Annotated in this window: 210 protein-coding genes, 10 tRNA genes and 1 pseudogene (2 of these 221 running past the window's edge); 148 read left to right on the plus strand and 73 right to left on the minus strand. The window is 61.8% G+C overall.

Translation table 11 applies throughout. The features are described 5' to 3' along the window. Positions 1-1,776, plus strand: the 3' portion of a protein-coding gene (locus ACQK2M_RS13040; protein WP_425418175.1) for a methyl-accepting chemotaxis protein. Its footprint begins 105 nt before the window's first position; the window shows 1,776 of its 1,881 coding nt (coding positions 106-1,881); its start codon lies beyond the left edge, outside the window; the stop codon is at positions 1,774-1,776. Between the two features lie 46 nt (positions 1,777-1,822). Continuing rightward, positions 1,823-2,407: a hypothetical protein gene (locus tag ACQK2M_RS13045; protein ID WP_425418176.1), complete on the plus strand. Its 585-nt coding sequence runs from the start codon at positions 1,823-1,825 to the stop codon at positions 2,405-2,407. 60 nt (positions 2,408-2,467) lie between these two features. On the opposite strand, the gene ACQK2M_RS13050 is transcribed toward ACQK2M_RS13045, so the two are convergent. From ACQK2M_RS13050 to ACQK2M_RS13060, 3 genes are all read right to left on the minus strand, one after another. Continuing rightward, positions 2,468-4,633, minus strand: coding sequence for an autotransporter outer membrane beta-barrel domain-containing protein (locus tag ACQK2M_RS13050; RefSeq protein WP_425418177.1), 2,166 nt, complete (start codon positions 4,631-4,633; stop codon positions 2,468-2,470). 137 nt (positions 4,634-4,770) lie between these two features. Then, on the minus strand, positions 4,771-5,268 hold the full coding sequence (gpt, locus tag ACQK2M_RS13055) for a xanthine phosphoribosyltransferase (protein ID WP_223475036.1): 498 nt from the start codon (positions 5,266-5,268) through the stop codon (positions 4,771-4,773). Between the two features lie 155 nt (positions 5,269-5,423). Beyond that, complete coding sequence (locus tag ACQK2M_RS13060; protein WP_425418178.1) at positions 5,424-6,185, minus strand: competence/damage-inducible protein A; 762 nt, start codon at positions 6,183-6,185, stop codon at positions 5,424-5,426. Between the two features lie 135 nt (positions 6,186-6,320). On the opposite strand from ACQK2M_RS13060, the gene ACQK2M_RS13065 reads away from it, so the two are divergent. Beyond that, positions 6,321-6,406: transfer RNA gene (locus ACQK2M_RS13065), tRNA-Leu, on the plus strand. Positions 6,407-6,592: 186 nt separating this feature from the next. Beyond that, complete coding sequence (locus ACQK2M_RS13070; RefSeq protein WP_425418179.1) at positions 6,593-7,783, plus strand: tyrosine-type recombinase/integrase; 1,191 nt, start codon at positions 6,593-6,595, stop codon at positions 7,781-7,783. 454 nt (positions 7,784-8,237) lie between these two features. Here ACQK2M_RS13070 and ACQK2M_RS13075 read toward each other — a convergent pair whose 3' ends face one another. Continuing rightward, positions 8,238-8,810: a hypothetical protein gene (locus ACQK2M_RS13075; RefSeq protein WP_425418180.1), complete on the minus strand. Its 573-nt coding sequence runs from the start codon at positions 8,808-8,810 to the stop codon at positions 8,238-8,240. Positions 8,811-9,973: 1,163 nt separating this feature from the next. Between ACQK2M_RS13075 and ade the strand changes: the two genes are divergently transcribed. The 3 genes from ade (at position 9,974) to ACQK2M_RS13090 (ending at position 13,800) form a co-directional block, all read left to right on the plus strand. Continuing rightward, positions 9,974-11,788: an adenine deaminase gene (gene ade, locus ACQK2M_RS13080; protein WP_425418181.1), complete on the plus strand. Its 1,815-nt coding sequence runs from the start codon at positions 9,974-9,976 to the stop codon at positions 11,786-11,788. Positions 11,789-11,900: 112 nt separating this feature from the next. Continuing rightward, positions 11,901-12,410 (plus strand): hypothetical protein, encoded by a 510-nt coding sequence (locus tag ACQK2M_RS13085; protein ID WP_425418182.1) that lies wholly within the window; start codon positions 11,901-11,903, stop codon positions 12,408-12,410. Between the two features lie 241 nt (positions 12,411-12,651). Then, positions 12,652-13,800, plus strand: a complete 1,149-nt coding sequence (locus ACQK2M_RS13090; protein WP_425418183.1) for a cytochrome-c peroxidase — start codon at positions 12,652-12,654, stop codon at positions 13,798-13,800. A gap of 13 nt (positions 13,801-13,813) precedes the next feature. Here the strand turns inward: ACQK2M_RS13090 and ACQK2M_RS13095 are convergent, their stop codons facing one another. Then, positions 13,814-14,401, minus strand: coding sequence for a YdeI/OmpD-associated family protein (locus ACQK2M_RS13095; RefSeq protein ID WP_425418184.1), 588 nt, complete (start codon positions 14,399-14,401; stop codon positions 13,814-13,816). Between the two features lie 15 nt (positions 14,402-14,416). After that, positions 14,417-15,244, minus strand: a complete 828-nt coding sequence (locus ACQK2M_RS13100) for a class I SAM-dependent methyltransferase (protein WP_425418185.1) — start codon at positions 15,242-15,244, stop codon at positions 14,417-14,419. A 794-nt stretch (positions 15,245-16,038) separates the two neighbouring features. Between ACQK2M_RS13100 and ACQK2M_RS13105 the strand changes: the two genes are divergently transcribed. Then, positions 16,039-19,464 carry an autotransporter domain-containing protein gene (locus ACQK2M_RS13105; RefSeq protein ID WP_425418186.1) on the plus strand — a complete coding sequence of 1,142 codons (3,426 nt, stop codon included), beginning with the start codon at positions 16,039-16,041 and terminating at the stop codon, positions 19,462-19,464. An 88-nt stretch (positions 19,465-19,552) separates the two neighbouring features. Here ACQK2M_RS13105 and ACQK2M_RS13110 read toward each other — a convergent pair whose 3' ends face one another. After that, complete coding sequence (locus ACQK2M_RS13110; RefSeq protein ID WP_223478062.1) at positions 19,553-19,933, minus strand: winged helix-turn-helix transcriptional regulator; 381 nt, start codon at positions 19,931-19,933, stop codon at positions 19,553-19,555. A gap of 275 nt (positions 19,934-20,208) precedes the next feature. Between ACQK2M_RS13110 and ACQK2M_RS13115 the strand changes: the two genes are divergently transcribed. Together ACQK2M_RS13115 and ACQK2M_RS13120 are read left to right on the plus strand one after the other, a co-directional pair. Beyond that, complete coding sequence (locus tag ACQK2M_RS13115; RefSeq protein WP_425418187.1) at positions 20,209-20,796, plus strand: NADPH-dependent FMN reductase; 588 nt, start codon at positions 20,209-20,211, stop codon at positions 20,794-20,796. Between the two features lie 328 nt (positions 20,797-21,124). After that, positions 21,125-21,871, plus strand: coding sequence for a hypothetical protein (locus ACQK2M_RS13120; protein WP_425418188.1), 747 nt, complete (start codon positions 21,125-21,127; stop codon positions 21,869-21,871). A 7-nt stretch (positions 21,872-21,878) separates the two neighbouring features. Here ACQK2M_RS13120 and ACQK2M_RS13125 read toward each other — a convergent pair whose 3' ends face one another. After that, the gene (locus ACQK2M_RS13125) at positions 21,879-22,136 is read right to left on the minus strand and encodes a hypothetical protein (RefSeq protein WP_425418189.1); all 258 of its coding nucleotides are present in this window, start codon (positions 22,134-22,136) and stop codon (positions 21,879-21,881) included. Between the two features lie 183 nt (positions 22,137-22,319). On the opposite strand from ACQK2M_RS13125, the gene ACQK2M_RS13130 reads away from it, so the two are divergent. After that, positions 22,320-22,661: a hypothetical protein gene (locus tag ACQK2M_RS13130; protein WP_223478057.1), complete on the plus strand. Its 342-nt coding sequence runs from the start codon at positions 22,320-22,322 to the stop codon at positions 22,659-22,661. Positions 22,662-22,803: 142 nt separating this feature from the next. Here ACQK2M_RS13130 and ACQK2M_RS13135 read toward each other — a convergent pair whose 3' ends face one another. Further along, positions 22,804-24,258: a TrkH family potassium uptake protein gene (locus ACQK2M_RS13135; protein ID WP_425418190.1), complete on the minus strand. Its 1,455-nt coding sequence runs from the start codon at positions 24,256-24,258 to the stop codon at positions 22,804-22,806. A 121-nt stretch (positions 24,259-24,379) separates the two neighbouring features. Here ACQK2M_RS13135 and ilvA point away from each other — a divergent pair, with 121 nt between their 5' ends. Then, a complete protein-coding gene (gene ilvA, locus ACQK2M_RS13140; protein WP_425418191.1) occupies positions 24,380-25,633 on the plus strand; it encodes a threonine ammonia-lyase IlvA in 1,254 nt (417 codons plus the stop codon). 3 nt (positions 25,634-25,636) lie between these two features. On the opposite strand, the gene ACQK2M_RS13145 is transcribed toward ilvA, so the two are convergent. The 3 genes from ACQK2M_RS13145 to ACQK2M_RS13155 form a co-directional block, all read right to left on the minus strand. Next, a complete protein-coding gene (locus ACQK2M_RS13145; protein ID WP_223478054.1) occupies positions 25,637-26,806 on the minus strand; it encodes an AI-2E family transporter in 1,170 nt (389 codons plus the stop codon). A gap of 95 nt (positions 26,807-26,901) precedes the next feature. Continuing rightward, the gene (locus tag ACQK2M_RS13150) at positions 26,902-27,858 is read right to left on the minus strand and encodes an alpha/beta hydrolase (protein WP_425418192.1); all 957 of its coding nucleotides are present in this window, start codon (positions 27,856-27,858) and stop codon (positions 26,902-26,904) included. Between the two features lie 202 nt (positions 27,859-28,060). Then, positions 28,061-30,052 (minus strand): bifunctional 2',3'-cyclic-nucleotide 2'-phosphodiesterase/3'-nucleotidase, encoded by a 1,992-nt coding sequence (locus ACQK2M_RS13155; RefSeq protein ID WP_425418193.1) that lies wholly within the window; start codon positions 30,050-30,052, stop codon positions 28,061-28,063. A 149-nt stretch (positions 30,053-30,201) separates the two neighbouring features. On the opposite strand from ACQK2M_RS13155, the gene ACQK2M_RS13160 reads away from it, so the two are divergent. Beyond that, positions 30,202-30,507, plus strand: coding sequence for an HlyU family transcriptional regulator (locus tag ACQK2M_RS13160; protein WP_425418194.1), 306 nt, complete (start codon positions 30,202-30,204; stop codon positions 30,505-30,507). Positions 30,508-30,595: 88 nt separating this feature from the next. Then, positions 30,596-31,870 (plus strand): annotated as a pseudogene (locus tag ACQK2M_RS13165) (3-phosphoshikimate 1-carboxyvinyltransferase); the annotation flags it as partial. Here ACQK2M_RS13165 and ACQK2M_RS13170 read toward each other — a convergent pair. Further along, positions 31,871-32,344: an Lrp/AsnC family transcriptional regulator gene (locus tag ACQK2M_RS13170; protein ID WP_223478050.1), complete on the minus strand. Its 474-nt coding sequence runs from the start codon at positions 32,342-32,344 to the stop codon at positions 31,871-31,873. Between the two features lie 146 nt (positions 32,345-32,490). On the opposite strand from ACQK2M_RS13170, the gene ald reads away from it, so the two are divergent. Then, on the plus strand, positions 32,491-33,609 hold the full coding sequence (gene ald, locus ACQK2M_RS13175; protein ID WP_425418195.1) for an alanine dehydrogenase: 1,119 nt from the start codon (positions 32,491-32,493) through the stop codon (positions 33,607-33,609). Between the two features lie 92 nt (positions 33,610-33,701). On the opposite strand, the gene ACQK2M_RS13180 is transcribed toward ald, so the two are convergent. From ACQK2M_RS13180 to sseA, 4 genes are all read right to left on the minus strand, one after another. Beyond that, a complete protein-coding gene (locus ACQK2M_RS13180) occupies positions 33,702-34,175 on the minus strand; it encodes a DUF1203 domain-containing protein (protein ID WP_425418196.1) in 474 nt (157 codons plus the stop codon). Between the two features lie 90 nt (positions 34,176-34,265). After that, positions 34,266-34,838 carry an OmpA family protein gene (locus ACQK2M_RS13185; protein ID WP_425418197.1) on the minus strand — a complete coding sequence of 191 codons (573 nt, stop codon included), beginning with the start codon at positions 34,836-34,838 and terminating at the stop codon, positions 34,266-34,268. Between the two features lie 74 nt (positions 34,839-34,912). After that, on the minus strand, positions 34,913-35,485 hold the full coding sequence (locus tag ACQK2M_RS13190; RefSeq protein ID WP_425418198.1) for a GNAT family N-acetyltransferase: 573 nt from the start codon (positions 35,483-35,485) through the stop codon (positions 34,913-34,915). A gap of 8 nt (positions 35,486-35,493) precedes the next feature. Continuing rightward, on the minus strand, positions 35,494-36,351 hold the full coding sequence (sseA, locus tag ACQK2M_RS13195) for a 3-mercaptopyruvate sulfurtransferase (RefSeq protein ID WP_425418199.1): 858 nt from the start codon (positions 36,349-36,351) through the stop codon (positions 35,494-35,496). A 238-nt stretch (positions 36,352-36,589) separates the two neighbouring features. Here sseA and ACQK2M_RS13200 point away from each other — a divergent pair, with 238 nt between their 5' ends. After that, on the plus strand, positions 36,590-37,084 hold the full coding sequence (locus ACQK2M_RS13200) for a phosphoglycerate mutase family protein (RefSeq protein WP_425418200.1): 495 nt from the start codon (positions 36,590-36,592) through the stop codon (positions 37,082-37,084). 19 nt (positions 37,085-37,103) lie between these two features. Here ACQK2M_RS13200 and ACQK2M_RS13205 read toward each other — a convergent pair whose 3' ends face one another. After that, positions 37,104-37,847, minus strand: a complete 744-nt coding sequence (locus tag ACQK2M_RS13205; protein ID WP_425418201.1) for an alanyl-tRNA editing protein — start codon at positions 37,845-37,847, stop codon at positions 37,104-37,106. Next, on the minus strand, positions 37,847-38,881 hold the full coding sequence (locus tag ACQK2M_RS13210) for a cysteine synthase A (protein WP_425418202.1): 1,035 nt from the start codon (positions 38,879-38,881) through the stop codon (positions 37,847-37,849). Before ACQK2M_RS13210 ends, ACQK2M_RS13205 begins: the two co-directional genes overlap by 1 nt. Positions 38,882-39,088: 207 nt before the next feature. Here ACQK2M_RS13210 and ACQK2M_RS13215 point away from each other — a divergent pair, with 207 nt between their 5' ends. After that, the gene (locus ACQK2M_RS13215; protein ID WP_425418203.1) at positions 39,089-39,742 is read left to right on the plus strand and encodes a ChrR family anti-sigma-E factor; all 654 of its coding nucleotides are present in this window, start codon (positions 39,089-39,091) and stop codon (positions 39,740-39,742) included. A 75-nt stretch (positions 39,743-39,817) separates the two neighbouring features. Then, positions 39,818-40,651 carry an SDR family NAD(P)-dependent oxidoreductase gene (locus ACQK2M_RS13220; RefSeq protein WP_425418204.1) on the plus strand — a complete coding sequence of 278 codons (834 nt, stop codon included), beginning with the start codon at positions 39,818-39,820 and terminating at the stop codon, positions 40,649-40,651. Positions 40,652-40,654: 3 nt separating this feature from the next. Here ACQK2M_RS13220 and ACQK2M_RS13225 read toward each other — a convergent pair whose 3' ends face one another. Further along, positions 40,655-41,926: a class I SAM-dependent methyltransferase gene (locus tag ACQK2M_RS13225; protein ID WP_425418205.1), complete on the minus strand. Its 1,272-nt coding sequence runs from the start codon at positions 41,924-41,926 to the stop codon at positions 40,655-40,657. Between the two features lie 36 nt (positions 41,927-41,962). Next, the gene (locus ACQK2M_RS13230) at positions 41,963-42,811 is read right to left on the minus strand and encodes a DUF1365 domain-containing protein (protein WP_425418206.1); all 849 of its coding nucleotides are present in this window, start codon (positions 42,809-42,811) and stop codon (positions 41,963-41,965) included. 327 nt (positions 42,812-43,138) lie between these two features. Here ACQK2M_RS13230 and ACQK2M_RS13235 point away from each other — a divergent pair, with 327 nt between their 5' ends. After that, a complete protein-coding gene (locus tag ACQK2M_RS13235) occupies positions 43,139-43,726 on the plus strand; it encodes a hypothetical protein (RefSeq protein WP_425418207.1) in 588 nt (195 codons plus the stop codon). Positions 43,727-43,768: 42 nt separating this feature from the next. On the opposite strand, the gene ACQK2M_RS13240 is transcribed toward ACQK2M_RS13235, so the two are convergent. Together ACQK2M_RS13240 and ACQK2M_RS13245 are read right to left on the minus strand one after the other, a co-directional pair. After that, positions 43,769-45,136, minus strand: a complete 1,368-nt coding sequence (locus tag ACQK2M_RS13240; RefSeq protein ID WP_425420036.1) for an NAD(P)/FAD-dependent oxidoreductase — start codon at positions 45,134-45,136, stop codon at positions 43,769-43,771. Between the two features lie 2 nt (positions 45,137-45,138). Continuing rightward, positions 45,139-46,602 carry a cryptochrome/photolyase family protein gene (locus ACQK2M_RS13245; RefSeq protein WP_425418208.1) on the minus strand — a complete coding sequence of 488 codons (1,464 nt, stop codon included), beginning with the start codon at positions 46,600-46,602 and terminating at the stop codon, positions 45,139-45,141. Between the two features lie 144 nt (positions 46,603-46,746). Between ACQK2M_RS13245 and ACQK2M_RS13250 the strand changes: the two genes are divergently transcribed. After that, positions 46,747-46,965: a hypothetical protein gene (locus ACQK2M_RS13250; RefSeq protein ID WP_425418209.1), complete on the plus strand. Its 219-nt coding sequence runs from the start codon at positions 46,747-46,749 to the stop codon at positions 46,963-46,965. Positions 46,966-46,980: 15 nt separating this feature from the next. Here the strand turns inward: ACQK2M_RS13250 and ACQK2M_RS13255 are convergent, their stop codons facing one another. Continuing rightward, positions 46,981-47,196: a hypothetical protein gene (locus tag ACQK2M_RS13255; protein ID WP_425418210.1), complete on the minus strand. Its 216-nt coding sequence runs from the start codon at positions 47,194-47,196 to the stop codon at positions 46,981-46,983. Between the two features lie 248 nt (positions 47,197-47,444). Here ACQK2M_RS13255 and ACQK2M_RS13260 point away from each other — a divergent pair, with 248 nt between their 5' ends. After that, positions 47,445-47,732 (plus strand): hypothetical protein, encoded by a 288-nt coding sequence (locus ACQK2M_RS13260; protein WP_425418211.1) that lies wholly within the window; start codon positions 47,445-47,447, stop codon positions 47,730-47,732. A gap of 88 nt (positions 47,733-47,820) precedes the next feature. Here ACQK2M_RS13260 and ACQK2M_RS13265 read toward each other — a convergent pair. Beyond that, positions 47,821-47,895, minus strand: a tRNA-Asn gene (locus tag ACQK2M_RS13265). 165 nt (positions 47,896-48,060) lie between these two features. On the opposite strand from ACQK2M_RS13265, the gene ACQK2M_RS13270 reads away from it, so the two are divergent. The 8 genes from ACQK2M_RS13270 (at position 48,061) to ACQK2M_RS13305 (ending at position 57,575) form a co-directional block, all read left to right on the plus strand. Then, the gene (locus tag ACQK2M_RS13270) at positions 48,061-48,369 is read left to right on the plus strand and encodes a hypothetical protein (protein ID WP_425418212.1); all 309 of its coding nucleotides are present in this window, start codon (positions 48,061-48,063) and stop codon (positions 48,367-48,369) included. Positions 48,370-48,509: 140 nt separating this feature from the next. Continuing rightward, positions 48,510-48,583: transfer RNA gene (locus ACQK2M_RS13275), tRNA-Cys, on the plus strand. A gap of 55 nt (positions 48,584-48,638) precedes the next feature. Continuing rightward, positions 48,639-49,310, plus strand: a complete 672-nt coding sequence (locus tag ACQK2M_RS13280) for a protein-L-isoaspartate O-methyltransferase family protein (RefSeq protein WP_425418213.1) — start codon at positions 48,639-48,641, stop codon at positions 49,308-49,310. A gap of 133 nt (positions 49,311-49,443) precedes the next feature. Next, positions 49,444-50,811: a TolC family outer membrane protein gene (locus ACQK2M_RS13285; protein WP_425418214.1), complete on the plus strand. Its 1,368-nt coding sequence runs from the start codon at positions 49,444-49,446 to the stop codon at positions 50,809-50,811. Between the two features lie 437 nt (positions 50,812-51,248). Then, on the plus strand, positions 51,249-51,899 hold the full coding sequence (locus ACQK2M_RS13290; RefSeq protein ID WP_425420037.1) for a DUF2497 domain-containing protein: 651 nt from the start codon (positions 51,249-51,251) through the stop codon (positions 51,897-51,899). Positions 51,900-51,983: 84 nt separating this feature from the next. Next, positions 51,984-54,797 (plus strand): valine--tRNA ligase, encoded by a 2,814-nt coding sequence (locus tag ACQK2M_RS13295; RefSeq protein WP_425418215.1) that lies wholly within the window; start codon positions 51,984-51,986, stop codon positions 54,795-54,797. A 313-nt stretch (positions 54,798-55,110) separates the two neighbouring features. Beyond that, positions 55,111-56,403 (plus strand): outer membrane protein transport protein, encoded by a 1,293-nt coding sequence (locus ACQK2M_RS13300; protein WP_425418216.1) that lies wholly within the window; start codon positions 55,111-55,113, stop codon positions 56,401-56,403. Between the two features lie 422 nt (positions 56,404-56,825). Further along, positions 56,826-57,575, plus strand: a complete 750-nt coding sequence (locus ACQK2M_RS13305; protein ID WP_425420038.1) for a tetratricopeptide repeat protein — start codon at positions 56,826-56,828, stop codon at positions 57,573-57,575. A gap of 36 nt (positions 57,576-57,611) precedes the next feature. Here ACQK2M_RS13305 and ACQK2M_RS13310 read toward each other — a convergent pair whose 3' ends face one another. Both ACQK2M_RS13310 and xth read right to left on the minus strand, forming a co-directional pair. Further along, positions 57,612-57,881, minus strand: coding sequence for a hypothetical protein (locus ACQK2M_RS13310; RefSeq protein ID WP_223478026.1), 270 nt, complete (start codon positions 57,879-57,881; stop codon positions 57,612-57,614). Between the two features lie 60 nt (positions 57,882-57,941). Then, on the minus strand, positions 57,942-58,724 hold the full coding sequence (xth, locus tag ACQK2M_RS13315; RefSeq protein WP_425418217.1) for an exodeoxyribonuclease III: 783 nt from the start codon (positions 58,722-58,724) through the stop codon (positions 57,942-57,944). 173 nt (positions 58,725-58,897) lie between these two features. Here xth and ACQK2M_RS13320 point away from each other — a divergent pair, with 173 nt between their 5' ends. Then, positions 58,898-60,280 (plus strand): nucleobase:cation symporter-2 family protein, encoded by a 1,383-nt coding sequence (locus ACQK2M_RS13320; protein ID WP_425418218.1) that lies wholly within the window; start codon positions 58,898-58,900, stop codon positions 60,278-60,280. Positions 60,281-60,325: 45 nt separating this feature from the next. Here the strand turns inward: ACQK2M_RS13320 and erpA are convergent, their stop codons facing one another. Further along, the gene (gene erpA, locus ACQK2M_RS13325) at positions 60,326-60,658 is read right to left on the minus strand and encodes an iron-sulfur cluster insertion protein ErpA (protein ID WP_425420039.1); all 333 of its coding nucleotides are present in this window, start codon (positions 60,656-60,658) and stop codon (positions 60,326-60,328) included. A 140-nt stretch (positions 60,659-60,798) separates the two neighbouring features. Between erpA and ACQK2M_RS13330 the strand changes: the two genes are divergently transcribed. The 14 genes from ACQK2M_RS13330 (at position 60,799) to ACQK2M_RS13395 (ending at position 76,703) form a co-directional block, all read left to right on the plus strand. Next, complete coding sequence (locus ACQK2M_RS13330) at positions 60,799-62,028, plus strand: deoxyguanosinetriphosphate triphosphohydrolase (protein WP_425418219.1); 1,230 nt, start codon at positions 60,799-60,801, stop codon at positions 62,026-62,028. 54 nt (positions 62,029-62,082) lie between these two features. Continuing rightward, positions 62,083-63,831: an arginine--tRNA ligase gene (argS, locus tag ACQK2M_RS13335; RefSeq protein ID WP_425418220.1), complete on the plus strand. Its 1,749-nt coding sequence runs from the start codon at positions 62,083-62,085 to the stop codon at positions 63,829-63,831. 86 nt (positions 63,832-63,917) lie between these two features. Then, on the plus strand, positions 63,918-66,398 hold the full coding sequence (locus tag ACQK2M_RS13340) for an SPOR domain-containing protein (protein ID WP_425418221.1): 2,481 nt from the start codon (positions 63,918-63,920) through the stop codon (positions 66,396-66,398). 71 nt (positions 66,399-66,469) lie between these two features. Beyond that, positions 66,470-67,507 (plus strand): beta-N-acetylhexosaminidase, encoded by a 1,038-nt coding sequence (gene nagZ, locus ACQK2M_RS13345; protein WP_425418222.1) that lies wholly within the window; start codon positions 66,470-66,472, stop codon positions 67,505-67,507. Positions 67,508-67,618: 111 nt separating this feature from the next. Next, positions 67,619-68,407, plus strand: coding sequence for a segregation and condensation protein A (locus tag ACQK2M_RS13350; RefSeq protein WP_425420040.1), 789 nt, complete (start codon positions 67,619-67,621; stop codon positions 68,405-68,407). Beyond that, positions 68,404-69,177, plus strand: a complete 774-nt coding sequence (gene scpB / locus ACQK2M_RS13355) for an SMC-Scp complex subunit ScpB (protein WP_425418223.1) — start codon at positions 68,404-68,406, stop codon at positions 69,175-69,177. The genes ACQK2M_RS13350 and scpB overlap by 4 nt, the downstream gene beginning before the upstream one ends. A gap of 47 nt (positions 69,178-69,224) precedes the next feature. Further along, positions 69,225-70,337, plus strand: coding sequence for an ABC transporter ATP-binding protein (locus ACQK2M_RS13360; RefSeq protein WP_425420041.1), 1,113 nt, complete (start codon positions 69,225-69,227; stop codon positions 70,335-70,337). 38 nt (positions 70,338-70,375) lie between these two features. Beyond that, positions 70,376-70,603 (plus strand): twin-arginine translocase TatA/TatE family subunit, encoded by a 228-nt coding sequence (locus tag ACQK2M_RS13365; RefSeq protein ID WP_425418224.1) that lies wholly within the window; start codon positions 70,376-70,378, stop codon positions 70,601-70,603. 68 nt (positions 70,604-70,671) lie between these two features. Then, complete coding sequence (gene tatB / locus ACQK2M_RS13370; protein WP_425418225.1) at positions 70,672-71,400, plus strand: Sec-independent protein translocase protein TatB; 729 nt, start codon at positions 70,672-70,674, stop codon at positions 71,398-71,400. Positions 71,401-71,423: 23 nt separating this feature from the next. Continuing rightward, positions 71,424-72,245, plus strand: coding sequence for a twin-arginine translocase subunit TatC (gene tatC / locus ACQK2M_RS13375; RefSeq protein WP_425420042.1), 822 nt, complete (start codon positions 71,424-71,426; stop codon positions 72,243-72,245). 94 nt (positions 72,246-72,339) lie between these two features. Further along, positions 72,340-73,617: a serine--tRNA ligase gene (gene serS, locus ACQK2M_RS13380; RefSeq protein WP_425418226.1), complete on the plus strand. Its 1,278-nt coding sequence runs from the start codon at positions 72,340-72,342 to the stop codon at positions 73,615-73,617. A 12-nt stretch (positions 73,618-73,629) separates the two neighbouring features. Beyond that, on the plus strand, positions 73,630-74,388 hold the full coding sequence (gene surE / locus ACQK2M_RS13385; RefSeq protein ID WP_425418227.1) for a 5'/3'-nucleotidase SurE: 759 nt from the start codon (positions 73,630-73,632) through the stop codon (positions 74,386-74,388). Then, complete coding sequence (locus tag ACQK2M_RS13390) at positions 74,385-75,047, plus strand: protein-L-isoaspartate(D-aspartate) O-methyltransferase (RefSeq protein WP_425418228.1); 663 nt, start codon at positions 74,385-74,387, stop codon at positions 75,045-75,047. The genes surE and ACQK2M_RS13390 overlap by 4 nt, the downstream gene beginning before the upstream one ends. 111 nt (positions 75,048-75,158) lie before the next feature. Beyond that, positions 75,159-76,703: a peptidoglycan DD-metalloendopeptidase family protein gene (locus ACQK2M_RS13395; protein WP_425418229.1), complete on the plus strand. Its 1,545-nt coding sequence runs from the start codon at positions 75,159-75,161 to the stop codon at positions 76,701-76,703. A gap of 3 nt (positions 76,704-76,706) precedes the next feature. Here the strand turns inward: ACQK2M_RS13395 and ACQK2M_RS13400 are convergent, their stop codons facing one another. Then, positions 76,707-77,579: an ATP-binding protein gene (locus tag ACQK2M_RS13400; RefSeq protein WP_425418230.1), complete on the minus strand. Its 873-nt coding sequence runs from the start codon at positions 77,577-77,579 to the stop codon at positions 76,707-76,709. A gap of 131 nt (positions 77,580-77,710) precedes the next feature. On the opposite strand from ACQK2M_RS13400, the gene yajC reads away from it, so the two are divergent. The 6 genes from yajC (at position 77,711) to ACQK2M_RS13430 (ending at position 83,483) form a co-directional block, all read left to right on the plus strand. After that, positions 77,711-78,061 carry a preprotein translocase subunit YajC gene (yajC, locus tag ACQK2M_RS13405; protein ID WP_223478011.1) on the plus strand — a complete coding sequence of 117 codons (351 nt, stop codon included), beginning with the start codon at positions 77,711-77,713 and terminating at the stop codon, positions 78,059-78,061. 112 nt (positions 78,062-78,173) lie between these two features. Next, the gene (secDF, locus tag ACQK2M_RS13410; protein WP_425418231.1) at positions 78,174-80,741 is read left to right on the plus strand and encodes a protein translocase subunit SecDF; all 2,568 of its coding nucleotides are present in this window, start codon (positions 78,174-78,176) and stop codon (positions 80,739-80,741) included. Between the two features lie 6 nt (positions 80,742-80,747). Continuing rightward, the gene (locus tag ACQK2M_RS13415; RefSeq protein WP_425418232.1) at positions 80,748-81,143 is read left to right on the plus strand and encodes an Mth938-like domain-containing protein; all 396 of its coding nucleotides are present in this window, start codon (positions 80,748-80,750) and stop codon (positions 81,141-81,143) included. 10 nt (positions 81,144-81,153) lie between these two features. After that, positions 81,154-81,990 carry a phytoene/squalene synthase family protein gene (locus ACQK2M_RS13420; RefSeq protein ID WP_425418233.1) on the plus strand — a complete coding sequence of 279 codons (837 nt, stop codon included), beginning with the start codon at positions 81,154-81,156 and terminating at the stop codon, positions 81,988-81,990. Between the two features lie 60 nt (positions 81,991-82,050). Beyond that, entirely contained in the window at positions 82,051-82,491 is a 441-nt protein-coding gene (locus ACQK2M_RS13425; RefSeq protein ID WP_425418234.1) for a hypothetical protein, read from the plus strand. Beyond that, positions 82,488-83,483, plus strand: coding sequence for a sterol desaturase family protein (locus tag ACQK2M_RS13430; protein WP_425418235.1), 996 nt, complete (start codon positions 82,488-82,490; stop codon positions 83,481-83,483). Before ACQK2M_RS13425 ends, ACQK2M_RS13430 begins: the two co-directional genes overlap by 4 nt. Positions 83,484-83,486: 3 nt before the next feature. Here ACQK2M_RS13430 and ACQK2M_RS13435 read toward each other — a convergent pair whose 3' ends face one another. The 7 genes from ACQK2M_RS13435 to ACQK2M_RS13465 all read right to left on the minus strand — a co-directional run bounded on the left by ACQK2M_RS13435 (position 83,487) and on the right by ACQK2M_RS13465 (position 89,181). Then, complete coding sequence (locus ACQK2M_RS13435) at positions 83,487-84,191, minus strand: HAD family hydrolase (protein ID WP_425418236.1); 705 nt, start codon at positions 84,189-84,191, stop codon at positions 83,487-83,489. A gap of 19 nt (positions 84,192-84,210) precedes the next feature. After that, on the minus strand, positions 84,211-85,731 hold the full coding sequence (locus ACQK2M_RS13440) for an inorganic phosphate transporter (RefSeq protein WP_425418237.1): 1,521 nt from the start codon (positions 85,729-85,731) through the stop codon (positions 84,211-84,213). Between the two features lie 113 nt (positions 85,732-85,844). Then, positions 85,845-86,342, minus strand: a complete 498-nt coding sequence (locus tag ACQK2M_RS13445) for an NUDIX hydrolase (RefSeq protein WP_223478004.1) — start codon at positions 86,340-86,342, stop codon at positions 85,845-85,847. A 75-nt stretch (positions 86,343-86,417) separates the two neighbouring features. Beyond that, a complete protein-coding gene (locus ACQK2M_RS13450; RefSeq protein ID WP_425418238.1) occupies positions 86,418-86,840 on the minus strand; it encodes an NUDIX hydrolase in 423 nt (140 codons plus the stop codon). A 129-nt stretch (positions 86,841-86,969) separates the two neighbouring features. Beyond that, positions 86,970-88,385, minus strand: a complete 1,416-nt coding sequence (gene trmFO / locus ACQK2M_RS13455) for a methylenetetrahydrofolate--tRNA-(uracil(54)-C(5))-methyltransferase (FADH(2)-oxidizing) TrmFO (protein ID WP_425418239.1) — start codon at positions 88,383-88,385, stop codon at positions 86,970-86,972. Positions 88,386-88,569: 184 nt separating this feature from the next. Next, complete coding sequence (locus ACQK2M_RS13460) at positions 88,570-88,716, minus strand: DUF1127 domain-containing protein (protein WP_223478001.1); 147 nt, start codon at positions 88,714-88,716, stop codon at positions 88,570-88,572. Positions 88,717-89,034: 318 nt separating this feature from the next. Further along, a complete protein-coding gene (locus tag ACQK2M_RS13465) occupies positions 89,035-89,181 on the minus strand; it encodes a DUF1127 domain-containing protein (protein WP_223478000.1) in 147 nt (48 codons plus the stop codon). A gap of 196 nt (positions 89,182-89,377) precedes the next feature. Between ACQK2M_RS13465 and ACQK2M_RS13470 the strand changes: the two genes are divergently transcribed. The 5 genes from ACQK2M_RS13470 to ACQK2M_RS13490 all read left to right on the plus strand — a co-directional run bounded on the left by ACQK2M_RS13470 (position 89,378) and on the right by ACQK2M_RS13490 (position 94,545). Further along, positions 89,378-90,562, plus strand: a complete 1,185-nt coding sequence (locus tag ACQK2M_RS13470) for a DUF2157 domain-containing protein (protein ID WP_425418240.1) — start codon at positions 89,378-89,380, stop codon at positions 90,560-90,562. Next, the gene (locus tag ACQK2M_RS13475) at positions 90,555-91,133 is read left to right on the plus strand and encodes a GDYXXLXY domain-containing protein (protein ID WP_425418241.1); all 579 of its coding nucleotides are present in this window, start codon (positions 90,555-90,557) and stop codon (positions 91,131-91,133) included. Before ACQK2M_RS13470 ends, ACQK2M_RS13475 begins: the two co-directional genes overlap by 8 nt. 111 nt (positions 91,134-91,244) lie before the next feature. Further along, positions 91,245-91,329: transfer RNA gene (locus ACQK2M_RS13480), tRNA-Leu, on the plus strand. A 78-nt stretch (positions 91,330-91,407) separates the two neighbouring features. Further along, complete coding sequence (gene tig, locus ACQK2M_RS13485) at positions 91,408-92,889, plus strand: trigger factor (protein ID WP_425418242.1); 1,482 nt, start codon at positions 91,408-91,410, stop codon at positions 92,887-92,889. A 117-nt stretch (positions 92,890-93,006) separates the two neighbouring features. Then, positions 93,007-94,545, plus strand: a complete 1,539-nt coding sequence (locus ACQK2M_RS13490; RefSeq protein ID WP_425418243.1) for a cryptochrome/photolyase family protein — start codon at positions 93,007-93,009, stop codon at positions 94,543-94,545. Here the strand turns inward: ACQK2M_RS13490 and ACQK2M_RS13495 are convergent. Continuing rightward, entirely contained in the window at positions 94,526-95,653 is a 1,128-nt protein-coding gene (locus ACQK2M_RS13495) for an NAD(P)/FAD-dependent oxidoreductase (protein ID WP_425418244.1), read from the minus strand. The two genes, ACQK2M_RS13490 and ACQK2M_RS13495, sit on opposite strands and share 20 nt — an antisense overlap. On the opposite strand from ACQK2M_RS13495, the gene mnmD reads away from it, so the two are divergent. Beyond that, positions 95,652-96,350 carry a tRNA (5-methylaminomethyl-2-thiouridine)(34)-methyltransferase MnmD gene (gene mnmD, locus ACQK2M_RS13500; RefSeq protein WP_425418245.1) on the plus strand — a complete coding sequence of 233 codons (699 nt, stop codon included), beginning with the start codon at positions 95,652-95,654 and terminating at the stop codon, positions 96,348-96,350. The genes ACQK2M_RS13495 and mnmD overlap by 2 nt on opposite strands. Here the strand turns inward: mnmD and ACQK2M_RS13505 are convergent. Next, positions 96,335-97,195 (minus strand): methyltransferase domain-containing protein, encoded by an 861-nt coding sequence (locus tag ACQK2M_RS13505; protein WP_425418246.1) that lies wholly within the window; start codon positions 97,193-97,195, stop codon positions 96,335-96,337. The two genes, mnmD and ACQK2M_RS13505, sit on opposite strands and share 16 nt — an antisense overlap. 125 nt (positions 97,196-97,320) lie before the next feature. Between ACQK2M_RS13505 and ACQK2M_RS13510 the strand changes: the two genes are divergently transcribed. After that, positions 97,321-98,322 carry a hypothetical protein gene (locus tag ACQK2M_RS13510; RefSeq protein ID WP_425418247.1) on the plus strand — a complete coding sequence of 334 codons (1,002 nt, stop codon included), beginning with the start codon at positions 97,321-97,323 and terminating at the stop codon, positions 98,320-98,322. A 21-nt stretch (positions 98,323-98,343) separates the two neighbouring features. Here ACQK2M_RS13510 and ACQK2M_RS13515 read toward each other — a convergent pair whose 3' ends face one another. From ACQK2M_RS13515 to ACQK2M_RS13535, 5 genes are read right to left on the minus strand one after another with little or no spacing between them, the layout of a single operon-like run. Continuing rightward, the gene (locus ACQK2M_RS13515) at positions 98,344-98,730 is read right to left on the minus strand and encodes a helix-turn-helix domain-containing protein (RefSeq protein WP_223477991.1); all 387 of its coding nucleotides are present in this window, start codon (positions 98,728-98,730) and stop codon (positions 98,344-98,346) included. Positions 98,731-98,740: 10 nt separating this feature from the next. Continuing rightward, entirely contained in the window at positions 98,741-99,586 is an 846-nt protein-coding gene (gene fghA, locus ACQK2M_RS13520) for an S-formylglutathione hydrolase (protein WP_425418248.1), read from the minus strand. 23 nt (positions 99,587-99,609) lie between these two features. Beyond that, positions 99,610-100,074 carry a YaiI/YqxD family protein gene (locus tag ACQK2M_RS13525; protein ID WP_425418249.1) on the minus strand — a complete coding sequence of 155 codons (465 nt, stop codon included), beginning with the start codon at positions 100,072-100,074 and terminating at the stop codon, positions 99,610-99,612. A 24-nt stretch (positions 100,075-100,098) separates the two neighbouring features. After that, entirely contained in the window at positions 100,099-101,121 is a 1,023-nt protein-coding gene (locus tag ACQK2M_RS13530) for a methionine synthase (protein WP_425418250.1), read from the minus strand. Next, on the minus strand, positions 101,121-102,245 hold the full coding sequence (locus ACQK2M_RS13535; RefSeq protein ID WP_223477987.1) for an S-(hydroxymethyl)glutathione dehydrogenase/class III alcohol dehydrogenase: 1,125 nt from the start codon (positions 102,243-102,245) through the stop codon (positions 101,121-101,123). Before ACQK2M_RS13535 ends, ACQK2M_RS13530 begins: the two co-directional genes overlap by 1 nt. A 237-nt stretch (positions 102,246-102,482) precedes the next feature. On the opposite strand from ACQK2M_RS13535, the gene ACQK2M_RS13540 reads away from it, so the two are divergent. Next, the gene (locus ACQK2M_RS13540; protein ID WP_425418251.1) at positions 102,483-103,718 is read left to right on the plus strand and encodes a site-2 protease family protein; all 1,236 of its coding nucleotides are present in this window, start codon (positions 102,483-102,485) and stop codon (positions 103,716-103,718) included. Here the strand turns inward: ACQK2M_RS13540 and lipB are convergent. Both lipB and ACQK2M_RS13550 read right to left on the minus strand, forming a co-directional pair. After that, positions 103,712-104,461, minus strand: coding sequence for a lipoyl(octanoyl) transferase LipB (gene lipB / locus ACQK2M_RS13545; RefSeq protein WP_425418252.1), 750 nt, complete (start codon positions 104,459-104,461; stop codon positions 103,712-103,714). The two genes, ACQK2M_RS13540 and lipB, sit on opposite strands and share 7 nt — an antisense overlap. 103 nt (positions 104,462-104,564) lie before the next feature. After that, positions 104,565-104,649: transfer RNA gene (locus ACQK2M_RS13550), tRNA-Leu, on the minus strand. A gap of 142 nt (positions 104,650-104,791) precedes the next feature. On the opposite strand from ACQK2M_RS13550, the gene ACQK2M_RS13555 reads away from it, so the two are divergent. Next, positions 104,792-105,715 (plus strand): alpha/beta fold hydrolase, encoded by a 924-nt coding sequence (locus tag ACQK2M_RS13555; protein ID WP_425418253.1) that lies wholly within the window; start codon positions 104,792-104,794, stop codon positions 105,713-105,715. Positions 105,716-105,754: 39 nt separating this feature from the next. On the opposite strand, the gene ACQK2M_RS13560 is transcribed toward ACQK2M_RS13555, so the two are convergent. Then, complete coding sequence (locus ACQK2M_RS13560) at positions 105,755-106,597, minus strand: META domain-containing protein (RefSeq protein ID WP_425418254.1); 843 nt, start codon at positions 106,595-106,597, stop codon at positions 105,755-105,757. Positions 106,598-106,775: 178 nt separating this feature from the next. On the opposite strand from ACQK2M_RS13560, the gene ACQK2M_RS13565 reads away from it, so the two are divergent. From ACQK2M_RS13565 to ACQK2M_RS13575, 3 genes are all read left to right on the plus strand, one after another. Continuing rightward, positions 106,776-106,970 (plus strand): hypothetical protein, encoded by a 195-nt coding sequence (locus tag ACQK2M_RS13565; protein ID WP_425418255.1) that lies wholly within the window; start codon positions 106,776-106,778, stop codon positions 106,968-106,970. Between the two features lie 92 nt (positions 106,971-107,062). Beyond that, positions 107,063-109,051, plus strand: coding sequence for a threonine--tRNA ligase (gene thrS, locus ACQK2M_RS13570; protein ID WP_425418256.1), 1,989 nt, complete (start codon positions 107,063-107,065; stop codon positions 109,049-109,051). A 104-nt stretch (positions 109,052-109,155) separates the two neighbouring features. Next, on the plus strand, positions 109,156-110,025 hold the full coding sequence (locus tag ACQK2M_RS13575) for a lysophospholipid acyltransferase family protein (RefSeq protein ID WP_425418257.1): 870 nt from the start codon (positions 109,156-109,158) through the stop codon (positions 110,023-110,025). Here ACQK2M_RS13575 and ACQK2M_RS13580 read toward each other — a convergent pair. Then, the gene (locus tag ACQK2M_RS13580; protein ID WP_223477979.1) at positions 110,019-110,966 is read right to left on the minus strand and encodes a hypothetical protein; all 948 of its coding nucleotides are present in this window, start codon (positions 110,964-110,966) and stop codon (positions 110,019-110,021) included. The genes ACQK2M_RS13575 and ACQK2M_RS13580 overlap by 7 nt on opposite strands. Before the next feature lie 114 nt (positions 110,967-111,080). Here ACQK2M_RS13580 and ACQK2M_RS13585 point away from each other — a divergent pair, with 114 nt between their 5' ends. From ACQK2M_RS13585 to ACQK2M_RS13595, 3 genes are all read left to right on the plus strand, one after another. Then, on the plus strand, positions 111,081-111,665 hold the full coding sequence (locus ACQK2M_RS13585) for a nitroreductase family protein (RefSeq protein WP_425420043.1): 585 nt from the start codon (positions 111,081-111,083) through the stop codon (positions 111,663-111,665). A gap of 5 nt (positions 111,666-111,670) precedes the next feature. Continuing rightward, positions 111,671-112,270 (plus strand): flavin reductase family protein, encoded by a 600-nt coding sequence (locus ACQK2M_RS13590; RefSeq protein WP_425418258.1) that lies wholly within the window; start codon positions 111,671-111,673, stop codon positions 112,268-112,270. Positions 112,271-112,366: 96 nt separating this feature from the next. Further along, positions 112,367-113,506, plus strand: a complete 1,140-nt coding sequence (locus ACQK2M_RS13595) for a DUF2336 domain-containing protein (RefSeq protein ID WP_425418259.1) — start codon at positions 112,367-112,369, stop codon at positions 113,504-113,506. 9 nt (positions 113,507-113,515) lie between these two features. On the opposite strand, the gene parE is transcribed toward ACQK2M_RS13595, so the two are convergent. Continuing rightward, entirely contained in the window at positions 113,516-115,561 is a 2,046-nt protein-coding gene (gene parE, locus ACQK2M_RS13600) for a DNA topoisomerase IV subunit B (RefSeq protein WP_425418260.1), read from the minus strand. Positions 115,562-115,799: 238 nt separating this feature from the next. Between parE and cpaB the strand changes: the two genes are divergently transcribed. The 10 genes from cpaB (at position 115,800) to ACQK2M_RS13650 (ending at position 125,362) form a co-directional block, all read left to right on the plus strand. After that, the gene (gene cpaB, locus ACQK2M_RS13605; RefSeq protein ID WP_425418261.1) at positions 115,800-116,741 is read left to right on the plus strand and encodes a Flp pilus assembly protein CpaB; all 942 of its coding nucleotides are present in this window, start codon (positions 115,800-115,802) and stop codon (positions 116,739-116,741) included. Continuing rightward, complete coding sequence (locus ACQK2M_RS13610) at positions 116,741-118,111, plus strand: type II and III secretion system protein family protein (RefSeq protein ID WP_425418262.1); 1,371 nt, start codon at positions 116,741-116,743, stop codon at positions 118,109-118,111. The genes cpaB and ACQK2M_RS13610 overlap by 1 nt, the downstream gene beginning before the upstream one ends. Positions 118,112-118,113: 2 nt before the next feature. Continuing rightward, positions 118,114-118,362 (plus strand): hypothetical protein, encoded by a 249-nt coding sequence (locus tag ACQK2M_RS13615; protein ID WP_425418263.1) that lies wholly within the window; start codon positions 118,114-118,116, stop codon positions 118,360-118,362. 45 nt (positions 118,363-118,407) lie between these two features. Continuing rightward, on the plus strand, positions 118,408-119,622 hold the full coding sequence (locus ACQK2M_RS13620) for an AAA family ATPase (protein WP_425418264.1): 1,215 nt from the start codon (positions 118,408-118,410) through the stop codon (positions 119,620-119,622). 61 nt (positions 119,623-119,683) lie between these two features. Then, positions 119,684-121,105, plus strand: a complete 1,422-nt coding sequence (locus ACQK2M_RS13625) for a CpaF family protein (RefSeq protein ID WP_425418265.1) — start codon at positions 119,684-119,686, stop codon at positions 121,103-121,105. Beyond that, complete coding sequence (locus tag ACQK2M_RS13630; protein WP_425418266.1) at positions 121,105-122,073, plus strand: type II secretion system F family protein; 969 nt, start codon at positions 121,105-121,107, stop codon at positions 122,071-122,073. Before ACQK2M_RS13625 ends, ACQK2M_RS13630 begins: the two co-directional genes overlap by 1 nt. 11 nt (positions 122,074-122,084) lie before the next feature. Next, positions 122,085-123,023 carry a type II secretion system F family protein gene (locus ACQK2M_RS13635; protein WP_425418267.1) on the plus strand — a complete coding sequence of 313 codons (939 nt, stop codon included), beginning with the start codon at positions 122,085-122,087 and terminating at the stop codon, positions 123,021-123,023. A 134-nt stretch (positions 123,024-123,157) separates the two neighbouring features. Then, positions 123,158-123,631, plus strand: coding sequence for a tetratricopeptide repeat protein (locus tag ACQK2M_RS13640; protein WP_425418268.1), 474 nt, complete (start codon positions 123,158-123,160; stop codon positions 123,629-123,631). A gap of 80 nt (positions 123,632-123,711) precedes the next feature. Continuing rightward, positions 123,712-124,500: an ATP12 family chaperone protein gene (locus tag ACQK2M_RS13645; protein WP_425418269.1), complete on the plus strand. Its 789-nt coding sequence runs from the start codon at positions 123,712-123,714 to the stop codon at positions 124,498-124,500. 208 nt (positions 124,501-124,708) lie between these two features. Further along, positions 124,709-125,362 carry a pyridoxamine 5'-phosphate oxidase family protein gene (locus tag ACQK2M_RS13650; protein WP_425418270.1) on the plus strand — a complete coding sequence of 218 codons (654 nt, stop codon included), beginning with the start codon at positions 124,709-124,711 and terminating at the stop codon, positions 125,360-125,362. Positions 125,363-125,366: 4 nt separating this feature from the next. Here the strand turns inward: ACQK2M_RS13650 and radC are convergent, their stop codons facing one another. Genes radC through ACQK2M_RS13670 form a run of 4 tightly spaced genes read right to left on the minus strand, consistent with a single transcriptional unit; the run spans position 125,367 to position 129,555 of the window. Beyond that, positions 125,367-126,143 carry a RadC family protein gene (gene radC, locus ACQK2M_RS13655; RefSeq protein WP_425418271.1) on the minus strand — a complete coding sequence of 259 codons (777 nt, stop codon included), beginning with the start codon at positions 126,141-126,143 and terminating at the stop codon, positions 125,367-125,369. Positions 126,144-126,167: 24 nt separating this feature from the next. Beyond that, positions 126,168-126,995 (minus strand): type I methionyl aminopeptidase, encoded by an 828-nt coding sequence (map, locus tag ACQK2M_RS13660; RefSeq protein WP_425418272.1) that lies wholly within the window; start codon positions 126,993-126,995, stop codon positions 126,168-126,170. Between the two features lie 26 nt (positions 126,996-127,021). Next, complete coding sequence (gene sfsA, locus ACQK2M_RS13665) at positions 127,022-127,723, minus strand: DNA/RNA nuclease SfsA (protein WP_425418273.1); 702 nt, start codon at positions 127,721-127,723, stop codon at positions 127,022-127,024. After that, positions 127,720-129,555, minus strand: a complete 1,836-nt coding sequence (locus ACQK2M_RS13670) for a PHA/PHB synthase family protein (RefSeq protein WP_425418274.1) — start codon at positions 129,553-129,555, stop codon at positions 127,720-127,722. Before ACQK2M_RS13670 ends, sfsA begins: the two co-directional genes overlap by 4 nt. 94 nt (positions 129,556-129,649) lie before the next feature. On the opposite strand from ACQK2M_RS13670, the gene ACQK2M_RS13675 reads away from it, so the two are divergent. The 5 genes from ACQK2M_RS13675 to recJ all read left to right on the plus strand — a co-directional run bounded on the left by ACQK2M_RS13675 (position 129,650) and on the right by recJ (position 135,851). Beyond that, positions 129,650-130,249, plus strand: coding sequence for a hypothetical protein (locus tag ACQK2M_RS13675; protein WP_425418275.1), 600 nt, complete (start codon positions 129,650-129,652; stop codon positions 130,247-130,249). Between the two features lie 72 nt (positions 130,250-130,321). Next, positions 130,322-131,539: an LL-diaminopimelate aminotransferase gene (locus ACQK2M_RS13680; RefSeq protein ID WP_425418276.1), complete on the plus strand. Its 1,218-nt coding sequence runs from the start codon at positions 130,322-130,324 to the stop codon at positions 131,537-131,539. 45 nt (positions 131,540-131,584) lie between these two features. Next, positions 131,585-132,901 carry a homoserine dehydrogenase gene (locus ACQK2M_RS13685; RefSeq protein ID WP_425418277.1) on the plus strand — a complete coding sequence of 439 codons (1,317 nt, stop codon included), beginning with the start codon at positions 131,585-131,587 and terminating at the stop codon, positions 132,899-132,901. A gap of 135 nt (positions 132,902-133,036) precedes the next feature. Continuing rightward, positions 133,037-134,020 (plus strand): class II fructose-bisphosphatase, encoded by a 984-nt coding sequence (glpX, locus tag ACQK2M_RS13690; RefSeq protein ID WP_425420044.1) that lies wholly within the window; start codon positions 133,037-133,039, stop codon positions 134,018-134,020. Positions 134,021-134,072: 52 nt separating this feature from the next. Further along, positions 134,073-135,851 carry a single-stranded-DNA-specific exonuclease RecJ gene (gene recJ, locus ACQK2M_RS13695; protein ID WP_425418278.1) on the plus strand — a complete coding sequence of 593 codons (1,779 nt, stop codon included), beginning with the start codon at positions 134,073-134,075 and terminating at the stop codon, positions 135,849-135,851. Between the two features lie 9 nt (positions 135,852-135,860). On the opposite strand, the gene ACQK2M_RS13700 is transcribed toward recJ, so the two are convergent. From ACQK2M_RS13700 to ACQK2M_RS13710, 3 genes are all read right to left on the minus strand, one after another. Next, positions 135,861-137,135, minus strand: a complete 1,275-nt coding sequence (locus ACQK2M_RS13700; protein ID WP_425418279.1) for a M23 family metallopeptidase — start codon at positions 137,133-137,135, stop codon at positions 135,861-135,863. An 88-nt stretch (positions 137,136-137,223) separates the two neighbouring features. Further along, positions 137,224-138,039: a ferritin-like domain-containing protein gene (locus ACQK2M_RS13705; RefSeq protein WP_425418280.1), complete on the minus strand. Its 816-nt coding sequence runs from the start codon at positions 138,037-138,039 to the stop codon at positions 137,224-137,226. 15 nt (positions 138,040-138,054) lie between these two features. Then, complete coding sequence (locus ACQK2M_RS13710) at positions 138,055-138,525, minus strand: peroxiredoxin (protein ID WP_425418281.1); 471 nt, start codon at positions 138,523-138,525, stop codon at positions 138,055-138,057. Between the two features lie 151 nt (positions 138,526-138,676). Here ACQK2M_RS13710 and ACQK2M_RS13715 point away from each other — a divergent pair, with 151 nt between their 5' ends. Next, positions 138,677-142,039: a DUF3971 domain-containing protein gene (locus ACQK2M_RS13715; protein ID WP_425418282.1), complete on the plus strand. Its 3,363-nt coding sequence runs from the start codon at positions 138,677-138,679 to the stop codon at positions 142,037-142,039. A 4-nt stretch (positions 142,040-142,043) separates the two neighbouring features. Here the strand turns inward: ACQK2M_RS13715 and tyrS are convergent, their stop codons facing one another. Further along, the gene (tyrS, locus tag ACQK2M_RS13720) at positions 142,044-143,294 is read right to left on the minus strand and encodes a tyrosine--tRNA ligase (protein ID WP_425418283.1); all 1,251 of its coding nucleotides are present in this window, start codon (positions 143,292-143,294) and stop codon (positions 142,044-142,046) included. Between the two features lie 93 nt (positions 143,295-143,387). Here tyrS and ACQK2M_RS13725 point away from each other — a divergent pair, with 93 nt between their 5' ends. Then, entirely contained in the window at positions 143,388-144,515 is a 1,128-nt protein-coding gene (locus ACQK2M_RS13725; protein ID WP_425418284.1) for an anhydro-N-acetylmuramic acid kinase, read from the plus strand. Between the two features lie 6 nt (positions 144,516-144,521). On the opposite strand, the gene ACQK2M_RS13730 is transcribed toward ACQK2M_RS13725, so the two are convergent. Genes ACQK2M_RS13730 through ACQK2M_RS13740 form a run of 3 tightly spaced genes read right to left on the minus strand, consistent with a single transcriptional unit; the run spans position 144,522 to position 147,973 of the window. Next, a complete protein-coding gene (locus tag ACQK2M_RS13730; RefSeq protein WP_425418285.1) occupies positions 144,522-145,502 on the minus strand; it encodes a glycosyltransferase family 2 protein in 981 nt (326 codons plus the stop codon). A gap of 19 nt (positions 145,503-145,521) precedes the next feature. Beyond that, positions 145,522-147,255, minus strand: coding sequence for an ArnT family glycosyltransferase (locus ACQK2M_RS13735; protein WP_425418286.1), 1,734 nt, complete (start codon positions 147,253-147,255; stop codon positions 145,522-145,524). Between the two features lie 43 nt (positions 147,256-147,298). Beyond that, positions 147,299-147,973 carry an alpha/beta hydrolase gene (locus ACQK2M_RS13740; RefSeq protein WP_223477949.1) on the minus strand — a complete coding sequence of 225 codons (675 nt, stop codon included), beginning with the start codon at positions 147,971-147,973 and terminating at the stop codon, positions 147,299-147,301. A gap of 195 nt (positions 147,974-148,168) precedes the next feature. Between ACQK2M_RS13740 and ACQK2M_RS13745 the strand changes: the two genes are divergently transcribed. The 8 genes from ACQK2M_RS13745 to sufA all read left to right on the plus strand — a co-directional run bounded on the left by ACQK2M_RS13745 (position 148,169) and on the right by sufA (position 155,682). Continuing rightward, positions 148,169-149,344, plus strand: coding sequence for a cysteine desulfurase family protein (locus ACQK2M_RS13745; RefSeq protein WP_425418287.1), 1,176 nt, complete (start codon positions 148,169-148,171; stop codon positions 149,342-149,344). A 142-nt stretch (positions 149,345-149,486) separates the two neighbouring features. After that, a complete protein-coding gene (gene sufB, locus ACQK2M_RS13750; RefSeq protein ID WP_223477947.1) occupies positions 149,487-150,956 on the plus strand; it encodes a Fe-S cluster assembly protein SufB in 1,470 nt (489 codons plus the stop codon). Further along, positions 150,949-151,335, plus strand: coding sequence for a DoxX family protein (locus tag ACQK2M_RS13755; protein WP_425418288.1), 387 nt, complete (start codon positions 150,949-150,951; stop codon positions 151,333-151,335). The genes sufB and ACQK2M_RS13755 overlap by 8 nt, the downstream gene beginning before the upstream one ends. Before the next feature lie 179 nt (positions 151,336-151,514). Next, on the plus strand, positions 151,515-152,270 hold the full coding sequence (gene sufC / locus ACQK2M_RS13760; protein ID WP_425418289.1) for a Fe-S cluster assembly ATPase SufC: 756 nt from the start codon (positions 151,515-151,517) through the stop codon (positions 152,268-152,270). Positions 152,271-152,293: 23 nt separating this feature from the next. Further along, positions 152,294-153,565, plus strand: coding sequence for a Fe-S cluster assembly protein SufD (gene sufD / locus ACQK2M_RS13765; protein ID WP_425418290.1), 1,272 nt, complete (start codon positions 152,294-152,296; stop codon positions 153,563-153,565). Between the two features lie 2 nt (positions 153,566-153,567). Beyond that, positions 153,568-154,815 (plus strand): cysteine desulfurase, encoded by a 1,248-nt coding sequence (locus tag ACQK2M_RS13770; protein ID WP_425418291.1) that lies wholly within the window; start codon positions 153,568-153,570, stop codon positions 154,813-154,815. 10 nt (positions 154,816-154,825) lie between these two features. Further along, positions 154,826-155,227: an SUF system Fe-S cluster assembly protein gene (locus ACQK2M_RS13775; RefSeq protein ID WP_425418292.1), complete on the plus strand. Its 402-nt coding sequence runs from the start codon at positions 154,826-154,828 to the stop codon at positions 155,225-155,227. Between the two features lie 71 nt (positions 155,228-155,298). After that, positions 155,299-155,682, plus strand: coding sequence for a Fe-S cluster assembly scaffold SufA (gene sufA, locus ACQK2M_RS13780; protein WP_223477941.1), 384 nt, complete (start codon positions 155,299-155,301; stop codon positions 155,680-155,682). Positions 155,683-155,749: 67 nt separating this feature from the next. Here the strand turns inward: sufA and ACQK2M_RS13785 are convergent, their stop codons facing one another. After that, positions 155,750-157,183, minus strand: a complete 1,434-nt coding sequence (locus ACQK2M_RS13785) for a DEAD/DEAH box helicase (protein ID WP_425418293.1) — start codon at positions 157,181-157,183, stop codon at positions 155,750-155,752. Positions 157,184-157,349: 166 nt separating this feature from the next. After that, on the minus strand, positions 157,350-158,117 hold the full coding sequence (locus tag ACQK2M_RS13790; protein ID WP_425418294.1) for an NAD kinase: 768 nt from the start codon (positions 158,115-158,117) through the stop codon (positions 157,350-157,352). Between the two features lie 98 nt (positions 158,118-158,215). On the opposite strand from ACQK2M_RS13790, the gene ACQK2M_RS13795 reads away from it, so the two are divergent. Continuing rightward, a tRNA-Thr gene (locus ACQK2M_RS13795) sits at positions 158,216-158,291 on the plus strand. 139 nt (positions 158,292-158,430) lie between these two features. On the opposite strand, the gene ACQK2M_RS13800 is transcribed toward ACQK2M_RS13795, so the two are convergent. After that, entirely contained in the window at positions 158,431-159,159 is a 729-nt protein-coding gene (locus ACQK2M_RS13800; protein ID WP_425418295.1) for a GntR family transcriptional regulator, read from the minus strand. 118 nt (positions 159,160-159,277) lie between these two features. Between ACQK2M_RS13800 and ACQK2M_RS13805 the strand changes: the two genes are divergently transcribed. From ACQK2M_RS13805 to kynA, 25 genes are all read left to right on the plus strand, one after another. Continuing rightward, positions 159,278-159,565, plus strand: coding sequence for a UxaA family hydrolase (locus tag ACQK2M_RS13805; RefSeq protein WP_223477937.1), 288 nt, complete (start codon positions 159,278-159,280; stop codon positions 159,563-159,565). A 17-nt stretch (positions 159,566-159,582) separates the two neighbouring features. After that, positions 159,583-160,764: a UxaA family hydrolase gene (locus tag ACQK2M_RS13810; RefSeq protein ID WP_425418296.1), complete on the plus strand. Its 1,182-nt coding sequence runs from the start codon at positions 159,583-159,585 to the stop codon at positions 160,762-160,764. A 75-nt stretch (positions 160,765-160,839) separates the two neighbouring features. Continuing rightward, positions 160,840-161,775, plus strand: coding sequence for a hydroxyacid dehydrogenase (locus ACQK2M_RS13815; protein WP_425418297.1), 936 nt, complete (start codon positions 160,840-160,842; stop codon positions 161,773-161,775). Then, positions 161,772-162,767, plus strand: a complete 996-nt coding sequence (locus ACQK2M_RS13820; protein WP_425418298.1) for an Ldh family oxidoreductase — start codon at positions 161,772-161,774, stop codon at positions 162,765-162,767. Before ACQK2M_RS13815 ends, ACQK2M_RS13820 begins: the two co-directional genes overlap by 4 nt. Positions 162,768-162,909: 142 nt before the next feature. Beyond that, positions 162,910-163,992, plus strand: a complete 1,083-nt coding sequence (locus tag ACQK2M_RS13825) for a Bug family tripartite tricarboxylate transporter substrate binding protein (protein ID WP_425418299.1) — start codon at positions 162,910-162,912, stop codon at positions 163,990-163,992. A 166-nt stretch (positions 163,993-164,158) separates the two neighbouring features. Continuing rightward, positions 164,159-164,665, plus strand: a complete 507-nt coding sequence (locus tag ACQK2M_RS13830) for a tripartite tricarboxylate transporter TctB family protein (protein WP_425418300.1) — start codon at positions 164,159-164,161, stop codon at positions 164,663-164,665. A 10-nt stretch (positions 164,666-164,675) separates the two neighbouring features. Next, complete coding sequence (locus ACQK2M_RS13835) at positions 164,676-166,214, plus strand: tripartite tricarboxylate transporter permease (protein WP_425418301.1); 1,539 nt, start codon at positions 164,676-164,678, stop codon at positions 166,212-166,214. Positions 166,215-166,242: 28 nt separating this feature from the next. Further along, positions 166,243-167,409: an acetyl-CoA acetyltransferase gene (locus ACQK2M_RS13840; protein ID WP_425418302.1), complete on the plus strand. Its 1,167-nt coding sequence runs from the start codon at positions 166,243-166,245 to the stop codon at positions 167,407-167,409. Positions 167,410-167,411: 2 nt separating this feature from the next. Continuing rightward, on the plus strand, positions 167,412-167,834 hold the full coding sequence (locus ACQK2M_RS13845; RefSeq protein ID WP_425418303.1) for a Zn-ribbon domain-containing OB-fold protein: 423 nt from the start codon (positions 167,412-167,414) through the stop codon (positions 167,832-167,834). A gap of 2 nt (positions 167,835-167,836) precedes the next feature. Beyond that, the gene (gene fabG, locus ACQK2M_RS13850; protein ID WP_223478100.1) at positions 167,837-168,580 is read left to right on the plus strand and encodes a 3-oxoacyl-ACP reductase FabG; all 744 of its coding nucleotides are present in this window, start codon (positions 167,837-167,839) and stop codon (positions 168,578-168,580) included. 117 nt (positions 168,581-168,697) lie between these two features. Further along, a complete protein-coding gene (locus ACQK2M_RS13855; RefSeq protein WP_425418304.1) occupies positions 168,698-169,159 on the plus strand; it encodes a MaoC/PaaZ C-terminal domain-containing protein in 462 nt (153 codons plus the stop codon). A 44-nt stretch (positions 169,160-169,203) separates the two neighbouring features. Beyond that, positions 169,204-171,327 carry an acetate--CoA ligase family protein gene (locus tag ACQK2M_RS13860; protein WP_425420045.1) on the plus strand — a complete coding sequence of 708 codons (2,124 nt, stop codon included), beginning with the start codon at positions 169,204-169,206 and terminating at the stop codon, positions 171,325-171,327. Between the two features lie 23 nt (positions 171,328-171,350). Next, on the plus strand, positions 171,351-171,815 hold the full coding sequence (locus tag ACQK2M_RS13865) for a MaoC/PaaZ C-terminal domain-containing protein (RefSeq protein ID WP_223477927.1): 465 nt from the start codon (positions 171,351-171,353) through the stop codon (positions 171,813-171,815). Positions 171,816-171,867: 52 nt separating this feature from the next. Then, complete coding sequence (locus ACQK2M_RS13870) at positions 171,868-173,019, plus strand: acyl-CoA dehydrogenase family protein (RefSeq protein ID WP_223477926.1); 1,152 nt, start codon at positions 171,868-171,870, stop codon at positions 173,017-173,019. Between the two features lie 183 nt (positions 173,020-173,202). Further along, positions 173,203-173,862 (plus strand): TetR/AcrR family transcriptional regulator, encoded by a 660-nt coding sequence (locus tag ACQK2M_RS13875; protein WP_425418305.1) that lies wholly within the window; start codon positions 173,203-173,205, stop codon positions 173,860-173,862. A 154-nt stretch (positions 173,863-174,016) separates the two neighbouring features. Further along, complete coding sequence (locus ACQK2M_RS13880) at positions 174,017-174,838, plus strand: TolB family protein (RefSeq protein WP_425418306.1); 822 nt, start codon at positions 174,017-174,019, stop codon at positions 174,836-174,838. A 150-nt stretch (positions 174,839-174,988) separates the two neighbouring features. Continuing rightward, positions 174,989-177,286 (plus strand): bifunctional salicylyl-CoA 5-hydroxylase/oxidoreductase, encoded by a 2,298-nt coding sequence (locus ACQK2M_RS13885; protein WP_425418307.1) that lies wholly within the window; start codon positions 174,989-174,991, stop codon positions 177,284-177,286. Between the two features lie 2 nt (positions 177,287-177,288). Further along, positions 177,289-178,050, plus strand: coding sequence for an SDR family NAD(P)-dependent oxidoreductase (locus ACQK2M_RS13890; protein WP_425418308.1), 762 nt, complete (start codon positions 177,289-177,291; stop codon positions 178,048-178,050). Beyond that, a complete protein-coding gene (locus ACQK2M_RS13895; RefSeq protein WP_223477921.1) occupies positions 178,047-178,550 on the plus strand; it encodes a MarR family winged helix-turn-helix transcriptional regulator in 504 nt (167 codons plus the stop codon). The genes ACQK2M_RS13890 and ACQK2M_RS13895 overlap by 4 nt, the downstream gene beginning before the upstream one ends. 4 nt (positions 178,551-178,554) lie before the next feature. Next, entirely contained in the window at positions 178,555-179,358 is an 804-nt protein-coding gene (locus ACQK2M_RS13900) for an enoyl-CoA hydratase family protein (protein WP_425418309.1), read from the plus strand. Then, on the plus strand, positions 179,358-180,527 hold the full coding sequence (locus ACQK2M_RS13905; RefSeq protein ID WP_425418310.1) for an acyl-CoA dehydrogenase family protein: 1,170 nt from the start codon (positions 179,358-179,360) through the stop codon (positions 180,525-180,527). The genes ACQK2M_RS13900 and ACQK2M_RS13905 overlap by 1 nt, the downstream gene beginning before the upstream one ends. 1 nt (position 180,528) lies before the next feature. After that, complete coding sequence (locus ACQK2M_RS13910) at positions 180,529-182,148, plus strand: AMP-binding protein (protein WP_425418311.1); 1,620 nt, start codon at positions 180,529-180,531, stop codon at positions 182,146-182,148. 29 nt (positions 182,149-182,177) lie between these two features. Further along, positions 182,178-182,588, plus strand: coding sequence for a RidA family protein (locus tag ACQK2M_RS13915; protein WP_425418312.1), 411 nt, complete (start codon positions 182,178-182,180; stop codon positions 182,586-182,588). Further along, positions 182,585-183,778, plus strand: a complete 1,194-nt coding sequence (gene kynU / locus ACQK2M_RS13920; RefSeq protein ID WP_425418313.1) for a kynureninase — start codon at positions 182,585-182,587, stop codon at positions 183,776-183,778. Before ACQK2M_RS13915 ends, kynU begins: the two co-directional genes overlap by 4 nt. Continuing rightward, a complete protein-coding gene (gene kynA / locus ACQK2M_RS13925) occupies positions 183,775-184,617 on the plus strand; it encodes a tryptophan 2,3-dioxygenase (protein ID WP_425418314.1) in 843 nt (280 codons plus the stop codon). Before kynU ends, kynA begins: the two co-directional genes overlap by 4 nt. A 6-nt stretch (positions 184,618-184,623) precedes the next feature. Here the strand turns inward: kynA and ACQK2M_RS13930 are convergent, their stop codons facing one another. Then, entirely contained in the window at positions 184,624-185,505 is an 882-nt protein-coding gene (locus ACQK2M_RS13930; RefSeq protein ID WP_425418315.1) for a helix-turn-helix domain-containing protein, read from the minus strand. A gap of 84 nt (positions 185,506-185,589) precedes the next feature. On the opposite strand from ACQK2M_RS13930, the gene pobA reads away from it, so the two are divergent. After that, positions 185,590-186,762, plus strand: a complete 1,173-nt coding sequence (gene pobA / locus ACQK2M_RS13935; protein ID WP_425418316.1) for a 4-hydroxybenzoate 3-monooxygenase — start codon at positions 185,590-185,592, stop codon at positions 186,760-186,762. A 72-nt stretch (positions 186,763-186,834) separates the two neighbouring features. Here the strand turns inward: pobA and ACQK2M_RS13940 are convergent, their stop codons facing one another. From ACQK2M_RS13940 to ACQK2M_RS13965, 6 genes are all read right to left on the minus strand, one after another. Beyond that, on the minus strand, positions 186,835-188,139 hold the full coding sequence (locus tag ACQK2M_RS13940) for a TRAP transporter large permease (protein WP_425418317.1): 1,305 nt from the start codon (positions 188,137-188,139) through the stop codon (positions 186,835-186,837). Further along, a complete protein-coding gene (locus ACQK2M_RS13945; protein ID WP_223477911.1) occupies positions 188,136-188,630 on the minus strand; it encodes a TRAP transporter small permease in 495 nt (164 codons plus the stop codon). The genes ACQK2M_RS13940 and ACQK2M_RS13945 overlap by 4 nt, the downstream gene beginning before the upstream one ends. Before the next feature lie 74 nt (positions 188,631-188,704). Next, a complete protein-coding gene (locus tag ACQK2M_RS13950) occupies positions 188,705-189,829 on the minus strand; it encodes a C4-dicarboxylate TRAP transporter substrate-binding protein (RefSeq protein WP_425418318.1) in 1,125 nt (374 codons plus the stop codon). 26 nt (positions 189,830-189,855) lie between these two features. Further along, a complete protein-coding gene (locus tag ACQK2M_RS13955; RefSeq protein ID WP_425418319.1) occupies positions 189,856-190,731 on the minus strand; it encodes an amidohydrolase family protein in 876 nt (291 codons plus the stop codon). Beyond that, complete coding sequence (locus tag ACQK2M_RS13960) at positions 190,728-191,210, minus strand: MarR family winged helix-turn-helix transcriptional regulator (RefSeq protein WP_425418320.1); 483 nt, start codon at positions 191,208-191,210, stop codon at positions 190,728-190,730. Before ACQK2M_RS13960 ends, ACQK2M_RS13955 begins: the two co-directional genes overlap by 4 nt. A 1-nt stretch (position 191,211) precedes the next feature. Beyond that, positions 191,212-192,006, minus strand: a complete 795-nt coding sequence (locus ACQK2M_RS13965) for a crotonase/enoyl-CoA hydratase family protein (protein WP_223477907.1) — start codon at positions 192,004-192,006, stop codon at positions 191,212-191,214. Between the two features lie 152 nt (positions 192,007-192,158). On the opposite strand from ACQK2M_RS13965, the gene ACQK2M_RS13970 reads away from it, so the two are divergent. From ACQK2M_RS13970 to ACQK2M_RS14010, 9 genes are all read left to right on the plus strand, one after another. After that, positions 192,159-194,018: a feruloyl-CoA synthase gene (locus ACQK2M_RS13970; RefSeq protein ID WP_425418321.1), complete on the plus strand. Its 1,860-nt coding sequence runs from the start codon at positions 192,159-192,161 to the stop codon at positions 194,016-194,018. Continuing rightward, positions 194,015-194,776: an SDR family NAD(P)-dependent oxidoreductase gene (locus ACQK2M_RS13975; protein WP_425418322.1), complete on the plus strand. Its 762-nt coding sequence runs from the start codon at positions 194,015-194,017 to the stop codon at positions 194,774-194,776. The genes ACQK2M_RS13970 and ACQK2M_RS13975 overlap by 4 nt, the downstream gene beginning before the upstream one ends. 112 nt (positions 194,777-194,888) lie before the next feature. Continuing rightward, positions 194,889-198,107: a 2Fe-2S iron-sulfur cluster-binding protein gene (locus ACQK2M_RS13980; RefSeq protein ID WP_425418323.1), complete on the plus strand. Its 3,219-nt coding sequence runs from the start codon at positions 194,889-194,891 to the stop codon at positions 198,105-198,107. Positions 198,108-198,137: 30 nt separating this feature from the next. Then, complete coding sequence (locus tag ACQK2M_RS13985; RefSeq protein ID WP_425418324.1) at positions 198,138-199,019, plus strand: DUF1932 domain-containing protein; 882 nt, start codon at positions 198,138-198,140, stop codon at positions 199,017-199,019. Positions 199,020-199,205: 186 nt separating this feature from the next. Further along, positions 199,206-200,171, plus strand: a complete 966-nt coding sequence (locus ACQK2M_RS13990; protein ID WP_425418325.1) for a VOC family protein — start codon at positions 199,206-199,208, stop codon at positions 200,169-200,171. Positions 200,172-200,187: 16 nt separating this feature from the next. Continuing rightward, positions 200,188-200,919 (plus strand): PIG-L deacetylase family protein, encoded by a 732-nt coding sequence (locus ACQK2M_RS13995; RefSeq protein WP_223477901.1) that lies wholly within the window; start codon positions 200,188-200,190, stop codon positions 200,917-200,919. After that, the gene (locus ACQK2M_RS14000) at positions 200,919-201,611 is read left to right on the plus strand and encodes a 4-carboxy-4-hydroxy-2-oxoadipate aldolase/oxaloacetate decarboxylase (protein WP_425418326.1); all 693 of its coding nucleotides are present in this window, start codon (positions 200,919-200,921) and stop codon (positions 201,609-201,611) included. Before ACQK2M_RS13995 ends, ACQK2M_RS14000 begins: the two co-directional genes overlap by 1 nt. After that, positions 201,604-202,656, plus strand: coding sequence for a 4-oxalomesaconate tautomerase (locus tag ACQK2M_RS14005; protein WP_425418327.1), 1,053 nt, complete (start codon positions 201,604-201,606; stop codon positions 202,654-202,656). The genes ACQK2M_RS14000 and ACQK2M_RS14005 overlap by 8 nt, the downstream gene beginning before the upstream one ends. Before the next feature lie 92 nt (positions 202,657-202,748). Then, positions 202,749-203,036: a hypothetical protein gene (locus ACQK2M_RS14010; protein WP_425418328.1), complete on the plus strand. Its 288-nt coding sequence runs from the start codon at positions 202,749-202,751 to the stop codon at positions 203,034-203,036. A 50-nt stretch (positions 203,037-203,086) separates the two neighbouring features. On the opposite strand, the gene ACQK2M_RS14015 is transcribed toward ACQK2M_RS14010, so the two are convergent. Together ACQK2M_RS14015 and ACQK2M_RS14020 are read right to left on the minus strand one after the other, a co-directional pair. Further along, the gene (locus tag ACQK2M_RS14015) at positions 203,087-203,740 is read right to left on the minus strand and encodes an OmpA family protein (protein ID WP_425418329.1); all 654 of its coding nucleotides are present in this window, start codon (positions 203,738-203,740) and stop codon (positions 203,087-203,089) included. 98 nt (positions 203,741-203,838) lie between these two features. Next, complete coding sequence (locus ACQK2M_RS14020; RefSeq protein WP_425418330.1) at positions 203,839-204,645, minus strand: TrmH family RNA methyltransferase; 807 nt, start codon at positions 204,643-204,645, stop codon at positions 203,839-203,841. Between the two features lie 158 nt (positions 204,646-204,803). Between ACQK2M_RS14020 and ACQK2M_RS14025 the strand changes: the two genes are divergently transcribed. Next, positions 204,804-204,888 (plus strand) — tRNA-Tyr (locus ACQK2M_RS14025). A 25-nt stretch (positions 204,889-204,913) separates the two neighbouring features. After that, positions 204,914-204,987 (plus strand) — tRNA-Gly (locus ACQK2M_RS14030). A 22-nt stretch (positions 204,988-205,009) separates the two neighbouring features. Here the strand turns inward: ACQK2M_RS14030 and ACQK2M_RS14035 are convergent. After that, entirely contained in the window at positions 205,010-206,104 is a 1,095-nt protein-coding gene (locus tag ACQK2M_RS14035) for a YeeE/YedE family protein (RefSeq protein WP_425418331.1), read from the minus strand. Between the two features lie 171 nt (positions 206,105-206,275). On the opposite strand from ACQK2M_RS14035, the gene ACQK2M_RS14040 reads away from it, so the two are divergent. From ACQK2M_RS14040 to rpoC, 13 genes are all read left to right on the plus strand, one after another. Then, positions 206,276-206,349, plus strand: a tRNA-Gly gene (locus ACQK2M_RS14040). 134 nt (positions 206,350-206,483) lie between these two features. Then, entirely contained in the window at positions 206,484-207,659 is a 1,176-nt protein-coding gene (gene tuf, locus ACQK2M_RS14045) for an elongation factor Tu (protein ID WP_223477894.1), read from the plus strand. Between the two features lie 142 nt (positions 207,660-207,801). After that, a complete protein-coding gene (locus ACQK2M_RS14050; RefSeq protein ID WP_223477893.1) occupies positions 207,802-208,215 on the plus strand; it encodes a VOC family protein in 414 nt (137 codons plus the stop codon). Positions 208,216-208,344: 129 nt separating this feature from the next. Beyond that, positions 208,345-208,420: transfer RNA gene (locus tag ACQK2M_RS14055), tRNA-Trp, on the plus strand. Between the two features lie 145 nt (positions 208,421-208,565). Next, on the plus strand, positions 208,566-210,299 hold the full coding sequence (locus tag ACQK2M_RS14060; protein ID WP_425418332.1) for a cation:proton antiporter: 1,734 nt from the start codon (positions 208,566-208,568) through the stop codon (positions 210,297-210,299). A gap of 247 nt (positions 210,300-210,546) precedes the next feature. Then, positions 210,547-210,753: a preprotein translocase subunit SecE gene (secE, locus tag ACQK2M_RS14065; protein WP_425418333.1), complete on the plus strand. Its 207-nt coding sequence runs from the start codon at positions 210,547-210,549 to the stop codon at positions 210,751-210,753. A 24-nt stretch (positions 210,754-210,777) separates the two neighbouring features. Then, the gene (nusG, locus tag ACQK2M_RS14070; RefSeq protein ID WP_223477883.1) at positions 210,778-211,308 is read left to right on the plus strand and encodes a transcription termination/antitermination protein NusG; all 531 of its coding nucleotides are present in this window, start codon (positions 210,778-210,780) and stop codon (positions 211,306-211,308) included. Between the two features lie 119 nt (positions 211,309-211,427). After that, positions 211,428-211,856, plus strand: coding sequence for a 50S ribosomal protein L11 (gene rplK, locus ACQK2M_RS14075; protein WP_223477880.1), 429 nt, complete (start codon positions 211,428-211,430; stop codon positions 211,854-211,856). Between the two features lie 4 nt (positions 211,857-211,860). Next, entirely contained in the window at positions 211,861-212,562 is a 702-nt protein-coding gene (gene rplA / locus ACQK2M_RS14080; RefSeq protein ID WP_425418335.1) for a 50S ribosomal protein L1, read from the plus strand. Positions 212,563-212,903: 341 nt separating this feature from the next. After that, positions 212,904-213,422 carry a 50S ribosomal protein L10 gene (gene rplJ, locus ACQK2M_RS14085; RefSeq protein ID WP_223477875.1) on the plus strand — a complete coding sequence of 173 codons (519 nt, stop codon included), beginning with the start codon at positions 212,904-212,906 and terminating at the stop codon, positions 213,420-213,422. Between the two features lie 61 nt (positions 213,423-213,483). Then, positions 213,484-213,861 (plus strand): 50S ribosomal protein L7/L12, encoded by a 378-nt coding sequence (rplL, locus tag ACQK2M_RS14090; protein ID WP_223477873.1) that lies wholly within the window; start codon positions 213,484-213,486, stop codon positions 213,859-213,861. Between the two features lie 215 nt (positions 213,862-214,076). Next, a complete protein-coding gene (gene rpoB, locus ACQK2M_RS14095) occupies positions 214,077-218,222 on the plus strand; it encodes a DNA-directed RNA polymerase subunit beta (RefSeq protein ID WP_425418336.1) in 4,146 nt (1,381 codons plus the stop codon). A gap of 145 nt (positions 218,223-218,367) precedes the next feature. Then, on the plus strand, positions 218,368-222,573 hold the full coding sequence (gene rpoC, locus ACQK2M_RS14100; protein ID WP_425418337.1) for a DNA-directed RNA polymerase subunit beta': 4,206 nt from the start codon (positions 218,368-218,370) through the stop codon (positions 222,571-222,573). An 80-nt stretch (positions 222,574-222,653) separates the two neighbouring features. Here rpoC and ACQK2M_RS14105 read toward each other — a convergent pair whose 3' ends face one another. Next, entirely contained in the window at positions 222,654-223,034 is a 381-nt protein-coding gene (locus ACQK2M_RS14105) for a hypothetical protein (protein WP_425418338.1), read from the minus strand. A 451-nt stretch (positions 223,035-223,485) separates the two neighbouring features. Between ACQK2M_RS14105 and rpsL the strand changes: the two genes are divergently transcribed. The 7 genes from rpsL to rplD all read left to right on the plus strand — a co-directional run. After that, entirely contained in the window at positions 223,486-223,857 is a 372-nt protein-coding gene (gene rpsL / locus ACQK2M_RS14110) for a 30S ribosomal protein S12 (RefSeq protein ID WP_223477869.1), read from the plus strand. A 49-nt stretch (positions 223,858-223,906) separates the two neighbouring features. Continuing rightward, complete coding sequence (rpsG, locus tag ACQK2M_RS14115) at positions 223,907-224,377, plus strand: 30S ribosomal protein S7 (protein WP_223477868.1); 471 nt, start codon at positions 223,907-223,909, stop codon at positions 224,375-224,377. A 32-nt stretch (positions 224,378-224,409) separates the two neighbouring features. Then, entirely contained in the window at positions 224,410-226,500 is a 2,091-nt protein-coding gene (fusA, locus tag ACQK2M_RS14120; RefSeq protein ID WP_425418339.1) for an elongation factor G, read from the plus strand. Positions 226,501-226,584: 84 nt separating this feature from the next. Beyond that, the gene (gene tuf, locus ACQK2M_RS14125; RefSeq protein ID WP_223477894.1) at positions 226,585-227,760 is read left to right on the plus strand and encodes an elongation factor Tu; all 1,176 of its coding nucleotides are present in this window, start codon (positions 226,585-226,587) and stop codon (positions 227,758-227,760) included. Positions 227,761-227,832: 72 nt separating this feature from the next. Next, the gene (gene rpsJ / locus ACQK2M_RS14130; RefSeq protein WP_072606015.1) at positions 227,833-228,141 is read left to right on the plus strand and encodes a 30S ribosomal protein S10; all 309 of its coding nucleotides are present in this window, start codon (positions 227,833-227,835) and stop codon (positions 228,139-228,141) included. A 28-nt stretch (positions 228,142-228,169) separates the two neighbouring features. Then, on the plus strand, positions 228,170-228,886 hold the full coding sequence (gene rplC, locus ACQK2M_RS14135) for a 50S ribosomal protein L3 (RefSeq protein WP_223477865.1): 717 nt from the start codon (positions 228,170-228,172) through the stop codon (positions 228,884-228,886). Beyond that, positions 228,886-228,923: the 5' end (the start) of a 50S ribosomal protein L4 gene (rplD, locus tag ACQK2M_RS14140; protein WP_223478097.1), read on the plus strand. It continues 583 nt past the right edge of the window; 38 of the gene's 621 nt are visible here — the first part of the coding sequence; the start codon lies at positions 228,886-228,888; the stop codon falls past the right edge of the window. The genes rplC and rplD overlap by 1 nt, the downstream gene beginning before the upstream one ends.

Genomic DNA, 228,923 nt, shown 5'->3' on the forward strand with positions numbered 1-228,923 from the left:
ACGGAAATCCGCACATCCGTGGCGGCCGCTGTCGATAAATGGACCCGCGATACCGAACAGTTCGCGTCGCTCGCCGCCGGCGGCATCAAATGGGGCAAGGCGGAAGTCGTGCAGGACTCCTACGCGCTCTACCGCGACGACCCCTCGCTCAATCTCGTGCAATTCGCCGCCTTCAATCGCGACAACGAGATCGTCGATTCTTGGACCCGTGACGGCGCCGAAGCGCTGCTGAGCAGTGCCGAAATCGCCGTTCTTGCCGAACAGGCCGCTGCCGAAGGCGAGGGGACGAGCGACCATCTCGGAGATGGTGTCGCTGCCGTCACCGTGGTTCTGCCGAAGAACGCTGCCGGCCAACAAAGCGGCGAGGTCGTCACGGTCTGGACCACCGCGCCGATCTACGCGACCGCCGAATGGAACGCGGTCATGCTGTTCGCGATCCAGAGCGTTCTCGTGGTCGCCGCGTTCGGGCTTCTCTTGCTCATCATGCGCCGTCTGATCGCGACGCCGCTCAACGCGATGTCGCACAGCATCGGCCGCATGCAGGAGGGCGATTTCGAATCCGAAGTGCCTTACCAGCACAAGGGCGACGAGATCGGCTTCGTGGCAAGGTCGCTGGAAACGTTCCGCGGCGAATTTATCGCCAAGCAGGAAGAAAGCCGTCTTGCCGACGAGCAGCGCCAGGGCTTCGAGGCCGAGCGCGCGGAGAACTCGAAACGCACCGTCGCCGCAGCGGAAGCGCAGTCGCGCGCCGTGGGCGAAGTCGCCGCCGCGCTCGCAAAGCTGGCCGATGGCGATTTCACGTGCCATCTCGACGATCTCGGCCCGGATTTCGAGACGCTCGTCACCGATTTCAACCGTATGGTCGATTCCGTCTCGGCAACGCTTGCCGATGTGAAGAACGCATCGCGCGAAGTCGATTCAGGCTCGGTCGAACTGGCCAATTCCGCCGACACGCTCGCCAGCCGGACCGAACAGACCGCAGCTTCGCTGGAGGAGACGGCGGCAGCGCTTCACGAGATGACGTCGACGGTCAAGGAATCCTCCGACCGCGCGGCCGAGGCGGGATCGCTTGTCACCAAGACGAAGCAGGACGCCGCCAGCTCCGCGACCGTGGTCCGCGAGGCCATCACCGCCATGGACCGGATCCAGAAATCGTCCTCGCAGATCGGCCAGATCATTTCCGTCATCGACGAAATCGCCTTCCAGACAAACCTCCTGGCGCTGAATGCCGGCGTCGAGGCGGCGCGTGCGGGCGAGGCGGGGCAGGGCTTTGCCGTGGTCGCTCACGAAGTCCGCGAACTGGCCCAGCGGTCCGCCAACGCGGCCAAGGAGATATCGAAGCTCATCGGCGAATCCGGCAAGGAAGTCGAGAGCGGCGTAAAGCTCGTCAACCAGACCGCGGAGTCGCTGCTCGGCATCGAGGGGCAGGTCAACGAGATCACGACACGCATCGAAACGATCATCGGCGGCTACCGCGAACAGTCGACCGGTCTCGACGAGATCAATACCGCCGTCGTCAGCATGGACCAGGCGACCCAGCAGAACGCGGCGATGGTCGAGGAGACCAACGCGGCCTGCCAGGAACTGCGCGCGCAGGGCGCCCGGCTGAACAAGATCATTTCCCGCTTCGCGATCGCCGAAAACCTCGTGGCGCCAGCGCCTCGCGCCGAGCCGGCGCGCGGCCCGCAGGTTGCCAAACCGAGGCGGTCAGCGGCCCCGGCGATTGTCGGCAACACCGCGCTCGCCGCGGCGCCCGGCGACTGGGAAGACTTCTGATCACAGCACCTATCCAAATCATGCAATCGAAAAGTTAGGAGTAAGCATGAAGACCACGATCCTTAAGGCCGCGCTTGCCGCCACCGCCATGACCTTCGCCGTCAATGCCTCGATGGCATCCGGCGAACACATTCCGGCGGTTACAGACTACGCCAACGCCAACATCAAGCCCTGGCTGTCCGACGCGGCTGTCGTCGCTGCGATCAAAGCGCAGAACGAGGCCAACTCCGGCCTGGCACAGGCCGATATCGACTCGCTCGACCAGAAATGGCGCGCCGGCGTTGATGGCGGCGACATGACACTGATCGACACGGTGCTCGCCAATTCCCTGTCGGACTATCTGCGCGAGAAGCAGATGGGCTCGAACGGCGTCATCACCGAAATCTTCGTGATGGATGCGAAAGGCCTCAATGTGGGCCAGTCGGACGTCACCTCCGATTACTGGCAGGGCGACGAAGGAAAATTCCAGAAGACCTACGGGTCGGGCGACGCCGCGGCGATCTTCGTCGATGAAGCCGAGAAGGACGAGTCGACGCAGATGCTGCAGAGCCAAGTGTCGATGACGGTCGCCGACGAAACCGGTCAGCCGATCGGCGCGATCACGGTCGGGATCAACCTGAACACACTCTGACGTTCGAACTCCAGTCGAACGAAAAGGGCCCGCTTGCGGGCCCTTTTTTGTGTCCGGGTTTCAGAACTGTTGCCTTAGCTTCAGGTTCAGCGACACCGAATTCATCCCGCCATCGAAACCGGTTCCGAAGACAATCCGGCTGTCGATGCTCATGTCGTTGCGGAACGTCGCGCGCATTCCCGCGGTGAACGTCGCTCGCGTCGATGCATCCTCGACGACCGTGCTGCCCACTGCCAATGAACTCGCATTGTCGAAATCATGGTGCAGCTTTGCACCGCCAAACGGCGTCCAGCTCCTCAAAGGCCCCTGGAGGGAGAGGAAGGTTCGCTCGATTTCCAGGCCGGCGGAAGCTGTGGCCGTCTCGTTTCGGCTGCCAGGGACTACGCTACTGCTGCTGTCGGTGTATCCGGCTCTCTGGCTCCACGCGTAGCCGAGTTCGGCGGAGGGGCGGATTACGATCCCGCCGGACGCGTTGATTCTTCCAGAGAGGCGAGCCGAGAGTGCGGTCTTTCCCGCGTCATAGCGCCCCGTTGTGCCTGACGATCGCGTTTCAATCCATGCATGATCGTGCGAGATGGAAACGGACGCCTTCAGGCCAGTCCCCATGCGACGTGTCAGCGACACCGATATGCCGGCCGCGGTGTAGTCGTTCTCGCGGTCGATGCCGGTCGTGTCGAGGGAGCCGAACCGCAGCTTGAATACCGAGGAAATCGCGGTTTGAGGCGCGAGGCGATAGGCGAGACCCGTGCCAATGCTTCCTTCCGCGCCCTGGCGCCCGATTGCCGAGCCGTCGTCGAACAGCGTGATACCGCCCGCGATCCAGCTCGACAATCGACGGTTGGAGGATAGCGCGCGATAGGAGTCGATGCCGTTAAAACGCATGGCGAACCGGGCGGACTGATCGCTCCCGTCCATGAAAATGTCCATTGGTGACGTCGGCGCAGTCTCGGGGGCATAGCTCAGCGGTACCTGGCCGTTCACCAGTTCGTCCCTGATCGGATCGACCTGCGGAGCCTGACCGGCGGCGTTACGAAGCTTGTTGAGCAGGAAGTTTTCGTCGATCCGCAGGTTTCTGATGATGTCTTGCAGGGCCTCGTCCTGTTCCTGCAACTGCTTCAGATAGGCTTCGTCTCTCTCTCGTGCAGCATTCGGGTTCAGGTCTGTCTCGGGGACGTCATCGAAGGGCACGCGGGAGATATATGCGTTCCGGTCGATCCTGGATTTCAAGGCTTCGGCGCGTGCACGAATGTACTTGTGCTGGAATTCAAGCCATATCATTCGCTCCCACACGCTATCTTCGATGACGCGCTTCATCTCCTCGATGAGCGCGATGCGCCTGGTCCAAAGCTCGGCACGGATGGATAAAACCGTGTCGCCGGCAAGCAGATCGTCAATCCTGGTGATTTCCTGAAGCAGCGAGGCAGCGCGTATTCTGGCGTCCGGTATCAGTATGCCGAGGTCGATCTTTTCCGTCCGGCCATCGGGACGCGCCACGGTCCCTACGGATGGCGCGCGCTCATCGATGGGAACGGACAGACTGCCTGGCCCGCGATCTTGTCCACCATCCGGCAGAACTTCATCGACAGCATCGCGATCGAAGCTGGAATACAGGTCGGAGGTCGTCTTTTCCTTCGAGAGCAGGATGTCGGCGATCGCGTCAGCCTCGCGTGCCGCCCGTTCCTCGGAACTCGTCCCGCCACCATCTCCGCCGCCTGTTCCGCCTCCGGTTCCATCGCCGCTGCCGTCTCCGGATCCGTCGCCGCTTCCGTCACCACCCCCGCCCCCGGACGCCTCGGTGCAGGTGACGGTTACTGTGGAATCGGGAAACCCGCCGGATGAATCATAGGTCTGAAAAAACTGGTAGAAATCGTGATAGCCGTCCTGCGCGATCGTATATTCGGCGCTTGCGGGGACACTGCCGGGACTGGCGTTGAGGATCGAGCCGTTCGCGGCCGGGTTGCTGCCGCTGTCGAAGCTGTTGAAGGATATCTGCCAGGAATAAAGCGGATGGCCGGACTGGGTGAAGGTAACCGTTTCGCCCGTCTCGAACGTACCGGTGACGGAAAACACATAGCCGCCGATCGAGGTGCTGGCGGTTTCCGTGCGCGTGTCGGGTAATGCGGCGCAACCGGTAGACAGCGCAACCGCGTCGACTGTCGTTCCCGCCCACGAAAAGGCACAAGCGGCAAGCGCCATCAAAGGGATGGCAATCGGTCTGCGATGCATGCGGTCCCCCGACCCAAAACTGCACTGCGATGACTATACGTAAGCTTCGCAGCCCGCGGGGAGCCAAAATTGCCCCTTTTGGGCAGTTGGTCAGGGGATTTCGGGGAAAAATGTTGCCGTCTGGCAACAGTCCTTGGCTAGCCCTTGTGGCCTTCGGCGATCGGCTCCTGGTAGGTGAAGCCGAGATCCCAGGGGAAGTAGATCCAGGTGTCCTGGCTGACTTCGGTGACGAAGGTGTCGACCAGTGGACGGCCTTTCGGTTTGGCGTAGACCGTTGCGAAATGCGCCTTGGGGAGCATGGCGCGCACGAGGCCGGCCGTCTTGCCGGTGTCGGTCAGGTCGTCGACGATCAGGATGCCTTCGCCGTCATTGACGAGCAGGTTGGCGTCGACTTCCTTGAGGACCTCGATGTCACCCTGTGTCGTGTAGTCGTGATAGGAAGCGACGCAGACCGTTTCGATGATGCGGATGCCCAGTTCGCGGGCGATGATCGCCGCCGGGACGAGGCCGCCGCGTGTGATGCAGACGATCGCTTTCCAGCCATTGCCGGTGCCGGCGATGCGCCAGGCGAGCGCGCGCGCGTCGCGGTGAAACTGATCCCAGGAGACGGGGAAGGCTTTTTCGGGCAGGGACATGCCGGTGGTCCGATCGTGTCGTTTGGAATGTGGAAACCGGATTTAGCCGGATTGGGAATGCACGGCAAGTTCGCCGCCTGTCGCGGCGGGGCATGAAGTTGTGGAGAGCGTGATTTCCGGACGGGCGCAACGCGCCGCCATGCCCGATGACGCGGTCAGGCGCTCAATTCCGCAACCAGCGCTGCGACCGTAGCTTCGGCTTCCTCGAGGCGCGCTTCGTCGCCGCCGCGCAGCACGATCTCGGTCCAGAAGCGGCCTGAATCGTGTTTCGGATAGGAGCCGATCGCGATGTCGGGATAGTCGTCCTGGATCCGGGCGAGCGGTTCGCCGATCGTTCCCTCGCCGAACGGGCAGTGGACGGAGCGCGAGAGCAGAACGCGGCCGGTGCGCAGGGTCGGCACGACATTGTCCAGCATGGCCTGGAAGACGGCCGGGACGCCGGCCATGACATGCACGTTGCCGATAACGAAGCCAGGCGCGACAGAGACCGGATTGTCGATATGGCCCGCGCCCTCGGGCATGCGGGCCATGCGCTTGCGCGCGTCGGTGAACTCGATGTTTCGCCCGGCGTAGAACTCGCCAAGCAGTTGCATCGCGGCCGCATCGTGATCGCAGGGCAGGCCGAAGGCCTTGGAGATGGCGTCGGCGGTGATGTCGTCATGGGTCGGGCCGATGCCGCCGGAGGTGAAGACATAGGTAAAGCGTTCGCGTAGCGCATTGACCGCCGCGATGATCGCGGCTTCGTCGTCGCCTACGATCCGGATCTCCTTCAGGTCGATGCCGATGGCGGTCATGACAGCGGCAAGGTGCCCGGAATTCTTCTCGCGAATGCGGCCGGACAGAATCTCGTCGCCGATCACGACCATGCCGGCGGTGACGATGGAAAGGCCGGTTTTTTCTTTTGATTCGGTTGGCATGCGCGCGCTCCGGTGTTGCGGGTGTTTTAGGCGGCGGAGCGGGCGTTGTGAAGCGGGATTGAACGGCCAGTGCTCGCGGCCTCCACAGCCTTTGCGCTTGATCGTCCCGCCGCGCTCGGCTAGCGCTTGTCGCGGGCCCCCTTGGCGGAACTGGTAGACGCAAGGGACTTAAAATCCCTCGGCCTTTGGCCGTGCCGGTTCGAGTCCGGCAGGGGGCACCACTTTCCGTTTTGAGGTTATCCTACCAAGTCCGCGAGAGTGATCGAAATTTATGGGATTCCTGGATTTTCGTCTATTTGATAGTCCGGGATCGCCCAGCTACGTCCGTTGGCATCCAGCGATTTTGTTGGTATCTTCGTGGGCATGATAGCCAAATACCAACGGCCCGCTGGCTGCGATACCAACATATGCCGCTGACAGATACCAAGCTTCGCGGTCTCAAGCCGACCGAGAAGCCTACGAAACATAGCGATGGCGGCGGGCTGTTTCTGCTCGTAACACCGCAGGGCTCGAAACTTTGGCGCCTGGCCTATCGCTTCGGGGGTAAGCAGAAGACGCTTGCGTTCGGCAGCTATCCGATCGTTACGCTCGCAGAAGCGCGGGAGAAACGGGATAACGCCAAACGACTACTGGCAGAGAAAATCGATCCATCGCAGCAGGCCAAGCTGGAAAAGCTAAAGAGGCAGGTTTCCAGCGCCAACTCGTTCAATGCGGTTGCTGACGAACTAATCGCCAAGGCCGAACGAGAGGGGAAGGCGGAATCGACCCTGATCAAAAAGCGGTGGCTGTTGGGCTTCGCACGTCGGCATTTCGGCGAAAAGCCAATCACAGAGATCACTGCGCTGGAAATCCTCGTTCCGCTTCGCGAGGTCGAGAGCGATGGCAACTACGAAACGGCACGGAGACTTCGCGCGACCATCGGACAGGTATTCCGATACGCCATTTCGACGGCTCGTGCCGAAAACGATCCGACGTTCGGTCTGCGCGGCGCACTGATCACTCCGACCGTGACCCACCGTGCGGCAATCACGGACAGGGAGAAATTCGCCGGCCTTGTGCGAGCCATCTGGGGGTATGATGGCGCACCGGAGACCTGTGCAGCACTGAAACTGATGTGTCTGCTCTATCCACGCCCTGGCGAAATGCGCCAGGCGGTATGGGATGAGTTCGACTTCGACAACGCGATCTGGTCCATTCCGGCACATCGCGCCAAAATGCGCCGCGAACACCGCAAGCCGCTTTCAAGAATAGCCATCGAGATCCTGCTCGGCCTCAGACGCCTGACAGGTAATCGCGCGCTCGTTTTCCCGTCCATTCGCTCTCCGCAGAGACCAATCAGCGAGAATACGCTGAACGGTGCGCTTCGTCGGCTTGGTTACACTCAAGGCGAGGCAACTTCGCATGGATTTCGCGCTTCGGCATCCAGTCTGCTGAACGAAAGCGGCAAGTGGCATCCAGATGCAATCGAAGCTGAACTCGGTCACCTCGGAGTCGACCAGGTCCGCCGCGCCTATCATCGCGCAGCTTACTGGGAAGAAAGGGTCAAGATGACAGAATGGTGGTCAGCCGAGATCCGATCTATGCTTAAAACAGCCTAGTGCAACATCCGACTTCGACTCACATAGCGCGCTCAAGCAGCATGTCCGGATTCCATCCAGAAGCAGACATATCATCGCCCGATTCTGAGACGGCCGCTTTGTGCCATGCAACGCCAACGCGCGCGGACACTGCTATGAAACTGAAGCTCATCGAGACGGCTCGGTCTGTTCCCAATCTCGCTTGACCTGGGATTCAATCTCCGCCCGTCCGACCCTCATCTCGTCGGAACCTCTACCGATTAGCACCACGTCCTCCTCATCGACAAAGGCTGACATGAAGCCATACTGGTCCCGCTTGGCGTAATTGTTGGCCGATGTATTCAGTGCGCGTGTAACTGCAGATCGGCGTGGAATATCCTTCCCCATAAATCGAAATGCCGTGCGACTTGGCCCGGAACGAGGAGATGAAAAGGGGAGTGTGCCGCTGTTCTTGCTTGCGGCGGCATACGGAGTGTCAATCGATCAGCGCGGCAACCTGTTTGACATGATACGCCAGCTTCTCCCGGTCGCCCAGCGTTTCGACATTTAGGCGCAACAGAGGTTCGGTGTTCGAGGCCCGCAGGTTGAAGCGCCAGTCGGGGAATGTCAGCGACAGACCGTCCGTGAGGCCTTCCGCGTCGGCTTTGTGCTTCAGGGCGTTCGAGACGCGTTGGATGGCATTGGCCGGGTTCACGACACGGAAGTTGATTTCACCCGAAGACGGAAAGGCCGTCCGCGCTTCCGCGACCAGTTCAGCCAGCGGCTTTCCGGTGCTGCTCAAGAGCTCGGCGACCATCAGCCACGGGATCATGCCGCTGTCGCAGCACATGAAATCGCGGAAATAGTGATGGGCCGACATCTCGCCGCCATAGATCGCGCCGGTGTCACGCATGGCCTGTTTGAGGAAAGCGTGTCCGGTGCGGGCTGCATGTGCCCGGCCGCCGCCGCGCGCGATCTCGGACTGGGTGTTCCAGACGACCCGGGGGTCGTGCACGACGGTGGCACCGGGTTCCTTGGCGAGAAATGCCCGCGCCAGCAAGCCGACCACATATTCGCCGGGAATGAACTGGCCGGTATGGTCGAAAAGGAAACAGCGATCGAAATCGCCATCCCAGGCGACACCAAAATCGGCTCGACGTCGCCGAACGTGACCCGGCAGACGAAGTCATGAAATGCCGATTGCCCCTCGATCCGCTTCAGCAAGGCATCCCGATCCTCAGGACAAAGGAGGTCCTTGAACTTCAGTTCCAGCAGCCTGGATTTCGACATGCGTGTGACCGCGCTCATGCGCGGCGAACAACTGACGATTTTCAGGCTCTCGTCCAGTTCGTATAGCCAGTCTGATCCGTTTTCCTGGAATTCGCGAAGCAGCAGCTCGATGACTTCTCCGCGTTCCCGGGTCGCTTCCTCGGCGACGGTTCTTTCGATGAAGAATTGCGCCAGTCGGTGAACGGTGTAGAGGATGATTATCGAGTACAGTCCCAGCAAGAAGGCAACGGGCCACAAATGCGCGATATCCGTGCGGAATACTCCGATATACGCACCAGTTGCCATCGGGACGACATAGGTGAAAGCCGCCAGCGGGAGACTTGAAAGGGAAAACGCGCCGGCTCCGATCATTCCCGTTATGACCGTTGCGATCAGGAGTTCCTGCTCATGTCCCGCCGTTGGAAACCAGATCGCAGGCATGAGCCCCCAGACCGTTCCCAGAAACAGCGAATTGGCGATCGCGGAAACGATCGTGCCCTTCCGGCTCGAATCGGCCTGCCAGTGTCTGCGGATCTTCGGCACTTTCCAGAGAACGCGCAGGGCATATGCGGTCACCAGTCCGCCCCAGACGAGCAGAGCCGTATCATGTGTGTTCCGCCAAAGCGCTGCCACGACAATGATCACATTGATGATATTGACGAGCATGTTGCCGATCATGAAGCGCAGCGCCGATTGGATCTGGCTCGCGCGGATTCGGCCGTCTATTCGGGGGTGACCTGTCGGTTCGAGTTGGCTGTCGAACCAACTGCGCAGGTAAATCGTCCAGCTCGGCGCGTACATGGCTTTCATTCGGCTTGACCGAACTCGGATTCCTTCATCGATGGAGAGCTATCTCACGCAGGTGAAAATTCCCTGAATCGTGCCGGCGTTTCTATTCGTTGCGCGGGGCTGGCAATTGGGCCATTTCACGGGCAATGTCGTCATGCTCGCCCGGAGACAGCCATGCCCTCGACCAAACCGATCTTCGCCCCGCCCAAGCCGTGGACCGAATGCGCCCGCGACCTCGTCAATGTCGCGATGGGGCGCAAGATGGCCGACCTTGTCGTGCGCAACGGCAAATGGCTGAATGTCCATTCCGGCGAGGTGATCCCGGCCACCGATCTTGCCATTGTCGACGGACGGTTCGCCTATTGCGGGCCCGATGCCTCGCACTGCATCGGCGAGGGCACCAAGGTGGTCGATGCGCGGGGCCGCTATCTCGTTCCGGGTCTTTGCGACGCGCATATGCATATCGAAAGCGGCATGGTGACGGTGACGGAGTTCACGCGCGCTGTCGTGCCGCACGGTACGACCTCCATGTTCGTCGATCCGCACGAGATCGCGAATGTCCTGGGCCTGCCGGGTGTCAGGATGATGCATGACGAGGCCGAAGCGATGCCGGTCAATGTCTTCGTCCAGATGCCGTCCTGCGTGCCCTCCGCGCCGGGTCTGGAGCATGCCGGCGCGTCGCTTGGACCGCACGAGATCGGCGAGGCGATGGCGTGGCCGAATATCATCGGCCTTGGCGAGGTGATGAACTTCCCGGGCGTCGCCGCGAACGAGCAGACCATGGTCGGGGCCATCGAGGCGACGGTGACGGCGGGCAAGACCGTCGGCGGGCACTATGCGTCGCCCGACCTCGGCCTGCCATTCCACGGCTATGTCGCGGGCGGGCCGGAAGACGACCATGAAGGTACGCGCGCCGAAGATGCCATCGCCCGGGTGCGGCAGGGCATGAAGGCGATGCTGCGCCTCGGCTCCGCATGGTACGACGTCGCCGAGCAGATCAAGGCGGTTACCGAACAGGGGATCGACCCGCGCAACTTCATCCTGTGCACCGACGACAGCCATTCCGGCACGCTGGTGCGGGACGGGCATATGGACCGTGTCGTGCGCCATGCCATCGCGCAGGGGCTCGCGCCGGTCACGGCCATCCAGATGGCGACCGTCAACACCGCCCAGCATTTCAAGCTTGAGCGCGAACTTGGATCGATCGCGCCTGGCCGGCGCGCGGATTTCCTGATCGTCTCCAACCTCGCCGAGCTGTCGATCGACGAGGTCTACGGACGTGGCGCGCAACTCGCCAAGGACGGCAAGCTGACCGTCGAGATTCCGCCCTATGATTATCCGGCGGAGGCAAAGGGCACGGTGAAGCTCGGCAAGACGCTCGCGGCCGACGATTTCCTGATCCGCGCGCCGAAGCCGTCCGGTGATGTCGATGTGCGCGTCATCGGCGTGATCGAGAACCAGGCGCCGACACGGGCGCTGGAGGCAAGGCTTTCCGTCGAGGACGGTATCGTCCAGATGGACCGCCCGAACGATGTCTGCCAGATCGCGCTTGTCGAACGTCATCGAGCCACCGGCACGGTCGCCAATGCCTTCGTTTCGGGTTTCGGCTACACGCAGGATTGCGCCATGGCCTCGACCGTGGCGCATGACTCGCATCACATGATCGTCGTCGGCACCAATCGCGAGGACATGGCGATCGCCGCCAACCGCCTCGGCGAGGTCGGCGGCGGAGTGGTGATGATCTCGAAGGGCGAGGAACTGGCGCTTGTCGAAATGCCGATCGCGGGCCTGATGTCCGACGAGCGCGCCGAGATCGTCGCCGCCAAGACGGACATCCTCGGCGCCGCGATGCGCGAAATGGGCTGCACCCTCAACAATGCCTATATGCAGCACTCGCTGCTTGCGCTTGTGGTGATCCCGGAACTGCGCATTTCCGATGTCGGGCTGGTCGATGTGCGGACGTTCGAACAGGTGGACGTGTTCGTGTAGCGACGGATTGGTTTGTTGACGAAGCTGTTTGCGTACTAAAGCCCTCGCGTTTCATGCGCGCCATACGTTTTCCAGTCGAGCAGGGGCAGTGTCGGGCTCAGTTAATCTAGGCTTGGACATTATCGACAAACGCCTGAAGAATGCGGCTATGACCCCGAAACCTTCCGTTGGAGACGCCGAGGGTTGGACCAGGCGTTTTCTGAAGTACCAGGCTCTTCAAGTCGCGGCGCAGCGCCGAGGCGATATTCCTGCTGCCAATCGGCATGGTGAAAAAGTGACCGAAGCGCTGGATGTTCTGGCGAAGACCGGCTTGGAGGGAAGAATGGCCCTCGAAAGGCTGATGAATGATACCGATCCGTCCACGCGGGGCAGAGCTGCGCGTCGTGTGATGGAGTGGGATCCGGATCGAGCGATTCCGGTTCTCGCCCGTCTCCTTTACGAGCAGTCAGATCCACAGAGTGTTTCAGTCGAGGCTGTCCTCATTGTCAGAGAGGCCAGATTCGCGCTTCAGAAGTATTTCGGACTGGACTTATTCGATCCCACGGAATTGCCCGATCGCCTTGCCGCGATGGGGATCACGCTTCCGGAAAAGACATCCCGCGGATTGCGCCGCGAGAATTAGCCCAGAGTTGGTCCGGGATGCCCGTAACTTCGAGGAAGTGGACGTGTTCGTGTAGCGACGTATTCGATCATTTGACGAAGCTGTTATTTCGCCGGTGACGTTCGCGTTTGTTGATTAGTCGTGACTTCTTCGGCACCGGCTCATTTTTGCCGCCGATGCTCCGAAACTTGATCGAGATCAATTGCGTCTCCGAGCGTGCACTCTTAATATGACAAAAATAGTCAAGATAGGAGGCGCGGTCATGCGGCGTGCGGCAGCAGCGATCGGTTTTACAGCGGCGATGGCGGCGGTTTTCGCCGTTGCGGTATCGGGCCAGTCGCGGGCGACGCCTCCGGTCACGCTGGAGGCGTTGGGCGAGGCGCTGTTCTTCGACATCAATCTCTCGGCCAACCGCACCCAGGCCTGCGCGTCGTGCCACGATCCGAATTTCGGCTTCGCCGATCCACGCGGAATGGCCTCGCCCGGCGATGACGGCGTCTCGCTCGGCGACCGCAACGCGCCGACGGCCGCCTATGCGTCCTTCTCGCCGGAGTTTCACAGGAACGCCGATGGCGAATGGATCGGCGGGCAGTTCCTCGACGGGCGCGCCGCGACGCTGGAGGAGCAGGCCGGCGGGCCGCCGCTCAATCCGATGGAGATGGGCATGCCCGACGAGGCTTCGGTGGTCGAAAGGCTGCGCGAGAACCCCGACTATGACGCCGCATTTTCCGCGCTGTTCGGCGAGGGCACGCTGGCGGATACCGACAAGGCCTACGATGCCATGACCCGCGCCATCGCGGCCTTCGAACGGACCGACACTTTCGCGCCCTTCGATTCCAGATATGACCGCTTCCTGCGAGGCGAGGAAAAGCTGACCGACAAGGAAGAGCTGGGCCGGCTGCTGTTCTTCTCGCAGCAATTCACCAACTGCAACCAGTGCCACCAGCTGGCGAAAAGCGCCATCGATCCGCGCGAGACCTTTTCCGACTACAAGTTCCACAATATCGGCACGCCGGAGAACACCGCCTTGCGCGCGATGAACGGTTCGGAGCCGGGCACGATCGATGAAGGCCTGCTCGCCAATCCGGCGGTCGACGACCCCGCCATGCGCGGCCGGTTCCGCACACCGACATTGCGCAATGTCGCGGTCACCGGGCCCTATATGCACAATGGCGTATTCGAGGATCTGCGCTCGGTCGTCGTGTTCTACAACAAGTACAACACCAAGAACCCGGAGCGGCTGATCAACCCGGAAACGCGCGAACCCTTCGCCGCGCCGGAGGTGCCGGAAAACCTGTCGGAGAAGGAACTGACGCACGGCCCGGCGCTCGACGACCAGCGTATCGATGCGCTGGTGGCCTTCCTCAAGACGCTGACCGACAAGCGCTACGAGCACCTTCTGGAGGAATGATCCGCAGAGGCCGTCAGCGGTCGTGCATGCCCTTGCCGGCGAGGATCTTCGCCGCGGCCTTGTCGATGCGCGAGACGCGGGTCTTCGATTGCTTCGGCTGCGAGAAATGCAGCACCCAGCCGCGCTGGCGGCCGGGCGTCAGCGCTTCGAAAGCCGCGCGGAACTCCGGGTCGCCGTCGAGTCGGTCGACCAGTTCTTCGGGATAGTCGAGATCGTCCTTCGGCAGGTCGACCTTCAGCCCTGCCTTTTCGTTGGCGATCGCCTCGGCGACATAGGCGCGGATGACAGCATCCTGTTCGGCGATCTCATCGACGCCATGAAACTTCATAACGCGGGCTGAGCGCGAATTTTCGCCCTGCTGGACGAGGATGCCTTCGGGGTCCTTCATGAGCGCGCCCTTGAAGAAGCCGAGGCCGCAATAGTCCTTGAATCCCCAGACGATGGCGACATTGCCGCCATGGGCGGTGTAGACCGGCGAGTACCACTTGAATTCCTCGCTCAGCGGCATCTCGCGCAGGATCGCCCTTAGCGCCAGCAATTCCTCGCGCCACGCTCCGTCCTTCGCGTAGAAGGCCTCCACCTTCGCGCTGTCTTCGCTCACGGTCTCCTCCGTCCGTCAGTTCACCACGCGGGCGGAAACGATCGCGGCCGGGATGGCAACGCGCCAGGGCGCCGTCTCTCCACAGGCCTCGATGACCCGTTTGCCGACGAACTCCCGGATCGCCTTTCTGTTCGTCTCCGGCTGCGGCCGCAACAGGGCCGAGCCGCGAACCGTTCCCTCGATGAAATAGTCATAAGGCGCGCAGGGGTCGTCCACCATCCAGTGGCTATCGACCGTTTCCAGTTTCACATCGCCGAACCCCGCCTCGTGAAGCGCCGGGCCGGCGACGTCGGGATCGGCGTAGTCATGGGCGCCGGGTGCGGGTGGCAGAGACACAGACGGGTCGCCATGCGCGGCGACGGCGGCGAAGACGAAGCCGAAGGCCTGCGATGCGGGCGGTGCCTGCCACACAGAAAACGCGATGCGGCCGCCGGGGCGCAGCACGCGGCGCGCCTCGGCGAAACAATGCGGCGGATGCGGCAGGTGCGGCACGCCGAAACCGATGGTGATCACGTCGAAGGAGGCGTCATCGAAGGGCAGGGCGGTGGCATCCGCCTTCCGGAACGTGCCTTCGGGCACGGATTTGCGCGCCAGCTCCAGCATGGCGGGGGAGAAGTCGATGCCGGTGACGGTGGCGCCCGCATCGGCGAGGCCGCGCGCCACGATGCCGTGTCCGCAGCACAGATCGAGCGCTTGGTCGCCGGGGCTGGCGCGGACCGCGGCCACCATGGCGGGCACGCATTGAAGCGCAGCGTCGGCGAAGGCGCTCGCATAGGCCGAGGCGGTGGCGTCGTCAGACCAGCCCTGCTGCTCGAGTGCGCTGAATGCGCCGAAATCGTCCATGAGCCGCCTCCTACTATCTTCCCTTGCGGAATGATAGATCGGAAGCCGGTGCGCGACAATCGCGGTGCGGACGTTCGAGAAGGTGGACGTTTTCGTGTGAGGTGGCGGCTGTTGGTCCGCCGTAGCTCCAAGGCACCTATGGGGCCTGACTTGCCGAGGGAAACAGCTCGCGGGTCGCGGTGGGAAGTCTCAAGTCGCTGAAGTCGGATGTCCTAGCGGCCGTACCAGCCCGTGGCGTGGAATAGCCGGGGCGGCTCTGACTTTGCGCGGGACATTTTGCGGCGAAGACGTGCGGTGTCGGCAATCGGTCCTGCGGTTGCGCGGTCTTCTAGATAAGCAATCCGAAGTGACAATTCCGTGACATTTATATTTCCGTTTTGTGAAGACTTACTTTTCTGTTTCTTAACTGCAACAGATTGATTTGGCTTTGTCCAGCGACGCAAAAATCCGTTGCTAGACGCCGCGCCGCCTCCTACGAAATTCCCAGGTACTTGAGTGCGAAATATCGCTTTATATCAATTACCTAAAGGAACCTCCTCAACTATCTGAGTGAGGCATCATCAGTGAAAGGGGCAGTCGCTGAGAACCATGAGAGTCACTGACAAGCATTAGCGGTGCGGGTTTTTCCCGTCCCATCCAGCGCCCTGACGCACCGTTCGGGCGGACGGGAGCGGCTTGTCTGAAAGTAAAAATACGGCATCGGCATGAATTCATATGAATTTCTTGTCGTCGAATGCGCGAAACGGGTTCGTTTTGCGCAAACAGATCTGTTTTCTTTTGAGAAGGGCAAATACATGTCAATAAGACTGAAAAAGAACGGACTTTCACTTTCCGTTTCGAGTCTCGCACTGCTGACTGTCATGTCAGCGTCGGAGGCGATGGCCGATTGCGTCGGCACGCCGGCGGATAACGCGACGATCGCTTGCACGAGCGACGACGCTGACGGGCTGGACGCCACCGGCTTCACCAACCAGACGATCACCACGGCAGGCGGCACATCCGGCGACCGGCTGTCGATCAACGGCATGGTTGTCGATAATGGCAACACGCTGCTGATCGACCGCTACACGGAGCTCGACGCGGACGGAACCGGCGCTTCGGCGAATGGTCTCAACATTGGCGACGGTAACACCGTCGACGCCAATACCGACTCCAATAGCAGCAACTTTTACGTCACGATCAATTCGGACACGGCAACGGGCTTCGTTCTCGGAAACAACAACCAGGTCGACATCGATAACTATTCGTCGATCTCCGGCTCGGACTACGGGATCGATGCCGGCAACGGCAACACCTTCGACTTCGGGTCCTATGTCGATCTCGCCGGCGGCGACGCAGGCGCGCGCTTTGGCGACAGCAACGACATCACGTTTTCAAATGTCGCCATCGACGCCGATACGGGCGTGATCATCGGCGACGGCAACACCGCGTTCCTCGCCACGTATCAAGGCACCGCGATCGACTCGCTCTTCCTCGATGCGGGCGACAACAACGATATCGAGATACAGACGTACAGGTCGCTGGTGGTGAATGATGGCGACATCGTCCATGCCGGCAACGGCAACACCATCCGGCTCGGTCGCAGTTACCAGGCCCTGAACGGCAGCCTTGTCGTCGCCGGCGATGACACGACCATCGAAGCGAGCGGCCCGAGCGGGTCTTTCGGCGACGTCATTTTCAAGCTGGGCGATAGAGCCACGATAAATGGCGGTTTCATCATAAGCGACGAAGTCGTTGGCGGTGTTTTGGCGAAAGACGATCTCAAGTTCAACGCGACCGCCCGTTTCACCGCGTCTGGCAAGGGCATCGAGGCGGGCGACCGCGCCACGATCGCGATGACTTCCGATACGGACATCGAAGCGGACGATTCGGCTGTTTTCGTCGGGGACGATCTCGAACTGGTTCTCGCCGGCAGACTCCGGTCGAACAACGAACCGACCATCGAGGCCAACGACCGCGCGAAAATCTCCAACTACGGATCGATCTACGGCGGCGACGTTGCCGTCAGCGCGCATGACTATCTCGAATATCACAATTACGGCCTGACGGCCTCGACCATCCAAGCCAACAGCTTCGCCGACATCACGGTCCACGAAGGTTCTCTCGTCTACTCGACGCACGGCTATGCCGGAATCGAGGTCGAGGACGACTCCGTGATCACGGTGAATGGCGTCATCGACGATGGGTACGACCCGGACAATGTCGCCATCAACCCGGTCACCGGCGAAGAAATGACGCTCAACGGGTCGGACGCGAAAGGCGTCGAGGGTGACGACCGGAACACCGTGCGTGTCTCCGGGACGATCAGAACCGGCGACGCTGCGATCGATCTGGACGACGAAAACACGGTCGAGATCCTCGAGACCGGCATGATCTTCTCGAGCAGCACCGCGGTCGATACCGGCGACGACATGATGGTCACCAATTACGGCACGATCGAAGCCGACAACCACGGCATCAAGGCGAAGAAGAACAGCACGGTCTACAACTACGGCGACATTCGCACTGCGGTCGGCGATGGGTTGAAACTCGATAGCACCGGAACGACGGCCTACAACTACGGTACCATCAATTCCGGCGACGAAGGCATCGAGGGCAAGTCCGACTTCGTGCTGGAAAACTACGGCACCGTCATCGCGATCGATGACGCCGTGCAGGCCGACGACAACATGTATGTCCTCAACTACGGCACGCTGGAATCGACCGGCGTGAACACGGAGGAGGATCCGGACATCGCTGGCGACGGCATCGATATCGACTACGGCATTGTCGACAACTACGGCATCATCCGCGCGGCCGGTATCGACCAGGGCGGCATCGACTTCGACGAGCACAAGAATGCCGAGGAATCCACCACGATCTACAACCGCCAGGGCGCGCTCATCCAGGGTGGCTATGGCATCTTTCTCGACCCCGAGGATCGCCGCGACGACGTCAGCCCGAAGACGATCCACAACTGGGGCACGATTGTCGGCACCAGCGGTTCGGCGATCGAACTCGGCGCTGGCGATGACACGCTGATCGTCTATCAGGGCTCGCGCATCTCCGGCACGATCGATCTCGGCGAGACGGCTGTCTATGACTCCGACCTCGGCGCATGGACGGTGATCGAGAGCGAGACGGACAACGACACGTTCAGCTATCAGGCCAGCGGTCCCGCGATCTACGTGTTCGAGAACGCGCTTCCCGAGACGATCATCTCAGCATCGACGCCTTATGTCGTGTCCGGCTATTCCGTGATCTTCATGGACGCGGGGGAAACTGTTGTCGCGGACCAGGCCATGGTCAACGTGATCGGCGACATCGGCTCGACCCTGTCGAGCCGCATGGAAGAGCGTTTCGGCAATCGCGCGCAAGGCGACGCCGAGGCCAGCATCCCGCCCATGTGGCTGGCAGCGCTGGGCGGATACTCGCATGCCGACCGCTCCAGCGGGACGGCCGCTCACAACCATGCCTATGGCGGCGTCATCGGCGGTGTCGACGGCTTTGAAGTCGGCGGGTTCCAGGGGGGCGTCACCTTCGGCGCGACCCATGGCGCGCTCGATTTCGGGTCCTCGATGCGTGTCAATGCCACCACCGTATTCGGTGGATTGTACGGTGCGAACCAGCTCGGCGAAATCGGGCGGCTCGAACTGTCGATGCTCGGCGGTGTCGGTTTCAACAACAGCACACGCGACTTCGCGACCAACCTGGCGGAAAACGGCGCGACGCGGCTGACAGCCGACTACACGACCAGCTTTGTCAGCCCGGAGGTGGCGATCACCGTCGATCTGGCGGAGATGGACGATACGATCGTCACGGCGCGTCCGTCGGTGCGCTATATCGGACTGTTCTCGAGCGCCATCGAGGAAGCCGGGCAGGGCGCGGTCTGGTCGACGGGCGCACGGTCCACGCATATCGTTGAAGGGCGCCTGGCGCTGAGCGGCGAGAGGACTTTCGCCGCGGATGACGGAGCGATCATGAAAATCGGCGCATCGGGCGGCGTCGTCGCGCAGTCTGCGAGCGGCGACGACACCGACCTGTCCTTCTCGATGTTCAACCAGAGCGGATCGACGACGCTTGCCAATGCGGGCGAAACGCGCGTCGGTGGCTTCGGGGGCGTCAAGATGAGCCGCGAGCTTGCCGGCGGCGGCCGGATGTTCGGCGAAGTCGAGGGAACGATGTTTGACGGAAGCGACTACAGCGTCTCCGGCAAGGTCGGCCTGGAAATGGGCTTCTAACGGTCCCGACAAAAGAACGGGTCCCGGCGCCGAGCCGGGATCCACCTTTTCCTACCGGCTGTTGCAGCATTTGCCCTCGAATATCTTCTCAGACGGTCTCCGCCTTCATCTCGTAACGCGCCTGCGCCTCGGCCACCTTGTCCTCGTTTTCCACCGCCCAGACGCCCAGCGCGTGGATCGGTTCGAGCAGCGATTCGCCAAGTTCGGTCAGCTGGTAGTCGACGCGCGGCGGGATCGATGGGGTCACGGTGCGGTTGACGATGCCGTTGCGTTCAAGATCCCGCAACACACTGGTCAACACTTTCTGGCTTATCGTACCGATTTCGCGCTTCAGTTCGGAGAAGCGCTTGGGGCGTTCCGACAGGCGGATAAGTACCAAAACCACCCATTTTGAGCCAATTGAGGCCAATAACTCGCCCACCGGCCGGCAGACAGAGCCGATTTCATTAATGTGACTTGGTTTCTTCATGGTGACCCGGTTGCGAAAAGGTGCCGTCTTGTGCGGCGCGGTATGGGGTTTACATAAGGCCCCGGTATCAAAAAGCTACGGCGGTATCAAATCAATACCCGGTATCTTTTTCCTACCTTTACGTCATCTACGGATGCAGCACCGCGACGGAACCGGGCCCCTAAGTGTCCGTTGCCGAAATGGGAGCGCTTCGTCCGGCGGTGGCCGAACAGAGATTCACCGATGGCGCCACGTCAGGATGCGACGCCAGTAAAGCAATATTCAGGAGACAGAAAATGTCACTCAAGCTCAACGTGATCGTCACCTCCATCCGCCCCGGCCGCATCGGGCCCAAGATCGGCAAATGGATGGCTGATTTCGCCAAGGAAAATTCGGATTTCGAGGTCGAGCTGGTCGATCTCGCCAATTTCGAACTGCCGCTGTTCGACGAGCCGAAGCATCCGATGATGCAGGATTACGCCCATGAGCACACCAAGCGCTGGAGCGAAGTGAACGCCAAGGCCGACGCCTTCGTCTTCGTCTCGCCGGAATACGACTATTTCCCGGCCGCCTCGACCGTCAACGCGATCCAGACGCTGCACAAGGAATGGAACAAGAAGCCGGCCGGCCTCGTCGGTTACGGCGGCGTTTCGGGTGGCACGCGCGCCATGCAGTCCACCAAGATCCTGATGAACACCGTGCAGCTGATGCCGCTGCCGCAGGAAGTGCCGATCCCGTTCGTCTTCAACTTCATCGGCGAGGACGGCACCTTCGCCCCGGCGCCGGAAGTGGTGCAGGGCGCGACCGGCATGCTCGCCGAGCTGAAGGTCTGGGCGGAAACGCTGAAGCCGGCCCGGGAAGAAGCCCTGAAGAAGGCCGCCTGACGGGTCTAGACTCTAGGCTTTGAATGTGAGCGCTCCGCTCCTCGGGAACGAGGGGCGGGGCGTTTTTTGGTGGCGGATCAATAGTCTGAAACGGCCCATAAAAGTGCTGTCTTTGTTCCCTAAATGCGCCGAGTCATTTTTTTGAGCGGCTGCACAATCCTCTTCGCCAGCTAAGTTGTTCATTCATAGTACTTTTCTTTAAAACAAAAGGCGAACGCGATAGGGTGTACTTTAGTGACCACCAGCCTGAGAGGACAAAACTACGTTTAGCGAAACCCAAGTATCCGCAATTGCAGGCGTTCTTACCGATACGATCAAGATTGAGCATTTGACTAGTAGTCGATTTGATCGACAAACAGATGCGGTCAAAATCGCATTTGCTGTTGCACAAATGGAAGCGCAGCAAGATAGCGTCGTGGTGCTAGTCGATGGGTTAATCTCCACCAAGCTCCAGACTGAGGCGTATTCCTATCCAACGGGGCCAAAGGCATACTTTTCGCAACGTTGCCATGATCAGCAACTTAAGTGTCGTCGAATCATTTTCTTAGATGCGAAATCGACACGAGTGATGAGTTCGAAAGCTACCGGCGAGGGTGTTCTGCACTTCCACGGAATGTTTCTGCTTGGCCGAAATCAGTCCGAAAAGTGGCTTCGGCAGCGACTGACAGCGGTATTCGGCCACGCCATTCACGCACGAACATTCCAATTCAAGTTAACGACATCTGATAATAAGAAATCGCATGGGTATGCGGGTATGATTTGTACTGGGGCCACGGGTAAGTTGGCCTACATGCTCAGTCATGTCGGTACTACCTACGCCAGTTTAGGACTAAATGATGACGGAAAGCGCAGCAGGAGAGCGCCGAGCGCTCGCGGTCGAGTTAATCGGAAAGCCACTGGATTTGCGCCGGGCATCCCAAGCAATTTCGTTTCAAAGGCTGTGATTTGGGATACCGAGACAAGAAAAATCGCACGCCAAGCCTTTGATGCTTGGTACAGCGCGAATGCGATTGAAGGGCAAGAAAAGAAGGCCGAATCTGCGCCGCTTAGCCGAACAGTCATGCGTATCGCATGAGCCCCGCTCACCGCAACCGCATCGGCCTCCACACCACGATGTCCGGTCGCCGGTCCCGGTCATATTCGCTGGCCTTTACCGAACAGTCCTTCAGCCCGCATTCGCCGCAGCTGAAGGGCAGGGCCTCGATCTCCCGCACGGGATTGACGAACTGCACCACGTCGCTTGCCAAGAAACGCGCGACATGGCCGCAGCCCCGGCAAGTGACGGCCAGGATCATCCCGTGACGGGCGGCTTGTCGGATCGTGCGAATGGGGCCTGCCATGGCCTTGTTTATCGAACATAACGTGAACAATCGCAATGGGTCGTAGCGCCCGGAATTGGTCGCGCCCGAAACCGGCATCGAACCGAAACCTGGCGGCTCCCGATTTTGCTGGAACCCTCCGCCGCCTTGTGCATTTACGTTAGGTAAGTTTGTATTTACGCAAGGGAACTATGGGGGTGTTTAGTGGAACTGATTGAGATCGCAGCGCTGTCCGCCGCGAAAATGAAACCGTTCGGGTTGAGCCCGGACGCGTATCTGGAATTTCCGCCGAAGATCGTCACGGCAGAAGAATTGCCGCAAGCCTATATCGAGACGCCCGTGCGCCATGTCGAGGTTCTGGCGGAGTGCGCCGGATGCTCGCGACCCGTCATCTGCATCGCGATGGTGATCGACAACACGATCCGGCTGCATGACGAGGGCGAACACCTGCCGCCGTACAAGGTGGATTGCGTCAGGTCGGCGCCGCTCAAGATGTCCGTCTTTCGCAAGCTCGTTTTCCGTGGGGTGGAAACGCGCGCGAATTAGCGCAATTCAGGTTTGAGTTGAAACAGCTGCATCGCAAAGCGCGTTCGAGCCAAAGGCGAGAGGCAGCGCATTTCGATTGCGTTGCAGGTTGAAATGCATTGAAGGGGACAGCCCGGTTCCATGCGGCGGCGATGGCGCGCGGTTACTCGCGCCAGAACGCGGGTGCGGCGAGCACCAGCACGGTGAAGATTTCGAGGCGGCCGAGCAGCATGGCGAAGGACAGGATCCATTTCGCCGAGTCGGAGAGCGGAGCGAAATTGCCGGCGGGGCCGATCACCTCGCCGAGGCCCGGACCGACATTGGCGAGCGCCGTCAGGATGCCCGACAGCGCGGTCAGGAAATCCGTGCCCGTCAGCGTCAGCGCGACGGTCAACAGGCTCCACATCAGGATGAAGGCGGTGAAATAGAGCAGCACGACTTCCAGCGTGTCCTCGCCGACGACGTCCTTGCCGGAATGGACGCTCTGGACAGCATGCGGATAGATGAAGCGGTCGAGGGCGCGGCGCATGATTCCGTAGAGCGCGATCCAGCGATAGGTCTTCACGCCGCCCGCCGTCGACCCCGAACAGCCGCCCAGAAAGGTCGCCATGAAGACCAGCGCGATGGCAAAAGGCCCCCATTGCAGGTAGTCGGCATTGGCATAGCCGGTCGTCGTCACCAGCGAGACGATGTTGAAGATCGCATGCTCGATGCCGAGGCCCAGTTCCTCTGTGTGGGTGACGTCGAGATAGATGGCGAGTACGATGCCGAGGCCGAGCGTGTAGCACAGCATGACGATGACCTGATTGTCGCGGAACATGTCGATGCGCCCGCGCAGCATCAGCACCACCAGCGCGGTGAACGGCGTCGCGCCGATCAGCATGAAGACGATCGCCACCCATTGGGTGGACAGGTTCTCGAAATAACCGAACGAGGCGTCGTGGGTGGAATAGCCGCCGGTGGAGACGGTGGTCATGGCGTGGTTGATCGCGTCGAAGCCGGTCATGCCGGTCATCGCGTAGAGCGTCGCGCAGATGAATGTCGATGCCATGTAGATGCCGATGATCGAGACCGCGAAGGTCGTCATGCGCGAGAATGGCCGGTCGTAGCGGTCGGAGCTTTCCAGCTTGAAGACGGAGCTTCCGCCGATCTTCAGATAGGGCAGGATGAACAGGCCGAGGCCGATCACGCCAAGCCCGCCGACCCATTGCAGCATCGAGCGCCACAGCAAAAGACCGGGCGGCAAGCCGTCGAGCCCCGTAATGACGGTGGAGCCGGTCGTCGTGATGCCCGACATCGATTCGAAGAAGGCGTCGGCCAGCGAGAGTTGCAGCGACGATTCCACGAAGGGCACCGCGCCGGCTACCGCGAAGGTCAGCCACAGAAGGTTGACCAGCAGGAAGGCGAAGCGGGTCGAATAGGTCGGACGGATGCCGCGCGTCGCCGCCGCGACGATGGTCGCCAGCGCCGCGATCACCGCGCAGGAGATCGCGAAGACGATCCAGTCGGGATTGCCGTAATAGAGATCGACCAGCGCCGGAATCAGCATCAGCGCGGCGAGCCAGGTCGCGAATACGGCGCTGACATGCATTGCCGCGCGCAGATTTCTGCCTTTCATGGCGTCTCCCGCCGTCTTGCCCGTTACGGACGCACTGGCCAAACCGGCAGCGGGCCTATAGACCGGCTGTCGATCGAGCGCCACCTGAATATCGCAGGACGTGCAAGTTGGAATAGCCCCCATGAGCGAGTTTACTGCCGCCGTCGCCGAGGCCGCACGGGCCATGCGCGACCTCTTTCCCGAAACGCCGCTGCAGGAAAACGTCTTCCTGTCGCAGAAATATGGCTGCCGGGTCTTCCTCAAGCGCGAGGACCTGTCGCCGGTGCGGTCCTACAAGATCCGCGGCGCGTTCAACTTCATCCGCAAGCGTCTCGCCGAAGGGACGGAGGGGCCGTTCGTCTGTGCGTCGGCCGGCAATCACGCGCAGGGGCTGGCCTTCGTTTGCCGTCACTTCGGCAAGCAGGGCGTGATCTTCATGCCGGTCACCACGCCGCAGCAGAAGATCGCCAAGACGCGGGCCTTCGGCGGCGACAATATCGAGATCAGGCTCGTCGGAGACTATTTCGACGACTGCAACCGCGCGGCGCTGGACTATGCGCAGGCCGAGGGCGCGGTGATGGTGCCGCCTTTCGACGACGACGACATCATCGAGGGACAGGCCTCGGTCGCCCTCGAGGCGCTGGAGCAGGCGCCGCAAGGTGTCGTCTTCGACCGCGTGATGGCCGCAGTCGGCGGCGGCGGACTGTCGAGCGGGCTGACGCGCTATTTCGACGATATGGGCGAAAAGGCGGAGTTCACGCTGGTCGAGCCGGCCGGCGCACCGAGCCTGCGCAAGAGCCTGGAAAAGGGCGAGCGCGTGAAGCTGCAGGGCTTCGACAATTTCGTCGATGGCGCGGCGGTGGGGCAGGTCGGCGCGCGGCCCTTCGAGGTCCTCAAGCGTTATCGTGCGAACCAGGTGACGCTGGTTCCCGAAGACCGGCTCTGTACGACCATCATCGAGATGCTGAATGTCGAGGGCGTCGTGCTGGAACCGGCCGGCGCGCTGACCGTCGATGCGCTCAAGGATATTCCGGAACGCGAACGGGCCGGCAAGACGATCCTATGCATCGCGTCGGGCGGCAATTTCGATTTCGAGCGGCTGGCCGAGGTCAAGGAGCGGGCGCTGCGCGCCGAGGGGCTGAAGAAATACTTCGTCGTGCGCATGCCGCAGCGACCCGGCGCGTTGAAGGATTTTCTCGACCTGCTTGGCCCGGACGACGACATCACCCGGTTCGAGTATCTGAAGAAATCCGCGCGCAATTTCGGCTCGGTGCTGATCGGCATCGAGACGCGCAACCCCGCCAACTTCGCCGGGTTGATGGCGCGCATGACCGATTCCGGCATGACCTGGCAGGATATCGGCGAGAGCGACCTGATGGGCGGATTGCTGGTCTGACGGTCAGGCCGCGTCGTCGGCTGTTTCCGCCGCATCCGCGGCTTCGGCTTCATCGAGCGACGGAATGAGCTGCGCTCGTCGTCGCCCGCCGGAATTGACCGACATGTGGCGTTGAGGCGGTATCTTGCCGGAGCGCGACAGCAGGATGGCGACCGGGCGCGTGCCCTCGAATTCGGAGAAGATGATGACGAGGATGGCCGTGACCGGGACCGCGAGCAGTGCGCCGGAGATGCCCCAGACCGAACCCCAGGCGGTGACGGAAATCAGGATGACGAAGGGGCTGAGATTGAGCGAGCGGCCCATCAGAGTCGGCTCCAGGAAACTGCCGACAAAAATCTGGCAGACGGTCAGGCCGAGGAAACAGGTCGCGATCATCGACCAGTCGCCCTCGAACTGGACGATGGCGATCGCGGTCGGGGCCAGCACGCCGGCCATGGAGCCGATATAGGGGATATAGTTCAGGAGCGCGATCAGCACGCCCCAGAATGCCGCGAAGTCCAGCCCGATCAGGATCATCACGAGATAGGAGATCAGGCCGAGTACGAGGTTCACGAATGTCTTGGCGGCGAGATAGTCGCCGATGCGGTCGTTTATCGTGTCGACGATCTGGCCGATCAGGGCGCTGTCGTCGGGATCGGAGGCCAGGCGCGAGAGCTTGCGCGCGAAGATGCGGCGCTCGGCCAGTGCGAAGCCGGTATAGACCGTGATGACGAAGACCGATCCGAGAAGCACGGAGATGGAGGTCACCGTCGAGCCGATCAGCGATTGCAGGCGGATTTCGCCGAAGACGTCGCGACGGATCGTGGCCCATGTCGGCTCGGTCTCGAAACCGAACTGCACCGCAAGCCCCTGGATGATGCGCAGCAGTGATGCCTGGTATTGCGGCACCAGCGCGATAACCTGGTTGATGTTCTGGATGATCAGCAGGACGAAGCCGGTAATGATGAAGCCGATCGCCACGAGCGAGATGATGAACCGCACAGGGCCGGGCATCAATTTGCCGATTACCGGGAGAAATTCCATCCGGCGTGCGAGCGCGACGACGATGTAGGTCAGTATCACGCTGGCGATAACGGGAACGAAAACGTTCTGGCCAATATACAGGATCCAGCCGATCATGATCGCCAGCGCCATGCCGTAGACGAGGTTCCGGAAGCGATCGTGGGCCTGCATAGTGCTCCGCTTTTCGATTAGCCGATTGCCATTGTGGTGATTGCGGCGAACTTTTCAACCGCATTGCACGCGATCATGTTGCGGTGCACCGCGCTTCAAAGCGACCGCGCGAACTCCACGATCGCCGTGGCGACGGTCTCATTGTTGGATGGCGAGAGAATATCGCCGGCGACCACATGATTGTAGGGGTCGTCGGTCGTCTCCAGTTCCAGGACCGTCACAGGGCCGCCCCAGCGATCGGCGATTTCGGCAGTTACCGTCTCGTCGACCACGCCGTCATCCGGATGGTAGACGAAGAGCGCCGGCATCGTGAATTGCTCGAAGGGCAGGGCGCCGGCGCGGTTGACCATCGCTGCCATCGGCATCAGCGCGCTCGTTGGATAGCGCGTCGTCCAGTTTCGGCCATGCTCTTCGTTTTGGGCGTCGAAGCCGCGCTCCGCGCCGATAACGATGCCGGCGATCGCGTCGCCGAAGGGCCATGTGAGCAATCCAGAGCCGGCGGCGCGGATTTTGAAATTGGGCGAGACCAGAACGAACCCGGCGATGCGGTTTTCGAATTCCGGCAGGTTCGCCGCCAGGACGGCAAGCGACGCGCCTGTCGATGTGGCGACGATGACGACCTTTTCGCCGATCCTCTCGCCGATGGCGACGGCCTCGGCCAAATCCTGGATCCAGTCGTTGACGGAGGGCTCGGCCATGGCGTCGCCGTCGCGACCGTGGCCGGCGAGGCGGGCGTAATAGAGGTTCGCGCCGAGTTCCGCTGCGGCCATGTCCGGAACGGGCCGCAACTCGCCCTTTGCGGCGGAGAAGCCGTGCAGATAGACGATCGATACGGGCGTCTTGGCCCGCGATTCAGGATAGGCCCAGACGATCTCTTTTGTCGCATTTTCGCGCAGATTGGGAACTTTGCCTTCCTCTTCGGCAAGCCATGTATCGACATCGCTTCCGATCGTCGCCGGATCGAAACGAACGGAAAGGTCGACCGGCGTGCGTGGCCCGAAAACCCATGCCATCGCGAAGGCGACGAGGATGAGAAGGAGGATGGTAAGCACGGTTCTGATCCGCGAGCGGCCCTTCCGGGGTTTGTCTTCGGCCATGTGTTTCCGCCCATGATACGGGCGCGTTCGAACTTGCCCGTCGATTTTTGACGTATTCGTAAAGGTCAACCGAGGCGTTGGCAATTGGCGAAAAGAATGGGCCGCCGGTTGAAACCGGCGGCCCAAAGACCGTTCGAACCGTGATGGGGATCGGACCTCAGAGCGTGATGCGGAATTTCGCGAAGCCGCCTTCGCCATCGCCGGCGGGCTCGATTTTCACGCCCCTCACGTCTCCGGCATATTGCGCGCCTTTCGGCCCGGTTTCGAAAATCACCGTGGCGTCTTCGACCGGGGCAAAGGTCCAGTTGGCGTCCGCCGATGGATTGATGGTGCCCTGATCGACGATGTAGCGGACGATGACGTCGCGGTTGGTGTCCGGTGCGGACAGGATGACCACGTCGTTGTTGATGTCCGGGAAATTGCCGCCACCACCGGCGCGGTAGTTGTTGGTCGCAACGACGAACTTCTGCGCCGGATCGATCGGCTTGCCGTCGAACATCAGGTCGACGATACGGCTGGATTCGGCATTGGCGATCTCGCCCTTGGAGGTGTATTTCGCCGGTTTCGACAGGTCGATCTTGTAGGTGACGCCGTCGATCACGTCGAAATTGTAGGACGGGAAGTCCGGGTTCATCAGCGGCTGGTCGGCCTTGCCCGGCTCGACCTGATTGAAGATGCCGGCCGACATTTCCAGCCATTCCTTCACCGTGGCGCCGTCGATAGCGACTGCACGCACGGTGTTCGGATAGAGGTAGAGGTCGGCGACATTCTTGATGGCAACGGAACCGGCCGGCACGTCCGTGTAGTATTCCGGTCCGCCGCGTCCGCCGGCCTTGAAGGGCGCAGCTGCCGAGAGCACCGGCAGATCGCCATATTCGCCGTCCTTGAGCAGGTCAGAAACGTACCAGATCTGCGCCTGGCTGACGATCTGGACCGACGGGTCATCGGCAACGAGCGCGAAATAGGAATAGAGCGGCGCGGAGGTTTCGCCGACCGGTGTGCGCACATAGGCGAGCGTGCTTTCATGCTCGTCGATGACCGCTGCCTCGACCGCCGGCAGGTTTTCGACCAGCGCGGTGACGGACCGATCCTCGTTGCGTTTGGAGATCGGCCGCGTCTCGACGGTGGAGTCGATCACCTTCCAAGAGTTGCCGTCGCGCTCGATCATCAGGTCGATCAGGCCCATATGGGAGCCCCAGAAGCCGCCTTGCACGGCGGGCTTGCCCATCAGTGTGCCCTTGACGTTGTCAACGCCCTCTATTCCGTCGAAATCGCCCGGGAAGACGCGGTGCTGGTGACCGGTGAAGACGGCGTCGATGCCATCGACACCCGCGAGAAAGAGCGAGGCGTTTTCCATCATCTCGGTCTGAACGCCGTCGATGCCGGAGTGGGAGAGGGCGATCACGATATCGGCACCGTCCTCCTTCATCTGCGGAACCCATGCCTTCGCCGTCTCGACGATGTCGCGGGTCATGACATTGCCGACGAGATGGCGCGAATCCCACGTCATGATCTGCGGCGGGACGAAACCTATGAAGCCGACGCGCACAGTCTGCTCCTCGCCGGCGCCGTCGGTCACGGTCTTGTCGAGGATTACATAGGGTTTCATGTAGAGCTTGTCGTCGCGCGGATTGGCGGCGAGTTCGGTGCCGTTGACCAGATTGGCGCAGACGATCGGGTAGTTGGCGCCGGAATTGACCTTGTCCATAAAGGACAGGCCGTAATTGAATTCGTGGTTGCCGAGCGTGCCGCAATCATAGCCGAGAACGTTCATCGCCTCGATGACCGGATGGACCACGTCGCCATCCATGCCGCGTTCATAGGCGATCCAGTCGCCCATCGGGTTGCCCTGCAGATAGTCGCCATTGTCGATGAGCATCGTGTTGGTCGCTTCCTTGCGGAAACCGTCGATGATCGAGGCTGTGCGGGCGAGGCCCATCGTGTCGTTGGGGCGATCGGCATAGTAGTCGTAGGGCAGGACCGCGACGTGGATATCCGTCGTTTCCATGATGCGCAGATGCGCCTGGTTGGCCTGGGCACGCGCCGCAAACGGATGGAGGGCGATCAGCGCGCCGGTTGCCGCCGTTCCGGCGAGCAGGGACCTGCGCGTAATCGGATGCAGTGCAGACATGGGATTAATATGGGACATCATCGTTCTCCACCTGTAGGAACAAACCGCGGGCACCCAACCCGTACTTGATTGCAGTCTCATTGCAGATCGGTGTCAAGCGCGTGACATGGGCGACAATTGACAGGCCGGACGGGGCGACCCATGGTTAAGTCATCAGGAGGTACGAAATGGCGGGATTTCTGAAACGGTTGTTCGGCGCGCCGGCCAATGAGAACTCGCCGCCATCCGGCGATCCGGACGAGGTCTACAAGGACGTCGAGCTCTTCGCGCAGCCGGTCAAGGAAGGCGGCCAGTGGCGCGTTGCCGGCACTCTGCGCAAGCAGGTCGGCGACCAGAAGGTCGAACGGAAGTTCGTGCGGGCCGACCTGTTGCCCGACGAGGATTCAGCGAAGACCGCCGCACTCGGCAAGGCGAAGCTGATCGTCGATCAGAACGGCGACAGCCTTTGGAGCGGCGAAGACCGAATGGTCTAGGCCCACAGGGCACTCCGCCGACTTGACGGGGTGCGGGCGGAGCCGTAGTCAGATTTTCACATTGAAAACCATCCGGATACAGTAAGCCATGCCGGTAAACCGATATCTCGCGGCCCCGGCGCTGACGATCGTTCCTCCCGAGCGTGCGCTCGCAGGGGCGGTGACTCCGCCCGGTTCGAAATCGATCACGAACCGCGCCTTGCTCCTTGCCGCCCTCGCCAAGGGTCAGAGCCGGATCACCGGTGCGCTGAAAAGCGACGACACGATATTGATGGCGAAGGCATTGCGCGCCATGGGCGTTTCCGTCGAGGAGCCGGACGCGACGAGTTTCGTGATCGACAGCAAGGCCAGCCTGAGCGCGCCGGACGCGCCGCTGTTCCTCGGCAATGCCGGGACGGCCACGCGGTTCCTGACCGCCGCCGCCGCCGCCGTCGAGGGAACCGTTGTCGTCGATGGCGACAAGCATATGCGCAAGCGTCCGATCGGCCCGCTTGTCGTGGCGCTGCGGTCCATGGGCATCGACGCGGAATCCATCGGGGGATACCCGCCGGTAACGGTGCGTGGCCATGGCGGTTTTGCCGGTGGACGCGTTGAAATCGATGGCGGGCTTTCGAGCCAGTACGTGTCGGCGGTGCTGATGGTCGCCCCGTTGGCGGAAGGTCCGGTCGAGATCGCGCTGACCGGGCCGCAGATCGGCGCGCGGGGCTATGTCGACCTTACGCTCGCGACGATGAGGGCATTCGGCGCTTCGGTCACGCAGCGCGGCGCCGCAGAGTGGCAGGTCGAACCAGGCGCCTACCGGCCGATCGATTACCGCATCGAGCCGGACGCCTCCGCGGCCACCTATTTATGGGCGATCGAAGTTCTCACCGATGGCGAGATCGATCTCGGCGTCGCCGCCGGAGATTTCACCCAGCCGGACGCCCATGCGCGCGAGATTATCGCCCGGTTTCCGAAAATGCCTGCCGTGATCGAAGGGTCGCAGATGCAGGACGCCGTGCCGACACTGGCCGTGCTGGCCGCTTTCAACGATGGTCCCGTCCGGTTCACCGGCATCGCAAATCTCCGGGTCAAGGAATGCGACCGGATCGCGGCGCTTCGCCAGGGGCTCAACCGGATCCGCCCGGGGTTGGCGTCGGAAGAGGAAGACGATCTGATCGTCTACGGCAATCCGAAGCTCGCCGGGATGACCGTTGATGCGCGGATCGACAGCCATGCCGATCACCGGATCGCCATGAGCTTCGCACTGGCCGGCCTCAAGACCGCGGGTATCACCATTCTGGACCCGGGTTGCGTGTCGAAGACATTCCCGGACTATTGGGACGTGCTGGAAGGGCTCGGTGTGGAGATGAGGGAAGTTGATCTAAACAATGGCCGGGTCGATGCCGACATTCGGCCGGTCGATGATCTCCCTCAGGGCGAATGACGAATTGATCTTGACCACATGCGGCAGGGCGGACAGCCAGTCGCGGTGGATGCGCTCGTAGTCGGCGAGATCCTTTGCCGCGACGCGCAGGACATAGTCGTATTCGCCGCTCATCAGGTAGCACACGAGGACGTTCGGGCAGCGCTTGATCGCCTCCTCGAACTCGCGCAGCGTCTTCTGGAACTGACCGGACAGCGATATATGCACGATCACGGTCAGGCTGTAGCCGAGCGCGCGGTTGGAAACGCGGGCATGATAGCCGCGGATCGTTCCGGATTTTTCCAGATTGTCGAGCCGGCGCGAGCATGCGGAAGGCGACAGGCCGACCCTCTCGGCAAGCGCGGCGTTGGACATGCGCCCATCGGCCTGCAGGGCCGACAGGATCGCGAGATCAATCGAATCGTGTTCCATGTGTGCAATGTTTCATCGTTTTTTGGGTCGTGTGCGCAAGAATACACGAAAATCAGGCCTGGGACACCTGCAGATTGCAAGGACATTCGAGACCTTTTCGGTAATTCTTTTCCCTGAGGAATTCTCGAACCATCAGGGAGATTGCAATGCGCGTGGGATGCCCGAAAGAAATCAAAAACCATGAGTACCGCGTCGGCCTCACTCCGGGGTCGGCGCGCGAATACGTCGCCAACGGCCACGACGTTATCGTCGAAAGCGGTGCGGGCCTTGGTATCGACGCAGATGATGCGTCCTATGTTGCCGCCGGAGCCAAGGTCGTAAAGACCGCCAAGGAAGTCTTCGACCAGTCCGACATGATCGTGAAGGTCAAGGAACCGCAGCCCTCGGAATGGGCGATGCTCCGCGAAGACCAGATTCTCTATACATATCTCCATCTCGCACCCGATCCCGAGCAGACCAGGGGTCTCCTTGCGAGCGGCTGCACCGCGATCGCCTACGAGACCGTCACAGACGAGCGCGGCGGCCTGCCGCTGCTTGCGCCGATGTCGGAAGTGGCGGGCCGGTTGGCGATCCAGGCGTCGGCCACCGCGCTCCAGAAGGCGCATGGCGGTCACGGTATCCTGCTTGGCGGCGTGCCGGGCGTGCTGCCGGCCAAGGTCGTCGTGATCGGTGGTGGGGTCGTCGGGCTGAACTCGGCCAAGATGGCAGTCGGCCTCGGCGCGGATGTCACGATCATCGACCGTTCCATCCCGCGGCTGCGCGAACTCGACAACATCTTCAACGGCCGCGTCCACACCCGTTACTCGACGGTCGAAGCGATGGAGGAAGAAGTCTTCTCCGCCGACGCGGTGATCGGTGCCGTGCTGATCCCCGGTGCGGCGGCGCCGAAACTGGTCAGCCGCGAAATGCTCGGCGGCATGAAGCAGGGTGCTGTGCTCTGCGACGTCGCGATCGACCAGGGCGGCTGCTTCGAGACCTCCAGGGCGACCACGCATTCCGATCCGACCTACGAGATCGACGGGGTTATTCACTATTGCGTCGCCAACATGCCTGGCGCTGTGCCGGTGACCTCGGCGAAGGCGCTCAACAATGCGACGCTCCAATACGGTCTCATGTTGGCGAACAAGGGGCTGAAGGCGCTGATCGACGAACCGCATCTGCGCAATGGCCTGAACGTGCATCGCGGCCGTATCACAAACAAGGCGGTCGCCGACGCTCTGGGCTACGAGATGGCGCCCCCGCAGGAAGCGCTGAAGGTCGCCTGACAAACCGGAAGCGCTATACGGCCGGTCGTTAAAGGTAACGACCGGCCGTATTCTTTTCAGGCAACCCATTGCCTGACATCATTTCCGCAATCTCACCCACGCTCTATACGCGCCTGATAGCAATTGTTCGTCGCCGAGCGGACATGGACATAGGCTATCGCTGGATTCTGGAAGAGCTCGTGTGCATAGGCCTCGATTTCAGGCTGTGGCACGATCTGTCCCGAACCGTAGACGATCCGGTCGTCGCTGCCATAGCCGCGGAGCAGATAGCGCGGCGATTGGTGCAGGATCTCGGGGACTTGCTGTCCGGGTTCCATGGCCTCGCATTCGCGGGCATGGAGGAAGATCGGCCCCGTTTCAGCGAAAGGCTGATGGCTCGCGAAGGGGCGCCAGGCGAGAATGAGGTAGTTCTCGCCGGCTTCGATGTTTTTCATGCAATGCCGGCAGGGCATGCCGTCACCATCGGAAATGGCTCTGACCGGTAGCTGACCGTAGGCGTCCGGCCCGCCGCGCTGAATGGCGCGCGTGGCTTCCGTGTCGATTGCGAAAAAGGTGAGGCGGTCCATCCTGGGCTCCATCATTTGTGTCGATGGGCGGATGGAATATCGGGCGGCGGTTGTCCGCCACCCGATTTATGCGGGATCGTTGCGGCGCGATCAGCGGGTCACGAAGTCGGTGACGCGGCGCAGGGTGACGCGGCGATTGCGCCATTCCGCGTTGGGCGTGGGCACTAGCAGATAGTCCTCGCCGTAGCCCGCGGGTTCCAGCGCCCGGCGCGCGATGCCGAAACGGCGGTTGAGCAGTCGGGCGACTTCATAAGCGCGCGCCTGGGACAATGCATAGTTGCTGGAACGCGAGCCGACCGCATCCGTGTGGCCCTCGATCATGAAAACCTCATGCGGGTTGCGGCGGATGATGCGACGCATCGCGATGGCGATCTGTTCGACCTTCCAGCGTTCCGCAGGGGGGATATGCGACGAACCGAAGGCGAAGTTGATCGACTGGATGTCAATCGACGGCGCCATGTTGCGCAGACGCGGATTGCGCTTGATCTGGTCGATGGTAACGCGCGCCGAGCGTTTGATCTTGTGGCGCGGCCGGCGATCCAGCATGCGCTCGATCGTGGCGGCGGCGGGCGACGAGGCTTCCGCCGCAAAAGCGGGGACGGTTGGGACGAGAGCTGCCGCGCCGGCGGCGGCGAGCGATTTGATGAAGTTACGGCGGTTCATGGCACACTCCCTGGTGCAGGTTGATGTGCCTCCGGTGTAGCGATCGGTGCCTGAACCGCTTCTGAACGGTCCGTTCAGCCTTGCACGATGCCTTTTTCGGCCAGGCGGTGCAGGTCCGTCTTCGACAGCGGCCGCAGTGTGCTGTCCTCGCGCCTCACTGGCTGAAAGCCGAGCTTCTGGTAGAGGGGCAGGGCTGCCGGATGATCAAGCGTGCAGGTGTTGACGGTGATCCGCTCCGGCTCGCTGGCCCAGCACGCCTCGATGGCGCGAGACAGGAGCCAGCGTCCAAGGCCGCGACCCGCTGCATGCGGCATCATACCGAAATAGGCGAGATCGATCGAAGCCGGATCGGCGCGGTTGATCTCGTAGAAGCCGGCGGGCGCGCCATCGAGATAAAGGACATAGATTTCCGTCGTGTCGGCGTGGATGACCGACGCCAGCGTCTCGTCGTCCATGCGCAGCCTGTATTCCCATTTCCAGGGGTATCCGACCTGGAACTGAAGGAACCGGTAGAAAGCGAGTTGCGGCTTTTCGGCATGCAGAATCGCCGCATTGACGCCGAGCGGAAGCGGATAGCGCTTCACCTGCGGCACGGTCATTTCCAGAAAAGTGATCGTGGTATCAAGCGTTTGGGGTTCGGCGCTCATAATCCGATTCAACCCTTTGCCGGTCCGGTCTCGACCGGGGTGTCGTCTTGTGATCCCCATTCCGACCATGAGCCGTCATAAAGCTTGTGATCGTCGCTACCGAGCGATTCCAGCGCGAGCGAGATCACGGCTGCCGTGACGCCCGATCCGCAGGTGGTGACGACCGGCCGCGATGGATCGATGCCGCTATCGGTGAAGGTCTGGCGGAGGCCGTCAATATCCTTCAGGTAACCGTTTTCCGAGAGCGACAGCGCCGGGACGCTGCGCGCGCCTGGCATGTGGCCGGAGCGCATGCCCGCACGCGGCTCCGGCTCCTCCCCGGTGAAGCGGCCCGCGGGACGCGCATCCGCGATCTGCGACGACCGTTCCGAGACGATTTGCCGGAGGTCTTCGAGCGACGCGATTTTCGACGCGTCGAATTTCGGCAGGAATGCGTTCGACGCGATCTTGGTCGGGGTTGCGGTGACGATGTGGCCGTCCTTTTTCCAGTTGTCGAATCCGCCGTCGAGCAGGAAGACCTTCTCCGCGCCCATGATGCGGAACAGCCACCAGACGCGCGGCGCGGTGAACATGCCGAGCCCATCATAGACGACAATGGTGTCGTCGCGCGAAATGCCCATGGCGCTGGCGTGGCGTTCGAAAACGGACGGCGAGGGGATGGTGTGCGGCAGGTCGCTGTCCGGATCGACCACCGCGTCCTGGTCGAAGAAGACCGCGCCGGGAATGTGGGCCGCGTCATATTCGGCGCGCGCGTCGCGGTTTTGCGCGGGCAGATACCAGGAACCGTCGACAATCGACAGGCCAGGATCCTTGAGGTGCTTGACGAGCCACTGGGGCGAAACGACGAAGGGACTTTTCTCGCTCACGGTCGGTTCTCTCACTTTCGAGGGCGTTTTGCGGGCTCAGCTATACAGGACGACGGCGAGTCGTCGCTAGGGTCAATGACCGCACGACGTGTCGAGACAAGCGGGAACGGCGGCAGGACCATCATTGGCGATCATTGCATCGCCCGCCGTGCAGGAGCCTGCGCTTGCGAATAGGGAGCCGGATGGAAATTGCGTGGGGAGGCGGCTACCATAAGCGATGAGGATCGGAGGACCTGGAATGAACAGTCGAATGCTCGCTATCGGCATCCTGGCGGCATTGCTGTCCGCGATGCCTGCCAGTGCCCAGGAAAAGGTCTTTGTCATCCGGCATGCGGACAAGGAAACCGGGAAACCCGATCCGGCACTGACCGATGCGGGGCGGGAACGGGCGTCGAATTGGGCCGAATTTCTGATCAACGCGGGAATCGACGTCGTGATCAACACTGACGCCAGGCGTTCCCGGGAAACCGGAGAGATCATTGCGCAGTCGCTTGATGCCGAGCGCGACGAGGTTCCGGTTACGGATCTGGCTGCCCTGATGGATCTGATGACTTTCGACTATTCCGAACAGACAGTTCTCGTCGTGGCGCACACGGAGACTATCCCCGGCATTCTCGGGAACATGGGCGTATCCGAGACGATTGAATTAGCCGAGGACGACTACGCCAACCTGTTCCTTGTGGCGAAACCCGGCGGGAACGATGTCACCTTCGTGCATCTTCGCATGCCGTGAAGACCGGTCTTATGCCTGTTCACTGAGCCGGAGCAGGCCCGAAACGGATGCGGAAACGCCGATTTTCGCGGCCCTTCTTCTCGATCTTGCCGATGTGGATTTCACCGACTTCCCCGGTTTCGGTGACATGGGTGCCGCCGCAGGGCTGGCTATCGACGGAGGCGTCCTTGCCGATGCAGACGAGGCGGATCGAGCCTGATCCCGTTGGCGGACGGACATTCTTGGATTTCACCAGTCCGGGATTGGCCGCAAGATCCGCGTCGCTGATCGTTTCGGTATAGATCGGGTGGTTTCCCTCGACCAATTGCATGAGGCCCGCGCTGATCGACGCCTTGTCGCCATCGAGTTCCGGGATATCGAAATCGACGCGGCTTTCCTCCTCGCCGACGGACGCGCCGGTGATCGGGTAGGGGCAAACGACCGTGAGCAGGTGGCAGGCTGTGTGCATGCGCATCAGCTTGTAACGGCGATCCCAGTCAATATGCAGGGTCAATGCCTCGCCGATTTCGGGAACCGGCTGGTCCGGGGCGGGCACATGGATGATCTCGTCCTTCGTCTCGCCGCAGACGGTCGCGGCAATCGCTATGCGCGAGCCGTCGGCGCGTTCGAGAAACCCGGTGTCTCCCGGTTGGCCGCCGGAGGTGGCGTAGAAACAGGTCTGGTCGAGAATGATCCCGCCGCGGTCGTTGATGGCGATAACCTTGCCTTCGGCGACCGAAAGATAGGCGTCGTCGCGAAAGAGCGCCTTGACGGTATGGGGCATCAGTCCACGTCCTCGAACGGTATCTCGATCTCCGACTTCTGCTCCATCCATGCGGGCACAGGCAAGTCCTTGCCGCGCAGGAATTCAGGGTTGAAGAGCTTGGACTGATAGCGGCTGCCATAGTCGCACAGAATGGTCACGATGGTGTGGCCGGGGCCCATCTCCTTTGCCATGCGGATCGCGCCGGCGACATTGATGCCGGTGGAGCCGCCCATCACGAGGCCTTCTTCTTCGGCGAGCGCGAAAACGACGTTCAGCGCTTCCTCGTCGGGTATCCGGTAGCAAAGATCGGGTGTGAAGCCTTCGAGGTTGGCGGTGACACGGCCCTGGCCGATGCCTTCGGTGATCGAGGATCCCTCCGACTTGAACTCGCCGGTCGTGTAATAGGAATAAAGCGCGGCGCCCATCGGGTCGGCGAGGCCGATCTTGATCTCCGGGCGTTTTTCGCGAAGGCCCTCTGCAACCCCGGCGAGCGTGCCGCCGGACCCGACGGCACAGATGAAGCCGTCGACCATGCCGCCGGTATCGCGCCAGATCTCGGGCGCCGTGGTCGCCACGTGAGCCTGCCGGTTGACGACATTGTCGAACTGGTTTGCCCAGATTGCGCCGTTCGGTTCGCTTTGCGCCATCTGTTCGGCCAACCTGCCGGAGACGCGGACATAGTTATTAGGATTGCGATACGGCGCGGCCGGCACTTCCACGAGTTCGGCGCCGAAGAGGCGCAGCGCGTCCTTCTTTTCCTGCGACTGGGTTTCCGGGATGACGATGACCGACCGGTAGCCAAGCGCGCGGGCAACCATCGAAAGACCGATGCCGGTGTTGCCGGCGGTGCCTTCCACGATGACGCCGCCCGGCTTCAGGAGACCTTTTTCCTCGGCATCGCGAATGATGAACAGCGCCGCGCGATCCTTGACCGACTGGCCGGGGTTGAGAAACTCGGCCTTGCCAAGAATTGTGCATCCGGTTTCGTTCGATGCACGCTGAAGCTTGATGAGCGGCGTGTTGCCGATGGCGTCGAGCACCGAGTTGTACATGGCTGGTCCCTTTTTTCGTTTTCGGGACAGTATGTTCTCGAAATCGGAGCTTCAAGACACAAGTCGTGCCGAGCGGGACATGCTGCCGAAATGGGTTTCCAGAAAAAACCTTCCGCGTGGCAGAATCGGGGGTGATCCGGATTGCGGCATGTTGCGTAACAATGGCATTCAGACACACAGGTGACTTCCGAACCGCAGAAAACCGGGATGATCGAAAACAAGATTGAAAGCATGGATGTCTTGCTGGCGCGCTTTGTCGCCGGAACGCTGCCGAAACCGGTCGCGGTCCTGGTGGCTGCGCATCTTGAACTTTCCCCTGACAGCCGGATGCTGGTGCGTGCGCTCGAAGCGAGCGCAGGGGACCTTCTGGAAGCAGAAGAGCCGCTGCCGCTGACGGCGCACAAGGCGATGCTCGATGCCGTCCTGGCATCGTCCAGCGTCGGGGCGGGGCCGGATGAGGCTGAAAAACAGTCTTGCGCGGTGATGCCGCGCGTTCTCCGGGATTTCGTCGGATACACGGCCGACACGATACCCTGGAAGACGAAAATGCCCGGATATCGCGAATATGATATCGGCGACGTCGATGGATGCCATGTCTCGATGATGTGGATCAAGCCGGGCCGCAAGATGCCGGCGCACACCCATGACGGCATGGAACTGACGCTGGTACTCGACGGCGCATTCAGCGATACGAAGGGACGGTTCGGTCGCGGCGACATCTCCATCGCCGACGACAGTGTCGATCACAGGCCGATGGCCGAAAACGACCGCGCGTGCATCGCTTTCGCCGTCACCGACGCCCCCCTGCGGATGACCGGTCCGTTGCACCAGCGCATCGCGGATATTTTCGGCGCGACATAATAATTCCCAGTCGCCGAAACCGGATTGGGTTTCCAAACGTAGTACTCGCAGAAGCACTTCTCGAGAGAAGGGACCATGGCACTTTTTCGCACGACCGCCGGTGACGGCGTTGCCTGGATCACCGGGGCAAGCACCGGGATCGGACGCGAACTCGCGCTTCGGTTGGCGGCCCTCGGCCATGTCGTGGTGGCGACAGCGCGCAATTCCGACGATCTGGATGATCTGGCACGCGAGAGCGAGGGCATGCGAGGCACTATCCGTGCGTTTCCCGGCGACGTGACCGACCGGGCTGCGATGGCGTCGATGGTCAAGACGATCGGCGAATCAGCCGGGCCGATCCGGCTGGCGGTGTTCAATGCGGGTGTCTATATCCCGACGCCGGGCGAGGCGCTTTCGCTCGACGACTTCGACACGATGATCGGCGTCAATCTGCTTGGTGTCCTCAATGGCCTTGTGCCGGTTGTGGAGACGATGAAGGCGGCCGGGTGCGGTCAGGTGGTTCTGGTCGGTTCCGTGAGCGGTTATTCCGGCCTGCCGTCCGCATCGGCCTACGGTGCGACCAAGGCGGCGTTGAACAATATGGCGGAATCGCTCTCCTTCGACTTCGAGAAGATGAATATCCGCATTCAGGTGGCCAATCCGGGTTTCGTCGATACGCCCGCGACGCGCGAAAACGATTTCGAGATGCCGGCCCTGATGCCCGTGGACAAAGCGGCTCAGGCCTTGGTCGAAGGGATCGCAGAGGGCGGTTTCGAGATAACCTTTCCGCGTCGCTTCACCTATGTGCTCAAGCTGCTGCGGATGCTGCCGCACCCGCTCTATTTCGCTATCATGCGGCGAGCGACGGGCTGGGGGACGCGCGAACTGGATTTTCGCGACACGACGCCATCCACCTACTCCCAGGGGTGAAGGTCAGGCGCGCTCGTAGACGAGTTGACGCACGTCGATGAATTCTTCCTGGAATCCTGCCTCGCAGTAATGGAGGTAGAACTCCCACATGCGCTTGAAGCGGTCGTCAAAGCCCATCGGGCGAATGTCGTCCCATGCCTCGCGGAACCGTTCGCGCCAGATGGCCAGCGTTCGCGCGTAGTCCTTTGCAAACATACGGTCCCCGACCTTGGAAAGGTCGTGCCGTTCAGCGAGTTCATCGAGGATGGGCGGTGTCGGCAGCATGCCTCCGGGAAAAATGTAGCGCTGGATGAAGTCGGGATTGGCCCTGTATTCCGGATAGGCGCGTTCGTTGATCGTGATGATCTGCAGTCCGGCGCGGCCTCCGGGTCTGAGAACGTCGCGCAATTTTGAGAAATAGACGGGCCAGTATTGCTCACCGACCGCCTCGAACATCTCGATCGAGACCACCCGGTCGTAGACCGACTGTTCGTCGCGATAATCCTGGAACTTCAGCGTCACACGGTCGTCCAGCCCGGCACGGCTGATACGCTCGCGGGCAAATTCGAGCTGTTCGCGGCTGATCGTCAGGCCCGTGACACGACAGCCGATCTCGCGGGCGGCAAATTCCGCAAAACCGCCCCAGCCGCATCCGATCTCGAGCACGTGGTCGTCAGGGCCGATGCCGGCGGCGTTTGCGAGCGCGCGATATTTCGCGGCCTGAGCGGATTCGAGGTCGTTGGCGCCGTCGGCGAACAATGCCGAAGAATAGGTCATGCTCGGGTCGAGCCAGCGTTTGTAGAATGAATTCCCGAGATCGTAGTGAGCCGAGATGTTGCGTTTCGCGCGGAGCCGTGTGTTGCGGTTCAGCCAGTGGCGGAACGCGTTGAAGGCCCGGAACAGGTGGTTGGCCTTGACGATCTGGTATCCGAGCGTCTCGTTCACAACGAACAGTTCGAGGAAGGCTGTGACGTCGGGGCTGTCCCAGTCGCCGTCCATATAGCTTTCGCCGACGCCGATGGTTGCCTCGGAAATCGCGCGTCGCGGCAAGTTCCAGTTGTGCAACACCAGTACGGCGTCCGGGCCGGGATTGTTGCCGCCGACCTTGATCACACGCTTGTCAGGCAGGTGGATCGTCAGCGAGCCATACGGCAATTGTGTTGCCGCGCGAAGGGTGAGCTTCGCCTTCAGCGGGATGCCCTGGAGGGTGCGCCGGAGGTTTTGCGGCGTCAGGTGAATCGCTTCCCGATTCGAGATGTCCGACATCCCACCGGACGAGCCAGTGCCACCCGTCATATCGTAGTTCGCGTCCATACCGGCAAGTTAGCGGTATTATTCGGCGGGTTCCAGACCGTTTCGTGCATCGCGGTAACTCACTGGTTCGGGCGGGGTGGGGCGTTTGTGGAATTTCGCGCCCTTGAGCCAAAGCTTGAGGGCCTCCCAGTGAATTCCGGCAACGACTTTCGCCGTCATGAAAGGGTGCCGGAACGACAGCGACAGGATCGAGGCGGAGGTCAACGGCTTCGCGTCACCGGAGAAACTCGCGGACAGGAGCGGTTCGCCGGATTCGGTCTCCAGGATTCGCATGCGCACCGTGTCGGCCGGCGGGAGCATGCGAAAGTGATAGCGTGCGCCGAGATCGATAAAGGGCGAGACATAGAAAATCTTGGTGCGCTCCTGACGCAGTCCGGCCGCTGAGAGCTGGCCGTCTTCGACCGGACAGACATAGCTGTGTCGTTCGCCAAAGGTGTTGCGGACCTCATAGATCATGGCCGACAGGCCGCCATCGGCACCATGGCAGTAATAAACCGCCAGCGGATTGAAGACGAAGCCGAGGATGCGTGGATAGGCGAGGAGCTGGATGCGCGCCGGTCGTGGCAAGCCGGCGTTTTCAACGAGTTCGTCCGCCCGTGCCCGCAGATCGCCCTTGTTGGTCGACAGAGGGAGATGGTCCTTCTCGTGAAAGGAGACGAGATTCGCGCGGTTGACCGAGAAGAAGGGCGACAGGCGGCCGGCCTCGTCCAGCCGGTCGAGATCGACCAGCAGCGTGAAGACGCGATAGACGAAGCGATGCCCGAACGGCTTCAGCCGCGCATGCATCACCTTCCCATCGTATAGCCGTGCGGCCTCATCGACGGGGCCGAACGGCGCCTGGCCCGGCTGCTGTCTCGTTTTGGGCATCATGATCTGCCTTTCGAATCGGATACGCCGCTCGCGGCCGCATGGATCACGCAATCGCTGATTCCGACGCAAGGGAAGGTCGTAAGGCCTTGCTTCTCAAGAAATTTTTCTGCGCTAGGAAAATTACCAGTCGCACGCGAAAAAATACGCGAAAAACAATCATTTGAGATGCGCTTTTTCTCGAACAATTTTAATATATCCAATTTTATTAGAATCCAACGAAGGTCGATGACGAACGCTTAATAGGGGTGAGCGAGCCTTTTTACATTGCGGATACTTCGCAAAATGAGTGCCAGTTCCCTGTTCGTCCAACTTCGGAGTAAGAGAATGCATAATACTACCCTGCGCAAGTTCATTTCGCTTCCCGCCGCGGCCGTGCTGTGCCTCGCGGCCGTGCCGGCTTCCGCAATCGATCTCGGCGTGTCGCTCGGCGGCACGAGCGTCGGCGCTTCTGTCGGCGGAAACGACAGCGGGGGTGTGGGCGCGAGCGTTAGTGTCGGTGGCGGAAGCGGCGGCGGCGCGGGCGTCTCGGTCGGTACCAGTGGCAGCGATACAACCGCCAGCGTCTCTCTTGGCGGAACCAGCACCGACGCGAATGTCTCGCTTGGCGGTGGCAGCGGAACGACCGCAAGCGTATCGCTTGGCGGAAGCGGTGGCGGCGGCGCGGGTGTCGATCTGTCGCTCGGCGGCGGTGGCGGTGTCGATCTTGGCCTCGGTCTCGGCGGTGGTGGCAGCGCCGGTGGGGGTGGCGGCGGCGGTGCGGGTGTCGTTCAAACGGTCCGCGCTTTCAACTCCATGTCCGGTGGCGGCCAGGCCCGCGTCATCAGAACGTGTCGTCAGGCTCTTGGTGCCGGTGGGCGCGGCTATGATCGGGAACTCGTCTCCTTCTGCAAGTTCCTGAGCAAATACTGGTAGGATGTTCCTCCTCGGGGCGACCGGCGGTCGCCCTGAACAGTCTCATTCCGCCGCTTGCAGGATCGGCGGAAACTCTTCTCCGCCGATCGGCTCGGCGACGGGCGCTCGCCACGGAACATAGCCCCCCAAATCCGTGGCGACGTCCAGTCCCGATCGCAGGCCGTCCTCGTGAAAGCCGTATCCTGTCCAGGCTCCTGCATACCAGATACCGTGACGCCCCTGGATGCGGCCAAGACGAGACTGCGCGTCGAAGGCTGCTGCATCGTATTGGGGATGGTCGAACGTCCATTCGCCGAAAACCGATCCTTTTGCCGGTTCGCGCATGGGGTTGAGGGTGACGAACAAAGGATGATGCGGATCGAGGTTTTGCAGCCGGTTCATCCAATAGGTGACACAGATGCCCCCTTCCTCCGATCCGGCGGTTTCCCGCAGATAGTTCCAGGCCGCCCAAGCGGCCTTTCGTTTCGGCATGAAACTCTCGTCGCTGTGCAGGACGACCCGATTCGGCTTATAGGGAATGGCTTCCAGAACAGACCGTTCGTCGCCGTCCGCGTCGTCTCCGCGCATCGCAAGGCTCTGGTCCGTATGCGCCGCGAGTACGACGTCGTCATAGAGTTCCATACGGCCTTTCGCGTCGGTTACGGCCACACCGCCCGGCACTCTGGTCACGGCGCGAACCGGTGTGTCGGTCAGGAGGCGGCCTTCGAATTCTGCAAGGATCCGGTCGAGATAATTGCGCGATCCACCAGACACCGTCTGCCAGACCGGCGGCACCACCTCCAACAGGCGGTGATTTTCGAAGAAATTGACGAAAGAGCGGGCGGGGAAGTCGAGCATCCGCACGCGCGGCGTCGACCAGATCGCCGCGGCCATCGGGATCAGGTAGTCGTCGCGGAACCGCGCTGAAAACCCTTTCCGGATAAGGTAGTCGCCGATCGTGACCCGGTCCAGAAGGCCGGACTGGCGATCCGCGAGGCATTGGCGGTTGAACCGCAGGATTTCCTTGAGCATCCACCAGAAGGATGGCGACAGCAGATTGCGCTTCTGCGCAAACAGCGTGAGCAGGTTCTGTCCGCACCATTCGCGCCAGCCGCCGTCAAGCGAGAGCGCGAAGCTCATGTTCGACTGTTCGCTTTTCACGTCGAGATGCCGGAAGAGGGCGGTCAGGTTCGGATAGTTGCGTTCGTTGAACACGATGAAGCCGACATCGACCGACATCGGCTTGCCGTTGTGATCGATATCCACCGTGCAGGTGTGGCCGCCCGGGCGGTGCTCTGCCTCGTACAGCGTGACGTCATGGCGCTTCGACAGCGCCCACGCGGCAGATACGCCCGATACGCCGCTGCCGATAACGGCTATTCTTTTGGCGCCATGCGCCCTTGGATTTATGGCAGGCGGGACGACATTCACGGTCACGCGGCTTTTCCTTTCATTTCCTTGTAGGCGGCCATGGCGCGGTCGCGCGCACCCTGGTGTTCAACCATGGGACGGGGATAAGTGTCTCCGAGTTTCACCCCGGCTTGATCGAGGGCGGATTTCGACGCTTCCCACGGCTTGTGTATGTGGCTGTCGGGCATATCGGCGAGTTCCGGCACGAACTGACGCACATAGCTGCCGTCGGTATCGAACTTTTCGCCCTGAAGGATCGGGTTGAAGATGCGGAAATAGGGCGCCGCGTCTGCTCCCGAACCGGCGATCCATTGCCAGTTGGCCGTGTTGGAAGCGGGGTCGGCATCGACCAGCGTATCGCGGAACCATGCTTCTCCGTGCCGCCAGTGAATGAGCAGATGCTTGACGAGGAACGAACCGACGATCATGCGCACGCGATTGTGCATCCAGCCGGTCTGCCAAAGCTGGCGCATGCCCGCATCGACGATTGGGTAGCCGGTCATGCCTTGTTGCCACCGTGTCAGATCTTCGCCCGAATCGCGCCAGGGGAAGGCGTCGAAGTCGCCATTGAAATTCTTCGTCCCGAGATCGGGAAACGCGACCAGCAGGTGCCAGCAGAATTCCCGCCAGACGAGTTCTTTTCTGAAGGTGGTGAAATCGCGCGAAGGCACCTCGTCGCAATGAGGCTCCATCGCGTGCCAGATCTGGAAGGGTGAAATCTCACCGAAAGCGAGGTAGGGCGACAACCGCGATGTCAGGCTCCTGGCCGGAAAGTCGCGTCCCTCGCCATAGTCGGCGAGCGCCCCTGACAGGAATTGGTCGAGACTGTCATGCGCGCCGACTTCGCCCGGTGTCCATTCTTCGCCGAATGCTTTCGCCCAGTTCGGCTTGCCTGGCAGGAGGTCCCAGTCGGAGAGATTGTCGGAGGCGATCGACTGGTCGCAGGCCTTGATCTCTTTCGGCGCGGGAGCCGGTGCCCGCGGGTCGATCGACTGGGAGAGGGCCTTCCAGAACGGCGTATAGACGCGGTAGGCGCCCCCCGAACCCGTCTTTAGGCGCGTCGGTTCGTGCAGAAGCTGACCGTCGAAGCTCTCGACGGTCAGGTCGCGCGCGCGCAGTTCTTCCTTTATCGCGCTGTCGTGTTCGATCTGCGCGGGAGCGTAGCGGCGGTTCCACAGGACGGAGCCGGCGCCGGTTTCTTCGATGATGTCCAGCAGGATGTCCGATGCCGCGCCACGGCGCATGACGAGTGGCACGTCGAGCGTCTTCAGCTTGTCGGAAAGAGAAGCGAGAGAGTGGTGCAGCCACCAACGCTGCGCGCCGCCGAGCGGAAGCGTGTCGTCCGCTTCTTCCAGGATATAAACCGGAATGACCGGTTGTCCCGAGTTGGCGGCCGCCGTCAGGGCAAGGTTGTCGTGCAACCTGAGGTCATTGCGAAACCATACGATGACGGGCGCGGTCGGGAGGTCTGGACTGGACGTGTTCATAAACAAATAGAAATATCAATTGGTCAGTGTGTCGTTACGCACTGCGCGCGCAATCGGATCATCTACGAATGAGCGCATGCGGTTTTTATCAGGGCACACTCGATGCCAGGCGCATTTGCTGCCGATTTGGGAGGAGATTTCGCGATGACCGGAAAACAGCGATCGGCGATGGATCGCGACCTTGCCTGCGAAGCATTTCTCGAGGCCGGCTATGAAGGTCTTGTCGCCTCGGCGCGCGCGGAAGGCTGGTCGGATGACGAGATCGCCAATGCGATGCTGAGCCTCGCACAGCAGCGCGTGCAGACGGCGCGCGCCGATGCGTGGATCGGCGGAGAGCCGCGTGAGGGCGGCATGGGTAACTAGCAGGAAATCAGGCTATCAGTGCCGGGTTGTTCCAGCGGGCGGGATCAGCTCGATGAATGCGTCGGCCCGCGAGTCGGCGACGAGATTCTGGGTCAGGCTCAGCAGGGCGTTTGCGATTTCATCGGAGCTCCAGCCGTCTCTACGCGCATTGGCGAGAAGGTTGCGGAAGAAGGGCTCCAGGCTCGCTTCGCAGGCGAGATCGCGATCGAGTGAGGAAAGCCCGCTGTCCATTTCCATGTTCCTTGCAACCCTTGACTGGCGCCGTCTTGATCGTCCGCGTCGCCGCGGGCGTTCGGCTCGTTTCGAACCCGCTCAGGATGGTTCGGCATGGTTAAGAAAAGTTGAAGGAACCGGGCTGTCGCACGATCGGCCGAAAGCAGGTGTTTTCCTTTGCGCGAGTGACGACGAAGGCTTGCAATCTTGCGTTGTCTGGCCGTTAATGGAGAACCGTTTTCAAAGTGACATCGTATGGGGCGACGATGAGCACGCAAATACCGAAGATCGAACAGTCGAGGATGTCGGGCTATCTGAAGCGCGACGGCGTGCGCCTCGACGTGAAGATCTACCGGATCGCCGGTCCCGACCATCGCTGGAACATGGAGGTGGTCGCGGAAAATGGCCGCCCCGTCATATGGGATTGCCAGTTCGCGACGGATCGCGATGCCTATTACGAATTCCAGCGGGCGGTGAAGGAAGACGGCATTTCGGCCCTGCAGACGGACAAGGCGCTGTTCCGCCAAAAGGGACGCATCGGGCAGGGGTCTTAGCTGCCGCTGCGAATTTACGCCCTTACACCGGCTTTGAAAAAGAAAAGAGCCCGCAACCATCTCGATTACGGGCTCTTGACTGAATAGGTGGCTCCCCGGGCCGGATTCGAACCAGCGACCAACCGGTTAACAGCCGGTTGCTCTACCACTGAGCTACCGGGGAACAGCGCTCAAGCTGATCGGAGCGTATATCAAAGGTCGTTCCGATTTGCCAAGGCAGGAAACAAACTTTTTTGACCGCCGGTTCTCCCCGGCCGGCGGGGGCATGTCTCGCGGCTGGAAAAGGCCGGTGCACGGGTATATCTGCGGGTGACAGCACGGCGAGATCATGGCGCAGAAAGATGACAGCAGCGGCGGGAGCGGCCGTCCGACACGCAACACCATCAAGGTGCTGAACCGCCGGTTCCCGGTGCCGGCAACGCGAGCCGGGCGTATCACGCTCGGTTCGGCACTCGTGGTGGGGGGCGCGTTGGGTTTCCTTCCGGTCGTCGGATTCTGGATGTTGCCGCTCGGGCTGCTCATCCTTGCCCAGGATATTCCGCGCGTGCGCCGGTGGCGGCGCAAGCTGATTCTGCGCTGGTCGCGCCGAAAGGACCGTTCGCGACAGAAGCCCGTTCGAGGCGGCCGGTCGGATTAGCGGCAACGCAGACGGCCATTTCTTATCCTTCACGGGATGGGGGAGGAGCGGTCATTCTGATTGATGCCGCGAACTGTTCAGAATGACGCTTGACCCTCATTCCGAAAATCCCTATCGCATCAACGGCACAGCCATGGCATGGCCTCGTGGCGGAGTGGTTACGCAGAGGACTGCAAATCCTTGCACCCCGGTTCGATTCCGGGCGAGGCCTCCATTGACCGTTGGCAGTGCCGCCTTCGCGGCGCGGGAAAAAGGAAGCGGATCGAACCATGGGGCTCAACTTCGAAGAACTGCGCCAGGCAATGGTCGACAGCCAGGTTCGTCCGACGGACGTGACCGACCTGCGGCTGCTGGAAGCTCTCCTTTCCGTCCCGCGCGAAGCGTTCGTTCCGGACCAGCGCAGGGCTTTCGCCTATATCGATGACGATATCGAGGTTACCAACGGCGCATCCGAGACGCGCCGTTTCCTGATGGAGCCTTCGCCGTTCGCAAAGCTGGTGCAACTCGCCGATGTGCGCCCGGGCGACCTCGTTCTCGATATCGGCTGCGGCACGGGCTACTCGTCGGCCGTTTTCTCTCTTATCGGCAATGCGGTGATCGCGCTGGAAAGCGACAGCGATCTGAGCGACCGCGCAAGTGAAATCCTGCTCGAAAACGGCTTCGACAATGTCGCCGTGGTGACCGGGCCGCTTGAAGCGGGCTACGCTGGTGAAGGTCCGTATGACGTGATCTTCGTCGGAGGCGCCGTGGACACTGTTCCCGAATCGCTGTTCGACCAGTTGAAGGACGGCGGGCGTCTCGTTGCTGTTGAAGGACACGGACTGGGCGGTTTTGCCACACTCTATGTCAAGGACGGGCAGTTCGTTTCCGGACGCCAGGCGTTTAATCTCGCCGTCAAGGCTTTGCCGGGTTTCGAGCGTGTTCCCGAATTCTCCTTCTAGGCACTGGGGATGGTTGCCGCTTGGCAACACATGTTAATAAGTTCCCGGTTCGGTATTGCCGATATACAACGCGGTAAATAGAACTAAACCGGGCCAGCGACTGGTTTGGCCATAGTCAATCAGGATCGTTCGGATGCGTCATTCCCTACTTGCAGCGGCTATCACCGTTTCCGTCGCCATCGCACCGCAGGCAGTCAGCGCGGAAACGATTTTCGGGGCACTCGCCAAAGCCTATGAAAACAACTCGCAGTTGAACTCCGCGCGTGCCGGCGTGCGAGTGCAGAACGAGAATGTCGCGCTCGCCAAGTCGGGCTACAGGCCAAGAATTCAGGGCACGGGCGGCATCACCAATTCCTGGCGGGATGCACCCGGCGGCAGCCGGGGCGTGACCAACGCCAGCTTCGGCATCGAAATCAACCAGTCGCTGTTCGATGGTTTCCAGACCGCGAACAATGTGCGTGCGGCACGGGCCGGTGTGTTGGCTGAGCGCGAGAACTTGCGCAACACCGAGCAGAACGTTCTCTTCGACACGGCGCAAGCCTATATGGACGTGGTGCAGAACCGTCAGATCGCCGCGCTTCGTCAGCGCAACCTCGCGTTTCTCGACGAACAGGTCCGCGCAGCGTCGGCGCGCTTCGATGTCGGCGAGGGGACCCGGACCGACGTGGAACAGGCTCGTGCGAGCCGTGGCGCCGCGCAGGCACAGCTTGAGGCCGCGCGCGCGGCGGCTGCTTCCAGTGCCGCGATCTACCGGCAGTTGACGGGATCTGATCCCAGCAATCTTTCCGCGGCTTCCGCGCTGAGCAAGGGCATGCCGCGTTCGCTCGATTCCGCACGATCGATCGCGTTCAAAGAGCACCCGGCCATTCTGGTCAGGCATCATCTGGTCGATGCCGGCCTCTATAATGTGAAGTCCGCCGAAGGTAAGTTCCTTCCGCAGGTGGGGCTGTCGGCCTCGGTAGAGCGCAGCTACACCAGCTTTAATCAGTCGGCTGGTGGCGCCTATACCGGCAATTCGGCTTCGATCGGCGCACAGGTGACCGTGCCGATCTATCAGGGCGGCTCGGCAAGCGCCTCCGTTCGCCAGAGCAAGGAACAGCTCGGTCAGGCCCGTATCAACACCGATGTCGCGCGCGACCAGGTGCGTGCCGCGGTGACTTCGGCATGGACCCAGTTGCAGGCGTCGCGCGCCGCCGTCGCGGCCAATAGCGAAACGCTGCGGGCTTCGCGGCTTGCGCTCGATGGCGTTGTGCAGGAACGCGATGTCGGCCAGCGCACGACGCTCGACGTGCTCAACGCCCAGGCCGATGCGCTGACCGCGCAAATCTCGCTGGTCCAGGCGCAACGCGATGTTGTGGTCTCCAGCTACGCCCTCAAATCGGCCATCGGCCGGCTGACCGCCGAAAATCTCGGACTGCGCGTCGCGCTCCACAATCCGAAGGAGCATTTCGACGCGGTCAAGGACAAGTGGTACGGGCTGCGTACGCCGGACGGCCGTTAACCTAACACCCAATTCATTCCTGTGGGCTGGCCGAGCTGCCTCGGCTGGCCGAATTTTCTTCGGCCGGATCATCCGCTAACCTTGGGAAGTGATTCGCCGGATGGACCCGCGAATCCAGGGCGATGGTAAGACTGATGTCACAGAGCAGCGCGTTACGCGAACAACCCTCGATGGACGAGATCCTGGCGTCGATCAGGAAGATTATCGACGCTGGCGAGACACAGTCCAAACCGCCCGAGGAACTGAAGGTCGAGGCGGTTGCGCCGAAGCCGGCGGAACCGACTGTCACCGTGCCGCCCGCGCCGGCCAACGACGCGGAAGCCGTTCGTCCGCGCGCACCGCAGGCGATGTCGCCGCAGCAGCCCCGGACGCCACTTTCGCAGGTGAGGGAAGAGCCGAGGACGGATGCGCCGAAGCAGGATGCACCGAAGCTGGCGATGCCAAAGCCGGCGGCCGACGCCCCGGTTAAAAGCCCGGAACCAGTCAGAAGCCCGGAAGACGACATCGCCGCCGCGGTGACCGCCTATCTTGCGCAGGAAATCGAAGCGTCAAAGCCCGCGCCTTCTGACGAAGCGGTTACGCCCGAAGCTGTGGATGATGTGACGGCATTCCCGGAGACCGTTCAAGATGACGATGCTGTCAGGACGCCGGCGGAAAGCGCTGCGACGCCGGACATTTCCGAGGCCGAGGCGGAACTGACAGTTGAATTCTCCGAGATCGACCGCGATCTCCTGGCCGAGCGGCGGGCCAAGTACGATTCCCGGTTCACCGAGGCCGACGACGGCGCGTTCCGGGAAGTCGGTAATCTCCTGCGGGGCACGGTCGAAGCCGAAACGCCACATCCCTCGGCCGTTGGCCGCACGTCAGCGCTGGTGTCCGACGCGGTTTCTCAAACCGTATCGCAATCGCTTTCCAGCCTGTCCGGCCTTGCACCGCGGCGCGAAGTCCCGGATCTGGACGCCATGGCCGAGGACATGCTGCGGCCAATGCTGCAGGAATGGCTCGACAACAACCTTCCGTCGCTGGTCGAAAGGCTCGTGCGCGCCGAGATCGAACGCATCGCTCGCGGCGAGCCCCGCACCGCCTGACGCCTTCCCGCTTTGTTGACAGGCGCGCGGGCTTCGGATTTACACGGGCGCTGAACCACCGACTTCGCTCGCGGACATTTCCACATGCTCGACAAGACCTTTGACGCAGCCAGCGTCGAACCGAGAATTGCCAAAATCTGGGAGGATGCCGACGCCTTTGTCGCCGGCGCCGGTGCCAAGGAAGGCGCCGACCCCTTCTGCATCGTGATTCCGCCGCCGAACGTCACCGGTTCGCTGCATATGGGCCATGCGCTCAACAATACGCTGCAGGACATCATGATCCGCTACCAGCGGATGAACGGCCGTAACGTGCTTTGGCAGCCGGGCATGGACCATGCCGGCATCGCAACGCAGATGGTCGTGGAGCGGCAACTGGCCGAGAGCGGCGAGAAGATGAGCCGCAGGCAAATGGGCCGCGAAAAGTTCATCGAGCGCGTCTGGCAGTGGAAGAACGAATCCGGCGGCATGATTTTCAACCAGCTGAAACGTCTCGGCGCGTCCTGCGATTGGTCGCGCGAACGTTTCACCATGGATGACGGGCTTTCCGAGGCCGTTCTGGAGGTGTTTGTCAGGCTCTACAAGGAAGGGCTGATCTACAAGGACAAGCGGCTGGTCAACTGGGACCCGAAGCTGCACACGGCGATTTCCGATCTCGAGGTGGAGCAGAAGGAAATCGACGGCAATCTGTGGCACTTCCGCTATCCGCTGGCGGACGGCGCGACCTACGAGCACCCGTACAATCTTGACGAGGAAGGCAATCGCACGGCGTGGAAGCCGTCCGATGGGGAGCCCGCCGGCTACGAAACGCGCGACTATCTTGTTGTGGCGACCACGCGTCCGGAGACCATGCTGGGCGATACCGGCGTCGCCGTGCACCCGGACGACCCGCGCTACAAGGATCTCGTCGGCAAGCATGTCGTGCTGCCGCTCGTCGGCCGGCGCATCCCGATCGTCGCAGACGAATATCCGGACCCGGAGGCCGGTACGGGCGCGGTGAAGATGACGCCCGCGCATGACTTCAACGATTTCGAGGTCGGCAAACGGCAGGATCTTCCCGCAATCAACATTCTGACGATCGACGGCGCGGTGACGCTGACAGGCAATGCGGATTTCCTCGACGGTTTGACGCCGACCGACACGCAGCGTGGCGTCTGGGACCAGCTCGACGGCATGGACCGGTTTGCGGCGCGCGATCTGGTGGTCAGGCTCATGGAAGAAGGCGGGCTGCTCGCCGCCGTGGAGCCGCACAAGCACCAGGTGCCGCATGGCGACCGGGGCGGCGTGCCGATCGAGCCTTACCTGACCGACCAGTGGTATGTCGACGCGGCGACACTGGCGAAACCGGCGATCGCCTCGGTGCGTGAAGGCCGCACGCAGTTCGTGCCGAAGAGCTGGGAAAACACCTATTTCAACTGGATGGAGAACATCCAGCCGTGGTGCGTCTCGCGCCAGCTCTGGTGGGGGCACCAGATTCCGGCGTGGTACGGCCCGGATGGGACGGTATTCGTCGAAAAGAGCGAGGCCGAAGCCTCCGCCGCCGCGAAGGCGCATTATGGCGAGGATGTCGAACTCGTCCGCGACGAGGACGTGCTCGACACGTGGTTCTCCTCGGCCCTGTGGCCCTTTTCGACGCTTGGCTGGCCGGAACAGACAGAAGCGCTGAAGACCTGGTATCCGACCAATGTGCTGGTGACCGGCTTCGACATCATCTTCTTCTGGGTCGCCCGCATGATGATGATGGGCCTTCATTTCATGAAGGATGACGAGGGCACACCCGTCGAGCCGTTCGACACTGTCTATGTCCATGCGCTGGTCCGCGACAAGTTCGGCGCCAAGATGTCGAAGTCGAAGGGCAACGTCATCGATCCGCTGGAACTGATCGAGGAATACGGTGCGGACGCGCTGCGTTTCACGCTGGCGATCATGGCGGCGCAGGGCAGGGACGTGAAGCTCGATCCGGCGCGCATCGCCGGCTACCGCAATTTCGGCACCAAGCTGTGGAACGCGACGCGCTTTGCCGAGATGAACGGCGTCGTGCATGCCCCGGATTTCCGCCCGGAAGACGCGAAGCTGCAGATCAACCGCTGGATCCTGACAGAACTGTCCAGGGCATCGCGGGATGTGTCGGCGGGAATCGACCAGTACCGGTTCAACGAGGCGGCCGGCGCGGCCTACCGTTTCGTCTGGAACACGTTCTGCGACTGGTACCTGGAACTGCTCAAGCCGATCTTCAACGGCGACGACGAGGACGCCAAGAAGGAAGCGCAGGCCTGCGCGGGCTATGTGCTCGACGAGGTCTATAAGCTGCTCCACCCGTTCATGCCGTTCATGACGGAGGAATTGTGGGCGCTGACTGCCGAGGACCGGCAGGCGCTGATCTGCCACGCCGAATGGCCGCATTCCGAATTCGAGGACGATGATGCGGCCGGCGAGATCAACTGGCTGATCGACCTCGTCACCGGTATCCGGTCCGTTCGCTCCGAAATGAACGTGCCGGCTTCGGCGACCGCACCGCTGGTTATGGTCGATGCTGCAGAGGAGACCCGCGCAAGGCTGCTGCGCCACGAACCGGCGATCAAGCGCCTGGCGCGTGTCGAGGACATCGTTGTGGAAAGCGCGGTGCCGCGTGCCTCCGCGCAGATCGTCGTCGGCGAAGCGACGGCCTGCCTGCCGCTGGGCGGCCTGATCGATGTCGATGCGGAACGCGCGCGTCTCACCAAGGCGATCGGCAAGATCGAAGGCGATATCAAGAAGCTCGAAGGCAAGCTGGCGAACGAAAAATTCGTCGCCAACGCCAAGCCAGAGGTCGTCGCTGGAGAGCGCGAGAAACTGGCCGAGGCCGTGCCGGAGCGTGATTCGCTCAAGGCCGCGCTGGCGCGAATCGAGCAGATCGGCTGATCCGCGACGGCATTTTCCCGCCGCGATCGCAACCTCGGCGGGAAAAAACAATGCGATGTGACGGTTTTGCAACAATAGCCGATTTGCAGAGTCTTCTGACCTTTTTGGGCTCCATGATCGCAAAAACCGGGCATTTTCGTCGAATTTCGAGCCCGGCATCCCGTTGACGTAAACGTAAGGTCCGGACTTTGCGAATATCGCAGATTTTCGCATTCGAGGCGGAGCCCGAATGTGGCGTCACGTTGGCCAGAATGTGCTTGAAAAATGCGCAAGAGCTCCTGCAATTAAGTAACTACATGGTTTGGAGGAACATATGACCAGGGGCATAAGAACAATCACAATCGGTCTTGGTTTCGCGACTGCGCTGACAAGTGTCGCGATGGCGGGAGGATTCAGCCGCGGCACGGCCGACACCGACATCCTTTATGAAGAAGGTGGCGTGGTCACTCGGATGGGCGTTTCCTACGTAATGCCGCAACGCGGCTACGATTCGATTACGTCTCCCTTTCTGAATGGAGGTCTCGCTTTTTCGCCGACGGACGACGATTACTCGGATGCGTATGCCGTTCCTTCCTTCGCCGGGAAGTTTGATCTCACTGATGATTTCCGGTGCGCTGGCACGATGACCGATGCGTATGGTGCGGGCGCATCGTATGGACCTCAGGCGATCGCCGCAGGTATGGCAGACGGGACGGGTACCGAATCGCAGAAATTCACGTCAACCGAAATCGGTGCGACATGCGGCTTCAAGTTTGATCTTGCGAAAGGGCGCGCGTGGATAATCGGTGGCGTGTTTGGTGAGGATTTCAAATTTTCACAGACCGTCAGGCTTCTGAGTGACGCCAATTTGGACGGAGCGCCGGGAGGTCCGCATCCGTTCGGTGTGCTTGACTTGGGTGGTCCTGTTGACGGCGCAAATTCGGGTACGCTTTCATTCGATGGCCGGTACGAGCTGGGATATCGAATTGGTTTGGCCTACGAAATTCCGGAGATCGCACTTCGTGCGCAGTTGCTGTACCGTTCCGCGGTTAAACACAATCCGTCCGGCAGCTTCGATTTTGTCGATTTCAGCGGCGCAGATCTCGCTTCGTATTCAACGATGGGATACGGGACGCTTCCGCAATCGCTTGAGTTGAAGGTTCAATCCGGTATCGCACCGGGATGGCTGGCGTTCGGGTCGGTGAAGTGGACGGATTGGAGCGTGGTACAGACGCTTGACTACACAATCGACACTTCGGCTACCGTTTTGGGTACGGCTATTCCCACCGAGCTGGAGTATTTCTGGCAGGATGGTTGGACTGTGAGCGGAGGTGTCGGCCATGCGTTCAATGATATGGTATCCGGGTCGATGAGCCTGACATGGGATAAAGGCGTCTCCACAACCGAAGACGTTTTCACGGATACCTGGACGCTGGGCGGTGGCTTGGCGATTGCCGCAAACAGCAATACCAAGCTCAGCGTTGGCGGCGCGATCAGCTATCTGACAGCGGGTTCGGTCGCTGCGGAAGCTGTTCCGGGCGGTGGTGGACCGGGCGACACATTTGCCTATTCAGTCGGGAACGACTGGTCATATGCGGTCGGCGGAAACCTCCTGATCAATTTCTGATCATCCACCGAATTCAACACTTCGAACCCCGTCGCATTGCGGCGGGGTTTTCGTTTGTGGCTTGAGTGCCGTGTCCGGCGCGTGAATGCGCGGATGCGCAGATCTTGTGACGAATTGGCAACACTATTGCGCTAAGAAACCGATTAGAAAGCCTGCCGGGCATTGTGCCCATTTGCCGCCATAAACCGGGCGCATCGCAACGGTGTTTCGCGACGGGTCAAGCGATCTGGCGGGAACAAGGGACAGGAATATATGGACGCCGAAGTCGTTTCGAAGGCCGGTCTGTCACGTCGCCGCAAGGCCGACATCGCGCAGAAGAGCCACGCAGACACACCGGTCTCCGGGAAGTAACGAGTATCATGACCACGATGCGGTCTGAGAAAAGCAACACTCATCGCGCCTTCGGCGCTTCGTTCGTGGCAATGTGCGGCCTGGCCCTCGGTCTTGCCACCGCGCAGACCGTGCCGAGTTACGCGCAATCCTCCGACGGCGACCAGAAGGGGCCGTGGGCGATGTTCAAGTTCGGCTTCTCCGCCTACAAGAGCGGTCGCAAGGACGAGGCTCTCAAAGCCTATCGCGATGCCGCCGAGCACGGCCATGCCGGCGCGCGCTGGAAGCTGGCGACAATGTATGCCTCCGGCGACGGCGTGAAGGAAGACGACTACGAGGCGTTCCGGCTCTATGAAGGGCTCGTCAACGAAGGCGCGGCGCCAGGTACACGCGACGAGACATTCATCGCGCATTCGCTCATGTCGCTTGCGAGTTACCTGCGTCGCGGCATTCCCAACTCACCGATCAGTGCCGATCCCTTGCGCGCGCGCCAGCTTTACCTGCAGGCGGCGAGCCAGTTCGGCGATGCGGATGCTCAGTTCGAACTGGGCCGCATGTATTTGAGCGGTGAGGGCGGGACGACCGACTCGGTCCAGGCGGCGCGCTGGTTCAATCTGGCCGCCAACAAGGGCCATGTCGGCGCTGAGGCGATGCTTGGAAAGATCCTGTTCGACTCTGGCAAGACCGTGCGCGGCCTCTCTTTCATGACGAGGGCGCTCGGCAAGGCGCGCGATCCGGAAGTGCACTGGATCCGCGCGCTGCAGGAAGAAGCCTTCGCGATCTCCTCCGAAGCAGACCGCCGCACGGCGATCGCGCTGGCGGCGCAATCTTCGGGCAATTGATCCGTTTCGGGCAGGCTGCCCGCGTACCAAATACGATCAGCTGTTGATGGCGGCCGGCCACGCCGATTGGCGCGGCAGTCGGGCAACCGGGCATTCCTCGCCAAGCATTTTCCAGGACGTGTTGTTCAGCACGCGCTCACAGCGCGCGAGCTTGTTACCGGACGCGGTTTTCAGGCAGACAGTCTGACCTTCCGGAATATTCTGACCGTTCCCGCGGCATGTGCAGTCAGGCGCGGACAGCGCCGGCTGCGCGGCGATGGACGCCGCGGCGAGAGTAAGGGAAAGAAGCGCAGAACGAAGCATCATGGCCTGTTCCTCCTGAGCGGAGGGTATCACGCATCAAGTGATCGGCAAAGACGCAGCTATTCAGGCGGCGTAGTCGATCACCACGGGCACATGGTCTGACGGTTTTTCCCAGGCGCGCACATGCTTTTCGATGTCTGCCGCGCGCAGCCGGTTGGCGGCCTCCGGCGACAGGAGCAAATGGTCGATGCGAATGCCGTTGTTCTTCTGCCAGGCGCCGCCCTGGTAATCCCAGAAGGTGTAGACGCCCGGGTCGTCGGTGACGCTGCGCACGGCTTCCGTCAGTCCCAGCCCGACGAGCCGGCGGAAAGCCGAGCGGCTTTCCGGGCGGAACAGCGCGTCGCCCTCCCACACTTTCGGGTCGCGGCAGTCTTCCGGTTGCGGGATCACGTTGTAGTCGCCGGCCAGGATAAAGGGTTCCTCCAGGGCCAGGCGCGCCTCGGCCCATTGATGCAACCGCTCCATCCAGGAAAGCTTGTAGGGAAACTTCTCGCTGTCGACCGGATTGCCGTTGGGCAGATAGAGCGAGACGACGCGCACCACGCCGCTCTCTGTCGAGAAAACGCCTTCGATGAAGCGGGCCTGTTCGTCCGAATCGTCGCCGGGCAGGCCGCGATTGACCTCGTCGAAGGGTAGTTTGGACAGGATGGCGACGCCGTTGAAACTTTTCTGGCCATGCGTCTCGACATGGTAGCCGAGCGCCTCGAAAGCCTCGCGCGGGAAGTTCTCGTCGACCGACTTGATCTCCTGCAGGCAGGCAATGTCGGGTTGAGACTGTTCCAGCCAGCTTATGATCGTGTCGATCCGCGCCTTGACGCCGTTGATGTTCCAGGTCGCGATTTTCACGGTGACGCTCCGGTTTCCGCACAATTCCGTCCGTCCGTAGGTATCCCCGCATGGCGGACGCGTAAAGCCGTTTCCCGAGCCCGAACAACCGGATTGGCATGATTAATGCTCAGCTTTTCCTTGGGCGGAGTTTCGTGACGAAGGGGACGCGATAATGAGCATAGGTGGTCAAAATGGCGAATAATCAGGCAAAAACGGATGGATCTCTCGTCTATACACTGACGGATACGCCGCCGCCGGGTCCGGCTTTTCTCGCTGCCGCGCAACATATACTGGCCAGCATTGTCGGTATCGTGACGCCGACGCTGGTGATCGGCGGCGTTCTCGGCCTCGGCGAACATGTTCCATACCTGATCGCGATGTCTCTTTTCGTTTCCGGTGTCGCGACCTTCATACAGTGTCGCCGTGTCGGGCCGGTCGGCTCGGGGCTTCTCAGCCTTCAGGGGACGAGCTTTGCATTCCTCGGCGCGATCCTTGCCGCGGGTTTCGCGGTCAAAGGTCGGGGCGGAACGCCGGAAGACATCCTCGCCATGATTTTCGGCCTGTGTCTTGTCGGTTGCCTGGTTGAAGTCATCCTCAGCCAGTTCATCGACAAGATGGACCGCATCATCACGCCGACCGTGACCGGTATCGTGATCACGGTGATCGGTCTCAGTCTCGTCAAGGTCGGTTTCACCGACTTCGCGGGTGGCGTGGGAGCAGGCGAGAGCTTCGGCAGCCCGATCAACCTTATGCTCGGATTGCTGGTGGTGGTCGTTATCCTGGCGATGACGTTCCAGCAGAACCCGATGATCCGGATTTCGGCGATCATGATCGGCCTTGTGGCCGGCTTCATCGTCGCCGCGATTCTCGGTCAGGTGAACTTCTCCAGCTTCGGATCGCAACCGTTCTTCGCGATCCCGATACCGTTCAAGTTCGGTTTCTCGTTCGATTTCGCGCTCTTTATCCCGATCGCTTTCGTCTACCTGATCACGGCAATCGAGACGACGGGCGACCTGACGGCCAACTCGGTGATCTCCGGCGAACCGGTGGAGGGCGAGGTCTACATGAAACGGATCAAGGGCGGTGTCCTCGCTGACGGTGTGAACTCCGGGATCGCCGCGATCTTCAACACGTTTCCGAACACGACCTTCAGCCAGAACAACGGCGTCATCCAGATGACGGGCGTGGCCAGCCGGCATGTCGGATATTACATCGCGGGCATTCTGGTGGTGCTCGGGTTCTTCCCGATCATCGGCGGCATCTTCCTGCTCGTCCCGAAATCGGTTCTGGGCGGCGCGACACTGGTGCTTTTCGGGTCCATCGCTGTGGCGGGTATCCGAATTCTCGCGTCTCAGGAAATCGACAGGCGCAAGATCTACATCATGGCGGTGTCGTTCGGTCTCGGCCTCGGCGTGACCCTTGTGCCGGATGCGATCAAGCAATTGCCGGATATCGTGCAGCGTGTGTTTGCAACGCCGATCACGCTCAGCGGCCTGACCGCGATCATCTTGTCGCTGATCATTCCCGACAGTTCACGCGTGTCGGCCGTGGAGCAGCCTGAACCTGCGGAGTAGGTCTCTGCGTGGAATAAATGGTGGTTCGCCGTTTGGCGGACCGCCTCAGATCGAAAAGGACGTGCCGCAGCCGCAATTGGCGACCGCGTTCGGATTGCGGATCTGGAAAGACTGGCCGATCAGGTCATCGACGAAATCGATCTCGGAACCGGCCATGTAGACCATGGACAGCGAGTCGATGAGAACGGTCGCGCCGTTCTTCTCGATGACGATGTCATCTTCCTCGCGCGAGGGGACCAGATCGAACTTGTAGGAGAAGCCCGAGCAGCCGCCGCCTTCGACGGAGATCCTAAGCGCGTTGTTATCCGGTTCGCCAGCAAGGATCTTGCTGACGCGCGCGGCGCAGGCATCCGTCACGGTGACGTTCTTTTCTGCCATTTTCGGATGCGCGGTCATCGTGTCATATCCCCGGACGTTTCGGTTCGTATTGTGTTCAACACGCTTCACCATAGGTATGAAGAGGCACGGTCCGCGTCAATACGGGGCAGAAGCGGCGGGCAAGGGGAGCAATCACATTCATGCAACCGGTTTCGGATGAAACGCTGCAAGGTATCGGTTTCGGTCTTGGCGAGCGGGCGGTCTTCGCGACCGATCCGGCCAAGAGCCGCGGGCGCTTCACGGAGGAAGCGCGCAGTCGCACCCGCACCGAGTTCCAGCGCGATCGCGACCGCATCGTCCATTCGACGGCGTTTCGCCGCCTCAAGCACAAGACGCAGGTGTTCTTCAGCCATGAGGGCGACCATTACCGCACGCGGTTGACCCATACGATCGAGGTTGGGCAGATCGCCCGCGCGCTGGCCCGCGCCTTCCGGCTCGACGAAGACCTCGCCGAAGCGATCGCGCTTGTACACGATTTCGGTCATACGCCGTTTGGCCATACCGGCGAGGACGTTCTGAATGAGTGCATGGCCGATTTCGGCGGCTTCGATCACAACGCCCAGGCGCTGCGCGTGGTCACAAGGCTGGAACGGCGCTACGCCGAGTTCGACGGGCTCAACCTGACCTGGGAAACACTGGAAGGGCTGGTCAAGCACAACGGGCCATTGCGCGATCCCGTTACCGGCGCGGACACGCAGGGGCCGGTTCCGGCGACGATCCTCAATTACTGCGAATTGCACGATCTCGAAATTGGCCGGTACGCGGGGCTGGAAGCTCAGATGGCGGCGATTTCCGACGATATCGCCTACAACACGCACGATATCGATGACGGCTTGCGTGCCGGATTGCTGACCTTCGACATGCTGCGCGAGGTCGGCTTGCCGCGCGATATTCTCGACGAGGTCGACAGCCGCTATCCGGGTCTGGACGACAGTCGACGCGGGCATGAGACGACGCGACGGCTGATCACCCGCATGGTCGAGGACGTGATCGCGGAAACGAAGAAGGGGCTTCTGCGGCTCAAGCCGGGCTCCTCCGCCGATGTCCACGAAGCGGGAGAGACGATCGTTCGGTTCTCGCCGGAAATGGCCGCGCTGGAGAAGGAACTGAAAGAATTCATGTTCGCGAACATGTACCGGCATCCCGATGTCATGCGGGTGCGGGCACAGGCCGAGGACATCGTGCGCGACCTTTTTTTGGCGTTCATGGCGGAGCCGGAGAAGATGGGGGGCGTTTGGTCGGCGCATCTCTCGCAACTGGAAGAACCGGCGCTCGCCCGACGCGTCGCCGACTATCTTGCCGGCATGACGGATACTTTCGCGCAATCGGAACACCGGCGTTTGTTTGACCGCACACCGGATTTGCGTTAGCCACGCGCCGACGAACCGTCAGCCGGTTCGGAGAAATCACCCAGGACACTGACCATGAACATCTTCACCGAGTTTCGGCATCGGGTCGTCAAGGCCGTGGATGCGTTAGGCATCGAGGCGAAGGACGGCGGAACGCTCGATCTCGCCAAGCTCGGGATCGAGCCGCCGCGCGATCCGCTTCATGGCGATATCGCGACCAATGCCGCGCTTGTCCTGGCAAAGCAGGCAGGCGCCAACCCGCGCGAACTCGCAGAGAAGATTGCGGCCAAGCTGGGCGAGGATGGCGATGTCGAAACGGCCGGGATCGCCGGTCCCGGCTTCGTCAATCTGAAGTTGTCAGACAGCTTTTGGCGCAAGCAGCTCACGACGATCCTGTCGGAAGCGGAGGATTACGGCCGGTCCACCCTCGGTGGCGGTGCAAAGATCAACGTGGAATATGTCTCTGCCAATCCGACCGGGCCAATGCATGTCGGCCACTGCCGCGGTGCCGTGGTCGGCGATACGCTCGCGAACCTGCTGGGTTTCGCCGGTTTCGACGTGACCAAGGAATACTACATCAACGATGCTGGCGTTCAGATCGACGTGCTGGCGCGGTCGGTGCTGCTGCGCTACCGCGAGGCGCTGGGCGAAGACATCGGCGAAATCCCTGAAGGTTTGTACCCGGGCGACTATCTCGTTCCGGTCGGCGAAACGCTGGCGGAGGAATACGGACGCGACCTGTTGCAGATGCCGGAAGACGAGGCGCTGGCCATCGTCAAGGACCGGGCAATCGATGCGATGATGGCGATGATCCGCGAGGATCTCGCGGCGCTGAACATTCATCACGATGTCTTCTTCTCCGAACGGGACCTGCATGCCGACGGGGAAAAGCGCATTCGTACCGCGATCAACGATCTGACGATGAAGGGGCATGTCTACAAGGGCACGCTGCCGCCGCCGAAGGGCCAGGTGCCGGACGACTGGGAAGATCGTGAGCAGACGTTGTTCCGCTCTACCGCCGTCGGGGATGATATCGACAGGCCGCTGGTCAAGTCGGACGGGTCCTACACCTATTTCGCGGCCGACGTTGCGTACTTCATGGACAAGTACAAGCGTGGCTTCGAAGAGATGATCTACGTGCTGGGCGCGGACCATGGCGGCTATGTGAAGCGCCTCGAAGCGCTGGCGCGGGCTGTTTCGGGCGGCGAGGTCAAGCTGACGGTGTTGCTCTGCCAACTCGTCAAGCTGTTCCGCGACGGCGAGCCGGTACGCATGTCGAAGCGGGCAGGGCAGTTCGTCACGCTGCGCGACGTGGTCGACGAAGTCGGACGCGACCCCGTGCGCTTCATGATGATCTATCGGAAGAATCTCGAGCCGCTCGATTTCGATTTCGCCAAGGTGACGGAGCAGTCCAAGGACAATCCGGTCTTCTACGTGCAATATGCCAGCGCGCGCTGCCACTCGGTGTTCCGCCAGGCTGCCGAACAGTTCGGGGCGCCGGTGGAGGCCGATCCGTCGTCGCTCGATCTCCTCACGGACGAGGCCGAAATCGCGGTGATCCGCAAACTCGCCGAGTATCCTCGGGTGATCGAGGCCGCGGCGCAGGCGCATGAGCCGCACCGCATCGCGTTCTATCTCCACGACCTCGCCAGCACCTTCCACGGGCACTGGAACCGGGGCACGGATGATGACTCCTTACGCTTTGTTAAGGTTAACGATCCACTATTGACCGGTGCCAGATTGGGTCTGGTGCAGGGCGTTCTCAATGTGCTGCGGTCCGGGCTGGCGCTCGTCGGGGCTGATTCACCCGCTGAAATGCGGTAAAACCCTGTCACCTTTTGCCCATAATGCGCTGGCAAGGAGCGTGATCGGGGCTTTACGTCCCGGGGTAAGGTGTACGGGGTAATGGCATGACGGACGCAACCAATCGCAAGTTGGACGTCAAAAATTCCGGAGACGGCGACATCGCGCGGGATGACCCGCTTTACGAGCTGTCGCAGATCATCGGGTTTTCGCGCCCGGCGGAAACGTCGGAAGAGCAGGCTGTTTCGGACGAGCAGATCGATCTGGAGCAGGAGATGCTGCGCGAGTTCGAAAACTATCCGAAGTCCTACAGTCGCGAAAGCCAAGAGCCTGAATCGGAAGAGTATTTTTCCGAAGCGCCCGATCCCGTGATTGCGGACAGGCCTGCGGTCACGAACGAACCGGAGAATTTCGAAGCCGAGTTCGAGCGGGATTTCGGTGGCATGTTCGATCCGCCGGCACCGGCGGCGCCCGAACCCGATGCCGTTGCGCAGGACATTGAGCCAGACGCGATGGAAGCGGAACTGTTTCAGATCGATCCGGAGCCTCGCATGGAGGCTCCGCAGCCGACACCCGCGCCGGAACCATATTTTTCGGCTGCGCCCGAACCTGCGCCTCAGCAGGATCCCGATTCGCTGGAAGACGAATTGCTCGACCTTCTTGGCAGCCTCGGCGGCAAGGCGAACGCCGATTGGGAGCCCGAAAAAACGCCAGATCCGCAATTATTTGTGGACGAAACTTCACAGGACGAGCCGCAGGCATTCGAAGAATTCGTGGAACGCGCGGAATTCGACAGCCCGGCGGTCGAGCCGGAGCCCGACTTCGAAGACTGGGCGCCGGCGCCGACGGACGCAACCGCGGATGTTCCGGCGTCGGCACCGAAGCCGTTCTGGTTCGATGACAACGAATTTGAACCTGCAGCCGAGCCCGCGCCCGTGGAGAATGATGCGGACTCCGCGCTTCTCGACGCCTTCGAGAGTGAATTGAGCGAAGGCCTTTCGATCTCGCTCGACGAGATGTCGCAGGAACAGGTGGAGGATGGCGGCGACGTCGAAACCGGATTGTCGATCGAGGACGAACTCGATCTCGACCGTGCCTATGAAGCCTCCGCCACCGATGAGGAAGCGGCACTCGAAGATATCGAATCCGCTGCCGAGGAAATCGCCGCTGCGGCTCGTCCCGCGATGCCGCCGATGCTCGACACCGCCGAAATGCCCGCCGCGGACATCGAGGCCATGCAGCCGCTCGACCTGCCGGAAATTCCGGCCGAAGAGCCGCGGCGCATGCCGTCCGTCGATATCGAGACCGAATTGAACGCGGCGCTGTCGGGCTATGCCCAATATAGCGAAGCCGAGGCCGAAGCGCCTTATGGTGAACCGGAAGCCGAGCCGGAACCCGACTTCGATATCGGCGAGCTCGAGGACGATCTCGCGCGGGACATGGAATATGTGGCCCATGATCTCGACGCGCATGACGATGAAGGCCCGTATGAGGACTACGACGACGAACTCGATGTGCCAGCCGCGGCCCCGTTGCCGCCGGAAGGAGCGCGTTCCAGTCGCGGGATGATGATCGCCGCCGTTGTTGGCGGTGTCGCGGTTCTCGGCGCTGTGGGCGCTTTCATGCTGTCCGGTGGCGATGTCACGGACGATGGCGGCCCCGTGCTGGTCCGCGCCGACTCCGAGCCGACCAAGATCGTGCCGGAGGACCCGGGCGGCAAGCAGGTGCCGAACCAGGACCGCGCCGTCTACGGAGAAGTCGATGGCAATGGTGAAACAGCGCCGACCCAGGAGACGCTCGTATCGACATCCGAGGAGCCGATCGACCTGTCGGCCGGCAATGCGCCGCTGCCGAGCGGTGTGATCGAAACCGCGAAGGTCGAGGACCGGCTGATGCCGGACGCCGGCGAGCAGGCCGCAGCAGCGCAGGATAGCGGGCAGGCGCTTTTGTCGCCGCGCCGCGTGCGCACGGTGATTGTGAAGCCGGACGGCACATTCGTTCCGACCCCGCAGCCCGAACCGGCAGCGGCTGAAGCGCAGCCCGCGCCGCGAACCGTGGAAACGCAACCCGCGCCACAGGTCGCCGAGACGGCCAGCGATCCGCAGGCGGCAGCCGAGCAACCGGCTCAGGCGGTGAGCGCGGATGAAAGCGAAGCATTGCAGGAGATGGCCGCGGCTGGCGAGACCGCGCCGGCACCGGCACAGGACACGCAAACGTCGTCGCGCAGCCTGCCCACTCCGGCTTCCATTCCCGAACGCCCGGCCGAGCAGCCGACGCAGACCGCGTCTGCGCAGCCCGCACCGCAACCGGCTCCCCAGGTGCAGCCGGCGACCACCGCGACGTCGAGCGGTTACACCGTGCAGATCTCGTCACAGCCGTCCGCCGCGCTTGCGCAGCAGTCGGCGACGGAATTGTCGCGGCGTTTCGGCAATCTATTCGGTGGCCGCGCCATCACCATTCAGCAGGCCGATATCGAAGGCCGGGGCACATTCCATCGCGTTCGTGTCGCCGCGTCGGACCGCCAGGACGCGGTCGCGCTCTGCGAGGCGCTCAAGCGTGCCGGGGGCAGTTGCTTCGTGGCGCGCTGATCCCAGTAAAACGGACAGGGCGGCGTGAAGCCGCCCTTTTTCGTTTGCGGACAATGTGGCTATGATTCGCCATGACCGAATCAAAAGCCATGATCGTCGGCTGTGTCGGAACGGCGTTTTCCGACGACGAGATCGACTTCATCTCCCGCGAGCGGCCCTGGGGCCTGATCCTGTTTGCCCGCAATATCGGGACGGCTGAGGAAATCCGCGCGCTGACGGCGCAATTCCGTTCCGTCGTCGAACGGGAGGACGCGCCGGTCTTCATAGATCAGGAAGGCGGACGCGTGCAGCGCATCCGCGAGCCGATCACGCGCCATCGCTACCCGTCGGGCGCGGAGGTCGGGGCGCTTTATCGCGCGGACAGGGAAACAGGAATGCGCGCGGCGCGGACGATGTCGCGCCTGCATGCCGCGGACCTGCGGCCTCTCGGGATCACTGCCGATTGCCTGCCGGTGCTGGATGTACCGGTCGAAGGCGCGCATGATGTCATTGGCGACCGTGCTTACGGGCACGATCCGGACACTGTTGCGACGCTGGGCCGCGAGGCGGCAGAGGGCTTGCTGGAAGGCGGTGTCCTGCCGGTGATCAAGCATATCCCGGGTCATGGACGCGCATTTTCCGACAGTCACAAGGCGCTGCCTGTGGTCGAGACGCCGCTTGCGGCGTTGCGCGCGCATGATTTCCCGCCATTCGCCGCGCTGGCCGGCATGCCGATGGCGATGACCGCCCATGTCGTCTATGCGGCCATCGATCCGGAGCGCCCCGCGACCACCTCACCGACGGTTGTGCGCGACATCATTCGCGGCGAAATCGGTTTCGACGGGCTCCTGATGAGCGACGATGTATCCATGCACGCACTTTCTGGGGATTTCGGGCAACGCACCGAAAGCATCTTTGGCGCGGGCTGCGATGTTGTCCTACATTGCAATGGCGTCATGGACGAGATGAAGGCGGTCGCCGCGCAAACGCCGGTTTTGCAAGGCAAGGCGATGGAGCGGGCGCAAGCGGCGCTTTCACGCCTCGCGGACCATGACGGACGGCTCGACGATACGGCTCATGTCGCCGGCTTGCGGGACGAACTGGACGGATTTTTCACGGCGGTGGCCTGATCGGGGCGCGGCCGGCGGCGCGGAGTACGCGCCTGAACGGGAGCAATGCCCTTGAACGCGACGGAGCAACAGGCGGAAGGCGGAAAAGGCGCGGCAGCCAAGCCGACGCCGATGGACGCCGTCTGGCAGGACAACGGGCCCGACCGGTCGTCGTCCGAGCCGTCGCTGGTCGTTGATGTCGAAGGGTTTGAAGGACCGCTCGATCTTCTCCTGCATCTCGCGCGGCATCAGAAGGTCGATCTCACGCAGATCTCGGTTCTCGAACTGGCGCGCCAGTATCTCACGTTTATCGAAAAGGCGCGCGCGTTGCGGCTAGAATTGGCGGCCGACTATCTTGTGATGGCTGCGTGGCTCGCCTTCCTCAAGTCGAAGCTGCTGATCCCCGAACCCAAAGTGGAGGGGGAGCAGACCGGCGAGGAAATGGCGGCGATCCTGCAATTCAGGCTCAAACGGCTGGAGGCGATGCGCGATGCGGCGGCGCGGCTGATCAACCGCAACCGGCTTGGACGCGATGTCTTCGCCCGCGGCATGCCGGAAACGGTGATCGTCGAGAAGACGTCCGAATATCATGCATCGCTTTATGACCTGCTGACCGCTTATGCGCAGCAGCGCCAGCGCGTCGCCATCGATCATGTCGAGATCGCCAAGCGGGCGGTGTGGTCGCTGACGGAGGCGCGCGAAATCCTGCGCAAGCTCGTCGGCGAGATGAGCGACTGGACGGCACTGGACAGCTATATCGCCGCGTATGCGCCGACGCCGGAATTGCGGCGAACAGCCGTGGCGAGCGCGTTTGCGGCGAGCCTTGAACTTGTGCGCGAGAGGGTGGTGGAAATCCGCCAGGACGCGCCATTCGCGACACTCTACATGCGGGACATGGCCCGACCGGGGACGGAACAATGACCGACACGATCGACGAAACGGGCGGCGCGGAAGCGCTCGGCGGATATTTCGAAGAGCCGGCGGGAGCCGATGACAGTGCGCCCGTCGATATCACGGCCGATAATCCAGCCGCACGGCTGATGGAGGCCGAGGCCATGCGCATGGCCGAAGCGGTCGTCTTCGCCTCGAGCGAACCCGTCACGGAGAAAGCGCTTTCCCAGCGCCTGCCGGATGGTGTCGACGTTCGCGCGCTGATGGAGGAACTTCGGGAGTTTTACGACAAGCGCGGCGTCAATCTCGTACGTATCGACAATGCCTGGGCGTTTCGCACGGCCGGCGATCTCGGCTTCCTCATGCAGCGCGAGGAAGTGCAGCAGCGCAAGCTGTCGCGTGCGGCGCTCGAAGTGCTGTCGATCATCGCCTACCATCAGCCGATCACGCGGGCCGAGATGGAGGAAATCCGCGGGGTGGAGACCTCGAAGGGCACGCTGGACGTGCTGATGGAGACCAACTGGGTCAAGATGCGCGGCCGGCGCAAGACGCCTGGACGCCCGGTAACCTACGGGACGACGACCGACTTCCTCGATCATTTCGGCCTGGCGGAAATCCGCGACCTGCCCGGAATGGAGGAATTGAAGGGCGCGGGGCTGCTGTCCTCGCGCATGCCCGCCAACTTCTCCGTGCCGATGCCTTCGCTCGATCCCGACGAGCTTACTGAGGAAGAAGAGGAACTGACGGACATCGACCTCGAGGAACTCGGTCTGTTGACACCCGGTGGCGGCGATGATTGAGACGGGGCGGGCGCACGACGTCCACCCGTATCAACCCGGTCGCATCGATGGTCCACAGTCCGACTTCCACGTTTCAGCGCACCGGTGTCACCTTTGCGGCCGAGCTGGCCTTCAGAGACATCCATCTCCACTACGGTGACGTTCACACGCTGAAGGGCATCTCGCTGGTTGCCAGTCCCGGAGAGATCCTGTGCCTTCTGGGGCCTTCAGGCTCCGGCAAGACGTCGTTGTTGCGCCTTGCTGCGGGGCTGGAGGCGCAAAGCAGCGGCAGCGTCCTCATGAACGGCCGCGAGATTGCTGGCGACACGGTCTTCATGCCGCCGGAGAAGCGCTCCGTGGGGCTGATGTTCCAGGATTTCGCGCTGTTTCCGCATATGACGATCTTCGACAATGTGCGCTTCGGTTTGCGCGACTTGAGTTCCGCGGACACGAACCGCGAGGCGCTTGCGGCGATCCGTCGCGTCGGCCTGGAACATCACATTTCGTCCTATCCGCACGTGCTCTCCGGCGGCGAGCAGCAACGGGTCGCGCTGGCCCGCGCGCTGGCGCCCCGACCGTCCGTGATCCTGATGGACGAGCCGTTTTCGGGCCTCGACACGCGCCTCAAGGACAGCGTCCGCGCCGAGACGTTGGCGATCCTGCGAGAAACCCGCGCCACTGCGATTGTCGTGACCCACGACGCGGAGGAAGCAATGCGGATGGGTGACCGGATCGCGCTGCTCGACCAGGGAGAAATCGTGCAGGCGGGGGCGGCGCAGGAAATCTATCACAACCCGCGCAATCTCTTCGTGGCCGGGTTCTTTTCGGAGTTGAACGTCTTTTCGACCGTCAATCGCGGCGGGAAGGCGGCAACGCCGCTTGGCACGTTCGACTGCGCGCGCGGTGCGGAAGGCGATGCCGTGATGGTGGCGGTGCGAACTGTCGGGCTGGAAGTCAGCGCCGGTGGCGGCAACGGTGCGCCGGGCGGCGTTCCCGGCCGCATCGTCAGTCGGCGCTTTCTCGGTTCGACGGAATCGCTGGTGCTGGCTGTCCCCGGCTCCGATGAACAGGTGCGCGCGCGCATACGGGCGGACGAACTGCCGGCCGGCATCCGGGATGTGACCATTTATGTACGTCCCGGGGACATAATGCTGTTTGAATCTGAAAACGAAAACGCCTAAGTGTCACAAGACAACAGAGGTTCGAGGAGTTCATTCTCATGGGTGTGTTTGGATGGTGGCAGTGGCTCATCGTACTGGTAATTGTGTTGCTGCTGTTCGGGCGCGGCAAAATTCCAGATTTGATGGGTGACGTCGCCAAGGGCATTAAGAATTTCCGCAGCGGGCTCGCAGACGATCCCGACGAGAAGGCGGACAAGGCGAAGACTGTCGAGCACAAGTCCGAAGAGTCTGTCGACGCGACGACCGCCGAGAAGACCAAAAGCTGATCAGCCTTTAAGCGCCATGTGCCCGGCCGTTTCGAACGGCTGCGCCATGGCGCGGATGGATAGCCGCCATGTTGCCGGATTTCGGCTGGACTGAACTTCTTGTCATCGCCATCGTGCTGATCGTTATCGTCGGCCCGAAGGACCTTCCGAAAATGCTGCGCACTTTCGGACGGACGACGAGCAGTTTGCGCAAGATGGCCGGTGATTTCCGGCGCCAGTTCGATGACGCGCTCAAGGAAGCCGAACTCGACGATGTGCGCAACATCGCGAACGACCTGAAGAGTCTCGACCCGCGCGGGAAGATCAAGGACACGCTGAAACCTCTCGGCAAGGTCGGCGAGGACATCAGCAGCGAATTGAAGAAGGCGACCTCGGAAGCCGAACAGTCGGTCAAACCAAAGACCGCCGCGTCCTCGGACAACACCGCTGCGGCGAAGACCACAGAGCCCGCCAAGGTCGAACCGGCCAAGACCGCATCGGCGAAGAAGCCGGCCGCCACGGGCAAGGCCAAGGCGGCGACCTCGAAACCGGCGGCCGCCAAAACGGCTACGAAATCGCGGGCGTCGTCGTCGGCGAGTTCGACGAAGAAGGCCGGAGCGGCCAAGCCTGCATCGACCAAGACGGCATCGACCAGGACGGCATCGGCCAAACCCGCGACCGGCAAGACCACGACCGCCAGCAAGGCGGGCACGTCGAAAGCGAAATCCCCGGCAGCCAAGACCGCGACGTCATCGAGAACCACGAAACCGAAAACCGCATCGAAAGCGGGCAAGACAGCCGGCAAGGACCAGTCGTGAGCAAGGCCGACGAAGAAGCGCAAATGGAGGCATCGGCGGCGCCGCTGATGTCGCATCTCATTGAGTTGCGCGGCCGCCTCATGTGGAGCGTCGGCGCGTTTTTCATCGCGTTCATCCTCTGCTACGCGGTGTCGGCGCAGATCTTCAACTTGCTGGTCATTCCCTTCCAGTGGGCCGTGGACTGGCTGGAGCTCGGCCATGACGAAGTGCGGTTCATTTACACCGCACCCCAGGAGTTCTTCTTCACGCGGATCAAGATCGCCGCTTTCGGCGGCCTGGTCCTGGCGTTTCCGGTGATCTCCGGGCAGCTTTACGCGTTCATCGCGCCCGGCCTCTACAGGAACGAGCGACAGGCGTTTTTCCCGTATCTGATCGCGACGCCGATCCTGTTCCTGCTCGGCGCGGCGCTTGTCTACTTCATGGTCATTCCCATGGCGATGTGGTTCTTCCTGTCGATGGAGCAGACCGGCGGCGAGGGCATCGCGACGATCCAGCATCTGCCCAAGGTGTCGGAATATCTCAGCCTGATCATGACGCTGATTTTCGCGTTCGGGCTTGTGTTCCAGTTGCCGGTGGCGATCACGCTGCTGGCGCGCGCCGGCATCGTCTCGACCGAGGGGCTTGCCGACAAGCGCAAATACGCCATCGTTTTCGCCTTCGTGGCGGCGGCGATCCTGACACCTCCCGACCCGCTGACCCAGATCGGTCTCGCCCTGCCGACGATCCTTCTCTACGAAGTGTCGATCCTTTCGGCGCGCTATATCGAAAAACAGCGCAAGCAGAGGGAGCAGGCAGCCGACGGCGAAGGCGAATCGGAAGACGACGACGAATCCAAGTCGTCCTGAGGGCGGCGCGGCGCGCGCTGCCCTTGACCGTCGCCGCCTTTCGGGCGACATCCCACCCGATTTCCAGATTCTTTATTTTGACAGGACTTGAGCCATGCTCGACATCCGTTGGATCCGCGACAATGCAGAGGCGCTGGACGAAGCGCTGAAGAAGCGCGGCGCGGCGCCTGAAGCCGCAACCCTGATCGAACTCGACGAAAAGCGCCGTGCGCATGTCACCAAGCTGCAGGAGGCGCAGTCGCGCCGCAACGCCGCCTCCAAGGAGATCGGCGCGGCCATGGCGGCCAAGGACCCGGAAAAGGCGGAGGCGCTGAAAGCCGAGGTCGCCGAGATCAAGTCCTTCATTCAGGCCGGCGAGGAGACCGAACGCGCGCTCACAGCGGAGTTGAACAACGCGCTGTCGCGTATTCCGAACCTGCCGCTCGACGACGTGCCGGTCGGGGCGGACGAGAACGACAATGTCGAAATCCGCATGAGCGGCCAGAAGCCGGACTTCGACTTCGCGCCGAAAGAGCATTTCGAGCTGGGCGAAGGGCTCGGCCAGATGGATTTCGAGACCGCGGCCAAGCTCTCGGGCTCGCGCTTCACGGTCATTCAGGGCGGTCTGGCGCGGCTGGAACGCGCGCTCGGACAATACATGCTCGACATGCACACGCAGGAGCACGGCTATACGGAAGTGAACCCGCCGCTGCTCGTGCGCGATGACGCCATGTATGGCACCGGCCAGTTGCCGAAGTTTTCCGAGGATCTTTTTCAGACGCGGGAAGGTTTCTGGCTGATCCCGACGGCGGAAGTCTCGCTGACCAATCTCGTGCGCGACGAAATCGTCGATGCTTCCACGCTGCCCCGGCGCTACACCGCGCTGACGCCCTGTTTCCGCTCGGAGGCGGGGTCTGCCGGGCGCGACACGCGTGGCTATTTGCGCCAGCACCAGTTTTATAAAGTTGAGATGGTCTCGATCACCGACGCGGACAGTTCGATCGACGAGCATGAGCGTATGACCCAGTGCGCGGAGGCGATCCTTGCGGGGCTGGGGCTGCATTTCCGCACCGTGGTGTTGTGCACGGGCGATATGGGTTTCGGCGCGCGCAAGACCTACGACATCGAGGTCTGGCTTCCGGGGCAGGAGGCCTATCGCGAGATCTCGTCTTGCTCGGTCTGCGGCGATTTCCAGGCGCGTCGCATGAATGCGCGCTACCGTGCCGAGGGCGAGAAGGAGACACGGTTCGTCCACACGCTCAACGGTTCGGGTGTGGCGATGGGTCGTGCCCTCATCGCCGTCATGGAAAACTATCAGAATACCGACGGGACGATTCGCGTCCCGGACGCGCTGAAGCCCTATATGGGCGGCGTGGAGATCATCGGCGGCTAAAAGCGGGGCATCATGCGTATCCTGATCACCAATGACGACGGTATTCACGCCGAGGGGCTCGCTTCCCTCGAGCGCATCGCGGCAACGATTTCCGACGATGTGTGGGTGGTTGCGCCGGAGACGGACCAGAGCGGGCTGGCGCATTCGCTGACGATCAACGATCCGCTGCGGCTGCGCGAGATTTCCGAACGGCGCTTCGCGCTGCGCGGAACGCCGACGGATTGCGTCATCATGGCCGTGACCCATGTCATGCCGGGCAAGCCCGATCTCGTGCTTTCCGGCGTGAACTCCGGCGCGAACCTCGCCGACGACGTGACCTATTCCGGCACGGTGGCGGGCGCGATGGAGGGCACTTTGCTGGGCATCCGGTCGATCGCTCTCTCGCAGGCCTATAATTTCGACAATCGCCACCGCGTTGTGCCGTGGGAGTTGGTCGAGCATCATGCGCCGGATCTGCTCCGGAAACTCGTGGAAGTGGACATGGATCCCGGCACGTTCCTGAATGTGAATTTCCCCAATTGCGGTATCGACGAAATCGAGGGTGTCGATGTCACGCGGCAGGGCAAGCTGGTGCACGGTCTCTCCGTCGAGGAACGCGCCGATGGCCGCGGGTTGCCGTATTTCTGGATCCGTTTCGGACGAGATTACTCGAGCGCGCACGACCAGAGCGACGTGATGGCGCTCACGCGCAATCGCATTTCGGTGACGCCGCTGAAGCTCGATCTGACGGCGCATGAGGTTTCCGCCCGTCTCGCGGAGGCGCTTGCATGAATGCGAAGCGTCCCGTCAGCGAGGCCGAGCGGGAGGGTTTCGCCGCCTTCCTGCTGCGCATGCGCGCCTCAGGACTGGACGACAAGCCATTGATGGCGGCCATCGAATCGGTGCCGCGCCGGGATTTCGTCGATGCGGCCTACGCGTCTATCGCGATGGGGACGGGGACGATCCCGATCGCCTGCGGGGAAACGATCGAGGGTATCGATCTTCAGGCGCGCATCATCCACCAGATGGGGCTGGACGGGACGCAGCGGGTGCTGGAGATCGGCACGGGATCCGGCTACACCGCGTCGGTGCTGTCGCGGCTGGCAAAGCGCGTCTACACGGTGGAACGCTACAAGACGCTGCATGCCGACGCGGTCCATCGGATGCGTCACCTCGGGCTTACCAATGTGATTGCGACTCACGCCGACGGTTCGTCCGGGAGCGGCGAGGGGCCTTTCGAGAGGATCGTCTGCTGGGCTGCCTTCGATTCGATTCCGCGAAGCTTCGTCGAGCAACTTGTTTCGGGCGGATCGATGATTTGCGCGATCGGCAGCGCAGAGCAGGCGCAGTCCCTGGTGCGCATGACCAAGGTCGGCAGCCGGTTCGAGCGGGAGGATATCGGCACGGTGCGCTTCCAGCCATTGATGTCCGGATTGCCCGCAATACTGTGACGCAGAGCGTGAATCGCGAGACGGACTCGAAATCGCAAACATGCGCTTAACCGTGCAGTAACATTAACGCGCTTTAATCATGCTGTGATCCGAATGGATGTGAGTGGCGTGATGCGTAAGAAATTCACCAGTTCAGCGATGCCGGGCCTTTTGAAGGCGGCAACGATTCTCTCCATCGGCGGCCTTGTCGCCGGATGCAGTTCGAACGTGGTCCGTTTCAATGACGGCTTCTACACCGGCGCGATTCCGACCCAGTCGGAAGTCGCTTCCTCGCAAGGCAATTACGGTCAGCCGAGCTACAGCCCTGGTGTGGATCCGTCGTCCACCGGCAGCATTGCGCCGGGACAGGTCGGTCGCGCCGGACTTCCGAGACCGTCCGACGGGCGCACTTCGCCGCCGCAGCCCGTTGGTGCAGTGGGAGGGCAGGCACCGCTCTATTCTCAGCAGCAACAGCAGCCGGCCGCGCCGACCTATCAGGCGCCGAGCTACAATGCGCCGACCTACAACGCACCGAACAACGTTTCTGAGATGACGACAGCGTCGGTTGCGCCGCAGTCCAAGCCGCTTCCGGCACCGTCGTCGGGCGCCGGTGGCTGGTCGTCCAATGGCGCGACCCAGGTGACGCTGCGCGAGGGCGAAACGATCTACAATCTGTCGCGGCGCTATGGCGTGCCTGCCGATGAGATCATGAAGGCCAACGGCATCTCCGACGCCAAATCGGTGCATGTCGGCCAGCAGATTCGCATTCCGACCTATGTCTATTCGCGTGATGCCGGCGTTTCGGCTCCGGACAAGAACCCGAAGGTCGCCAAGGCACGGTCGACCGTCGGGACAGTGGGCGACGCCGCGCCGCGGCCGCAGAGCCGTCCGGGAACGCAGGTCGCTTCGCTCGGAAAGATCGACAATCCCGCTCCGGCGCCGGCACCGGCGCGCAGGGCGGTCATGGGTGATGGCGGGCTCTACACGGTCGTCGCGGGCGACACGCTTTCTGCAATCTCGCGCCGTACCGGGGCGAGCGTCGCGGCAATCAAGCAGGTTAACAGCATGTCCACCGATACGGTGCGTATCGGGCAGAAGCTGATCATTCCGGGCCTGTCCGCCGAGAAGAGCACCGTCGCTTCGGCCAAATCGCTCGATCCGGTCAAGACCAGCACGGTCAAGTCGGCTCCGGCCAAGAAGATCGCCGAATACACGCCTCCGACCAAGTCGGCGAAGCCCGATAAAGGCTCCATCCGCAAGATCGAGACCACCGAAACGGCGAAAGCTCCGGATTCAACGGGCGTCAAGACCATGCGCTGGCCGGTGCAGGGGCGCGTCGTAAGCGCCTTTGGCTCGAATAGCGGCGGCCGGGCCAATGACGGTATCGATATCTCCGTACCGAACGGCACGCCCGTCAAGGCGGCGGAGAATGGCGTCGTGATCTATGCGGCTGACGGGCTCAAGGAACTGGGCAAGACCATTCTCGTGCGTCACAGCGACGGCGTGGTGACGGTCTACGGTCATGTCTCGGACATCGACGTCAAGCACGGCCAGCAGGTCAAGCGTGGCCAGCAGATCGCCTCGTCCGGCATGTCCGGTGCGGCCAAGCAGCCGCAGCTTCACTTCGAAGTGCGCAAGAACTCCGCGCCGGTCAATCCGATGACCTATCTGCAGTAGGTCCTAAGAGCCCGCTTCCAGGCGCTGGCCGAGACGGCCGGCCAGATCGTTCACATACTGCCAGGCGACGCGTCCGGACCGGCTTCCGCGCGTCGTCGCCCATTCCAGGCTGTCGCGGCGCAACTCCTCCGGATCGATTTCCAGCCCGAAATGGCGCACATAGCCTTCGACCATCGCCAGATAGTCGTCCTGGCTGCATTTGTGGAACCCGAGCCACAGGCCGAAACGGTCGGACAGCGAAACCTTCTCTTCCACTGCCTCCGACGGGTTGATCGCCGTCGAGCGCTCGTTTTCGATCATGTCGCGCGGCAGCAGGTGACGGCGGTTCGAGGTGGCGTAGAAAATGACGTTGTCAGGCCGCCCTTCGACGCCACCGTCGAGCGCGGCCTTCAGTGATTTGTACGACGTATCGTCCTGGTCGAAGGAGAGGTCGTCGCAGAAGACGATGAAGCGCGCGTCCGCCGATTTCAGGATGTGCATCAGGCGCGGCAGTGCGTCGATATCCTCGCGGTGGATTTCGATAAGCTTGAGCGGCGTGCCCGTTTCCGTCGCCACGGTGGCGTGCGAGGCCTTGACCAGCGACGATTTGCCCATGCCGCGCGCACCCCAGAGCAGAACATTGTTTGCAGGCAGTCCTTCCGCGAACCGGCGGGTGTTGTCGAGAAGGATGTCGCGGACCCGGTCGACACCTCGGATGAGGGCGATTTCCACACGATTGACCACCGGCACAGGTGCCAGAGCGCCAAGGTTTGCATCCCAGACAAAGCACTCCGCGGCGGCGAAGTCGGGCGCCTGCGGTTCAGGTGGCGCCATGCGTTCCATCGCGGCGACGAGCCGGTCGAGTTTCGCATTCAGCGCGGCGATGGCGTCGGTCATGGCGGTTTCCTCCTGCGAACAGTGCCTTGCGGGTCACGGACAGTCCGCTTGTGGTTGCATTGGGGCATTTGCTGACTATATTCGCGACAAATTTTCAAGCCGTGCTTCGGCACGGGTCCACGGAGTATTTCATGTTCGTAACACCCGCCTATGCGCAGGCGGCCGGTGGTTCAGCCGGCGGCGCAGACATCATCATGAGCATCCTGCCTTTCCTGCTGATTTTCGTGGTGATGTATTTCCTCATCATCCGGCCGCAGCGCACGCAGATGAAGAAGCGCGAGGAAATGCTCAAGGCGGTTCGCCGCAACGACACTGTCGTGACCGGTGGCGGGATTATCGGCAAGGTGACCAAGGTCGTCGACGACACGGAAGTCGAAGTCGAGATCGCCCAGAACGTGAAGATCCGGGTTATTCGCTCGATGATCGCGGATGTCCGCGTAAAGGGCGAACCGGTCGCGGCGAACGACGCGGCGAAAAAATAACAAGGGCCGCGGCCCCTGCGCCTTAAACATGGCGCATTACGCACGGCAGGTGCGGCAGCGGACGCGACGGCGTCCGCTTCGACCGCGTCATTGAAGGCGAGACTGTAGCGACATGCTCTATTTTTCACCCTGGAAAACCGTGCTGATCTGGTTGGCGGTTGTCGTCGGGATCCTGTTCGCGATCCCGAACCTCTTCGCACCGACCACGCTGCAGTCCTTTCCGGGGTTCCTGCCGCAAAGCCGATTGGCGCTGGGTCTCGATCTTCAGGGCGGCGTCCATCTGCAATTGAAGCTTGATCGCCAGGAACTTGTTGAAAACCGCCTTGAAACGGTGCGCGACGACGTGCGGCGGCTGCTGCGCGCGGACAGCATCGGCTATACCGGCCTGAGCGGTCGGGGGCAGACGGTGACCGTGCGCATTCGCGACGAAGCGGACATCGAGAGAGCCAAGTCGGCCCTCGCTTCGCTCACCGAACCCGTTTCCGGCGGGCTTCTGTCCGGCGGCATCCTGCAGGAAGTGGCGCGGGACGAGCCCGAACTGGGCCTTTTCCAGTTCAATATCACCGACCAGGGCATCGATTACCGCATGGCGCAGGCGGTGACGCAGACCGTTGAAGTCATTCGAGGCCGTATCGACGAACTCGGCACGACCGAACCGGTCATCCAGCGCCAAGGCACGGATCGGATCATCGTGCAGGTGCCGGGTCTCGACGACCCGCAGCGCCTCAAGGACCTGATCGGAACGACCGCGCGCCTGACCTTCCAGATGGTCGATGTCACGACGCCGGTCGAAGACGCGATCAACACGCGGCCGCCGGCGGGTACGGAAGTGCTCTATTCGACCGACGATCCGCCCATTCCCTACCTCATCGAGACGCGCGAGATCGTCACTGGCGAGAATCTCGAGGATGCACAGGCCGGTTTCGACCAGCGCACCAACGAGCCGATCGTCACGTTCCGCTTCGACGGCACGGGCGCGCAGCGTTTCGGACGCGCGACACAGGAAAATGTCGGGCGGCCCTTCGCCATCGTCCTCGATAACCAGGTTGTGTCCGCGCCGGTGATCAACGAGCCGATCCTTGGCGGTTCGGGGCAGATTTCCGGCAATTTCTCGGTCGAAGGCGCCAACGACCTTGCCATTCTCCTGCGCGCCGGCGCGCTGCCATTGACGCCGACATTCGTCGAGGAACGGACGGTTGGTCCGAGCCTTGGCGCCGACTCTGTCGCGGCGGGCGAGATCGCCGGCATCATCGGCTCGATCCTGGTCGTGGCCTTCATGTTCCTGGCCTACGGGTTCTTCGGACTGGTCGCGAATGTCGCGCTCATCGTGAACGTCATACTGGTCGTTGCCGCGCTTTCCGGCCTCGGGGCGACTCTGACGTTACCCGGCATCGCCGGTATCGTCCTGACCGTCGGCATGGCGGTCGATTCGAACGTTCTGATTTTCGAGCGAATACGCGAGGAACGCGCGGCAGGCCGATCCGTCATCCAGGCGATCGATACCGGCTTCCAGAAAGCGCTCGCGACGATCGTCGACGCCAACCTGACCACGCTGATCGCCGCGGTGATCCTGTTCTATCTCGGGTCCGGCCCGATCAGGGGCTTCGCGGTGACGCTGGCCATCGGTATCGTGACGACGGTCTTCACCGCATTCGTTCTGACGCGCTGGATGATCGCCTTCTGGGTACGCCGACAGAAGCCGAAGGAACTGCCGCGCGGTCCCGTCACTTTCGTACCGGAAGGTACACGCATCGCCTTCATGTGGCTTCGCCGTATCACCTTTTCCGGATCGGCGGTCCTCGTGATCGCATCCATGGTGCTGTTCGCGACCGTCAACATGAACCTCGGCATCGACTTCAAGGGCGGCTCGCTGATCGAGGTCCAGTCGAAGTCGGAGCAGGCAGATATCGGCGACATTCGCGCGCGGCTGAACAACCTCAATCTCGGCGACGTGCAGGTTCAGGGCTTCGGGACGGAGCGAGACGTGCTTATCCGCATCGAAGCGCAGGGCGGCGGCGAGAATGCCGAGCAGACCGTCATCACCAATGTGCGCTCCGAACTGGAATCGGATTACGATTTCCGCCGCGTCGAAGTCGTCGGTCCGACCGTTTCCGGCGAACTGGCGCGCGCAGGCACGATAGCTGTCGTCTCGGCGCTTCTGGCTATCCTGGTCTATATCTGGCTGCGTTTCGAGTGGCAGTTCGCCGTCGGCGCGATCATCGCGACAACGCACGACGTGCTGTTGACCATCGGCATGTTCGTGGTGACGGGCCTGGAGTTCAACCTGTCGAGTATCGCGGCCATTCTGACGATTGTCGGTTATTCGCTGAACGACACGGTGGTGGTCTATGACCGCGTGCGCGAGAATCTGCGACGATACAAGAAGATGCAGCTCCCAGAACTGCTCGATTTGTCGATGAACCAGACACTGCCGCGCACGATCCAGACCTCGCTGACGACCTTGCTGGCGTTGATGGCGCTGTTCTTCTTCGGTGGCGAGGTGCTGCAGTCCTTCGTCGCGGCGATGATCTTCGGCGTCGTGGTGGGCACCTATTCGTCGATCTTCATCGCTGCACCGCTGCTGATCCTGTTCAAGTTGCGGCCGGGTGCGCTCGACCGCGACGACAAGGAAAAGGACGCGACGGCGACCACGCAGCCGGTCGACTTCGGGACATCCTGATCGCCGATGGCGAAAGGTATCGAGATACGCGATGCGCATTACCCCGGCAGGCCGCCCATCGATGCCTATGGCGCGGGCGGTTTCCGGTTCGCGGACATGTCGCATCGCGGCTCGATCCTGTGCCTGCCATCCGGCGTGCATGGATGGGACGTGACCGCACCGGACGGTATCTCTGAAGCCAACCTGTCGGCCGTGCTCGACGAGGCGGGCGAAATCGAAGTGCTTCTGGTGGGCATGGGCACCGAGTTCCGGCGCATGCCGAAGGAATTGCAGGCGTTGCTGCGCGAGCGCGGTGTCGTCACCGACGCGATGAGCACCGGGTCTGCGGTGCGGACATACAATGTCCTGCTGTCGGAGGATCGCGCGGTCGCGGCCGCGCTGATCGCCGTCGAAAATCCGTGACGGACGCGCCATGGCCGAACATTTCGATCATTGTCTCGGCCTTCTGCGCGAAGGCGACAGCGAGCGTTATCTGACGGTTCTGTTCGCGCCCGCCGAAAAGCGACCTGCATTGGCGGCCCTCTTTGCCTTCGATCTTGAAATATCGCGTATTCGCGACCTCGTCTCCGAGCCCATGCCCGGCGAAATCCGTCTGCAATGGTGGCGCGACGCCGTCTCGGGCGAACGGGATGGAGAAGCGCGCCAGCACCCGGTTGGCGCTGCGATGCTGGACGCTATCGAACACTACAAGCTTCCGCGCGGAGCGTTCGAGAACCTTCTCGAGGCGCGGACCTTCGATCTTTATCACGACCCGATGCCGGACCGGACGGCGCTGGAGGGCTATCTCGGCGAGACGGTCTCGGCCGTATTCCAGATGTCTGCGCAGATTCTCGCGGACGGAAACGATCCGAAGACCGCCGACGCGGCCGGGCACGCCGGGGTCGCCTATGGCATCTCGCGGCTGATACGGCGATTGCCTCATGATCGCCAGCAGGGAAGGGTGCTGATCCCGGCGGACATTCTCGCCGCTGCCGGCACGGATTCCGGCGCCTGGCTTTCGGGAAGCAACCGGGATGCCGCCGGACGCGCGGTTTCGATTCTTGCGGAGCTTGGGCGCGATCATCTTTCAAGGGCGGAAGAGCATGTCGCCGGGCATGCCAAAACGCTGCGCGTGGCCTTTTTGCCGCTGGCAGTGGTCTTACCGGTCCTCGAACGGGCGATAAAAGCCGGCGCGGACGCGGCCGAAACGCCGGTTTCGCTCACACCGCTGCGGACCCAGTGGCGTTTCATGCGCCGGGCGATTTCCTGACGTTGACGTTAAAGTCAAAACGGCTAGGATCGCGCGAGGGGAAGCATGGGAGGAGTGCGCTTGCCGCTACCGGTACTCGTGGCCGTCGTCACCTGTGGAATCGCGCTGATCGTGCTTGTTGTGCATCTGACGGGCGGATCACGCCCGGCCGAGCTCGGCAGCGAGCAGGATGCGCTTGAGCGTTTTGCGATCGACTATCCCGAGGTGGCGATATCGCGCTGCATCCTGTCTACCGATCGGCGCGACGCCGTGCTGGAGACCGATGACGGTCATGTCGGGCTCGTTCACGCGATCGGTAGCAAGTATCTGACGCGGTTCGTCAATCGCGGAGAGATCGCGGCGTCGCCGAGCGCGGTAAAGGCCGGCGCGGTCGATCTCGATACCGGCGACATCACATGGCCGCGCGCCGAGCTTCATTTCGACGACGACGAAACGGCGAAGATCGTCGCCGGCCTGTTTTCTTCGACACTCGACCGATCCGCAAACCAGCGAGCGGCATGATGGATCTGAGCCAGCTAATTCCGAATTATCCCGATGTGACCCAGATCGCGATTCCCTTCTTCATCATCGCGATCCTGGCCGAACTCGCCTATCTGAAACTCACCCATGCGGAGCGCAAGGCCGGGTTCGAGACGCGCGACACGCTGACCTCCCTTCTGATGGGAACGGGTAATGTCGTTTCCGGCCTGTTGCTCGGCTTCGTCGCCTTTAGCGTTTTGATGTGGGTCTGGCAGTTCCGGGTCTATGATTTCGGCTTTTCCTGGTGGGCGGTGGCGCTTTGCTTCCTGCTCGATGACCTTCGCTACTACTGGTACCACCGTATCGCGCATCGCTCGCGCTGGGTGTGGGCCGAGCATGTCAATCATCATTCCTCGCAGCACTACAACCTGTCGACGGCGCTGCGCCAAAGTTGGACGAGCACCTTTACCGGCATGTTCGTGCTGCGGATCCCGCTAGTGCTGATCGGGTTTCATCCGCTGATGATCGCCTTCGTCGGCGGTCTCAACCTCGTCTACCAGTTCTGGATCCACACCGAAGCGATAGGCAAGATGTGGAAGCCTATCGAACTGATTTTCAATACACCGTCGCATCACCGGGTCCATCACGCGACCAATCCGCGTTACCTCGATTCGAACTATGCCGGTACGCTGATCATCTGGGACCGCATGTTCGGCTCCTTCGTCGAGGAACTGGACGAGGACATGCCGCGCTATGGCATCGTCAAGAACATCGGCACGTTCAACCCGTTCAAAGTGGCGTTCCACGAATGGGTCAACATGTTGCGCGACGCGTTTCAGCCCGGCCTGACAATGCGCCAGCGGCTCGGCTATCTGTTCATGCCGCCGGGCTGGAGCCATGACGGCAGCCGGAAGGGCTCGGAAGACCTGAAGGCGGACTATGTGCGTCTGCATCCCGACCAGGCCGGTATGCCGGGTTTGCCGGGCGCAGAGGCGCTGGAACCAAGCAAGGACGCGCTTGTCCCGGGCGAATAGGCCTTACGCGTTGATAATTTCCGAAATCAGGGAAGGCAGGGCGGACAGGGCACTGGCCTTGCGATAGCGGGGATGACCGGCGGGTTCCTCGGCATGTTCCAGCGCCCAGGTCAGTTCGTGCGGCACATGCACCGCCCAGCTTCCGGCCTCCAGCGCCGGCAGGACATCAGATTTCAGCGAGTTGCCAACCATCATCGCGCGTTGCGGACCGTGGCCGTGCCGGTCGAAGACGCGACGATAGGTGTCCGGCGTCTTGTCGGAGACGATCTCGACATGGGCGAAATGGTCGGCAAGGCCGGATTGCACCAACTTGCGCTCCTGGTCGAACAGGTCGCCCTTGGTGACGACCAGCAGGGTGTAATCGTCTCCGAGACGCCGAAGCGCATCGACCACGCCGGGCAGCAATTCGACCGGGTGTTCCAGCATCGCCTTGCCGAGATCGAGGATCTCGCGGATGACCGACGGGGGCAGGTCGTCTCCGGCCAGCGTCGTCGCCGTTTCCAGCATCGAGAGCGTGAAACCCTTCACGCCGAAACCGTAGAAGCCGACATTGCGCCGTTCGGCCGAAATCAGTTCGGCTTCGACCATTGCTTCGTCGGCGAAGGCGCTCAGGAGCTCCGCGAACCGCCGCTGGCTATCCTGAAAGAAGCGCTCGTTATGCCAGAGCGTGTCGTCGGCGTCGAAGGCGATCGTGGTGAGGGTGCGCATGAATGGCGATATAGCCGCCCTAGAAGGCCGCATCCAGCAAAAGGAAGATCACGGCGGACAACAAGGCTGCGGCCGGCACGGTGATGACCCAGGCCGCCACGATGGTCGTGAAATGAGCCCGGCGTACCAGCATGCGCCGGCGTGCTTCCTCGGGCTGCGAGACGGAGGTGGGGCGCGGACGCGGCTCTCCGTTCGGCCGGACATTACCGAGCTTGCGGGACATGTAGGCGCGCCGGCGCTTCGACTTGGAGGTGTACCATTCGCGGAAGAAGCCGACGCCGAAGACCGCACCGACCGCGATGTGGGTAGAGGAGACCGGAAGACCGAGCCAGGACGCGATGATGACCGTGACGGCCGCGGACAGCGCGACGCAATAGGCGCGCATCGGGTTGAGCTTGGTGATCTGTTCGCCGACCATGCGGATCAGCTTCGGCCCGAACAGCACGAGGCCGATCGAAATGCCCATCGCGCCGATCAGCATGACCCACCACGGAATGGAGACTTTGGCCAACACTTCGCCGGCCTCGGCGGTGTGGACAACCGCGGCGAGGGGGCCGACGGCGTTGGCGACGTCATTGGCGCCATGGGCGAAGGACAGCAGTGCTGCTGAGCAGATCAACGGAATGGAGAACAGGTGGCGCACCGACTGGTTGCGATTTTCCATGCCTTCTGACTGGCGGCGGATCACCGGCTTGGTCAGCGCGTAGGTCGCGATGCCGAAGCCCACGCCGATCGCAATGATGACGAAACCGTCGAGGTGGATGATCTTCTTCAGGCCCTTCATGGCGAGATAGGCCGAGAAGGCGGCGGCCATGACGCCGAGGAGAACCGGAACCCAGCGCCGCGATGCAGCGATCTTGTCGTCCTGGTAGATGATCTTGATCTTGATAAAGGCGAGGAAGGCCGCGCCTATGACCCCACCAAGGACCGGCGAGATCACCCAGCTTGCGGCGATCGCGCCCATGGTCGGCCAGTTGACGGCGGAAAAACCTGCCGCCGCGATCCCCGCGCCCATGACGCCGCCGACGACGGAATGCGTCGTGGAGACGGGGGCGCCGAGAACGGTTGCCAGATTGACCCAGAGCGCCGAGGAGATCAGGGCGGCCATCATGGCCCAGATGAATGTTCCGGTGTCGGAGACCGTGGCCGGATCGACGATGCCCTTGGAAATCGTGCCAACGACATCACCGCCGGCGATCAGGGCGCCCGCGCTCTCGAAGACGGCCGCGATCGCAAGCGCGCCGACCATCGACAGGGCGCGCGATCCCACCGCGGGGCCGACATTGTTGGCGACATCGTTGGCACCAATGTTGAGCGCCATGTAGCCGCCGAGCATGGCGGCGATAATGATGATGACGCTGTTATGCTCGCCGGAGACATAGACGGCGGCAAACAGCGCCGCTGCCGCGATGAAAAGGAGGCTGAGACCGGGGCCGGCCAATCCGCGCGAGACATGACCGGCGGCTTCCTCGAATCGGACGATCTTGTCGAGATCCTTGTCGAGGGTTTCTTTCTTGCGCAGACGAGATCGGACAGACATGCAAAGGCCTTTCGGGAGCCTCGATGTAACAGTTCGATGACGGTTTCCACAATCGGCGAACGGGCAAAGCTCCGCCAGGATTGCTGATCACGGCCAGAAAATCGTGGATTACATCAGGAATAGGGGAGCGGAGGCAGAAAGGAGAGGATCAGGTCGCGCAGTTGCGGCTCCGCGACCGAATGCGCCGCCTCGTCGCGGGCGAACCATTTCAGGTCGCGTTGCTTCTTTTCCGGCCAGTCGTCGAGGTTTTCGCGAACCTCCAGCGCGTGAACATAGACGATACAATCGACCGCGCTGCCCTCGTCGCGGATCTTCTCGTAGTGATAGGAGCCGACCGGTTCGGCCGTGATCGGACCCTTGATGCCGGCCTCCTCCCAGGCTTCCTGCGCGGCCGACTGTGCCGATGACAGCGCGTCGTGCGGCCAGCCTTTCGGGATAACCCAGCGGCCGGTGCCGCGGCTCGTCAGGAGCAGGACCTCCAGCGTTCCATCACGCATGCGCCACGGCAGCGCGCCATACTGGACGCGCGGCGGTATCGCCATGAGCGCCGGAATGTTCAGCACTTCGGTGGCGCGCCTGAGAATGGATCGCTTTTTCGATTCTTCCTGCATACCGTCCGGGGATTCGTTTGGGAGTGAACACGACGTGTAGTCGCTTCGCGCGGTCTGCGGCAAGAGCGTTCGGGATTACGGCGTGAAGTTCAGGATGACGTCGCGCAGTTCAGGTTCGTCGACGAGATCGGCAGCCTCGGGGCGCAGAAACCAGCGCCGCGTGCGCTGGTTCTTTTCGGGCCAGCTGGAAAGCTCTTCCTCGACCTCAAGCGCGTGAACGTGGACGATGCAGTCGATCGCGTCGGAGTCGCCCATGAACTTCAGGTAGTGAAACCGTCCGATCGTCTTCTTTGTGATTGCGCCGGTTATGCCGGCTTCCTCGAAGGCTTCCTGTGCGGCGGACCGGGCAGACGACATGCCGTCATGCGGCCAGCCCTTGGGGATGACCCAGCGACCGGTATCCCGGCTCGTGACCAGCATGACTTCGATTGTGCCGTCGACGTATCGCCATGGCAGGGCGCCGTGCTGCACCTTCGGTGCCGAGCTCAGCGCTCTCATGATCTGGAAATGCTGGCGTTGCCGTCGACGGATGCGGGGTCCGTCGTTGTTGCTCATGGGGAAGTATAGGAACGGGGGCCGCCAAAACGGAACCCCGAAAACCCCGAAGAAACAGGAAAAGTGAGTTTTTTACTCTGCGGCTTCGCGCGGCCGGAAATCTTCCAGCCATTGCGCGGCATCGCGCTTTGCGCGCTCGGTGATGGCGCGTTTCTTCGCCAGTGCCTTGTCCTTGCCGCGCCAACGTCCCTCATGGCCTTCGGGCTTCTTCATCGCGCCCGCGTCCGGCGGCGGAAACAGCCCGAAATTCACGTTCATGGGCTGGAAGGAGCGCTTCTTCTCGTCGTCGGAAACGATGTGACCGCCGGTGATGTGGTTGAGGAGCGCGCCGAAAGCGGTGGTTGCGGGCGGCGGGAGAACGGGTTCGCCCAGCCTGTCCGCGGCTGCGAAACGCCCGGCAAGAAGGCCAATGGCGGCCGATTCCACATACCCCTCGCAACCGGTGATCTGGCCGGCAAAGCGCAAGCCCTTGCGGCTCTTCAGCTGCAGGTCTCCGGCCAACAGTACCGGGGAGTTGAGGTAGGTGTTTCGGTGCAGGCCGCCGAGACGGGCGAATTCGGCGTTTTCCAGCGCCGGAATCATCCGGAGTATCTCGGATTGCGCGCCGTAGCGGAGCTTGGTTTGAAACCCGACCATATTGTAGAGCGTGCCGAGCGCGTTGTCCTGGCGAAGCTGCACGACGGCATAAGGCTTTTCGTCTGGTTTGTGCGCGTTGGTCAGGCCCATCGGCTTCATCGGCCCATGGCGCAGCGTCTCGCGTCCGCGCTCGGCCATGATCTCGATCGGCAGGCAACCGTCGAAATAGGGCGTGCCTTCCCATTCGCGGAATTCGGTCTTGTCGCCGGCGATCAGCGCATCGATGAAGGCTTCGTATTGATCGCGATCCATCGGGCAGTTGATGTAGTCCTTACCTGTACCGCCCGGGCCGACCTTGTCGTAGCGCGACTGGAACCAGGCCGTGTCCATGTCGATGGAATCGAAATAGACGATCGGCGCGATCGCATCGAAGAAGGCGAGGGCATCCGAATCGGTTTCGGCTGCGATGGCATCGGCAAGGCCGGGCGCCGTCAGCGGTCCGGTGGCGATGATGGCGAGATCCCAGTCGGCAGGCGGGAGGCCGGTGATCTCCTCGCGCACGACCGTAATCAGCGGGTTTGCCGCGATGGCCGCGGTTACCGCATCCGAGAACCCGTCCCGATCGACAGCGAGCGCGCTGCCGGCCGGCACCTGATTGGCATCGGCGCAACGCATGATGAGGGAATTCGCCATGCGCATCTCGGCATGGATCAGGCCGACGGCATTGTATTCGGAATCGTCGGAGCGAAAGGAGTTGGAGCAGACCAGTTCGGCGAGGCCGTCTGTCTTGTGCGCCTCGGTGCCGCGCACGCCACGCATCTCGTGGAGGATGACCGGAATGCCGCGCGCGGCAATCTGCCAGGCGGCTTCGGAGCCGGCGAGACCGCCGCCGACGATATGAATGGGACGCATTGTCATGGCGAGGAGATAACGCGTCGCGGATGACGCTTCAAGAAATGAAAAACACCCGCCGCGGGAGGAGGTGCGGCGGGTGTCTTACTTTCGGAGCAACAATCCTGGGAGGAGGATAGGATTGCGCTCCTTTAACCGACAAGGTCTGGGAGGAGGATAGACCCTGACGGAAACTGTTTTCGTCTTAGGCGCGGGCTGCGCGGCGGGCGACGCTGGCGATATCGCCGCGGGCGAAACCGATGTCCTCCAGCTCGCGGCCGGAGAGGCGTTTCAATTCAAGGCTGGTCTCGCGGTAGCGGCGCCATTCGTTGAAAGAGCGTACGAGGTTCATTTTCTTATCCACTTCGTGGGCTTGGGGTCGTTCGTGTTTTTGTTTTTGTTGTTGTGACCCCAAGATAGTCATTCTAACCGATTTGATAAGCGTCGATGCTGCAACGCAGCTATGCATATTGTGCAATGCACAAAGCATGGCGAATGGACCATTCTGCGCGGCCCGCTTCGCACCGTCAAAAAAACACCCGCCGCCGGTAACCGGCAGCGGGTGGCTTTTATTCGGAGCGGCGACCCCTGGAGGGAGGAGATCGGGTCGCGCGTCCTGCGCCGTCATGGCCCGGGAGAAAGAAGGCCTGACGGAATTCGGTGGTATGCCTCAGGCGCGGGTGACTTTGCGCGCGACGAACGGGATATCGCCACGGTTGATGCCGAGGTCGTTCAGTTCGCGGGCCGTCAGCTTGTTGAGCTCGGTGCAGGTTGCACGGTAGCGGCGCCATTCGGAGAAAGAGCGTACGAAGTTCATGGTCTTGTCCTTGTCGTGATGATCTGTTCTTGTTCTTGCAATGGCGCGTAGATAGGCACTTCGTGCTGAAAAAATAAGCGATGAAATTGCATAGCACCCATGCGTTTTGTGCATTGCATGAAATAGCTGTGTTTCGGGGTGCTTGGTAAAACGTCACCATGGTGATAAACATCTGAAAAACAGGACTTTTCGTGCTGTGGCGACGCTGATCGAAAGACAGATCGAGGACTGGGAAAAGCGTGGCGTGGTCGATGCCGAGACCGCGACGCGACTTCGCGACGACATTGGCGCCGGAATGGCGCGTGTGCGGGGCTCGCACGCCACCAGATCGGCGCGGCGTTTCTCATTCTTCCAGGTCGTCGCGTTCTTTGCCGCGATCTCCATCGCGGCCGCGGTGCTGATTTTTGTTGCAGCGAACTGGGAATACGTTCCGAGGCTCGTCCGGGTGTCCGGCGTGATGGCGATCGTCGCGTTCGGATATCTCGGCGGAGCGTTCGTCCGGCAGCGTTTCGGTCTGCGCCGGATGCTCGTCGAGGAAGCGTTTTACCTGGTTGGCGGCGCGGCATTCATCGGCGGCGTGGCGCTTGTCGGGCAGATGTACCACATTTCGGGAGACACACGGGATGCCGCCCTGCTTTACGCGGCGGGGCTGGGCTTGTCGGGCTTCGCGGTCCGGTCGCGCGCGCTGGTCGCGGTTGCCGCGGGCTGGATCACCTATTGGCATCTCGAAGGTCCGCAAGCGGGCAACCTGTTGTCCCTGCAATTCCTGGTCTTCGCCGTATCCATCGGGGCGGGCATCGCCTTCGCGATGTTGACAAAGGCACGTTGGCTCAGACGCGTCCTCTATCTCGCGGGACTTGTCGGACTGGTGCCATTTGCCTGGGAAGTGCTGAAATTTGTCGCCGATCTCTACGATTCGATCCCGCCTGAAATCCGCATCGCGGTCTGGGTGGCGATCTACGTGTTGTCGCTGGTCGCGATCCTCGCCGGTCGGTTCCTGCCCGAGGTGGCGAACCGAATACCGCCTCTTTCCACGAAGCGCGCGGGCGGGCAATTCGCCGTCGGGCTGCTTTCCATCGCCTTCCTGCACGGAGAACTGGACACGGATGCCGGGCTGATCGTGGTTTCGTGCCTGGCCGTCATCTTCGTTCTCGCTGCGCTTTATGCGTATGGCCGGGACAGGCGGGTCATTCGCTACATTTCCTATGTGGTCTTCGTCGGCGAGGTGTTCATCGTCTATGGGGAGACCGTCTATTCGATGCTCGGGACGTCCGGCTTCTTCCTGGCGCTCGGTCTCGTTCTCGCGGTGATCGCCTTCGTGGTTTACCGGCTGGAGCGGTTGTGGAAGGCGCGAAAGTCGAAGGAGGCGACCAATGCATAGGAAGCCCTTTCTTCTCGCGTCCGCGCTGGCATCCGTTGTCGCGTTGTGCGGCGTTCTCGGCTGGATGATTGCCGATCGCGCGGCGATCCTGCGCGACGGGCACGAAATCGTTCTCAAGACGGAACCGATCGACCCTCGCGATCTGCTGCGCGGTCGCTATGTGCGCCTCAACTACTCGATTTCGAGCATCCCGCCGCTGCTCTACAAGGACCAGGCTATCGACTATTTCGATTCCGGCACGACCATCTTCGTTCGTGTGGAGGAGGACGATGACGGTTTCTGGACCGCGAAGGAGGCTGTCGTCGGAAGTCTGCCGGACGACCGTGCGGATGGCGACGTCTGGATTCGTGGTGAAACCCGTTTCCGCATGGCGTCGACCAATACGCCGGCATTCGTCCTGTACGGCATCGAGCGGTTCTACACGCCGGAACACGTTGCGCCCGAAATCGAGGAGAGAATGCGCGACCGCGCGGTGACCGAAATCGTCGTGGCGGTCGCCGATGACGGCAGGGCGCAGATCAAGGCGCTCCGGCAGGACGGAGAAACCATCTTCACGGAACGTCTTTTTTAGGCGTTGCGGACGCTGCGGTGGCGCGAATCCGGGCATTTTTTCATTGATCGGCGCGCGAGCGGTGCTATAGACGCCCGATCAAGCGGCATGCTCGTCATGTCCACGAACACTGCGGATATGGCGGAACTGGTAGACGCACTGGATTTAGGTTCCAGCGCCGCAAGGCGTGGGGGTTCGACTCCCTCTATCCGCACCACCATCCCGTCGGGGAAGGCAACCAGGCCATGCGATCCGCGCACGCGGATGCAGGCGGCAAGAAAATGAAGGTTGAACAATGCAGGTAAGCGAAACCCTCAATGAAGGGCTGAAACGCGAAATCAAGGTCGTCATCCCGAAGGAAGACCTTCAGTCCAAGCTGGGCGAGCGCCTGGAAGACGCCAAGGGCAAGGTGCAGCTCAAGGGATTCCGGCCCGGAAAGGTGCCGGTCGGCCATCTGCGCAAGATGTACGGCAAGTCCTTCATGGCGGAGATCGTCAACGAAATCCTGAACGAGACGCCTCGCTCCCTGCTTTCCGAACGTGGTGAGAAATCCGCCACGCAGCCGGAAATCGACATGACCGAGGATGAGAAGGAAGCCGAAAAGGTCCTGACCGGCGACGCCGATTTCGAATTCTCGATGAAGTACGAAATCATCCCGCCGATCGAGGTCAAGGATTTCTCCTCCATCAAGGTCACTCGTGAAGTGGTCGACATTCCGGACGAGGAAGTCGAGGAGCAGGTCAAGCGCATCGCCCAGTCGGCGGTCGAATACACCTCCAAGAAGGGCAAGGCCGAGAACGGCGACCGCGTGACGATGGACTATGTCGGCAAGGTCGACGGCGAGGCCTTCGAGGGCGGCACCGACACGGACGCCAATCTCGTGCTCGGCTCGGGCCAGTTCATTCCGGGCTTCGAAGAGCAGCTCGTCGGCAAGAAGGCCGGCGACGAGACGCAGGTCAAGGTGACGTTCCCCGAGGATTACGGTGCGGCGCACCTGGCCGGCAAGGAAGCCACCTTCGACGTGACCATCAAGGATGTGGCGAGCGCCGGCGAGATCGTCATCGACGACGAACTGGCCACAAAGCTTGGCATCGAGAGCGCGGAACGCCTTCGCGAGGTCGTTCGCGAGCAGATCGAGAGCCAGTACGGTTCGATGACCCGCCAGAAGGTCAAGCGCCAGCTTCTCGACGCGCTGGACGAAGAGTACAAGTTCGACTCGCCGTCCAAGCTGGTCGATGCGGAGTTCAACAACATCTGGGCGCAGATCTCCAACGATCTGCAGGAAGCCGGCAAGACCTTCGAGGATGAGGACACGACCGAGGACGAGGCGCGCGAGGAATATATGCGTCTCGCCGAACGCCGCGTGCGTCTCGGTCTCGTCCTGTCCGAGATCGGCGAGCAGGCCGGCGTGACCGTCAGCGAGCAGGAACTGCAGCAGGCTGTCATGAACCAGGTCCGCCAGTATCCGGGCCAGGAACAGCAGGTCTTCGAATTCTTCAAGAAGAACCCGGACGCGGTCGCCAATCTGCGCGCGCCGATCTTCGAGGAGAAAACCGTCGATCACCTGCTCGAGCAGGTTTCCGTCACCGACAAGACCGTCAGCAAAGAAGAGCTGATGGCCGATGACGAGGAAGAGACCGCCGAGGCCAAGCCGGCGAAGAAGAAGGCGGCGCCGAAGAAAGCCGCCGCCAAGAAGGACGACGCCGCGACCGACGCGGAAAAGCCCGCCAAGAAGGCCGCGCCGAAAAAGAAAAAGGCTGAAGAAGCCAGCGAATAAGCTGAGTTTCAGCCGATCGATAAACCGCCGGAAAGCAGACGCTTCCGGCGGTTTTTTCATGCGTTTCGTGAACCGGCGCATGCCCCTTGCCGTAGAGCCCGGTGAAAGGGGTTCTCGATGGGAAAGACGCTTCGGTTCGTTCTTGGCGACCAGTTGTCCCGCGATCTCTCATGCCTGAAGGGGCTTGAGAAAGACGATATCGTCCTGATGTGCGAGGTCGCCGAGGAGGCGACCTATGTGCGTCACCACAAAAAGAAAATCGCGTTCCTCTTTTCGGCCATGCGCCATTTCGCGGAGGGATTGCGCGGCGATGGTTACGAGGTCGAATACCGCCACTTCGGCGCGGATGACGATGTCCGGTCGCTGACCGACGCGCTGCGGCAGGCGATCCGGAAGCACGATATCTCGACCGTCATCGCCACCGAGGGCGCCGAATACCGTGTCCTCGAAATGCAGCGCGCATGGGCCGGCGAATCGGGCATCGAACTGGATCTCAGGCCGGACGAGCGCTTTATCGCGACGGCGTCAGAGTTCGCCGACTGGGCCAAGGGGCGCAAGGAATTGCGCATGGAGTATTTCTATCGGGAGATGCGTCGAAAGACCGGCTACCTGATGGACGCCAATGGCGGCCCCGAAGGCGGGCAGTGGAACTACGACAAGGACAATCGCGAGCCGCTGCCGGAGGATGCGACCATTCCCGAACGTCCGCATTACGCGGTCGACGATACCACGCGGGATGTCCTGGACCTGGTGGACGGATCGTTCGGCGATCACATCGGCAGGCTCGAGCCGTTCAACTATCCCGTGACCCGCCGGCAGGCGATGCATTACCTGAACTGGTTTGTCACGGAGGCGCTTCCTGAATTCGGGCGCTATCAGGACGCGATGAAGCAGGGCGAGCCGCTGCTCTACCATTCACATCTATCGGCCCTGATCAATTGCGGGCTTCTCGACCCGCGCGAATGTTGCGAGAAGGCGATCTCCGCCTGGAATGACGGTGATGCGCCACTGAATGCGGTCGAGGGCTTTGTCCGGCAGATTATCGGGTGGCGGGAGTACATTCGGGGCATCTACTGGCTGAAGATGCCGGAGTATGGGCAGGAGAATGCCCTCGACGCGAAACGCGACCTGCCGGAGTTCTTCTGGTCCGGCGAGACGCAGATGAACTGCATGCGCCAGGCAATCACCGAGACGCTGGACAACGCCTATGCGCATCATATCCAGCGGCTGATGGTGATCGGCAATTTCGCGCTTCTCGCCGGCCTCGACCCCAAACAGGTTCAGGAATGGTATCTGGCCATCTATCACGACGCCTATGAGTGGGTGGAGATGCCGAACGTCGTCGGCATGATCCTGCATGCCGATGGCGGGTTGGTTGCTTCCAAGCCCTATGCCGCGTCAGGAGCCTATATCGACCGGATGTCGGATTATTGCGGCAAATGCCGCTACTCGGTCAAACGCAAGAACGGCGAAAAGGCGTGCCCGTTCAACTACCTTTACTGGAATTTCCTGATCGGGAACCGCCCACGTTTCCGAAACAATCATCGCATGCGGATGATCTACACATCGCTCGACAAGATGGGCGAAGACAGGATTGACGCCATCGGTGAGGATAGCCGGCGTTTCTTTCGTGCGCTCAGCCGGTGCGAGGTTTGATACGGTTTTCCGGCAGGAACTGGTCCGGCAGAAAGTCGGGTGTCTTGCCGCAAGCCTGCATCAGGACGGCCCTGGCCATCAGATGTGCGATGGCGAAGCTGATCTTGAAACCGCCGGTCGCGACAAGGAGGTCGTCATGGCCGGGCAGGGGGCCGACCAGCGGCTCCCGCCCGTCGGCGCGTGGGCGGATGCCCGCCCAGCGTTCGATGATCTCGGCGTCTTCGAGAGCGGGACAGATCTCCATGGCATGCGCGATGACAGCCTCCAGCTTTTCATCGGTCGAGGCGGGATCGTCGAACTCGTTTTCCGAGGTCGAACCGATGGCAACAAGACCGTTTTCATGCGCGATGACATAGGTGCCGTTGTCGTAAAGGATCGGCGCCGACGGATCCACGGGCCGGGCTGGGCAAAGCAGCGCCGCCTGTCCCTTCACACCCCGACCGGACAAGGAATCGATCAGGTCGAAACTCTCCCAGCCGGCCGTCAAGATGGCGCGCCCTGCCGCGAGAACAGAGCCGTCTGTCAGGGTAACCGCGCGGTTCTCGACCGAACTGACTTCGGTATTCTCCAGCATCTCGATACCAGACTGGGTAACGGCCTCATGGAGCGCCGCGATGAGCGCGCGTGGATCGACTCGGGCCGACAGGCTGTCGATATTGGCGCCGTGTTGCATCTGATCTTGCGGCAGCCAGCCCGGATCGGGTGTTTCGTCCGTCACCTGCCATCGAAATGGCGCGGGCCAGCTTTCCTGCGATGCTCGCGCCCATTGCTCGCTTAGCCGGCGTTTTTCCGCGTGGCGGATCGGCATCAGACGGCCACAGCGCCTATACCCGGCCCGCAAACCGGTCAGGCTTTCGATATCCTCGATTTCCGCTTCGAGCGAAAGCAGACCCTCGAGCTGGAATTGCTTCTTGGCGTTCCAGCCGGTCGGTTGATGCGGCATCAGCGCGCCAAGCAGGCCACCGCTGGCGCCCGCGCCGATGGTTCGTTTCTCCAGCAGGGTGACCGAAAGCCCTTGCCGCGCGGCGAGGAATGCAGTCCAAAGGCCGACGATTCCGCCGCCTATGACGGCGATGTCGCGGGAACTGGCAATCGAGACGGACGGCATGGCTGATCTGAAACGGGACGATGTGACTTGGCTCGACGGCGATATGCCGTATTCGCAGCAGTTTGGCGACCATTTCTATTCGCGCGCCGACGGCCGCGCGGAGTGCCATCATGTTTTCATGGGCGGCAACGGGTTGCCGGAGCGGTGGAATGGCGCTGCCGATTTCACCATCGGAGAGCTGGGATTCGGCACCGGGCTCAACTTTCTCGAGACATGGCGAAGCTGGAAGGAGTGCCGTGTGCCGGGGCAGGCGCTTCACTACGTTTCCTTCGAGGCGTTCCCGATGACGTCCGGACAGATCGAGCGCGCGCTTTCCCCTTGGCCCGTGCTGACCCCGCTTGCCGGGGAAATGCTCGGTCGGTGGTCCGAACTGACGGAAGCGCCGGCGACCTGGCGTCTCGACGCGCAGACGAGCCTGACGGTGGTGGTCGGCGCGGCGCTGGACGGCGTGCAGGCATGGGGCGGGATCGCCGATGCCTGGTATCTCGACGGTTTCGCACCGTCGAAGAACCCGGAGATGTGGTCTGAAGACCTCATACAGGCGGTCGGCGATCACACGCGAGCGGGCGGAACCTTCGCCAGCTATACCGCGGCCGGATGGGTGCGGCGTAATCTGCAGGCTGCCGGTTTCATCGTCGAAAAGCGGCCAGGCCATGCGGGCAAGCGCGAGATGATCCGCGGTTACAAGCCGGACTGATCTTTCCAGGCGACGACGAGCCAGCCCGGTATCGGCGCACCCTGTTCGCTGCGCACGGTGATCGGCTCGAAGCTGGTGATCCGGGAAAATCCGGATTTATCGAGGAGCGATTTCAGATAGTCCGCGCTGTGCGCGAAACGCTGGTTGGGTGTCACGCGCCAGGGTTTTCCGGCCATCGCCGCGTCATCCATGGTTTCGGCGGAGAAGGCAAAGCAGGCACCGGGGCGCGTGTTCGATGCGACACCGGCAAAGAACGGTTCGAGCGCGCCGATATAGGGCAAGACGTCCGTGGCGACGATCAGGTCGAACGGCGCGTAGTCGTCCGTCTCTTCCGTCTTGCGCGCCTTTTCCCACTCTTCAAGGAAATGCACGGCCTCGTTGACGAACAGCGCGTCATAGACGGCGCGCTCGTCGGCCATGTCGATCATCTTTTCCGACAGGTCGACGCCGGTCGCGTGATCGCATATCTCGCCCAGCATCATGCCGGACAGGCCCGTTCCGCAGCCGAGATCGAGCATGCGGGAAAAATGCAGATCGGGATCGCCGCCGAGAATATCGGCCAGTTGCATCGGTACCGCGTAGCCGAGATCGCCGGTGAGGATGTCGTCGAAGACCTCGGCGTGCTGGTCGAACAGCGTCGATACATAGGCGTCCGGGGCCTTGTCCGGCGCATCGCCAAGGCCGAGAGACGCAAGCCGTACGGACGCGCCGCATGTATCAGCCGGGTCGATTTCCAGACACTTGCGGTAAAGCTCCGCCGCTTCGTCCGGCCTGCCGGATTTTTCCAGTTCGAGCGCCTTGTTGTAGGCGTCTGCAAGCCGGTCGAACGTGCTGCCGGATACCATTTGCCGGGTTCTTTCTTAACCAAGTGACGGAAGCGCTGCTTAACCATGGCGTTTAGCCAAATGTCAAAGCCGCAACGCTATTGTGTGTCCGATTGGGGTCTCACTCGAACCTGCGGGGACGGACTATGGACAATTTCGAACATGCACGGCCGATCGCCGAACTGATCGAACGCAAGGCCGTGACGGATGCCGACGTTCTGCGCCTGCGCCGTGAAGTCTACCGCAATGGTGTCGTCAATCGCGAGGAAGCGCGCGATATCTTTGCGCTCGATCATCTCGTGACCGACAAGCCGGAGAGCTGGCGCGAATTCTTTGTCGAGGCGATTGTCGATTACGTCGTCGAGCAGGAAGCGCCGCGTGGATACATTTCCAACGCCAACGCGGAATGGCTGGTCGATTCGATCTCGCATGACGGCGTGGTCGATTACCGGACCGAATTCGAACTGCTGATCAAGGTGATCGAACGGGCGCATCATGTGCCGGCCCATCTGGCGGCCTTTGCGCTCGACCAGGTGGCAATCGCGGTCATAGAGGGCAAGGGCTCGGTCGCACGCGGCCGTACGCTGACGCCCGGTGTGATCGGCGAACACGAAGTCGAAATCCTGCGGCGCATTCTCTATGCGTCCGGCGGGCACGGCAATGTGGCGATCACCCGCGAAGAGGCCGAGGTGCTGTTCCATATCAACGACAGCACCCGCGAAGCCGACAATCATCTCTCGTGGACGGAACTCTTCACCAAGGCCGTGGCCTGCTCGCTCATGGCCGCATCCGGTTACACACCGCCCAACCGCGACGAGGCTTTGCGCCGCGAAGAGTGGCTCGGCGACACGTCGGTCAATCTCGGTCGGTTCTTCTCGAAGATGTTCGCCGGCAGCCTGGATGCCCATATCGAGGCGGTGAAGCTGGAGACCGGTTCGGAAAGCTACTGGGGCGAACGCAACGCCCGTATGGACACAGCGAGCGGCTCAAGTGAGAAGATCGACGCGCCGGAAGCCGAATGGCTCGTCGAGCGTATCGGGCGCGACGGCGTTCTGCACGAAAACGAGAAGGAACTCCTCGGGTTCCTGAAGCGGGAGTCGCCGCATATCCACCCCGCGCTGCATCCGCTGCTCGAAAAGGTTGCCTAAGCGCAGCTCGACGATGCAGGCCTAGAGTTCGCGCCGCCGCTGCAGGCGCAGCAGTTCGTCTTCGATACGGCTGAGTGTCGCGCCGGTTTCCTCGTGAAGCCGGCGGACTTTTTCGAACTGTCCGCGCAGGATGTTGATCGCGTCGTTGCGCGGATCGTCCGTCGGCGCTTCACCGACACCGTGCAGCAGCCAGGGCATGCTGACATTGAGGAGGCCGGCGATCATCGACAGCCGGTTGGCGCGGGGTTCAGAGCGGTCGCTTTCCCAGGCCTGAACGGTCGCCGTCTTGACGCCAAGGCGGCGCGCAAACTGGGCGGCGGACATGCCGCTCGCATCCCTGGCGCGCGAAAGCCGCCCGCCGAGCGTGTCGGCATCGGGTGTGGAACTGAAGATCGTTGTTTCGGTCATTTTTTTCCCGTCATGTAATTTGCGCGCCGAGCCGCTTGGCATGCCAGCGCAGGTGATCCTCCATGAATGTGGAGATGAAATTATAGGAATGGTCGTAGCCGGGCTGCATGCGAAGCGTCAGTGCAATACCCGATTTGCGGCATGCATCCTCGAAGAGCCATGGCCGCAGGCCGTCGTCAAGGAACTGGTCGGCATCGCCCTGATCGATGAGAAACTCGTCGAAGCGCTTGCCGTCCTCGACCAGCGCACAGGCGTCATAGGCCCGCCAGGCGCTCTGGTCGCCGCCGAGATAGGTGGCAAATGCGTTGCTCGCCCAGTCGGCGGTGGAGGGCGAGACAATCGGCGCGAAGGCCGAACAGGATCGGAAGCGGTCCGGATTGTTCAGGGCGATGGTCAACGCGCCGTGTCCGCCCATCGAATGGCCGAAAATCGCCTGTCGGTCCATGTCGACCGGGAACTTGCCGGCCACGAGCTTGGGAAGCTCGTCCGTGATGTAGGAATACATGCGGTAGTTCGCCGCCCAGGGTTCCTCGATCGCGTCAACATAGAACCCCGCGCCGGTACCGATCTTCCAGTCATCCTTTTCGTCCGCAATGTCCTCGCCACGCGGGCTGGTGTCGGGGCAGACGATGACGAGGCCCAGTTCGGCGGCGGCGCGGCGGTATTCGCCCTTGTCCATCACGTTCTGATGCGTGCAGGTGAGGCCGGAGAGATACCAGAGGACCGGGCAGGGCGCAGAAGCGGCCTGAGGGGGCACGAAGACCGCGAAGGTCATGTCGCAGCGCGTTTCAGACGATTCGTGGCTGTAAACGCCCTGGATGCCGCCATGGACCTTCGATTCGGAGACTGTCTTCATTTCCACTTCCTGACTTCGTTCTGTTATCCGTGCATGGCACGACGACACATGCGGTCAAGCGCCTGAAGAAAGGCCGACCGGTCCTCGCGCGTAAACGCCCGGTTGTATCCGCCATCTTCGCCGGTTTCGCGAAGATGCTGCTTGAGATCGCGCATCGCCACCGCCATGCCGATCGTTTCCGGCGTATGCTCGCGGCCGCTGTTTCCCAGGACGAGAGCACCCTTTTCGACGCAACGCGCGGCGAGCGGAATGTCCTGGGTGACGACGATGTCCCCCGGTTTCGTTTCCGCCGCGATCCAGTCGTCTGCGGCGTCGGCGGATTTCGGAACCACGACGTGTCGTATCATGGGATCGCGCGAAGGTCTAAGCCCGCCATTCGAAACGAAGGTGACAACGAGGTCGTGACGTTCACCGACACGGATGATTTCCTCTTTCACGGGACAGGCGTCGGCATCCACATAGATGACCGGTTTATCGGTATCCGACATGCTGCATTTGCTCCGGTTTCGGCGTTATCCGTGGCGGGCGCGGGCAAGCGCGGCTCCCGCGCCGAGCGCATGGAGTTTCGCCGCCGCAACATCGCGCGACAGCGGCGCCATGCCACAATTGGTGCAGGGATAGATGCGTTCCGCGTCGGCGTGTTTCAGCGCCTCGTCGATGACGCCGGCCACTGTTTCGGGGGTCTCGATTTCGGTTGACGCTACGTCGATGCAGCCAATGAGAAGATCCTTGTCCGGCAGCAGGCTGATCAGCGAAATCGGCACGCGGGAGTTGGCGCATTCGAGCGAGACCTGACGGATCGCCGAGGCGTTGATCGCCGGGAAAATCGCCTCGTATTGCCTCCATTCTGAGCCCAGCGTTTCCTTCCACTTGATATTCGCGTCGATGCCGTAGCCGTAGCAGATGTGAACGGCCGTCGTGCATTTGAGGCCGCGTGCGGCGCGTTCGAGCGCCTCGATACCCCATTCATTGACGTCGTCCATGAAGACGTTGAAGGCGGGTTCGTCGAACTGGATCGTGTCGACGCCGGCGGCTTCGAGTTCCCGGGCTTCCTCGTTGAGGATGTCGGCGAACGCCATCGCCATGTCGGCGCGTTTGCCGTAGTGGCCGTCGGCGAGCGTATCGCAGATCGTCATCGGGCCGGGAAGAGTCCATTTCAGGCCCTTTTTCGTGTGCTCCCTGCAATAGGCGGCTTCGTCGCGGTGGACCGGCCGGCTTCGTTTCAGCGGGCCGGTGACGGTGGGGACATCCACGATGTAGCGGTTGTTGCGGATACCCATTTTGGTTTTCAGGTCCCAGTCGATGCCCTCGACCGTTTCCAGAAAGCCGTGCACGAAATGGGTTCGGAACTGTTCGCCATCCGAGACGATCTCGATGCCGGCATCCTCCTGGAGCTTGATCCAGATGAGGGCCGCGTCGCGTTTCGCCTGGTCGAGATCGGGCCCTTCCAGCTTCCATTTCGGCCAGAGTTTCTCCGTCTCCGCCAGCCAGCCGGGTTTCGGCAGGCTGCCGGCGATCGTGGGCCTGAAGAGCATCAGAACTCCACGACCGCGCGGATCGACTTGCCCTCATGCATCAGATCGAAGCCCTTGTTGATCTCGTCGAGCGTGAGCTTGTGCGTGATCATCGGGTCGATTTCGATCTTGCCGTCGACATACCAATCGACGATTTTCGGAACGTCGGTGCGCCCGCGCGCGCCGCCGAACGCCGTGCCTTTCCAGGACCGGCCGGTGACCAGCTGGAACGGGCGGGTAGAGATTTCCTGGCCGGCGCCCGCGACACCGATGACGATCGATTCGCCCCAGCCGCGGTGCGAGCACTCCAGCGCCTGGCGCATGACCGTCGTGTTGCCGGTGCAGTCGAAGGTGTAGTCCGCGCCGCCGATCTGGTCGGCTCCGCGCTTGGTCAGATTGACGATCTCCGCGACAACGTCATCGACTTCCTTCGGATTGACGAAGTGAGTCATTCCGAAGCGCTCACCCCATTCCTTCTTGGAATTGTTGATATCGACGCCGATGATCATGTCCGCGCCGGCGAGCTTCAGGCCCTGAATCACGTTGAGGCCGATACCGCCGAGGCCGAAGACCGCGGCTGTCGCGCCGATCTCCACCTTCGCCGTGTTGATGACCGCGCCGATGCCTGTCGTCACACCGCAGCCGATATAGCAGATCGTGTCGAAGGGGGCGTCGGGATTGACCTTGGCGACAGCGATTTCGGGCAGGACCGTGAAATTGGAGAAGGTCGAGCAGCCCATATAATGATGGATCGGTTTGCCATCGAGCGAGAAGCGGGACGTGCCGTCGGGCATCAGGCCCTGACCCTGCGTTGCGCGAATGGCCGTGCAGAGATTCGTCTTGCGCGACAGGCAGGAAGGGCATTCGCGGCATTCCGGCGTGTAGAGCGGAATGACGTGATCGCCTTTCTTGACGGTTGAGACACCGGGACCGACATCGACCACAACGCCGGCGCCTTCGTGCCCCAGAATCGCCGGGAAAAGCCCCTCCGGGTCAGCGCCCGACAGGGTGAATTCATCGGTGTGGCAGATGCCCGTCGCCTTGATCTCCACCAGGACTTCGCCCGCTTTCGGGCCTTCGAGATCGACTTCAACGATTTCAAGTGGTTTTCCCGCCTCGAATGCGACGGCTGCGCGCGTTTTCATGGATGACCCTCACGATTGACGGTTGGACATTTTCAGGATTTGGCGGCGGTTTCAACCCGCCGGCATCGCGTCCCGGGCGCTTTCCCGCGTGTAGGTGAGTATTGTTTTTCTGCGCGGATTTCGTCGCCGCGAAGGTGATTTACACATAGGCAACCCTGTTTGGTAATTTCCCGGACGCGGAAAGGCTTCGCCAAATCGTTGCGGCTAGAGTGATGTCCGATCGCATCGGAACCCTTCATGTCACCCGTCTTCGCGCTTCTCATCGGCACGTGTTTTCTGCTCTGGCTCGTCTTGTCCGCGCCGGTCGGCACGCGCACCGTAAGCCGGCGGGTGGTCGCCAGAACGTCCATCACCCGCCTTTGGGCCGCGTTGCATCCTTTCGGCGACGACTTCGGCTGGAACGGCGCGGTGACGCGGGTCATCCGCACGGGTGAGGGGACGGGATGCATGGTCACCTCGCATATGGGCCGCGACGGCAAGCCGATCGAAAGGTGTTTCGAACTTGTCGACGAGGTGCCCGGCGAGCGTTTCACGATGCGCTACACCGACGATACCTCCCTGGCGCAGAGCTTCTGGGAGGATCACGAGATGCGCGTTTCGATCTCGGAAGGCGCGCCGGGACGCGTCGTCGCCGAGATCGCCGAGACCGACCGATATCGCGGGATCGCATTCCTTGTGTTTCGCCACTTCGCGCTGCGCCGGCTGGCGATCAAGCTGAAGCGTTGGGCGGAGACCGGGGAATTCAAGCCGGGCGGCATCTTTGAGCATCCGCTGACGCAACTGGGTATGGGCGGACTGTCGGCCATGTTGCTTTGGCCGTTTTTCGGGCTGCATGCGAACGGGCTTTTTCTCGCCGTTACGTTGACGGTGGTCGTCGCGCTGCACGAACTGGGGCACATGGCGGCTTTTCGCATGATGGGCCATACATCGGCGCGCATGATTTTCCTGCCATTGCTCGGCGGCATCGCGCTGGGCGGACGGCCTTATGATAGGCATTTCGAAATAGGCTTCTCCGCCCTGATGGGAGCCGGATTTTCAGCCTTCGGGGTGGCGATTCTCATCTGGTGGCAGATGGCGATGGGACAAAACGCGCCCGACAATTTCGCCGAGATCATCGTCATCGCCGCGCTGTTCAACCTCGGCAATCTGATGCCGGTCTGGAAATTCGATGGCGGTCAGGTGCTGCGGCAGGTGTTTCGTGGCGGCGCAAGCCAGGCGGCCGCTGCCTTTCTGATGCTGGGCATCATGGTGGCGACCGGCGTTGCGGTCGGGTTTTCGGCCCGCATCATGATGGTCTGCGGCGCGATTCTGGCCATTCTCAGCCTGATTACCACGCAGACCGGCGTGAAGCCCAAAACGGCGCTGGTGCCGATGAATTCGCGCGAGAGATACGCACTCGTCGCGGCGCTTGTCTCCGTCACCGCGATCCATGCGCTTGCGGTTGTCTGGAGCGTGAGGCTGATTTTCTACTGAGTTTCGGGCGCAGCCGCACCGAACACCTCGCGGAACGCCTCGAGCAGGGCGAGATCGAGGTCATGCATGGTGACCGGCAGCCCGAGATCGACAAGGCTGGTGACGCCGTGGTCGGTGACGCCGCAAGGCACGATCCCGCCGAAATGGGAGAGATCCGGTTCTTGGTTGATGGCGATGCCGTGAAACGAGACCCACTTGCGCAGCCGGATGCCTATGGCGGCGATCTTGTCCTCCGCGGGCTGGCCGGGCACGGATGACGGTTTCTCGGGGCGAACGACCCAGACGCCGACTCGATCCTCGCGGCGCTCGCCCTTGACGTTGAAGCTGTCGAGCGTGCGGATAATCCATTCCTCTAGTGCGGCAACAAATGCGCGCACATCTTCACGGCGGCGTTTCAGGTCGAGCATGACATAGGCCACGCGCTGACCCGGGCCGTGATAGGTGTATTCTCCGCCGCGCCCGGTCTGGAAGACGGGAAAACGGTCAGGCGCGATCAGGTCTTTCGGGTCGGCACTGGTGCCGGCCGTGTAAAGGGGAGGATGCTCAACCAGCCAGACGAGCTCATGCGCCGTTCCCTCCCGGATGGCTGCCGCACGGGCTTCCATGGTCGCAACCGCATCTTCGTAGTCGATCAGCTCGTCGGCGATTCGCCATTCGACGGGAGCAGAGTCATTCGACGGAAAAAAGAGGTTCGACGCGGCAATCGCGTCGCGGTCGCTGACTTGGATACGGAGGTCGGACATGGGCGAGATTTGGGCTTTTCGGCGCGTCGTTGCAAGCTTTTCGAACGACGCGCGGCCAGACCTCGCCAACGAAGCCCGAATACATCTGCTTTTCGAGAAGAAATGGTGCGGTCGAGAAGACTCGAACTTCCACGGGTTGCCCCACAGCGACCTCAACGCTGCGCGTCTACCAATTCCGCCACGACCGCAAGCCAAAGACGAATACCGGTAAAACCGGCTCGGCGCACTTAGCAAATAGCCTATGGCCGCACAAGCCTGCGCGATCGCTTTTTTAGCGATATCGCGTTCGTTGCACCCGGTTCCTCTTTCCGGTATCGCCTGTGCCTGACCATGGAAATATCCGGAACCACGAAACGGAAGGATTTGCCTTCCGCTCCCGAACACCTGAACTGGATCGTCGACGGTCTGAATCTCACCGCCATGGCGTGGGGACCGACGGACGGGTTTCCCGTGATTGCCTTGCATGGCTGGCTGGACAACGCCGCGAGTTTCGCAGTCCTTGCGCCGCTCCTGAGCGGATGCCGTGTCGTCGCGATCGACCTGACCGGTCATGGACACAGTGATCATCGCTCGGACGACGCGGCCTATCTGATTTGGGACGACATTCCGCAGATCCTGAAAGTCATCGAACGGCAGGGCTGGAAGGATTGCACGATCCTCGGCCATTCGCGCGGCGCTATGATCGGCACGCTTCTCGCTGCCGCGATGCCGGAGCACGTGCGGGCGCTTGTCACGCTGGACGGGTTGATGCCCGAGCCGCACGACGACGGGGAGTTCGTTCACCAGTTACGGGACGGTCTCCGGTATGCGGCGCGAATCGCGACACGGGCGCAGCGGCATTTTTCGTCGGTCGAGGATTATGTCGAACGCCGTCAGCGCTATGGCGTCAGTCGCGAGATTGCGGCGTTGCTCGCCACGCGGGCGCTGGAGGAAACCGCGGACGGATATCGTCTGCGTAACGATCAACGCCTGCAGAGCCCGTCAGCCGTCAAACTGAATGCGCAACAGATCGAAGTCGTGTTGCGGTCGCTTTCTGTGCCGGTTCTCAATGTGTGGGCAACCGAAGGGCTCGTGAAGCGCGAGTGGGTCGCCGATCTGGTCGATGCGTCGGAAGCGCTGATCGGTGATTTGACCCGCGCAACGGTCGAAGGTCATCACCATTTCCACATGGAGCGCGAGCCGGCGGCCGAGATCGCCGGCCATGTGCTCGACTTCATTGCCGGCCTGGAAACAAACCGAAACGGCGCCGGATAGCCCGGCGCCGGAGTATCGTGTTCGTGGAGGCGATTGCGATTAGCGCACCATCACGAGGACGAGATCGCCGGCGCTGTTGCGCAAGGTCAGGCGATTGCCGCTCAGCGCGATGCGCACAGCATCTTGCGCGGCCTTTGTGAAGGAGCGCTCGACGGCCGCCGCTGCGCGGTCCCGGCAGAGTATCTTCGTGGACATGAAGCTCCCGCCGTTCCAGGACGCGCCATTCTGCGAGACCGTCGCGTTCATGCGATTGCAGCCGACCATCGCGTTCAGGTTGCCGCCCGACTGGATTTCGACGCGCGAGGCCGCGAAGAGATGCGGTGCGAGGTCGTTCAGGTATCCGGTCTGGTGTGCGGCGACCTGTTTCACTTTCCATACGCCGGTGATTGCGTGCGAAACGCCGGGTCGGCGGTTGCCGGATTGACCGGAAGCGGAGGCGGGAATGATTTCGAAGCGTTCCCAGGCTTGCGGCTTCCCGACGGAAACAGCCGCCAGCAGCGAACCACGGCCGACGCCGGCACGCACCAGCTTGCCGTTTAGGGCCGATCGTATCGCGTAGGTGCCGCCAGGCAGGCGCGACAGGTAGAACGTCTCGCTTGTGCGCACATTCTGGCTTGCGCTCTCGAGGAATGCGCCGTCTCCGGCCCGGACGTAACGGCCGCCATTGACCGAGCGGAATGCGATCCGCTGCGAATCCATGTCGAGGATGTCGAAGGCTGCGGCGCGATCGGCGGAGACATTGGCCGCCAGCCGGCCATTGCTCGTGCCGACAAAGAGCCCGGAATGGGCCGATTTGAGATAAACCGTCTCCGCCGAAGACTGAGAGGGGAACGAAACAGCGGCGGCGATCATCGCGGCTGCAAGGACAATCATGCGTTTCATGCGGTATTCCTTTCCAGATGGCGTCTGTCCCCTGGACCGGGATCCGACGATTATGGTGGAGAGGTAGGCCAGATCGATCCGCGCCGGTGTGCATCCGGTCACACGGCGCTACCGGGCGTGAAATCCGCCGCGGTCATCCCCATATCGGGCGCGAAGACCGGATTTCTTGGAAGGACCGATGCGCGGAAAGGAAACACCCTGGAAGCTCGACAGGCCGTATGACCCGGATGAGCGGGCTGCCGACCTCAGGCGGCGCTTTTCGCGGTATCGGACGCGCACCGGCGCGAGCGGTGCGCCCCGGCGCCTGCGTTTCCTGCCATTGTGGTTGCTGGTCGTCGCCGCTATCGGCGCGTTGATCGTATTCGCGATCTGACGGCGGCTTTACTTGCGGATGGGCTTTGCCTATGACGCGCGCATTGTTCACCACCCGCGTTCGTTGGCGGGACTGGAAAAGGAGACCAGACCATGGCTGCGGCCGTTTCCCTTACATTTCCCGATGGATCCGTGAAAGCGTTCGATGCCGGTACGACCGGCCGGGACGTCGCGGAATCAATCTCAAAATCGCTCGCCAAGAAAGCTGTCGCGATCGCGCTTGACGGCGATTTGCGCGACCTTTCCGATCCGGTCACCGACGGCGCCATCGAAATCGTGACGCGCGACGATCCGCGTGCGCTCGAACTGATCCGCCACGATGCCGCCCATGTGATGGCCGAGGCCGTGCAGGAACTGTGGCCCGGAACGCAGGTCACGATCGGCCCCGTCATCGAGAACGGCTTCTATTACGACTTCAAGCGCGTCCACCCGGATACCCGCGAGGACTGGCCGTTCACGCCGGACGATTTGCCGGTGATCGAGAAGAAGATGCGCGAGATCATCCAGCGCAATGCCCCCTTCACGAAAGAGCTCTGGGATCGCCAGCGCACGAAGGACGTCTTTGCCGACATGGGCGAGGCCTACAAGGTGGAGCTTGTCGACGCGATTCCGGAAGACCAGGAAATCCGCATCTACAAGCAGGGCGACTGGTTCGATCTCTGCCGCGGTCCGCATATGGATGCCACCGGCCGTATCGGCACCGCCTTCAAGCTCATGAAGGTCGCGGGCGCCTATTGGCGTGGCGACTCCACCAAGCCGATGCTGACGCGCATCTACGGCACCGCATGGGCCAACCAGAGCGAGCTCGACGCTTACCTGCACATGCTGGAGGAAGCGGAGAAACGCGACCATCGCCGGCTCGGACGGGAAATGGACCTGTTCCACTTCCAGGAAGAGGGACCTGGCGTCGTGTTCTGGCACGCCAAGGGCTGGCGCATGTTCCAGAATCTGCTCTCCTATATGCGCCGCCAGATCGCGGACGATTATGACGAGGTGAATGCGCCGCAGGTGCTCGACAACGCTTTGTGGCAAACGTCCGGGCACTGGGGCTGGTACCGCGAGAACATGTTCGCGGTGACCTGCGCCGACGAGGAGGCGGAGGACAGCCGCGTCTTCGCGCTCAAGCCGATGAACTGCCCCGGCCATGTGCAACTGTTCAAGCACGGGCTGAAATCCTACCGCGAACTGCCGATTAGGCTCGCCGAATTCGGCGCCGTGCACCGCTATGAACCGTCGGGCGCGCTGCATGGGTTGATGCGCGTTCGCGGCTTCACGCAGGATGACGCGCATGTCTTCTGCACCGCGGAGCAGCTCGAGGCGGAGATCCTGAAGATCAACGATCTCATGATGTCGGTCTACAAGGATTTCGGTTTCGACGAGGTTCTGGTCAAGCTTGCCACACGCCCGGAAAAGCGCGTCGGCAGCGATGAGTCCTGGGATCATGCGGAAGGCATCCTCAAGAACTCGCTGGAACGCATGGCGCGGGAAGACAACCGGATCAAGACCGGTATCAACGAGGGCGAGGGCACGTTCTACGGGCCGAAGTTCGAGTACACGCTCAAGGATGCGATCGGACGCGAGTGGCAATGCGGCACGACGCAGGTCGATTTCAACCTGCCGGAACGCTTCGGTGCGTTCTACATCGACAAGGATTCCGAGAAAAAACAGCCGGTGATGATTCACCGCGCCATCGTGGGGTCGCTGGAACGGTTCCTCGGTATCCTGATCGAAAGCCACGCGGGACATTTCCCGCTGTGGTTCGCGCCGGTTCAGGTTGTCATCGCGACGATCACCCAGGACGCCGATGGCTACGCTCTCGAAGTAGCCAAGCGGCTGAAGGATGCGGGCCTGCATGTCGAAACCGATCTGCGCAACGAGAAGATCAATTACAAGGTGCGCGAACATTCGGTCGCTAAGGTTCCGGTCATCCTGGTTTGCGGCCGCCGCGAGGCGGAGGAGGGGACGGTCAATGTTCGCCGTCTCGGTTCGCGGGACCAGGAATCGAAAACGGTCGACGAGATCCTGGTGTCGCTGACGGACGAGGCGACCCCGCCCGACATCCGGCGCAAGCGCGGTATGTGACAGATCGATGAATTCCGGCGGCCATGGCCGCCGGTTTTTCCTGTGTAACTCGACTTCAACCAGACGTGACGTTAAGATCGGTCGAGGGTGGAGAAGACTCGCGGATGATGATCAGAACCGTCCGTTTTTCGGAATTGTCTTACGCACGTCCGGATGATCCGCCTTTCAAGCGGTGGATGATACGTACGATCGAGAACCTGTCCGGTCGCGAACGTCTCGCAGACCTCTACGACTATTGGCGCCATGAGATTTTCGGGAAGAGCGACAGCGTCTTCACCGAGATGCTGAATCTGATCGAGGTCCGGCTGCAGGCGGACGGGCAATGGCCGCCGGCCGATCTGCCCGACACTCCGCTCGTGATGGTCGCCAATCATCCCTACGGGATCGGCGACGGTATCGCGTTCCTTTCCCTGGCCGAAAAACTGGGCCGGCCGTTTCGCGTCATCATCAACAATGACCTGCTGAAAGTGCCGGAAATCCGGCCCTATTCGCTGCCGATCTCCTTCGAGGAGACAAAGGAGGCAGTCGCGCTCAATCTCCAGACGCGCAAGGAAGCGGTACGGCTGCTCAAGGAGGGCGTGACAATCATCATCTTCCCCGCGGGCGGTGTCGCAACAGCGCGCAAGGGGCTTGGCCGGGCCGAGGATCTGCCCTGGAAGATGTTTACCGCACGGCTGATCCAGTCGGCGCACGCATCGGTGATCCCGGTCTATTTCGACGGTCAGAACGGCCGGCTCTTCCACCTCGTCAGCCAGTTCTCGCTGACGCTGCGCACTTCGCTTCTGATCCGGGAGTTCCAGCGGCTCTATGGCAAGCAGATCAGGGCGTGGATCGGCACGACCATGACATGGGACCAACTGTCCCGGATCGAGGATCGGAAACTATTGCTCGATCGCGTCCACGATACCGTGTTCTCGCTCGACCCGTCGCCTCGGCGACGCCGCGTGCCGACCACCGTGACGAACCGCTACTGATTGATCTGTTCTGCGGTCTCGGTATCGACCTTGATCACGATATCGCGGCCCGGCTGGATGGTAAGGTCGCGCTGGTAGACGCGGTTCTTGTTCTTCGCGATGACCGTGTAATCGCCGGCAGCGAGGATCATCGTCGGGAAGGCGCCGACGTTCTCCGCGATGATATCGCCGGAAGCGCCAAGGACGGACCAGGCGGTATCGGCGAGCGGGAAGCCGTTCTTGCCGCGTACGAGGTTGAGCGTGACCTGTGCCGCGCGGTGTTCGACCTGCGCGGTGGTCGTCTTGCCGGCCTCGACCTGGATGTCGGCACGGATGGTGGCGTTCACCGCCCCGTAGTTGGAAACGACGTGATAGGTGCCCGCATTCAGCCTGACGGTGCGCCCCGGCCTGACATTGGGCAGGATCAGGCGGCGTTCGCCTTCCTCTGCGTCGCCCGCCTCATAGATGTTGAAGCGCAGTTTCTGGTCGCGCATCGGAATGCCGTCTGGAAGGACGCCTTCGAGTTTCAGGCCTCCGGCGTTGAGCACCATCGTCTCATGCCGTGCCTCGTCGCCGAGCGCGATCCGCGTGGTGGCGCCGGCGCGACCGAACGCTGCGTGAACCAGATAGCTGCCGGGAGGGAGCTGCAGCCGAGTCGAACCGCCTTTCGCCGATGCCAGAAGCGGTAGCTGGCCGTCGATGTCCGGTTCGGAGCCGAAAATTCGCCATACGAGGCCGGTCTTGATCGCTTCGGACTCTTCGGTCAGCAGGGCATCGAGGAAGAGATCGACCGCAGGGCCTTCGCCTGAAATCCCGGTTTGCAGGGTTGCCGGCGCGTAGTTGATGACGCCCGGCAAATCGAGATCGCCGAGGAACGGCGTATCCTGCGCCTGTGCGCCCGTCGCGAAAACAGCCACGATGGCGAATGTCAGGCTTCTTGTTCGATCAATTACGGAGCGCATCTGTGAACTGTGTGTTTCTTTCCCGGCGATGAACCCCAAGACGCTGGCAATTACAAGTCTCGCACGTCATATCCGATTTCGACAACACTGTAGAATTCGAGCATTTTCATGACCATGAACAATCCCGTAGTCGAATACCTGAAAACGCGCAGGTCCGTGCCGCTGACGATGATGTCCGGGCCGGGACCGGACAGGGACGTCTTGCGCTCTCTCCTCGAGATCGCCGCCCGATCGCCCGATCACGGGCGGCTCGAGCCCTGGCGGTTCATCGTTTACGGCGAGGACGCCGGACGGGAAATCGGAGAGAAGCTCGCGGCGAGGGCCGTCGAACGGAACGGCCCGATGGCGGAAGAGCAGATGCAGCGCGAGCGCAACCGGCTGCTGCGCGCGCCGGTTGCCATCGGTGTCGTCTTCGTCCCGCGCGAACATGAAACCATCCCTGAATGGGAGCAGTTCCTGGCCGCCGGCGCTGTCGCCATGAATCTCGTCCATGCGGTTCATGCGCACGGCTTCCGCGCGAACTGGGTCACCGGATGGTACAGCGACGACGAAAGGGGCCGTGCCATCCTCGGTCTCGCGCCGCATGAGCGCATGGCCGGCGTTGTCCATATCGGTTCCTGCGACCGCGAAGTGCCGGATCGCCCGCGGCCGGATATCGATGCGATGATCTCTGACTATGCGGGCGAGCACGGGGGCTGAGCGGCGTGTTTTACGAACCGGCGAACGGGCACGGGCTGCCCCACAATCCGTTCAAGGCCATCGTCGCGCCGCGTCCGATCGGCTGGATTTCGACGCGGTCCGCCGAGGGTATCGCCAACCTCGCTCCCTATTCGTTTTTCAACGCCGTTTCCGACACGCCGCCGATCGTCATGTTCTCATCGAGCGGGCGAAAGGACAGCTTGCACAATGCCGAGGAAACGGGAGAGTTCGTCTGCAATCATGTGAGCGAGGCGCAATTCAAGGCGATGAGCCAGACCTCCTACGCTTACGAATCGGGCGTTTCCGAGTTCGCCGCCTCCGGGCTCGAAGAGGCGGATTGCCGGGTTGTTCGGGCGCCGCGCGTGGCCGGTGCGCCGGCGGCGCTGGAATGTGTCGTCACCGAGATCATTCGGCCGCGTGATCGCGAAGGGCGGCATTGCGACAATTGGGTTGTCTTCGGTGAGGTCGTGGGCGTGCATATCGACGACGCGATGCTGACGGATGAGGGCCGTTTCGACTTCGAGAAGGCAAAGCCGGTCACGCGGCTCGGCTATCTCGACTACGGCATGACGCCGCCGGTGGTCACGCTCGCGCGCCCGAAATAGGGCCGGGGCTGTTTGTCCTAACAAACATGGTGAACGGAACGTAAACCATTTCCCAATAGCGTGAGTCCCCGAAAGCCGAGTCGGGAGCAACGCGTTATGATCGTTCAGCATTTCCTGAAATGGAGCCAGTCCGCGGATGTCTCCAAGCGTGCAGCGGCGGCGTCCGCGCTCGCCCGGGCCTACCTGCTGTCCGACATGAGTTTCGAGGAACGCTGCGGCGCGGATGCGGCGATGACGCTGCTGCTCGACGATCCTTCGCCGAAAGTCCGCTACGCATTGGCCGAAGCCGTCGCGTGGAGTTGTCACGCTCCGCCGCAGATCGTCGCCGCGCTGGCGGGCGACCAGTACGAGATCGCCAGTCTCGTCATCGCGCGGTCGCCGTTGTTGCGCGAGAGCGACCTTGTCACACGGGTGGCCATCGCCGAACCGCGGCTGCAGACCCTGATCGCCAGTCGGCCGGAAGTTCCGAACGCGCTGGCGCATGCTGTCGTCGAACACGGGCATCCCGGCGCCATTTTGGCGCTGCTCGACAATCCGAATGCGGCGGTTGACGATGCCGTGCGCGAGCGAATCGTCGAAACGCATCTGGCCAACGCGGATGTGCGCGGTGCCTTGCTGAATGACCCGAAACTGTCGCCTGTCCATCGCTACAAGGTGCTTGAAGCGTCGCGTCAGGCGATTGCATCCTCCACTTTCGTGACGCGCATTCTGGGTGAGGCGAGCGCGAAGCGCGTCAGCGGCGACGCGGCTGCCAACGCGCTGGTTCTTCTGGCGTCGGGCCGGATCGATGATGGCGTGCATGACCTGATCGGAGAACTGCGCGAAACCGGCGCCCTGAACACGCGGCTTCTGATCCGCGAGGTCTGCGCCGGCAAGATCGATTTCGTTGCGCGCGTCCTGTCCGACCTTTCAGGGCAGACCTATGCGCGGGTTACGGCCATTCTGGTCGGAGAGCGGGAAACCCAGCTTCGCGCTCTCCTCGATGCGGCGGGCCTGGCGCGCAGCGTGCACGCGCTTTTCTCCACCGCAATCCGGATCTGGCGCGATGTCGCCAATGGACGCCTGTCTATCGGCGCCCAGGAAGTCACCCGTATCGTGATGGAGGATTTCGAGGCTGAAAACGACGCCCGGCCGCATCACGACAATGACGACATTCTCGCACTTTTGCGGACGATCTATCTCGACATGATCCGCCAGAACGCCCGGCGTCACGCGGCTGATCTCGCCGCTGCCTAGGCGAAAACACTAGATATCGAGATCTTTCGCGAAGGCCGCGTTCTCCTGGATGAAACGGAACCGGGTCTCCGCCTTCGTGCCCATCAGGTCCTCGATGGCGGTCTTCGTCGCCTCGACTCGGTCCTCCAGGGTCTCGACGCGCAGCAGCGTGCGCACGGAGGGATCCATGGTGGTTTCCTTGAGCTGGTTCGCCGACATTTCGCCGAGGCCCTTGAACCGGCTGATCTCGATCTTGCCGCGCCCGGTGAATTCCGAGGCGATAAGTTCGTCCTTGTGGGCGTCGTCGCGCGCATAAAGCGTCTTGCCGCCCTGGGTCAGCTTGTAAAGCGGCGGAACGGCCAGGAAGAGATGTTCGTTGCGGATCAGTTCCGGCATCTCCTGATAGAAGAAGGTGATCAGCAGCGATGCGATATGAGCGCCATCGACATCGGCGTCGGTCATGATGATGACGCGCTCGTAGCGCAGGTCGTTCTCGCGGTATTTCGACCGTGTGCCGCTGCCCAGCGCCTGGACGAGATCGGAAATCTGCTGGTTTGCGACCAGCTTGTCGCGACCGGCGCTGGCGACGTTGAGGATCTTGCCGCGCAGCGGAAGGATCGCCTGGGTCTTGCGGTCGCGCGCCTGTTTGGCTGATCCGCCGGCGGAGTCACCCTCCACGATGAACAGTTCCGCGCCTGCGGCTGAGTTCTGGCTGCAATCGGCGAGCTTGCCGGGCAGGCGCAGCTTGCGCACCGCCGTCTTGCGGTTGACTTCCCGTTCCTGGCGACGCTTCAGCCGTTCGTCCGCGCGATCGACCACCCATTCGAGGAGTGCGTTCGCTTCCTGCGGTGAGGCGGCGAGCCAGTGGTCGAATGCATCGCGCAAAGCCTGCTCGACGATACGCTGCGCTTCCGTGGTCGCGAGCTTGTCCTTGGTCTGGCCGACGAATTCCGGTTCGCGCACGAAGACCGACAGCATGGCCGCGGCCGAGATCATGACGTCGTCGGTGGTGATGACGGAGCCGCGCTTGTTGCCGACGAGTTCCGCATAGGCCTTCAGGCCGCGCGTCAGGACGATTCGCAGGCCGGCCTCGTGCGTGCCGCCCTCCGGTGTCGGGATCGTGTTGCAGTAGGAGTGCACGAATCCGTCGCCGCCATGCCAGGTGATGGCCCACTCGACCGACCCGTGGCCGCCGGGGCGTTCGCTCTTGCCGGAGAAAATGTTGGCGGTGACCTTCTGTTCGCTGCCGAGGCTCGCTTCCAGATAGTCCTTCAGCCCGCCGGGGAAGTGGAACACCGCCTTGGGCGGTGTCTGGTCCTTCTCACCCAGCAACTCGGGCGCGCATTGCCAGCGGATTTCGACGCCACCGAACAGATAGGCCTTGGAACGCGCCATCTTGTAGAGGCGCGCAGGCTCGAACTTCGCGGATTTGCCGAAAATCTCCGGGTCCGGGTGGAAGCGCGTCCTGGTGCCGCGCCGGTTCTGCACTTCGCCGAGATCCTCCAGCCCGGTGACAGGCTGGCCGCGTGAAAAGCGCTGGCGGTAGAGTTTGCGATTGCGGGCGACCTCAACCTCGAGATCGTCGGAAAGCGCGTTCACGACCGAAACGCCGACGCCGTGCAGGCCGCCGGACGTCTCGTAGACCTTGGAGTCGAACTTGCCGCCGGCATGCAGCGTGGTCATGATGACTTCGAGCGCCGACTTGTCCTTGTGCTTGGGATGCGGATCGACGGGAATGCCGCGGCCGTTGTCGGTGACGGTGATGTAGCCCTCGGTGTCGAGAGCGACCTCGATGAAGGTGGCGTGGCCGGCAACGGCCTCGTCCATCGAGTTGTCGATCACTTCCGCGAAGAGATGGTGAAGCGCCTTGTCGTCGGTACCGCCGATATACATGCCGGGCCTGCGGCGCACCGGTTCAAGGCCTTCGAGGATCTCGATGGCCGATGCGTCGTAATCGCCCGACGTGTCGGGGACCTGCTTGGCGCGCTTCGCGGCGCGTTCCGGCGGCGCCGATCGCGAGCGGTTCGCGTCGGGTGCGTCCTGAACAGTGGAGAAGAGATCGCTGTTGTCGTCCATGGCCATCCGTCAATCGTTTCGGTCGGAAAACCGAATCACTTCCAATAATGCATCCGCTTTCACCAAACGCGAACAGGCACGCCATGCCATGCCCTGTGTTTACGGCGATTTAACCACATCGGGGAAAGCCGAGAGTTTGAAAAGCCATGTTACGTGAATGTTCACGCTTGAGCGTCATCGTCAGCCAATAAAACCGGGGAAAACGGGCATCCGCATGGCGGATTGAGGCTGGGCAAAGGTGAACAAGAAATTCCTGATAATGGGCGGTATCGCCATTGTCTTCGGCGGACTGTCGATCGTCGCTGCGGACTTCTGGCTGAAGAACAACGTCCAGACGGTCGTCGAGACTGTCGAGGTGCCTGCCGGAGGCGCGCCTTTGGCGGAGTTTTCGACCATCGTCGTCGCGGCGGAGCCGATGCGTTACGGGGCGCTGATCGACGCCGGCATGCTCAAGGAACTGCCGTGGCCGAAAGATGATCTGCCCACGGGCGCCTTTCGGACAACCGAGGAATTGCTGGAGGGCGGCGAACGGGTTGCACTGGCGGCAATCGACGCGAACGAACCGGTGCTTGTTTCCAAGGTTACCGATCCCGACGAACAGGCGACGCTTTCGCGCCGGATCGAGGACGGCATGCGCGCGGTCACGATCCGCGTCGACGACATCACCGGTGTGGCGGGCTTCGTGGTTCCGGGCGACCGGGTCGATATCGCGCTGACACGGACTTTCACGATCGGAAAGAAGGGCGGCGAGGGCAAGGAAGACATCGCGCCCATCGAAACCTCGCCCGCCGGCGACAGGACGTTTACCGGCGAACCGGACAGCTTTGTCGCCACCACCGTTGTGCTGGCGAATGTGAAAGTGCTTTCGATCGACCAGATCGCCGACGAACGCCAGTCCGATCCCGTGATCGTGCGCGCGGTGACGCTTGAGGTCAATGCGCCGGGCGCGAAGGCGCTCGCCACCGCGCAATCGGCAGGCAGCCTGTCGCTGCAATTGCGCCGTGCCGGCGATGTCGCGACAGGCGAATTCAACATGCCGCCGCACGGCATCGACCAAGAAATGACATCGGCCTTTGAACCTAGCGAGGTTATCCCGGCAGCCTCCGCGCTGGCGAAGGTCACTGTGCGCCGCAGGACCGAGGTCGAGACCTACGATGTCCGCGACGAAGGAGCGAACTGATGACCAATCGCGGCCGCAATTTCATACTTGCCTGCGCCCTTGCCGTGCCGACCCTTGGTGGGCTCCCGTATCACGCTGCGCACGCGCAGCCGAACGTGCTCAACATCTCGACGTCGCGCACGCACCTGATCACGGTCGAGAAGGGCAAGCCGAAAACGCTTCGGACGCAGAGCTCCTTCTACGAAATCGTCGTCGGCGATCCGGAGATCGCCAATGTGCAGCCGCTGACCAATCGGTCCTTCTACGTTCTCGGCATAACGGCGGGAACGACAGGCATCGCACTGTTCGACGAGAACAAGCGGCTGATCGGCTCCGTCGATGTCGAGGTTTCGGTCGACACGACACGCCTGAAGACGGCGATCCGCGAGAATGTTCCAGATGCGGATATCAAGGTCACGACGACGAATGGTCAGGTCGTGCTTTCCGGATCGGCGCCGGATCAGGTTTCGGCCGACCGCGCCAAGAAGATCGCCTCGAAATTCGCGGGCGAGGATGAAGACATCATCAACTCGGTCGATGTGACCTCCTCGCAGCAGGTCCAGCTCAATGTTCGCTTCGTGGAGGTGAACAGGAATGCCGGGCAGGAACTGGGCGTCAAGATCAACGACCTGAGCTACAACAGCAACCGTAACAGTCCGGATTCCGGCTCGGCCGGCTATTCATCTGTCGGCAATTTCGTCGGTCGCCTCGTTTCGGGCGGCCTGAACGTCGATGTCGCAATCAAGGCGATGGAAGACCGTGGCGTGGCCAGGCGGCTTGCCGAGCCGAACCTGATTGCCCGGTCTGGTGAAACCGCGAGTTTTCTTGCCGGTGGAGAATTTCCCATTTCGGTCGTCGGCAAGGATGGCGACGTTTCAGTCCAGTACAAGAAATTCGGCGTTGGTCTCGAATTCACACCGAAGGTCCTGAAGGACGGTCTGATCTCGCTGGAGATTGAGCCGGAAGTATCCAGCTTGGACCGGACGCTTTCCAATGGCTTTCCGGTCCTGTCCGTCCGTCGAGCAAAGACATCGGTCGACCTCAAAAGCGGCCAGAGCTTCATGATGGCAGGGCTTTATCAGGCCAATAACGACAAATCGAATGCGACTGTTCCAGGCGCGCGCAAATTACCCGTCATTGGCGCTCTCTTCGCCAGCAGGGAATTCCAGCGGCGCGAAACGGACCTTGTGATGATCGTTACGCCGCATCTGGTTCGGCCGATTCAGCCGGGAACGCCGACTGCGACCCCCCTGGACGCCTCGCGGCCTGCGACCACACAGGAAGCCGTCGTCCTCGGCGTCGATGAAATGCGGACATCCGCGATGGGTTCAGGGGCAGGGATGCCCCGACGGACCTCCGGCCACATCCTGACGCTCGACATAGGGGGCTGAGAATGCGCGTTACCACAACCCTTCTGGCTCTTGGAGCGGGCCTGGCCTCGCTCACGGGATGCATGCTTTCCGACGATCCGTCGCTTGAGGGCATCGCGCTCGAAGGCGGAAATGCCGTTGCCCACAACTCCGCGCTGCAGATCATCGACCCATGGCCGCCCGGCGTGCAGGACAATGACCTCGTCGTGCCGGCGGATCGAGATGGCGACAAGGCGGAAGATGGCGTCGCCGTCGCCGCGCCAACGATCTAGGCCTCACTTCAACAAATCCGTTCAACCGACTGTATCGATGTAAAAATGTCCGACGAAAAGGAACAGAACAACAAGATCGTGCTGGTGTCGACCGACAAGGAATTCCTTGCCACGACACGCACGGCGTTTTCGGTGTCCGACGCGATCAAGCTGATCACCATCGAAAAGGCGGTGACGGAACTGCATGGCGATATCCAGGAAGCCGAGGCCGGCGCGGTGATCATCGATCTCGACGACGCGGACCTCGAACGGCTCGAAGCCTTGCAGCGTGTTACGCGGCGTCTGACCGAGCGTGTGCCCGTGATCGTCGTGACCAAGGGTTGTGATGCGGCGATGGTGCGCATCATCGTGCAGCTTCACGTCGCCGATTTTCTGGTCAAGCCGGTGACGACGGCGGATCTGGTGCGCTCGTGTATCCGCGCGCTGAAGGGCGTGGAGAAGAACGATACCGGCGAGGCCTATATCAGCGCCTTCATGCCGGCGGCCGGCGGCGTGGGCAACACGACGCTGGCGCTGCAATCGGCCTTTCTCTTGCATCGCTCCGCGACGCGTGCGGCCTCGACCTGCGTGGTCGATCTGAACTTCCAGAATGGATCCTGCGCCGAATATCTCGATCTCGAACCGCGCTTCGACATTACCGAGGTGGAACACCAGGTCGAGCGCCTGGACCGGCAATTGCTCGATGCGCTGCTGTCGAAGCACTCGTCGGGGCTGGCGGTACTGGCTGCGCCGAACATGCCGACGGAAATGCGATCCTTCGACACGGATGTCGTCGTTCGGGTTCTCGATCTCGTTTCCGCCTATTTCGACAACGTCGTCATCGATCTTCCGCGGACGTGGTTCCCATGGACCGAAACGGTTCTGCGTGGGTCGAACCATGTCTATCTGACGGCGGAACTGACGGTTCCGTGTCTGCGTCATGCGCAGCGACTGATCAACGCGATCGAAACCGATGTGGGCAAGGAGGTGAAACCGCGTGTGATCATCAACCGCTATTCGCCCAAGGGCCAGGATGGCGGGATCAAGTCCAGCGATGTCGAGAACCTGCTTGGCGAGCGCTTCGCCGGTGGCATCTCCAACAATTACAAGCTGGTGCGCGAAGCGGTCGACCGGGGCGTGCCGCTGCACGAGATCGATCCGAACGCCAATGTCATCCGCGATCTGAAGCGCATCATTCTGCCCGAGGAGATGCAGCTGGAAGTCGGGCGGAAACGCGGCCTTTTCGGCCTTGGGAAGGGCCTGATCCAGAAAGCAGGCTGAAAACGGCACGCGGAACGAGAACCGGCGAAGAACCGGACACGACAGGGAAATCGGTGCGACAATGACGAACAGCAGGTTCACGCAACTTTCGGCACGCGACGCGACCGCCAAGGCGGCGCCGATTCCCGCTCATGAAGAAAAGCCGATCGTCATTCCCAACAAGCGCTCGTCCAAGCCGATGCAGGCGAGGGCGGCGCCGAAGTCGCAGGAACGCACGCTCGACGCACGCGTGAAGCTGCATCGCAAGCTGATCGAGGAAATCAACCTCGTCGCGCTGGAGGCCCTTCCGCCGGACCGGATGCGTCAGGAGGTTCAGAGCTTCGTATCGGACTATGTCCGCACCGAACGCCTTGCGCTCAACGTGGCGGAGGTGGAAGCCCTGATCGACGATCTCGTTGACGAGATGGTCGGTCTCGGTCCGCTGGAGCCGCTTCTCAAGGATCCGACCGTCAGCGACATCCTGATCAACGGACACGAGAACTGCTTCGTGGAACGGGCGGGAAAGCTGGTCCAGGAGACGATCCCGTTCAAGGACGAGGCGCATCTGCTTCGCGTGATCAACAAGATCGTCGCGGCGGTCGGCCGGCGCATCGACGAATCCCAGCCGATGTGCGACGCGCGCATGCTCGACGGGTCGCGTTTCAACGCGGCGATCCGGCCGATCGGGGTGGACGGCCCGCTCGTCTCGATCCGAAAATTCTCCAAGAACAAGCTCGGCCTGCACAAGCTCGTCGAGTTCGGCGCATTGACGCAACCCATGGCGGAAGTGCTGGCGGCTGCGGTGTTCGCGCGGGTGACGACAATCATTTCGGGCGGCACGGGCACCGGCAAGACCACAATGCTGAACGCGCTGTCGGCGTTCATTTCCGAAGACGAGCGCCTGATTACCATCGAGGACGCGGCGGAACTGCAGTTGCAGCAGCCGCATGTCGCGCGCATGGAGACGCGGCCTGCCAACTCGGAAGGCGTCGGCGAGGTCCGACAGCGCGACCTCGTCAAGAACGCACTGCGCATGCGTCCCGACCGGGTGATCCTCGGCGAGTGTCGCGGCGAGGAAGCCTTCGACATGCTGCAGGCGATGAACACCGGCCACGAAGGGTCGATGGCGACCATCCACGCCAACACGCCGCGCGACGCGATTTCGCGCCTGGAACAGATGCTCGGCATGACCGGCATGCCGATGACGGTCGCCTCGATCCGCAGCCAGATCTCCAGCGCCATCGGGTTGATCGTCCAGTTGACGCGCCTCTCGGACGGCAAGCGCAAGGTGACCAGCGTCGCCGAGGTGACCGGCATGGAGGGCGACGTCATCCAGATGCAGGAGATCTTCACATTCCGGCGCACCGGAAAGACGGCCGAGGGCGATATTATCGGCCATTTCGAGGCGACTGGCATCCGTCCGCGCTTCCTTGAGGAACTGCACGCAATGGGCGTCGAGTTTCCGGGCGACTATTTCGATCCGTCGAACAAGCAGGCCGGCTGATGCAACTCGACGACGTCACGATCTACATCGTCTACGCCTTTGCGGGCGGCGCGGGCATCATGCTCGCGGAGGCGGCCTATATGCTGCTTTCCAGCGGCGCCGAGTCCCGCAAGGCGGTCAACCGGCGCATGCGGTTGCAGCAGCATAACGTCAACCAGAAGGAAGTGCTCGTCCAGTTGCGCAAGGAGCGCGGGCTCGACGGGGAGAATAGCCGCTTTTCGCCGATGGCGGCCCTGCGCGACTTGCGTATCCAGTCCGGCATGGTGATGCCGCTGGCGACGTTTCTGATGGTCACCACGGCGATCGCGGTTTCGATCGGCATCGGACTGGGATTTTATGTCAATCGGCTGCAATTCGGAATTCTGCTCGCCATTGCGCTGGCCCCGGCCTTGCCGTTCATGTCCTTGAAATGGCTGCGCAAGAAGCGCCACAAGCGCTTCGGCATGCAGCTTCCCGAGGCGCTCGACCTGATCACACGCGGCCTGAAGGCCGGTCATCCGGTGCCCGTGGCGGTCTCGATGGTCTCGCGCGAAATGTCCGACCCGATCGGCACGGAATTCGGCATCGTTTCCGACGAGATCACCTACGGGTCGGACATGGTGTCCGCGCTGCGCAATCTCTACGAACGCGTCGGCCACGAGGATTTGCCGCTCTTCGTGACGGCGGTGTCGATCCAGTCGACGACCGGCGGCAACTTGCGGGAAATCCTGGAGGGCTTGTCAGGCGTTATTCGCGAGCGCGGCAAATTGCGGCGCAAGGTCAAGGCGATTTCGGTGGAGGGTCGCATGTCGGCCTATATCCTGACGGCCGTGCCGGTGCTGCTGGTGGCGGCTGTCATGGTCCTGATGCCGACCTATTACGGCGATGTCGTTGCGGAAAGCCTGACTTGGTATCTCGTCGGCGGAGCCTTCTTTTGGCTGGTGCTCGGTAATGCCATCATGTTCAAGATGGCATCGTTCAGGTTCTGAGGGGAAACGTCATGGACCTGTCCTCTCTTTTGCTGCCCGCGGGCGTCTTCATCGTTTTGCTCGGTATCGGCGGGGTGATTTACTCGCTTTCGCAGGACAAGCGGCGTCAGACGCATTTGCGAAGCCGACTTCACTTGAGCTTCGAGGAACCGGGGGGCGGGGTTTCCGTCGTCGAGGATGACAAAAAGCGCCGGGATGCGGAATTGGCCGACAAGGCCGCGCGCCGTGCCGCGGAGTTCTATGCATCCGCCGATCCTGAAAACGTCGTGCGCCTTCGCCAGACCCTCATGCGCGCGGGCTATCTCGGGCCTGATGCCGTCGGAAAATTCTTCCTTGTGCGTTTCGTGGCGATGGGCGCGGGGCTACTTCTCGCGGTCGCCGTGATCCTGCTGATGCATATCGCGCCGCTGTCGCAACGCGGGATCATCTGTCTCGCCGGTTTCGCGGTCGGGGGCTATTTCGCGCCGGCTTTCGTCCTGAAGCAGAAGGTCAACCAGCGGGTTCTGGAATACCGCAACGGGTTTCCCGATTTCATGGACCTGATGATCGTCTGCGCCGATGCGGGCATGAGCCTGGAGGCATCGATCGAACGCGTTTCCAAGGAAATCCGCGTGACCTATCCGATGCTGAGCCAGAACCTCGTTCTGGTTTCGCTGGAACTGCGTGCCGGGCGCAGTATCAACGAAGCCCTGAAGGCGCTGGCCGACCGGCTGGGGGTCGATGAAGTGCGCGCTTTCGCGACGCTGCTCCAGCAGTCGAAGGAACTGGGCACGAGCCTTTCGGGCGCGCTCAGGGTCTTCAGTGACGAAATGCGCCACAAGCGCATGTCGGTGGCCGAGGAAAAGGCGCATGCATTGCCGGCCAAAATGTCCATTCCGGTGACGCTCTGCATTCTTCCCGTCGTGGTGATGATCGCCATTATCCCGATCATCGTACGGTTCAACATGTAGCGTTCGGCTTCGGGCTTTCTTAACCGAGGCCGTTTGCCGATCATTAGCCCCGTTTGCCGACCGCATCTTTACGGTTATCGGCTAGGCTGACCTCAACAGACCCGGAAAACCGGGCGTTACTTGGGGACAGCGTCATGAAAGACCGGATCTTTCGTTTCATCGCAATCGGCCTTGTCGCCGGCGGGCTCGCCGGTTGCCAGAGCGCGTCCACGATCGACACGGCCCTGACATCGGCTTTCCAGACGAACGGGCAGGGCAGTCTCGCGGAACGCAAGATCGTTGCCGGGCAAAAACAGTTCGCCGCCGGGAATTACGGTCTGGCGGAAAAGAACTTCCGTCTGGCGGTCGAGGCGACACCGGCGAACGGCACGGCGTGGCTGGGGCTTGCGGCGGCCTACGATCAGCTTGGACGCTTCGATCTTGCGGACCGCGCCTATACACAGCTCCTGAAACTGGAAGGGCCGAAGGCGTCCGTCCTGAACAATCAGGGTTTTTCCTACATTCTTCGCGGCGACATGAAGAAGGCGCGCAAGGTGCTGGCCGACGCGCGCGCATTGGCGCCCGACAACGCCATCATCGAAGGTAACTGGAAGCTCGCTGCCGGCTGAGCGCGAAGCCCCCCGCCTTGCATTGGCCCGAATGACATGGTCTATCCGGCGCGACTGAAACGAGCCGGACGAGCCATCCCGTGCGTGACATCCTTTCATTTTCCGACCCCGCCGAGGGCGAAAAGCGCGATCCCATGGAAAGCGCGCAGGCAAACATGCGCCGCCAGTTGCCGAAACGCTTCTACAAGAGCGTGGAAACGGGTGAGCGCGACGGTCTGCATCATATCCTGCTCGACGGCCGGGCCGTCAAGACGCCTGGACAGACGCCGCTTGCACTATCGACGGCCGCTGCCGCTTCGCTGATTGCCGACGAATTCGACGTACAGGGCGAAGAAATCAACCCGGCGACGATGCCGTGCTACCGGCTCGCCAATACCGCGCTGGACGGCGTGGCGGCCGACATGCAGGCCGTTCTCGAAGACATCTTGCGCTATTGCGGCACCGATCTTCTTTTCTATCGCGCCGACGGACCTCCGGGCCTGACCGACCGGCAGCGCGAAGCCTGGGACCCGGTGGTCGACTGGGCCGAACGGGTGGCCGGCGCGCGCTTTACGCTCGCCGAGGGCGTCATGCACGTCGCGCAGCCGCGCGAGGCGATTGCCGGCCTCGGTATTCACCTGAACACCGTCACCGATCCGGTGATCCTTGCGGCGCTGCATTCGATGACCTCGCTGACCGGTTCGGGACTGCTGGCGCTGGCCGTCTGGAAACGCGAGATCGACGCCGCGCAGGCCTGGGAGGCGGCGCATGTCGACGAGGACTGGAACATCGCGCAATGGGGCGAGGACGCCGAGGCCAAGGCACGGCGCACCGCGCGCCGCGCCGAGATGGACGCCGCCGACAGGCTGATCAAGGCGCTGGGAGACTAGTCGTTACATCTCCGGCTATGGCGTGTCGAACTCGCGCGCGGAGCGTGCGGCTGTGGCACGCCCTATGCACATCTGCAATCACGGCGTCCGGGTGTTTGCGATGGCCGGTCGTGTGGTCAAGGCGTGCGGTGACATCGGCGCCGATCTCCAATATTCATCGTGATGGCCCGGGAGAGATCCTCGGGCGTCGTGTAAGGAGGAGGACGGTGTGGCGCAGGATACGTTTCTAAGGCCGGAATTCCTGGTCGCGGACGAAGAAGAGTTGCGGTCGCTGTTTCCCGCGACGCATGCCGTAGCCGTCGAGAAGTGCCTGGACCGGCTCGACACGCATGCACGGGATTTCCTGAAACGGTCGCCGTTCCTGTGCATGGGTACGCAAGCGCCGGACGGGTCCGCGGATGTCAGCCCGCGTGGCGATCCGCGCGGGTTCGTGAAGGTCCTCGACGATAAGACACTGCTGATCCCCGACCGGCCGGGCAACAACCGGCTGGACACGCAATCGAACATCCTTGCCAATCCTGCGGTCGGTCTCTTGTTCATGATTCCGGGGTTCGACGAGACCTTGCGGATCAATGGAACGGCGAAGATCACCCGCGACCCGGACCTGCTGGCGATGCTGCAAGTCAGAGACCGCGCGCCGCGGGTCGCCATCGTCGTCTTCGTCGACGAAGTGTTCCTGCATTGCGCCAAGGCGTTCCGGCGCTCGAATCTGTGGGACCCGGCCGCGCTTCAGGACCGCAGCGAAATGCCGTCGCTTCTCAACATGATCATGGACCAGACGTCCGGCGCGCCGGACGATCCCGAGGAGATGAAAAAGATCGACGCGGATCTCGAGGACGAATACCGCAAATCGATGTATTAGAGCCTTAGAAAAGCCCCAGCCCCTTCAAACTCACATGGCCGGTCTTGCCGATGATGACGTGGTCGTGGACGGCGATGTTCAGGGTTTTGCCGGTCTCGGCGATCTTGTGGGTCATCTCGATGTCGGCGCGCGAGGGCGTGGGGTCGCCCGACGGGTGGTTGTGGACCAGGATGAGCGCGGTTGCCGACAGTTCGAGCGCGCGGCGCATCACCTCACGTGGATAGACCGGCGTGTGGTCGACGGTGCCGATTTGCTGCACCTCGTCGGCGATCAGGACGTTTTTCTTGTCGAGGAAGAGAATGCGGAATTGTTCGCGGCTCTCATGCGCCATGGCGGCGTTGCAGTAGTCGATGACGGCGTTCCAGGAGGACAGGACCTCGCGCGCTGCGATTTCGCCCTTGAGCATGCGCTGCGCGGCGGCGGCGACGGCCTTCAGGTCGGCCGCGACGGCATCCTTGACGCCGGGAACCTCCGCCAGGCGCTTCGGGTCTGCGCCGAGGACTGCGCCGAACGAACCGAAACGGGCGATCAGCGCCTTGGCGAGGGGCTTGGTGTCGCGGCGGGGGATGGAACGGAACAGCAGCAATTCGAGCAGTTCGTAATCCGCAAGCGCATCTGGGCCGGCGTCGGCAAGACGTGCGCGCAACCGGTCGCGGTGGCCGGCGTGGGGCGAGGGCGCTTTTTCGGTAACGGTGCGCTTTTTCGAGGGATTCGGAGTCAGGTTGGCAGGTTGCGGGAACTCCGCGAGAAATACCTGCCTTTCGTCCGGCTCGTCGGCCATGGTCGCCCCCATTCGGGTGCGAGATTAGCCGGCAAGGCCGGGCCGGTCGAGCCCCTTGGGCGAGAGGGTGAAGATCTCGCAGCCATCGTCGGTGACGCCGATCGTATGCTCATATTGTGCCGAAAGGCTGCGATCGCGTGTGACCGCCGTCCATCCGTCGGACAGCACCTTCACATGCGGTCGGCCGAGATTGATCATCGGCTCGATGGTGAAAATCATGCCCTTGCGCATCTCGGCGCCCTCGTCGGCGCGACCGTAATGCAGCACGTTCGGCGCGTCATGGAAGAGCCGGCCGACGCCGTGGCCGCAGAAATCGCGCACGACCGAGCAGCGCTCGGCTTCCGCGTGTTTCTGGATTGCCTCGCCGATCGCGCCCATCCGAGCGCCGGGCTTCACCGCGGCGATGCCGAGCATCAGGCATTCGTGGGTGACTTCCAGCAGGCGCTCGGCGGCGCGCTTGATTTCGCCGACCGGATACATGCGCGACGAGTCGCCATGCCATCCGTCGAGCACATAGGTGATGTCGATATTAACGACTTCGCCTTCGCGCAGCGGCTTGTCGTTCGGAATGCCGTGACAGACGACGTGGTTGATCGAGGTACAGGAGGATTTCGTGTAGCCGCGATAGTTGAGCGTCGCCGGTATGGCGCCGTGATCCATGCCGAATTCGAAGACGAACTTGTCGATCTCGTTGGTGGTGGTTCCCGGCTTGACGATATCGACCATTTCGTCGAGCGCCATGGCGGTCAGGCGTGACGCGCGGCGCATGCCCTCGAAGCCTTCCTCGCCATGCAGGCGGATCTGGCCGGTGTTCTTGAGCGGTGCCGTTTCGGCTACGAGATAGGTGACCATGGCTTGGCTCCGGTCCGCGATACCGGTCATTCCAAAATGCGGATTGTCCGGACGGGTGTGATTTCTTCCGGCGAGATTTGGCATTGAACGGCGAAAGCTTCAACCCCGCAGGCTGTCGCACGGTCGAAGGCGGCGCAATAGGCGGGGTCCATATCGTGGCAGAGCGAGAATGTTTCGCAGTCGCCGCGCTGGACGACATAGACCATGACGGCGCGATGTCCGGCGCGCACCATGTCGGCCATTTCGTCGAGATGGCGGGCCCCGCGGGCGGTCACGGTGTCGGGGAACTCGGCGAGTCCCGGCGTGCGCATGAAGTGCACGTTCTTCACCTCGACATAGGCCAACCCCCTTTCAGGGTCGCCGAGCAGGATGTCGATGCGAGACTTTTGGCCGTATTTCTGTTCGCGCTTCAGGTCCGCGTAATCGGCGAGATCGCCGATCATTCTGGCGCGGATCGCTTCCTCGGCGAGCTTGTTCGGAAGGCCGGTATTGACGCCGACGAGCCCGCCATCAGCCTCGACGATTTCCAGCGTGTGGCGGTATTTGCGTTTCGGGTTGTCGGAGGTGGACAGCCACACGCGCGAGTCCGGGTCGGTCAGGCCCATCATGGAGCCGGTGTTGGGCACAGCGCAGGTGATCGCCTCGCCACTGTCGAGGACGACGTCAGCGAGAAACCGTTTGTAGCGCCTGACGAGACGCCCGGAGATAAGGGCAGGCGAGAATTTCACACGCGTTCGCGAACGAAGGTACCGGGGGCGTCGTCAAGCGGCTTGAGCTTTCCACCGCCGAGTTTCTTGCGAGCGGGGACGCGGGAGCCGTCGAGCTTCTCGATCCAGGCCTGCCAGTGCGGCCACCACGATCCTTCGGTGACCTTTGCCTTTTCGACCCATTTGTTGAATTCGCCGGCCACTTTCGGACCGGACCAGAACTGATATTTCTTCTTGGCTGGCGGGTTGATGACCCCGGCGATATGCCCCGATCCGCCCATTACGTAGGTGACCTTGCCGCCGAAACATTTCGAGCCCTCGAAAACCGATATGGCGGGCGCGATATGGTCCTCCTTGGCGGCGAGGTTGTAGATCGGGATCTTGACGTCCGCGAGCGACACCGGCGCGCCCTTCAGCTCCATCTTGGCGTGGGCGAGCTTGTTTTCGTGGTAGCAATTGCGAAGGTAGAACAAGTGGTTGGCCGCCGGCATGCGAGTCGAATCCGCATTCCAGTACAGCAGGTCGAAGGGCATCGGTTCCTTGCCCTTCATGTAGTTGTTGACGACATAGGGCCAGATCAGGTCGCCTGACCGCAGCAGGTTGAAGGCCGTCGCCATCTTCGAGCCGTCGAGGTAGCCTTGCTGGCGGATCTGCTTCTCCAGCGTCTCCAGCTGATCGTCATCCACGAACACCTTCAGGTCTCCGGCATTGACGAAATCGACCTGGGTCGTGAACAGCGTCGCCGAGGCGATACGATCGTTTCCTTCGCGTGCGAACAGCGCCAGTGCAGCCGACAGAAGCGTGCCGCCAACGCAATATCCAATCGCATTGACCTGCTTTTCGCCGGTCGCCTTCTCGACGGCATCGAGTGCAAACGAGATGCCCTGGTCGATGTAGTCGTTCCAATCGAGCTTGGCGTGGCGCTCGTCCGGGTTGACCCAGGAGATCACGAAAACCGTGTGACCCTGCTCGACAGCCCAGCGCACGAAGGACTTATCCGGATTGAGATCGAGGATGTAGAACTTGTTGATCCATGGCGGGCAGATCAGCAACGGCCGTTTCAGGACATCTTCCGTCTCCGGCGCATACTGGATGATTTCGACCAGTTCGTTGCGCGCGATGACCTTGCCGGGTGTGACCGCGATGTTTTCGCCGAGCTTGAACTTGGAATAGTCGGCCTGGCGTACCTTCAGGTCGCCGTGTCCGGCCTCTATGTCTTCGGCAAGCATCTTCATGCCTGCGACAAGGTTCGCGCCGTTGGAGGCGATCGTCTCCTTGAAGATCTCGGGATTGGAGATCATGAAGTTCGTCGGTGAGACGGCATTGCTGAGTTGCTTGACGTAGAAGCTCGCCTTGTGGCGGGTGTGCTCGTCGAGCGTCTCGGCGTTTTCGACGAGATCGGCAGCCCATTTCGACGTGACGAGATAGGTCTGTTTCAGGAAGGAGAAAAATGCGTTCTCTTTCCAGTCGACGTCCGAGAATCGCCGGTCGCCGCGGTCGGGCTCGACGGCTTCCGCCAGATCCGTGTCGCCGAGGCGGCGGATCGAGTTGGACCAGATGTCCATATAGGCGGAAAACAGCCGGGTTTGCGCCTCGATCGCGCGCTGGGGCTCCGAGAGCCAGTATTCGGACACTTTGGAAAACGTCTTGACAACATCCGTCATCGGTTCGGCGACGCTGTCGGTGTGTTCACCGGACTCGCGCGGGCCGATCCATGCCGAAGCGGCGTGGCCCGCTGCCTCGATAACCTGGGCAAGATTGCGCGCGAATGCCTCGGGATCCTTGATGACATAGGCGTCGATCGAGGTCCGGTCCACCGCCTTGCCGGCGTTGGCTTCCTTCTTCTCAGCCATTGCTTTTCCGCTCTGCGGGTGTTCTTTGCGACGTCATTCTCGGCGTTCTTTGTGCTGCCATATTATTGAGCGTTGATGACACAGGACAAGGCGCATGTCATTGACCCATTGGTTGCGATCGGCGCACCGACTTCGTCAATCGATGGCGGCACCACCGCTGCCTCAAGGTAACATGAATAGACTTGGCATTGCGTTACTGATCTTCAATTTCGTGCTCCTTGCCGGATGCGCGGGTGGCAACGCGATCGATCAGGGCGTGCCGCAGGCAGCCTTCGATACGGCCGGTCCGCCGTTGCCGCCGGCGGAAAAGCCAGACGAATCAGCTAGTTCTGAGACTGTATCGCAGACGGCGGTGCAGGCTTCCGGACGAGTTTCGACCACTATTCGGATACCAGAACCTGCGCCTCGGCGCGTGAAATCCGCTGCCCAAACCGGGTCTCGCGACCCGATGACCGCGGGGTCCGGGCAGGCTTCGGTAACCGGAACCTATCCAAACATAAATGACGAGCCGGCCAGGTCCTTGCAGCAGATGAGCGACGCCCAGCGCGATGCCTTGCTGGCCCAAATGCAGGCCCTGGCGCAAGCTCATTCGCGCGGACAGGTCTCGACAGCGGAATACAATCGGCGGCTTGCGCTCCTGCGCCGTCTCGCGGCAACGCACTCCAATGAAGCGATCAGGAAGATCGAGGAATAGCGTTGGTTCGCAGTTTGTCTCGATTTCCAGTCACGAACGCGCTATAGCGCGCGCATATCCCGAGGAAATGCCATGGAAGAATTCCACAAAGTCCGCCGTCTACCCCCTTACGTTTTCGAACAGGTCAATCGCCTGAAGGCGAGCGCGCGAGCGGAAGGCCGGGACATCATCGACCTCGGCATGGGCAATCCGGACCTGCCGACCCCGAAGGCGATCGTCGACAAGCTGGTCGAGACCGTTCGCGATCCGCGCACGCACCGATATTCGTCGTCGAAGGGCATTCCCGGGCTGCGCAAGGCGCAAGCGGCTTATTACGCGCTCCGTTTCGGCGTGAAGCTCGATCCGGAACGCCAGGTGATCGCGACGCTTGGTTCGAAGGAAGGCTTCGCCAATATGGCGCAGGCGATCACCGCACCCGGCGACGTGGTGCTGTGCCCCGATCCGACCTATCCGATCCATGCCTTCGGCTTCATCATGTCGGGCGGCGTCATCCGGTCGATGCCGGTGGCGCCCGATGACGGCTTCATCCCGGCGCTTGAGCGGGCGGTGAAGCATTCCATCCCGAAGCCGCTGGCGCTGATCCTGAACTATCCTTCGAATCCGACGGCCTTCGTGGCGACGCTCGATTTCTACAAGGACGTGATTGCCTATGCCCGCAAGCACGACATCATCGTGCTGTCGGATCTCGCCTATTCCGAGATCTATTTCGGCGACACGCCGCCGCCGTCCGTCCTGGAAGTGCCGGGCGCAATGGATGTCTGCGTAGAGTTCACCTCGATGTCCAAGACCTTCTCCATGCCCGGCTGGCGCATGGGTTTCGCGGTCGGAAACGAACGCCTGATCGCCGCGCTGGCGCGGGTGAAGTCCTATCTCGATTATGGCGCCTTCACGCCGATCCAGGTGGCGGCGACCGCTGCGCTCAACGGCGACGGTTCCGACATCACCGAGGTTCGCGATGTCTATCGCAAGCGGCGCGATGTGCTGGTCGACAGCTTTCACCAGGCCGGGTTCGACGTGCCGGCGCCGGAGGCGACGATGTTCGCCTGGGCGGCAGTCCCCGAGCCGTTTCGCGATATGGGGTCGCTGGAATTCTCCAAGCTGCTGATCGAGAAGGCGGATGTCGCCGTCGCGCCGGGCGTCGGTTTCGGCGAACATGGCGACGATCACGTGAGGATCGCGCTCGTGGAGAACGAGCACCGCATTCGCCAGGCGGCGCGGAACATCAAACGCTTCCTTGCATCGACGCGTGGAAATCTGCACAACGTCGTCGCACTCAACGCCCGCCGCTGACGGCGGGCAATCAACCGATAACACCTCGTTTCGAAAGGTGGACTCATGAACGAGCCGCTGCGCATCGGCATCGCGGGTCTGGGCACGGTCGGCGCGTCCGTTGCCCGTATTCTCAAATCCAAATCGAATTCGCTCACCCACAGATGCGGGCGGCCCATCGAGGTGACCGGGGTCACGGCGCGTGACCGGACGAAGGATCGCGGCGTCGATCTTGCCGGCATCGAGTGGTTCGATACGCCCGAGGCGCTCGCGGCTTCTTCGGATATCGATGTTTTTGTCGAGCTGGTCGGCGGCGACAGCGGAGCCGCGCTCGACAGCATCCGCACGGCACTCCGTTCCGGCCATCATGTCGTGACCGCCAACAAGGCGCTGCTGGCCAAGCATGGCGTGGAACTGGCGCTGCTGGCCGAGGAAAAGGGCCTTATCCTCAACTACGAGGCGGCCGTGGCGGGCGGTATTCCCGTCATCAAGACGATGCGCGAGTCGCTTGCCGCCAACGATGTGAGCCGTGTCTACGGCATCCTAAACGGCACCGCGAACTACATTCTGACGCGGATGGAGCGCGACGAGATTTCGTTCGAGGACTGCCTCGCCGACGCCCAGCGCCTCGGTTATGCCGAGGCCGACCCGACCTTCGACGTGGAGGGTTTCGATACCGCGCACAAGCTCGCCATCCTCACCAGCATCGCGTTCGGCACCCGGGTCGCCGCCGAAGAAATCTATGTCGAGGGAATCAGCAACATCACGCTGGCGGATATCCATGCCGCGCGTGAGCTCGGCTACCGGATCAAGCTTCTGGGCGTTGCGCTTCGCACGGCTACCGGGATCGAGCAGCGTGTCCATCCGACGATGGTGCCGCTCGGCTCGATGATCGGGCAGGTCGACAGCGTGACGAATGCGGTGGGCATCGAGGCGGACACGGTCGGTTCGCTCCTCTTGTCGGGACCTGGCGCGGGCGGAGACGCGACGGCCTCGGCCGTGATCGGCGATGTCGCCGATATCGCCAAATCGCTGCCCGGTCATCAGGAAGCGCCCGTGTTCGGTCGTCCGGCAAAAGAGCTGGAACCGTATCAGCAGGCCGAGATTGCCGCTCATGCCGGCGGTTATTTCATTCGCCTGACGGTGCATGACCGTATCGGCGTTTTTGCCTCTCTCGCCGGGCACATGGCCCGCAACGATATTTCGCTCGCGTCGATCGTTCAGCATGGCGGCGTCAAGGGTGGCGAAGATACCCAAAAGACGGTGGTGCTCGTCACGCACGAGACGACCGAAGCGGATATTCGCACCGCCCTGGAGGCCGTGCTTGCCGATGGTCATCTCGTTTCAAAGCCGCAGGTTATCCGCATAGAACCGGCTGGCTGACGAAGCTTCTGTCATCAAAATCGATTAGATCGCATTTGGTCCCCCGAAACCTTGCCGTACCGGTGTTGCGCGGGTGGCGAGACTGCGTCTAAACCGATCCGCAAAGCACAAAGCGAGGACAACCGCATGAATTCGATGGCAAAATCCGGCGACGAGCAAGTCGGCCTGACAAGGGAATTGTCGCTGGAACTGGCGCGTGTAACCGAGAGAGCGGCGGTGGCCGCAGCCCGGCTGCGCGGGCGCGGCGACGAGAAAGCCGCCGACCAGGCCGCTGTCGATGCGATGCGTTCCGAACTGAACCGGCTCGCCATTCGCGGCACTGTCGTCATCGGCGAGGGTGAGCGCGATGAAGCGCCGATGCTCTATATCGGCGAGAAGGTCGGTAGCGGCAAAGGGCCGGAAGTGGATATCGCGCTCGATCCCCTCGAAGGCACGACGCTGTGCGCGAAGAACCTGCCCAACTCGCTGGCCGTCATTTCCATCGCCGAAAAGGGCGCGCTGCTGTTCGCGCCGGACGTCTACATGGAAAAGATCGCCGTCGGACCGGGCTATCCTGATGGGCTGATCGATATCGATGCGTCGCCGGAAGACAACATCCATGCGCTTGCCAAGGCCAAGGGCGTCCCGGTGACGGAGATCGCCGCCTGTATCCTCGACCGCCCGCGCCACGCTTCGCTGATCGAGGCGGTGCGCAAGACGGGGGCAGCAATCCGGCTGATCGGTGATGGCGACGTGGCCGGCGTGATCGACACGACGGCGCCAGAAGAGACGGGCATCGATATCTATATCGGTAGTGGCGGCGCGCCCGAGGGCGTGCTGGCGGCGTCCGCGCTGCGCTGTGTTGGCGGACAGATGCAGGGCCGCCTGATCCTCGATACCGAGGAAAAGATCGCCCGGGCGGCGAAGATGGGTGTTTCCGATCCGAAGAAGATCTATTCCCACATGGAAATGGCGCATGGCGAGGTGATCTTCGCCGCGACGGGTGTGACCGACGGCAACATGCTGGGCGGCGTTCGTTTCATGAAGAACTATCTTCAGACGGAAACGATCGTCATGCGCTCTTCGTCGAAGACCGTTCGCGAGATCAAGGCGCGCCATCAGGACATGGACAAGTTCTGACCCGTTTGGCCGGCCCGCTTGACGGGGCCGGCACGCGGGGCGACAAACCGGCATGGTCCAAACCTCGTCCTTTCTGGGAATCGATCGCTCCGTCAAAGGACGGAAGTGGATCGACAGGATGTCGCCCGCGCAAACGCAGGTGGCGCTTGATATCGCGCAGCGCCACGGCATTCCCGACATCCTCGCACGGGTGCTTGCCGGGCGTGGCGTGAGCGCGGACCAGGCGGCCGGTTTCCTCGATCCGACCCTCAAGGCACTGATGCCTGACCCGCGCTCGATCACCGATCTCGAGGCAGCGGCAAAGCGCATCGCGGATGCCGTTCGAAACCGCGAAAAGGTCGCGATTTTCGGCGACTATGACGTGGATGGCGCTTCGTCATCCGCGCTTCTGGCGCGTTACCTGCGCTTTTTCGGAATCGAGGCGCGGATCTATATCCCCGATCGTATTTTCGAAGGATACGGGCCCAATCCCGCGGCGATGCGGGAGCTCTCGGCGCAGGCGTCGCTGATCGTGACTGTCGATTGCGGAACGAACAGCGCCGAAGCGTTCGATGCGGTGCGGGAAAACGGCTCCGATATCGTGGTGCTCGATCATCACCAGGTCGGCGGAGCGCTCCCCGACGTGCGTGCCGTGGTCAATCCAAACCGCGATGACGACTTGTCCGGGCTTGGCTATCTTTGCGCGGTAGGCGTGGTGTTCATGACCCTCGTCGATGTGTCGCGGCAATTGCGCGCCCATGGGATCAACAGGTTGCCGGACCTTCTCTCGATGCTCGATCTGGTGGCGCTCGGAACGGTCTGCGATGTCGTGCCGCTTGTCGGGCTAAACCGTGCCTTTGTCACCAAGGGCCTTGTCGCCGCCCACCACCTTGGCAATCCGGGCCTTAGCGCACTTGCCCGGGTGTCCTCCATCGGTGAGCCGCTCAATCCGTTTCACCTTGGCTTTCTGATCGGACCGCGGATCAATGCGGGCGGGCGGATCGGCAATGCGGCGCTGGGTTCCATGGCGCTTGTCGAGGAAGACGCTAATCGCGCCGGTGAGATAGCCGCGGAGCTCGACCGGCTGAACAAGGAACGCCAGGCAATCGAGACCGAGATGGTCGCCCAGGCGCGCGCGGAGGCGGATCGGGATATGGCGACAGGCACGCCGCCAGCGGTTGTGCTGACATCAAGCACGGAATGGCATCCGGGCATTGTCGGCCTGATCGCGGCGCGCCTGAAGGAACATACCCGCAGGCCGGCCTTCGCGGTGGCGCTCGACGGGTCGGGGAAGGGCACCGGATCGGGCCGCTCCATACCCGGCTTCGATCTCGGCAAACTCGTCAGGGCGGCGGTGGAAGAAGGGCTCCTGGTCAAGGGTGGCGGTCACGCCATGGCGGCGGGAATCACCGTTGAACGCGCGAAACTTGGCGACCTGCGCGATTTCTTCGAGGAAAAGGCGGCTTCGGCCGTTTCGTCGATTATCGAAAACGAGACCCAAAAGATCGACGGCGCGCTATCGGCGCGCGGCGCGAACCTCATGTTGATTTCGGAAATCGAGAAGGCAGGGCCTTTCGGCACCGGCAATTCCGAACCGGTCTTCGTGTTGCCGAACCACCGTGTCGCATCGAGCGCGGTCGTCGGCAATGGGCATCTGAAGGTGAGGCTGCAGGCGGAAGACCGATCGCAAATCGACGCCATCGCGTTTCGCGCGGCAGACAGCGAACTCGGTCAATTCCTGTCGGGCAGGGCGGGGCGGCCGGTCCATGTGGCCGGGACGCTGTCGGTCAATCACTGGAACGGCCGGCAGACGCCGCAATTGCGCATTATCGATGCGGCCGAGCCCGTCTGAGCGACGTGCCTAGAGATATTTGCCGAGGCGCTTGCCGGCGGAGATGTAGCTCATCGGATTGACGGCCTTGCCGTTCTGGCGGACCTCGTAGTGCAGATGCGGCCCGGTGGAGCGGCCCGTGCTGCCCGACTTGCCGATCACGGCGCCGGGCGTGACCTTCTGGCCCTTGCTGACCAGAACCCGGCTGAGATGGGCGTAGCGGGTCGTCAAGCCGTTTGCGTGGCGTACCTCGACCATGCGGCCGTAGCCGCCGTTGCGACCCGCGTGAATGACCGTGCCGGCACCGGTGGCGCGGATTGGCGTGCCGGTCGTGACCGCGAAATCAATGCCCGAATGAAAGGCCGAGCGCTTGATGATCGGGTCGCGCCTGTTGCCGAAACGGCTGCTTATCCGGCGGCCCGGAGCCGGATTGGCGATCGGGAAGCTGCGGATCGTACCGCGCACCTTGTCCAGCGCCTCGAGCTCGCGATTGAGAGCGTCGATTTCGTTCTCGAAAGCATCGTCCGCCACTTCGGGATTCGCCGGAATGAAGGGGCCGCCCGTGCCGGTATCTTCAAGCTGGGGCGCTTTGAGCGGAAGTCCCGCATTGCGGGCGTCGGCGACCATTTGTTCGCGCATATCGCGCGCGGAATCGACAAGAGCGCTGACATGGCTGATCTGGTCGATTTCCAGATGGTTGAGCGAGTTGCCGAGGCGAGAGAGCGTGACGATCGGCATCGCATCCATATCGCCCTTCAGGTCTTCGGTCTTTGCGAAGGCTTCCTGCAGCCCTGCTCGAAGCGGTTGCTGGACCTCGAACAGAACGCGCGTCGTTTGCTTGCCGCCCGACCGGCTGGCCGGAACCGGTACCTCTTCGGCGTCCAGCCGTTTCGCTGCCGGCGTGATGCCGTTGAGTTCGGCTCTTTGGAGGAGTGGCGCGAGGCGGCCGCTGCGGCTGGCCAGGACGGTCTGACGATCCAGCAGTTCGGCGACCTTTGTCTCCATGATCTGCTGGTCGAGGAGGCGATAGGACGTGATCCTGTCGACCTGGGAGCGCAACGCGGCGATCCGGTCCTCATAGGCGTGCTGCATGCGCGCTTGCCGCGCGATCGCCGCGTTCAGAATATCGTCGCGCAGCATCAGGTAGCTGGTGGCGAGAAGATATCCGACGGCGACGGCGGCCAATACGGACGCACCGAGTGCGGCCATCCAGGGCCGGACCGTGAAATGGGAGATGCGATCGCCCTTCGCGATAATGATCGTGTGGGGCTCTTTGCGTTTTCCGAAGACCGCTGTGTTACTCAAGGCAATCCACCGTAACGATAAAACTTGGCGTGGTGGAATTACACTTCATTAGGGTTAATAAAGCCCTTAGCGCATCGTGCAGCTTTGATCAGCGGGACATCGATGCGGAAGACAGGGCGCGATAGAACAGCGGCGTGAGGCCGGCGGCGGACCGTGCGCGGTCATTGAATGGCGGTTTGACCTGGCCGTGGAAATGCTTGCGGACAAGCACCCGGAAACGGTCGGCGGCATGCACCCCTTCGCGGGCGCAGAAGAACCGGAACCACTTCGCGCCGACCGCCACATGGGTCTTCTCGTCATTGTAGATCACGTCGAGAATGGCGGCGGTCTGCGTGTCGCCGAGATCGCGGAGCGTTGTGGCGAGGCCGGGCGTTACGTCGAGGCCGCGCGCCTCGAGGACGAGCGGCACGATGGCGAGCCGCGCCGTCAAATCCCCGCTGGTATCGGTGGCAGCCTGCCAGAGGCCGTCATGGGCGGGCAGGTCGCCATAATCGGCGCCCATTTCGCGCAGACGGTCGCGCAGAAGCGTGAAATGCCGCGCCTCGTCGTCGGCCACTTGCATCCAGTTGTCGAAGAAACTGAGCGGGATGTTCTGCGCGGCGAATCGGGCGACGATGTCGAGCGCGAGATCGATGGCGTTCAGTTCGATATGGGCGAGCGCGTGGATGAGCGCGATTCGGCCGCTTTCGCTGTTCAGATTGCGCTTCTTGAGCAGGCGTGGCGCAACAAGGTCCGGTTTTTCCGGCCGGCCGGGCCGTGTCGGCGTTACCGGATCGGTCGGCGCCCGCAGCGACAGGGTTCGGGCTCGCCATGCGCCGGCAGCCGACCGGGTGACCAGAACCTTGCGGTCGAGATCGGCTGCCGAAAGGGCGTCGATGGCGGCGGCGCGCAGCGAATCGGGCATTGCTTCAACCGTCGCTCAGGCAAGTTCGCGGGCGGCTTCCAGCACGTCTTCGGCGTGGCCCTTGACCTTCACCTTGCGCCAGATGCGCGCGATCTTCCCCGTTGAATCAATCAGGAATGTGGAGCGTTCCACGCCCATGTATTTGCGGCCATACATGCTCTTTTCGACCCACACGCCATATGCTTCCAGCGCGTTCCTGTCCTCATCGGCAACCAGCGTTACCGCGAGGTCGTGCTTGGCCTTGAACTTGTCGTGCTTTGCGGCGCTGTCGGGCGACATGCCGATGACGGTAGCGTCGATCGCTTCGAACTCCGGGAGGAGGCGCGTGAAATCGATCGCTTCCGTCGTGCAGCCGCTCGTGTCGTCCTTCGGGTAGAAGTAGAGCACCACAATCTTGCCTTTCAATTGTGAAAGCTTGATCGAAACTCCGCCATCGGCAGGCAATTCGAAATCCGGTGCGATTGATCCTTCGGCGGGTTGGCTCATTGTTGGTTTCCTTCGTTTTTAGGGCGCTTGAAGCGACATCCTGCGGTATATGGTGCATTGTGAATCTGTCCAAGCCGCAGAGGCGCGATTATAAGCGAATCTGCGCGGCGGGAGGCTGACGACAAGTTTGAGAATACAACGCGGAGAAAAGGTGAAGTTCGGCTCTGGCGCGCAGCGACTGCTGCATGACATGCCGTCGAACGCCGAACGGCCGGTTCCGCCGGCATCGGATCCGGCTGCGCCGCGTCCGCGCAGGAAACTGCGCCGCCGCATTCTCATCGTTCTGCTCATGATCCTGTCGTTGCCGCTGCTGCTGGCCGCGTTCGTCAAATCGGGCCTGATTTCACCGCTCATCGAGGACGAAGCCGTGGCCGCGCTCAGCGGCGCGTTGCCGGAGAGTCTGTCCGTGGATATCGGTGACGCCGACGTCATCGTGGAAGGCCTGCAGGGCGTCGGCGTATCGCTCGGCCAGTTCGTCATGAAGGACAGGGCCACCGGCAAGGACGTGCTGGAGGTCGATCGAACGCGGATCGGCGTGACGACCCTGAGCGCTCTTCGAGGCAAGCCGCAACTGCAGAATATCGAAGTGTCAGGCATACGGCTGAACCTGGCCAATGCCCGAAGCGGATCGGGCGAACTCCCGGCAATCGCGGCGGTTGAGACCGGTCTGGACCGGCTGCTCGATTTCTCCGACATGCTGATCGAAGGCAGTTCGGTGAATGGCTCGGCGATAGACATCAAGATCGGTGACATGACGGTGACCGGCCACGGTTCCGATATTTTCGTCAGGAACGCGGTGGTGATCGCGAGTCCGGGGCAGAGAGCGATCGAGGCCGAAATCGAGATCGACGGACGAACGAGCCAGCTGTCCGGGATGGTGCGCAGGAGTATTGGCGGTGCGCTGATCGCCCGGTTTCGTCTCGACGACATAGCGCTGCCGTTCGCACGCGTGCGCACCCTGTTTTCCGATAATCCCGAAGATCATCTCCCGGGCGCGACACACGAACCCGTGCGAGCCAATGTCGTTTTTACAGCGCGCAGAACACGCGGCGACGCGCCGGACCAGTTAACCGTGAGCGTCGAACCGACCGATTTCGCCTTCAAGCTCGATGACGGCGATCTCGTTCCGGTGACGGGGCGTTTCAATCTCGCATGGACACCGGAGACCAAGGTTTTCTCCCTGCGCGAATCGCGGATCCGATATGGCCGATCGTCGGCTGTCCTGACCGGCGGCGTTCGCGATGCCCCCGGTGCGGACGGATCGGCGCGGGAGCGCGCCTATCAGTTCGAACTGATCGCCAATAACGGAGTGAGCAATCCGATCGATTCGCCTGAACGCGCAGTCCAGTTCGCGGCACGTGCGATCGGCACCTGGACGCCGCGCGACGGTGTCGCCGACATCTCGCATATCGAACTCGAATCCGAAGCGGGGTCGATGGAGGGGGCGGGAACGTTCGATTTTTCGTCCGCTACGCCGACGGCGATCTTCGCGATCTCCGTTGAGGATTTCGCATTGGCCGGCGTCAAGCAGTTCTGGCCTGCGCCGGTCGCGCGGGGCGCGCGCCGATGGGTGCTTTCCAATCTCGCGGGCGGCCGGGTTACCGAAGGCGAGTTTCTGATCGCGGAGCCGCTGCGCCGGCGCATTCCGGGCACCGACAAGACGTTGCAGGGCGACACTGAGCTGTCGTTGCAGGTCGAGGGTGTCCGCTTCGACGTTACCGGTGGCATTCCGCCGGTTCGCGATGCGATCGGCCGGATCGACGTCAAGGGTGGCGACACGGTGATCACGCTCGAAAGCGGCACGACCTACATGCCGAGCGGCCGCACGGCGGAGGCGTCATCGGGCGTGTTGATCATCCACCAGGTCGATGAAAACGGCGTCATCTATGCCGATCTCGATGTCGATGTTTCCGGGACCGCCGACGCGCTCGGCGAGCTCATTTCCTTCCGGCCGATCAACGCGCAACGGTTCAGACCCTACAAGCCGGAGGAACTGTCCGGCGAGGCCGACGCGCGGGTGATCATGCGTTTTGCGCTCAATCCGCAAGAGTCGGCTCCGCCTCCGAAATGGGAGGTGGAACTGGACATTCAGGACGCGGCCATCTCGACACCGTTCGACGGGCGTATGCTGGCGGACATGACCGGCCGGATAAACATCAATCAGCTGCGCGCCCAGATCGATGTCACGGGCGAGATCGACGGCGTGCCGGCGAATATCTCGATGACCCAGCCTTTCGGCGGCAAAGCCGCCCGCTCGTCACGGGACATTATTCTGAACCTCAACGATGCCGATCGCACGCGTATCGCGCCCGGTCTCGAAACGCTCGTCGATGGGATCACCTCGGTCAACGTGAAGACGGCCGACGAAGAGGAATCCATGGAGGTTGAGGCCGACCTCTCGCAAGCCAAGCTGTCCTTGCCCTGGATCGGTTGGGCCAAGGGGACCGGAATACCCGCCAAAACCGTCTTCGATCTCGTTCTTGCCGACAAGGAAACCCGGATCAGCAATTTTCAGCTGGATGGCGGCTCCTTCTTCGCGAATGGCGATATCACCGTGTCCGACGACGGGTTGCAGAGTGCGCGTTTCGGAAAGGTGAGACTGAACGAGACCGACGACATTTCCGTCGATGTGACGGCGAAAGGAAAAGGATTTGCCGTTTCCATTACCGGTAAATCCTTCGATGCGCGCTCGCTCATCCGGCATGTCCGCGAACAGTTGAAAGCCAAGACCTCGGAGGAAGGCGTCCCCGTCGACGTGACGGCCTCCATCGCCAAGGTGACCGGGTTCGGCGACGAGTATGTGCGCAATCTCAGGCTGGAGATGCGCTATGACGGGAAGGACGTGGTGTCGGTCGTCGCCAATTGCCTGACCGCCAGCGGATTTCCCATATCCGCAACGCTCAAGGGCGCCGCTGCGAAGCGGACGATCCAGTTCGAGTCACTCGATGCAGGCGAGGCGCTTCGCTTCCTCGATATCTACGGTCAGGTGCGCGGCGGGATCATGACGGGCGCACTCAAGGCGACCGGCGAGAAAGTGCTGAGCGGCTCCGCGGAAGTCACGGATTTCCGCATTTTCAACGAACCGCGGCTGAATGCACTGGTTTCGTCTAAATCAGGAGGGTCGGAGAGCCTCAAGGAGGCGATCAAGCAGGATATCGACACGAGAGAGATCAAGTTCGATCGCGCCGAGGCGACCGTCATCATCTCGCCCAACTCACTTCAGATCCGCCAGGGCGTCATCCGCGGCCCGCTGGTCGGATCGACCTTCCGGGGCACGTTGTACGACAAGAACGATCGGATGCGGATTACGGGAACCTTCATGCCGGCCTATGCGGTCAACAGCCTGCTGGCCGGCATCCCCATCGTCGGCCTGGTTCTCGGCAACGGGCGCGACCGCGGATTGATCGGCGTCACCTACATGCTGGAAGGTGACATGAAGAAGCCGAAGATCACCGTCAATCCGCTGTCGGTTATCGCCCCGGGCGTCTTCCGCCAGATTTTCGAGTTTCGCTGAGCGTTCAGACGGGCTTGACGAGAACGTGTTTCTTCTTGCCGAGCGAAAGCTTGATGACGCCGTCCCGCAGCGTTGTTTCGTCCAGTGTCATGCGCTCGTCCGAGACCTGCTCGTCGTTCACGCGCACGGCTCCGCCTTTGACGTGACGGCGCATTTCGCCGTTGGACGCGGCCAACCCCGCCTGCACGAATGCCGAGAGTACCCCGATACCGGCACCGAGATCCGACTCAGGGACCTCGATAGTCGGCAGGTTCTCCGAGAGGGCGCCTTCCTCGAATGTCTTGCGCGCTGTTTCGGCCGCCTGCTCGGCCGCCTGTCTGCCGTGCAGGATGGCGGTCACCTCGGTGGCGAGGACCTTCTTGACCTCGTTGATCTCGGACCCGCCCAGCGCCGACAGGCGTGCGATCTCGTCCATGGGCAGGATCGTGTAGAGCTTGAGGAAGCGTGCGACGTCGGCGTCCTCCGTATTGCGCCAGTACTGCCAGAAATCATAGGCCGGCAGCATTTCCGGATTGAGCCAGATCGCACCCGTCGCCGACTTGCCCATCTTGGCGCCGGATGAGGTCGTGAGGAGGGGCGAGGTGAGGGCATAGAGCTGCGGCGTGCCCAGCCTGTGGCCGAGATCGATCCCGTTGACGATATTGCCCCACTGGTCGGACCCGCCCATCTGAAGTCGGCAGTCATAGCGTTCGTTCAGCACGACGAAGTCGTAGGCCTGGAGGATCATGTAATTGAATTCCAGGAAGGACAGCGACTGCTCCCGGTCGAGGCGCATCTTCACGCTGTCGAAGGACAGCATGCGGTTGACCGAGAAGTGGCGGCCGACATCGCGCAGGAATTCGAGATAATTGATCGAACGCAGCCAGTCGGCATTGTTGATCATCAGCGCGGCGTTCTCGCCGGCATCGTAGTCGAGATAATTCGAGAAAACGCGCTTCAGCGACGCGATGTTGTCCTCGATCTTCTCCACCGTCATCAGCTGGCGCGCCTCGTCCTTGAAGGACGGATCGCCGACCATGCCGGTACCGCCGCCCATAAGGGAGATCGCGCGGTGTCCGGTTTGCTGGAACCAGTGCAGCATCATGATCTGGATGAGCGAGCCGGCGTGCAGGCTGGCTGCGGTCGGGTCGAAGCCGATATAGGCGGTGACCGTTTCCTTGCAGAGGAGTTCGTCGAGCCCCGATTCATCAGAAAGCTGATGAATGAAGCCGCGCTCGTTCAGAGTGCGAAGGAAATCGGACTTGTAACCGGACATAATGCTTGCCTGCGTGGATGGGAAACGGCACCCGTGGTGTTCGGGGCCGCGCGGCTTTAACACTATTCAGCCGGAATGGACAAGAAGAGGGCGGTGATGGAGGTCATGCGGGCGATCGGATTTATGAGCGGAACGTCGATGGACGGCATCGACATCGCGCTCGTCGAGACCGACGGCATTCGCGTCGTTTCGCGGGGGCCGTCCATGGCGATCGCCTATGATCCTGCATTCAGACGCGACCTTGCAGCGGGGCTGGAGGATGCGCGGACAATAGACGAGCGTTCGCAAAGGCCCGGTCGCCTGAAAGATCTCGAAACCGAGCTCACCATGCGTCACGCCAAGGCTGTAAAGGCTTTTCTCGCCGAGAACGGTATCGCGCGCGAGCATGTCGATGTGATCGGGTTTCACGGCCAGACCGTGCTGCATCGTCCCGAGCGCGCCCTGACGGTGCAGATCGGCGACGGCGGCCTTCTTGCACGGGAGACAGGTATAGCGACCGTCTTCGACATGCGCGCCCGTGACATGGAACATGGCGGGCAGGGCGCGCCACTTGTGCCTGCTTACCATGCGGCGCTGGCATCTCAGCTCCCTTCCGCATTGGAGCCGGGGTTCGGTGCGGTCGCATTCGTCAATATCGGCGGTATTTCCAACGTCACCTTCGTGGCGCCGGGCCAGCCGCCAACCGCCTTCGACAGCGGGCCGGGCAATGCGCTGATCGACCAGTGGGTCGAGCGACATGCCGGCATCCCCTATGACGATGGCGGACGCATCGCCGGCGAAGGGGCGGCGGACATGGCGGTTGTGGAGCGCTATCTGGCTAATCCGTTCTTCGCCCGAGGAGGCGCGAAATCGCTCGACCGGAACGACTTCACGCTGGACCATGTCGATGGCATGGAGCTTTCCGATGGCGCGGCCACGCTTGCCGCTCTTTCCGCGGCCGCCATTCACAAGGCTGCCGAAAGGCTCTCCGTGCCTCCGTCGCTTTGGATCGTCTCAGGCGGCGGTGCGCGCAACAACGCCATCATCGGGCGGCTGCAGGAATTGGCGGGCGGAGCGGCGCGGATCGCGACTGCTCAGGAGGCCGAATTCGACGCCGACATGATGGAGGCGGAGGCCTGGGCCTATCTCGCCGTGCGGTCCCGCAAGGGACTGGCGCTGACTTTCCCGACGACTACAGGATGCCGCGAGCCGGCGACGGGCGGCGTTCTCGCCTTGCCGTAAAGGCCACTAGGTCGCCTTGCTACGCGATTTGGTTTCCTTCGCGGTAATCGCGCCGGTTTCGTGTTTCTCGGCTATGATGTAGGGCGGCCGCCGTTTCGCCTCAGTATAGATGCGTCCGACATACTCGCCGATGATGCCGATCCCAAGGAGTTGGATTCCGCCCAGGAAAAGCATCCCGACGAGCAGCGACGCATAGCCCGGTACATCGATGCCGAAGACGAGCGTGCGGATGACGATATAGGCGGCGTAGGCGATCGAAGTGGCGGAAATGAATGCCCCGATATAGCTCCACATGACGAGCGGCGCGTTCGAAAACGAGGTGATCCCGTCGATCGCAAAGCTCCAGAGTTTCCATGCCGAGAAGCGGCTTTCGCCGACGGCGCGTTTGCGGCGCTTGTATTCGACGGTTTCCGTTGGAAAGCCGACCCAGGCAAACAAGCCCTTCATGAAGCGGCCGTTTTCCTTCAATTCGTTCAGGGCATCGATGACGGCGCGATCGATCAAGCGGAAATCGCCGACATCGGTCGGGATCTTCACGTTGGAAATCGAGTTGTGAAGGCCGTAGAACCAACGCGCTGTCAACCGTTTGGCGAGCGTGTCTTCTCTGCGATCGACGCGCTTTCCAACGACGACCTTCGCGCCGGCGACCCAGCGGTCGACCATTTCGGAGATCACCTCAGGCGGATCCTGCAGGTCGACATCGATGATAATGGCGCAATCCGCGTTGGCTTCGGCGAGCCCGGCCGTGATCGCTGCTTCCTTGCCGAAATTTCGCGACAGCGTGAGCACCTGCGTCGGTACGGTACGCCCGGCGGAATTAAGGATCGCATCGACAGTCCTGTCGCGGCTACCGTCATTGATGAAAAGGAATTCGAACCGCAGACCGGAATAGCGGTCCGTGACTGCCGCGATCGTCGGCGCAATGCCGCGGAAGAACGTGTCGATCGACCCTTCCTCGTTAAACACCGGGACCAGGATCTGGATCAACCGGTGCACTTCTTTGGTGTCAGCGCCCATCGGTCACGTGCACAATTTGTACCTGGCTTCGTCTGCCGCCGCCGTTGATATCGAAAAATTCCTGCTGAGACACGATTTTTGCGCGATTGCCGATTTGTTCGGGGTGGAGTTTCTTTGATGCGCGCTGGATGACGAGGACGACCGCTTCCTCCCCACGGGCGGCGAGTTCGACAATCCCGGCCTGCGGGTCGGCGATTTTCTTGGCGGCCTCGAAAGCCGGCGGATCTACGGCGAGGATCACCGAAGGCTCGATCCTGCCGGAAACATAGACCGGTAGCTCTCCGAGCTGACGTGCGGCGATCGCGGCCTCGACGGCCGGCATCGGCTTGACGAATGTCTCGATTTGCGGCGCGACACCCCAATAGATAATAGCGAGGAATGCCGCCATGCTGGCGGCCGCGACGTGATGCGCGCGCTCGAACTTGCCATTGGCGCGCAAGCGCAGGAAGAAATAGAGGCTACCCATGATCAGGACGGCCGCGGTTGCGCTTGCAAGTTTAGCCGCGATGGTCGGCAGGAAAAACGCGAGGGCAACAAGTGCTATTGCGGTGCCGGTCTGCATTGCAACCAAGGTTGCCGCTGTCGCCTTGCTCCAGAAGCCAGCGGAAAATTGGCTATGCGGCGGTGCCTTGGAGCGGCTGACATGCAGCGCGGCGAGCAGGATCGCAATCGGCGGGAACATTGGCAGGATGTAGTGCGGCAGCTTGGTAGCAACCAGCGTGAACAAGATGAATGTCGAGCCCGCCCATCCGAATAGTACAGCGCGAGCGAAGCGGCGGTCGCGTGCCGGCTTGTCTGTGGCTGTGCTTGTGCCCGATGCCAGCACGCCGGGCAAATCGATCGCCCAGGGTATGAAGCCGATGAACAGCACCGGCAGATAGACCGGTAAGGTGGCAAGATAACCGATAACGCCACTGCCGCCGTGGCCTTCCATGGGCGTGAATGCGCGTCCGAGAATATGAATGCCGACGCCCTTGTCCAGCATTTCGCCGCCGCTTGCGGCATTGGCCGGGATGGCCCAGACGAGAAACAGCGCGATGCCGGCTACCGCGGCCGCGACGAGACCCGTGAACTCGGTCAGCGACGGGCGCGCCGGTGCAGGACCGAAAATCCAGGCGCAGAGGATGGTTACGCTGAGTATCGCCGGCCCGACAGGTCCCTTGGCAAGCAACATCAGACCCACTGCAAGAGCAAGAAGCGCTGTCCAGACAAGAGCAGTTCCGCGGCCGGAGGCCTCCCGCAAGGCGAGCCAGCACCAGATCGACATGGCGATAGTGGCGAGCAGCAGCGAATCGATCTGCGCCGAGGCCGCGAGATAAGCCGGCATCAGTGCGGTCGCCAGAATGATCATCGACCAGTGCCCGACCCGCGCGGAGAAAAGGCGGCGCCCGATCAAAAATGTAAAGAGCAGCGTCAACGTCTGCCCCAGAACAGACGGCAGGCGATAGGCAAACTCGTTTTCGCCAAAAATTGATACGGATTCCGCGATAAACCAGAACATCAGCGGCGGCTTGTGGGCGAAGACCGTGCCGTTGAATCGCGGCAGCAGCCAGTCTCCGGTTCGCAGCATTTCCAGCGCAGTGCGCGCGTAATAAGTTTCGTCGCGGTCCCACAACTGCATGGCGGGCGTCAGCGCGGCAAAAAAGAGAAACGCCGCAGCGGCGATCAGGATAGCCGTGCCCAGGCCCGATTTCGAAACTGGCACGGTGCCGGTCGATGTCATGCTTGGCGTTGCCCCTGCCTGCGCGCGGATCGTCCGCGCGGCGTCACTTGATCCGCTTGACGGTCTCGGGAACCAATTCGCCGCGCAGGCGCGCATCAAGATAGTCGGAGCATTCCGCCATCAGCGTTTCCATGTGGTCCCCGAAGAAATGGTTCGCGCCTTCCAGGGTCTTCTGGGTGATCAGGATTCCCTTTTGCGTGTGCAGCTTGTCGACCAGTCCCTGAACATCTTTCGGCGGGGCGACCTTGTCTTCGGAGCCGTGGATGATCAGCCCGGAAGACGGGCAGGGCGCCAGGAACGAGAAGTCGTAGGTGTTCGGCTGCGGGGCAACCGAAATGAAACCCTCGATCTCCGGGCGACGCATCAGCAGTTGCATGCCGATCCATGCGCCAAAGGAGTAGCCGGCGATCCAGCACGACTTGGAATCCGGATGCAGCGACTGCACCCAGTCGAGCGCGGCGGCGGCATCGGACAACTCACCCGCGCCGTGATCGAACTCGCCCTGGCTGCGGCCGATGCTGCGGAAATTGAAGCGCAGGGTCGTGAACCCGCGCTTCTGGAACATGTAGAACAGATTGTAGATGATCTGGTTGTTCATCGTGCCGCCGAATTGCGGATGCGGATGAAGAACCATCGCGATGGGGGCGTTTTTTTCCTGCGAAGGCTGGTAACGGCCTTCGAGCCGGCCGGCAGGGCCTGTGAAAATAACTTCTGGCATCAGTACTCCATGACAGTGCGGACCGCGCGCCGCCGGCTGCGCATTCGCGCTTTTTCCGGTCTGTTGACGGTTGGAGGCGGCATCACTATGACAATATTAGAAACGTTCCAATCTATCGGCGTTGGTTCGCGCGAAGCCGCTGTCATACGGCTTTTGGAACACGAAATTCAAGGAAATTGATCGTTTCTTCGGGCCATGGCTATGGGAAAGCAGGCGATTTATCTCGACTACAATGCGTCGGCGCCGCTTCTGCCTCAGGCGCGCGACGCGATGCTTGCCGCGCTTGAGATCGACGCCAACCCGTCATCGGTCCATTCTGCCGGCCGCGCAGCGAAGGCGATTGTCCAGAAAGCGCGACGCAGCGTGGCCGCGTTGGTGAACGCCAAGCCGGACCATGTCGTCTTTACTTCCGGTGCGACCGAGGCGGCGTCGACCGTGCTGACGCCACGCTTTTCTTTCGGCCGCTCCCCGCTCAAATTCTCGAAGCTCTTTGTCTGCGCGGCGGATCACCCTTGCGTTCTCGCAGGCGGACAGTTTGCACCGGAGGACATTGTCCAACTTCCTGTCCAGCCCTCCGGTTTGATGGAACTGGATGCCTTGGAGCGCATGCTGGCCGGCCACGACAAGGCAACGGGGCTGCCGCTCGTGGCTGTTCACTGGGCGAATAACGAGACAGGTGTGATCCAGCCGGTGCGGGAAATCGCGGTCATGGTCAAGGCGAATGGCGGGGTTCTGGTCGTTGATGCCGTGCAGGCACTTGGCCGGCTTCCGATCGATATTGCCGATGCTTGCGGTGACTTCCTCATCCTGTCTTCGCACAAGATCGGCGGGCCCAAGGGCGCCGGCGCGCTTGTCGCGCAGTCCGACCTGATGATGCCGATGCCGCTGATTTCCGGTGGCGGGCAGGAGCGCGGTCATCGTGGCGGCACCGAGGCGGTCGCCAATATCGCGGGTTTCGGCGCAGCCGCCGATGTCGCGATGGCCGGCCAGGACCGGTTTGCGTCATGCATGGCCGTCCGCGATGCATTCGAGGCGGCAATCCTCGAAATCGCACCTGACGCCGTCATCCACGGCGGCACCGTGAAGAGGCTACCCAACACAGTGTTTTTCTCGGTTCCGGGACTAAAGGCCGAAACGGTCCAGATCGCGCTCGATCTTGCAAAGATCGCCGTCTCGGCGGGCTCGGCCTGCTCTTCCGGCAAGGTGGGACGCAGCCATGTGCTGACGGCCATGGGCGTCGAATCCGATGTCGGCGCTATCCGCATTTCCTTTGCGCCGGAAACGGGCGAGGACGCGGTCACGCGCATCGCCGGGGAACTCGGTAAAATCGTCGAACGCGCAAGGCCGGAAAAGCGACTCGCGAGGGCTTGAGATTCCGAGTCGGCTAAAACATATACGGAAGAGTCATATTTTCCACTTTAGAACTTTTCAAAAGTGGCTTATCACCTAGTTTGAGTGATAGACGACGCAGCCGGGTTCGGCCCGGAACTGGAATGAATGAACGGAGACGGCAATGCCCGCGGTACAGGAAACGATTGATCAGGTCCGAAAGATTGACGTCGACCAGTACAAATACGGCTTCGAGACTCTGATCGAAAGCGACAAGGCTCCGAAGGGTCTCAGCGAAGATATCATCCGGTTTATCTCGGCAAAGAAGCAGGAGCCGGACTGGATGCTGGAATGGCGTCTCGACGCCTATAGCCGCTGGCTGACCATGGAAGAGCCGACCTGGGCGCGCGTCGAGTATCCGAAGATTGATTTCAACGATCTCTATTACTATTCCGCGCCGAAGAGCATGTCCGGCCCGAAGACCCTCGACGAGGTCGACCCGGAACTTTTGAAGACCTATGAGAAGCTCGGCATCCCGCTGGCGGAGCAGGAAATTCTCGCCGGCGTTCAGGAGCGCAGGGTCGCGGTCGATGCGGTGTTCGATTCCGTCTCGGTCGTGACCACCTTCAAAAAGGAACTGTCCAAGGCCGGCGTGATCTTCATGTCGATCTCGGAAGCGATCCGCGAGTATCCCGACCTTGTGAAGAAATACCTCGCCTCGGTCGTGCCGGTCTCCGACAATTATTACGCCGCGCTCAATTCGGCGGTCTTTACCGACGGCTCCTTCGTCTATGTGCCGAAGGGCGTGCGCTGCCCGATGGAGCTTTCCACTTATTTCCGTATCAACGAGAAGAATACCGGCCAGTTCGAACGGACACTGATCATCGCTGAGGAAGGCGCATACGTCTCCTATCTGGAAGGCTGCACCGCGCCGCAGCGCGACGAAAACCAGTTGCATGCCGCCGTGGTCGAACTGGTCGCCATGGATGATGCAGAGATCAAATATTCGACCGTGCAGAACTGGTATCCGGGCGATGCCGAGGGCAAGGGCGGCATCTACAATTTCGTCACCAAGCGCGGTGACTGCCGGGGCAAGAACTCCAAGATCTCCTGGACGCAGGTCGAGACCGGTTCCGCGATCACCTGGAAGTACCCTTCCTGCATCCTGCGCGGCGACAATTCGCGCGGCGAGTTCTACTCGATTGCCGTATCTAACGGCGCGCAGCAGATCGACAGCGGGACCAAGATGATCCATCTCGGCAAGAACACGTCGAGCCGGATCATTTCCAAGGGCATTTCCGCCGGCAAGTCGAACAACACCTATCGCGGCCGCGTCTCTGCGCACCGCAAGGCCGAAAACGCGCGCAACTTCACGCAGTGCGACAGCTTGCTGATCGGAAATGAATGCGGCGCCCATACCGTGCCTTACATCGAAGCGAACAACGCGACGGCGCAGTTCGAGCACGAGGCGACGACGTCGAAGATTTCCGAGGACCAGCTGTTCTATTGCATGCAGCGCGGCATTCCCGAAGAGGAGGCCATCGCGCTGATCGTCAACGGCTTCGTCAAGGAAGTCATCCAGGAATTGCCGATGGAGTTCGCTGTCGAGGCGCAGAAGCTGATCGGAATCAGCCTCGAGGGTTCTGTTGGCTGACACTTTGCTCGCGATCGCCCGGATCGCGTTCGGAGTTTTTTTTGTCGGTTCGGCCATTCTGAAGATGGCGGAGACCGATTACATGGTCGGGATGCTGGCGGAAGCCGGTTTCAGCGCACCGCTGCCATTCGTCTACATCGCGATGGCGGCGCAGATAGCCGGGGGCGGGGCTCTCATCCTCGGCAAGCTGGTCGTTCCGGCTGCATTTGGATTAATCGCCTATGTGGCGGTCGTGAACTGGTATTTGCACCCGTTCTGGGTGCTGAGCGGTGAAGAGGCTGCGATTCAATTCCAGCTCTTTACCAAGAACTTGGGAATAATGGCCGGCTTGTTGTCGGTCGCGGGCGCTGACGCCTCGGGACGAAGGAGGGCGGTCTGATGTTGGCTGATCCGGTTGGTCTGGTTTTCTACGGGCTTGTCTGCGGCGCACTCGCCGCATTCGCGCCCCTGTTGGGTACACGCCCCCGCCGCGCGCTGATCGGCGCTGTCGTGGGGATTGTGGCCGCGATATTACTGCCGGTCCTGCGATCGGCGACGGGACTATGAGTGAGAGAAGACATGCTTGAGATCAAGAACCTGCACGCACGCATCGCCGAGGACGGCACCGAGATCATCCGCGGCCTGAACCTGTCCGTGAAGGCCGGTGAAGTTGCCGCGATCATGGGCCCGAACGGCTCCGGAAAGTCGACGCTTTCCTACATCCTTGCAGGGCGCGAGGATTACGAGGTGACCGAAGGCGAGATCCTCTACAACGGCGAGAGCATTCTCGAAATGGATCCGGCCGAACGCGCCGCCGCCGGCATCTTCCTTGCGTTCCAGTATCCGATGGAAATCCCGGGCGTGGCGACCATGCAGTTCCTGAAGGTCGCTATGAACGAGCAGCGCAAGGCCCGCGGCGAAGGCGAACTGACGACGCCGGACTTCATTCGTGTGGTCAAGGAAGCCGCCGGCAGCCTGGACATCTCGATGGAGATGCTGAAGCGCCCGCTCAATGTCGGCTTTTCGGGCGGCGAGAAGAAGCGCGCGGAAATCCTGCAGATGAAGCTGCTGGAGCCGAAGCTCTGCGTGCTCGACGAGACCGATTCCGGCCTCGACATCGATGCGCTGAAGATCGTCTCCGACGGCGTGAACTCGCTTCGCTCGCCGGATCGCGCCACCATCGTGATCACGCACTATCAGCGCCTGCTCGACTATATCGTTCCGGATACGGTGCATGTCCTGTTGAAGGGGCGCATCGTCAAGACCGGCGACAAGTCACTGGCGCACGAACTCGAGGCCAATGGCTACGCCGACATCATCAACGAAGCGGCCTGAGGCAGGCGGAAGGAGACGACGGAATGAATGTCCAGTCGAAACTGCCGCTTACCGCGGCCGAGACTGCGCTCGTGGAGCAGTTCGGCACACTTGTCGGGTCGCTTCCCGGCAATGCCGAAATGGTGCAGTTGCGTGACCGCGCGATCCAGTCGATCAAGGAAAGCGGATTGCCGACCCGACGGGTGGAAGCGTGGCACTATACCGACCTTCGCCGCCTGCTGACCCGTCTGCCGACCAATAACGCAGCCGGAGACGTCGCCGATCTCGAGAGTCTCGTCATGGGATCGTGGCGTCAGGTCATCAAGAACCGGAGCATCGACACGATCGCGGCTCCGGAAGGCGTGTCGATCAGCGCCATGGCCGACGCGCTGCGCGCGGATGTTTCCGGTGTGACGATTGCCGATCACGGCGTTCATGATGCGATCGGCCTTATCAACTCGGCCTTCGTCACCGACGGGTTCGTGGTCAAGGTCGATGACGGCGCGGAAATTGCCGAGCCGATTGAATTTCAAACGCTGCATGATGGCGGCCAGCTTCACGTGCGCAATTCCGTCACCGTCGGCGAGGGCGCGACCGCGACCTTCCATGACCGCCAAGCCGGTTCGGACGCCGAAGCCCTTGGCACCGTGGTAACGGATCTGAAGCTCGGAAAGGGCGCAAAAGCGACCTGGGTCACGGTTCAGGAAACCGGCGATGCGTCGGACCACCTTGCACAGCTCAACATCACGCTGGAGGAAGACGCCCGGCTGACACTCTTCATCGTCAATCTTTCCGGCAAACTCGTCCGTCAGGAAATCAATGCCGATGTGCTGGGCGAGGGCGCCGACCTTCAGTTCCGGGCCGTCAACCTGCTGGGCGATTCCCAGCATTGCGACATCACGCTGTCGCTCGGCCATCTGGTGCCGAACACGACATCGACCGAGACGGTGCGCAGCGTTGTCACCGGCAAGGCGCAGGGCGTTTTCCAGGGCCAGATCCGTGTCGATCAGATCGCCCAGAAGACCGATGCGCAGATGGCGTGCAACACGCTGCTGCTGTCCGATGAGGCCGGGTTCTCCACCAAGCCGGAACTGGAGATCTTCGCGGACGACGTGATTTGCGCGCATGGCGCGACCGTCGCCGAGATCGATCACAAGCACCTGTTCTACCTGATGGCGCGCGGCATCCCGGAGAAGATCGCGCAGGGTCTGCTGATCAAGGCCTTCGTCGCCGAGATCATCGAGGAACTGGGCGACGAGCGGTTGATCGGGGTGCTGGAGACGCGGCTCGACCACTGGTTGGAGATGAACGGTTGACGATGGACGCCACAACGGACACCGGGGCGCTGGCCTTTGACGTCGAGGCGATCCGCGCGGATTTTCCAATCCTCGCGCGGCAGGTGCACGGCAAGCCTCTTGTCTATCTGGACAATGGCGCTTCCGCTCAAAAGCCGAGGCAGGTGATCGACGCGGTCACGCACGCTTACGAGAACGAGTATTCCAACGTCCATCGCGGGCTGCATTTCCTGTCGAATGCGACGACGGACGCCTATGAGGGCGCGCGCACCAAGGTCAAGACCTTCCTGAACGCGTCATCGGCCGACGAGATCGTCTTCACCAAGTCGGCCACCGAGGCGATCAATACGGTTGCCTATGGCTGGGGTGTACCGAATATCGGAGAAGGCGACGAGATCGTCATCTCGATCATGGAGCATCACTCCAACATCGTTCCATGGCACTTCCTGCGCGAACGGCAGGGCGCCAAGCTGGTTTTCGCGCCGGTCGATGACGAGGGCGTATTCGATCTTGAACGGTTCGAGGCGTGTCTGACGGACCGCACCAAGCTGGTCGCAATCACGCATATGTCGAATGTTCTCGGCACTGTCGTTCCGGTCAAGGACGTATGCCGGATCGCCCATGCGCGTGGCATCCCGGTTCTTATCGATGGAAGTCAGGGCGCGGTGCACATGCCCGTCGACGTACAGGATATCGATTGCGACTGGTACGTCTTCACCGGCCACAAGGTCTACGGGCCGTCCGGTATCGGCGTTCTCTACGGCAAAAAGGATCGGCTCTCCGCCATGCAACCCTTCCAGGGCGGCGGCGAGATGATCGGCGAAGTCACCGTCGATACGATCACTTACAACGATCCGCCGCACCGTTTCGAGGCAGGCACGCCGCCGATCGTCCAGGCGATCGGGCTCGGCCATGCGCTCGACTACATGGAAACGATCGGCCGCGAGGCGATCGCGGCGCATGAGGCCGAATTGCGCGCCTATGCGCATGAGAGGCTCGGCCGTATCAATTCGCTGCGGATCATCGGCAACGCGCCCGGCAAGGGAGCCATCGTGTCTTTCGAGATGGAAGGCATCCATGCCCACGACGTTTCGATGCTGATCGACCGTTCGGGGGTCGCCGTTCGGGCCGGCACACATTGCGCGCAGCCGCTGTTGCAGCGCTTCGGTGCGACATCGACCTGCCGCGCATCGTTCGGCATGTATAATACAAAGGCTGAAATCGACATCCTGGCTGAGGCGCTTGAAAAGGCGCGCTCATTCTTCGGCTGACGAGGTAGTGATGAGCGAAGAGCACAAAACAGACGAAACATCGATCACCGATGCGGATGCACCGGAGGAGGCCGGAGAGAAGGCCTCCACGCTTCCGCGCGAGGAATTGGCGCGGATGACCGACGACATCGTCTCGGCGCTGAAAACCGTCTACGATCCGGAAATTCCGGCCGACATCTATGAACTCGGCCTGATCTACAAGGTCGATATCGAGGACGACCGGACGGTCAAGATCGACATGACCCTGACCGCGCCAGGTTGCCCGGTCGCCGGCGAGATGCCGGGCTGGGTCGAAAACGCCGTGCGCACGGTGGAAGGCGTGATGGATGTCGAGGTCGACATGGTGTTCGACCCGCCCTGGACGCCGGATCGCATGTCGGAAGAGGCGCAAATCGCGGTCGGATGGTACTGAACCGGTCCGTGCTTGCGAGGTACGGACTTCATGCCTAGATTCGTATGGAACGCAGACCCGGGAATGAAAACATGCCATTTGCCATCATGACAATGACCGATGCGGCGGCTGACCGCGTGAAGGAAATCGTCTCGGCGCGCGCCGGCGACGACGCGAAGGGCGTACGCGTGGGAATCAAGAAGGGCGGCTGCGCGGGTATGGAATACACCGTCGATCTCGTGACGGAGCCCGATTCCAGAGATGACCATATCGAACATGGCGGCGCGCATCTTTGGGTCGATCCGGCGGCGATGCTCTATTTGCTGGGCACCGAGATGGATTTCGAGGTGACCAAGCTGCGCACCGGTTTCGTCTTCAAGAATCCGAACGAATCGTCAGCGTGCGGGTGCGGTGAATCGGTCGAACTGAAGCCTGCCGATCTGAAGCAGCTGGCCGAAGCGCGCGGCGCGGTCTGACCCGAACGGCATCCTGAATCAAAAACGCCCGGTCGATGCCGGGCGTTTTTCGTTTCATGTCAAAAAACTATTGGCCGTTCATCATGAAGGCCGGGATTTCCTCGCCGAAGCCGACCGGCACCGGGCCGTCATTGTCACGGCGCTTGCGATCCTTGCGCTCGGGACGCGAGTCGGGCTTGTTTTCCGATCTGGACTTTCGCGTTTCCTGCTCTTTCGGAGCCTCTGGTTCCGCCTCAACCTGGGTTTCGACGGTTTCCGCTGCCGCTTCGACCGGCGTTTCGCGCTTTTCGCCACGATCGCGCTTGCCGCGCTTCGAACCGCGTTCCTTGCGGCCGCGACGCCCGTCCTTCTCGTCTTCCTCCGATCCGGCTTCCGGAATCGGCGAGAGCCATTCGATCTGGGTCGAAATCAGCTTCTCGATCGCGTCCAGATGCTTCATTTCGGGCTTGGAGACCAGCGTGTAGGCGGCGCCAGAACGGCCGGCACGGCCGGTCCGTCCGATGCGGTGGACATAGTCTTCGGCGTGGATTGGCACGTCGAAGTTGAAAACATGGCTGACGTCTGGGATGTCGAGACCGCGAGCGGCGACATCCGAAGCCACCAGCAGCTGGATCTTGTTGTCCTTGAAGCCCTTCAGCATGGCCATGCGCGAACGCTGGTCCATGTCGCCATGAAGGGCGCCGACGGAGAAGCCGTGCCGGTCAAGCGAACGGAACAGTTCCGAGACGTCGCGCTTGCGATTACAGAAGATGATGCCGTTCTTCAGATCCGCCTGGTTGCGAATCAGGTCGCGGAGAGAAGCGCGCTTCTCGTAGTCCTTTTTCGATACGCCCAGCAGTTTCTGCTTCACCGTGGTGGCCGTGGACGCCGCGCGGGATACCTCCACGCGAACCGGCGAATGCAGGAACTGGTCCGCGAGGCGGGTGATCTCCGGCGGCATGGTCGCCGAGAAGAACAGCGTCTGGCGGGTGAAGGGAATCAGCTTCACGATGCGCTCGATATCCGGGATGAAGCCCATGTCGAGCATGCGGTCGGCCTCGTCGATCACGAGGATCTCGACGCCGGTCAGAAGCAGCTTGCCGCGTTCGAAGTGGTCGAGCATCCGACCGGGGGTCGCGATCAGAACGTCGGCGCCGCGCTGCAGCTTCCGGTCCTGTTCATCGAAGGAGACGCCGCCGATGAGAAGCGACACGTTCAGCTTGTGGTTGACGCCGTATTTGTTGAAGTTCTCCTCGACCTGTGCCGCGAGTTCGCGGGTCGGTTCGAGGATCAGCGTGCGCGGCATGCGGGCGCGTGCACGTCCGCGCTCGAGGCGCGTGATCATCGGAAGAACAAAAGAGGCGGTCTTGCCGGTGCCCGTCTGCGCGATGCCCAGCACGTCCTTGCCTTCCATCGCATGCGGAATGGCTTGCGCCTGAATCGGCGTCGGTTCCGTGTAGCCAGCGGCTTCCACGGCATTGAGGACCTTTTGCGAAAGTCCAAGTTCAGAGAATGATGTCAAAGGATATCCACGCTTCGTCGTCGAAAACGGATTAGAGGGCGGCACATGCCGCGTTCCGGCTCGCAACTAGGCGTTTGTGGCCTCAGAGTCAACCGAAAGCCCGGAATTCCCGCGTTTTGCGAGCCCAAAAGGGCCTGATCGTGCTCTTCTCGCGCCGACCCTTGCGTCAGTAGCGGAACTGCTCGGCAAGGATTCGTTCGTCCCAGGAGTGGCTCTCGTCGAACAGAAGCGTCGCCGTCGCGTCGCGCGCTTCCTCTATGCGAACGCTGCGCACCGACTTGACCTCCGAATGGTCTGCCACGGCGTTGACCGGTCGCTTTTCCGCCTCCAGCACGGTGAAGGTGACCGAAACCTGGTTGGGGAGGAGCGCTCCGCGCCAGCGCCGCGGACGGAACGGGCTGACCGGCGTCAGCGCGAGAAGCGGTGCGTCGATGGGGATAATGGGGCCTTGCGCCGACAGGTTGTAGGCCGTCGACCCGGCCGGTGTCGCGAGCATCACGCCGTCGCAGATCAGTTCCGCGAGCCGTTCCTTGCCATCGACGTGGATGGCGATCTTGGCGGCCTGGTAGGATTGGCGAAACAGCGAAACCTCGTTGATGGCGAAGGCCTCGGTCTTTTCTCCATCCATGTTTTCGGTGCGCATCCGCAGTGGCCTGATCGATTCCGGAATGGCGGCGGCGATGCGTTCGCGAAGCCCGTCCTCGCGGAAATCGTTCATCAGGAAGCCGACCGACCCGCGGTTCATGCCGTAGATCCGCTTGCCGGTGTTGATGAACTGGTGAAGCGTCTGCAGCATGAAACCGTCGCCGCCGAGCGCGACGATCGTCTCGGCTTCCTCGATCGATTCCTGACCGTAGAGCGCGGATAGCAACTTGGCCGATTCGCGCGACTCCGGCGTATCCGACGACAGGAAGGCGATGGACTCATTGTTCATGAGGGCAGGGCTCGCAATCACATTAACCCGGTGCGCTTAGCACACAGCTTGGAAATAGTCTCTTTACAGCTTTCGTGTATATGCTATCGGCAACGCGTGCCCTTGTAGCTCAGTTGGTAGAGCATCTGATTTGTAATCAGAGGGTCGGGAGTTCGAGTCTCTCCGGGGGCACCAGCAATTTTTAGTGCCACATATTCGCGTTCCCGTGGCTCCGGCCCTCAGGGGCAGGCCAACACTGGACGCTTTCCGGGAGCCGGCGCCCCTGCTTAAGCGCTTTGCGGAAAGCGGCGGTTCTTTTGCTGGGCTCTAGGCGCTATCGCACGACCGAAACATAATGCGCATTGCGCGTATTGCATCGCGAGACGCGGATTTCGCTGGGTGTGTTTTCCAGGTCGTAGCCGATGCGCTCGATCTGGATGAGCGGGTCTCCCAGCGCACAACCGAGAAGCTCGGCGTCGTTCTTTTCCGCGGCGACCGCCTTCAGTTTTTCGGAGGCTGCCGAGATAGTGACGCCCCATCGTTCCGCGTAAAGGCCATAGATATTGTTTGGCAGGTCGTTGACCTCGTCGAAACCGGGAAACCGCGCCGCCGGCAAGATGATGGTTTCGACCAGAAGCGGTTCGTCGCCGAGAAACCGGACGCGCTCGACGGTCCAGAGCTGGCTGTCTGGTGGCACTTTCAGCATCTTGGCTTCCATTGCGGACGCTTTCGCCGAGCGACGGCGCACGACCTCCGATTCCGGAAGCACGCGGCTTCCGTCGTCGGGCAGGAGCCGGAAAAACTTGAACTGCTGCGGACCTTCCTCGGGTACGGCGACATAGGTGCCGCGCCCCTGCCTGCGCACGAGCAGGTTTTCCGAGGCCATAACGTCCAGCGCCTTTCTGACGGTTCCCTGGCTCACGCCGAGTTGGCGGGCGAGTTCCATCTCGCTGGGAATCAGCATGCCGGGCGTCCATTGGCCATCGACGAGGCGGCCGACAAGGCGGTCACGGATGCGGGCATAAAGCGGTTTGTAGTCCAGTGCTTCGTGTTCTGCGGACAACGGGCCGGCGCTCCTTCGCAATTTCGGTGCCTGATAATAGTGCATCGCGCTTGACAGTTCCACTATTATGTATCGTATATCTTATATAAGAGTTAGCTGAGTAGGGAAGGAGCACTGAATGACCGCACCACAATTGCTAGTCCATGAACATGCCGACAATGTCGGCGTGGTCGTGGTGGAGAATCTCGAGGCCGGAACCGACATGCTGTGCGTCGTCACGGCCGACAATTCCAGTTTCAATCTGGGGGTCGGAGACGACGTGCCGATCGGGCACAAGGTGGCTTTGCGCGACCTGAAGGCGGGCGAGACCGCAATCAAATATGGCGAGGACATCGGGAAATTCACCGCCGATGTGAAAAAAGGCGGCCACGTCCACGTCCACAATCTGAAAACCAAGCGCTGGTAGCCGGGGAGGGCTGTCGAATGGCATCGCAATATTCAAATCTTACCATCATGGCGTATCGCCGCGACAACGGTCGCGTCGGCGTGCGCAACCATGTGGTAATCCTTCCCGTCGACGACATTTCCAATGCGGCATGCGAGGCGGTGGCCAACAATATCAAGGGCACACTCGCGCTTCCGCACGCTTATGGGCGTCTTCAGTTCGGCGAGGATCTCGATCTGCATTTCCGCACCATGATCGGCACGGGCGCGAACCCGAATGTCGCCGCTGTGGTCGTGATCGGTATCGAGCCTGGCTGGACACAGAAGATCGCGGACGGGATTGCCGAAACCGGCAAGCCGGTGGCGGCCTTCTCCATCGAGCAGAACGGTGATCTCAAGACCATCATGGATGCTTCGCGCGCGGCCAAGGGCTTCGTGCATTATGCGTCCGAATTGCAGCGCGTCGAATGCCCGATCTCGGACCTGTGGGTCTCCACCAAATGCGGCGAGAGCGATACGACGACCGGACTGGGATCCTGCCCGACCGTCGGCAACATGTATGACAAGCTGCTGCCGGAAGGCATCTATGGCTGTTTCGGAGAAACCTCCGAGATCACCGGCGCCGAGCACATCTGCAAGGCGCGTGCGATCAACGAGGAAGTCGGCGAGCGCTGGTACAAGATGTGGAAGGCCTACCAGGATGACGTGATCTTCGCGCACCAGACGGACGATCTGTCGGAAAGCCAGCCCACGAAGGGCAATATCGAGGGTGGCCTGACCACAATCGAGGAGAAGGCGCTCGGTAATCTCGAGAAGATCGGCCGCGAATCGCGCTATATCGATATCCTCGAGCCGGCGGAGGCGCCGACTGCCGGAAAAGGTCTCTACTTCATGGACACGTCGTCGGCCGCGGCCGAATGCGTGACGCTCATGGCGGCCGCCGGATATGTGGTACACACATTCCCGACGGGACAGGGCAATGTCATCGGCAACCCGATCGTGCCCGTGATCAAGATATCGGCCAATCCCCGGACGATCCGGACAATGGGCGAGCATGTCGATGTCGATGTTTCGGGCATCCTGCGACGAGAGATGACGATCGACGAGGCGGGCGATTCCCTGATCGATATGATCGTCCGCACGTCGAATGGGCGAAGCACGGCAGCCGAGGCGCTCGGTCACCGCGAGTTCGTCATGACGAAACTCTACCGGAGCGCCTGATCAGGCCCTGCCAATTCCGGACCCGGCATCATCGCCGGGTCCGTTTCATTTCAAGCCATCGGACAGGCAAACGCCATGCATGACATTGTCATAAGCGAGTTCATGGAGGAGGCTGCCGTCGATACGCTGCGCCAGGATTTCTCGGTACTCTTCGATCCGACGCTGGTCGATCGTCCGGAGGAACTGTTGGCGTCGCTCGGCGCTGCGAAGGCGATCCTCGTGCGCAATCGCACGCAGGTGCGAGGCGATCTTCTGGCAGCCGCACCGGCGCTTCAATGCGTCGGGCGTCTCGGAGTCGGGCTCGACAACATCGACGTCGACGCTTGCAAGGCGAGGGGCGTCGCGGTTTACCCGGCGAACGGCGCAAACGATCTTTCGGTGGCGGAATATGTCATCACAACGGCGCTGATGCTGCTGCGCGGCGCCTACCTTTCGACCGTCTCAGTTGCCGCAGGCGAATGGCCGCGACAGGCGCTTATCGGCCGCGAAATATCGGGCAAGACGATGGGGCTCGTCGGCTTCGGCTCGATCGCGCGCGAGGTCGCGCGCCGGGCCGCCGCGCTCGGCATGTCGGTGGTCGCGAGCGATCCTTTCGTTGCGGTGGACGATCCGGCCTGGAAACATGTGGGGCGCGTATCACTCGACGAACTGCTATCCATTTCGGATGTCGTGAGCCTTCATATACCGCTTACGACTCAAACGCGGCACATCATCGAAACGGAAGCCTTCGCGAGAATGAAGAAGGGTGCGGTCCTGATCAACGCCGCGCGCGGCGGGACGGTCGACGAATTCGCGCTTCAGGCGGCGCTGACGTCCGGCAAGATCTCCGGCGCGGCGCTTGACGTGTTCGAAGAGGAGCCGCTGACCGAAGAGCGTGGCGCGATGTTCGCCGGCCTGTCGAATGTCATTCTGACGCCGCATATCGCGGGCGTCACGGACGAATCGAATGTGCGGGTGAGCCGTCTGACCGCGGACACTGTCGCAAAACATCTGAAGGAAAGCGCGTCGTGAAACTGCTTGGGGTCGCCGAAGCGACAACACTCATCGTCGAGACGCTCGCTCGGTGCGGTGCGTCCGAAGCGAATGCCGGGTCGGTCGCACGCGCCCTGATCGCCGCCGAACTGGCCGGTCAGTCCGGTCACGGGCTACGCCGGATGCCGTCCTACTGCGCGCAGGCGCTTTCCGGTAAGGTCGATGCGAAAGCCACTCCGACGATCGAAAGGAAGCGGCCGGGCGCGTTCGCGGTGGATGCGGCAAACGGCTTCGCCTATCCGGCGATCGACCTTGCCCTGGAGAACCTGCCCGAGGCGGCCACGCTGCAGGGAATCGCCATGGCGGGCATTCGCCGGTCGCATCATTGCGGTGTCGCCGGCACGATCGTCGAGCGATTGGCGGAGAAGAACCTTGTCGGAATTCTGTTCGCCAATGCGCCGAGCGCGATGGCGCCCTGGGGCGGCAAGACACCGCTTTACGGTACGGACCCGATCGCATTCGCGGCTCCCGCCGGCGAGGACGGACCCGTGGTGGTCGATATCTCGCTGTCCAAGGTGGCGCGCGGGAAAATCATGGCGGCCAAACAGCAAGGCAACGCGATACCGGAGGGGTGGGCGCTCGATCGCGAGGGCAACCCGACGACCGACGCGCAGGCTGCCCTCGACGGCACGATGGTGCCCATGGGCGATGCGAAGGGCACAGCGCTCGCGCTCATGGTCGAGATGCTGTGTGCGGGCCTGACTGGCGCCAATTACGGCTATGAAGCGACTTCCTTCTTCGACGGAGAGGGAGCGGCGCCGGGTACCGGACAATTGATCATCGCGATCGATCCCGAAGTTTTCGGAGGCAGTGCGGTGAGCCGATTCGCGGTGTTGGCCGGGCTCATCGACGCGATGCCCGGCGCGCGCGTTCCGGGCCGCAGGCGTCAGTCACTGAAGGCCGAGATCATGCAGAAAGGCATTTCGGTCGACGACGATCTGCTGGCGCAGATTTCCGCGCTCGGCCAGTGATTTCGTTCTTCATTCCGCGTTTCGCAAAGCCGGTTACAGGGGCGGTAGGCAGTTGACACACATTCAGAGGCAAATTAGTATGTCTTATATAAGATGCATTATCTGATGCATCGAATGCCGAACGGACTGCCGAAGAACTCATGTGGGCGTCGGAGAAGGCTTCGCTCATGTTACCGGTCTTCGGTTCGCTCTTTCGGTCTTTACCGGACAGGCGATGAGCGTCTGGCTCGGTGAGTTTTCAAAGGGAGGAAAACGCATGCTGAACTACTTACGGAAACTGAACCGTCCGATGCTGATGGCGGCGGTTGGCGCGATTGCCGGACTGTCGGTCGCCGCCACGCCCTCGCAGGCTGACGATTTCCCGACCAAGCCGATCCAGATCAATGTGCCATTCGGTGCGAACAGCTCCACGAATGTGGCGACGCAGGCGCTCATTCCGTTCTACCAGGAAGAACTCGGCGTTTCGCTCGTGCCGAACTATACGAGCGGCGGTGGCGGTACGATCGGTACGGCCTGGATGGTGTCGCAGCGTCCTGATGGCTATGTGCTCGGGATGGTGCCGGCAGGTCCCGTCCTTCCGAAGCCGATCCTTCAGGATCTGCCGTATGCTGTGGGCGATCTCGCGCCGGTTGGTCATGTGGGTACGTTCTTCACCGCACTTGTCGTGCCGGAGGATTCTCCGTGGCAGACCTTCGATGATTTTCTCGAGGCTGCAAAAGCTTCCGACGGATCGATCACCTATGCGACCAGCGGTGAGAACAGCGTCGCCCACCTGACGATGAAGGGAATTTCCGATCAGGCCGGGTTTGAAATCCGCCATGTGCCGATGGGCGGTTCGGGCAATGTGATTGCGGCCCTTCACGGCAACCAGGTTCAGCTTGCGGGTACGGAAGTACGCGGCGATCTCGGTGCTGACGGCAAAACCCGTCTTCTGGTCGTCGATAATGCCGAACGTCTCGAGAAGTTTCCGGACGTGCCGACCTTCAGCGAAGTCGGATTTTCGGGCCTGAGCCCCTGGTATGCGGTGTACGCTCCTGTCGGCGTGCCGGAAGAGCGCATGGAAACGCTTGAGAACGCGCTTGAGAAGGTCGTGAAAAACCCGGAATTCCAGGAACGCATGGGCGCAATTGGCGTCTCTGTGCAGTGGATGTCCCGCGAAGACACCCAAGCGCGCGTCGATCGCGAATTCGAGATGTATTCCAAGCTGCTCGGCGCTTCGGAATAAGCAAGACATCGCGTCCGCTCTTCCGGGCGGACGCGATCCAAAGACCCCGTGATGGCGGCATGGCCGCTCGGCGGGCGAGTTGAAGCCAATCAAAGTCTGCGAGGGAAGCGTGCCCTTTTTGGGGTATCGTCAGCTTGTCTCGTGTTCCGCGAAAAACAGGTTTTTCATGTTTTCCAAGAACCCCCTCAAAGGCTATCTCGATCTGATCATAGCGATCGTCGCGATCCCGTTGGCGCTCTGGCTCTTCATCATCGCCCCGCAGGAAGCGCCCGGCCTTTACGATGACGGAATTCAGCCGTGGCTGTTCCCCCGCGTCGTACTCCTGTTCTCGATGATCCTTTGCGTGCTCCTTGCGGCCTTCTGGCTCAAGCGGCGCATCAGCGGGGACGAGATCCACGAGTTTCCGGTCGCAGAAGACGATGAAGCTCCTACGCAAAGGGATGCGCTGCTCAATGCGATCGTCCCGATCGCGCTGATCGTGCTTTATGTGATCGGAACAATCTGGATCGGCTACATCTACGCAACCGCGATCGTGGCCGTCCTGTACATGCTTTATCTCGGCGCGTCCGTATGGATGACCTTTCTGGTCACGGCCGGGCTGACGGCGGTTCTCTATTTCGTGTTCGGCGACATGCTGAACATCCCTTTGCCGCTCGGTCGGCTGTTCCAGTAGGGCTCTCGAGATGTACGCGCAATTCCTTGAAGGTCTGGCTCTTTTCGCGCAGTGGCAGAACCTGCTCTACATTCTGGCGGGTGTCTTCGTCGGAACGCTTGTCGGCGCGATACCCGGATTGAGTGGTGCACTGACTGTCGCCATCCTCATTCCCTTTACATTCTATCTGTCGCCGGTTGCGGCCATCGTCTTCCTGGTCGGCATCTACAAGGGCGCCGTGTTCGGCGCGTCGATCTCGGCAATCCTGATCAACGTGCCGGGGACAGCATCCTCCACCGCGACGCTGCTTGACGGTTATCCGATGACGAAGCGCGGCGAGGCGAACCGGGCGCTGTCGCTTGCGCATACGGCCTCGGTGTTCGGCGATACGTTCAGCGATATCGTGATGATCCTCGTCATGGCTCCGCTCGCCGCTATCGCGGTGAAGTTCGGTCCGCCCGAAATGTTTGCCGTTACGCTCTTCGCGCTGACCGTGATCGCCACGGTTTCCACCGGCAACATGGTCAAGGGCCTGATGTCGGGCGCGATGGGCATGCTGCTCGCAGTGATCGGTCCGGATGTCATTCTTGGAACGCCGCGCTTCTGGTTCGACACATTCCAGCTTCAGGGCGGCATCTCCTTTATCCCGATGCTGATCGGCCTGTTCGGTATCTCGGAAGTGCTGGATCAGGGCGTGCGAAAGATCGGGCCGAAGATCGCGAAGACGGCTGCTGGATCGAATTACCACATCAGCTACCCGTCGATGGCGATGTTCAAGAAGCATTTTCGGACATTGCTGCGCTCCAGCATCATCGGAACGATCGTCGGGATCGTGCCCGGCGTCGGTCAGTCGCTGGCGGCGTTCCTCGCCTATTCGGAGGCGAAGCACAAATCCGACACACCCGAGATATTCGGTACGGGCTGCGAGGAAGGTATCGTTGCGCCCGAAGCCGCGAACAACGCCGTCAACGGCGCCAGCTTCGTGCCGCTCCTGACGCTCGGCATTCCCGGCGACGTGATCTCCAGCATCATCGCAGGCGCCTTCCTGTTGCACGGCATGGTGCCGGGACCGACCCTGTTCCAGCACAGCGGACCCACGGTCTACGCGATCCTGATCGGCATGCTCGTGGCAAACGGGATCATGTTCCTGCTCGGGCACTACCTGATCCGCCTGTTCGCCATGGTGGTCCTGGTGCCGACGCGGTTCCTGTTCCCGATCATCCTGACGCTGTGCGTGGTCGGCGCTTTCAGCATCAACAACAACATCTTCGATATTTACGTCATGGTCGGAGCAGGGCTGCTGGGCCTCTTCATGAAGCGTACCGGCTTCCCGCTCGCTCCGCTCATCATCGCCTTTCTCGTCGGACCCATGGTCGAGAACGCGATGCGCCAGTCGCTCCTGCTCTCGGGCGGAGACTGGACGATCTTCTTCACGCGCCCGATCGCGCTCGGTTTCTTCGCGCTGACACTACTAGTCACGGTCCGGCTGCATCGCCGGATCCTGAAGACGCGCAGGATCGACAGCGAGGGTGCGGCGGGGAAAACCGCGCAGGCAAGCGTGGACGAATGAATGCAACAACAGACCAGGGAATATTGACGTGGCAAGCCAGCATAGCAGTCAAGGGATAGCGATCGCCGGTGTGGCGGAGTCCGATCTGGGCTCGGTCCCGGGCAAGACGATCTTCCAGCTCCAGATGGAGGCCGCCAAGGCAGCCATCGAGGACGCGGGGCTGGAGAAGAGCGACATCGACGGCGTTCTGACCGCGGCGCCGTTCAACTCGATGCACATGCCGTCCATGGCGCTGAGCGAGTATCTGGGCATCCAGCCAAGCTACTCGGACTCGACCATCACCGGCGGATCATCCTTCGAGACCCATGTCGGTCACGCGATGGCCGCCATTCAAGCCGGTCTCTGCACAACGTGCCTGATCACCTATGGCAGCACGCAGAAATCAGACCGCAGCCGCAATCCGCAGGGAACATATGGCAACCCCGAGCCACCATGGCAGTTCGAGGCGCCCTATGGCCCGCCGCTGCCGCTAGCGGCTTACGCGATGGCCGCGCGCCGGCACATGTACGAGTTCGGAACGACATCGGAGCAGCTTGCCGAGATCGCGGTAGCGACGCGCAAGTGGGCCGCGCTCAATCCGAAGGCCTATACGCGTGATCCACTGAGCATCGACGACGTCATGAACTCGCCGATCGTGACCGATCCGCTGCATCGTTACGATTGCTGTCTTGTGACCGACGGCGGTGGCGCGGTGATCGTGACCAGCCTCGAACGGGCGCGCGACCTGAAAAAGCGTCCGGTCGCCGTGCTCGGTTTCGCGGATACCCATTCGCATATGGGCATTTCGCAGATGCCGGATCTCGTGCGGACAGCGGCTGGCATAACCGGGCCGAAAGCGTTCGGAATGGCCGGCGTGAAGCCGTCCGACATCGACGTGACGCAGATCTACGACTCGTTCACGATCACGGTCATGCTTTGCCTCGAAGACCTCGGCTTCTGCGCCAAGGGCGAGGCGGGAGCCTTCGTTTCCGGTCAGAGAACGGCGCCCGGTGGAGAGTTCGCGCTGAACACGAGTGGTGGCGGGCTCTCTTACTGTCATCCGGGCATGTTCGGCATTTTCCTGATCATCGAGGCGGTGCGGCAATTGCGCGGCGAATGCGGCGATCGGCAGATCCCGTCCGCCAATCTCACCTTGGCCCATGGCGTCGGCGGCGTGTTGTCGTCGCACGCAACACTGATCCTGGGAGGAGAGTAATTATGAGTGAATCGCCCAACGTCCTGCCGACCTATTCCGGCGAGGCCGAGCCGTACTGGCAGGGACTTCGCGAAGGCGAGGTTCGCCTGCAGTACTGCAAATCCTGCGAGACCTATCAGTTCTATCCCCGTCCGATCTGTGCGGGGTGCTGGTCCGACGACATCGAGTGGCGCGCCGTCGAGGCGTCCGGAACCGTATACTCCTTTTCGGTTCCCGGTTTCGCGCCGCATCCGAGCTTCAAGGCGCGGATGCCTTATGTCGTGGCACTCGTCGATCTCGATGTCGGGGTCCGCATCATGGGTAATATCGTCGATTGCGATCCGGACACGGTGTCGATCGGCATGCGGGTCGATTCGGTTATCTCGGAAATCGAGGAAGGCCATTCGCTACTGAACTTCAAGCCTCAGCAGGGAGCGCAAGCGTGAAGATGGAAAACAGAGTGGCGATCGTCACGGGCGCCGGACAGGGTATCGGCGCGTCGATCGCAAGCGGGCTGGCGAAGGACGGCGCTTTCGTCGTCATCGCCGACGTCAATGAGGACAATGCGCGCGGCATGGAGGAGCAGATCCGTTCCGAAGGTGGCCGGGCTGCCGCATTGAAGGCGGACGCGACCAGCAAGGAACAGGTGGACGCGATGGTCGAGTCGATCCTCGCCGAGCACGGCAAGATCGACATCCTCGTCAACAATGTCGGCATCATTCGCGACAACTTCCTGGTCAAGATGCCGGAAGAGGACTGGGACCTTGTGCTGGACATCAACCTGAAGTCCTACTTCCTGTGTTCGCAGGCGGTGGTGCGCGACGCGATGATCCCGGCCAAGTACGGGCGGATCGTCAACATCTCCTCGCGTGCCTATCAGGGCAATGTGGGGCAGGCGAACTACTCGGCCGCCAAGGGCGGCGTGGTCAGCCTGACGCGGACGATGGCGCGGGAACTCGGGCGCTACAACATCACCAGCAACTGCATCGCTCCCGGCGTCATAAACACGCCGATGTATCAGGGGCTGCGCGAGGACGTGCAGGAAAACCTGCGCAAGACTCAGCCGATCCGGGACATCGGGTCGCCGGATGACGTTGCCTACGCAACGCGGTTCTTCGCGTCGGACGATGCCTGGTACATTACAGGCCAGGTTCTCTACGTCTGTGGCGGAAAGAGCGTCGGCGGTTACTAGGCGCCGATTTCGACCGCAAGCATGAATGTCCGGCCGCTGCGAGGCCGGCCGGACACACAGGCCGCCGGCAACGCTCGGCGGCGCGCCTCGCGCTTGTTCAAACAGGAGGACCGGACGTTGGCGGGACTGTATTTCGAGGATTTCGAGGAGGGAACCTTCTACGACACGGTTCCCCGCACGATTACCGAGGCGGACGTGATGGCATTCGCGGGTACCTCGGGCGATTTCAACCGGCTGCATACCGACAGGACTTTCGCGGCCGAGACCGCGTTCAAGGAGCCGATCGCCCACGGTCTGCTGGTTCTGTCGGTCGTGACCGGGCTGAAGCAGCGTCTTGGCATTTTCGAGGGGACCGTGATCGCCTTTCTGGGGCTGACCTGGAACTTCAAGGCTCCGGTCTTCTTCGGCGATACGATCTGGGCGCGCATCCACATCGAGAAGATGAAGGAAACCAGCAAGCCGGACCGCGGCATCACCTACCAGAAGGTCGAGGTCTTCAACCAGGATGGAACGCTCGTCCAGGACGGTGAGCATGTCCTGATGATGAAGCGCAGGAACGCGGATCAGGCAGAGGGCTGAACGGCATCAGTGCCGCAGGAGAGGAGAACGGGAAGGTGAACAAGATGCATGACAACTACCGGCCGGACACGGAGGTTCTGAACGCGATCGACGCCGTTTTCGCGCCGAAATCGATCGTCGTCATCGGCGCTTCCGAAAACGAGTCGAAGTTCGGCGGCCGCGTCATGCGCAATCTCACGCGTTACGGTTATGACGGAACGATCTATCCGGTGAACCGGCGCGGCGATGCCATTCTCGGCATCCCGGGATATGCCTCTCTCGACGACGTGCCGGGGCCGGTGGACCTTGCCATCATCGTCGTGCCGAAGTCCTCTGCGCTGGAGGCCCTCGAAGGGTGCGGGCGGCTGGGCGTCAAGGCGGCTATCGTCATCACCTCGGGCTATGCGGAACAGGGCGGCGAAGGTGTCGGCGAACAGGAGGACCTGGTTGCCTCCGCCCGGCGTCTCGGCATTCGCATCCTCGGCCCGAATTCGCTCGGCGCCTATCACGCGGGCAACAAGCTGGCCGCTACCGGCAACCAGGCCTTCGATCGGCAGTTCGAGCCGGGCAATGTCGCGCTGATCTCGCAGAGCGGTGCGCTGGGAGGTTCGTTTCTCGATGCCGGCATGAACCAGGGCCTGCGGTTTTCCAGCTTCCTGTCGATCGGCAATTCGGCGGATCTCGAAATTCCCGACGTGCTCCTTCACCAGATCCACGACCCGAGCACCCGGGTGGTGCTTCTCTACATCGAGGGGCTGCGGGATCTCGACAAGCTGGACCATGCGCTTTCCGAAGCGCGCCGGCTCGGCAAGACGGTAATCGTCCTTCGCGCCGGCTGGTCGGAGCAGGGCGCCAGCGCGATCCAGTCGCATACGGGTTCGCTGGCCGGATCGTCGGCTGCCTACAAGGCCATTTTCAGGCGTCACGGCGTCATCGAGGTGGATGACGTGCAGGACGCGCTCGAAGCGGCGCTCGCCGCCTCGGCATATGATATCGACGGACGGCGCGTCGGCTTCATCAGCGTGTCGGGCGGCATGGGCAGCCTTGCCGCGGACCGGAGCGAAGCGGTCGGCCTGGAAATGGGCGCGTTTTCGGAGGAAACCCGGCGCAAGCTCCGCGACGTGCTTCCCGACTTTGCGCCCGAGAACAACCCGCTGGACGTGACCGGCGCCGTCACGTCGAGCCCCGGAATGATGCAGATGGCCCTCGAAATCGTCGCTGCGGATGAAGGGATCGACGTGATCGTCATGCTGATCACGGTCGTTTACGGGTCTGAACGGATCGCCGACGAGGTTGTCGCGGCGAGTGCCACCATCGGCAAGCCGATCATGGCCGTGGTTTGCGGCGGAGAATGCGTCGCGGAATCCGCCACGCGATTCCGCGCGGGCAATATCCCGGTCTTCGAACAGCTTCACGGCGCCTTGCAGGCGATTTCCCGTGTCGGCAGCGCCAGGGCGAGTGCGTCCGGCGAGACCGGACAGGCACCGGAACTCGATGCCGAGACACGCGAAGCGATCGACAGCGCGGTGCGCACCGGCAGCGCTTCGCTTCTCACCGAACACCAGTCCAAGGCCATTCTGCGCCTCGCCGGCGTGCCTGTTTGCGACGAGGCGATCGTACAGACGGCCGAAGAAGCCGGCGCCAACGCACGGGCTTTCGGGTTTCCCGTCGTTCTCAAGGGCGTAACCACGCAGATCGCCCACAAGATGAAGGCCGGCCTGGTCAAGCTGAATGTCTGCGACGAGGCCGGTGCGGCGCGCGCCTTCGACGAAATCCATGCGGCCGCGAAAAAGGCCGGCGGTGAACTGGAAGGTGTCTCCGTGCAGCCGATGGTGGCGCCTGGCGTCGAATTGCTGATCGGCGGAATGCGCGATCCGCAAGCCGGGCCTTTGATCGCGTTCGGCCTTGGCGGTGTCTACACGGAAGCTCTACGCCAGGTGACGTTCCGTCCCGCACCGGTCGGTCGCGCCGAAGCGATGGACATGATCGGCGAGATTCCGTCTGCGCGCGGGTTGCTGGGCGAGGACAATGAGCGTCTCGCGCCGCTGGCCGATGCGATTGTCGGTGCGTCCCTGCTGATGGCCGGCGCCGACAACGTCGCGGAGCTCGATATCAATCCATTCATCTACTACCCGGGCGAGGGGCGCGGCATCGCCGTCGACGGCCTCATTCGCCGGGACGACGAATAGGTAAGACCGGAGGGAGGGTCGCCATGGAAGATGCCATATTTTTCGAGGATATCGAGGAAGGCTCGGTATTCTACTCGCGCGGCCGTACGGTCACGGAAGCTGACAATGTGATTTTCACCGGCCTCTCCGGCAATTACCACAGCATCCATACAGACGAGGAATTCGCGAAGAAAACCCAGTTCGGCCAGCGCGTCGTCCACGGTGTACTCGGTCTTTCGATTGCGACCGGCATGCAGAACCAGACGGCGCAGGGAACGTGGAAGAACGCGATCTTCATGGAACTGGTCAACTGGAAGTTCCTGAAGCCGATCTTCATCGGCGACACGATCAAGCTTGAAACGCGCATCGCCAGCAAGCGCCAGACCAGCAAGCCGCAATGGGGAATCGTCCAGACCGAGAGAACGCTGATCAACCAGCGCGACGAGCGGGTTCAGACAGGCTTCTCCAACGTGATGGTCTGGACCCGCAATGGCGGCGATCCGTCCTGACCTCAACCCGATAATACCCTTCATAGACAAGCAACGCCCGGAGTAACGCATCATGGCCGTCGATAAGGAAACCCTCGATCAACTGCTCGCCGTCGTCAGGCGGTTCGTGGACGAGCGCCTGATCCCCGCCGAACGCAAGGTCGAGGAACTCAACGACATTCCAGAAGACATCCTTTCGGAGATGAAGGAACTCGGCCTGTTCGGGCTGACGATCCCGGAGACCTATGGCGGCATGGGGCTCGGCATGGAAGACGAGGCGCGGGTGATCTATGAGATCGGGCGCGCGCACGGCTCGTACCGCTCGGCCTTCGCGACGACGATCGGCATCGGTTCGCAGGGCATCGTCATCGACGGCACGGACGCACAGAAGGATCGTTACCTGCCGCTGATGGCGACCGGTGAGATGATCGGTTCGTTCGCGCTTACCGAGCCGGGCTCTGGTTCCGATGCGGCTGCCCTGCGCACCAACGCCGTCAAGGATGGCGATCACTACGTGCTCAACGGTTCCAAGCGCTTCATCACGAATGCGCCGCGCGCCGGCGTCTTTACCGTGATGGCGCGCACGGACCCGGACAACAAGGGCGCCGGCGGCATCACCGCTTTCGCCGTCGATGCGGATCTGGAAGGGCTGAGCGTCGGCAAGCCGGACAGCAAGCTCGGGCATCACGGAACGCTGACGGCGGATGTCAATTTCGACAATGTCAGGGTGCCGGCCGAAGCGATTATCGGTGGGGTGCCTGGCATGGGGTTCAAAACGGCCATGAAGGTCCTCGACCGCGGGCGCCTTCACATCGCGGCTGCCGCCTGCGGTGCCGCCGATCGCTTGATCGAGGAATGCCTTCGCTACGCGATGGAGCGCGAACAGTTCGGCAAGCCTATCGCAGAGTTCCAGCTCGTACAGGCGATGCTCGCCGATTCGCGCACCGAGGCCTATGCGGCCTGGTGCATGGTGCTCGATGCGGCGAAGCGGCGTGATGCCGGCGAACGCGTGACCGTGGAATCCTCATGCGCGAAATATTTCGCCACGGAAATGGTCGGGCGTGTGGCCGACCGCGCGGTGCAGATTTTCGGCGGTGCCGGCTATATCGTGGACTACCCGATCGAACGCTTCTATCGAGACGTCCGCCTTTACCGGATCTACGAGGGTACATCGCAGATCCAGCAGCTCATCATTGCCCGCGACATGATCAAGAACGCCAGCTGACGGCGCCAAACTGCCTGATTGGAAAATCAATGCCCTTCGGTTCGGCCGGAGGGCATCGTCTTTCCACGGACTAATTGTCGCGATTCCATCGTCATGAAGTCCTACAGCTTGCCATAATGCGCTCTCGCGGCGAATGTGCTACGCTAAAAATATGACAATATAGACTGCGTACCGTAAAACCGCATGCCAAAACCCATATCGGAAGTCCGTAAGCCGGAGATCGTCGAGGCGGCTTTCAACGCGATCCTGAAAAACGGCCTGCCGCATATTTCCTACGATTTGATCGCGCAGGAAGCGGACATGTCGCGTCAGTTGATCCGGCATTACTTCCCGGATCCGATCGAGCTCATGGTCGCGGTTTGCGATCGGCTTGCGGCGGCTTATCGCGATTGCCTGATGCGCGGCATCCTGAACGCCCAGACGCCGCAACGGCTGAAGACCTTCCTCGATTTCTATTTCGACTTCCTGTCGGACCGCGATCTGGAGAAGCCGCGCGACGACAGTGTCTACGATGCGATGTTCTCGCTTGCCGCGGCTCACCCGAAGATCAGGGAGAACCTGCATGCGCAGTACAATCTGCTGCAATACACGATCGCCCACGAGGTCCAGGTCAGCTATCCGCAGCTCAACCAGAAGGCCTGCCTGGAACTCGGCTATTTGTTCATCTCGCTGATGTACGGCCACTGGAAGATGGTCGCGACGCTCGGTTTCTCCACTTCGAACAACAAGGTCACTCGCGCGGCGGTCGATCGGCTCATCGAGTCCTACGTCGCCCGCTACGACGATCCCGATCTCGAGCCTGTCGATGAGAGCGAGATCGGCACTGACGACGCGGGGAAGTGATTTTCCTGCTGCCGTGATCGGACTGCACACACATACCCGGTTCCCGGCTTTGCGGGCATGGCGTTACGCATTGCAACTCAATAGAGACGACGGCGAAACGCGCTGATTGCCTTTCCTAGGCTCGCCTTTAGAGTTGGCGCGTGGAGGCGGGCCTATGAAAAGCATTCTGTCTGTTTTCGATATCGTGACCGGATCGGTGGAAACCGTTCTCGAATTCGATGGTCACATGGAGGCTCCGAACTGGAGCCGCGACGGAAATGCGTTGGTTGTGAATGGTTCCGGCCGGCTTTTCGAGGTCGATCTTGCCGCTCCGGCTCTTCGGGAAATCGATACGGGGTTTGCCGTTCGCCTCAACAACGATCACGGGCTGTCGCCCGACGGAAGCACGCTTGCGATCAGCGATTCGTCCGAATTCGGTGAAAGCTGCATCTACACGCTGCCGGCTGGCGGAGGCGTACCTGCGCGGGTGACCGAGCGCGTACCGTCCTACTGGCACGGCTGGTCTCCCGACGGGGAGAGGCTCGCCTATGTCGCCCGGCGCGGTGAGACGTTCCAAGTCTATACGTGCCCGGTCGGTGGCGGTGAGGAATTCCAGGTGACGCGGGGTTTCGATCATTGCGACGGACCGGACTATGCGCCGGATGGCGAGTGGATTTGGTTCAATGGCGAAATGGGCGGTTCCGTTCAACTCTGGCGGGTTCGGCCCGACGGCAGCGATCCGCAGATGATGACGGATGACGAGCGGGTCAACTGGTTCCCGCACCCGTCGCCCGATGGGAAAAGTATCGTCTATCTCGCCTATGAGGGCGGTACGCGGGGCCACCCCGCCGGTCGCGATGTCCAGTTGCGGCTAATGCCCTCCGAGGGTGGTACGCCCGAAATCCTGCTCGATCTCCATGGCGGGCAGGGAACTATCAATGTCCCGTCCTGGGCGCCGGATTCACAGCGATTCGCCTTCATGCGCTACGTGCCCTGAGCCCCCGGCGCGCCATTTTCGGAAAGGGCGATACCCTTGGCGCGCAATATTTTATATTTGAAACTTTTAGGATTGAAATTAAACTTCCCTTGGTTATTCTGATGGTGCGCAACCGGTTTGGACCGGACGCGAAAAAGGGAGGCGCCGGACGTGAGGATCGTTTGTCTTGGAGGCGGACCTGCGGGTCTGTATTTCGCGATCTCGATGAAGCTGCGCGATCCGTCGCACGAAGTGACGGTGGTGGAGCGCAACAAGGCCGACGACACCTTTGGCTGGGGCGTCGTGCTTTCCGATGACGCCCTGGATAACCTCGCCGAAAACGATCCGGACAGTGCCGCGAAAATTCGCGCCAACTTCGCCTATTGGGATGACATAGCGGTCATCCATCGTGGCACGCGTACGGTTTCCGGCGGTCATGGCTTTGCCGGAATCGGTCGGATGAAGCTGCTGTTGATCCTGCAGGCGCGGGCGCGCGAACTTGGCGTCGATCTGCAATTCCAGAGCGAATTCAAAACAGCGGAAGACTACCGCCGCGATTATGATCTCGTGGTCGCCGCGGACGGGATCAATTCACTCGTGCGCCGCGAATATGCGGAGGTTTTCAGGCCGGACATCGATGTTCGGCTGTGCAAGTTCATCTGGCTCGGCACGCACCAGAAATTCGACGACGCCTTCACCTTCATCTTCGAGGAAACCGAGCATGGCTGGATGTGGATCCATGCCTATCAGTTCGACGCCGACACGGCGACGGTGATCGTCGAGTGCACGCAGCAGACCTGGGACAAATGGGGCTTCGAGCACATGTCGAAGGAGGAGGCGGTCGCCACGTGCGAGCGGATCTTCGAAAAGCATCTGGGCGGACACCGCCTCATGTCCAACGCCAGCCATCTGCGCGGCTCGGCGGTATGGATGAATTTCCCGCGGGTGATCTGCGAGAAATGGCACCACGAAAATGTGGTGCTGATGGGCGACGCCGCGGCCACCGGGCATTTCTCGATCGGCTCGGGCTCGCGGCTCGCTTTCGATAGCGCCATCGCCCTGGCGGAATATCTTCATTCCGAGACGACGATGGAAAAGGCGTTCGAGCGGTACCAGGAGGAGCGACGTACGGAAGTGCTCCGGCTCCAGTCCGCGGCGCGCAACAGCCTTGAATGGTTCGAGGAAGTGGAGCGTTATCTCGACCTCGATCCGGTCCAGTTCAATTACTCCCTCCTGACACGTTCCCAGCGGATCAGCCACGAGAACCTGCGGCTGCGCGATGCCAACTGGCTCGAAAGCGCTGAGCGCTGGTTCCAGGTCCAGGCGGGCATGCCCGAGGACGCGCCGGTCCGGCGGCCGATGTTCGCGCCGTTCGCGCTTCGGTCCCTCAAGCTGAAGAACCGCGTCGTCGTCTCGCCGATGGCGCAGTACAAGGCCGTCAATGGTTGCCCGACGGATTGGCATCTCGTCCACTATGGCGAGCGTGCGAAGGGCGGAGCCGGGCTGGTGGTGACGGAAATGACCTGCGTGTCGCCGGAAGGGCGCATCACGCCGGGGTGCACGGGCCTGTACGCGCCGGAGCATGAAGACGCCTGGAAGCGGATCGTCGATTTCGTCCATCGCGAAACCGAGGCGAAGATCTGCGTGCAACTCGGCCACGCGGGGGCGAAGGGATCGACCCAGCTTGGCTGGCAGGATGCCGATGCGCCGCTCGAGACCGGGAACTGGCCGGTCATGGCCGCGTCGGACGTCTCGTGGTCACCGCATAATGCGGTGCCGCGGCCGATGAGCCGCGCTGACATGGACATGGTGCGCACGCAATTTGTCGCTTCCGCCGAGATGGCCGCGCGCGCCGGCTTCGACATGCTCGAACTGCATATGGCGCATGGCTATCTCCTGTCGTCCTTCATCACGCCGCTGACCAATCTGCGAACCGACGAATATGGAGGTTCACTGGAGAACCGAATGCGGTTCCCGCTGGAAATCTTCCATGCCGTGCGGGCGGCTTGGCCGTCGGAGAAACCGATTTCCGTCCGGATTTCGGCCAATGACTGGGTAGGCGACGAGGGTGTCACGCCCGCCGAAGCGGTGGCCATAGCGGCCATGCTCAAAGAGGCCGGCGTCGACATTTGCGACGTGTCGGCCGGGCAGACGTCCGTCCGCGCTAGGCCGGTTTATGGCCGCATGTTCCAGACACCGTTCTCGGACCAGATCCGCAACGAGGCGGATATGGCAACGATGGCGGTCGGGAACATCTACGAGCCGGACCATGTCAATTCGATCCTGATGGCGGGACGGGCGGACCTCGTCTGCCTCGCGCGGCCGCATCTCGCCGATCCATACTGGACACTGCATGCCGCCAGCGCGCTTGGCGATCGCGACGAACGCTGGCCCGATCCTTATCTGCCGGGCCGCGACCAGATGTGGCGACTGGCCGAGCGGGCCGAAACGATGACGGGAAAGGTGTGAGCATGGAAGATCTGTTCGGCCGGCATGCAATCGTCACCGGCGCCGGCAGCGGCGTGGGCGAGGCGATCGCGCTCGAACTGGCCGCAAAGGGTGCCCGCGTCACAGTCATGGGCCGGCGTCTCGAACCGCTGGAAGCCGTTGCCGCGAAGAACGATCGTATCGTCGCCGTATCGGCGGATGTGACGGATGGCGACGGCATGATGCGGTCCGTCGAAGCAGCATGCGCAAAGAATGGCGCGGTCGATATCGTGGTGGCCAATGCGGGAGTTGCCGAAAGCGCGCCGCTGAAGACCCTGACCGAGGACAAGTTCCGCGATATCGTCGATGTCAATTTGACTGGTGTTTTCAATACTTTCCGCGCGGGATTTGAGTATTTGAATCAGGGTCCGAACGGTCGCCTGATCGCTATCGCGTCCATCGCGGGATTGCGCGGTTACCCCTATATCTCGGCCTATTGCGCTTCGAAGCATGGCGTCATCGGGCTGGTCAAATCGCTGGCCGTCGAACTCGCGACGACAGGCGTGACAGTGAATGCGATCTGTCCCGGCTACACCGATACGCCGATGCTGACGCGCACCATCGACACGATCATGGACAAGACCGGACGGAGCCGCGATCAGGCGGAGGAGTCCCTTCTCAAAATGAACCCGCAGCGCCGTTTTATCCAGCCGTCGGAAATCGCGGCGACGACGCTCTGGATGTGCGGACCGGGCGGCGCGTCCGTCACCGGGCAGGCCATCGCATTGTCAGGAGGCGAGACATGAACACGGTAAAACCGCTTGTCGGGCAGTCCGGAATGGACAGCGAGGCCGATGCCTCGAAGGATCGCCTGAGACTCTGGCTACGCATTCTGAAGGTGTCGAAATTCATCGAGAGCGAGTTGCGCGAGAAGCTGCGGTCCGAGTTCGATACGACGCTGCCGCGGTTCGATGTGCTGGCGGCGTTGTACCGGAACGAGGAGGGGCTCAAGATGAGCGACCTATCGACCGAATTGCGCGTTTCGAACGGCAATGTAACGGGTATCGTCGACCGCCTCGTGGCCGATGGCGAGGTCGTGCGGGTACCTGTCGACAATGACCGCCGCGCCATCACGGTGCGGCTGACGCCGGTCGGGCGAACGCGTTTCGAAACCATGGCCGGCGATCACGAAGGCTGGATCGATGGAATGCTGTCCGGTCTCAGCGGTGCGGATTCGCGCATGCTGACCGCTGCCCTCGATGGCATCGCGCCTTCGGGCAGAGCCGTGCGCCGGCGTGGGGAGTGATCCGATGCAAGCTGCCACCCCCGAGCATTTCATGTTGACCATGGACAATGGCGTCGCGTCGGTTTCGTTGAACCGGCCGGAGCGCAAGAATCCACTGACATTCGAATCCTATGCCGAACTGCGTGACTGGTTTCTGGCGCTACGCAGCGACGACACGGTCAAGGCGGTCATCTTCGGGCCGAATGGCGGGAATTTCTGCTCGGGCGGCGATGTGTTCGAGATTATCGGGCCGCTACTCGATCGCGACATGAAAGGTCTTCTCGAGTTCACCCGCATGACCGGCGATCTGGTGCGCGCGATGGTCGAGTGCGGAAAGCCGATTATCTCTGCGGTGGACGGTATCTGTGTCGGCGCCGGGGCGATCATCGCCATGGCCAGCGATCTGCGCCTTGCCACGCCGGAAGCGAAGACGGCGTTCCTGTTCAACCGGGTCGGGCTTGCCGGGTGCGACATGGGTGCCTGCGCCGTGTTGCCGCGTATCGTCGGCCAGGGACGCGCCGCCGAGTTGCTGTACACTGGACGCACCATGAGCGCGGAGGAGGGCGAGCGCTGGGGCTTCTATTCGCGTCTCGTCGAGGCCGGGTCCCTCATGGATGAGGCGAAGGCGCTCGCGGCGCGTATCGCGGACGGACCGAATTTCGCGAACATGATGACCAAGACGATGCTCGCCCAGGAATGGAACATGAGCATCGCCCAGGCCATCGAGGCCGAGGCTCAGGCGCAGGCGATATGCATGCAGACCGCCGATTTCCGACGCGCCTATGAGGCTTTTGCTGCGAAGCGGAAACCGGTTTTCGAGGGCGATTGATGAGCGACCGGAGCTATCTCGATTGGCCGTTTTTTGAGCCGCACCACGGCGACTTGGCTGTGCGCGTGGACGAATGGGCGTCCGAGATGCTCGCGGTGGTGGATGACGAGGACACCGACTGTACCTGCCGCGCGCTCGTCGGCGTGCTCGGCGGAGCCGGCTGGCTCAATCTCACGGCTGTCGCGCCGGACAAGGATGATGCCGTTCTCGATGTGCGCAGCCTTTGCATCATGCGAGAGACATTGGCGCGTCATAGCGGACTGGCCGATTTCGCGTTCGCCATGCAGGGGCTCGGAACCGGTGCGATATCCCTGTTCGGCACGGAGGCCCAGAAGGACGAATGGCTTCCGCGCACGCGCGCTGGCAAGGCAATTGCCGCTTTTGCGCTGACCGAACCGAAATCCGGCTCCGATGTCGCCAATATTGAACTGGCCGCGCGCCGGGACGGCGATCTCTATGTCCTTGATGGTGAGAAGACCTGGATATCCAATGGCGGCATCGCCGATGTCTACACCGTCTTCGCGCGGACCGGCGAAGCTCCCGGCGCAAAAGGGCTGTCGGCTTTCATCGTTCCTGCCGAGACGCCGGGGCTGGAAATCGCCGAGAGACTTGAGACGGTCGCGCCGCATCCCCTGGCGCGGCTCGCCTTCGAGGAATGCAGGGTTCCCGCCTCCGCGATGATCGGCAAGCCGGGCGAAGGTTTCCGGATCGCCATGTCCGTGCTTGACGTGTTCCGCCCGACCGTCGCCGCTGCCGCGCTCGGCTTCGCCCGTCGCGCGTTGGACGAGACGGTTTCGCGCGTACAGGCGCGTCGATTGTTCGATGCGCCCTTGTTCGACCTCCAGATGGTTCAGGGCCATGTCGCCGACATGGCGCTCGATATCGATGCGGCCGCGCTCCTTGTCTATCGGGCGGCTTGGCTGAAGGACAGCGGCGCCGCGCGCATCAGCCGCGAGGCGGCAATGGCCAAGCTTTTTTCCACCGATCGCGCGCAGCAGGTCATCGACAAGGCCGTGCAATTGCATGGCGGCGACGGGGTTCGGCGGGGGCATGTCATGGAGAGCCTGTACAGGGAAATCCGTGCCTTGCGGATCTATGAAGGCGCGTCCGATGTCCAGAAGGTCATCATCGCGCGGCAGACGCTCGCAAACGCGGCGCAGGGAGGTTGAGATGCTTGGACCCAGCGGACATGCCGACAGCTTCACCCGAGACAACCTGCCACCGTCCGATCAGTGGCCGGAGTTCCTGCTGGACGGGTTCGATTATCCGGAATGGATGAATGCCGGCTACGAACTTACGGACGGCATGGTGGCGCGCGGTTTCGGGGATCATACCGCGTTGATCGGGAATGGCCGTCAACGCACCTACAAGGAGCTGACCGACTGGACCAACCGCATCGCCCATGTGCTGGTCGAGGATTATGGTATCCAGCCCGGCAATCGCATCCTGGTGCGTTCGGCCAACAATCCGGCCATGGTCGCCGCGTGGCTTGCCGCCACGAAGGCTGGTGCCGTGGTCGTCAACACGATGCCGATGCTGCGCGCGGGCGAGCTCTCGAAAATCGTCGACAAGGCGGAAATATCGCTGGCGCTGTGCGACACGCGGCTGATGGACGAACTGGTCGCCTGTGCGAAGACCAGCGACTACCTCGACAAGGTGGTCGGATTCGACGGCACGGCCAATCATGACGCGGAACTCGACCGCCTTGCGCTGCGGAAATCCGTTCTCTTCGAGAGCGTGAAGACAGGACGTGACGATGTCGCCCTGCTGGGCTTTACCTCGGGCACGACCGGTGAGCCCAAGGCGACGATGCACTTCCACCGTGATCTTCTGATCATCGCCGACGGATATGCCAGGGAGGTGCTTGGCGTCACGCCGGACGATGTATTCGTCGGTTCCCCGCCGCTTGCCTTCACATTCGGCCTCGGCGGGCTCGCGGTCTTTCCATTGCGTTTCGGGGCTGCTGCGACGCTCCTCGAAAGCGCCACGCCGCCCAACATGGTCGAAATCATCCAGACCTATGGCGCAACCGTGTGCTTCACCGCTCCCACCGCATACCGCGCCATGCTGACGGCGATGGAGGAGGGGGCGGATCTTTCCTCCCTGCGCGCCGCCGTTTCGGCGGGCGAGACGCTGCCGGGTCCGGTTTATGAGCAATGGATGGAGAAGACCGGCAAGCCGATGCTCGACGGCATCGGCGCGACGGAGATGCTGCATATCTTCATCTCGAACCGTTTCGGTGATTCCCGCCCTGCCTGTACGGGAAAGCCGGTCGGTGGATACGAGGCGAAGATCGTTGATGAAGCGATGAACGAAGCGCCGCGCGGCACAGTCGGAAAGCTCGCCGTGAAAGGCCCGACCGGGTGCCGGTATCTCGCCGATACGCGTCAATCCGACTATGTCCGCGACGGCTGGAACCTGACGGGCGACTCGTTCTGGCAGGACGAGGAAGGGTATTTCCACTTCGCCGCGCGCAATGACGACATGATCGTCTCGGCCGGATACAACATTGCCGGCCCCGAGGTCGAGGCCGCCTTGCTTGCCCATCCGGACGTCGTCGAATGCGCGGTTGTCGGTGTGCCGGACGAGGATCGCGGCCAGATTGTCGAAGCACATGTGGTGATCGTCGATGGCGTGGCGCGCGATGCGGCGACGGTGCTGCGGCTTCAGCAACACGTCAAGGATACGATCGCGCCTTATAAATATCCGCGATCGGTGGTGTTCACCGATGCCCTGCCGAAAACCCAGACTGGCAAGATCCAGCGTTTCCGCCTGCGCGCTGACGCCTGACCCTTATACTATCTGATTGGAAAGCGAACATGATCGAGACCGTCAATCCTACCGAGTGGGTTCAGCCGAAGGGCTATGCCAATGGCATGCTCGTGGACGGATCGCGCCTTTATGTCGGTGGGCAGATCGGCTGGAATGGCGACCAGGTCTTCGAAACGCATGATTTCGTCGGGCAGACCGAGCAGGCTCTGGCCAATATCGCGGCGGTCGTGCGCCGGGCGGGCGGTGAGGTCGCCGACATCGTCCGTTTGACCTGGTACGTGACTGACAAGAAGGAATATGTCGCGCGCCAACGCGAAGTCGGCGAGGCGTACCGGCGCGTGATGGGACGGCATTTTCCGGCCATGACGTTGATCGTTGTGGCCGCTCTTCTGGAGGATGAGGCTTTGGTGGAAATCGAGGCAACGGCCGAAATCGGCAAATCCGGAGCGGCGTCATGACCGACTTCGCTGCGACGCGTGATTTCTTCGATCTGCCGGACGGTGTCATCTACCTCGACGGCAATTCGCTCGGGCCCTTGCCCGGAAACGCGGTCTCGCGCGCAAATCGGACGATGACCGATGAATGGGGCGGGATGCTGATCGGCGGCTGGAACAAGGCGCGCTGGATGGAGATGCCCATCCGGCTCGGTGATCGGATCGGCCGGCTGGTTTGTGCGCAACCGGGCAGCGTCGTTATCGGCGATACGCTGTCCATAAAGGTCTACCAGGCGCTCGCCGCAGCGCTCGAACTGCGGCCTGAACGGAAGGTCGTCCTTTCCGACAGCGGGAATTTCCCGACCGATCTCTATATGGCGGATGGCCTCCTGCGCTCTCTCGGCAAGGGACATGAATTGCGGATCGTCGCGCCGGAAGAGGTTTCTGGCGCGATCGACGAGACGATCGCCGCGGTCATGCTGACCCATGTCGATTACGGGACCGGCCGCATGCACGACATGGCCGGCATCACGCGGCTGACGCATGAGGCGGGCGCGATTTCGATCTGGGATCTGGCCCATTCGGCGGGCGCCGTTCCGGTCGATCTTGCCGGTTGCGGCGTCGATATGGCGACCGGTTGCACCTACAAATATCTCAATGGTGGGCCGGGTGCACCGGCGTTTATCTACGTGAAGCCAGACCTGCAAGATGTTGTAATGCCTGCGCTTTCGGGCTGGCTTGGTCATGATGCGCCATTCGCCTTCGATCTCGATTATCGCCCGGCGCCGGGCATCGCGCGGATGCGGGTCGGGACACCGCCCGTGATCCAGATGGCGGTGCTCGATGCGGCGCTCGATGTCTGGGACGAGATTGACATGGAGGATATCCGCGCGCGGTCGATCGAACTCAGCGAGCTTTTCATAAGCCTGGTTGAATCCGGGACGACGCAGGTTTCACTTGCCAGTCCGCGCGATCCGGCGGAGCGCGGATCCCAGGTCTCTTTCCGATTTCGCGAAGGATACGCGGCGATGCAGGCTTTGATCGCGCGCGGCGTGATCGGAGATTTTCGGGCGCCGGACCGGATGCGTTTCGGCTTCTGTCCGCTCTACAACACCGAAGACGAGGTGCGACGCGCCGCGGCGACGTTGTGCGAGATCGTGGAGAGAGGCGAGTGGGACAGACCGGAATTCCTGAAGCGCGAGGCGGTCACATGACGATCGGCGACGATTACGATCCGTCCCGCGAAGGCGCGACGATGCAGTTCGACGGGCGCATGTCCTATGGCGACTACCTTCATCTCGACGCCATTCTCGGCGCGCAGGAGCCGCTGAGCGACGCGCATGACGAGATGCTCTTCATCGTTCAGCACCAAACCTCCGAACTCTGGATGCGGCTGGCGATCCATGAACTCATTGCCGCTAGAAAAGCGATATCCGAGGACCGCTTGCAGCCGGCGATGAAGATGCTGGCGCGCGTTTCCCGGATCTTCGAGCAGTTGAACTCCGCCTGGGACGTTCTGCGCACGATGACGCCTAGCGACTATACGCGCTTTCGCGATGCGCTGGATAAATCCTCGGGCTTCCAGTCGTGGCAGTACCGGTTGATCGAATATGTCCTCGGGAATCGCAATCACGCCATGCTGCGCCCGCATGCGCATCGCGCCGATATCGTGTCGCTTCTCGAGGAAGAACTGACGCGGCCGAGCCTCTATGACGAGGTCCTGCGGCTTGCCGCCCGCAAGGGCGTCGAGATACCGACCGGTGTATTGGACCGAGATGTCTCGCGGACTCACGCGGCCGACGATGGCGTCATGGATGCGTGGCGGGTCGTATACGAAGAGCCGGAGACGCATTGGGAGCTCTATGAGCTCGCCGAGAAGCTGGTGGATTTCGAGGACTATTTCCGACGCTGGCGTTTCAACCACGTGACCACGGTCGAACGGGTGATCGGCTTCAAGCGCGGAACCGGCGGAACCGGAGGGGTGAGCTATCTCAAGCGGATGCTGGAGGTCGAGCTGTTCCCCGAACTCTGGCATGTGCGCACTGTGCTCTGACGCCATTCACGCATGGAACGCGCCCTGCGCTTCGACGCGCATGCGGAATTCGCGCGGCGACATGCCGGTGGCCTGGCTGAAGACCCGGCTGAAATAGGCTGGATCGTTGTATCCGAGCGCATAGGCGATCTTCGAGACGGGCAGGTTGGTGTAGACCAGGTTGCGCCGCGCTTCGCGGATCATGCGCTCTTCGATCAATCTCGTGGCTGGCTGGCCAATCGCGGCGCGCGTCATGCGGCTCAGATGTGTCGGCGTGATCGAGAGCGCCTTTGCATAGTCGGCCACCGACCAGTGCTCTATCAGGTGCTCCTCCAGAAGCGCCTCGAAGCGCCGGAAGATCGTATTGTCCGTCGTTTTCGGTCTGGCGGGTTCGTCGGTGGAAAGTCTGCGGGCGACCTCGCCGAGAAGAACGCCTGACAATGAGCGCAGAATTTGCGCACGGGCAAAGCGTCGCCCGGCATGCTCGTCGAATATCTGCCGCATGATCATGGATGCCGTGGTTCCCGCCGACAGTACCGCTGGACGCGCGAGAACGGGGCGCAGTCCCTCCGATGGATCGAGAATTTCGTCGATGACTTCGGCCGCGAGCGTGACCACCCAGCCTTGTGTGTCCGGAACGAAGGTGAAGGCATGCACCGATCCCATCGGCACATTGATCAGCGTTTGCGGTGCGAGCGCCAATCCGTGACCTTCCATCGTCGCGCGCCCACCACCGCTCTCGATCAACAGGACCTGGTGCAATCTTGCGTGCCGGTGCGGTGTAAGCTCCCAGCCATGCAGCTTGGAGCGCACTTCAATCGTCTCGCAATGAACGACGTCGGGCAGGTCGCCGGCTTCGCCGAACAGGTTGCAGCTCAGGACGGGCAGGGCAGTCGGAACGTTATCCATGTTCGATTTGTACAAGTATTCTGGACTGTCGTCCATTCCGGTCAATGTGTTCGGTGATATTTTCGTCCATGTGGAGGATTTTTTATGAAAACACAGGTTTGTATTATCGGTGGTGGCCCGTCGGGGTTGATGCTCTCGCAGCTTCTTCATCTTCGGGGAATCGATACGGTCGTGCTGGAAAAGCACAGCCGTGAATATGTGCTGAGCCGTATCCGTGCCGGTGTTCTGGAACATGGCTTTGCCGAGTTGATGCGTGAAGCGCAATGTGGCGAGCGCATGGACAACGAAGGCGAAACGCATGAAGGCTTCTACATCTCGCATGATGGCAAGCTGGACCGCGTCGATCTGCACAAATATTCCGGCGGTTCGTCGGTTGTCGTCTACGGCCAGACGGAACTGACGCGCGATCTTTACGATGCGCGCGACAAGATGGACGGGGTCGTCATCCACAATGCGGAGGACGTGAAGCCGCACGACCTGAAGTCCGACACTCCCTATGTCACCTACCGCAAGGGAGACGAGATCGTTCGCATCGACTGCGATTTCGTCATTGGCGCGGATGGCTTCCACGGAGTCAGCCGCAAATCGATCCCGAGCGACGTTTTGACCGAGTATGAGAAGGTCTATCCGTTTGGCTGGCTCGGCGTGCTTTCGCGCACGACGCCGGTCTCCCCGGAACTGATCTATGCCCGGCACGAGCGCGGTTTTGCGCTGTGTTCCCTTCGGTCGCGGGTGCTGAGCCGCTACTATATCCAGGTGCCGCTGTCTGACAGCGTCGAGGATTGGTCGGACGACGATTTCTGGGCCGAGTTGAAGCGGCGGCTGCCCGAGGATGTCGCCGGCCGCATGGAGACCGGACCTTCGATCGAAAAGTCGATCGCGCCGCTGCGATCGTTCGTTGCCGAGCCGATGCGATATGGAAACCTGTTCCTCGCGGGCGATGCGGCGCATATCGTGCCGCCGACCGGCGCACGCGGTCTGAACAGCGCGGCTTCGGATATCTACTATCTCTATCACGCGATGGTGGATCACTATAAGAACGGCGACGATTCCGGGCTCGATGCCTATTCCGCGAAGGCCTTGGCTCGTGTCTGGAAAGCGCAGCGTTTTTCCTGGTGGATGACGACGCTTCTTCACACCTTCCCGGACAGTATTCCCTACGACCAGAAGCTGCAGCAGACGGATCTCGAGTATCTGTTCTCGTCCGAGGCGGCGCTTGGCTCGCTGGCCGAGAACTACGTCGGACTGCCTTTCTAAGTTACTCCGAGACAAACGGAAAAGCCCGGGCAACCAACGACGGTTGTCCGGGCTTTTTTTGTCGCCGGTGCCTCATTTCATCAGGGATGGCAGGTAGAGCACGATCTGCGGCAGCGCGATCACGATCGCGACGACCAGCAGATCGACCAGCAGGAACGGAATCACGCCTTTGAATATCTGCACGACCGTGGCGTATTGGCTCGCCACGTTTCGTATGACGAAGACGTTGAGCCCGACCGGCGGCGTGATCATGCCGATCTCAAGCAGTTTGACGCAGAGGACGCCGAACCAGACCAGGTCGATGCCCTGTGTCTTGAAGATCGGCAGCAGGACCGGAAGCGTCACGAGCATCGCGCCGAACGGCTCCATGAACATGCCGAGCACGAGATAAAGCATGACCACGATGAACATCAGCTCGACATAACCGAGGTCGGCGCCGTTCACCGTGGCCGAGATGAATCCGGTCAGTCCGGTCAGCCCGAGGAAGCGGGTGAACATGGATGCGCCCACGCCGATGATGAACAGCGACGACGAGGTCATCAGTGTTTCGATCATCGAGGTCTTGAAGACGTCCCAGGTCAGCCGGCGGGTTGCCACCGATATGAGGATCGAGCCGATGGCGCCGACCGCGCCTGCTTCGGTCGCCGTGAAGACGCCGGAGAACAGGCCGCCGAAGACGATGACCATGAGCAGCAGCACGGGCCAGATGTTCAGGATCGCGGTCCTGGTGTCGATTCCTTCGGCATCGAGCGGTTTCGGCGGGGCGATGTCCGGCCGCAACCAGCATGTCAGCAGAACGACGATCGAATAGGCGATCGCAGTCAGAATTCCGATCGTGATGCCGCCGAGGAAAACCTGTGTCACCGACGTCTCGGCAAAGACGCCGTAGACGATCATCAGGATCGAAGGCGGGATCAGCGCGCCGATCGTTCCGCCCGCCGCGATCGAGCCGGCAGCGAAGCTCGGCGCATAGCCCGACTTCACCATTTCGGGGATCGCGATCCGCCCCATCGCAGCAGCCGTCGCCAGCGACGAGCCGCAGACAGCCGCAAAGCCGGAACAGGCGAAAATCGACGATATGGCGAGGGCGCCGGGAATGCGGCGCAGAACGGCTTTCGCCGCGTCGAACAGGCCGCCGGTCAGGCCGGTGTGGAAGGCGATGAAGCCCATCAGCAGGAACATCGGCACAGCCGACAACGTCCAGTTGGCCACGAAGGAAAACGGCGTAGACGACAGGATGCCGATCGCCGGCGCCCAGCCAATCAACCAGGCGATGCCGGCGACGGGGACGGCGATGAGCGCCAGCGCGACCGGGACACGCAGCGCCAACAGAACGAAAAGCAGGAAAACACCCGCAAAGCCGGTGGCGACGCTCATTGCTCGACCTCACGTGTCGGTTGGAACATGCGGATCGCCGTTGTCAGGGCGGCGAGGAAGAAGCCGAGCGGCAGAAGGAAATAGGCTGGCCAGGTGGCGACCGGAATGTTCTGGGCCATCACGAAGACGCCCGTATCGAAATTCTTGAGTGCGGTGAGCCAGGTAAACCACGCCAGCGCGCCGTAGATCACTGTGGAAATCAGGGCCACGAGCCGGTCGGACCAGGAAAGCGCACGAGGTCCCAGAAAAGGTTCGATCACCTCGACCTGCACCATGCCGCCACCGCGTTCCACCCAGGCAAGCGGGATGAAGGCGAGGGAGATCATGTAGTAATGGGTTACGATTTCATATGTCGCCGGAATAGGCGTGTTGGTCAGGTTGCGCATCGCGACGTCCGTGACGACATGCAGCATCAGCGCGATGACGGCGAGCGCGCCGATCAGCGCAAGCAGCGCCAAGAGACCGTCCTGCACGCGGGAAAGCAGGCGCATGGGTTTCCTCGAAAGAACCGGTTTCAGTGCAACTGTGCCGCCGGGAGCCTGAGCTCCCGGCGATCTGTCGTGCTTTACTGGCCGTAAGTGGCGTAATCGACCTTGGACCAGACCTCGTCATAGACGCGCTTGGACATGGCGACCGGGTCGTCGTTTTCTTCTTCCGCGATTGCTGTCCACTTCTCGACGAGCGCGAGGAACTGCTGGATCTGATCCGGCGCATCTTCGATGCCGAACTGCTCCTGCGAATAGGTTCCGGCAGTCTCGATGTCATCCTGGATGAACTGCTCGATCTCTTCGACGAACTCGGGATCGGCCTCGATGAACTCGACGCCGGCTTCCCGCGATGCGGCTTCGGCCTCGCCAGGCATCGTGGATCCCCAGCGATTGGTGAAGTCCGCGTTTGCGCGGTTCGCCGCGCGCACCATGGCCGCGCGATCCTCTGTCGAAAGCTCGTCCCAGGTTGCCTTGGAGACGGTGAAGTTCGACGTCGAGAAGTAGAGACCGAGCGGAGCGTAAGTGACGTATTTGGCCACTTCGACGAGGCGGAAGGACAGCATGTCGGCGATGGAGGCCATCGTGCCGTCGATCGTGCCGGAGTTCATCGCCTCGAACTGGTCGAAGACCGACATCTGAACCGGCGTCGCACCGAAATGCTCCGCAAAACGCGCCCATGGCGCGCCGCCGGACCGAAGGCGAAGGCCTTTGAGATCCTCGGCGTTGTGGATGGGCTTGGTGGTCAGGAACTCGTAGACGTCCGAAGCGCCCGAGCCGAGAAAGACGAAGTTCAGGCTCTTCATCTCTTCCTGGCAGGGGGTGCAGTTGACCACGAATTCGGTCAGTGCCGCGCCCATCGCTTGCGAGTTGGTGCCGGTCAGCGATAACTGGCCGGTGACCGACATCATCGGCAGATCGGCCGGGAAGTAGAGCGGCAACAGGTTGCCGACTTCCGCGATCTGCGACTGCAGGGCGTCCTTCATCTGGCCAAGGTTGACCACTTCCGGTCCGAGCATGGTCGCGGTGAGGCGGCCGTCGGATTCCTCCGGAAGGTATTTCGCGAAATTGGTGTACATGACACCGTTCGCCGGATGCGGCGGCGGCGCGGCAGGCGCGATACGCAGTTCGCGTGCGTCCGCCATGCCGGTGCCGCCGAGCGCGATGGCCGAAGCGGCCAGGAATGCTGCGAGCAGTTTCTTCATCGATTCCTCCCTTGATGCGTGGAAACTCAGAGCGCGAGCAATTTCCTCGCGTTCTCTTTCAGAATCAGGGGACGCACCTCATCCCTGATCCCGATCTTTTCGAAATCGCTGAGCCAGCGATCTGGCGTGATAGCAGGCCAGTCCGAACCGAAGAGCATCTTCTTCTTAAGGATCGTATTGGCATAGTGAACGAAAATCGGCGGAAAGTATTTCGGCGACCAGCCGGACATGTCGAAATAGACATTCGGCTTGTGCTGGGCGACGGCGAGCCCTTCCTCTGTCCACGGAAAGGACGGGTGAGCCAGAATGATCGGAGTGTCCGGGAAATCCACCGCGACGTCGTCGATATACATCGGGTTGGAGAATTTCAGCCGCATTCCCATGCCGCCGCGCATGCCGGAACCAACACCTGTCTGGCCGGTGTGGAAAAGCATGATCGCGCCTTCCTCGGCAATGGCCTCGTAGAGCGGATAGGCCCAGCGCTCACTGGGATAGAAGCCCTGCATGGTCGGATGGAATTTGAAGCCGCGCACGCCAAAGTCGCGCACGAGTCGCCGCGCTTCCCGGGCGCCGGCTTTTCCCTTGGCCGGATCGATCGACGCGAAGGGGATCATGATATCCGAATTCTCGGCGGCAATCCCGGCGACTTCCTCGTTCGAATAGCGGCGGAACCCGGTCTCGCGCTCGGCGTCCACGGGAAAGATCACGCAGCCAATATTGCGTTCGCGATAATATGCGGCGGTGTCCTGCACGCTCGGCAGCATGCCATCGCGGCCGGCCGGGTTCTTGAAGTAGGAGGCCATGCCGGACTGGAACTCATCGTAGCCATCGTCACGCGGGCCGCAGCACGGCTCCTCGGCATGTGTGTGGATGTCGAATGCCTTGAGTGCGTCGAAATTCACGCCGTTTCCTCCCCGTCGAAATCGACATATTTGCGTAGAAGCCGTTTGAGCGAGCGTAGTTCGTCCGGCGTCAGGGCTTTGTTCAGTCTCGTCTCGTGCCGGGCGAAGGACAAACGGTGCTCATCGACGAACTGACGGCCCGTCTGCGTCAGGGTCAACTCGACCGACCTGCGGTCGTGATCGGGTATCGTCCGGTCCACGAGTCCGCGATCCTCGAGGGCGCGGATCAGCTTGGTCATGTGTGCCGGTTTGATTCGCAGCTTCTGGGCGACCATGCCCTGCCGGATGCCCGGATTGCGGCCGATCAGGAGGACAGTGGAATATTCCCCGGGCCGCAATCCGTGTGCGCCGAGGTCCTCGAAGAAGGTCTCGTATGTCTTCACCTGTGCAAGGCGGGTGAGGAAGCCGATCGAATCACCAAGATCCCGCATATCGACCTCGTCTTCGCTGATCTGCTGGTTCAAGGCCAAGGGCGCCATGTCACTGGCTTCCCGGAATGTTCAGCCGCTTGGCGCGTTTTTCGAGAAAGGCACGCAACCGCTCCTCGGCTTCCGGACTGGTCGCCGTAAAAGATGCCATCAGCGACTCGACGAACAAGCCGTCCTCCTTGGCCATGTCCTGGATACGGGGCAGGGCGTGAATGACGGCGAAATTGGACAGCTCCGCGTTCCCGGCGGCCGAATGCGCCAGTTCGAGCGCCTTGGCCTTGGCGTCACCGCGCCCGACGCGATACTGGACAAGGTTCCAGCGTTCGGCCTCCTCTGCGCTTGCAACCCGGCCGGTCAGCATCATGTCGGTCATGCGGGCGGCGCCCATCAGGCGCGCGGCGCGAACCGAACCGCCGCCACCGACAAAGATGCCGCGCTGGCCTTCGGGAAGGGCGAAGAATGCGCTTTCGTCAGCGACGCGGATATGGGTCGATGAGGCGAGCTCCAGGCCGCCGCCAACCACCGCGCCGTGCAGTGCCGCGACCCACGGAATGGCGCCGTGCTCGATCATGCCGAAGACCGCGTGCCAGCGGCGTGAGCCGCGCACACCTTCCACCGGAGATTTCTTGACGTGTTCGGCGAGGTCCAGGCCGGCACAGAAATGATCGCCATGGCCGTAAATGACGCCCGCCTTGGCTTCATCTTCGGCCCGCATGACGACATCGGCGATAGCTTCGACGAAGGAGTCGCTGATCGCATTGCGCTTATTGGGCCTGTTCAGGCCGATAAGTGCGACATCGCCGTCGAGCTCGTAGGTGACGAAACCGTCTTGAACCGCCTTTTCCATTAGTCCTCCCGCCACGGCCATTCGGCCTTATTGGTTATATGTGCACTTGAAATTGTTTACTAGGATAATGTTTTGAAATATACGAACATCGACCATTGCGTCAATGGCCGTCCGCGGTCAAGCTGAATTCATGGGCATTTTGGGAGGAACTAATGTCCGCTGCTCCATTGCGAGAAATCGCTGTCTGGTCCCCGGAAATCGTTACCGAGAAGCGCGACGATGGAACCTGGATCGTCAGCCGAAAGGATGAGCTCGGACAATATCCGGATCGGGTAACGGAACGCCTGGTCTATTGGGCGGAGACCGCGCCTGACCGTGTTTGGATGGCCGAGCGCGACGGGGCCGGGGACTGGCGCAAGGTCACCTATGGCGAGGCGCTTAAAAAGGTGCGGGCGATTTCCGCATTCCTTCTCGAAAACAAGCTTTCCGCGGAAAACCCGTTGCTGATCCTGTCTCACAACTCGATCGAGCACGCGCTGATGGCGCTTGGCGCGCAGCATGTGGGCATTCCCTCCGCTGCCGTCTCGACCGCCTACTCTCTCATCTCGGAAGACTGCGCCAAGCTGCGCGACATCGCCGGCCAGCTGACGCCGGGAATGGTCTTCGCGCAGGACGGGTCGGCGTATCATCGCGCCATCGACATGGTGTTCGGGCCGGAAGTCGAGGCGGTCGTCGTCACCGAGCCGATCGGCGGACGCGACTGCTTCCTGTTCGATGATGTTCTGGAGACAATGCCCGGACCGGAAGTGGATCAGGCTCACGCCACGGTCGGGCCGGATACGGTCGCGAAATTTCTCTTCACCTCAGGCACGACCGGTTCGCCCAAGGCGGTCATCACCACCCATCGTATGCTGTGCTCGAACATTGCGATGGTGACCGACTGCTACGCCTTTATGCAAGAAGAGCCGCCGGTGGTCGTCGATTGGGCGCCGTGGAGCCATGTCGCCAGCGGCAACAAGGTCTTCAACTTGATGATCTTCACTGGCGGGACTTTCTATATCGATCACGGCAAGCCCTCGCGCGAAGGCATGAAAATCACGATCCGCAACCTGCGGGAAGTCTCGCCGACATGGTATTTCAATGTACCGGCCGGATACGAATTGCTCGTCAATGCGATGGAAAAGGACGATGTCCTTCGCGAGAGCTTCTTCAAGAAGCTGCGCATGATGATGTATGCCGCTGCCGCGATGGGACAGCACACGTGGGATCGCCTGAACGATCTTGCGGCTCAGACGACCGGCCATCGCGTATTCCTGGGTACCGGACTTGGCGCGACGGAGACGGCGCCCTTTGCACTGATGTGTATGGAAGAGCAGGAAATCGCCGGTAATGTCGGCGTTCCGTCGCAGGGTGTCGTCCTGAAACTGCTTCCGCATGACGACAAGCTCGAAGTTCGCATCAAGGGACCGAATGTGACGCCCGGCTACTGGCGCAACCCGAAACTGACCGCCGAGGCGTTCGACGAAGAGGGCTTCTACCAGCTTGGAGATGCCCTGCGCTTCGCCGTCCCGGGCGATGCATCGAAGGGCTTCTACTTTGATGGTCGAATCACCGAGAATTTCAAACTGCGAACGGGCACGTGGGTTGCCGTTGGCGCCTTGCGCGCCAAGCTGGTGGACCAGTTCGGCGGGCTTGTTCGCGATGTCGTGCTTGTCGGTGAGAACCGTGACGAACTCGGCGCGATTCTGATTCCCTTCATGCCGAAACTTCGGGCCTTGGTGCCAGGTGGCGATGAAATGACCGACACCAGGGTCCTCGCGCACGAGAACGTTCATAAGCGCATGGAGGAACTGCTCGATGCCCATGCGGCAAAGTCCACCGGTTCGGCGACGCGTGTCGTGCGCGCGATATTCCTCGACGATGAATTGTCTTTCGACGCCGGCGAGGTGACCGACAAGGGATCGCTCAACCAGCGCGCGGTTCTGCGCAATCGCGATGACCTGGCCGAGGCGCTTTACAACAATCACGACAGGCGGGTCATGCTGATCCGTAAACTCAGGGAGGCGGTATGAAGCTGGAAGGTGCAGGCGCAATCGTAACGGGTGGGGCGTCCGGTCTGGGACGCGCCGTGGCAGGAATGCTCGCCGAGTCTGGCGCCAAGGTGGTGGTGTTCGACCGCAATGCCGACGCCGCTTCGAAAGCAGCCGCCGAAATTGGCGGTATTGCCGTCGCCGGTGACGTTACGAGCGAGCAAGACGCCGACAGGGCGGTCGATGCCGCCGTGGAGACCGCCGGCAATCTTCGGATTCTCGTCAACTGTGCCGGGATCGGAACCGCCGGGCGTGTCGTCGGGCGCGAAGGGCCGCAACCGCTCGGCGAGTTCGAGAGCGCCATCCGGGTCAACCTGATCGGCACGTTCAACATGCTTCGCGTCGCGGCTGCCCGCATGTCCGTGCAGGAGCCGCTGGACGACAATGAGCGTGGCATCATCGTCAACACCGCCTCTGTGGCAGCATTCGACGGCCAGATCGGGCAGGCGGCCTACTCGGCCTCGAAGGGTGGTATCGTTTCGATGGCGCTGCCGATCGCGCGCGAGCTTGCCCGCTTCGGGGTCCGCGTCAACACGATCGCGCCGGGTATCTTCCTGACACCGCTTCTGCAGGGCATGCCCGAAGAGATCCAGCAGAGCCTCGGCGCATCGATTCCCTATCCTTCGCGCCTCGGAAAGCCGGAGGAATTTGCCAGTCTCGTCCGGTTTGCAATCGAGAACCCTTATCTGAATGGCGAGGTTATCCGTCTCGACGGAGCGATCCGTATGGCCCCGAAATAAGGGCGCCAGAGGTAACAGCGAAATGGGACAGGTGCGGGTGGCGCGTCATCGCCGATTAGCTTAACACGTTCAGGAAAATGCGCCGGCCGGTGCAGGTTCATGGATGGGAGGCATGGGCATTCGTTTCTTCTCCGACCGGGATCGCCCGGTCCATATGGGTCCGTATCCGCTTGAGCGCCTCGCCCGGGCGGACCGGACGCCCGATGCGGCCTCCATCCCCGCGATGGCGCGGCTTTCCTTCGAGAGACCGGACAAGCCGGAAAGCCTCGTCAACGCCATGGGCGAATACCAGGCGATGATGGACGCCATTCGCGACGGTCTGGTCAACAAGGCGCGGGCGGAGATCCCGGCGGATCCCGTCGAGCGGGCCAATCATCTGAAAGGTTTCGGCTATTTCTCCGATGCGTCGATGATCGGCGCTTGCGCGCTGTCGCGCTCCGACCTGCTGGACAAACCGATCCGCAATCCGGCCATCGACCGGCTGAAGCACGACCTGAGAACGCGGCAGACCAAGACGCTCGCCTCCGGCATCGACATGATCATGGCCGATCTGAAGGAATCGATGGAGGCGCCGCCCACGACGATCAACGGGCACAGCCATGCCATCGTATTCCTCTATGAATATCCGCGCGATCCGAAGCCGGACGAGCCGGGCGCGGACTGGATCATGGATGCGCAGGCGGAGCGCGCCTGCCTGAGGGCGTCGGAAACGGCGGTCGTTATCGCCAACTATATCCGTCTGTTAGGTTTCGACGCAAAGGCGCATACGGGCACATCCTCGGATGTCGATCTCAACAGGCTGGCCGTGGCGGCTGGGCTCGCAAGTGTCGAAGACGGAGAACTGGCGAATCCGTACGTTGGCAGCCGCTTCGGCGTCGCTGCCATTACCACGGAAATGGAAATCGCCGCGGACCTGCCACTCGCGCCATTGGCCGAACAGCCCTGGTTTCGCACCAAGGGGCCGGCATGGTGGACGGGCAAGGGCTTCGCCAAGAACGCACTGAACCGCGAGCCATTCGCCGACCGGCGCTTCGTCGACGGTTTGCATCCCTTCGAGAAGCTGAAGCGGGTCGACGAACCGACGACCTATATCGACGAGGACCGCGTGGCGCGGGTGCCGAAACGCACCGACATGTTCGCGCGCGCCCAGTTCGGAGACATGGGCAAGGCCTGCCAGGACGGGGCGAAAGGCGGCCATTATGCGCGCAAGGCCGCGCCCTCGATGGGCCAGCGCCGGGTGCTGGGCGCATTCGTGCTGCTTCAGGATGGCGAGCCAGCGGCGGAGATCGCCGCGTCGACGCAAGATGCACAGCGCAATGCCGAGAATATCAAGGCGGCGACCTATTTCCTCGGCGTCGATGCGGTCGGCCTTTCGCGCTGTCCGGACTGGACCTGGTATTCCCATGACGCGACCGGAGCGGAACTGACGCCGCCGCATGACCAGGCGGTCTCGATGATCATCGATCAGGGTTACGAGACCATGGAGGGCGCGTCGGGCGACGACTGGATCTCTGTGGCGCAGTCCATGCGCGCCTATCTGCGCTTCTCGCTGCTCGGCGGGGTGATCGCCAAGCAGATCCGCAATCTCGGCTATTCGGCCAAGGCGCATACGGTGATGGACGGCGAGGTGCTGCAACCGCCGCTGCTCCTGCTGTCGGGGCTCGGTGAGGTTAGCCGGATCGGCGAGGTGATTCTCAATCCCTATCTTGGGCCGCGGCTGAAGTCAGGCGTCGTCACCACGACCATGCCGGTAGCGCATGACAAGCCGATCGATTTCGGCCTGCAGACTTTTTGCGAAAGCTGCAACAAATGCGCCCGCGAATGCCCGTCCGGCGCGATCACGGCGGGCCCGAAACTGATGTTCAACGGCTACGAGATCTGGAAGTCGGACAGCCAGAAATGCGCGACCTACCGTATCACGACCGAGGGCGGCGCGATGTGCGGGCGTTGCATGAAGACCTGCCCGTGGAACCTCGAAGGCCTGTTCGCCGAAGCGCCGTTCCGCTGGATGGCGTCGAATATTCCGTCAGCCGCGCCTTACTTGGCGAAGCTCGACGATGCGGTGGGCAATGGCGGGCTGAACGACGTCAAGAAATGGTGGTGGGACATCGAGCTGGAGGATGACGGTGCGTACCGGCCGACGAGACATCCCATAAATCGTAGAGACTTGCAGCGCGATCTTGACCTGAAATACGAGGATCAGACGCTCGCCGTCTATCCCGCCGACCTCGCGCCGCATCCCTGGCCCTATCCGTTCCCGATGGATCGGGAAAAGGGCATCGAGGCCTATCAGGCGATGATCACGGCGGAGGAATATCGCGCGCGGTTAGCCAGAGGCGACGAGAGCCATGTCCATCGCTACACCGCCGCCGGGGAGAGCCCGGTGCTGCGGGTTGTCGTGTCCAAGGCCGAAAAGATGAGCGGCGACGTGACGAAATACGAGTTCCGCTCGCTCGACGGCTCAGACTTGCCGGCATGGGAGGCGGGCGCGCATCTCGACATCGTCGTCGCGCCGGAATTCCTGCGGCAATATTCGATGTCGGGCGATCCGGCGGACCGGTCGAAATACCAGATCGGCGTGCTGCGCGAGGACGAGGGGCGCGGCGGCTCGAAACTAATGCACCGGATCTTCTCGGAGGGTCGCAAGATCTTCATCTCGCGACCGATCAACCATTTCCCGCTCGACGAGACGGCAAAGCGCACCTTCCTGATGGGGGGCGGTATCGGTATTACGCCGATGATCGCCATGGCGCATCGCCTGCATGCGATCGGCGCGGATTTTGCCATGCATTACTCGATCAAATCGCGCGAGCTAGCGGGCTATCTGGACGATCTGGCTCACGTGCCCTGGCACGACAAGGTCTATGTCCATGTGACCGCCGAGGGGACACGCGCCAATCTCGATCACCTGCTCGCCGGCTATGAGGATGGTTGGCATGTCTATACATGCGGGCCGGACCGCTACATGCAGGGCGTCGTCGAGGCGGCGGAGCGACAGGGCTTTCCCGATGAGGCGCGGCATCTCGAATATTTCTCGGTGCCGGAACTGCCGGAATGGGAGAACCATCCCTTCACTCTGAAACTGGCGCAGTCAGGCCGCGAGTTTCTCGTGCCGGAAGACAAGACCGCGACGGACGTGCTGGCCGAGAACGGCATCCATATCGACGTGAAATGCTCCGACGGCATTTGCGGCGTCTGCAAATGCGGGCTTGTTTCGGGCGAGGTGGAGCATCGCGACTTCGTCTTGTCGAAGAAACAGCGCGAGACCGCCATCATCCTTTGCCAGTCGCGCGCGGCGGAAGACGGCGGTACAATCGAGATCGATCTTTAAGTAGCAGTTTCAAACCAGAGACGAGACATCATGCATATTGCCTTCATCGGATTCGGCGAGGCGGCACGGGCCTTCACGGCCAGCTTGAAGGAGTGCGGCGTCGAGACCTTTTCCGCCTATGACATCAAGCAGGGCACGCCGGCCGGGGGCGATGTGGAAAAGGCAGCGGCTGACCTTGGCGTGACGCTTGCGGACTGGCCGGTCGCGGCGATTGCCGGCGCGGACTGGATCATCGCGGCGGTAACGGCGGCGTCGAGCCTCGAAGCGGTACAGTCGGTCGAGGGCGGGCTGACCGGAGAGCAGGTCTATCTCGACATTAACTCGGTCTCCGCGAAGCGCAAGCAGGATACGGCGGCGCTGGTGCGGGGCAAGGGGGCGCGCTACGTCGACATGGCGGTGATGGCGCCAGTGCATCCGCGCGGCCACAAAACGCCGGTTCTGATCGCCGGTGACCAGCAGGACGATATTACCAAGGTGCTGACGGATTTTACTTTCGCATGGCGCAGCGTCGGTGCGGAGGAGGGGGCGGCCACTTCCATCAAGATGATCCGCTCGCTTTTCGTGAAGGGGCTGGAGGCGATCACCGTGCAGGCGATCTCTGCAGCGAGAGAGGCGGGCTGTTACGACGAGGTCTACAAGTCGCTGTCGGGCTCCTACGACATGCTCGGCTGGCCGGACTTCGGCGAATACGAGTTCGAGCGGATCATGCGGCATGGGGTGCGGCGCGCGGCCGAGATGCGCGAGTCGGCCAATTCGATGCGCGAACTGGGTTTCGCCAATGGCGGCGCGCTGGCCGATGCGATCGCGGCGCTGCATGACGAGATCGGCGAGCTTGGCTGCGCGGTGCCGGAAGGCGGTGGGCTGGCGGATATCGCCGACACGGTTCTCAAGGCCCGGAAGAAGGGCGCCTGACGGGCGGCGCGCAATGACGCGGGATCGCGGTCTCTACGCAAAACTTATCGGGCGAGCCGTCCTCGAATTGGCCGGAATCGCGGGATCGCGCTAAGAGTTGCAGGCTGTTCGCAGAGCGAGCGGAGGAGCACGCGCGTCCCGACGCGGCGTGGCAGTGAAAACAGCGTCAGATATGATTGGCGGGACATGACCGAACCTTGTTACGACGTCGCCCATCTCGGGCATGTGGAAGTGTTCACGGACAAGTTCGAGGAGAGCCTCGATTTCTTCACCCGCGTCTATGGTTTGAAGGAAAGCGGTCGCGACGATACGTCTGCTTATCTGCGCGCCTGGGACGATTATGAATTCCATTCCATGAAGCTGACCAAGTCGGACACGACGGGTATCGGCCATGTCGCTTACCGCGTCTCGTCGCCGGAAGCGCTGGAACGCCGGGTCGCGGCGATCGACGCAAGCCCCTACAAGACGATCGGATGGGTCGATGGCGATCTCGGCCATGGCGGCAAGGCCTACCGGTTCGAAGATCCGTTCGGCCATGTGTTCGAACTCTATTGGGACACGAAGAAATATGTCGCGCCACCGGAGGATGCATCGGCGCTGAAGAACCTGTCGAGCCGCTTCCATGCGCAGGGCGTCAGCCCGCGCCGCATCGACCATGTGAACCTGCTTGGCGAGGATGCACGGGCTTTCGCAGAGTTCATGAAGACCTGCCTCGGCAACCGGATGACCGAATATATCCAGCTCGATAATGGTCGGCTCGGCGGTGTCTGGTTCTCCTGCAACAACAAGACCTACGACACGGTTTGCTCGGAAGAGCGCGGCGGCGGAACCGGGCGGCTCCATCACGTCACCTATGCGACCGACCAGCGCGAGGATATCCTGCGCGCTGCCGACATCTTCCTTGAGAACGGCGTGCATATCGAGACCGGGCCGCACAAACATGCGATCCAGGGGTCGTTCTTCCTCTATGTCTGGGAGCCGGCGGGCAACCGCATCGAACTGGCCAATGCCGGCGCGCGGCTTATCCTCGATCCCGAATGGGAACCGGTCTGCTGGACAGAGACCGACCGAAAGAAGGGTCAGGCCTGGGGCCTCAAGACCATCGAGACATTCCACACCCACGGAACGCCACCCGTTCCGGGTAAACACTAAGAAACGGGAGCCCAATATGGCAAACAAGACAGCATTGGTGATCAGCGCGCATTCCGCCGACTTCGTCTGGCGCTGCGGCGGCGCGATCGCACTCCACCAGAAACGCGGCTACGACGTCACCGTCGTCTGCCTGTCCTATGGCGAGCGCGGCGAAAGCGCCAAGCTCTGGAAAAAGGAAGGCATGACGCTCGAGACAGTCAAGACCGAGCGCCGCAAGGAAGCCGAGAACGCCGCCAAGGCGCTCGACGTTCACGACATCCAGTTCTTCGATGTCGGCGACTATCCGCTCGATCTCGGCCGCGAAACGCAGGACCGCATGGTCGATGTCATCCGCGCCGTGCAGCCGGCCTTCATGATGAGCCATTCCAAGTGGGATCCGTACAATACGGACCACATGTACACGACCGATTTCGCACTGACCTGCCGCATGATCGCGCAGGCCTGGGGCCACAATCCGGGCCAGAAGGTGCTTGGCGCGCCGCAGCTCTATCTGTTCGAGCCACACCAGACCGAGCAGATGGAATGGAAGCCCGACGTCTTTCTCGACATCACCGAGGTCTGGGACAAGAAATGGGCCGCGATCCAGTGCATGCAGGGTCAGGAACACCTGTGGCATTTCTACGAAAATGTCGCCGAGAACCGCGCCAACCATTTCAAGCGCAATTCCGGCGGTCAGGCCGGCGGACGCGACTGTAAATACGCCGAAGGCTTCCAGTCGATCTTCCCGCGCACCGTGGACGAACTCTGATGGCGGGCTCGACAGTTGGAGAGGGCGTCGTCGTCCAGAATATCGAGCGTGCCGACCAGGCTGTCATCGACGGTCTTGGCGAATGTGGCGTGGCGACGGTCCACGAGGCGCAAGGCCGCAAGGGCCTGCTCGCCGCCTATATGCGGCCGATCTATTCCGGCGCGCGCCTTGCGGCCTCGGCGGTGACGATCTCCGCGCCGCCTTGCGACAACTGGATGATCCATGTCGCCATCGAGCAGATCAAGGCGGGCGACATCCTCGTCCTCGCGCCGACATCGCCGTCGGACGCCGGCTATTTCGGCGATCTCCTGGCGACTTCGGCGAAGGTGCGCGGCTGCAAGGGCCTGATCATCGATGCCGGCGTGCGTGACACGCGCGACCTGACCGAGATGGAATTCCCGGTCTGGTCGAAGGCGGTTTTCGCGCAGGGCACGATCAAGGAGACGCTGGGCTCGGTCAACGTGCCGGTGGTCTGCGCGGGCGAACTGGTCAATCCGGGTGACGTGATCGTCGCTGACGATGACGGCGTCTGCGTGGTCCGCCGTGAGGAAGCCGCCGACGTCTTGAAGAAGGCGCAGGCGCGCGAGGCGAACGAAGCCGAGAAGCGCGCACTTTTCGAGGCGGGCGAACTCGGCCTCGACATCTACAAGATGCGCGAGCGCCTCAAGGAAAAAGGCCTGAAATATGTCTGACGGAACGCGCTGCATGTGGATGCGGGGAGGAACCTCGAAGGGAGGCTACTTCCTTGCCGAGGATCTGCCCGCCGACACGGCGGCGCGAGACGCCTTTCTGCTGCGGGTGATGGGTTCGCCCGATCCGCGGCAGATCGACGGCATGGGCGGGGCCGACCCGCTGACATCGAAAGTCGCGGTCGTGAACAAATCCGAGCGGGAAGAGGCCGATGTCGACTATCTGTTCCTGCAGGTCTTCGTCGATCAGGCGATCGTTTCGGATTCGCAGAATTGCGGCAACATCCTCGCCGGTGTCGGCCCCTTCGCCATAGAGCGCGGTCTGGTCGAGGCCGAGGACGGCACGACGGATGTTCGCATCTTCATGGTCAACACCGAGCAACTGGCCATCGCCACGGTTTCGACGCCGGGTGGCGCGGTGAGTTACGAAGGTGACGCCAGCATTGACGGCGTGCCCGGCACGTCCGCGCCGCAGCCGATCATCTTCGAGGACACGGCCGGCTCGACCTGCGGCGCGCTGCTGCCGACGGGCAATGAAAGTGACATGGTCGAGGGCGTCGAGGTGACGATGATCGACAATGGCATGCCCTGCGTCGTCATGTCGGCGGAAGACATGGGCATTACCGGCGACGAGACGCCCGAAGAGCTGGAAGGCAACGAGTCGTTGCGCGAGAAGCTGGAGGCGATCCGGCTTGCCTGCGGGCCGATGATGAATCTCGGCGACGTCAAGGAAAAGTCGGTTCCGAAGATGACGATGGTTAGCCCCGCGAAGAATGGCGGCTGCGTTTCGACACGCACCTTCATTCCGCATCGCTGCCACAAGGCAATCGGCGTTCTCGGCGCGGTCAGCGTCGGCACGGCCTGCATGCTGAAATCGGGGCCGGCCGCGAAGATCGCGACTATTCCCGACGGCAACCCGAAGACGCTCTCGGTGGAACACCCGACCGGCGAGTTCTCGGTTGTCGCGACGCTGGACGACAAGGGCGAACTGGTTTCGGCGGGCGTGTTGCGCACGGCACGCAAATTGATGGACGGGGTCGTCTTTTAGCCGAGGCGGCCGGCTTCATCCGACACATATTTGCCTCTTGTCCCGACCGTCGAACCGGATAGTCTCCGGTTCGACAGATACGAGGTCGTGTGATGTGGTTTTCCCGTTTTCTCGCCGAGCTGCTCGAAACGCTCAATCCGGCGCTGGCCGCAATTATCGTCCTGGCGTGCGGCTATGGCGGATATCGATGGGCCGATGGAGTTGGTGAGAACCTGACCTTCGGCGTCGGCCTCGGTATCGTTGTCGGCCTCGTTGTCGCGGCGCTGGTCTGCGGGCTGATCGCCAACCTTTCGCTGATCGAGCAGCATCTGGCGTTGATCGCCGACGATATCGAGGAGATGCGGGCGCGGGATGCCGGGGAACTGGACGAAGAGAAATGAAAAAAGGCGACCCAAGGGCCGCCTTTTTCGAACTTCGATGAAAGTCCCGATCAGGTGAGCGGAACGATCTGGATTTCGACGCGGCGGTTCTGCGCGCGGCCGGTTTCCGAAGAGTTGTCCGCCACCGGCCGGCTTTCGCCGTAACCCGTTGCGATCATGCGCTGCTGGCTGACACCGCGTGTGGCCAGGTAATTGGCGACCGAATTCGCACGACGCTGCGACAGCGCCTGGTTGTAGTCGTCAGATCCGGTGGAATCGGTGTGACCGAACACGTTGATCAGCGTCTGGTTGTATTTCTTGAGGACAAGCGCGACCGAATCGAGCGTCGCGTAGAAAGCCGGAACCACCTGATCCTGGTCAGTCGCGAACGTGATGTTCGACGGCATGTTGAGGATGATGTTGTTGCCGACGCGCGTCACGGAGACGCCCGTGGAGGCGAGCTGTGCGCGAAGTTCGGCTTCCTGGCGGTCCATGAAGTTGCCGACCGCACCGCCCGCGAGCGCGCCGATACCGGCGCCGATCAGCGCGTTGCGGCGGTCGTCGCCGCCTGCAGCCAGGCCCGCGAGTGCGCCGACGCCGGCACCGATCGCGGCTCCGCCGGCCGTGTTGGAAACTTTCTGCTGACCCGTGAACGGATCAATTGTCGTACAGGCCGTGGTGAAAGCGAGGATCCCCGCCAGTGCCGCCATCGCCGCCTTGTTCATGATGAATACCTTTCCATCGGAAAATCGTGTTTGTTTTGCCCCTCAGGCGTCCGGCGCGACCTTTGTGGCACAAATCAGGCCAAATTGGGTCGGCTTGCTCAGCTTTCGACCATAGCGTGCCGGGCGACGTAAAGCGACAGGACGGCCGCATTCGACACGTTGAGCGATTTGATCGCTCCCGGCATATCGAGGCGGGCGAGAGCGTCTACCGTTTCGCGCGTCTTCTGGCGCAGCCCCTTTCCCTCTGCGCCGAGCACGAGGGCAATCTTTGCGCCGGATACGGTCTGTTCGAGAATGTCCGGACCTTCCGAATCGAGGCCGACGGTCTGGAACCCGGATTGCGACAAGGTCTCCAGTGCCTCCGCGAGGTTGCGGACCTCGATATGGTCGATGTGCTCCAGAGCGCCTGACGCAGCCTTTGCGAGTACGCCTGATTCGACTGGACTGTGGCGCGCGGTCGTTACCAGCGCGCCCGCGCCGAAGGCTACCGCCGAGCGCAGGATTGCGCCGACATTGTGCGGATCGGTCACCTGGTCGAGCACGAGAACGAGGTCGGTGTCGCCCAGAGCGGTCAACGGTTTCGGTTTCAGGGGCAGGGTTTCGAGTGCGATGCCCTGGTGCACGGCTCCGTCACCGGTCAGGCGGTCGATTGCCTTCGGTTCCACGATTTCGACCGGACATCTTCGGAGCGTGTCGTCGGCGAGTTCGAGGCGGGCGAGGGCGTTTCGCGTCGCGAGCAGTTGCAACGGTTTTCGATCTGGATTGAGAATCGCCGCTCTGACGGTGTGGAGACCGTAGAGGACGACATTGTCGGAGGAGGGGAGCGGATTGGCTTCGCGGTGGGCGCGGCGCAACCGGGCATAGTGCCCGTCCTTGCCGCCGCCGCTGGTTTTTTTGTCATTCATGCGACCCGCCTTAGCGAATTTGCTGTCGCAAATCGATTGCCTATCTCAAACAGTGACATCTGGGCACTAAAAACCGGCGCGGCGTGTTGACAGTCAAAACCGGTCCCGCCATAAGGCGCCTCGCGGTCTCGCGACCGTTGTGCTCCGGCGCCAGTTCTGGAGGAGTGCGTGAGTGGTTAAAACGGACGGACTGTAAATCCGTTGCCTATGGCTACGTTGGTTCGAATCCAACCTCCTCCACCACTGGCCCGGCACAACCAACCCGCGGGCGGGTATAGCTCAATGGTAGAGCAGCAGCCTTCCAAGCTGAATATGCGGGTTCGATTCCCGCTACCCGCTCCAGGCAAGTCCCCGAAAATCCCTCCTACGCGATCCGTTCCATCGTCTTGACGCCGGCTATTCCGCCAATGACGATCGCGGCGAAGGTAATCGCCGAGCCGATCGCAAGCGTCGAGAATCCGGTCAGTGCCTGACCGACGGTGCAGCCGAGCGCAAGAACGCCGCCGATTCCCATCAGTGCGGCGCCGAACATGTTGCGCACCGAATCCGCAGGGTCGGCAAAACTCGTCAGGCCGAGGCGACCCGATACGGTCGCGCCGAGAAATCCGCCCATCAACGCGCCGGCGGTCGTCACGATACCGAATCCTGGCGGTCCGAGCGCGGTGTAGCGCATGAGATAGTCGATGCTGTCGCCGGCGGGCCGCACGTAGGATAGCGAGATCAGCTGCACCGGGATGTCGGCGAATTCGTCGGCTGCGAGACCGGTGAGAAACCAGCCGGCGACGATGCACAGGCCGATGCCGAATCCGGCGACGAGATCGCGGCCCGAAGACCTGAAATCCCTGTCCTTGAAGCAATAGATCAGGAATGCACCCGCGATGACGATGACACTCGCCAGTTTCGCGGTTTCCAACGGAATGCCCGACATGACCGAGACCGCTTCTCCGATGCGTTGGGTTTCCATGCCGGATTGCGCGAGATCGACAGTCGCGGGATCGAACAGCGCGACGCGCAGCGGACCGATAATGCCGCCGATCGTCATGAAGGCGAAGATGCCGGTAATCATCAGCACGACGATCGACCGCAGGTCGCCGCCGCCGGCCCGGACGAGGTTTCGGCTGATGCAGCCGCCGGCAAACACCATGCCGAATCCGAACAGGAGCCCGCCGACGACATTCGCCAGCCAGGCGAGGTTCGTCGTCTGATACATCGAATCGGCAGTATCGGCGACGCCCAGTGCCTCGATTCCCGCGACCCCGAGGATTGCGACGGCGCAGGCCAGCAGCCAGGCGCGGAACCGGTTGTAACTGCCGAAGGACAGGATGTCCGAGATGGAACCCATCGTGCAGAAATTGGTCACATAGACGAGGTAACCGAACACGATGCCGATGAGCAGCCCGCCCCATCCGACATAGAATGCCGCGGATTCCACCACGGCTTCCCGCCAGGTCTCGATCATTGCCTTCCTCCCGTATGCGGATCCGGACAGTTTCACCCGTCGGGTTGGCGCAAAGAGTGTTTTCCCTGCCAGGATTGAATCATTTCAATCCGTGCTGTCGAACGCGGGCGCCGCCTGATCGCAAATTGCAGTTGTCAAATCGGCGCGAAGCCGGATATCAGTATCGTCGCGGCGGGTGTAGCTCAATGGCAGAGCAGAAGCTTCCCAAGCTTACGACGAGGGTTCGATTCCCTTCACCCGCTCCAGTCCTTGCGGATGATTGCCATCGCCGCCACGCCATCCGGCGATTTGGCCTTGCGAATAACGGTTTTAAGCCTTATGTCCCCCGCCCAAACATGGGCTCCCATGTTAAGCCACCCAGTTATACAGGAAAAGGTACATGGCGAAGGGTAAGTTTGAGCGCACGAAGCCTCACGTGAACATCGGCACGATTGGTCACGTTGACCACGGCAAGACGTCTTTGACGGCAGCGATCACGAAGTATTTCGGTGACTTCAAGGCGTATGACCAGATCGACGCTGCGCCGGAAGAGAAGGCGCGCGGCATCACGATCTCGACGGCGCATGTCGAGTACGAGACGGATGCACGCCACTACGCCCATGTCGACTGCCCGGGCCACGCCGACTATGTGAAGAACATGATCACGGGCGCCGCGCAGATGGACGGCGCGATCCTGGTGTGCTCGGCCGCCGACGGCCCGATGCCGCAGACGCGCGAGCACATCCTGCTGGCCCGCCAGGTCGGTGTTCCGGCTGTCGTGGTGTTCCTCAACAAGGTCGACCAGGTCGATGACGAGGAGCTGCTCGAGCTGGTCGAGATGGAAGTGCGCGAACTGCTTTCCTCCTACGAGTTCCCGGGCGACGACATTCCGGTGATCAAGGGTTCGGCGCTTGCCGCTCTCGAAGACAGCGACAAGAAGATCGGCGAAGACGCGATCCGCGAGCTGATGGCCGCCGTCGACGAATACATCCCGACGCCCGAGCGTCCGGTCGACCAGCCGTTCCTGATGCCGATCGAGGACGTGTTCTCGATCTCGGGCCGCGGCACGGTTGTGACGGGTCGTGTCGAGCGCGGCGTGATCAATGTCGGTGAGGAAGTCGAGATCGTCGGCATCCGCGACACGAAGAAGACGACGGTGACCGGCGTCGAGATGTTCCGCAAGCTTCTGGACCAGGGCCAGGCGGGCGACAACATCGGCGCGCTGATCCGCGGTATCGACCGTGAGGGCGTTGAGCGCGGCCAGGTGCTGTGCAAGCCGGGTTCGGTGACGCCGCACACGAAGTTCGTCGCGGAAGCCTACATCCTGACGAAGGAAGAGGGTGGCCGTCATACGCCGTTCTTCAACAAGTACCGTCCGCAGTTCTACTTCCGCACGACGGACGTGACGGGTGAGGTGACGCTTCCGGAAGGCACCGAGATGGTGATGCCGGGCGACAATGCCGAGATGAATGTCGAGCTGATCGTGCCGATCGCGATGGAAGACCGCCTGCGCTTCGCTATCCGCGAAGGCGGCCGCACCGTCGGTGCCGGCATCGTCGCGAAGATCATCGAGTAATCGATCTCGTTGATCGCATGATTAGAAGGCGGGCTTCGGCCCGCCTTTTTCGTTTCGTCCGGGATTGCCTTGCTCGCGCTGGCGAGGCCTTGTGTTCGGTGGTAGGCAACTTCGGGAACCTGAGGTGAGGGAGGAAGCCGCCATGAAAGTCTGGCTGCATCACGTCAATTACGTGACGGACGACGTCGACCGGCTGCGCCGCTTCTATGCGGATGTCATGGGGTTGGGTGAGCAGGCGGACGATCTTCCGGTGCGTGAAATGCAGCGCGGTTACAGTGGCGACGTCGCGTTTCTCGGTGACGGCGACATGCAGATGCATCTGGCCCAGAAGGATCTCGGTCTCGGGTTCAGGACCGGTAACGTGGTCAACCCGGTGGAGCGCGGCCATCTGGCGTTTCGTACGGACGATATCGCGGCCTTCAAGAAGCACCTGGAAGCGCAGGGGATTCCCTATAGCGACTATGCCGGTGTCGCCACGGCGAGCTGGCACCAGATCTTCTTTCTCGATCCGGAAGGCAATGTGGTCGAGGTCCATCAGGTGATGGAGACGGAATAATCCGACTGCTCTTTCACGGGCAGGCAAGCTCCCGTGAAGAAATCAGTCGTCCTTTGTCTCGAATGGCTGGACAAGGCGGTTGGGCCGTAATATGAGACCCGCCGTCCTGTCCATCAGGACGTCGGCCTTAGGGGTATAGCTCAGTTGGTAGAGCGACGGTCTCCAAAACCGTAGGTCGCGGGTTCAAATCCTGCTGCCCCTGCCAGTCCCACTTCAAGCCTAAAAATTCGGCACGTTTTTCCGGATGCCTCCGCAGGGCTGCGGATTCGCGTGCGTTTTCAATATGGCGCGCGACTTGCTTGGCTATGTCTGTCCGTTTTTGATCGGGCGAGTCTGGTCGGAGCGAGGCGATGGATCACGGGGAAGGGGCGGTATTTCTGGAGGACGCGCTTGTCTTCCTGTTTGCTGCCGGCATCATCGTGCCCCTGTTCCGCAGGTTGCATCTGCCGATCATCGTCGGTTTCGTGCTGGCCGGTGCGGCGCTCGGACCGCACGGCTTCGGGGCGTTCGCCGAGGATTGGCCGCTGCTCGGACACTTCACGATCACGGAGCCGGAAGCGACGGAGCAGTTCGCCGAACTCGGCGTCCTGTTCCTGCTCTTCATGCTCGGGCTGGAGTTTTCCTTTGAGAAATTGTGGGGTCTGCGCCATCTCGTTTTCGGCGCGGGCAGTTTGCAGGTCGGGCTGAGCGCGGTTCCGCTTACGCTGCTGGCCTACTTTGCGGGGGCTGGCGGCGCTGGAGCGCTGACGGCCGGTCTCGCGCTCGCCCTGTCCTCGACGGCGATCGTATCGCAGCTTCTTATCGATCAGCATCGAATTGCCGCGCCGGTCGGCCGGGCGACGATCGGCGTTCTTCTCTTCCAGGATCTTCTCGTCGCGCCGATCCTGATCTTCGTCGGCTTTGCGGGCGGTGACTCCGGCGGCAGCGTCACCACTGTCATCCTGACCGCACTGATTCAGGGCACGGTCGCGATATTGTCGATTTATCTGATCGGTCGCTTCCTTTTGCGGCGGATTTTCCATGGCGCCGCGGCGGCCGGCGGACGCGATCTCCTGATGGCGCTGACCCTGCTCACCGTGATCGGCGCGGCCGCGATTACCGCTGGCGCCGGCCTGTCGCTGGCGCTCGGCGCCTTTCTTGCTGGTCTGATGGTCGGCGAGACGGAGTTCAAGCATCAGATCGAGGTCGATCTGGAGCCATTCAAGGGGCTTTTCCTAGGCCTCTTTTTCATGACGGTTGGCATGGGGCTCAACCCGTCCATCATTCTAGCAAATCTCCCTGTCGTTATCGGCGGAATTGTCATTCTTCTCGCGGTAAAGAGTGCGGCGGCGGCGCTCGCGATCCAGGTCGTCACGAAAAACCGTGCAAAGGCGTATGAGGTGGCCGGGCTGCTCGCGCCGGCCGGCGAGTTCGCATTCGTCGTGCTCGGTGTGGCAACCGCGACGCGCGTGGTCGATCCCGCGCATGGTGTCGTGATCGCGGCGATTGCGGGTCTATCGATGGTGCTGACGCCCCTGACCGGGCGTCTCGGCGAGGTGTTGGGTCAGAGGGCGGCAAAGCCGCTGCCAGACGCACCAACCGTATCGGACTATTCCGACCTCGAAGGCCACGTCATCGTGGCGGGTTTTGGCCGGGTCGGTCATGCGATTGCCAGCATTCTCGACAGCGAGGATGTCGATCTTGTTGCGCTCGACAGTCACGCGACGCTTGTCTCGGAGCGCAGGCGTGACGGGCGCAAGGTTTATTACGGTGATGCGGCGCGGGCGGAGATCCTGGAGCGCGCCGGTGCGCGTGGCGCGGCGATGCTTGTCGTTACCGTGGACGATCGCGCAAGTGCCAGCGCGATGGTGCGGGAATTTCGCAAGCTCACGCCGGGCACGCCGATCTTCGCGCGCGCCCGCGACCGGGTGCATGCGCAGGAGCTCATGCAGGCGGGCGCGGATTTCGTCATTCCGGAAGCAGTCGAGGCCGGCTTGCAGCTCGCGGGCAGGGCCCTTGAAGAGTTCGGTTATGATGGCGACAGCGTCCGCACGCGACTTGCGCTTGAGCGCGACAGTGAATACATGCGTGCAACGGATGACTGATATTTCGTGGATTGCGTCCCGTGATTTCTTGTCACTGGGGGGATTTTCTCAGGAGGACCCCTTGATTTTGACGGGAATCGGCTGTAGGTGGCGCAGTGCGCTGGTATTGTCCCGGGCGGACGGGTGCGCACTCATGGAAAGTTGACGATGGTGCGAGAGGCGTGTTTCGCTTCGAGCGCCCTTTTTTGCCTCTCGTCAGTCGCCGTGAAACAAACGAACGCCGCGCGGTCTCTTGCCGCGCACTGGAATGGACGCCATGGCAATGACCAACCCTTTCACCTTTCTGCAGCAAGTTCGCTCAGAAACGGCTAAAGTCACGTGGCCCTCGCGCCGCGAAACCATGATCTCGACGATCATGGTGCTGGCGATGGTCATGCTTGCCTCAATTTTCTTTTTCACCGTCGACCAGATTTATGGATGGGGTTTCGACTTCGTCTTCGGGTCGGTGGGCTAATCAGTTTTACGGACCAAACGTTACATGCCTGCTCGCTGGTATATTGTTCACGCATATTCGAACTTCGAAAAGAAGGTCGCTGAATCCATTGAGGAAGCGGCCAAGGCGAAGGGGCTTTGGGATCGTTTCGAGCAAATACTCGTGCCGACCGAGAAGGTTATCGAGGTTCGTCGCGGGCGCAAGGTGGATGCCGAGCGCAAGTTCTTCCCGGGCTACGTGATGGTACGGGCCAACCTGACCGACGATGTGTTCCACCTGATCAAGAACACGCCGAAAGTGACCGGCTTCCTCGGTTCCGACAACAAGCCGGTTCCGATCACGGACCGTGAAGCCGACCAGATTCTCGGCCAGATCCAGGAAGGCGTCGAGCGGCCGAAGCCCTCCGTCTCCTTCGAGGTCGGCGAGCAGGTTCGTGTTTCCGACGGTCCGTTCGCGTCGTTCAACGGCACTGTGCAGGAAGTCGACGAGGAGCGCTCGCGCCTCAAGGTCGAAGTTTCGATTTTCGGCCGGGCAACCCCGGTCGAGCTGGAATTCGGTCAGGTCGAAAAGGGCTGATCGAGGCGGCGCAAGCCGCATGAGCGGTGGGAGAAAGGGCATCTTAGCCGGATGCCGGATCGCACCACCAACTCTTTGAACCGCCGGTTCGCCGGCACGATGAAACAAGAGAGTAGACAATGGCTAAGAAGATTGCAGGCCAGCTGAAGCTCCAGGTCCCGGCAGGGTCGGCCACGCCGTCGCCGCCGATCGGTCCTGCGCTCGGTCAGCGCGGCATCAACATCATGGAATTCTGCAAGGCGTTCAATGCCGCCACGCAGGAAATGGAAAAGGGATCCCCGATCCCGACGACGATTACCTATTACCAGGACAAGTCGTTCACCTTCAAAACCAAGACGCCGCCGGCATCCTACCTTCTCAAGAAGGCAGCGAAGCTGAAATCCGGCTCCAAGGAGCCCGGCAAGTCGGTTTGCGGCAAGATCGGCCGCGACAAGGTTCGCGAGATCGCCGAAATGAAGATGAAGGACATGAATGCTGCCGATGTCGATGCGGCTGTGCGCATGATCGAAGGCTCCGCCCGCGCGATGGGCCTGGAAGTGGAGGGCTGAGTCGATGGCTAAGATTGGCAAGCGCACCCAGCAGGTTCGCGACGGTATCGATCGCAACAAGCTTTATGACCTGAGCGAGGCTGTCGGCCTCGTCAAGGATCGCGCCAAGGCGAAATTCGACGAGACCGTCGAAGTGGCCATGAATCTCGGCGTTGACCCCCGCCATGCGGACCAGATGGTTCGCGGTGTGGTCAACCTGCCGAATGGCACCGGCCGTTCGGTCCGCGTCGCGGTTTTCGCGCGTGGCGACAAGGCTGAAGAAGCCAAGGCTGCCGGCGCGGATATCGTTGGCGCAGAGGATCTCGTTGAGATCGTCCAGGGCGGCACGATCGATTTCGATCGCTGCATCGCCACGCCGGACATGATGCCGCTGGTCGGTCGTCTGGGCAAGGTACTCGGCCCGCGCGGCATGATGCCGAACCCGAAGGTCGGTACGGTGACCCCTGATGTCACGGCAGCGGTCCAGGCTTCCAAGGGCGGTGCTGTCGAGTTCCGCGTCGAGAAGGCGGGCATCGTGCATGCCGGCGTCGGCAAGGCTTCCTTCGACGCCAAGGCGCTCGAGGAAAACATCCGCGCCTTCACCGATGCGGTCAACAAGGCCAAGCCGTCGGGCGCCAAGGGCACCTATCTGAAGCGCGTCGCCGTTTCCTCGACGATGGGTCCCGGTGTGAAGGTCGATCCGTCGACGTTGTCCGTCGAAGCGTGATCTGAAGTTTCGGGACATCGCTTCACGCGATTGTCCCGCAAAGATTTCCCGCCCGGTTCGCCGGTCGGGAAAGCCGGGCCACAAGCCCGGTCCCTGTCCGAGATTGCAGGTGGCTCGCCTTAATTCCCACGAGCCTGCATGAGACGCGAAGGGCCCAAAGGATTTTTGGCCGAAAGGCCGCGGTTCGCGGGTTCGAACGTATTGCCTTGTGCCGTGATCGCAAGACCGGCGTAAGGGGGCAGGATCCTCGAACGTCGTCGGGTGGTCCCAAAAGGTCTCCTGGCGGCAAAGGCAACAGCGGGCAATATCTCCGGATATCGTCTGCAAATTGGAGAGACGCAGTGGATAGAGCGGAAAAACGCGAATTCGTCACGCAGCTGAATACCGTCTTCAATGAAGCCGGCTCGGTTGTCGTGGCCCACTACACGGGTCTTACCGTTGCGCAGATGGGCGAACTTCGCTCCAAGATGCGTGAAGCGGGCGGAACCGTGAAAGTCGCGAAGAACCGTCTTGCCAAAATCGCTCTCAAGGGCACGGAAGCCGAAGGAATGTCCGACCTGTTCACAGGTCAGACGGTGATCGCTTATGCGAGTGATCCGGTCACGGCTCCCAAAATCGCGAGTGAATTCGCCAAGTCGAACGACAAGCTCGTTCTGCTCGGCGGTACGCTCGGAGCGACTGTTCTGGATGCTAACGGTGTGAAGGCTCTTGCCGACCTGCCGTCGCTGGATGAACTGCGCGCCAAGATTGTCGGCATGATCTCCACGCCGGCGACGCGCATCGCTCAGGTTGTCAACGCACCGGCAGGTAATCTTGCCCGCGTTTTCAACGCATATGCCCAGAAGGACGAGGCGGCATAGGCTGTCTTCATCACTCAACCCAATCTTAGTTCGAACCTGATCAAACCAAGGAAAACGTAAAATGGCTGATCTCGCAAAAATCGTCGAAGACCTGTCGAGCCTGACCGTGCTCGAGGCTGCTGAGCTGTCGAAGATGCTCGAAGAAAAATGGGGCGTTTCCGCCGCTGCTCCGGTCGCGGTTGCTGCCGCTGCCGGTGGTGCCGGTGAAGCTGCCGCTGCTGAGGAAAAGACCGAATTCGACGTCATCCTCGAAGAAGCCGGCGCTCAGAAGATCAACGTGATCAAGGAAGTCCGCGGCATCACCGGTCTCGGCCTCAAGGAAGCCAAGGACCTGGTCGAAGGCGCTCCGAAGGCCGTGAAGGAAGCGATCTCCAAGGGCGAAGCCGAAGAGATCGTCAAGAAGCTGACGGAAGCCGGCGCGAAAGCGTCGATGAAGTAAGTATCGACTGCGGCGGGCGGACCAGCTCCGTCCGCCGCATCGTTGTTGCGTGAACCCTTTTCCCGAGGCCGCCGCGAGCGGTTTCCGGAAACGGGTTTTTACCGTTTCAAGAGCTGGAAGGCCGGGCGCATGGGTCTTCGCTCTTTCTACAAGGTCCTCCGCGACGGCGGAGCTTTATTCGGCAGGCCCGGCAGGGCAGACAATGAGGAGCGGCAATGGCTCAGTCCAGTACCTTCAACGGACGCAGACGAGTAAGAAAGTTTTTCGGACACATCCCGGATGTTGCCGAAATGCCGAACCTGATCGAGGTTCAGAAAGCATCCTATGACCAGTTTCTGATGGTCGACGAACCGGCCGGTGGCCGGGCCGACGAAGGCCTGCAGGCCGCCTTCAAGTCGGTTTTCCCGATTTCGGACTTTTCCGGCGCCTCCATGCTGGAATTCGTTCGCTATGAATTCGAAGCGCCGAAATTCGACGTGGAAGAATGCCGCCAGCGCGACCTGACCTATTCGGCGCCGCTCAAGGTGACGCTGCGCCTGATCGTGTTCGATATCGACGAAGACACCGATGCGAAGTCGATCAAGGACATCAAGGAGCAGGACGTCTACATGGGCGATATGCCGCTCATGACCGACAACGGCACCTTCATCGTCAACGGCACCGAGCGCGTGATCGTTTCGCAGATGCACCGGTCTCCGGGCGTCTTCTTCGATCATGACAAGGGCAAGACGCATGCCTCCGGCAAGCTTCTCTTCGCCGCCCGCGTGATCCCTTATCGCGGTTCCTGGCTCGACATCGAATTCGACGCCAAGGATCTCGTTTACGCGCGTATCGACCGCCGCCGCAAGATTCCGGTCACGTCGCTTTTGATGGCGCTTGGCCTGGATGCCGAGGAAATTCTCGACACCTATTACAACGCCGTCGAATACAAGCGCGACGGCGATGGCTGGCGTGTGCCGTTTTCCGCGGACCGCATGAAAGGCATGAAGGTCACCCGTGACCTGATCGACGCCGACAGCGGCGAAGTCGTGCTGGAGTCCGGCAAGAAGCTCACCGCCCGTCAGGCCCGTCAGATTGCAGAAAAGGGCGTGACTGCTCTTCGCGCAACCGACGAAGAGATGTACGGCATGTATCTTGCTGAGGATGTCGTCAATTTCGAAACCGGCGAGATCTATCTGGAAGCCGGCGACGAGATCGATGAAAAGACCATCCAGGTTCTGCTGGAGTCGGGTCACGAGTCGTTCAGTATCCTCGACATCGACCACGTGAATGTCGGCGCCTATATCCGCAACACGCTGGCCGCCGACAAGAATGAGAGCCAGCAGGATGCGCTGTTCGACATCTATCGCGTAATGCGTCCGGGCGAGCCGCCGACGATGGAAACGGCGGAAGCCATGTTCCAGTCGCTGTTCTTCGATTCCGAGCGCTACGACCTCTCCTCGGTCGGCCGCGTGAAGATGAACATGCGTCTTGGGCTCGACGTCGAGGACACCGTGCGCGTTCTGCGCAAGGAAGACATCATGGAGGTCCTGCGCACGCTGCTCGATCTGCGTGACGGCAAGGGCGAAATCGACGACATCGACAACCTCGGCAACCGCCGGGTGCGTTCGGTCGGCGAGCTGATGGAAAACCAGTACCGCGTCGGCCTGCTTCGTATGGAGCGGGCGATCAAGGAACGTATGTCCTCGATCGAGATCGACACGGTCATGCCGCAGGATCTGATCAACGCGAAGCCGGCGGCCGCCGCCGTTCGCGAGTTCTTCGGTTCCTCGCAGCTTTCGCAGTTCATGGACCAGACCAATCCGCTTTCCGAGATCACCCACAAGCGTCGCCTGTCGGCGCTTGGACCGGGCGGTCTGACGCGTGAGCGTGCGGGCTTCGAGGTTCGCGACGTCCACCCGACCCACTATGGCCGTATCTGCCCGATTGAAACGCCGGAAGGCCCGAACATCGGTCTGATCAACTCGCTGGCCACCTTTGCGCGCGTCAACAAGTACGGCTTCATCGAAAGCCCGTATCGCCGTATCGTCGATGGCAAGGTGACCGACGAGGTCGTCTATCTGTCGGCCATGGAAGAAGCGAAGCACCACGTCGCTCAGGCCAATGCCGAGATCGGCGATGATGGCGCTTTCGTTTCCGAGTTCGTCATCTGCCGTCATGCCGGCGACGTCATGCTCACACCGCGTGAGCAGGTCGATCTGATGGACGTGTCTCCGAAGCAGCTCGTTTCGGTCGCTGCGGCGCTCATTCCGTTCCTGGAAAACGATGACGCCAACCGCGCCCTCATGGGTTCGAACATGCAACGTCAGGCCGTGCCGCTGGTGCGCGCCGAGGCACCGTTTGTCGGCACCGGCATGGAGCCGATCGTGGCCCGCGACTCCGGCGCCGCCATCGGCGCGCGCCGCGCCGGCATCGTCGACCAGGTCGACGCGATGCGTATCGTCATCCGCGCCACGGAAGATCTCGATGCCTCCAAATCGGGTGTCGACATCTACCGTCTGCAGAAGTTCCAGCGCTCCAACCAGTCGACCTGCATCAACCAGCGTCCGCTGGTGCGTGTTGGCGACGTGATCAGCAAGGGCGATATCATCGCCGACGGTCCGTCGACCGATCTGGGCGATCTGGCGCTTGGCCGGAACGTGCTCGTCGCGTTCATGCCCTGGAACGGCTACAACTACGAGGACTCGATCCTTCTGTCCGAGAAGATCGTCCGTGACGACGTGTTCACCTCCATCCACCTCGAGGAATTCGAGGTGAGCGCGCGTGACACGAAGCTCGGACCGGAAGAGATCACGCGCGACATTCCGAACGTTTCGGAAGAAGCGCTGAAGAACCTCGATGAAGCCGGTATCGTCTACATCGGTGCCGAAGTCGGCCCGGGAGACATTCTGGTCGGCAAGATCACGCCGAAGGGCGAAAGCCCGATGACGCCGGAGGAAAAGCTCCTGCGCGCCATCTTCGGCGAAAAGGCATCGGATGTGCGTGACACCTCCATGCGTATGCCGCCCGGCGCTTTCGGCACGGTCGTCGAAGTGCGCGTCTTCAATCGTCACGGCGTCGAGAAAGACGAGCGTGCGATGGCGATCGAGCGCGAGGAAATCGAACGTCTGGCGAAGGACCGCGACGACGAACAGGCGATCCTCGATCGCAACACGTTCGGCCGTCTTGCGGAAATGCTGGAAGGCCAGGAGACCATCGCCGGTCCGAAGGGCTTCAAGAAAGGCGCTACGCTGAATGCCGAGGTTCTGGACAACTATCCGCGTTCGCAGTGGTGGCAGTTCGCCGTCACCGACGAGAAGCGCCAGGACAATCTCGAGCAGCTTCGCAACCAGTACGACGATTCCAAGAAGCGTCTTGAACAGCGCTTCATGGACAAGGTCGAGAAGGTGCAGCGCGGCGACGAGATGCCGCCCGGCGTGATGAAGATGGTCAAGGTCTTCGTCGCGGTGAAGCGCAAGATCCAGCCGGGCGACAAAATGGCCGGCCGTCACGGCAACAAGGGTGTCGTATCGCGGATCCTGCCGATCGAGGACATGCCGTTCCTGGAAGACGGGACGCATGCCGATATCGTGCTCAATCCGCTCGGCGTTCCGAGCCGCATGAATGTCGGTCAGATTCTTGAAACGCACCTCGGCTGGGCCTGTGCGGGCATGGGTCGCAAGATCGGCGAGATGATGGAAGCCTATCGCGAGAACGGCAATGTGACGCCGATCCGCGAGACACTGACGGACCTGATCCCGGCGAACGATCGCAACGAACCGGTGGCCAAGCTCGACGACAACGGCGTTCTCGAGATCGCCAAGCAGTTCGAGCGCGGCGTTTCCATCGCGACGCCTGTCTTCGACGGAGCGGTCGAGGCCGACATCAACAAGATGCTGGCCGATGCCGGGCTGAAGGAATCGGCACAGTCGACGCTCTATGACGGGCGTACCGGCGAACCGTTCGACCGTCAGGTCACCGTCGGCTACATCTACATGCTGAAGCTGCACCATCTTGTCGATGACAAGATCCACGCACGCTCGATCGGCCCGTACTCTCTGGTTACCCAGCAGCCGCTGGGCGGCAAGGCGCAGTTCGGCGGTCAGCGCTTCGGCGAGATGGAGGTCTGGGCACTGGAAGCATACGGCGCAGCCTACACGCTGCAGGAGATGCTGACAGTGAAGTCGGACGACGTGGCCGGCCGCACGAAAGTCTACGAGGCGATCGTACGCGGAGACGACACGTTCGAGGCCGGTATCCCGGAGAGCTTCAACGTGCTCGTCAAGGAGATGCGGTCTCTCGGTCTCAACGTGGAACTGGATTCCACGCGTGTCGCCAACCAGGACGACGAGATGCAGGCGCTTCCGGACGCCGCGGAGTAATTGCAGGGCCGCCGGGCATGAAATGTCCGGCGGTCACCATAGCGCGTGGGCCAGCGTCGATCATCGTTTGGCCGGTATTTGAGATTACACAGCGGACAAGCCAGTCCGCGCATAGGAACCGGGGTCGACCCCCAAGGAGAACGGCATGAACCAAGAGGTTGCAAATCTTTTCAATCCTCAGGCTCCCGTCCAGAATTTTGATGCCATCCGGATATCGATAGCGAGCCCGGAGAAGATCCTTTCCTGGTCGTTCGGCGAGATCAAGAAGCCCGAAACGATCAACTACCGTACGTTCAAGCCGGAACGCGACGGTCTTTTCTGCGCGCGCATCTTCGGTCCGATCAAGGACTACGAGTGCCTGTGCGGCAAATACAAGCGGATGAAGTACAAGGGCATCATCTGCGAAAAATGCGGTGTCGAGGTCACGCTTTCGCGCGTGCGCCGCGAGCGCATGGGCCATATCGAGCTGGCCGCTCCGGTCGCCCACATCTGGTTCCTGAAGTCGCTTCCGTCGCGCATCGGCACGCTGCTCGACATGACGCTGAAGGATATCGAGCGCGTCCTCTATTTCGAGAACTACATCGTCACCGAACCGGGCCTGACCACGCTGAAGGAGTTCCAGCTCCTCTCCGAGGAAGAATACATGATGGCCGTCGACGAGTTCGGCGAGGACCAGTTCACGGCGATGATCGGCGCCGAGGCGATCCAGGAAATCCTGGGCGCCATGGATCTGCCGAAGATCGCCAACGAACTGCGCGAGGAGCTGGAGACCACGACCTCCGACCTCAAGCAGAAGAAGCTCATGAAGCGTCTGAAGGTCGTCGAGAACTTTATCGACTCGCAGAACCGTCCCGAGTGGATGATCATGAAGGTCATCCCGGTGATCCCGCCGGACCTGCGTCCGCTGGTTCCGCTCGATGGCGGCCGGTTCGCGACGTCGGACCTGAACGACCTTTACCGCCGCGTTATCAACCGTAACAACCGCCTGAAGCGGCTTATGGAACTGCGCGCGCCGGGGATCATCATCCGCAACGAGAAGCGCATGCTGCAGGAGGCCGTCGACGCATTGTTCGACAATGGCCGCCGTGGCCGCGTCATCACGGGCGCCAACAAGCGTCCGCTGAAGTCGCTGTCCGACATGCTCAAGGGCAAGCAGGGCCGCTTCCGCCAGAACCTGCTCGGCAAGCGTGTCGACTATTCCGGCCGTTCGGTCATCGTGACCGGTCCGGAACTGAAACTGCACCAGTGCGGCCTTCCGAAGAAGATGGCGCTCGAACTGTTCAAGCCGTTCATCTACGCGCGCCTCGACGCCAAGGGCTATTCGTCCACGGTCAAGCAGGCGAAGAAGCTGGTCGAGAAGGAAAAGCCGGAGGTCTGGGATATCCTGGACGAGGTCATCCGCGAGCATCCGGTGCTTCTGAACCGCGCTCCGACGCTGCACCGTCTCGGCATCCAGGCTTTCGAGCCTGTGCTGATCGAGGGCAAGGCGATCCAGCTTCACCCGCTGGTCTGCACCGCGTTCAACGCCGACTTCGACGGCGACCAGATGGCCGTGCACGTTCCGCTGTCGCTGGAAGCGCAGCTGGAAGCGCGCGTCCTGATGATGTCGACCAACAACATCCTGCATCCCGCGAACGGCCAGCCGATCATCGTGCCGTCGCAGGACATGGTTCTTGGCCTCTATTACTTGTCGATCGTGGCGGAGAACGAGCCGGGGCAGGGGATGGTCTTCTCCGACATGGGCGAACTGCACCATGCGCTGGAGACGAAGGTCGTCACGCTGCACACCAAGATCAAGGGCCGCTTCAAGACGGTCGATGAGGACGGCAATCCGGTCTCGAAGATCTACGAAACGACTCCGGGCCGCATGATCATCGGCGAATTGCTGCCGCGTCAGGCCAAGGTGCCGTTCGAAACCTGCAACACGGAAATGACGAAGAAGAACATCTCCAAGATGCTCGACGTCGTTTACCGTCACTGCGGCCAGAAAGAGACCGTGATCTTCGCGGACCGCATCATGGCGCTCGGCTTCGGCCATGCCTGCCGTGCGGGCATCTCGTTCGGCAAGGACGACATGGTCATCCCGGAATCCAAGACCGGTATCGTCGCGGAAACCGACAAGATCGCGAAGGAATACGAGCAGCAGTACAATGACGGCCTGATCACCTTCGGCGAGAAATACAACAAGGTGGTCGATGCCTGGGCGCGTTGCGACGACAAGCTGACCGAAGAAATGATGGCCGGAATTCAGGCTGTTCAGTTCGAGGAAGACGGTCGCCAGAAGCAGATGAACTCCATCTACATGATGGCTCGGTCCGGTGCGCGTGGTTCAACCCGGCAGATGAAGCAGCTTGCCGGCATGCGCGGCCTTATGGCCAAGCCGGACGGCTCCATCATCGAGACGCCGATCATCTCGAACTTCAAGGAAGGCCTGTCGGTGAACGAGTACTTCAACTCCACCCACGGCGCCCGCAAGGGCCTCGCGGATACGGCGTTGAAGACGGCAAACTCCGGTTACCTGACCCGTCGCCTCGTCGACGTGGCGCAGGACTGCATCATCACGCAGCAGGATTGCGGCACCGACAAGGGGCTCACCATGTCCCCGATCGTCGATGCGGGTCAGATCGTTGCCTCGATCGGTCAGCGTATCCTTGGCCGTACCGTCCTGGAGGACATCGTCCACCCGGGTACGGAAGAGGTGATCGTTCCGGCTGGTCGCATGGTCGAGGAGAAGGATGTCGATCTCATCGAGGAAGCCGGCATCCAGACCGTGAAGATCCGCTCGGCGCTGACTTGCGAATTGCAGTCCGGTGTCTGCGGCGTCTGCTACGGACGCGACCTGGCGCGCGGTACGCCCGTCAATATGGGCGAAGCGGTCGGTGTTATCGCGGCCCAGTCGATCGGCGAGCCGGGCACGCAGCTCACCATGCGTACCTTCCACATGGGCGGCACGGCGCAGGTCGTCGACCAGTCCTTCCTGGAAGCGTCCTATGAGGGCACGATCGAGATCCGCAACCGCAACGTTGTGCGCAACTCGGACGGCGCTAACATCGCGATGGGCCGTAACATGGCTATCATCATTCGCGACGAGAAGGGCGAGGAACGTTCGACGCAGCGCGTGACCTACGGCTCGAAGATCATGGTCGACGACGGCGATAAGGTGAAGCGCGGTCAGCGTATGGCCGAGTGGGATCCCTATACCCGCCCGATCATGACGGAAGTCGAAGGTACGGTGCAGTTCGAGGACATGGTCGACGGTCTGTCGGTTCAGGAGTCCGCGGACGAATCCACCGGCATCACCAAGCGTATGGTCATCGACTGGCGTTCGACGCCGCGTGGCGCCGATCTCAAGCCGGCGATCACCGTGCTCGACAAGAACGGCAAGGTGGCGAAGCTCATGAGGGGCGGCGATGCGCGCTTCATGCTCTCGGTCGATGCGATTCTTTCCGTCGAACCGGGTTCGCAGGTGAAGCCGGGCGACGTGATCGCGCGTGTTCCGATGGAAAGCGCCAAGACCAAGGACATCACCGGTGGTCTGCCGCGTGTGGCCGAGCTGTTCGAGGCGCGTCGTCCGAAGGATCACGCAGTCATCGCGGAAATCGACGGCACGATCCGTTACGGTCGCGACTACAAGAACAAGCGCCGCATCATCATCGAGCCGCATGACGAGACGCAGGAGCCGGCGGAATACCTCATTCCGAAGGGGCGTCCGTTCCACCTGCAGGACGGCGACACGATCGAACAGGGCGAATATGTGCTCGACGGCAATCCGGCGCCGCACGATATCCTGGCGGTCAAGGGCGTGGAGGCGCTTGCCTCCTATCTTGTCGACGAAGTACAGGAGGTCTACCGGCTTCAGGGCGTGTTGATCAACGACAAGCACATCGAGGTGATTGTTCGCCAGATGCTGCAGAAGGTGGAGATCACGCATTCGGGTGACACCCAGTATATCGCGGGTGACAATGTCGACCGGATCGAACTGGAAGAGGTCAATGCGCGCCTGATCGAGGAAGGCAAGGATCCCGCAACCGGGGAACCGGTCCTGCTCGGCATCACCAAGGCGTCGTTGCAGACCCCGTCCTTCATCTCGGCGGCCTCCTTCCAGGAGACGACCAAGGTGCTGACCGAAGCATCCGTCGCCGGCAAGATCGACACGCTTCAGGGTCTCAAGGAAAACGTCATCGTCGGCCGTCTGATCCCGGCCGGTACCGGCGGCACGATGAACCAGATCCGCCGCATTGCGACCGCACGCGACGATCTCATCCTCGATGAACGCCGCAAGGCTTCGAATGCGGCGAGCGCAGATGCGATGCTTCTCGACATGTCGCAGTCGGGCGAAGCAGCCGAGTAATCCGGCAGTCCGCAAAACCAAGAAAAACGCCGGGCCAATCGCCCGGCGTTTTCATTTGTAGGGCAGGAAGGCCGGAAAGGTCAGTCGCCCGGTTTCCAATCCTTGAGCACGGAGAAGGGATCGTAGTCATCGTCGTCGATGGCGGAAGGCCGGCGCGTATCGGTCTCTACCTCAAGGCCTTCGTCGAATGTGACAATCGCGACCTCGCCCTCGAGTGCGCCCTGGAAGGCGGAGGCATGCGGCTCTTCGTCTGGCGGTTCCACGATACTCCCGATCTGGTCGAATTCCGCTTCCTCGTAGCCACGCTCGGCGAGCGCATTGAGCGCGGTGCGCACGGCCGAATCATCGTCAGGTGCGACGAGCAGAATATGGATCGGAATCTCGGTGCCGTCTTTTACCGGCCAGACTCGGCCAATAATGATGAAGACGCCGCGTTCGACATCCGATTCGATATCCGTCATGAATTAGCTCCCGTTTGGCCGGTCGAATTGAGCGCAATTGAACATGATTCCCGGCCGGATGCGACGGGAGAGGGGGCTTCACTCCCTATTTCGCGGAAAATTGCTAAAAGGCGCGCGCTGACGCAACAAGATTTCGTCCGGTTCGGATGGGGCTCGGCGCATGACCCGCATGCGCAAAAAGTGCCCGATTTGTCTTGACGGGCCAGAGGCTTGAGTATAGAAGCCGGCCATCAAGCCGATGTGAGATTGAATTTTCGGTGGCGCCGAGCCCTGAAGCTTGTCTCAAACAAGGCTGACCAGCGTAGCTGAAACATTGCAAAATTCATGAAACGGCTTGCCGTTTCCTCTGGTTTTTTGGGGCAGGGCCTGCAGCGGCCGCATGCCCCGCTGTTGCATGTCGATGCGAAACAGATTTTGCGCGCACGCGCCCGTATGAACGAAGGATTGCTTGATGCCTACAGTTAACCAGTTGGTCCGTAAGCCTCGTCAGGCTCCGGTCAAACGCAACAAGGTGCCGGCCCTGCAGGCCAACCCGCAGAAGCGCGGCGTTTGCACTCGTGTTTATACCACGACGCCGAAGAAGCCGAACTCGGCTCTCCGTAAGGTTGCCAAGGTTCGCCTGACAAACGGCTTCGAGGTGATCGGCTACATTCCGGGTGAAGGTCACAACCTTCAGGAGCACTCCGTGGTCATGATCCGCGGCGGTCGCGTGAAGGACCTTCCCGGTGTCCGCTACCACATCCTGCGCGGCGTGCTCGACACGCAGGGCGTCAAGAACCGCAAGCAGCGCCGTTCGAAATATGGCGCCAAGCGTCCGAAGTAATGAATTTTCGGCGCGCCGGGTTGGCCGCCGCCAGAAGTGAGAAGCAGATATGTCGCGTCGCCACAGAGCAGAAAAACGTGAGATCAACCCGGATCCGAAATTCGGGGATATGGTGATCACGAAATTCATGAACGCCATCATGTTCGACGGAAAGAAGTCGGTCGCCGAGAGCATTGTCTACGGCGCGTTCGACGTCATCCAGGACAAGACCAAGCAGGAGCCGGTGGAGCTGTTCCATCAGGCTCTCGAAAACGTTGCCCCGCACGTCGAAGTGCGCTCGCGGCGCGTTGGTGGTGCCACCTACCAGGTGCCGGTCGATGTTCGTCCGGAGCGTCGTCAGGCGCTGGCCATTCGCTGGATGATCTCCGCTGCGCGCAAGCGCAACGAGACGACCATGATCGATCGCCTGTCGGGTGAGCTGATGGATGCTGCGAACAACCGGGGTTCCGCCGTCAAGAAGCGTGAAGACACGCACAAGATGGCTGACGCCAACCGCGCATTCTCGCACTACCGCTGGTAACAGAACGAACCTTTCTAGAGAGGCCTCCTCCCATGGCTCGCGACTACAAGCTGGAAGACTACCGCAACTTCGGCATCATGGCCCACATTGATGCCGGCAAGACGACGACGACCGAGCGTATCCTTTTCTACACCGGCAAGAGCCACAAGATCGGCGAAGTGCATGATGGCGCTGCGACGATGGACTGGATGGAGCAGGAGCAGGAGCGCGGCATCACGATCACCTCGGCTGCCACGACCACGTTCTGGGAAGGCCGCGACGGCAAGAAGCGCCGCTTCAACATCATCGACACGCCCGGCCACGTCGACTTCACCATTGAGGTCGAGCGTTCGCTGCGCGTTCTTGACGGCGCGATCGCGCTGCTTGATGCCAATGCGGGTGTCGAGCCGCAGACCGAGACCGTCTGGCGCCAGGCCAACAAGTATCACGTTCCGCGGATGATCTTCGTCAACAAGATGGACAAGATTGGTGCCGACTTCTTCCGTTGTGTGGAGATGATCGAAAGCCGTCTGGGCGCGAAGCCGCTGGTCATGCAACTGCCGATTGGCGCTGAGAACGATTTCGCCGGCTGCGTCGACCTCATCGAGATGAAGGCCCTGGTCTGGAAGTCCGAGAACCTCGGCGCCGAATGGGACATCCTCGATATCCCTGCCGATCTTCAAGCGCAGGCCGAAGAGTGGCGCGAGAAGCTGATCGAAGCTGCTGTCGAACTCGACGAAGCCGCGATGGAAGCCTATCTCGAAGGCGAAATGCCGGACAACGAAACGCTGCGCAAGCTGGTTCGCAAGGGCACCTGCGACGTCGAGTTCTTCCCGGTCTATTGTGGCTCCGCCTTCAAGAACAAGGGTGTGCAGCCGCTGCTGGACGGTGTCGTGGACTTCCTGCCGGCTCCGGTGGACGTTCCGGCCATCCGCGGTATCGATCCGAAGACCGAAGAAGAGGTCAAGCGCCTGTCGTCCGACGAAGAGCCGCTTTCGCTTCTCGCCTTCAAGATCATGAACGACCCGTTCGTCGGCTCGCTGACCTTCTGCCGTATCTATTCCGGCAAGCTGGAAACCGGCACCTCGCTGATGAACACGGTGAAGGAAAAGCGTGAGCGCATCGGCCGTATGCTGCAGATGCACTCCAACAGCCGTGAAGATATCAAGGAAGCCTTCGCCGGCGACATCGTCGCCATCGCGGGCCTCAAGGAAACGACCACGGGCGATACGCTTTGCGATCCGCTGAAGCCGGTCATCCTCGAGCGCATGGAATTCCCGGATCCGGTTATCTCCATTGCTGTCGAGCCGAAGTCGAAGGCCGACCAGGAAAAGATGGGCCTCGCCCTCAACCGCCTGGCCGCCGAAGACCCCTCTTTCCGCGTGCGTTCGGACGAAGAATCCGGCCAGACCATCATCTCGGGCATGGGCGAATTGCACCTCGACATTCTCGTCGATCGCATGAAGCGCGAGTTCAAGGTCGAAGCCAATATCGGTGCTCCGCAGGTTGCCTACCGTGAGACGATCACGCGGGCAGCGGATATCGACTACACGCACAAGAAGCAGTCCGGTGGTTCCGGTCAGTTCGCGCGCGTCAAGATCACCTTCGAGCCGAACCCCGAGGGCGAGGATTTCGTTTTCGAAAGCACCGTCGTCGGCGGCAACGTGCCGAAGGAATACATCCCGGGCGTCGAGAAGGGCATCCAGTCGGTCATGGACTCCGGTCCGCTCGCCGGCTTCCCGATGCTGGGCGTGAAAGCAACGCTCACCGATGGCGCCTACCACGACGTCGACTCCTCGGTTCTGGCATTCGAGATCGCGGCTCGCGCCGCTTTCCGCGAAGGTGCGCAGAAAGCTGGTGCACAGCTGCTTGAGCCCGTGATGAAGGTGGAAGTGGTTACGCCGGAAGACTACATGGGCGACATCATCGGTGACCTGAACTCGCGTCGCGGTCAGATCGCCGGTACCGAAAGCCGCAACATCGACCAGGTGATCACGGCCATGGTGCCGCTGGCAAACATGTTCGGTTACGTGAACACGCTGCGCTCCATGAGCCAGGGTCGCGCCCAGTACACGATGATCTTCGATCACTATGAGGCGGTGCCGCAGGCGGTCGCTCAGGAGATCCAGAAGAAATACGCTTAAGGCGGGGATCGGCCGGCGTCCGCCAGGCGGGGCCGGCCAAGAACAACATCTTGTCCACGAGACAAAGAAGAACGGAGAATAAAGATGGCGAAGGGTAAGTTTGAGCGCACGAAGCCTCACGTGAACATCGGCACGATTGGTCACGTTGACCACGGCAAGACGTCTTTGACGGCAGCGATCACGAAGTATTTCGGTGACTTCAAGGCGTATGACCAGATCGACGCTGCGCCGGAAGAAAAGGCGCGCGGCATCACGATCTCGACGGCGCATGTCGAGTACGAGACGGATGCACGCCACTACGCCCACGTCGACTGCCCGGGCCACGCCGACTATGTGAAGAACATGATCACGGGCGCCGCGCAGATGGACGGCGCGATCCTGGTGTGCTCGGCCGCCGACGGCCCGATGCCGCAGACGCGCGAGCACATCCTGCTGGCCCGCCAGGTCGGTGTTCCGGCTGTCGTGGTGTTCCTCAACAAGGTCGACCAGGTCGATGACGAGGAGCTGCTCGAGCTGGTCGAGATGGAAGTGCGCGAACTGCTTTCGTCCTACGAGTTCCCGGGCGACGACATTCCGGTGATCAAGGGTTCGGCGCTTGCCGCTCTCGAAGACAGCGACAAGAAGATCGGCGAAGACGCGATCCGCGAGCTGATGGCCGCCGTCGACGAATACATCCCGACGCCCGAGCGTCCGGTCGACCAGCCGTTCCTGATGCCGATCGAGGACGTGTTCTCGATCTCGGGCCGCGGCACGGTTGTGACGGGTCGCGTCGAGCGCGGCGTGATCAATGTCGGTGAGGAAGTCGAGATCGTCGGTATCCGCGACACGAAGAAGACGACGGTGACCGGCGTCGAGATGTTCCGCAAGCTTCTGGACCAGGGCCAGGCGGGCGACAACATCGGCGCGCTGATCCGCGGTATCGACCGTGAAGGTGTTGAGCGTGGCCAGGTGCTGTGCAAGCCGGGTTCGGTGACGCCACACACGAAGTTCGTCGCGGAAGCCTACATCCTGACGAAGGAAGAGGGTGGCCGTCATACGCCGTTCTTCAACAAGTACCGTCCGCAGTTCTACTTCCGCACGACGGACGTGACGGGTGAGGTGACGCTTCCGGAAGGCACCGAGATGGTGATGCCGGGCGACAATGCCGAGATGAATGTCGAGCTGATCGTGCCGATCGCGATGGAAGACCGCCTGCGCTTCGCTATCCGCGAAGGCGGCCGCACCGTCGGTGCCGGTATCGTCGCGAAGATCATCGAATAGGCGAGCAAAAGTGTTTTGAGGGAGCGCGGCACGAGCTGCCGCGCTTTCCTTCTTGAATAAGGAACAGTCGTAATGAACGGCCAGAACATCCGCATCCGCCTGAAGGCGTTCGACCACCGGGTCCTCGATGCATCGACGCGTGAAATCGTGTCGACCGCTAAGCGGACCGGTGCGAGCGTACGCGGGCCGGTGCCGTTGCCGACACGGATCGAGAAATTCACCGTGAACCGGTCTCCGCACATCGATAAGAAAAGCCGCGAGCAGTTCGAGATGCGCACACATAAGCGCCTTTTGGATATCGTTGATCCGACACCGCAGACCGTGGACGCGCTGATGAAGCTCGATCTTGCGGCCGGCGTTGATGTCGAGATCAAGCTCTGAGCGGGCCGGATTGGGGAAGGATGAACCAATGCGTTCAGGAGTAATCGCACAGAAGCTGGGCATGACCCGCGTCTACAATGACGACGGCGAGCAGCTGCCGGTGACCGTTCTTCGCATGGAGAACTGCCAGGTGGTGGCCCAGCGTACAGAAGACAAGAACGGCTACACCGCGGTGCAGCTCGGTTCGGGCTTTGCGAAGGTGAAGAACACCTCCAAGGCGATGCGCGGGCATTTCGCCAAGGCGTCCGTCGAGCCGAAGCGCAAGTTGGCCGAGTTCCGCGTTTCGCCGGACAACATGATCGATGTCGGCGCCGAGCTGACGGTCGAGCATTTCGTTCCGGGCCAGAAGGTCGACGTGACCGGCACGACGCAGGGCAAGGGCTTCCAGGGTGTCATGAAGCGCCACAACTTCGGTGGTGGCCGCGCGACGCACGGTAACTCGCTGTCGCACCGTTCACATGGTTCGACCGGCATGTGCCAGGATCCCGGCAAGGTGTTCAAGGGCAAGAAGATGGCCGGTCACATGGGCGCGACCCGGGTGACGACGCAGAACCTCGAGATCGTCTCGACCGATGCCGACCGTGGCCTGATCCTCGTTCGTGGCGCCGTCCCCGGCTCCAAGGGTGCCTGGATCCTCGTCCGCGACGCCTTGAAATCGAGCCTGCCGGACAATGCACCGAAGCCGGCCGCATTGCGCGCGGGTGCAGAAGCTCCGGCTTCTCAGAGCGCTGAAGGGGCAGAATGATGGAACTCAAAGTGACGACACTTGCCGGCAAGTCCGC

It is taken from the genome of Oricola indica (genome assembly GCF_965227485.1).
Taxonomy (GTDB): Bacteria; Pseudomonadota; Alphaproteobacteria; order Rhizobiales; family Rhizobiaceae; genus Oricola; species Oricola indica.

Coding starts and splice junctions, on each gene's coding strand:
- ACQK2M_RS13735 (WP_425418286.1), bottom strand. CDS start 147,255: ATGACATCGACCGGCACCGTGCCAGTTTCGAAATCGGGCCTGGGCACG.
- ACQK2M_RS13440 (WP_425418237.1), bottom strand. CDS start 85,731: ATGTCTGTCCGATCTCGTCTGCGCAAGAAAGAAACCCTCGACAAGGAT.
- rplL (WP_223477873.1), top strand. CDS start 213,484: ATGGCTGATCTCGCAAAAATCGTCGAAGACCTGTCGAGCCTGACCGTG.
- ACQK2M_RS13365 (WP_425418224.1), top strand. CDS start 70,376: ATGGGTGTGTTTGGATGGTGGCAGTGGCTCATCGTACTGGTAATTGTG.
- ACQK2M_RS14105 (WP_425418338.1), bottom strand. CDS start 223,034: ATGACGGATATCGAATCGGATGTCGAACGCGGCGTCTTCATCATTATT.
- sufB (WP_223477947.1), top strand. CDS start 149,487: ATGCCCGCGGTACAGGAAACGATTGATCAGGTCCGAAAGATTGACGTC.
- ACQK2M_RS13435 (WP_425418236.1), bottom strand. CDS start 84,191: ATGCGCACCCTCACCACGATCGCCTTCGACGCCGACGACACGCTCTGG.
- ACQK2M_RS13585 (WP_425420043.1), top strand. CDS start 111,081: ATGAACAATCCCGTAGTCGAATACCTGAAAACGCGCAGGTCCGTGCCG.
- ACQK2M_RS13625 (WP_425418265.1), top strand. CDS start 119,684: ATGACGAACAGCAGGTTCACGCAACTTTCGGCACGCGACGCGACCGCC.
- ACQK2M_RS13100 (WP_425418185.1), bottom strand. CDS start 15,244: ATGGACGATTTCGGCGCATTCAGCGCACTCGAGCAGCAGGGCTGGTCT.
- ACQK2M_RS13980 (WP_425418323.1), top strand. CDS start 194,889: ATGGGCATTCGTTTCTTCTCCGACCGGGATCGCCCGGTCCATATGGGT.
- ACQK2M_RS13125 (WP_425418189.1), bottom strand. CDS start 22,136: ATGGCAGGCCCCATTCGCACGATCCGACAAGCCGCCCGTCACGGGATG.
- ACQK2M_RS13990 (WP_425418325.1), top strand. CDS start 199,206: ATGACCGAACCTTGTTACGACGTCGCCCATCTCGGGCATGTGGAAGTG.
- rplC (WP_223477865.1), top strand. CDS start 228,170: ATGCGTTCAGGAGTAATCGCACAGAAGCTGGGCATGACCCGCGTCTAC.
- ACQK2M_RS14020 (WP_425418330.1), bottom strand. CDS start 204,645: ATGAATGACAAAAAAACCAGCGGCGGCGGCAAGGACGGGCACTATGCC.
- ACQK2M_RS13790 (WP_425418294.1), bottom strand. CDS start 158,117: ATGAACAATGAGTCCATCGCCTTCCTGTCGTCGGATACGCCGGAGTCG.
- ACQK2M_RS13395 (WP_425418229.1), top strand. CDS start 75,159: ATGCGTAAGAAATTCACCAGTTCAGCGATGCCGGGCCTTTTGAAGGCG.
- ACQK2M_RS14005 (WP_425418327.1), top strand. CDS start 201,604: ATGTCTGACGGAACGCGCTGCATGTGGATGCGGGGAGGAACCTCGAAG.
- ACQK2M_RS13350 (WP_425420040.1), top strand. CDS start 67,619: ATGGACGCCGTCTGGCAGGACAACGGGCCCGACCGGTCGTCGTCCGAG.
- ACQK2M_RS13160 (WP_425418194.1), top strand. CDS start 30,202: ATGGCGGGATTTCTGAAACGGTTGTTCGGCGCGCCGGCCAATGAGAAC.
- ACQK2M_RS13560 (WP_425418254.1), bottom strand. CDS start 106,597: ATGAAACGCATGATTGTCCTTGCAGCCGCGATGATCGCCGCCGCTGTT.
- recJ (WP_425418278.1), top strand. CDS start 134,073: ATGGTCCAAACCTCGTCCTTTCTGGGAATCGATCGCTCCGTCAAAGGA.
- ACQK2M_RS13710 (WP_425418281.1), bottom strand. CDS start 138,525: ATGAGCCAACCCGCCGAAGGATCAATCGCACCGGATTTCGAATTGCCT.
- ACQK2M_RS13490 (WP_425418243.1), top strand. CDS start 93,007: ATGGGAAAGACGCTTCGGTTCGTTCTTGGCGACCAGTTGTCCCGCGAT.
- ACQK2M_RS13515 (WP_223477991.1), bottom strand. CDS start 98,730: ATGACCGAAACAACGATCTTCAGTTCCACACCCGATGCCGACACGCTC.
- ACQK2M_RS13465 (WP_223478000.1), bottom strand. CDS start 89,181: ATGAACTTCGTACGCTCTTTCTCCGAATGGCGCCGCTACCGTGCAACC.
- ACQK2M_RS13225 (WP_425418205.1), bottom strand. CDS start 41,926: ATGACGGGTGGCACTGGCTCGTCCGGTGGGATGTCGGACATCTCGAAT.
- ACQK2M_RS13135 (WP_425418190.1), bottom strand. CDS start 24,258: ATGAAAGGCAGAAATCTGCGCGCGGCAATGCATGTCAGCGCCGTATTC.
- ACQK2M_RS13180 (WP_425418196.1), bottom strand. CDS start 34,175: ATGGACCGCCTCACCTTTTTCGCAATCGACACGGAAGCCACGCGCGCC.
- ACQK2M_RS13845 (WP_425418303.1), top strand. CDS start 167,412: ATGAGTGAATCGCCCAACGTCCTGCCGACCTATTCCGGCGAGGCCGAG.
- ACQK2M_RS13905 (WP_425418310.1), top strand. CDS start 179,358: ATGAGCGACCGGAGCTATCTCGATTGGCCGTTTTTTGAGCCGCACCAC.
- lipB (WP_425418252.1), bottom strand. CDS start 104,461: ATGTCCGACCTCCGTATCCAAGTCAGCGACCGCGACGCGATTGCCGCG.
- ACQK2M_RS13910 (WP_425418311.1), top strand. CDS start 180,529: ATGCTTGGACCCAGCGGACATGCCGACAGCTTCACCCGAGACAACCTG.
- tuf (WP_223477894.1), top strand. CDS start 226,585: ATGGCGAAGGGTAAGTTTGAGCGCACGAAGCCTCACGTGAACATCGGC.
- surE (WP_425418227.1), top strand. CDS start 73,630: ATGCGTATCCTGATCACCAATGACGACGGTATTCACGCCGAGGGGCTC.
- ACQK2M_RS13510 (WP_425418247.1), top strand. CDS start 97,321: ATGGACAATTTCGAACATGCACGGCCGATCGCCGAACTGATCGAACGC.
- ACQK2M_RS13860 (WP_425420045.1), top strand. CDS start 169,204: ATGCATGACAACTACCGGCCGGACACGGAGGTTCTGAACGCGATCGAC.
- ACQK2M_RS13200 (WP_425418200.1), top strand. CDS start 36,590: ATGAACAGTCGAATGCTCGCTATCGGCATCCTGGCGGCATTGCTGTCC.
- erpA (WP_425420039.1), bottom strand. CDS start 60,658: ATGGCAGAAAAGAACGTCACCGTGACGGATGCCTGCGCCGCGCGCGTC.
- ACQK2M_RS13810 (WP_425418296.1), top strand. CDS start 159,583: ATGGCATCGCAATATTCAAATCTTACCATCATGGCGTATCGCCGCGAC.
- ACQK2M_RS13640 (WP_425418268.1), top strand. CDS start 123,158: ATGAAAGACCGGATCTTTCGTTTCATCGCAATCGGCCTTGTCGCCGGC.
- secE (WP_425418333.1), top strand. CDS start 210,547: ATGGACGCCATGGCAATGACCAACCCTTTCACCTTTCTGCAGCAAGTT.
- rplA (WP_425418335.1), top strand. CDS start 211,861: ATGGCTAAGATTGGCAAGCGCACCCAGCAGGTTCGCGACGGTATCGAT.
- ACQK2M_RS13775 (WP_425418292.1), top strand. CDS start 154,826: ATGAGCGAAGAGCACAAAACAGACGAAACATCGATCACCGATGCGGAT.
- rplK (WP_223477880.1), top strand. CDS start 211,428: ATGGCTAAGAAGATTGCAGGCCAGCTGAAGCTCCAGGTCCCGGCAGGG.
- fabG (WP_223478100.1), top strand. CDS start 167,837: ATGGAAAACAGAGTGGCGATCGTCACGGGCGCCGGACAGGGTATCGGC.
- ACQK2M_RS13260 (WP_425418211.1), top strand. CDS start 47,445: ATGAGCACGCAAATACCGAAGATCGAACAGTCGAGGATGTCGGGCTAT.
- ACQK2M_RS13310 (WP_223478026.1), bottom strand. CDS start 57,881: ATGATGCTTCGTTCTGCGCTTCTTTCCCTTACTCTCGCCGCGGCGTCC.
- ACQK2M_RS13070 (WP_425418179.1), top strand. CDS start 6,593: ATGCCGCTGACAGATACCAAGCTTCGCGGTCTCAAGCCGACCGAGAAG.
- ACQK2M_RS13495 (WP_425418244.1), bottom strand. CDS start 95,653: ATGCCGTCCGTCTCGATTGCCAGTTCCCGCGACATCGCCGTCATAGGC.
- ACQK2M_RS13635 (WP_425418267.1), top strand. CDS start 122,085: ATGGACCTGTCCTCTCTTTTGCTGCCCGCGGGCGTCTTCATCGTTTTG.
- sufD (WP_425418290.1), top strand. CDS start 152,294: ATGAATGTCCAGTCGAAACTGCCGCTTACCGCGGCCGAGACTGCGCTC.
- ACQK2M_RS13740 (WP_223477949.1), bottom strand. CDS start 147,973: ATGCCAGAAGTTATTTTCACAGGCCCTGCCGGCCGGCTCGAAGGCCGT.
- ACQK2M_RS14050 (WP_223477893.1), top strand. CDS start 207,802: ATGAAAGTCTGGCTGCATCACGTCAATTACGTGACGGACGACGTCGAC.
- ACQK2M_RS13220 (WP_425418204.1), top strand. CDS start 39,818: ATGGCACTTTTTCGCACGACCGCCGGTGACGGCGTTGCCTGGATCACC.
- ACQK2M_RS13595 (WP_425418259.1), top strand. CDS start 112,367: ATGATCGTTCAGCATTTCCTGAAATGGAGCCAGTCCGCGGATGTCTCC.
- ACQK2M_RS14060 (WP_425418332.1), top strand. CDS start 208,566: ATGGATCACGGGGAAGGGGCGGTATTTCTGGAGGACGCGCTTGTCTTC.
- rpoC (WP_425418337.1), top strand. CDS start 218,368: ATGAACCAAGAGGTTGCAAATCTTTTCAATCCTCAGGCTCCCGTCCAG.
- ACQK2M_RS13915 (WP_425418312.1), top strand. CDS start 182,178: ATGATCGAGACCGTCAATCCTACCGAGTGGGTTCAGCCGAAGGGCTAT.
- fghA (WP_425418248.1), bottom strand. CDS start 99,586: ATGAAGACAGTCTCCGAATCGAAGGTCCATGGCGGCATCCAGGGCGTT.
- ACQK2M_RS13870 (WP_223477926.1), top strand. CDS start 171,868: ATGGCCGTCGATAAGGAAACCCTCGATCAACTGCTCGCCGTCGTCAGG.
- ACQK2M_RS13985 (WP_425418324.1), top strand. CDS start 198,138: ATGCATATTGCCTTCATCGGATTCGGCGAGGCGGCACGGGCCTTCACG.
- ACQK2M_RS13965 (WP_223477907.1), bottom strand. CDS start 192,006: ATGGAAAAGGCGGTTCAAGACGGTTTCGTCACCTACGAGCTCGACGGC.
- ACQK2M_RS13610 (WP_425418262.1), top strand. CDS start 116,741: ATGACCAATCGCGGCCGCAATTTCATACTTGCCTGCGCCCTTGCCGTG.
- tatB (WP_425418225.1), top strand. CDS start 70,672: ATGTTGCCGGATTTCGGCTGGACTGAACTTCTTGTCATCGCCATCGTG.
- ACQK2M_RS13215 (WP_425418203.1), top strand. CDS start 39,089: ATGATCGAAAACAAGATTGAAAGCATGGATGTCTTGCTGGCGCGCTTT.
- ACQK2M_RS13705 (WP_425418280.1), bottom strand. CDS start 138,039: ATGCCCGATTCGCTGCGCGCCGCCGCCATCGACGCCCTTTCGGCAGCC.
- ACQK2M_RS13680 (WP_425418276.1), top strand. CDS start 130,322: ATGGAAGAATTCCACAAAGTCCGCCGTCTACCCCCTTACGTTTTCGAA.
- ACQK2M_RS13060 (WP_425418178.1), bottom strand. CDS start 6,185: ATGCCAACCGAATCAAAAGAAAAAACCGGCCTTTCCATCGTCACCGCC.
- ACQK2M_RS13340 (WP_425418221.1), top strand. CDS start 63,918: ATGACGGACGCAACCAATCGCAAGTTGGACGTCAAAAATTCCGGAGAC.
- kynA (WP_425418314.1), top strand. CDS start 183,775: ATGACGATCGGCGACGATTACGATCCGTCCCGCGAAGGCGCGACGATG.
- scpB (WP_425418223.1), top strand. CDS start 68,404: ATGACCGACACGATCGACGAAACGGGCGGCGCGGAAGCGCTCGGCGGA.
- ACQK2M_RS13185 (WP_425418197.1), bottom strand. CDS start 34,838: ATGAACCGCCGTAACTTCATCAAATCGCTCGCCGCCGCCGGCGCGGCA.
- sufA (WP_223477941.1), top strand. CDS start 155,299: ATGCCATTTGCCATCATGACAATGACCGATGCGGCGGCTGACCGCGTG.
- mnmD (WP_425418245.1), top strand. CDS start 95,652: ATGGCTGATCTGAAACGGGACGATGTGACTTGGCTCGACGGCGATATG.
- argS (WP_425418220.1), top strand. CDS start 62,083: ATGAACATCTTCACCGAGTTTCGGCATCGGGTCGTCAAGGCCGTGGAT.
- ACQK2M_RS13960 (WP_425418320.1), bottom strand. CDS start 191,210: ATGGCGCCCTTGGCCTTGAACCAGCAGATCAGCGAAGACGAGGTCGAT.
- ACQK2M_RS13835 (WP_425418301.1), top strand. CDS start 164,676: ATGTACGCGCAATTCCTTGAAGGTCTGGCTCTTTTCGCGCAGTGGCAG.
- ACQK2M_RS13670 (WP_425418274.1), bottom strand. CDS start 129,555: ATGGCTGAGAAGAAGGAAGCCAACGCCGGCAAGGCGGTGGACCGGACC.
- ACQK2M_RS13320 (WP_425418218.1), top strand. CDS start 58,898: ATGGCGAATAATCAGGCAAAAACGGATGGATCTCTCGTCTATACACTG.
- ACQK2M_RS13290 (WP_425420037.1), top strand. CDS start 51,249: ATGCCAAAGCCGGCGGCCGACGCCCCGGTTAAAAGCCCGGAACCAGTC.
- ACQK2M_RS13090 (WP_425418183.1), top strand. CDS start 12,652: ATGCGGCGTGCGGCAGCAGCGATCGGTTTTACAGCGGCGATGGCGGCG.
- ACQK2M_RS13300 (WP_425418216.1), top strand. CDS start 55,111: ATGACCAGGGGCATAAGAACAATCACAATCGGTCTTGGTTTCGCGACT.
- gpt (WP_223475036.1), bottom strand. CDS start 5,268: ATGTCCCTGCCCGAAAAAGCCTTCCCCGTCTCCTGGGATCAGTTTCAC.
- ACQK2M_RS13250 (WP_425418209.1), top strand. CDS start 46,747: ATGACCGGAAAACAGCGATCGGCGATGGATCGCGACCTTGCCTGCGAA.
- ACQK2M_RS13430 (WP_425418235.1), top strand. CDS start 82,488: ATGATGGATCTGAGCCAGCTAATTCCGAATTATCCCGATGTGACCCAG.
- ACQK2M_RS13045 (WP_425418176.1), top strand. CDS start 1,823: ATGAAGACCACGATCCTTAAGGCCGCGCTTGCCGCCACCGCCATGACC.
- tuf (WP_223477894.1), top strand. CDS start 206,484: ATGGCGAAGGGTAAGTTTGAGCGCACGAAGCCTCACGTGAACATCGGC.
- ACQK2M_RS13205 (WP_425418201.1), bottom strand. CDS start 37,847: ATGCCCCATACCGTCAAGGCGCTCTTTCGCGACGACGCCTATCTTTCG.
- ACQK2M_RS13050 (WP_425418177.1), bottom strand. CDS start 4,633: ATGCATCGCAGACCGATTGCCATCCCTTTGATGGCGCTTGCCGCTTGT.
- ACQK2M_RS14010 (WP_425418328.1), top strand. CDS start 202,749: ATGTGGTTTTCCCGTTTTCTCGCCGAGCTGCTCGAAACGCTCAATCCG.
- ald (WP_425418195.1), top strand. CDS start 32,491: ATGCGCGTGGGATGCCCGAAAGAAATCAAAAACCATGAGTACCGCGTC.
- ACQK2M_RS13525 (WP_425418249.1), bottom strand. CDS start 100,074: ATGTCGGATACCGATAAACCGGTCATCTATGTGGATGCCGACGCCTGT.
- ACQK2M_RS13155 (WP_425418193.1), bottom strand. CDS start 30,052: ATGTCCCATATTAATCCCATGTCTGCACTGCATCCGATTACGCGCAGG.
- secDF (WP_425418231.1), top strand. CDS start 78,174: ATGCTCTATTTTTCACCCTGGAAAACCGTGCTGATCTGGTTGGCGGTT.
- ACQK2M_RS13620 (WP_425418264.1), top strand. CDS start 118,408: ATGTCCGACGAAAAGGAACAGAACAACAAGATCGTGCTGGTGTCGACC.
- ACQK2M_RS13945 (WP_223477911.1), bottom strand. CDS start 188,630: ATGCGCCTGCTTTCCCGCGTGCAGGACGGTCTCTTGGCGCTGCTTGCG.
- ACQK2M_RS13460 (WP_223478001.1), bottom strand. CDS start 88,716: ATGAACCTCGTACGCTCTTTCAACGAATGGCGCCGCTACCGCGAGACC.
- ACQK2M_RS13280 (WP_425418213.1), top strand. CDS start 48,639: ATGGGGCTCAACTTCGAAGAACTGCGCCAGGCAATGGTCGACAGCCAG.
- ACQK2M_RS13895 (WP_223477921.1), top strand. CDS start 178,047: ATGAACACGGTAAAACCGCTTGTCGGGCAGTCCGGAATGGACAGCGAG.
- ACQK2M_RS13575 (WP_425418257.1), top strand. CDS start 109,156: ATGATGATCAGAACCGTCCGTTTTTCGGAATTGTCTTACGCACGTCCG.
- ACQK2M_RS13110 (WP_223478062.1), bottom strand. CDS start 19,933: ATGAAGAAACCAAGTCACATTAATGAAATCGGCTCTGTCTGCCGGCCG.
- ACQK2M_RS13450 (WP_425418238.1), bottom strand. CDS start 86,840: ATGAGAGCGCTGAGCTCGGCACCGAAGGTGCAGCACGGCGCCCTGCCA.
- tyrS (WP_425418283.1), bottom strand. CDS start 143,294: ATGTCCGGTTACAAGTCCGATTTCCTTCGCACTCTGAACGAGCGCGGC.
- ACQK2M_RS13685 (WP_425418277.1), top strand. CDS start 131,585: ATGAACGAGCCGCTGCGCATCGGCATCGCGGGTCTGGGCACGGTCGGC.
- ACQK2M_RS13975 (WP_425418322.1), top strand. CDS start 194,015: ATGAAGCTGGAAGGTGCAGGCGCAATCGTAACGGGTGGGGCGTCCGGT.
- ACQK2M_RS13530 (WP_425418250.1), bottom strand. CDS start 101,121: ATGCTCTTCAGGCCCACGATCGCCGGCAGCCTGCCGAAACCCGGCTGG.
- rpoB (WP_425418336.1), top strand. CDS start 214,077: ATGGCTCAGTCCAGTACCTTCAACGGACGCAGACGAGTAAGAAAGTTT.
- ACQK2M_RS13285 (WP_425418214.1), top strand. CDS start 49,444: ATGCGTCATTCCCTACTTGCAGCGGCTATCACCGTTTCCGTCGCCATC.
- ACQK2M_RS13255 (WP_425418210.1), bottom strand. CDS start 47,196: ATGGACAGCGGGCTTTCCTCACTCGATCGCGATCTCGCCTGCGAAGCG.
- ACQK2M_RS13815 (WP_425418297.1), top strand. CDS start 160,840: ATGCATGACATTGTCATAAGCGAGTTCATGGAGGAGGCTGCCGTCGAT.
- ACQK2M_RS14035 (WP_425418331.1), bottom strand. CDS start 206,104: ATGATCGAGACCTGGCGGGAAGCCGTGGTGGAATCCGCGGCATTCTAT.
- rpsG (WP_223477868.1), top strand. CDS start 223,907: ATGTCGCGTCGCCACAGAGCAGAAAAACGTGAGATCAACCCGGATCCG.
- ACQK2M_RS14015 (WP_425418329.1), bottom strand. CDS start 203,740: ATGAACAAGGCGGCGATGGCGGCACTGGCGGGGATCCTCGCTTTCACC.
- ACQK2M_RS13565 (WP_425418255.1), top strand. CDS start 106,776: ATGCGCGGAAAGGAAACACCCTGGAAGCTCGACAGGCCGTATGACCCG.
- ACQK2M_RS13745 (WP_425418287.1), top strand. CDS start 148,169: ATGGCTATGGGAAAGCAGGCGATTTATCTCGACTACAATGCGTCGGCG.
- ACQK2M_RS13930 (WP_425418315.1), bottom strand. CDS start 185,505: ATGGATAACGTTCCGACTGCCCTGCCCGTCCTGAGCTGCAACCTGTTC.
- ACQK2M_RS13880 (WP_425418306.1), top strand. CDS start 174,017: ATGAAAAGCATTCTGTCTGTTTTCGATATCGTGACCGGATCGGTGGAA.
- ACQK2M_RS13115 (WP_425418187.1), top strand. CDS start 20,209: ATGTCACTCAAGCTCAACGTGATCGTCACCTCCATCCGCCCCGGCCGC.
- ACQK2M_RS13270 (WP_425418212.1), top strand. CDS start 48,061: ATGGCGCAGAAAGATGACAGCAGCGGCGGGAGCGGCCGTCCGACACGC.
- ACQK2M_RS13875 (WP_425418305.1), top strand. CDS start 173,203: ATGCCAAAACCCATATCGGAAGTCCGTAAGCCGGAGATCGTCGAGGCG.
- ACQK2M_RS13420 (WP_425418233.1), top strand. CDS start 81,154: ATGGCCGAACATTTCGATCATTGTCTCGGCCTTCTGCGCGAAGGCGAC.
- ACQK2M_RS13145 (WP_223478054.1), bottom strand. CDS start 26,806: ATGCAGGCCCACGATCGCTTCCGGAACCTCGTCTACGGCATGGCGCTG.
- ACQK2M_RS13890 (WP_425418308.1), top strand. CDS start 177,289: ATGGAAGATCTGTTCGGCCGGCATGCAATCGTCACCGGCGCCGGCAGC.
- ACQK2M_RS13445 (WP_223478004.1), bottom strand. CDS start 86,342: ATGCAGGAAGAATCGAAAAAGCGATCCATTCTCAGGCGCGCCACCGAA.
- nagZ (WP_425418222.1), top strand. CDS start 66,470: ATGACCGAATCAAAAGCCATGATCGTCGGCTGTGTCGGAACGGCGTTT.
- fusA (WP_425418339.1), top strand. CDS start 224,410: ATGGCTCGCGACTACAAGCTGGAAGACTACCGCAACTTCGGCATCATG.
- ACQK2M_RS13505 (WP_425418246.1), bottom strand. CDS start 97,195: ATGGTATCCGGCAGCACGTTCGACCGGCTTGCAGACGCCTACAACAAG.
- ilvA (WP_425418191.1), top strand. CDS start 24,380: ATGAGCGAGTTTACTGCCGCCGTCGCCGAGGCCGCACGGGCCATGCGC.
- ACQK2M_RS13190 (WP_425418198.1), bottom strand. CDS start 35,485: ATGAGCGCCGAACCCCAAACGCTTGATACCACGATCACTTTTCTGGAA.
- nusG (WP_223477883.1), top strand. CDS start 210,778: ATGCCTGCTCGCTGGTATATTGTTCACGCATATTCGAACTTCGAAAAG.
- serS (WP_425418226.1), top strand. CDS start 72,340: ATGCTCGACATCCGTTGGATCCGCGACAATGCAGAGGCGCTGGACGAA.
- tatC (WP_425420042.1), top strand. CDS start 71,424: ATGGAGGCATCGGCGGCGCCGCTGATGTCGCATCTCATTGAGTTGCGC.
- ACQK2M_RS13555 (WP_425418253.1), top strand. CDS start 104,792: ATGGAAATATCCGGAACCACGAAACGGAAGGATTTGCCTTCCGCTCCC.
- tig (WP_425418242.1), top strand. CDS start 91,408: ATGCAGGTAAGCGAAACCCTCAATGAAGGGCTGAAACGCGAAATCAAG.
- ACQK2M_RS13805 (WP_223477937.1), top strand. CDS start 159,278: ATGACCGCACCACAATTGCTAGTCCATGAACATGCCGACAATGTCGGC.
- rpsL (WP_223477869.1), top strand. CDS start 223,486: ATGCCTACAGTTAACCAGTTGGTCCGTAAGCCTCGTCAGGCTCCGGTC.
- ACQK2M_RS13330 (WP_425418219.1), top strand. CDS start 60,799: ATGCAACCGGTTTCGGATGAAACGCTGCAAGGTATCGGTTTCGGTCTT.
- map (WP_425418272.1), bottom strand. CDS start 126,995: ATGGTCACCTATCTCGTAGCCGAAACGGCACCGCTCAAGAACACCGGC.
- ACQK2M_RS13675 (WP_425418275.1), top strand. CDS start 129,650: ATGTCATTGACCCATTGGTTGCGATCGGCGCACCGACTTCGTCAATCG.
- ACQK2M_RS13475 (WP_425418241.1), top strand. CDS start 90,555: ATGCATAGGAAGCCCTTTCTTCTCGCGTCCGCGCTGGCATCCGTTGTC.
- kynU (WP_425418313.1), top strand. CDS start 182,585: ATGACCGACTTCGCTGCGACGCGTGATTTCTTCGATCTGCCGGACGGT.
- ACQK2M_RS13865 (WP_223477927.1), top strand. CDS start 171,351: ATGGAAGATGCCATATTTTTCGAGGATATCGAGGAAGGCTCGGTATTC.
- ACQK2M_RS13950 (WP_425418318.1), bottom strand. CDS start 189,829: ATGAAGAAACTGCTCGCAGCATTCCTGGCCGCTTCGGCCATCGCGCTC.
- thrS (WP_425418256.1), top strand. CDS start 107,063: ATGGCTGCGGCCGTTTCCCTTACATTTCCCGATGGATCCGTGAAAGCG.
- ACQK2M_RS13400 (WP_425418230.1), bottom strand. CDS start 77,579: ATGACCGACGCCATCGCCGCGCTGAATGCGAAACTCGACCGGCTCGTC.
- ACQK2M_RS13210 (WP_425418202.1), bottom strand. CDS start 38,881: ATGTACAACTCGGTGCTCGACGCCATCGGCAACACGCCGCTCATCAAG.
- ACQK2M_RS13615 (WP_425418263.1), top strand. CDS start 118,114: ATGCGCGTTACCACAACCCTTCTGGCTCTTGGAGCGGGCCTGGCCTCG.
- ACQK2M_RS13995 (WP_223477901.1), top strand. CDS start 200,188: ATGGCAAACAAGACAGCATTGGTGATCAGCGCGCATTCCGCCGACTTC.
- ACQK2M_RS13170 (WP_223478050.1), bottom strand. CDS start 32,344: ATGGAACACGATTCGATTGATCTCGCGATCCTGTCGGCCCTGCAGGCC.
- ACQK2M_RS13580 (WP_223477979.1), bottom strand. CDS start 110,966: ATGCGCTCCGTAATTGATCGAACAAGAAGCCTGACATTCGCCATCGTG.
- ACQK2M_RS13235 (WP_425418207.1), top strand. CDS start 43,139: ATGCATAATACTACCCTGCGCAAGTTCATTTCGCTTCCCGCCGCGGCC.
- yajC (WP_223478011.1), top strand. CDS start 77,711: ATGTTCGTAACACCCGCCTATGCGCAGGCGGCCGGTGGTTCAGCCGGC.
- ACQK2M_RS13900 (WP_425418309.1), top strand. CDS start 178,555: ATGCAAGCTGCCACCCCCGAGCATTTCATGTTGACCATGGACAATGGC.
- parE (WP_425418260.1), bottom strand. CDS start 115,561: ATGGACGACAACAGCGATCTCTTCTCCACTGTTCAGGACGCACCCGAC.
- sufC (WP_425418289.1), top strand. CDS start 151,515: ATGCTTGAGATCAAGAACCTGCACGCACGCATCGCCGAGGACGGCACC.
- ACQK2M_RS13230 (WP_425418206.1), bottom strand. CDS start 42,811: ATGCCCAAAACGAGACAGCAGCCGGGCCAGGCGCCGTTCGGCCCCGTC.
- ACQK2M_RS13630 (WP_425418266.1), top strand. CDS start 121,105: ATGCAACTCGACGACGTCACGATCTACATCGTCTACGCCTTTGCGGGC.
- ACQK2M_RS13770 (WP_425418291.1), top strand. CDS start 153,568: ATGGACGCCACAACGGACACCGGGGCGCTGGCCTTTGACGTCGAGGCG.
- trmFO (WP_425418239.1), bottom strand. CDS start 88,385: ATGCGTCCCATTCATATCGTCGGCGGCGGTCTCGCCGGCTCCGAAGCC.
- ACQK2M_RS13940 (WP_425418317.1), bottom strand. CDS start 188,139: ATGAGCGTCGCCACCGGCTTTGCGGGTGTTTTCCTGCTTTTCGTTCTG.
- ACQK2M_RS13415 (WP_425418232.1), top strand. CDS start 80,748: ATGGCGAAAGGTATCGAGATACGCGATGCGCATTACCCCGGCAGGCCG.
- radC (WP_425418271.1), bottom strand. CDS start 126,143: ATGGCCGACGAGCCGGACGAAAGGCAGGTATTTCTCGCGGAGTTCCCG.
- ACQK2M_RS13540 (WP_425418251.1), top strand. CDS start 102,483: ATGTCACCCGTCTTCGCGCTTCTCATCGGCACGTGTTTTCTGCTCTGG.
- glpX (WP_425420044.1), top strand. CDS start 133,037: ATGGCAAAATCCGGCGACGAGCAAGTCGGCCTGACAAGGGAATTGTCG.
- ACQK2M_RS13245 (WP_425418208.1), bottom strand. CDS start 46,602: ATGAACACGTCCAGTCCAGACCTCCCGACCGCGCCCGTCATCGTATGG.
- ACQK2M_RS13295 (WP_425418215.1), top strand. CDS start 51,984: ATGCTCGACAAGACCTTTGACGCAGCCAGCGTCGAACCGAGAATTGCC.
- ACQK2M_RS14000 (WP_425418326.1), top strand. CDS start 200,919: ATGGCGGGCTCGACAGTTGGAGAGGGCGTCGTCGTCCAGAATATCGAG.
- rpsJ (WP_072606015.1), top strand. CDS start 227,833: ATGAACGGCCAGAACATCCGCATCCGCCTGAAGGCGTTCGACCACCGG.
- ACQK2M_RS13830 (WP_425418300.1), top strand. CDS start 164,159: ATGTTTTCCAAGAACCCCCTCAAAGGCTATCTCGATCTGATCATAGCG.
- ACQK2M_RS13390 (WP_425418228.1), top strand. CDS start 74,385: ATGAATGCGAAGCGTCCCGTCAGCGAGGCCGAGCGGGAGGGTTTCGCC.
- ACQK2M_RS13360 (WP_425420041.1), top strand. CDS start 69,225: ATGGTCCACAGTCCGACTTCCACGTTTCAGCGCACCGGTGTCACCTTT.
- pobA (WP_425418316.1), top strand. CDS start 185,590: ATGAAAACACAGGTTTGTATTATCGGTGGTGGCCCGTCGGGGTTGATG.
- ACQK2M_RS13535 (WP_223477987.1), bottom strand. CDS start 102,245: ATGAAAACGCGCGCAGCCGTCGCATTCGAGGCGGGAAAACCACTTGAA.
- ACQK2M_RS13305 (WP_425420038.1), top strand. CDS start 56,826: ATGTGCGGCCTGGCCCTCGGTCTTGCCACCGCGCAGACCGTGCCGAGT.
- ade (WP_425418181.1), top strand. CDS start 9,974: ATGCCCTCGACCAAACCGATCTTCGCCCCGCCCAAGCCGTGGACCGAA.
- ACQK2M_RS13105 (WP_425418186.1), top strand. CDS start 16,039: ATGTCAATAAGACTGAAAAAGAACGGACTTTCACTTTCCGTTTCGAGT.
- ACQK2M_RS13970 (WP_425418321.1), top strand. CDS start 192,159: ATGTCCGCTGCTCCATTGCGAGAAATCGCTGTCTGGTCCCCGGAAATC.